The 191531-nt window shown below is 63.7% G+C and carries 177 protein-coding genes (1 of these 177 cut by a window edge); 86 read left to right on the forward strand and 91 right to left on the reverse strand.

What is annotated here, in order from left to right; translation table 11 throughout:
* On the forward strand, positions 1 to 897 hold the 3' portion of the coding sequence (aroC, locus tag K3163_RS12645; protein WP_221554455.1) for a chorismate synthase. It extends 171 nt beyond the left edge of the window; only the last 897 of its 1068 coding nucleotides appear in the window; its start codon lies beyond the left edge, outside the window; its stop codon occupies positions 895 to 897.
* Positions 898 to 925: 28 nt separating this feature from the next.
* On the forward strand, positions 926 to 1510 hold the full coding sequence (locus tag K3163_RS12650) for a protein-methionine-sulfoxide reductase heme-binding subunit MsrQ (RefSeq protein ID WP_247712674.1): 585 nt from the start codon (positions 926 to 928) through the stop codon (positions 1508 to 1510).
* Here K3163_RS12650 and K3163_RS12655 read toward each other — a convergent pair.
* Positions 1495 to 2001 (reverse strand): helix-hairpin-helix domain-containing protein, encoded by a 507-nt coding sequence (locus tag K3163_RS12655; protein ID WP_221554456.1) that lies wholly within the window; start codon positions 1999 to 2001, stop codon positions 1495 to 1497. The genes K3163_RS12650 and K3163_RS12655 overlap by 16 nt on opposite strands.
* A gap of 254 nt (positions 2002 to 2255) precedes the next feature.
* Between K3163_RS12655 and ahpC the strand changes: the two genes are divergently transcribed.
* From ahpC to K3163_RS12675, 4 genes are all read left to right on the forward strand, one after another.
* Entirely contained in the window at positions 2256 to 2822 is a 567-nt protein-coding gene (gene ahpC / locus K3163_RS12660; RefSeq protein ID WP_221427563.1) for an alkyl hydroperoxide reductase subunit C, read from the forward strand.
* A gap of 173 nt (positions 2823 to 2995) precedes the next feature.
* On the forward strand, positions 2996 to 4585 hold the full coding sequence (gene ahpF / locus K3163_RS12665; protein WP_221554457.1) for an alkyl hydroperoxide reductase subunit F: 1590 nt from the start codon (positions 2996 to 2998) through the stop codon (positions 4583 to 4585).
* A 205-nt stretch (positions 4586 to 4790) separates the two neighbouring features.
* Positions 4791 to 7007 carry a catalase/peroxidase HPI gene (katG, locus tag K3163_RS12670; protein ID WP_221427561.1) on the forward strand — a complete coding sequence of 739 codons (2217 nt, stop codon included), beginning with the start codon at positions 4791 to 4793 and terminating at the stop codon, positions 7005 to 7007.
* A 102-nt stretch (positions 7008 to 7109) separates the two neighbouring features.
* A complete protein-coding gene (locus K3163_RS12675; RefSeq protein WP_221554458.1) occupies positions 7110 to 7718 on the forward strand; it encodes a Pr6Pr family membrane protein in 609 nt (202 codons plus the stop codon).
* Here the strand turns inward: K3163_RS12675 and K3163_RS12680 are convergent.
* From K3163_RS12680 to K3163_RS12690, 3 genes are read right to left on the reverse strand one after another with little or no spacing between them, the layout of a single operon-like run.
* A complete protein-coding gene (locus K3163_RS12680; protein ID WP_221554459.1) occupies positions 7702 to 8250 on the reverse strand; it encodes a Smr/MutS family protein in 549 nt (182 codons plus the stop codon). The genes K3163_RS12675 and K3163_RS12680 overlap by 17 nt on opposite strands.
* Complete coding sequence (gene mltA, locus K3163_RS12685) at positions 8247 to 9431, reverse strand: murein transglycosylase A (protein WP_221554460.1); 1185 nt, start codon at positions 9429 to 9431, stop codon at positions 8247 to 8249. Before mltA ends, K3163_RS12680 begins: the two co-directional genes overlap by 4 nt.
* A gap of 27 nt (positions 9432 to 9458) precedes the next feature.
* Positions 9459 to 10118, reverse strand: coding sequence for a Tim44/TimA family putative adaptor protein (locus tag K3163_RS12690; RefSeq protein ID WP_221427557.1), 660 nt, complete (start codon positions 10116 to 10118; stop codon positions 9459 to 9461).
* Positions 10119 to 10382: 264 nt separating this feature from the next.
* Here K3163_RS12690 and secB point away from each other — a divergent pair, with 264 nt between their 5' ends.
* Genes secB through trpS form a run of 3 tightly spaced genes read left to right on the forward strand, consistent with a single transcriptional unit; the run spans position 10383 to position 13565 of the window.
* Complete coding sequence (secB, locus tag K3163_RS12695; RefSeq protein ID WP_221427556.1) at positions 10383 to 10916, forward strand: protein-export chaperone SecB; 534 nt, start codon at positions 10383 to 10385, stop codon at positions 10914 to 10916.
* A 21-nt stretch (positions 10917 to 10937) separates the two neighbouring features.
* Entirely contained in the window at positions 10938 to 12542 is a 1605-nt protein-coding gene (gene murJ, locus K3163_RS12700; RefSeq protein WP_221554461.1) for a murein biosynthesis integral membrane protein MurJ, read from the forward strand.
* Between the two features lie 6 nt (positions 12543 to 12548).
* Positions 12549 to 13565 (forward strand): tryptophan--tRNA ligase, encoded by a 1017-nt coding sequence (gene trpS, locus K3163_RS12705; protein WP_221554462.1) that lies wholly within the window; start codon positions 12549 to 12551, stop codon positions 13563 to 13565.
* A gap of 1 nt (position 13566) precedes the next feature.
* Here trpS and K3163_RS12710 read toward each other — a convergent pair whose 3' ends face one another.
* The 3 genes from K3163_RS12710 to K3163_RS12720 all read right to left on the reverse strand — a co-directional run bounded on the left by K3163_RS12710 (position 13567) and on the right by K3163_RS12720 (position 14602).
* Positions 13567 to 13914 carry a heavy metal-binding domain-containing protein gene (locus K3163_RS12710; RefSeq protein WP_221427553.1) on the reverse strand — a complete coding sequence of 116 codons (348 nt, stop codon included), beginning with the start codon at positions 13912 to 13914 and terminating at the stop codon, positions 13567 to 13569.
* Positions 13915 to 13972: 58 nt separating this feature from the next.
* Entirely contained in the window at positions 13973 to 14209 is a 237-nt protein-coding gene (locus tag K3163_RS12715) for a DUF2312 domain-containing protein (RefSeq protein ID WP_221554463.1), read from the reverse strand.
* Between the two features lie 81 nt (positions 14210 to 14290).
* Positions 14291 to 14602 carry a DUF1244 domain-containing protein gene (locus tag K3163_RS12720; RefSeq protein ID WP_221554464.1) on the reverse strand — a complete coding sequence of 104 codons (312 nt, stop codon included), beginning with the start codon at positions 14600 to 14602 and terminating at the stop codon, positions 14291 to 14293.
* A 49-nt stretch (positions 14603 to 14651) separates the two neighbouring features.
* Here K3163_RS12720 and pyk point away from each other — a divergent pair, with 49 nt between their 5' ends.
* A complete protein-coding gene (pyk, locus tag K3163_RS12725; protein ID WP_221554465.1) occupies positions 14652 to 16121 on the forward strand; it encodes a pyruvate kinase in 1470 nt (489 codons plus the stop codon).
* Here the strand turns inward: pyk and K3163_RS12730 are convergent.
* The 5 genes from K3163_RS12730 to rpoB form a co-directional block, all read right to left on the reverse strand.
* A complete protein-coding gene (locus K3163_RS12730; RefSeq protein WP_221554466.1) occupies positions 16118 to 17410 on the reverse strand; it encodes an NADH:flavin oxidoreductase/NADH oxidase family protein in 1293 nt (430 codons plus the stop codon). The two genes, pyk and K3163_RS12730, sit on opposite strands and share 4 nt — an antisense overlap.
* 14 nt (positions 17411 to 17424) lie before the next feature.
* Positions 17425 to 18774 carry a glutamate--tRNA ligase gene (gene gltX / locus K3163_RS12735; RefSeq protein WP_221554467.1) on the reverse strand — a complete coding sequence of 450 codons (1350 nt, stop codon included), beginning with the start codon at positions 18772 to 18774 and terminating at the stop codon, positions 17425 to 17427.
* A gap of 64 nt (positions 18775 to 18838) precedes the next feature.
* The gene (locus K3163_RS12740) at positions 18839 to 21223 is read right to left on the reverse strand and encodes a putative bifunctional diguanylate cyclase/phosphodiesterase (RefSeq protein WP_221427547.1); all 2385 of its coding nucleotides are present in this window, start codon (positions 21221 to 21223) and stop codon (positions 18839 to 18841) included.
* Between the two features lie 192 nt (positions 21224 to 21415).
* Entirely contained in the window at positions 21416 to 25747 is a 4332-nt protein-coding gene (rpoC, locus tag K3163_RS12745) for a DNA-directed RNA polymerase subunit beta' (protein WP_221427546.1), read from the reverse strand.
* A gap of 70 nt (positions 25748 to 25817) precedes the next feature.
* Positions 25818 to 30011 (reverse strand): DNA-directed RNA polymerase subunit beta, encoded by a 4194-nt coding sequence (gene rpoB, locus K3163_RS12750; protein WP_221554468.1) that lies wholly within the window; start codon positions 30009 to 30011, stop codon positions 25818 to 25820.
* A gap of 360 nt (positions 30012 to 30371) precedes the next feature.
* Between rpoB and K3163_RS12755 the strand changes: the two genes are divergently transcribed.
* Positions 30372 to 31442, forward strand: a complete 1071-nt coding sequence (locus K3163_RS12755; protein ID WP_221554469.1) for a metallophosphoesterase — start codon at positions 30372 to 30374, stop codon at positions 31440 to 31442.
* Positions 31439 to 32473: a hypothetical protein gene (locus K3163_RS12760; RefSeq protein WP_221554470.1), complete on the forward strand. Its 1035-nt coding sequence runs from the start codon at positions 31439 to 31441 to the stop codon at positions 32471 to 32473. The genes K3163_RS12755 and K3163_RS12760 overlap by 4 nt, the downstream gene beginning before the upstream one ends.
* Before the next feature lie 9 nt (positions 32474 to 32482).
* On the opposite strand, the gene K3163_RS12765 is transcribed toward K3163_RS12760, so the two are convergent.
* Complete coding sequence (locus K3163_RS12765; RefSeq protein ID WP_221554471.1) at positions 32483 to 33151, reverse strand: DUF4956 domain-containing protein; 669 nt, start codon at positions 33149 to 33151, stop codon at positions 32483 to 32485.
* Positions 33152 to 33342: 191 nt separating this feature from the next.
* On the opposite strand from K3163_RS12765, the gene K3163_RS13660 reads away from it, so the two are divergent.
* The 8 genes from K3163_RS13660 to K3163_RS12800 all read left to right on the forward strand — a co-directional run bounded on the left by K3163_RS13660 (position 33343) and on the right by K3163_RS12800 (position 37709).
* Entirely contained in the window at positions 33343 to 33471 is a 129-nt protein-coding gene (locus tag K3163_RS13660) for a hypothetical protein (protein WP_282098313.1), read from the forward strand.
* A gap of 23 nt (positions 33472 to 33494) precedes the next feature.
* Positions 33495 to 34034 (forward strand): DUF2975 domain-containing protein, encoded by a 540-nt coding sequence (locus K3163_RS12770; RefSeq protein ID WP_247710060.1) that lies wholly within the window; start codon positions 33495 to 33497, stop codon positions 34032 to 34034.
* Positions 34034 to 34264, forward strand: a complete 231-nt coding sequence (locus tag K3163_RS12775) for a helix-turn-helix domain-containing protein (protein WP_221554472.1) — start codon at positions 34034 to 34036, stop codon at positions 34262 to 34264. Before K3163_RS12770 ends, K3163_RS12775 begins: the two co-directional genes overlap by 1 nt.
* Positions 34265 to 34385: 121 nt before the next feature.
* Complete coding sequence (locus tag K3163_RS12780; RefSeq protein WP_221427539.1) at positions 34386 to 34607, forward strand: hypothetical protein; 222 nt, start codon at positions 34386 to 34388, stop codon at positions 34605 to 34607.
* 400 nt (positions 34608 to 35007) lie between these two features.
* The gene (gene rplJ / locus K3163_RS12785) at positions 35008 to 35523 is read left to right on the forward strand and encodes a 50S ribosomal protein L10 (RefSeq protein WP_221427538.1); all 516 of its coding nucleotides are present in this window, start codon (positions 35008 to 35010) and stop codon (positions 35521 to 35523) included.
* Positions 35524 to 35604: 81 nt separating this feature from the next.
* Complete coding sequence (gene rplL, locus K3163_RS12790) at positions 35605 to 35982, forward strand: 50S ribosomal protein L7/L12 (protein ID WP_221427537.1); 378 nt, start codon at positions 35605 to 35607, stop codon at positions 35980 to 35982.
* 353 nt (positions 35983 to 36335) lie between these two features.
* Positions 36336 to 36581 carry a hypothetical protein gene (locus K3163_RS12795; protein WP_221427536.1) on the forward strand — a complete coding sequence of 82 codons (246 nt, stop codon included), beginning with the start codon at positions 36336 to 36338 and terminating at the stop codon, positions 36579 to 36581.
* A 249-nt stretch (positions 36582 to 36830) separates the two neighbouring features.
* Positions 36831 to 37709: a transglutaminase-like cysteine peptidase gene (locus tag K3163_RS12800; RefSeq protein ID WP_221554473.1), complete on the forward strand. Its 879-nt coding sequence runs from the start codon at positions 36831 to 36833 to the stop codon at positions 37707 to 37709.
* 53 nt (positions 37710 to 37762) lie between these two features.
* Here K3163_RS12800 and K3163_RS12805 read toward each other — a convergent pair whose 3' ends face one another.
* Genes K3163_RS12805 through K3163_RS12830 form a run of 6 tightly spaced genes read right to left on the reverse strand, consistent with a single transcriptional unit; the run spans position 37763 to position 55034 of the window.
* On the reverse strand, positions 37763 to 39028 hold the full coding sequence (locus K3163_RS12805) for an HlyD family type I secretion periplasmic adaptor subunit (protein ID WP_221554474.1): 1266 nt from the start codon (positions 39026 to 39028) through the stop codon (positions 37763 to 37765).
* Positions 39025 to 40017 (reverse strand): cell wall hydrolase, encoded by a 993-nt coding sequence (locus K3163_RS12810; RefSeq protein ID WP_247712675.1) that lies wholly within the window; start codon positions 40015 to 40017, stop codon positions 39025 to 39027. Before K3163_RS12810 ends, K3163_RS12805 begins: the two co-directional genes overlap by 4 nt.
* Positions 40018 to 40037: 20 nt before the next feature.
* Entirely contained in the window at positions 40038 to 42182 is a 2145-nt protein-coding gene (locus K3163_RS12815; RefSeq protein ID WP_221554475.1) for a type I secretion system permease/ATPase, read from the reverse strand.
* Between the two features lie 31 nt (positions 42183 to 42213).
* On the reverse strand, positions 42214 to 43617 hold the full coding sequence (locus tag K3163_RS12820; protein WP_221427532.1) for a TolC family protein: 1404 nt from the start codon (positions 43615 to 43617) through the stop codon (positions 42214 to 42216).
* Between the two features lie 16 nt (positions 43618 to 43633).
* The gene (locus tag K3163_RS12825) at positions 43634 to 44344 is read right to left on the reverse strand and encodes an OmpA family protein (protein WP_221429564.1); all 711 of its coding nucleotides are present in this window, start codon (positions 44342 to 44344) and stop codon (positions 43634 to 43636) included.
* Positions 44345 to 44378: 34 nt separating this feature from the next.
* Positions 44379 to 55034: a beta strand repeat-containing protein gene (locus K3163_RS12830; RefSeq protein WP_221554476.1), complete on the reverse strand. Its 10656-nt coding sequence runs from the start codon at positions 55032 to 55034 to the stop codon at positions 44379 to 44381.
* A gap of 960 nt (positions 55035 to 55994) precedes the next feature.
* Between K3163_RS12830 and K3163_RS12835 the strand changes: the two genes are divergently transcribed.
* The 14 genes from K3163_RS12835 (at position 55995) to K3163_RS12900 (ending at position 68079) form a co-directional block, all read left to right on the forward strand.
* Positions 55995 to 56192, forward strand: coding sequence for a Flp family type IVb pilin (locus tag K3163_RS12835; protein ID WP_221554477.1), 198 nt, complete (start codon positions 55995 to 55997; stop codon positions 56190 to 56192).
* A gap of 137 nt (positions 56193 to 56329) precedes the next feature.
* A complete protein-coding gene (gene cpaB / locus K3163_RS12840) occupies positions 56330 to 57247 on the forward strand; it encodes a Flp pilus assembly protein CpaB (protein WP_221554478.1) in 918 nt (305 codons plus the stop codon).
* A gap of 1 nt (position 57248) precedes the next feature.
* The gene (locus K3163_RS12845; protein WP_221554479.1) at positions 57249 to 58706 is read left to right on the forward strand and encodes a type II and III secretion system protein family protein; all 1458 of its coding nucleotides are present in this window, start codon (positions 57249 to 57251) and stop codon (positions 58704 to 58706) included.
* The gene (locus K3163_RS12850; protein WP_221554480.1) at positions 58696 to 58980 is read left to right on the forward strand and encodes a hypothetical protein; all 285 of its coding nucleotides are present in this window, start codon (positions 58696 to 58698) and stop codon (positions 58978 to 58980) included. Before K3163_RS12845 ends, K3163_RS12850 begins: the two co-directional genes overlap by 11 nt.
* Before the next feature lie 12 nt (positions 58981 to 58992).
* Positions 58993 to 60555: a TadE/TadG family type IV pilus assembly protein gene (locus K3163_RS12855; RefSeq protein ID WP_221554481.1), complete on the forward strand. Its 1563-nt coding sequence runs from the start codon at positions 58993 to 58995 to the stop codon at positions 60553 to 60555.
* On the forward strand, positions 60552 to 61046 hold the full coding sequence (locus K3163_RS12860; RefSeq protein WP_221554482.1) for a TadE/TadG family type IV pilus assembly protein: 495 nt from the start codon (positions 60552 to 60554) through the stop codon (positions 61044 to 61046). Before K3163_RS12855 ends, K3163_RS12860 begins: the two co-directional genes overlap by 4 nt.
* Positions 61043 to 61642 carry a TadE/TadG family type IV pilus assembly protein gene (locus K3163_RS12865; RefSeq protein WP_221554483.1) on the forward strand — a complete coding sequence of 200 codons (600 nt, stop codon included), beginning with the start codon at positions 61043 to 61045 and terminating at the stop codon, positions 61640 to 61642. Before K3163_RS12860 ends, K3163_RS12865 begins: the two co-directional genes overlap by 4 nt.
* An 11-nt stretch (positions 61643 to 61653) precedes the next feature.
* Positions 61654 to 62841, forward strand: coding sequence for a CpaE/TadZ family protein (locus K3163_RS12870; protein ID WP_221554484.1), 1188 nt, complete (start codon positions 61654 to 61656; stop codon positions 62839 to 62841).
* Between the two features lies 1 nt (position 62842).
* Complete coding sequence (locus K3163_RS12875; RefSeq protein ID WP_221554485.1) at positions 62843 to 64225, forward strand: TadA family conjugal transfer-associated ATPase; 1383 nt, start codon at positions 62843 to 62845, stop codon at positions 64223 to 64225.
* Position 64226: 1 nt separating this feature from the next.
* Positions 64227 to 65228, forward strand: coding sequence for a type II secretion system F family protein (locus tag K3163_RS12880; protein WP_221554486.1), 1002 nt, complete (start codon positions 64227 to 64229; stop codon positions 65226 to 65228).
* Between the two features lies 1 nt (position 65229).
* Positions 65230 to 66201 carry a type II secretion system F family protein gene (locus K3163_RS12885; RefSeq protein ID WP_221554487.1) on the forward strand — a complete coding sequence of 324 codons (972 nt, stop codon included), beginning with the start codon at positions 65230 to 65232 and terminating at the stop codon, positions 66199 to 66201.
* A gap of 1 nt (position 66202) precedes the next feature.
* Complete coding sequence (locus K3163_RS12890; protein ID WP_221427519.1) at positions 66203 to 66967, forward strand: tetratricopeptide repeat protein; 765 nt, start codon at positions 66203 to 66205, stop codon at positions 66965 to 66967.
* A gap of 9 nt (positions 66968 to 66976) precedes the next feature.
* Positions 66977 to 67438 carry an A24 family peptidase gene (locus tag K3163_RS12895; protein WP_221554488.1) on the forward strand — a complete coding sequence of 154 codons (462 nt, stop codon included), beginning with the start codon at positions 66977 to 66979 and terminating at the stop codon, positions 67436 to 67438.
* Complete coding sequence (locus K3163_RS12900; RefSeq protein WP_221554489.1) at positions 67435 to 68079, forward strand: hypothetical protein; 645 nt, start codon at positions 67435 to 67437, stop codon at positions 68077 to 68079. The genes K3163_RS12895 and K3163_RS12900 overlap by 4 nt, the downstream gene beginning before the upstream one ends.
* Before the next feature lie 23 nt (positions 68080 to 68102).
* Here the strand turns inward: K3163_RS12900 and K3163_RS12905 are convergent, their stop codons facing one another.
* Complete coding sequence (locus K3163_RS12905) at positions 68103 to 68792, reverse strand: PilZ domain-containing protein (RefSeq protein ID WP_221427516.1); 690 nt, start codon at positions 68790 to 68792, stop codon at positions 68103 to 68105.
* Positions 68793 to 69208: 416 nt separating this feature from the next.
* Here K3163_RS12905 and K3163_RS12910 point away from each other — a divergent pair, with 416 nt between their 5' ends.
* On the forward strand, positions 69209 to 70612 hold the full coding sequence (locus tag K3163_RS12910; protein WP_221554490.1) for an MATE family efflux transporter: 1404 nt from the start codon (positions 69209 to 69211) through the stop codon (positions 70610 to 70612).
* Positions 70613 to 70616: 4 nt separating this feature from the next.
* Here K3163_RS12910 and K3163_RS12915 read toward each other — a convergent pair whose 3' ends face one another.
* Complete coding sequence (locus K3163_RS12915) at positions 70617 to 71450, reverse strand: mechanosensitive ion channel family protein (RefSeq protein ID WP_221554491.1); 834 nt, start codon at positions 71448 to 71450, stop codon at positions 70617 to 70619.
* Positions 71451 to 71674: 224 nt separating this feature from the next.
* On the opposite strand from K3163_RS12915, the gene groES reads away from it, so the two are divergent.
* Together groES and groL are read left to right on the forward strand one after the other, a co-directional pair.
* Positions 71675 to 71962: a co-chaperone GroES gene (gene groES, locus K3163_RS12920; protein WP_221427513.1), complete on the forward strand. Its 288-nt coding sequence runs from the start codon at positions 71675 to 71677 to the stop codon at positions 71960 to 71962.
* A gap of 54 nt (positions 71963 to 72016) precedes the next feature.
* Positions 72017 to 73663 carry a chaperonin GroEL gene (gene groL, locus K3163_RS12925; protein ID WP_221427512.1) on the forward strand — a complete coding sequence of 549 codons (1647 nt, stop codon included), beginning with the start codon at positions 72017 to 72019 and terminating at the stop codon, positions 73661 to 73663.
* An 87-nt stretch (positions 73664 to 73750) separates the two neighbouring features.
* Here the strand turns inward: groL and K3163_RS12930 are convergent, their stop codons facing one another.
* A complete protein-coding gene (locus K3163_RS12930) occupies positions 73751 to 75955 on the reverse strand; it encodes a DUF305 domain-containing protein (protein WP_221554492.1) in 2205 nt (734 codons plus the stop codon).
* Positions 75956 to 76136: 181 nt separating this feature from the next.
* On the opposite strand from K3163_RS12930, the gene K3163_RS12935 reads away from it, so the two are divergent.
* Positions 76137 to 76544 carry a host attachment protein gene (locus K3163_RS12935; protein WP_221427510.1) on the forward strand — a complete coding sequence of 136 codons (408 nt, stop codon included), beginning with the start codon at positions 76137 to 76139 and terminating at the stop codon, positions 76542 to 76544.
* A gap of 137 nt (positions 76545 to 76681) precedes the next feature.
* Positions 76682 to 77701: a serine hydrolase gene (locus K3163_RS12940; RefSeq protein WP_244921825.1), complete on the forward strand. Its 1020-nt coding sequence runs from the start codon at positions 76682 to 76684 to the stop codon at positions 77699 to 77701.
* A 104-nt stretch (positions 77702 to 77805) separates the two neighbouring features.
* Here K3163_RS12940 and K3163_RS12945 read toward each other — a convergent pair whose 3' ends face one another.
* Complete coding sequence (locus tag K3163_RS12945; protein ID WP_221427508.1) at positions 77806 to 78045, reverse strand: hypothetical protein; 240 nt, start codon at positions 78043 to 78045, stop codon at positions 77806 to 77808.
* Between the two features lie 246 nt (positions 78046 to 78291).
* Between K3163_RS12945 and polA the strand changes: the two genes are divergently transcribed.
* From polA to K3163_RS12960, 3 genes are read left to right on the forward strand one after another with little or no spacing between them, the layout of a single operon-like run.
* Positions 78292 to 81126, forward strand: coding sequence for a DNA polymerase I (gene polA, locus K3163_RS12950; protein ID WP_221554603.1), 2835 nt, complete (start codon positions 78292 to 78294; stop codon positions 81124 to 81126).
* A gap of 1 nt (position 81127) precedes the next feature.
* Complete coding sequence (locus K3163_RS12955; RefSeq protein WP_221554493.1) at positions 81128 to 82429, forward strand: sensor histidine kinase; 1302 nt, start codon at positions 81128 to 81130, stop codon at positions 82427 to 82429.
* 12 nt (positions 82430 to 82441) lie between these two features.
* Complete coding sequence (locus K3163_RS12960; RefSeq protein WP_221554494.1) at positions 82442 to 83521, forward strand: mechanosensitive ion channel family protein; 1080 nt, start codon at positions 82442 to 82444, stop codon at positions 83519 to 83521.
* Here the strand turns inward: K3163_RS12960 and K3163_RS12965 are convergent.
* Both K3163_RS12965 and K3163_RS12970 read right to left on the reverse strand, forming a co-directional pair.
* Positions 83518 to 85842, reverse strand: a complete 2325-nt coding sequence (locus K3163_RS12965; protein WP_221554495.1) for a CDC48 family AAA ATPase — start codon at positions 85840 to 85842, stop codon at positions 83518 to 83520. The two genes, K3163_RS12960 and K3163_RS12965, sit on opposite strands and share 4 nt — an antisense overlap.
* Before the next feature lie 296 nt (positions 85843 to 86138).
* A complete protein-coding gene (locus K3163_RS12970) occupies positions 86139 to 86600 on the reverse strand; it encodes a hypothetical protein (RefSeq protein ID WP_221427503.1) in 462 nt (153 codons plus the stop codon).
* Between the two features lie 71 nt (positions 86601 to 86671).
* Between K3163_RS12970 and K3163_RS12975 the strand changes: the two genes are divergently transcribed.
* The 5 genes from K3163_RS12975 to K3163_RS12995 are packed head-to-tail and all read left to right on the forward strand — an operon-like array spanning position 86672 to position 91317.
* The gene (locus tag K3163_RS12975; protein ID WP_221427502.1) at positions 86672 to 87379 is read left to right on the forward strand and encodes a CoA transferase subunit A; all 708 of its coding nucleotides are present in this window, start codon (positions 86672 to 86674) and stop codon (positions 87377 to 87379) included.
* Positions 87379 to 88287, forward strand: a complete 909-nt coding sequence (locus K3163_RS12980; protein WP_221554496.1) for a 5'-nucleotidase, lipoprotein e(P4) family — start codon at positions 87379 to 87381, stop codon at positions 88285 to 88287. The genes K3163_RS12975 and K3163_RS12980 overlap by 1 nt, the downstream gene beginning before the upstream one ends.
* Position 88288: 1 nt before the next feature.
* On the forward strand, positions 88289 to 88945 hold the full coding sequence (locus K3163_RS12985) for a CoA transferase subunit B (protein ID WP_221427500.1): 657 nt from the start codon (positions 88289 to 88291) through the stop codon (positions 88943 to 88945).
* Positions 88946 to 88996: 51 nt separating this feature from the next.
* A complete protein-coding gene (locus K3163_RS12990) occupies positions 88997 to 90136 on the forward strand; it encodes an NAD(P)H-dependent flavin oxidoreductase (RefSeq protein WP_247712676.1) in 1140 nt (379 codons plus the stop codon).
* A 38-nt stretch (positions 90137 to 90174) separates the two neighbouring features.
* Complete coding sequence (locus K3163_RS12995) at positions 90175 to 91317, forward strand: CaiB/BaiF CoA transferase family protein (RefSeq protein ID WP_221554497.1); 1143 nt, start codon at positions 90175 to 90177, stop codon at positions 91315 to 91317.
* A 2-nt stretch (positions 91318 to 91319) separates the two neighbouring features.
* On the opposite strand, the gene metK is transcribed toward K3163_RS12995, so the two are convergent.
* The 6 genes from metK to hisS all read right to left on the reverse strand — a co-directional run bounded on the left by metK (position 91320) and on the right by hisS (position 98277).
* Positions 91320 to 92558: a methionine adenosyltransferase gene (metK, locus tag K3163_RS13000; protein WP_221554498.1), complete on the reverse strand. Its 1239-nt coding sequence runs from the start codon at positions 92556 to 92558 to the stop codon at positions 91320 to 91322.
* Between the two features lie 31 nt (positions 92559 to 92589).
* Positions 92590 to 94185, reverse strand: a complete 1596-nt coding sequence (gene lnt / locus K3163_RS13005; RefSeq protein WP_221554499.1) for an apolipoprotein N-acyltransferase — start codon at positions 94183 to 94185, stop codon at positions 92590 to 92592.
* A gap of 61 nt (positions 94186 to 94246) precedes the next feature.
* A complete protein-coding gene (locus tag K3163_RS13010; protein ID WP_221554500.1) occupies positions 94247 to 94903 on the reverse strand; it encodes a DUF4167 domain-containing protein in 657 nt (218 codons plus the stop codon).
* A 239-nt stretch (positions 94904 to 95142) separates the two neighbouring features.
* On the reverse strand, positions 95143 to 95979 hold the full coding sequence (gene prmC / locus K3163_RS13015) for a peptide chain release factor N(5)-glutamine methyltransferase (protein WP_221554501.1): 837 nt from the start codon (positions 95977 to 95979) through the stop codon (positions 95143 to 95145).
* Positions 95972 to 97039 (reverse strand): peptide chain release factor 1, encoded by a 1068-nt coding sequence (prfA, locus tag K3163_RS13020; RefSeq protein ID WP_221554502.1) that lies wholly within the window; start codon positions 97037 to 97039, stop codon positions 95972 to 95974. The genes prmC and prfA overlap by 8 nt, the downstream gene beginning before the upstream one ends.
* Before the next feature lie 2 nt (positions 97040 to 97041).
* Entirely contained in the window at positions 97042 to 98277 is a 1236-nt protein-coding gene (hisS, locus tag K3163_RS13025) for a histidine--tRNA ligase (RefSeq protein ID WP_221427493.1), read from the reverse strand.
* Positions 98278 to 98398: 121 nt separating this feature from the next.
* Here hisS and ppa point away from each other — a divergent pair, with 121 nt between their 5' ends.
* Positions 98399 to 98935, forward strand: coding sequence for an inorganic diphosphatase (ppa, locus tag K3163_RS13030; protein WP_221427492.1), 537 nt, complete (start codon positions 98399 to 98401; stop codon positions 98933 to 98935).
* Positions 98936 to 98981: 46 nt separating this feature from the next.
* Here ppa and K3163_RS13035 read toward each other — a convergent pair whose 3' ends face one another.
* The 3 genes from K3163_RS13035 to K3163_RS13045 all read right to left on the reverse strand — a co-directional run bounded on the left by K3163_RS13035 (position 98982) and on the right by K3163_RS13045 (position 102149).
* Entirely contained in the window at positions 98982 to 100370 is a 1389-nt protein-coding gene (locus K3163_RS13035) for a mechanosensitive ion channel family protein (protein ID WP_221554503.1), read from the reverse strand.
* On the reverse strand, positions 100367 to 101713 hold the full coding sequence (locus K3163_RS13040) for a TldD/PmbA family protein (protein WP_221554504.1): 1347 nt from the start codon (positions 101711 to 101713) through the stop codon (positions 100367 to 100369). Before K3163_RS13040 ends, K3163_RS13035 begins: the two co-directional genes overlap by 4 nt.
* A 67-nt stretch (positions 101714 to 101780) precedes the next feature.
* A complete protein-coding gene (locus K3163_RS13045) occupies positions 101781 to 102149 on the reverse strand; it encodes a hypothetical protein (protein ID WP_221554505.1) in 369 nt (122 codons plus the stop codon).
* Positions 102150 to 102326: 177 nt separating this feature from the next.
* Between K3163_RS13045 and lptB the strand changes: the two genes are divergently transcribed.
* The 4 genes from lptB to K3163_RS13065 all read left to right on the forward strand — a co-directional run bounded on the left by lptB (position 102327) and on the right by K3163_RS13065 (position 106103).
* Positions 102327 to 103112 carry an LPS export ABC transporter ATP-binding protein gene (gene lptB / locus K3163_RS13050; RefSeq protein WP_221554506.1) on the forward strand — a complete coding sequence of 262 codons (786 nt, stop codon included), beginning with the start codon at positions 102327 to 102329 and terminating at the stop codon, positions 103110 to 103112.
* A gap of 27 nt (positions 103113 to 103139) precedes the next feature.
* Positions 103140 to 104594, forward strand: a complete 1455-nt coding sequence (gene rpoN / locus K3163_RS13055; RefSeq protein ID WP_221427487.1) for an RNA polymerase factor sigma-54 — start codon at positions 103140 to 103142, stop codon at positions 104592 to 104594.
* A 144-nt stretch (positions 104595 to 104738) separates the two neighbouring features.
* Positions 104739 to 105434, forward strand: coding sequence for a response regulator transcription factor CtrA (gene ctrA, locus K3163_RS13060; protein ID WP_090477376.1), 696 nt, complete (start codon positions 104739 to 104741; stop codon positions 105432 to 105434).
* A gap of 240 nt (positions 105435 to 105674) precedes the next feature.
* A complete protein-coding gene (locus tag K3163_RS13065) occupies positions 105675 to 106103 on the forward strand; it encodes a response regulator (protein WP_221427486.1) in 429 nt (142 codons plus the stop codon).
* 10 nt (positions 106104 to 106113) lie between these two features.
* Here K3163_RS13065 and K3163_RS13070 read toward each other — a convergent pair whose 3' ends face one another.
* On the reverse strand, positions 106114 to 107337 hold the full coding sequence (locus tag K3163_RS13070) for a mechanosensitive ion channel family protein (protein ID WP_221554507.1): 1224 nt from the start codon (positions 107335 to 107337) through the stop codon (positions 106114 to 106116).
* A gap of 103 nt (positions 107338 to 107440) precedes the next feature.
* Here K3163_RS13070 and trmB point away from each other — a divergent pair, with 103 nt between their 5' ends.
* Positions 107441 to 108142, forward strand: a complete 702-nt coding sequence (gene trmB / locus K3163_RS13075) for a tRNA (guanine(46)-N(7))-methyltransferase TrmB (RefSeq protein ID WP_221554508.1) — start codon at positions 107441 to 107443, stop codon at positions 108140 to 108142.
* A 6-nt stretch (positions 108143 to 108148) separates the two neighbouring features.
* Here the strand turns inward: trmB and K3163_RS13080 are convergent, their stop codons facing one another.
* Positions 108149 to 109288: an aminotransferase class V-fold PLP-dependent enzyme gene (locus K3163_RS13080; RefSeq protein WP_221554509.1), complete on the reverse strand. Its 1140-nt coding sequence runs from the start codon at positions 109286 to 109288 to the stop codon at positions 108149 to 108151.
* A 101-nt stretch (positions 109289 to 109389) separates the two neighbouring features.
* Between K3163_RS13080 and K3163_RS13085 the strand changes: the two genes are divergently transcribed.
* Both K3163_RS13085 and K3163_RS13090 read left to right on the forward strand, forming a co-directional pair.
* Positions 109390 to 110757, forward strand: coding sequence for an NAD-dependent succinate-semialdehyde dehydrogenase (locus K3163_RS13085; RefSeq protein WP_221554510.1), 1368 nt, complete (start codon positions 109390 to 109392; stop codon positions 110755 to 110757).
* Between the two features lie 12 nt (positions 110758 to 110769).
* Positions 110770 to 111417: an SDR family NAD(P)-dependent oxidoreductase gene (locus tag K3163_RS13090; RefSeq protein WP_221554511.1), complete on the forward strand. Its 648-nt coding sequence runs from the start codon at positions 110770 to 110772 to the stop codon at positions 111415 to 111417.
* Positions 111418 to 111429: 12 nt separating this feature from the next.
* On the opposite strand, the gene K3163_RS13095 is transcribed toward K3163_RS13090, so the two are convergent.
* Positions 111430 to 112035 carry an outer membrane protein gene (locus K3163_RS13095; RefSeq protein WP_221554512.1) on the reverse strand — a complete coding sequence of 202 codons (606 nt, stop codon included), beginning with the start codon at positions 112033 to 112035 and terminating at the stop codon, positions 111430 to 111432.
* 115 nt (positions 112036 to 112150) lie between these two features.
* Positions 112151 to 114415, reverse strand: coding sequence for an NADP-dependent malic enzyme (locus K3163_RS13100; RefSeq protein ID WP_221427479.1), 2265 nt, complete (start codon positions 114413 to 114415; stop codon positions 112151 to 112153).
* A gap of 113 nt (positions 114416 to 114528) precedes the next feature.
* Between K3163_RS13100 and mutS the strand changes: the two genes are divergently transcribed.
* From mutS to K3163_RS13115, 3 genes are read left to right on the forward strand one after another with little or no spacing between them, the layout of a single operon-like run.
* Complete coding sequence (mutS, locus tag K3163_RS13105; protein ID WP_221554513.1) at positions 114529 to 117147, forward strand: DNA mismatch repair protein MutS; 2619 nt, start codon at positions 114529 to 114531, stop codon at positions 117145 to 117147.
* Positions 117148 to 117182: 35 nt separating this feature from the next.
* Positions 117183 to 117602, forward strand: a complete 420-nt coding sequence (locus tag K3163_RS13110; RefSeq protein WP_221554514.1) for a hypothetical protein — start codon at positions 117183 to 117185, stop codon at positions 117600 to 117602.
* A gap of 41 nt (positions 117603 to 117643) precedes the next feature.
* Complete coding sequence (locus tag K3163_RS13115) at positions 117644 to 118054, forward strand: YidH family protein (protein ID WP_221427476.1); 411 nt, start codon at positions 117644 to 117646, stop codon at positions 118052 to 118054.
* Here K3163_RS13115 and K3163_RS13120 read toward each other — a convergent pair whose 3' ends face one another.
* The 5 genes from K3163_RS13120 to gluQRS are packed head-to-tail and all read right to left on the reverse strand — an operon-like array spanning position 118055 to position 121045.
* Positions 118055 to 118402 (reverse strand): hypothetical protein, encoded by a 348-nt coding sequence (locus K3163_RS13120; protein ID WP_221554515.1) that lies wholly within the window; start codon positions 118400 to 118402, stop codon positions 118055 to 118057.
* Positions 118403 to 118449: 47 nt separating this feature from the next.
* Positions 118450 to 119322, reverse strand: coding sequence for a 3-hydroxyacyl-CoA dehydrogenase NAD-binding domain-containing protein (locus tag K3163_RS13125; RefSeq protein WP_221554516.1), 873 nt, complete (start codon positions 119320 to 119322; stop codon positions 118450 to 118452).
* A 60-nt stretch (positions 119323 to 119382) separates the two neighbouring features.
* Positions 119383 to 119961, reverse strand: coding sequence for a cob(I)yrinic acid a,c-diamide adenosyltransferase (locus K3163_RS13130; protein ID WP_221554517.1), 579 nt, complete (start codon positions 119959 to 119961; stop codon positions 119383 to 119385).
* 13 nt (positions 119962 to 119974) lie between these two features.
* A complete protein-coding gene (locus K3163_RS13135) occupies positions 119975 to 120205 on the reverse strand; it encodes an HIG1 domain-containing protein (protein ID WP_221554518.1) in 231 nt (76 codons plus the stop codon).
* Between the two features lie 9 nt (positions 120206 to 120214).
* Positions 120215 to 121045: a tRNA glutamyl-Q(34) synthetase GluQRS gene (gluQRS, locus tag K3163_RS13140; RefSeq protein WP_221427471.1), complete on the reverse strand. Its 831-nt coding sequence runs from the start codon at positions 121043 to 121045 to the stop codon at positions 120215 to 120217.
* A 126-nt stretch (positions 121046 to 121171) separates the two neighbouring features.
* On the opposite strand from gluQRS, the gene K3163_RS13145 reads away from it, so the two are divergent.
* Positions 121172 to 121780 carry an HNH endonuclease gene (locus K3163_RS13145; protein ID WP_221427470.1) on the forward strand — a complete coding sequence of 203 codons (609 nt, stop codon included), beginning with the start codon at positions 121172 to 121174 and terminating at the stop codon, positions 121778 to 121780.
* A 1-nt stretch (position 121781) separates the two neighbouring features.
* Here K3163_RS13145 and kynU read toward each other — a convergent pair whose 3' ends face one another.
* From kynU to dksA, 7 genes are all read right to left on the reverse strand, one after another.
* Positions 121782 to 122999: a kynureninase gene (gene kynU, locus K3163_RS13150; RefSeq protein WP_221554519.1), complete on the reverse strand. Its 1218-nt coding sequence runs from the start codon at positions 122997 to 122999 to the stop codon at positions 121782 to 121784.
* Positions 122996 to 123640 (reverse strand): arylformamidase, encoded by a 645-nt coding sequence (gene kynB / locus K3163_RS13155; protein ID WP_221554520.1) that lies wholly within the window; start codon positions 123638 to 123640, stop codon positions 122996 to 122998. Before kynB ends, kynU begins: the two co-directional genes overlap by 4 nt.
* The gene (locus K3163_RS13160; protein ID WP_221554521.1) at positions 123637 to 124428 is read right to left on the reverse strand and encodes a tryptophan 2,3-dioxygenase; all 792 of its coding nucleotides are present in this window, start codon (positions 124426 to 124428) and stop codon (positions 123637 to 123639) included. The genes kynB and K3163_RS13160 overlap by 4 nt, the downstream gene beginning before the upstream one ends.
* Before the next feature lie 37 nt (positions 124429 to 124465).
* The gene (locus K3163_RS13165; RefSeq protein ID WP_221554522.1) at positions 124466 to 124921 is read right to left on the reverse strand and encodes a DUF4112 domain-containing protein; all 456 of its coding nucleotides are present in this window, start codon (positions 124919 to 124921) and stop codon (positions 124466 to 124468) included.
* Between the two features lie 5 nt (positions 124922 to 124926).
* A complete protein-coding gene (locus K3163_RS13170) occupies positions 124927 to 126390 on the reverse strand; it encodes an ABC transporter substrate-binding protein (protein ID WP_221554523.1) in 1464 nt (487 codons plus the stop codon).
* A 43-nt stretch (positions 126391 to 126433) separates the two neighbouring features.
* Positions 126434 to 126799, reverse strand: a complete 366-nt coding sequence (locus tag K3163_RS13175) for a PilZ domain-containing protein (RefSeq protein WP_221554524.1) — start codon at positions 126797 to 126799, stop codon at positions 126434 to 126436.
* Between the two features lie 125 nt (positions 126800 to 126924).
* Positions 126925 to 127383 (reverse strand): RNA polymerase-binding protein DksA, encoded by a 459-nt coding sequence (dksA, locus tag K3163_RS13180; RefSeq protein ID WP_221427463.1) that lies wholly within the window; start codon positions 127381 to 127383, stop codon positions 126925 to 126927.
* A gap of 289 nt (positions 127384 to 127672) precedes the next feature.
* On the opposite strand from dksA, the gene K3163_RS13185 reads away from it, so the two are divergent.
* Positions 127673 to 128002 carry an SEL1-like repeat protein gene (locus tag K3163_RS13185; RefSeq protein ID WP_221554525.1) on the forward strand — a complete coding sequence of 110 codons (330 nt, stop codon included), beginning with the start codon at positions 127673 to 127675 and terminating at the stop codon, positions 128000 to 128002.
* A 1-nt stretch (position 128003) separates the two neighbouring features.
* Here the strand turns inward: K3163_RS13185 and K3163_RS13190 are convergent, their stop codons facing one another.
* From K3163_RS13190 to K3163_RS13210, 5 genes are read right to left on the reverse strand one after another with little or no spacing between them, the layout of a single operon-like run.
* Positions 128004 to 129140, reverse strand: coding sequence for a GNAT family N-acetyltransferase (locus K3163_RS13190; protein ID WP_221554526.1), 1137 nt, complete (start codon positions 129138 to 129140; stop codon positions 128004 to 128006).
* Entirely contained in the window at positions 129137 to 129907 is a 771-nt protein-coding gene (locus K3163_RS13195; protein ID WP_221554527.1) for a glycerophosphodiester phosphodiesterase family protein, read from the reverse strand. Before K3163_RS13195 ends, K3163_RS13190 begins: the two co-directional genes overlap by 4 nt.
* The gene (locus K3163_RS13200) at positions 129882 to 130337 is read right to left on the reverse strand and encodes a RidA family protein (RefSeq protein ID WP_221427459.1); all 456 of its coding nucleotides are present in this window, start codon (positions 130335 to 130337) and stop codon (positions 129882 to 129884) included. Before K3163_RS13200 ends, K3163_RS13195 begins: the two co-directional genes overlap by 26 nt.
* The gene (locus K3163_RS13205) at positions 130334 to 130963 is read right to left on the reverse strand and encodes an HAD family hydrolase (RefSeq protein WP_221427458.1); all 630 of its coding nucleotides are present in this window, start codon (positions 130961 to 130963) and stop codon (positions 130334 to 130336) included. The genes K3163_RS13200 and K3163_RS13205 overlap by 4 nt, the downstream gene beginning before the upstream one ends.
* Positions 130960 to 131196, reverse strand: a complete 237-nt coding sequence (locus K3163_RS13210; protein WP_280638308.1) for a DUF3572 family protein — start codon at positions 131194 to 131196, stop codon at positions 130960 to 130962. The genes K3163_RS13205 and K3163_RS13210 overlap by 4 nt, the downstream gene beginning before the upstream one ends.
* 108 nt (positions 131197 to 131304) lie before the next feature.
* Here K3163_RS13210 and K3163_RS13215 point away from each other — a divergent pair, with 108 nt between their 5' ends.
* From K3163_RS13215 to K3163_RS13230, 4 genes are all read left to right on the forward strand, one after another.
* On the forward strand, positions 131305 to 131673 hold the full coding sequence (locus tag K3163_RS13215; protein ID WP_221427457.1) for a response regulator: 369 nt from the start codon (positions 131305 to 131307) through the stop codon (positions 131671 to 131673).
* A 131-nt stretch (positions 131674 to 131804) separates the two neighbouring features.
* Positions 131805 to 132050, forward strand: a complete 246-nt coding sequence (locus K3163_RS13220) for an acyl carrier protein (RefSeq protein WP_221427456.1) — start codon at positions 131805 to 131807, stop codon at positions 132048 to 132050.
* A complete protein-coding gene (gene spt / locus K3163_RS13225; RefSeq protein ID WP_221427455.1) occupies positions 132047 to 133297 on the forward strand; it encodes a serine palmitoyltransferase in 1251 nt (416 codons plus the stop codon). Before K3163_RS13220 ends, spt begins: the two co-directional genes overlap by 4 nt.
* Before the next feature lie 281 nt (positions 133298 to 133578).
* Positions 133579 to 134010 (forward strand): OsmC family protein, encoded by a 432-nt coding sequence (locus K3163_RS13230; protein ID WP_221554528.1) that lies wholly within the window; start codon positions 133579 to 133581, stop codon positions 134008 to 134010.
* A 62-nt stretch (positions 134011 to 134072) separates the two neighbouring features.
* Here K3163_RS13230 and K3163_RS13235 read toward each other — a convergent pair whose 3' ends face one another.
* Positions 134073 to 134915 carry a sterol desaturase family protein gene (locus tag K3163_RS13235; RefSeq protein WP_221554529.1) on the reverse strand — a complete coding sequence of 281 codons (843 nt, stop codon included), beginning with the start codon at positions 134913 to 134915 and terminating at the stop codon, positions 134073 to 134075.
* Between the two features lie 108 nt (positions 134916 to 135023).
* Here K3163_RS13235 and K3163_RS13240 point away from each other — a divergent pair, with 108 nt between their 5' ends.
* The gene (locus K3163_RS13240; protein ID WP_221554530.1) at positions 135024 to 135659 is read left to right on the forward strand and encodes a Crp/Fnr family transcriptional regulator; all 636 of its coding nucleotides are present in this window, start codon (positions 135024 to 135026) and stop codon (positions 135657 to 135659) included.
* Here the strand turns inward: K3163_RS13240 and K3163_RS13245 are convergent.
* Positions 135656 to 136360, reverse strand: a complete 705-nt coding sequence (locus K3163_RS13245; protein ID WP_221554531.1) for an aquaporin — start codon at positions 136358 to 136360, stop codon at positions 135656 to 135658. The genes K3163_RS13240 and K3163_RS13245 overlap by 4 nt on opposite strands.
* Positions 136327 to 136977, reverse strand: a complete 651-nt coding sequence (locus K3163_RS13250; protein WP_221554532.1) for a YqaA family protein — start codon at positions 136975 to 136977, stop codon at positions 136327 to 136329. Before K3163_RS13250 ends, K3163_RS13245 begins: the two co-directional genes overlap by 34 nt.
* Positions 136978 to 137212: 235 nt before the next feature.
* On the opposite strand from K3163_RS13250, the gene K3163_RS13255 reads away from it, so the two are divergent.
* From K3163_RS13255 to K3163_RS13280, 6 genes are all read left to right on the forward strand, one after another.
* The gene (locus K3163_RS13255) at positions 137213 to 137707 is read left to right on the forward strand and encodes a hypothetical protein (protein WP_221554533.1); all 495 of its coding nucleotides are present in this window, start codon (positions 137213 to 137215) and stop codon (positions 137705 to 137707) included.
* Positions 137691 to 139025: a DNA-packaging protein gene (locus tag K3163_RS13260; RefSeq protein WP_221554534.1), complete on the forward strand. Its 1335-nt coding sequence runs from the start codon at positions 137691 to 137693 to the stop codon at positions 139023 to 139025. Before K3163_RS13255 ends, K3163_RS13260 begins: the two co-directional genes overlap by 17 nt.
* 12 nt (positions 139026 to 139037) lie before the next feature.
* A complete protein-coding gene (locus K3163_RS13265) occupies positions 139038 to 139325 on the forward strand; it encodes a hypothetical protein (RefSeq protein ID WP_221554535.1) in 288 nt (95 codons plus the stop codon).
* Entirely contained in the window at positions 139326 to 139571 is a 246-nt protein-coding gene (locus K3163_RS13270) for a hypothetical protein (protein WP_221554536.1), read from the forward strand.
* Positions 139572 to 139769: 198 nt separating this feature from the next.
* A complete protein-coding gene (locus K3163_RS13275; RefSeq protein ID WP_221554537.1) occupies positions 139770 to 140885 on the forward strand; it encodes an OmpA family protein in 1116 nt (371 codons plus the stop codon).
* Positions 140886 to 140980: 95 nt separating this feature from the next.
* Positions 140981 to 141520 (forward strand): superoxide dismutase family protein, encoded by a 540-nt coding sequence (locus K3163_RS13280; RefSeq protein ID WP_221554538.1) that lies wholly within the window; start codon positions 140981 to 140983, stop codon positions 141518 to 141520.
* A 9-nt stretch (positions 141521 to 141529) separates the two neighbouring features.
* Here K3163_RS13280 and K3163_RS13285 read toward each other — a convergent pair whose 3' ends face one another.
* The 7 genes from K3163_RS13285 to K3163_RS13665 all read right to left on the reverse strand — a co-directional run bounded on the left by K3163_RS13285 (position 141530) and on the right by K3163_RS13665 (position 148438).
* Positions 141530 to 143113, reverse strand: a complete 1584-nt coding sequence (locus K3163_RS13285; protein ID WP_221554539.1) for a spinster family MFS transporter — start codon at positions 143111 to 143113, stop codon at positions 141530 to 141532.
* 4 nt (positions 143114 to 143117) lie between these two features.
* Positions 143118 to 143834 carry a 7-cyano-7-deazaguanine synthase QueC gene (gene queC, locus K3163_RS13290; RefSeq protein ID WP_221554540.1) on the reverse strand — a complete coding sequence of 239 codons (717 nt, stop codon included), beginning with the start codon at positions 143832 to 143834 and terminating at the stop codon, positions 143118 to 143120.
* Between the two features lie 36 nt (positions 143835 to 143870).
* Entirely contained in the window at positions 143871 to 144287 is a 417-nt protein-coding gene (locus K3163_RS13295) for a hypothetical protein (RefSeq protein ID WP_221427428.1), read from the reverse strand.
* Positions 144288 to 144405: 118 nt separating this feature from the next.
* The gene (hslO, locus tag K3163_RS13300; protein ID WP_221554541.1) at positions 144406 to 145311 is read right to left on the reverse strand and encodes an Hsp33 family molecular chaperone HslO; all 906 of its coding nucleotides are present in this window, start codon (positions 145309 to 145311) and stop codon (positions 144406 to 144408) included.
* A 45-nt stretch (positions 145312 to 145356) separates the two neighbouring features.
* A complete protein-coding gene (gene argF / locus K3163_RS13305; RefSeq protein ID WP_221554542.1) occupies positions 145357 to 146322 on the reverse strand; it encodes an ornithine carbamoyltransferase in 966 nt (321 codons plus the stop codon).
* Positions 146322 to 147512, reverse strand: a complete 1191-nt coding sequence (locus K3163_RS13310) for an aspartate aminotransferase family protein (RefSeq protein WP_221427425.1) — start codon at positions 147510 to 147512, stop codon at positions 146322 to 146324. Before K3163_RS13310 ends, argF begins: the two co-directional genes overlap by 1 nt.
* 134 nt (positions 147513 to 147646) lie before the next feature.
* Positions 147647 to 148438, reverse strand: a complete 792-nt coding sequence (locus K3163_RS13665) for a cold-shock protein (protein ID WP_221427424.1) — start codon at positions 148436 to 148438, stop codon at positions 147647 to 147649.
* Positions 148439 to 148698: 260 nt separating this feature from the next.
* Between K3163_RS13665 and K3163_RS13320 the strand changes: the two genes are divergently transcribed.
* On the forward strand, positions 148699 to 149511 hold the full coding sequence (locus tag K3163_RS13320; protein WP_221554543.1) for a TerC family protein: 813 nt from the start codon (positions 148699 to 148701) through the stop codon (positions 149509 to 149511).
* Positions 149508 to 149948, forward strand: a complete 441-nt coding sequence (locus K3163_RS13325; RefSeq protein ID WP_221427422.1) for a protein tyrosine phosphatase family protein — start codon at positions 149508 to 149510, stop codon at positions 149946 to 149948. The genes K3163_RS13320 and K3163_RS13325 overlap by 4 nt, the downstream gene beginning before the upstream one ends.
* On the opposite strand, the gene K3163_RS13330 is transcribed toward K3163_RS13325, so the two are convergent.
* Complete coding sequence (locus K3163_RS13330; protein WP_221554544.1) at positions 149949 to 151367, reverse strand: amidohydrolase; 1419 nt, start codon at positions 151365 to 151367, stop codon at positions 149949 to 149951. It abuts the gene before it with no gap.
* Positions 151368 to 151432: 65 nt separating this feature from the next.
* Between K3163_RS13330 and K3163_RS13335 the strand changes: the two genes are divergently transcribed.
* Genes K3163_RS13335 through K3163_RS13350 form a run of 4 tightly spaced genes read left to right on the forward strand, consistent with a single transcriptional unit; the run spans position 151433 to position 154757 of the window.
* A complete protein-coding gene (locus K3163_RS13335) occupies positions 151433 to 151834 on the forward strand; it encodes a hypothetical protein (RefSeq protein ID WP_247712678.1) in 402 nt (133 codons plus the stop codon).
* 9 nt (positions 151835 to 151843) lie between these two features.
* Positions 151844 to 152788, forward strand: coding sequence for a sterol desaturase family protein (locus K3163_RS13340; protein ID WP_221554545.1), 945 nt, complete (start codon positions 151844 to 151846; stop codon positions 152786 to 152788).
* Between the two features lie 24 nt (positions 152789 to 152812).
* Positions 152813 to 154399 (forward strand): GMC family oxidoreductase, encoded by a 1587-nt coding sequence (locus K3163_RS13345; protein WP_221554546.1) that lies wholly within the window; start codon positions 152813 to 152815, stop codon positions 154397 to 154399.
* Complete coding sequence (locus K3163_RS13350; protein WP_221554547.1) at positions 154389 to 154757, forward strand: YkvA family protein; 369 nt, start codon at positions 154389 to 154391, stop codon at positions 154755 to 154757. Before K3163_RS13345 ends, K3163_RS13350 begins: the two co-directional genes overlap by 11 nt.
* Positions 154758 to 154813: 56 nt before the next feature.
* Here K3163_RS13350 and K3163_RS13355 read toward each other — a convergent pair whose 3' ends face one another.
* From K3163_RS13355 to hisN, 16 genes are all read right to left on the reverse strand, one after another.
* Positions 154814 to 157201 carry a TonB-dependent receptor gene (locus K3163_RS13355; RefSeq protein WP_425594723.1) on the reverse strand — a complete coding sequence of 796 codons (2388 nt, stop codon included), beginning with the start codon at positions 157199 to 157201 and terminating at the stop codon, positions 154814 to 154816.
* A 269-nt stretch (positions 157202 to 157470) separates the two neighbouring features.
* Complete coding sequence (locus K3163_RS13360) at positions 157471 to 158817, reverse strand: ammonium transporter (protein WP_247710192.1); 1347 nt, start codon at positions 158815 to 158817, stop codon at positions 157471 to 157473.
* Between the two features lie 23 nt (positions 158818 to 158840).
* Positions 158841 to 159179 carry a P-II family nitrogen regulator gene (locus tag K3163_RS13365; protein WP_221427415.1) on the reverse strand — a complete coding sequence of 113 codons (339 nt, stop codon included), beginning with the start codon at positions 159177 to 159179 and terminating at the stop codon, positions 158841 to 158843.
* 143 nt (positions 159180 to 159322) lie between these two features.
* Positions 159323 to 160024, reverse strand: a complete 702-nt coding sequence (locus tag K3163_RS13370) for an endonuclease/exonuclease/phosphatase family protein (RefSeq protein WP_221554549.1) — start codon at positions 160022 to 160024, stop codon at positions 159323 to 159325.
* A 41-nt stretch (positions 160025 to 160065) separates the two neighbouring features.
* The gene (locus tag K3163_RS13375) at positions 160066 to 160623 is read right to left on the reverse strand and encodes a pyridoxamine 5'-phosphate oxidase family protein (protein ID WP_221554550.1); all 558 of its coding nucleotides are present in this window, start codon (positions 160621 to 160623) and stop codon (positions 160066 to 160068) included.
* A complete protein-coding gene (locus K3163_RS13380; protein ID WP_221427412.1) occupies positions 160623 to 161492 on the reverse strand; it encodes an alpha/beta fold hydrolase in 870 nt (289 codons plus the stop codon). Before K3163_RS13380 ends, K3163_RS13375 begins: the two co-directional genes overlap by 1 nt.
* 37 nt (positions 161493 to 161529) lie before the next feature.
* Positions 161530 to 163053: a peptide chain release factor 3 gene (locus K3163_RS13385; protein ID WP_221554551.1), complete on the reverse strand. Its 1524-nt coding sequence runs from the start codon at positions 163051 to 163053 to the stop codon at positions 161530 to 161532.
* A 7-nt stretch (positions 163054 to 163060) separates the two neighbouring features.
* Positions 163061 to 163804 carry an SDR family NAD(P)-dependent oxidoreductase gene (locus tag K3163_RS13390; RefSeq protein WP_221554552.1) on the reverse strand — a complete coding sequence of 248 codons (744 nt, stop codon included), beginning with the start codon at positions 163802 to 163804 and terminating at the stop codon, positions 163061 to 163063.
* Positions 163801 to 166191 carry a phenylalanine--tRNA ligase subunit beta gene (gene pheT / locus K3163_RS13395; RefSeq protein WP_221554553.1) on the reverse strand — a complete coding sequence of 797 codons (2391 nt, stop codon included), beginning with the start codon at positions 166189 to 166191 and terminating at the stop codon, positions 163801 to 163803. Before pheT ends, K3163_RS13390 begins: the two co-directional genes overlap by 4 nt.
* Positions 166188 to 167288 carry a phenylalanine--tRNA ligase subunit alpha gene (gene pheS / locus K3163_RS13400; protein ID WP_221554554.1) on the reverse strand — a complete coding sequence of 367 codons (1101 nt, stop codon included), beginning with the start codon at positions 167286 to 167288 and terminating at the stop codon, positions 166188 to 166190. Before pheS ends, pheT begins: the two co-directional genes overlap by 4 nt.
* 178 nt (positions 167289 to 167466) lie before the next feature.
* Complete coding sequence (locus tag K3163_RS13405; protein ID WP_345719737.1) at positions 167467 to 168336, reverse strand: AraC family transcriptional regulator; 870 nt, start codon at positions 168334 to 168336, stop codon at positions 167467 to 167469.
* A gap of 150 nt (positions 168337 to 168486) precedes the next feature.
* A complete protein-coding gene (gene rplT / locus K3163_RS13410; protein WP_221427406.1) occupies positions 168487 to 168846 on the reverse strand; it encodes a 50S ribosomal protein L20 in 360 nt (119 codons plus the stop codon).
* A gap of 23 nt (positions 168847 to 168869) precedes the next feature.
* On the reverse strand, positions 168870 to 169073 hold the full coding sequence (gene rpmI, locus K3163_RS13415; protein ID WP_067466022.1) for a 50S ribosomal protein L35: 204 nt from the start codon (positions 169071 to 169073) through the stop codon (positions 168870 to 168872).
* 119 nt (positions 169074 to 169192) lie between these two features.
* Positions 169193 to 169942 carry an SDR family oxidoreductase gene (locus K3163_RS13420; protein ID WP_221554556.1) on the reverse strand — a complete coding sequence of 250 codons (750 nt, stop codon included), beginning with the start codon at positions 169940 to 169942 and terminating at the stop codon, positions 169193 to 169195.
* A 108-nt stretch (positions 169943 to 170050) separates the two neighbouring features.
* Positions 170051 to 170689 carry a porin family protein gene (locus K3163_RS13425; protein WP_221554557.1) on the reverse strand — a complete coding sequence of 213 codons (639 nt, stop codon included), beginning with the start codon at positions 170687 to 170689 and terminating at the stop codon, positions 170051 to 170053.
* Between the two features lie 121 nt (positions 170690 to 170810).
* Complete coding sequence (hisN, locus tag K3163_RS13430; RefSeq protein ID WP_221427403.1) at positions 170811 to 171590, reverse strand: histidinol-phosphatase; 780 nt, start codon at positions 171588 to 171590, stop codon at positions 170811 to 170813.
* A 104-nt stretch (positions 171591 to 171694) separates the two neighbouring features.
* On the opposite strand from hisN, the gene K3163_RS13435 reads away from it, so the two are divergent.
* Positions 171695 to 172690 carry a helix-turn-helix domain-containing protein gene (locus K3163_RS13435; protein ID WP_221554558.1) on the forward strand — a complete coding sequence of 332 codons (996 nt, stop codon included), beginning with the start codon at positions 171695 to 171697 and terminating at the stop codon, positions 172688 to 172690.
* Positions 172691 to 172937: 247 nt separating this feature from the next.
* A complete protein-coding gene (locus tag K3163_RS13440) occupies positions 172938 to 173777 on the forward strand; it encodes a helix-turn-helix domain-containing protein (RefSeq protein ID WP_221427401.1) in 840 nt (279 codons plus the stop codon).
* On the opposite strand, the gene K3163_RS13445 is transcribed toward K3163_RS13440, so the two are convergent.
* Complete coding sequence (locus K3163_RS13445; protein ID WP_221427400.1) at positions 173774 to 174709, reverse strand: ribose-phosphate pyrophosphokinase; 936 nt, start codon at positions 174707 to 174709, stop codon at positions 173774 to 173776. The genes K3163_RS13440 and K3163_RS13445 overlap by 4 nt on opposite strands.
* A 93-nt stretch (positions 174710 to 174802) precedes the next feature.
* Complete coding sequence (glpX, locus tag K3163_RS13450) at positions 174803 to 175780, reverse strand: class II fructose-bisphosphatase (RefSeq protein WP_221427399.1); 978 nt, start codon at positions 175778 to 175780, stop codon at positions 174803 to 174805.
* 93 nt (positions 175781 to 175873) lie between these two features.
* On the opposite strand from glpX, the gene K3163_RS13455 reads away from it, so the two are divergent.
* Positions 175874 to 176515: a hypothetical protein gene (locus tag K3163_RS13455; RefSeq protein ID WP_221554559.1), complete on the forward strand. Its 642-nt coding sequence runs from the start codon at positions 175874 to 175876 to the stop codon at positions 176513 to 176515.
* Here the strand turns inward: K3163_RS13455 and K3163_RS13460 are convergent.
* The 3 genes from K3163_RS13460 to K3163_RS13470 form a co-directional block, all read right to left on the reverse strand.
* On the reverse strand, positions 176475 to 177782 hold the full coding sequence (locus K3163_RS13460; protein WP_221554560.1) for a homoserine dehydrogenase: 1308 nt from the start codon (positions 177780 to 177782) through the stop codon (positions 176475 to 176477). The two genes, K3163_RS13455 and K3163_RS13460, sit on opposite strands and share 41 nt — an antisense overlap.
* Positions 177775 to 178191 carry an acyl-CoA thioesterase gene (locus K3163_RS13465; RefSeq protein ID WP_221427396.1) on the reverse strand — a complete coding sequence of 139 codons (417 nt, stop codon included), beginning with the start codon at positions 178189 to 178191 and terminating at the stop codon, positions 177775 to 177777. The genes K3163_RS13460 and K3163_RS13465 overlap by 8 nt, the downstream gene beginning before the upstream one ends.
* An 83-nt stretch (positions 178192 to 178274) precedes the next feature.
* Positions 178275 to 179108, reverse strand: coding sequence for a hypothetical protein (locus tag K3163_RS13470; RefSeq protein WP_247712679.1), 834 nt, complete (start codon positions 179106 to 179108; stop codon positions 178275 to 178277).
* Between the two features lie 357 nt (positions 179109 to 179465).
* On the opposite strand from K3163_RS13470, the gene K3163_RS13475 reads away from it, so the two are divergent.
* The 6 genes from K3163_RS13475 (at position 179466) to K3163_RS13500 (ending at position 184508) form a co-directional block, all read left to right on the forward strand.
* Positions 179466 to 180131, forward strand: a complete 666-nt coding sequence (locus K3163_RS13475) for an energy transducer TonB (RefSeq protein ID WP_221427395.1) — start codon at positions 179466 to 179468, stop codon at positions 180129 to 180131.
* A 45-nt stretch (positions 180132 to 180176) separates the two neighbouring features.
* The gene (locus K3163_RS13480) at positions 180177 to 180968 is read left to right on the forward strand and encodes a MotA/TolQ/ExbB proton channel family protein (protein WP_221554561.1); all 792 of its coding nucleotides are present in this window, start codon (positions 180177 to 180179) and stop codon (positions 180966 to 180968) included.
* An 86-nt stretch (positions 180969 to 181054) separates the two neighbouring features.
* Complete coding sequence (locus tag K3163_RS13485; RefSeq protein WP_221427393.1) at positions 181055 to 181585, forward strand: ExbD/TolR family protein; 531 nt, start codon at positions 181055 to 181057, stop codon at positions 181583 to 181585.
* Positions 181586 to 181636: 51 nt separating this feature from the next.
* Positions 181637 to 182080: an ExbD/TolR family protein gene (locus K3163_RS13490; RefSeq protein ID WP_221427392.1), complete on the forward strand. Its 444-nt coding sequence runs from the start codon at positions 181637 to 181639 to the stop codon at positions 182078 to 182080.
* A 162-nt stretch (positions 182081 to 182242) separates the two neighbouring features.
* Positions 182243 to 182674 carry an ExbD/TolR family protein gene (locus K3163_RS13495; protein WP_247710053.1) on the forward strand — a complete coding sequence of 144 codons (432 nt, stop codon included), beginning with the start codon at positions 182243 to 182245 and terminating at the stop codon, positions 182672 to 182674.
* Positions 182675 to 182780: 106 nt separating this feature from the next.
* On the forward strand, positions 182781 to 184508 hold the full coding sequence (locus K3163_RS13500; RefSeq protein WP_221554562.1) for a hypothetical protein: 1728 nt from the start codon (positions 182781 to 182783) through the stop codon (positions 184506 to 184508).
* Here the strand turns inward: K3163_RS13500 and K3163_RS13505 are convergent.
* The 4 genes from K3163_RS13505 to K3163_RS13520 form a co-directional block, all read right to left on the reverse strand.
* Entirely contained in the window at positions 184505 to 186979 is a 2475-nt protein-coding gene (locus tag K3163_RS13505) for a ligase-associated DNA damage response DEXH box helicase (protein WP_221554563.1), read from the reverse strand. The two genes, K3163_RS13500 and K3163_RS13505, sit on opposite strands and share 4 nt — an antisense overlap.
* A 43-nt stretch (positions 186980 to 187022) precedes the next feature.
* The gene (locus tag K3163_RS13510; protein ID WP_221554564.1) at positions 187023 to 188657 is read right to left on the reverse strand and encodes a hypothetical protein; all 1635 of its coding nucleotides are present in this window, start codon (positions 188655 to 188657) and stop codon (positions 187023 to 187025) included.
* Positions 188654 to 190360, reverse strand: coding sequence for an Hsp70 family protein (locus tag K3163_RS13515; protein ID WP_221554565.1), 1707 nt, complete (start codon positions 190358 to 190360; stop codon positions 188654 to 188656). Before K3163_RS13515 ends, K3163_RS13510 begins: the two co-directional genes overlap by 4 nt.
* A gap of 169 nt (positions 190361 to 190529) precedes the next feature.
* The coding region (locus K3163_RS13520) for a hypothetical protein (protein WP_221554566.1) at positions 190530 to 191531 on the reverse strand (1002 nt) is incomplete at its 5' end.

Raw genomic sequence — 191531 nt, forward strand, 5'->3', positions numbered from 1 at the left:
CAGCGCAAGGAGCCCGACGAGGTTCGCATCCTCTCGGGTGTGTTCGAGGGCAAGACCACCGGCACGCCGATCAGCCTGCTGATCGAGAACACGGACCAGCGTTCGAAGGATTATTCCGAGATCGCGAACACCTATCGCCCCGGCCATGCCGACTATGCCTATGACGCGAAATACGGCTTTCGCGACTATCGCGGTGGCGGGCGGTCGAGCGCGCGCGAGACGGCGATGCGCGTGGCTGCCGCTGGCGTTGCGCGCAAGGTCATCGGCGAGGTCGAAATCCTCGCCTATGTCGCCGAAATCGGCGGCGACCGGATCGACCCTGCGAATTTCGACGCCGATGAAATCAGCCGCAATCTCTTTTGGTGCCCTGATGCCGAGGCCGCCAAGCGCTGGGAGAAGCTCGTGGACGATGCCCGCAAGGCAGGCTCGTCCCTCGGCGCCGTAGTCGAATGCGTGGCGACTGGCGTTCCCGCAGGCTGGGGCGCGCCGGTCTACGCCAAGCTCGACAGCGATCTCGCCGCAGGCATGATGACCATCAATGCGGTCAAGGGCGTGGAGATCGGCGACGGTTTCGATGCCGCGCGCCTCACAGGCGAACAGAACGCGGATGCCATGTCACCGGGCGAGAACGGTCCTGAATTCGCGGCCAACCACGCAGGCGGGATCGCGGGCGGCATCTCGACCGGCCAGCCGGTGGTGTGCCGCGTGGCATTCAAACCGACCAGCTCGATCCTTACTCCCGTCGCCAGCGTCGATCGCGAGGGCAAGGCCACCGAGGTTCGGACCAAGGGTCGGCACGACCCCTGCGTTGGCATTCGCGGAACACCCGTGGTCGAAGCGATGATGGCGCTGGTGCTGGCGGACCACAAACTGCTCCACCGCGCGCAATGCGGCTAGACTGCATTCCTCCGGAAGCCTGCCCGAAATGAAGACCCTCGCAAATTCGCGCCCCTTGCTGTGGCTGGCGCTCGCCTTGCCCGGGATCTGGATGAGCTGGCGCTGGATCGTGACGCCCGATCTCTATGGCTACGGCCATGCAATCGCCGACAGCGGAGACTGGGCGGCGTGGCTGTTGCTGGTGACGCTGGCGGTGACGCCGGTCCGGCTCGCGTTTCGCAAGCGGAAGTGGGCCGTCTGGCTGATGCGGCGCAGGCGTGACATCGGCGTGGCGAGCTTTGGCTACGCCGCGTTTCACACCGCGATCTACCTCTGGAAGAAGGCCTCGGTTTCCGCAGTTCTGGCGGAGATGAGCGATACATACCTGCTCACCGGCTGGCTGGCCTTCGCGCTGTTCGTACCGCTCGCCGCGACATCGAACGACATCGCGACAAGGGCACTCAAGCGGTCATGGAAGACGCTGCACCGGCTCGTCTATCCGGCGGCGGTGCTGGTCTTCCTGCACTGGGTCCTGTCCGCCTTCGATCCGACCACCGCGTGGATCCACGTGGGCATCCTGGTGGCGATCGAAGGGGTCAGGGTCGTGCTGCAGTATCGTCAGAGAGTGACGTAGTTGCGGAAACGGGCGACTTCGGCCTCGTCCACATACTTGCCGATTTCGCGGTCGAATTCGGCCATGTCCTCGTAGGGACGATATTCTTCGAATTCGTGGACCATCTTGTCGGTCATGCCCGGGATCAGGCGGATCTGCTCTTCGGTCGCCTCGTTGAGGTTGACCGGCACGAAGACGCCTTCGAGCACTGCAGCGGCTTCTTCTGCCGACAGCGTTTCGAGGAGCAGTGCGTTGAACGCGGTCACATCTGCAAAGGGCTGGCCAGCGACGATCGCAGCGGCGAGTTCTTCCGACACGCCTTCGACAGCAGCAAGCTGTTCGGCAGTCGCCGTGCTCGCGTCAAGGACACCGGTCGTTTCGGCAGCAGCTTCCACGTCGGTGGCAGCGGCAGTCTCATCAGTATCGACAGCAGCATCTTCTGCACCACCCGAGCAGGCGGCGAGAGCAAGGGTGCTGCTGGCGAGCGCAGCGGCGAAAGCAAATTTACGCATATCGAATCCTCTTATTGCGAAGAATTCTCATTATCAGGAATTTCGGCGATGCGAAGGGATTTCTCGTAGAAAAGCCGGAAAATACTCGCGATTGCGAAAAATGCACGATAATCGCCATTCACTTGCAGTTTTCGAAAGTTCCAACAGATTGATAGAAAATTCCGATGTTCGCAATCGCAACATATCGCTTTTGTGCATCGCAACAGCGCTTATCTGGGTCCCACGAGTTTCAACCCGAATAACGGAGAAAAACCATGGGTATCATCGGAAGCACCATCAAGCCGTTCAACGCCACGGCCTTCCAGGCCGGCAAGGACTTTTTCGAAGTCACCGACGAAGATGTGAAGGGCAAGTGGGCCGTCTTCTTCTTCTATCCGGCCGACTTCACCTTCGTCTGCCCGACCGAACTCGAAGACCTCGGCGAGCAGTACGCCATGCTCCAGAAGATGGACGTCGAAGTCTACGCCGTGTCGACCGACACGCATTTCAGCCACAAGGCCTGGCACGACACCTCGGACAAGATCGGCAAGCTGCAGTTCCCGTTCCTTGGTGACCAGAACCACGTCCTCGCACGCAACTTCGACGTGCTGCGTGAAGGCGTCGGCCTTGCCGACCGCGCAACCTTCGTCGTCGACCCGGACGGTGTGATCCAGATCATGGAACAGACCTGCGAAGGCGTCGGCCGCAATGCCAACGAACTGGCTCGCAAGATCAAGGCTGCACAGTACGTTCGCGCCAACCCCGGCCAGGTCTGCCCGGCCGCATGGGAAGAAGGCAGCGACACGCTTGCACCCTCGCTCGACCTCGTCGGCAAGATCTAAGCTGACAGCCTGAGTTCAGGCGGCCGTTCGTAGAACGGTCGCCACAAGAGCCCGAGAACAATAATCTCGGGTCGCTGGAAGACCCGGGGGCAATCCTCCCCCCCTTTGGCCCCCGGGTCTTTTCCCCTCCCCCGATTGACCATCAATCCGCGACACACGCCCGGAGTCCGTCCATGCTCGATGCGAACCTTACCCAGCAGCTCAAGACCTACCTTGCCAATTTGCGCGAGCCGGTCGAACTGGTCGCCTCGCTCGGCGACGACGACAAATCGCGCCAGACGCGCGAACTGCTCGAAGAGATTGCCGCGCTGCACGACGATGTCAGCGCCAGCTTCGACGGGACTGACGAGCGCAAGCCCAGCTTCGTGATCCGCCGCGCGAGCGATGCAGAGAAGTGGGTGCGTTTCGCGGGCCTCCCGATGGGCCACGAGTTTACCTCGCTGGTCCTCGCCCTGCTGTGGGCAGGTGGCCATCCGCCCAAGGTCGATGCCGACCTGCTCGAACAGGTCCGCGGCCTCGAGGGCGACTTCAATTTCGAAATGTATTTCTCGCTCTCGTGCCACAACTGCCCCGACGTGGTGCAGGCGCTGACGCTGATGGCGCTCGAGAACCCGCGTATCACCGCGACGCTGATCGAGGGCGGCACCTACCAGGACGAAGTAGACGCGCGCGACGTGATGGCCGTTCCCGCCACCTTCCTGAATGGCGAGCCCTTCTACAACGGCAAGATGGAACTGGCCGAGATCCTCGCCAAGATCGACACCGGCGCCGATGCCAAGGCAGCCGAGAAGCTCTCGGCCAAGGAGCCGTTCGAAGTGCTGGTGATCGGCGGCGGCCCTGCCGGCGCAGCCTCGGCGATCTACACCGCGCGCAAGGGCTTTCGTACCGGCATCGCGGCCGAACGTTTCGGCGGCCAGCTGCATGACACGCTCGGCATCGAGAACCTTCCCGGCACCGCCTACACCGAAGGCCCGAAGCTGGCCGGCGATCTCGAACGCCATGTCGGCGAATACGACATCGACCTGATGAACCTTGCCAAGGCCGTGAAGCTCGTCCCCGCCAAGGAAGAAGGCGGGCTGCACACGGTCGAGCTCGGCAACGGCGCTTCGCTCAAGTCGCGCAGCCTGATCCTCGCGACCGGTGCGCGCTGGCGGAACCTCGGCGTTCCGGGCGAAGCTGAGTATCGCAACAAGGGCGTGGCCTATTGCCCGCACTGCGACGGCCCGCTGTTCAAGGGCAAGCGCATCGCGGTGATCGGCGGCGGCAATTCGGGTGTCGAAGCGGCGATCGACCTTGCCAAGATCGTCGGCCACGTGACGCTGATCGAGTTCGACGAGAAGCTGCGCGCCGACGAGGTGCTGCAGGCCAAGCTTCGCAGCATGCCCAATGTCGAGATCGTCACCAGCGGCCAGACGACCGAGATCACCGGCAAGGACGGCAAGGTCGATGGCCTCGTCCTGAAAGACCGCAAGAGCGGTGACGAGCGCCGGATCGAGCTGGAAGGCGTTTTCGTCCAGATCGGCCTCGTGCCCAACACCGAGTGGCTCGAAGGCAGCGGTCTCGATCTCACGAAGTTCGGCGAGATCGTCACCGACGAGGAAGGCCGCACCAACTTGCCCGGTATCTTTGGCGCGGGCGACGTCACCGATGTGCCCTACAAACAGATCGTCGTGGCCATGGGCGAAGGCTCGAAAGCCGGACTTTCCGCTTTCGATTACCTCATCCGCACCGAACCTGCCGAGGACATCGCCCAGGCCGCCTGAATTTGATCCAGGTCAGTTTGAAAAGCGCCGTCATTCCAAGCGAATGGCGGCGCTTTCCGTGCCTGGAGCACGCCTCGTCGTAAAATCGCCTCAGCCAATCAATTTGAACCGTTTAATCGATTGGACGAATTAAAGGCCGGGGTTCATCTTCTCAAATGTTAACTCGGACGGGAGACCCGAGTCTTTTTTAGAGGAGAGCGATTACATGGACGCCAAAACCGGAGATATCAGCGGCTGCCCGTTTCACGGAAATGCGGGCACGCGGGACCTTTTCGGTCGCCGCAACCGCGACTGGTGGCCCGACCAGCTCGACCTTGAAATCCTGACCGAAGGCGGCCGCGCGGCCGACCCGATGGACGAGGATTTCGATTACTGCGAAGCCTTCAACGCGATCGACTACAAGGCCCTCAAGCAGGACCTGACCGACCTCATGACCGACAGCCAGGACTGGTGGCCGGCGGACTACGGCCATTACGGTCCGTTCTTCATCCGCATGGCCTGGCACGCGGCCGGTACCTATCGCACCGGCGACGGTCGCGGTGGCGGCGGCAGCGGCCAGCAGCGCTTCGCCCCGCTCAACAGCTGGCCCGATAACGGCAACCTCGACAAGGCACGCCGCCTGCTGTGGCCGATCAAGCAGAAGTACGGCAAGCACATCAGCTGGGCCGACCTCTTTATCCTCACCGGCAACGTCGCGATCGAGAGCATGGGCGGACCCGTGTTCGGCTTCGGCGGCGGCCGCAAGGACGTGTTCGATCCCGAAACCGTCTATTGGGGCACCGAAGAGAAGTGGGTCGATACCGGCGCGGAAACGCGCATCCAGCCCGACGAGGGCATGGCGCTCGAAAACCCGCTCGCCGCGATCCAGATGGGTCTCATCTACGTCAATCCCGAAGGTCCGGGCGGCAACCCGCACGACGCCGAGGGCATGGCCCGCGACATGCGCGAAACCTTCGCCCGCATGGCCATGAACGACGAGGAAACTGTCGCGCTGACCGCCGGCGGCCACGCCTTCGGCAAGGCACATGGTGCCAAGCCCGCCGATACTTTCGGTAGTGCACCCGAAGGTGAAGCGCTGCACCGCATGGGCTTCGGCTGGCTGACCGACCCCGAAGAAATCGGCAAGGGCCACATCACGACTTCGGGCATCGAAGGCGCATGGACCCCGAACCCGACGCAGTGGGGCAACGACTACTTCCGCCTGCTGTTCAAGTACGACTACGAGCTCGTCCAGAGCCCGGCAGGTGCGAACCAGTGGCAGCCGATCAACCCGGACCCCGAGGACATGGCGCCCGACGCGCGCGATCCGTCCAAGAAGGTCCCGACGATGATGACCACCGCCGACATGGCGCTGAAGCGCGACCCGGAATATCGCAAGATCTCCGAGCGTTTCCGTGACGACCAGGCGGCGCTCGACGATGCCTTCGCCCGCGCGTGGTTCAAGCTGTGCCACCGCGACATGGGCCCCAAGGTCCGTTACCTAGGCCCGGAAGTGCCCGAAGAAGACCTGATCTGGCAGGACCCTGTCCCCGCCGGCACGCAGGTTTCGGACAGCGATGTCTCGGCCTTCAAATCGAAGGTTCTCGATAGCGGCCTGACTGTTTCCGAGCTGGTCAAGGCAGCCTGGGCCTCGGCCTCGACCTACCGCAACTCGGACCATCGCGGCGGCGCCAATGGCGCGCATATCCGCTTCGACGAGATCAAGAACTGGAAGGTCAACGATCCCGAAGAACTGGACAAGGTCCTGACCAAGCTCGACGAGATCCGCGGCGGTATCTCGATGGCCGATGCCATCGTCATCGCCGGTTCGGCCGCAGTCGAGAAGGCGGCGAAGGATGCCGGTTTCGACATCACCGTCCCGGTCACCACCGGTCGCGGCGATGCTAGCCGTGAAGACTTCGATGCAGAGAGCTGGGAGCCGCTGGAACCGTTTGCCGACGGTTTCCGCAACTACCTCAAGACCAAGGCTTCGGTGAAGACCGAGGACATGCTGGTCGACAGGGCGCACCTGCTCGGTCTCTCGATCCCCGAAATGACCGCACTGGTCGGCGGGATGCGGGCCATGGGTGCGGTGACCAAGCACACGACGCATGGAAACCGCATCGGTGTTCTCACGGAAACCCCGGGCAAGCTGGACAACAGCTGGTTCGTGAACCTGCTCGGCATGGGCGTGATCTGGGAAGTTGTCGACGAGAGCGGCGACGAGGAATTCGTCGGCACCTGCCGCAAGACCGGCAAGGAACTGTGGCGCGCCACGCGCACCGACCTCGTCTTCGGCTCCAACTCGCGCCTGCGCGCAGTTGCCGAGGTCTATGCCGAGAACGGCAACGAGGAGAAGTTCGTCCGCGACTTCGTCAAGGCCTGGACCAAGGTCATGGACGCGGATCGCTTCGACCTGACCTACGCCAAGTACCACAAGTAAGGCGTTATTCTGACCCTTTGTGGTCGCAGAGGGCCCCCGGCGGAAACGTCGGGGGCCTTTTTCTTGCCTTTACGGTTGGTCGAGGCGCGCTAGGGAGAGTGCATGATCGTTACGCACTCGTCCCTCTCGCGCCGCGTCGCGGGCACCATCTCCATCGCGGCATTCATCGCGATCGGCGCACAGACCTTGATCAACGAGGGCAACAACCCGCTGCTCAATCTCGCGCTGATGCTGCGCTACTTCACGATCTGGAGCAATATGGCCGCTGCACTCTTGCTGGGCTGGGTCGCACTGCGCGGCAAGCTGGATGCGCGGATCGCCTTTGCCCTGGCCACCGCGCTGGCGATGGTCGGCATCGTCTACCACCTGCTGCTGTCGGCAGATCATCATCCGGTGGGCTGGGACTGGTACACGAACCAGATGCACCACACCGTGGTCCCGCTGGCCACGGTGTTCTGGTGGCTGGCATTCTCGGGCGTGAAGGCGACCGGCTGGCGCACGCTCCCGATCGTGATCGCAGTTCCGATCCTCTACACCGGTTTCGCGCTCGTCGTCGGCGAAGCGACCGGTTTCTATCCCTATTTCTTCCTCGACCTGCCCGAGCTCGGCTGGGGCCGACTGCTGCTCAACGTTGCCGGTCTCGGCCTCGTGTTCATGGCATTCGGCGCGCTGCTGATGGGGGCGCGCAAGCTGATTACCGCTCGCGCCTGAGCACGATGTAGAGTGCGCCCTCGCCTCCATGGCGGATGTGCGCGCGTCGCACGGCCGCGATTGCAGAATGGTGGCTCGAGGCAGCCAGCCAGTCGAGAACCTTGGCGCGGATGGCCCCACGTCTGGCTCCACGGTCGGCAGGATCGACCGGTCGCGGCTTGCCTGTCACGAGCAGGATCGTGCGAGCGCCCATGGCGCGTGCCTGCGCCAGTCCACTCATCAGCCGCTGGTAGGCGGCATCGAGATTATGGCCGTGCAGGTCGAGCGTGAAATCGGGCTGGATCGCGCCCGACTTGAGGCGCTTGTCCCAATGACCATCGAGATTGTTCTGCTGGGGCTTGGGCGCCTTGGAAGTGGGCTTCGGCTCCGGCCTGGGCGCCTTCGGCTTGGCGAGCACCTTCTTCGGCGTCGCGGCCACCGGTCGCGGGGCCGGCTTGGCCGCGACCGAGCCGACGTGCATCGGCTTCACGGTCGCCGCGACCTTTTCCCAGGCCGCCGCTTCCTCTTCGCTAAGGCCGCGTGGCGCGCTCATTGCTTGAGGCGCGCGAGCGTCCCCTTGGGAAGCAGCAGGTAGGCCTTGCCGCTGCTGCTCATCTCGCCCGCAATCTGCCTTGCGTCCGCGCCATTGCCCCAGAAGGTGTCGAAGCGGTTCGCACCCTTGATCGCACCGCCGGTGTCCTGCGCGATCCAAAGACCGTCCGCGACATCGGATTCCATGTCGAGCCAGACCGGCGCGCCATAGGGCACGAATTTCGGATCGACCGCCACGCTGTCGCGCGCGAAGACCGGGACTTCGATCGAGCCCAGCGGCCCTTCGGTGTCGAGCTCGCGGAAGAAGATCCAGCTCTTGTTGAGATCGAGGATCTCGTCCTGCCGTCCCGGATTGTCGCGCAGCCAGGAAATGATCCCCTGCATGCTCGTGGGGTAGTCGGTGCCCTCGCCGATCAGGCCCTGCTCGCGCATGGGGCGCCCGATCGCGACATATTCGCGGCCGTTCTGCCCGGCGTAGCCGATGCGCATGACCTCGCCGTCGGGCAGGCGGAGCAGGCCGCTGCCCTGTATCTGGAGGAAGAAGAACTCGACCGGATCGGCCGCCCAGGCGATGACAGGCACCTTGCCTTCCAGCGCCCCGCCGGCGATCTCCGAGCGCTCGAAATAGCGGACGAATTCGCCGTTCTCGTCATAGCGACCGAGCGGCGGGCGTCCCTCGCGCTCCTCTTCGGGCACGTCCGCAGGCCATGCACGCTCGAGGTCGGAAGGATAGGCGTAGACCGGCACTTCGTATCCCGGACGCCGCTCGCGGCTGCCGAGGATTTCCGGCTCGTAGTAACCGGTCGCAAAGGCGCTGCCGTCGGCGACGACCGCGGTTTCGAACTGGCTGCGGAAGAAGTCGGCAGGATCGCTCGACCAGTTGGTCGCCGCACCGCAAGGCGCCTGCCAGTCGACGCGGCGCGTCAGACCGCTGGTATCCTCACGGAAGAGGATCTTGTCGCACGACCGGCGGAAGGCCTCGAGAGCAGGAGCAGCATCGAAACCGGCGAAAGGCATGGTCTCGATCGCCGGACCGGGCATCACGCCCGCGGCCAGCGCCGTGTCTGCCGGAACGGGCTCCGGCACCTCGACAGTGCCGAGATCCTGCGGGGGACGGGCGTCGGGTATGACCGTGCATCCCGCTAGGCTCAGGGCTACGGCCAGCCCGGCGAGAATACGCATGAAACCTCCGGCGTTTGGGAAGTGGCGTCAGCCCTGGTCGGTCTCGTCGAGGACCCAGTTGGGGTCGAGCGCGTCGACATTCCGGCTGAAGGTCCAGATGTCGCGGCTTTCGACGGCATCGTCGAGCGAACCCGCGATGACATTGCCGTCCTTGTCGCGCGTGACCGAGGCGATGTCGGCGACGAACAGCACGGCGATGCGCGCGGTACGCTTGTCGAGATCCGCCGAATGGATGGTCGCGTCCTCGATCCGGATGAGGCGGTTGTCGAGCGTCTCGCCAGCCGCTTCGCGTGCGTCGATCGCAGCCGAGAAACCGGCATAGACATCATCGTCGGTAAGGTCGCGGAGCGTTTCCCTGTCGCCCTTCCAGAAGGCTTCGAGGATCATGCCGTAGGCGCCCTTGGCACCTTCGAGGAAGGCAAGGAGGTCGAAGCGCGGGTCGGCGCTGGCGATCGCGCGAATACCGATTTCGTTGGCGCTCGAGCCGTTGTCGACGCTGCGCAGGCGCACGGGTTCGCGCGTCGGCGCGGCCGGACGTTCTGTCGCGGGCGGGATGCGGTTTTCCGGCGAATCGAACCGGTGGCTGATCGGCTCCTCCTCGTGCTCGGAACGTTCGCCGAGCACGGAATAAAGGCGCAGCCCCAAAAAGGCGGCGATGGCGGCGAGGATGACGATCTCGGTGATCACGTAAGCTTTCCGTTCAACTGCTATTGGAGCTACGCCCGGCGCGCTCCTGTAGTTCCTGTCTATCTACCCCTAGATAGGGTCGAATTACAAACGGGCAATGAACCATTGCAGATGTTCCGGTCGCAATCTGCGCCGGAGCGCCCCTTCCACCGGGCGCATTGCCCCTCGCGCGCGGCGGTGCTAGGCGCGCCGACGAACCGTGGGGTTGCGCAAGCGCGCGAACCTGCAGCACTTTTCAAATTCTCGATGCAAGAAGTGACCAAAATGGCCGACGACAACAATGTTCTGACCGATCTCGACATGGATCCCGCGGCAGGCGCGAACGGCGCCGACAACCGCCCCGCGGTGAGCCTGCTCAACCAGTATGTGAAGGATTTCTCGGTCGAGAACCCCAACGCACCCCAGAGCTACCAGTGGAACGACCAGCCGAAGGTCGACATCCAGGTCAACATCGGTGCCAACCAGGTGACCGACGAAGTGCACGAAGTCGAGCTCAAGCTCACTGCACGCGCCGATTCCGAGCAGGGCAACCTCTATATCGTCGAACTGGCCTATTGCGGCCTCGTGGGCATTCGCAACGTCCCCGCCGAGCAGGCCCATGCCTTCCTGTTCGCCGAAGCTCCGCGCCTGCTCTTCCCCTTCGCCCGCGCGATCGTTTCGGACGCCGTGCGCGATGCAGGCTTCCCGCCGCTGATGCTCGACCCGATGGATTTCGGCGCGCTCTACCAGCAGCAGCTCCAGGCCCGCGCGGCGCAGCAGGGCGAAGGCGCCCCGGCAGCTCCGACCGGCGACGCCTAAGCGGCTCGAAGCGGCTCCACCATGAGCCTGCTCAAGAACGTCGGCACGATCGGCTCGCTCACCATGGTGAGCCGCATCGCCGGCATGGCGCGCGAGATGATTTTCTCGCGCGTCCTCGGCGCCAATGCGGTGACCGATGCCTGGTTCCAGGCGTTCATCATTCCCAATGTCTTCCGGCGCCTGTTCGCGGAAGGCGCGTTTTCGGCCGCATTCGTGCCGATGTTCTCCAAGCGCCTGCACGGTGACGGCGGGCTCGAGAGCGCACGCAGCTTCTCCGACGACGTCCTGAGCATCTTCCTCCCGGTGCTGATCCTGCTGTGCGCGGTGATGATGATCGCCATGCCCGGCGTGATCTATGTGCTGGCCGACAAACCGATCGATCCGGTCGAATACGACATCGCCGTCGCCTTCGCGCAGATCATGTTCCCCTACATCCTGCTGGTCAGCCTTGTTACGCTGTTCACGGGCATGCTCAATTCGGTGAGCCGGTTCGCACCCGGGGCGAGCTTTCCCATCATCCTCAATGTAGTGCTGATCTCGGCCTTGCTGGGCGGCGAATATGCCGCCGCCACTTTCGGGTGGAGCGTCGAACAAGTGGGGTTCGTCATCGCCTGGGCGGTGCCGGTCGCGGGCATACTGCAGCTCGCCTGGCTCTATATCTGGACGCGCGTCGAGGGCTTCCGCCCGCGGATCCTGTGGCCGCGCATCACGCCTGAAGTGAAGCGCCTGTCGATCATCGCGCTGCCCGCCGCGATCGGGGGCGGTGCCTATCAGATCAACACGCTGGTCCAGCTCTACTTCCTCAACCAGCTGGCGACCGGTTCGGTCAGCCACATGAACTATGCGGACCGCCTCAACCAGCTGCCGCTCGGCATCATCGGCATCGCGCTGTCGACGGCGATCCTGCCGACGCTGTCGAAATTCGTCGGGGGCAAGAACAAGGAAGGCGCGGACCGCATCCAGTCCGATGCAATCGAGCTGTCGATGCTGCTGACCATTCCGGCCGCGGTCGCGCTTGCGATCTGTGCGACGCCGTTCATCACCATGCTGTTCCAGGGCGGTCGCTTCACGATGGAAGACGCCAATGCCGCAGGCGCAGTGCTAGGCGTGCTGGTGCTCGGCCTGCCGGCATATGTGCTGGTCAAGGTGCTGGTGCCCAATTTCTACGCCCGCTCCGACACGCGCACCCCCGTCTACGCAGCCTTTATCTCGCTGTTCGTCTTCGTGGTGAGCTGCATCTGGAATATCGGACTGTCGCTCCCCTGGCTGACTATCGAGCCGCTCGGCTACGGTGTCCCCGGCATCGCGGCGGCCAGCGTCATCGGCGCGTGGATCAATGTCGTTTATCTCTACGCCGTGCTGGTGAAGCGCGGCTATTATTCCATCCCGCTCGCCCTCGTCGGCCGGGTCGCTCGCCAGCTCGTTGCTGCGCTCGCCATGGGCGCCGCCTTGTGGTTCGCGCGCGATTTGCTAACCGGCTGGTATTCCGCAGGCCTGTTCGCCCGCGTCGGTGCGCTCGGCGCGCTCGTGCTGTGTTCGGCGGTGGTCTATTTCGGCGTTGCCTTCATGGTCGGCGCCATCGACAGGCAGCGCATCGCTGCCCTTACCAAGAAGAAAGCTCCGTAAGTCATCATGCGCGTTGTTTCCGGCATCCAGCCCACCGGCAATCTCCACCTCGGCAATTACCTGGGTGCGATCCGCAACTGGGTGCGCATGCAGGACGCGATGGAAGACGGCTCGCAGTGCCTGTTCTTCCTTGCCGACCTGCACGCGATTTCCATGCCGCATGATCCGGCCGAGCTGCACAAGGGCACGCTCGAAATGGCCGCGGCGCTGGTCGCCTGCGGCATCGATCCGGCGAAGAGCGTGGTGTTCAACCAGGCACAGGTCCCGCAGCACGCGGAACTGCAATGGCTGCTGGGCGGCACGGCGCGCATGGGCTGGCTCAACCGCATGACGCAGTGGAAGGACAAGGCAGGCAAGAACCGCGAGGGCCAGTCGGTCGCGCTGTTCACCTACCCTGTGCTGCAGGCAGCCGACGTCCTGCTCTACCAGGCGACGCACGTGCCGGTGGGCGAGGACCAGAAGCAGCACCTCGAACTCGCCCGCGACATCGCACAGAAGTTCAACAACGACTTCGCGTCTGAAGACGCGCCGGTCTTCGCCCTGCCCGATCCGATCGTGCCGCCGCAGGCCGCGCGCATCATGAGCCTGCGCGATGGGGGCAAGAAGATGAGCAAGTCCGATCCCTCGGACATGAGCCGTATCAACCTCGCCGACAGCGCCGACGAGGTGATGAAGAAGGTCAAGAAGGCGAAGACCGATCCCGAGCCGCTGCCGAGCGAGGAGAAGGGTCTGGAGGACCGCCCCGAGGCACTGAACCTCGTGACGATCTATGCCGCGCTGACCGATGGCAGCGTCGAAAGCGTCCTCAAGGACTTCGGCGGCGAAGGCTTCGGCAAGTTCAAGCCCGCGCTGGGCGAGCTGCTGGTCGAGACGCTGCGCCCGATCTCCGAGCGCTTTAATGGCCTCCTCGAAGACCGCGAGGCACTCGACGCAATCCTCGCGCGCGGCGCTTCGCAAGCGCGCGAGATCGCGGTTCCGACGCTCGAGAAGACCTACAAGGCGCTGGGCCTCGTAAGGGGATAGGTCAGACCTTCACCGCGGTGCCGCTGGCCGAGACCATCAGCATCGAGCCGGTATCGCCGATCACCTCGTAGTCGAGGTCGATGCCGACCACGGCATTGCCGCCGCGGGTCGCGGCCTCGGCCTGCAGTTCCTCGATCGCCTGGTTGCGTGCATCGGCAAGGATGCGCTCGTAGCTGCCCGAACGGCCGCCCACGATGTCGCGGATATTTGCGAACAGGTCGCGGAAGAGGTTCGCGCCGACGATCACCTCGCCGGTCACGATGCCCAGATATTCCCGGATCGGCTGCCCCTCGATGGTGGGGGTGGTCGTGACGATGACGCCGCGCGCGTCCTTCCAGGGTCCGGGCATGTGCAGTTCCTTCAGCTACTTAGGGTGTATTGCACAGATAGGTCGGCTGTCGCCGAAATCAACCCATGCCAAGCGCGGCCTTGTAGGTGTCGAGGATGGTTTCCTGCTCGCTGCGCTCGTCCGGCTTCATCTTACGCAGGCGGATGATCTGGCGCATGATCTTGGTGTCGTAGCCTACGGCCTTGGCCTCGGCGTAGACGTCGCGGATGTCGTCGGCGATGCCCTTCTTTTCTTCCTCGAGGCGTTCGATGCGCTCGATCAGCAGGCGCAGGCGGTCGTCGGTGACTTCGGCCATTTGGGTGGTGCTCCAATGAAATGAGAATCGGTTGATGGGCTCGATAGCCATCGCCGCCTTTCGGGTGAAGGCGGCGACTCGCTAGTCCACGCGATTTTTCGCGATACTCGCTTCCATCCGCGTAAGCTGCTCATCCGTCGCAGGCGTCTGGCGGGTGGTCTTCCACTCATCCTGCGGCATGCCGTGGATGAGTTCGCGCGCGGCCAGCTTGTCCCCTTCGAAGCCTGCATCGCGGATCCAGTCGGCAAGGCAGTTGCGGCAGAATCCGGAGAGCCCCATCAGGTCGATATTCTGCGCATCGTGACGATGCTGGAGATGGCGAACCAGCCGGCGAAAGGCCTGTGCCGCTACGGCATCGGGAAGCGCGTCGAGCGGGTCTGTATTCGTATCCATTTCACACTTGTCCTTGAGTTGCCACGTGGCTCTGCCATAGGCGTTGTTCATGCATAAGCTCGATCCAAAGCGTGTCGATCCGCGTGGCCGCAAGGTCAAGATCCTCGCAACCGTCGGTCCGGCCAGCCGGTCGCCCGAGATGCTCGCCCGCCTGTTCGAGGCCGGTGTCGACGCCTTCCGCGTCAACATGAGCCATGGCGAGCATGCCGACCACGAGAAAACGATCAAGGCGATCCGTCAGATGGAAAAGGATTTCCATCGCCCGATCGCGATCCTCGCCGACCTGCAGGGCCCCAAGCTGCGCGTAGGTAAGTTCAAGGACGGCAAGGCGGTCATCCGCCACTCGGGCCATTTCACGCTCGACCGCAATCCCGAGCCCGGCGACGAAACGCGCGTCGAGCTGCCGCATCCCGAACTCTTCGGCCTGCTCGAGAAGGGACAGCGCCTGCTGATCAACGACGGCAAGATCCGCCTCAAGGTGATCCGCGCCGACGAGAATGAAATCCTCTGCTCGGCCGAAGTCGGCGGGGTCATTTCGGACCGCAAGGGCGTCAACGTGCCCGATGCCGAAGTCCCGATCCCCGCGCTGACCGACAAGGACCGCAAGGACCTCGCCTTCGCGATGAACCAGGGCGTCGACTGGATCGGCCTGAGCTTCGTCCAGCGCCCTGAAGACCTTGCCGAAGCGCGCAAGCTCATGGGCGGCGCGGGCGCACTGTGCGCGAAGATCGAAAAGCCGATGGCAGTGCGCCGCCTCGACGAAATCATCGAGCTGAGCGACGGCATCATGGTCGCGCGCGGCGACCTCGGCGTGGAGCTGGAGCCGCAGGAAGTCCCTCCCCTCCAGAAGAAGATCGTCAACAAGACGCGCACCGCGGGCAAGCCCGTGATCGTGGCAACGCAGATGCTCGAGAGCATGATCGAGAGCCCCGCCCCGACGCGCGCGGAAGTCTCCGACGTCGCCAACGCAGTCTATGATGGTGCCGACGCGGTGATGCTGAGCGCGGAGACCGCAGCGGGCGAATGGCCCGAGGAAGCGGTCACCATCATGCACCGCATCGCGCGGCAGGTGGAAAGCGACGAGGCCTATCTCGAGCGCGTGCGTTTCCTGGACACCCCGCCCGACAGCACCACTGCCGATGCGCTGGCGCATGCCTGCATGACCGTGGCCGACACCGTGGCGATCGAGGCGATTACCGTTTTCACCGGTTCGGGTTCGACCGCCCGCCGTGTCGCCCGCGAACGTCCGAGCGTGCCGATGCTGGTGCTTACGCCGAGCATGAAGACCGCCCGCCGCCTCGCCCTCCTGTGGGGTGCACATGCGGTGGCGACGAAGGATATCGGCAGCTTTGAAGAGATGATCGCCAAGGGCAAGCGCATGGCCCTGCGCCATGGCTTCGGCAAGGCCGGCAGCAAGCTGATCGCCCTTGCCGGTGTTCCCTTCGGCACCCCGGGATCGACCAATCTCATGCATGTCGTCACCATCAGCGGCGACGAGCTGGAGAGGCACGGCGGCTAGAGCGCCGCACGCTCCTTCATGATCCGCTTGTTGCGCGCATCGACGATGCGGAAGGCCTTCATCACGGGAAAGTCGCGGTCGACGCGTCCCTCGTGTCCGAGCAGCCAGATCTGCTGGTAGAACCAGTAGATGCCGGCAAAGCCGCTGACCGCTTTCACCATCTGGAAGCGTTTCAGGAAGCCGAGCCAGTGCGGAAGAAGGTCAAGGTGGTCCTCGTAGCGGGCAAGCTCATCGGCTCCTGCAAGGAGCTGTTCGGGAGCATCGGTATCGACACATAGCGGACGGCCCAGCCCGATCACGTCTGCCGCACCGCTCTCAAGCGCCTGTTCCATCGCCGCTCGGGTGCGGAAGCCGCCGGTTACCATCAGCGGGACCGAGACCTCATCCTGCATGGCCTTCGCGAAATCGACGAAATAGGCTTCGCGCGCCGCGGTCGACGGCGCCACGTTCTGCGGCTCTTCCTCCTCCATCCCCTCGACACCCATGAGCTTGGGCTGTTCGTAGGTTCCGCCCGAAATCTCGATCAGGTCGACCGATGCAGCTTCCAGCCATTTGACCACCTGCAGGCTGTCGCCGAAATCGAAACCGCCCTTCTGGAAATCTGCGCTGTTCAGCTTCACCGAGACGGGGAAATCCGGCCCCACGGCCGCACGAACGGCGGCGACGATTTCCAGCAGGAAGCGCGCGCGGTTCTCGAGGCTGCCGCCATATTCGTCGTCGCGCAGGTTCACGCGCGGCGAGAGGAATTGCGAGACGAGATAACCGTGCGCGCCGTGAATTTGCACGCCGGTGAAACCTGCTTCCTTGCACGCCCTTGCCGCGACCGCCCAGCGGTTCACGAGGTCGGCGATTTCAACCTTGGTCAGCGGCGTCGGCTTGGCAAACTGTCCGCCGGGCAGCGCGAGTGCGACATCGGAAGAGGACTTGGGATGCGCGTTGACCAGCTTCTGGGTCTGCCGCCCCCCGTGACTGATCTGCGCCCAGAAATGGTTGCCATTACGCGTCGCCGCTCTCGCCCAATTTGCGAGCCGCGCCTTCATGTCGTCGTCGGGCTCGCGCTCGATCACCACATTGCCGGGCCGCTCGAGGTGGTCCTTGTCGACGATGATATTGCCCGAGAGCAGCATCCCAGCCCCGCCATCGGACCAGATGCCGTAGAGCCTTTCGAGCTCCGGAGTTGGCCTGCCGTCGGGCGTTGCCAGCCCTTCGGTCATCGCCGCCTTGGAAATCCGGTTGGGCAGGATCGCCCCACACGGCAGTTGAAGTTCCGACGCCAGCGATACGGTCATTTCCCGCTTCTCCCCTATTCGCGCGCGGCCGCCTCCAGCCGTGCGCGCGCACGCTCCTCGCCGATCAGCGGGAGCAATTCGCCCATGTCGGGCCCGTGATCCATTCCGGTCAAGGCCTGCCGCAACGGCAGGAACAAGGGCTTGCCCTTGCGACCCGTGCTTGCCTTGAGCTTCGCGGTCAGCGCATGCCAGGGATCGTCGCTCCACTCGAGCGCGCCCGCCGCAGCCGAAAGATAGCCACGATCCTCTGCGGAAAAGTCGCGCTCGGCGATCGGCCCGGTGACCAGCCGCCACCATTCTCCAGCTTCGCAGACATGGGTGAGGTTCGGGCGGATGGCATGCCACCCCGCCTCGTCCATTCCTTTCGGCAACCTGCCGGCCACCGCGTCGAAGGGCAGCGAATGCACAATCGCTGCATTGAGGCGATCGAGCTCCGTGTCGTCGAACTTTGCCGGCGCACGACCGAATGTCGAAAGATCGAAACTCTCCACCAGCTGGCCACGATCGGAGATCGGCTCGACCGGCTGCGAAGTCCCGAGACGCGCGAGCAAGGCAATGATCGCTTCGGGTTCGATATCGCGTTCGCGGAAGGCATCGCAGCCCAGCGAACCGAGCCGCTTGGAGAGCTTTCCTTCCTTTCCGACGAGCAAAGCCTCGTGCGCAAAACGCGGAATTTGCTGCGCAGCATTTCGTGCAGCAATAAGTGCGGTAAACATCTGAATTTGCACCGCAGTATTCGAGACGTGGTCCTCGCCGCGAAGGACGTCGGTAACGCCCATATCGAGATCGTCGACAGCGCTCGGCAGCATGTAGAGCCAGCTTCCGTCCGCGCGGCGGATCACCGGGTCCGACAGCTGCGCAGGATCGAACTTCTGGGGCCCTCGAACCCCGTCTTCCCAGCGGATCGGCTCATCATGATCGAGCTTGAATCGCCAATGCGGCGAGATGCCTTCTGCTTCCTTGGCGGCGCGTTCTTCCTCGCTCAGCTTGAGCGAACCGCGATCGTAGATCGGGGGCAGTCCGCGCCCGAGCTGGATCTTGCGCTTGAGTTCGAGCTCCTGCGCGGTCTCGTATGCCGGATAGACACGGCCTGCAGCCTTCAGCGCTTCGAATGCCGCCTCGTATTTCTCCAGCCGCTCCGACTGGCGCTCCTCGCCATCGGGAGACAGCCGGAGCCAGTCGAGGTCATCGCGGATCGCTTCGACATACTCCTCGCGGCTGCGCTCGGCATCGGTGTCGTCGATGCGCAGCAGGAAGCGCCCGCCCGCCTTCCTGGCGAGCATCCAGTTATGCAGCGCCGTGCGGATATTCCCGACATGGAGCCTGCCCGTGGGCGATGGCGCGAAACGCGTGATCGTGGTCATGGGCTGCGCCGATAGCGCATGGCGGACTGGTTGGCGAGACGGTTGAGCGGCTTGATAGCGTGCGTCAGGCGGCCTTGCCGCCGCGCCGCTTCACGGCCCTTGCGCGGCGCTCGCGATAGTCCACGAAGTCACTGCCGGGATGGGGATCCTGCAATGCGGCATCCTCGGCATCGGGGTCGCCCGGAACGAAATCTTCGGCCGGTGCCGGTCGGCAGATCAGGAAGCCCTGTGCCTCCTCGACACCGAGCTTGCGCAGCATTTCGAGCTGCTCGGGGTTCTCGACGCCCTCTCCCGTCGTCTGCATGCCCAACGCATCGGCGAGGCGCGTGATACTCGAGATGATTGCCTTGCTGTGCATGTCGGCGACGACGTCTTCCACGAAGACCCGATCGATCTTGATCCGGTCGAAGGGGAAGCTGCGCAGGTAGCCGAGCGACGAATAGCCGGTGCCGAAATCGTCGAGCGCGATCTTCACGCCGAGTTCGCGCAGGCGCATGAGCGTGGAGCGGCTGACATCGCTCTGGTCGAGCAGAACGTGCTCGGTGATTTCCAGTTCGACGCGTTCGGGGGCGAAACCGTGCTGGTGGATTGCCTGCGCGACCGTTGCCACGAGATTGGGATTCTTCACCTGTGTCGGCGAGAGATTGATCGCGAGCCGGAAATCGCCCGGCATGGCCGAAGCCTCCGAAATGGCTTCGCGGATGGCCCACTCGCCAATGGCGGCGATCATGCCGGTTTCTTCAGCTACCGGCAGGAATTCGGTGGGCGGGATGATGCCACGCTGCGGATGATACCAGCGCATCAGGGCCTCGATGCCGGTCGTCTCGCCGGTATCGAGATCGACGATCGACTGGTAGTGGAGCCGCATCTGGCCGCGCGTCAGCGCATCGGCGAGATCGGCCTCTACCTGGCGACGTTCGCGTGCCTTGCGATCGAGTTCGGGCTCGAACAGGGCGAGGTTGTCGCGACCCTTTTCCTTTGCCGCGTAGAGGGCGAGATCGGCCCTGCGCATCAACTCGTCCGCATCGCAATCGCCATCGATGCAGCGTGCAACGCCGACGCTGGTCGACACTCGGTAGAGCTGCCCTTCGATTTCGTACGGCGCGCGGATAACCGAGAGGAAGCGGTGCGCCCGTTCGATCAGCAATCCGTCTCCGGCACGCGTTTCGATGAGGACGGCAAATTCGTCACCGCCGAGACGGGCGACGAGATCCTCGCTGCGGATTTCCTGCTCGAGCCGGGTGCCGACCTCGCGCAGCAGGCGGTCGCCAACGAGGTGCCCGCGGGTGTCGTTGATCGCCTTGAAATCGTCGAGATCGAGATAGAACAGCGCGATGCTGGCGCCATTCGACCGGTTCTCGCCCGCCAGCCCCCGCAGCCGTTCGTTGAACAGGTAACGGTTCGCAAGGCCGGTGAGGTTGTCGTAATGCGCCATGAAGGCGACGCGGTCCTCGATCAGCTTGTCGTTGGTCACGTCGCGGGCGACGCCGCTCATCCGGCCATCGACGCGCGGCCGCGCGGAAAGGCGCCAGTAGCGCAGTTCGCCTGCCACCCTGAGCTTGACCAGCAGGTCGCGGAACGGGCTGCGCTCGACGATATGCCGGGCAAGCTCGTCTCGCTTCTCGCCGATCTGGAAAAGGTCGAGCAGCGGCGAACCCTCGAGTGTCTCCTCGTCCCGCCCGAGCGCCTCTGCGAGGCCTGCTGACACGTCGCGCAGATTGCCGCGCGGCCCGACCGTCCAGAGCCAGTCGGATGACTGCTCCTCGTAATCGTTCAGCAGCATGCGGACGGTCATGTCATTCTCGCGCCGCTCGACTTCCGAGCGCGCTGCCTGGACAAAATAGCGGTCTTGCGCGCGAATGGCGGCCAGCAATGCAAATGCGAAGGAGACGATCAGCACCATCGTCGGCCAGGCACCCGCACCTCCGATCAGCCACGCGGTGAGCAGCAGCGAGGGCGACATCGTCAGCACGTGGAAGGTCGCGGCCTGCGGCGCAGTGCGATGAACCAGAAGGACGCCGCACAGGATTGCGGTCCCGACGATGCCGAGCACGGCAATCTCGAGGCCTTGGGCATATTGCGCGAGATAGGGGAAGATCACGACATAGATCGTGCTTCCGACACCCTGCAGGATCAGGAATTTGCGCCAGTGGCGTCGCATCTCGTCGAGAGAGGCGGTTTCGATGTCGATCTGCCGGTCGAGCATGACGAATACGCAAAGCTGCGCGATCTGGGTCAGCGCCCAGGCGGCGATCATGGCCGGCGGGGCATTGTTCCAGAAAGTATAGAGGAGCGTGAGGATCGCCCCCACGGCCGGGATCAGCGAGATCGTGGCGCCGGAACTGAAGCTGCGGAGCCGGCGATATAGCAGCAAGTGCTCGAGTTTGTCCGAGTGAAGGGCCTCCTCGGGCCCCGGCGACGGCTCTGATTCGAGACCTGCGAGTTGCACGGCCTTACCCCCTTGGACACTCATCCGGGTGCGACTTATTCCCCTTCGCGTCCGGGAGGGATGGTGCAAGTTTGCCGCGCACGGGTCAAGCGCGGGTTTTCTGCGGTCCGACAGCCTTTCTTGAGGCCGATACAGAAAGACCCCGCCGGATCGCTCCGGCGGGGTCCAATCTGTCAGGTTGCGAAGAGAGGCTTATTCGCCGTCCTTCGCCTCCTCGTTGAGGTAGTCACCCGCATCGGCATCGGTGCCGTGGGTTTCACCTTCCATGGCTGCCAGCGGATCGTCGCCGATCGCAGCTTCCGGGCCCTGGGCCAGTTCGGCTTCGTGCTCTTCTTCTGCGGTATTGGCGGCGATGATCGCTTCCTGCGCCTTCTTCCACTGCGCACGGAGCGCAGCGTCGCGGCTGGATGCGGTCACGCGCATGCGGTTCATGCCCGCACCGGTACCGGCGGGGATGAGACGGCCCACGATGACGTTTTCCTTGAGGCCGACCAGCGTGTCCTTCTTGCCCTCGACCGAAGCCTGGGTGAGCACGCGGGTGGTTTCCTGGAACGACGCAGCCGAGATGAACGAACGCGTCTGCAGCGAGGCCTTGGTGATGCCGAGAAGGATCGGGGTGCCCTTGGCGGGCTCCTTGTTCTTCGCGAGCTTCGCATTGGTCTCGTTGAGCTCTTCCAGGTCGACCTGTTCGCCCGGCAGCAGCACGGTGTCGCCACCGTCGGTGATCTCGACCTTCTGCAGCATCTGGCGAACGATCACCTCGATGTGCTTGTCGTTGATCTTCACGCCCTGCAGTCGGTAGACTTCCTGGATCTCGTTCACGAGATACTCGGCCAGCGCCTCGATCCCGAGGACATCGAGGATGTCGTGCGGGTTCGGCGAGCCCGAGATCAGCGTGTCGCCCTTCTTGACGAAGTCGCCTTCCTGGACGTCGATGATCTTGGTCTTGGGGATCAGGTACTCTACCGGATCTCCCTCCTCCGGAACGATCGCGATCTTGCGCTTCGCCTTGTATTCGCGGACGAATTCGATCTTGCCCGAAATCTTGGCGATGATCGCATTGTCCTTCGGCACGCGGGCCTCGAACAGCTCGGCAACACGCGGCAGACCACCGGTGATGTCGCGGGTCTTGGCGGCTTCACGCGAAGCACGGGCGAGGATGTCACCTGCCTGCACTTCGGCACCGTCTTCGACCGACAGCGCGGTACCCGGCGCCAGCATGTAGCGCGCGGCTTCCGTATCGTCGCCGGCATCGTTGAAGAGGGTAAGCCGCGGACGCAGGTCTTCCTTCTTCGCGCGGCCACTGGTGCGGATTTCGGTAACGACACGCTGGGCGATACCGGTGGCATCGTCGACGCGCTCTTCCATCGACGTGCCGTCGACGAGGTCCTGGAACCGGACCACGCCCGACTGCTCGGTGATGATCGGCAGCGAGAACGGATCCCATTCTGCCAGACGATCGCCTTCCTTCACCTTGCCGCCATCCTTGTGCATCAGCACGGTACCGTAAGGCACCTTGTGGATTTCGCGCTCACGCCCTTCGGCGTCGATCACTGCCAGTTCGCCGTTACGGGCGAGCGACAGGATACGGCCCTTCTTGTCGGTGATGGTGGGCATGTCGCGATAAACGACCTTGCCATCCGACACCGCTTCGAGATGCGAAGTCTCGTTGAGCTGTGCGGCACCGCCGATGTGGAAGGTACGCATGGTCAGCTGCGTGCCGGGCTCACCGATCGACTGCGCGGCGATAACGCCGACAGCTTCACCGATGTTGACCGGCGTACCGCGGGCAAGGTCACGGCCGTAGCAGGTGGCGCAAACGCCCTGCTTGGCTTCGCAGACCAGCGGCGAGCGGATCTTGGCGACCTGCGTTTCCGCTTCCTCGATGACCTTGACCATCGGCTCGTCGACGAGCGTGCCGGCCTTGACGATCACTTCGTCCGTCGAGGCGTTGACGATGTCTTCGGCAACCGTACGGCCGAGGATGCGCTCGCCGAGCGAGGCGATAACGCTACCGCCCTGCACGATGGCACGCATTTCGAGCGCGTTGTCGGTCTTGCAGTCCTCTTCGACGATGACGCAGTCCTGCGACACGTCGACCAGGCGGCGGGTCAGGTAACCCGAGTTCGCCGTCTTCAGCGCGGTATCCGCGAGACCCTTACGGGCACCGTGGGTCGAGTTGAAGTATTCGAGGACGTTCAGGCCTTCCTTGAAGTTCGAGATGATCGGGTTCTCGATGATCTCGCCCGACGGCTTGGCCATGAGGCCGCGCATACCGGCCAGCTGTTTCATCTGTGCCGGGCTACCACGCGCACCGGAGTGCGACATCATGTAGATCGAGTTGATCTGCGCTTCCTTGCCGTCCTTGTCGATCGGCTGCGACTTGATCTCTTCCATCATGGCGTCGGCCACGCGGTCACCACACTGGCTCCACGCGTCGATGACCTTGTTGTACTTTTCCTGCTGGGTGATCAGGCCGTCCTGGTACTGCTGCTCGTAATCGGCAACCAGCGCCTTGGTGTCCTCGACCATCTTCTCCTTGGAATCGGGGATGATCATGTCATCCTTACCGAAGGAGATGCCGGCCTTGAACGCGTGGCGGAAGCCCAGCACCATGATGGCGTCGGCGAACAGTACCGTGTCCTTCTGGCCGGTGTGACGATAGACCTCGTCGATCACGTCGGCGATGTCCTTCTTCGTCAGCAGGCGGTTGACGATGTCGAAGGGAACCTTGTGGTTCTTCGGCAGGCATTCGCCGATCAGCATACGGCCCGGCGTGGTGACGAAACGCTTCATTTCGACCTTGCCGTTCTCGTCGGCCTGCGGGACGCGGGCCATGATCTTCGAGTGCAGCGTTACCGATTTCACCTCGAGTGCCTGGTGGACTTCGGCCATGTCGGCGAACATCGGCAGGCGCTCGTGCTTCTCGCCCTTCTTGTCGCCGTCGACATACTCGGGCTTCTTCTCCTGGCGTTCCATCGACAGGTAGTAGAGACCCAGCACCATGTCCTGCGAAGGCACGATGATCGGCTTGCCGTTTGCGGGCGAGAGGATGTTGTTGGTCGACATCATCAGGACGCGCGCTTCCAGCTGCGCCTCGAGGCTCAGCGGGACGTGAACGGCCATCTGGTCACCGTCGAAGTCGGCGTTGAAGGCGGCGCAGACCAGCGGGTGAAGCTGGATGGCCTTACCTTCGATCAGCACCGGCTCGAAAGCCTGGATGCCGAGACGGTGGAGCGTCGGGGCGCGGTTCAGGAGGACCGGGTGCTCGCGAATGACTTCGTCGAGAATGTCCCAGACTTCCTTGCGCTCCTTCTCGACCCATTTCTTCGCCTGCTTGAGCGTCATGCTCAGGCCCTTGGCGTCGAGGCGGGCGTAGATGAACGGCTTGAACAGCTCGAGCGCCATCTTCTTCGGCAGGCCGCACTGGTGCAGCTTGAGTTCCGGACCGGTCACGATGACCGAACGGCCCGAATAGTCGACGCGCTTACCGAGAAGGTTCTGACGGAAGCGGCCCTGCTTGCCCTTGAGCATGTCGCTGAGCGACTTGAGCGGACGCTTGTTGGCACCGGTGATCACGCGGCCGCGACGGCCGTTGTCGAACAGCGCATCGACAGCTTCCTGCAGCATGCGCTTTTCGTTGCGGACGATGATGTCCGGCGCGCGCAGCTCCATGAGGCGCTTGAGGCGGTTGTTACGGTTGATCACACGACGATAGAGGTCGTTGAGGTCCGAGGTCGCGAAGCGGCCACCGTCCAGGGGGACGAGCGGGCGCAGTTCCGGCGGAATGACCGGCACGACTTCGAGGATCATCCACTCGGGACGGTTACCCGATTCGATGAAGCTTTCGACGACCTTCAGGCGCTTGATGATCTTGGCGGGCTTGAGCTTCGACTTGGTGGTCGCGAGCTCTTCCAGCAGGTCTTCCTTTTCCTGCTCGAGGTCGAGATCCATCAGCATGGTCTTGACCGCTTCGGCGCCGATGGCGGCCGAGAACGCGTCTTCGCCATACTCGTCCTGTGCTTCGAGCAGCTCGTCTTCGGTCAGAAGCTGGTGCTTCTCGAGCGCGGTCAGGCCCGGCTCGGTGACGATGTAGCTTTCGAAGTAGAGGACGCGCTCGAGCTGCTTGAGCTGCATGTCGAGCAGCAGGCCGATGCGCGAGGGCAGCGACTTCAAGAACCAGATGTGCGCGACCGGAGCGGCGAGCTCGATGTGGCCCATGCGCTCGCGGCGGACCTTGGTCACGGTGACTTCGACGCCGCACTTCTCGCAGACGACGCCCTTGTACTTCATGCGCTTGTACTTGCCGCAAAGGCATTCGTAGTCCTTCACCGGACCGAAGATGCGTGCGCAGAAGAGGCCGTCACGCTCGGGCTTGAACGTACGGTAGTTGATCGTCTCGGGCTTCTTGATCTCGCCGAAGGACCACGAGCGGATGCGCTCGGGGCTGGCGATGCCGATCTGGATCTCGTCGAAGGTTTCGGGCTTCGCGAGCTGGTTGGTGAATTTGGTCAGTTCGTTCATGACTTAATTCCCTGAAGGGTAATTCAATTGGGCGGAAAGCGGTGGGGGCCGGTTAGGAAACCGGGGCCCCCTATTCCGCCGCGATCGCGAGGCCGTCGTCGTCTTCGTCGTCGCTGAGCGACTTGAGTTCGACGTTGAGACCCAGGCTGCGCATTTCCTTGACGAGAACGTTGAAGCTCTCCGGAATGCCCGCCTCGAAGGTGTCGTCGCCCTTGACGATGGCTTCGTAGACCTTGGTACGGCCGATCACGTCGTCCGACTTCACGGTGAGGATTTCCTGCAGCGTGTAGGCTGCACCGTAGGCCTGGAGTGCCCAGACCTCCATCTCACCGAAGCGCTGGCCGCCGAACTGTGCCTTACCGCCCAGCGGCTGCTGGGTGACGAGCGAGTAGGGGCCGATCGAACGGGCGTGGATCTTGTCGTCGACGAGGTGGTGCAGCTTGAGCATGTAGATGATGCCCACGGTGACCTTGCGGTCGAATGCTTCACCGGTACGACCGTCGAAGAGGACCGACTGGCCGTCTGCATCGAGGCCTGCCTTCTCCAGTTCGACCGTGACGTCGCCTTCGCGGGCACCGTCGAAGACCGGGGTACCCATCGGGACACCGGTACGAAGGTTGCCGGCGAGCTCGACGATTTCCTCGGTCGAACGCGACTTGAGGTCGTCCTTGTAACGATCGCCATAGACTTCGTGCAGACGCTCGATGACCGCTTCCGGCGGCTTGGCCTTGGAATAGTCCTCGGCTGCGTTCGGATTGGCCTTCTTCCACTCTTCGAGCTGCTCGCCGATCTGCATGCCCAGGTTACGGGCAGCCATGCCGAGGTGCGTTTCGAAGATCTGACCCACGTTCATGCGCGAAGGCACGCCCAGCGGGTTCAGCACGATGTCGACCGGGGTACCGTCTTCGAGGAACGGCATGTCCTCGACCGGCAGGATGCGCGAAATCACACCCTTGTTACCGTGGCGGCCGGCCATCTTGTCGCCCGGCTGCAGCTTGCGCTTCACTGCGACGAAGACCTTGACCATCTTGAGCACGCCCGGAGCGAGTTCGTCACCGCGCTCGAGCTTTTCCTTACGGTCTTCGAACTTGTCGTCGATGACCTTGACGCTCTCGTCGTACTGCGACTTGACCGCTTCGAGCTGTGCCTGGCGGTTGTCGTCCGCAACGGCGAACTTGAACCACTCGTGCTTGTCGACGCCCTCGAGCACCTCTTCGGTGATCTCCGAGCCCTTCTTCACACCCTTCGGCGCTGCCGAGGCAGTCTGGCCGACGAGCATGTCGCGCAGGCGGTTGTAGGTCGCACGGTTGAGGATCGCGCGCTCGTCGGCGGCGTCCTTGCGCAGGCGCTCGATCTCTTCGTTCTGGATCGCACGCGTACGGTCGTCGATCTCGATACCGTGACGGTTGAAGACACGGACTTCGACCACGGTACCGGCAACGCCCGGGGGCAGGCGGAGCGAGGTGTCGCGCACGTCGCTGGCCTTTTCACCGAAGATGGCGCGGAGGAGCTTTTCTTCCGGCGTCATCGGGCTTTCGCCCTTCGGCGTGATCTTGCCGCACAGGATATCGCCCGGGTGCACTTCCGCACCGATGTAGACGATGCCCGCCTCGTCGAGGTTGCGCAGGGCTTCCTCGCCGACGTTCGGGATGTCGCGGGTGATGTCTTCCGGGCCGAGCTTGGTGTCGCGGGCCATGACTTCGAATTCCTCGATGTGGATCGAGGTGAAGACGTCGTCCTTCACGATACGCTCGGAGATGAGGATACTATCCTCGTAGTTGTAGCCGTTCCAGGGCATGAACGCGACGAGGCTGTTGCGGCCCAGTGCCAGTTCGCCGAGGTCGGTCGAAGGACCGTCGGCGATAACGTCGCCGGCTTCGATCGTCTCGCCCACCTTCACCAGCGGACGCTGGTTGATGCAGGTGTCCTGGTTCGAACGCTGGAACTTCTGCAGCGTGTAGATGTCGACGCCCGACTGGCCGGGTTCGACATCGCCGATGGCACGGATCACGATACGCGTCGCGTCGACCTGGTCGACGATGCCGCCGCGCTTGGCGGTGATCGCCGCACCCGAATCGCGGGCAACGGTTTCTTCCATGCCGGTGCCGACCCAGGGCGCTTCCGCCTTCACGAGCGGCACGGCCTGGCGCTGCATGTTCGAGCCCATCAGTGCGCGGTTGGCGTCATCGTTTTCCAGGAACGGAATGAGCGATGCAGCGACCGAGACGAGCTGCTTGGGCGAAACGTCCATCAGCGTGATCGTGTCGCGCGGGGCCATCAGGTTGTCGCCGTTCTGGCGAGCCGAGACCAGCTCTTCCACGAAGCCGCCCTTGTCGTCGAGATCGGCCGAAGCCTGTGCGACGGTGTGCTTCTGCTCTTCCATCGCCGAGAGGTAGATGACCTCGTCGGTGACCTTGTTGTCCTTCACGACGCGATACGGCGTCTCGATGAAGCCGTACTTGTTGACGCGCGCGAAGGTCGAGAGCGAGTTGATCAGACCGATGTTCGGGCCTTCCGGCGTTTCAATCGGGCAGATACGGCCATAGTGCGTCGGGTGAACGTCGCGCACTTCGAAGCCGGCACGCTCGCGGGTGAGGCCGCCCGGGCCAAGCGCCGAAACGCGGCGCTTGTGGGTGACTTCCGAAAGCGGGTTGGTCTGGTCCATGAACTGCGAGAGCTGGCTCGAGCCGAAGAACTCGCGCACGGCAGCCACGGCGGGCTTCGCGTTGATCAGGTCGTTCGGCATGACGGTCGACACGTCGACCGAGCTCATGCGCTCCTTGACCGCGCGCTCCATGCGCAGCAGGCCGACGCGGTACTGGTTTTCGAGCAGTTCGCCGACCGAACGCACACGGCGGTTGCCGAGGTTGTCGATGTCGTCGACTTCGCCCTTGCCGTCCTTGAGGTCGACCAGTTCCTTGACCACGGCGAGGATGTCTTCCTTGCGCAGCGTGGTGACGGTGTCTTCCGCATCGAGGTCGAGACGCATGTTGAGCTTGACGCGACCGACGGCCGATAGGTCGTAACGCTCGCCGTCGAAGAACAGGCCTTCGAACAGGGCTTCTGCGGTTTCCTTGGTCGGCGGTTCGCCGGGACGCATGACCTTGTAGATCGCCTCGAGGCCTTCATCACGGTTCTCGGCCTTGTCGACCTTCATCGTGTTGCGGATCCAGGGGCCGGTGTTGACGTGGTCGATGTCGAGCAGCGTCAGGCTGTCGACGCCGGCAGCGTCGAGCGCCTCGAGGTTCTCTGCCGAGACCTCGTCACCCGCTTCGATGTAGATGCGGCCGGTGCTTTCGTCGATCAGGTCTTCGCTGGCGTAACGGCCGAAGACTTCCTCGGTCGGGAGCAGCAGGGTCTTGAGACCGTCCTTGGCAGCCTTGTTGGCGGCACGCGGGCTGATCTTCTGGCCGGCGGGGAAGACTTCTTCACCCGTCTTGGCATCGACCAGCGCGAAGGCCGGCTTCTGGCCACGCCACTGCTCGGGCACGAAGGGGATGTTCCAGCCTTCGCCCTTCTTGCCGGTGGCGCGCTTCCATTCGACCTTGTCGTAGAAGTGGTCGAGGATGCCTTCGCTGTCGAGGCCGAGAGCATAGAGCAGTGCGGTGACCGGCAGCTTGCGCTTGCGGTCGATACGCACGTTGACGATGTCCTTGGCGTCGAATTCGAAGTCGAGCCACGAACCACGATACGGAATGATGCGGGCAGCGAAGAGGAGCTTGCCCGAGCTGTGCGTCTTGCCACGGTCATGGTCGAACAGCACACCCGGCGAACGGTGCATCTGCGAGACGATGACACGCTCGGTACCGTTGATGATGAAGGTACCGTTGTCCGTCATCAGCGGCATGTCGCCCATGTAGACGTCCTGCTCCTTGATATCGAGCACGGAGCGGGTCTCGGTTTCCTGGTCGACTTCGAAGACGATCAGGCGCAGCGTGACCTTCATCGGCGCAGCATAGGTGATGCCGCGCTGGCGACATTCGACGATGTCGTATTTCGGCGCTTCGAGTTCGTAATGCACGAAGTCGAGTTCGGCGGTGCCGGCGAAGTCGCGGATCGGGAAGACCGAACGCAGCGTCTTTTCGAGGCCGGAGACGTAGTCGATCTCCTTGTTCGAGCGCAGGAACTGTTCGTAGCTCTCGCGCTGGACCTCGATCAGGTTGGGCATGTCGACGACTTCGTGGATGTCGCCGAAGATCTTGCGGATACGCCGCTTTGCAGTGCCCGAAGCAGTGTTCCGGGTTGCCTTCGCCTTGGTAGCCATAAGGGGTGTGTACCTCTTCTCGTGTGCATCTGGTCCCACCCACGCTTTTCAGGGCGGTCGGGACCGGAAATCAGTGTCTCATGCGCGTGAGAGCCGTATCGCGAGACGCAAAAAGGCCGCAGCGAATGCACGCCAATAGCGGCGGCAGCTGCAGCTCATATAAAGCGTCGCGATATGGAAACGCCGCTTCCATCCTGTGTCCGATCCCCGCGCATGAATCAGACTCGCTCGAAGCGTGCGGTCGGGAGGGCATGTAGGAAGCGTGCGGGGCTTTGTCAAACCTCCTTGGACCGCCCGAAAATCGCCGACCTACGAACTCGGAAAATCTGTGTTAGAAAGGGCGGAGGAGAGGGAGAGTTGATGCGCGCGATCCTGCTGTTCCTTGCGGCCGTTGCGGCACTCGTTGCCGCCCCCCTGCACGCGCGGGAAAGCGAAGCTGCGGCGGCCCGGATCGTCGCTGTCGGAGACCTTCACGGCGATTACGAGGCCTGGGCGGACATCGCCCGGCAGGCCGCCCTCATCGACGAGGAAGGGCGCTGGTCCGGCGCGGAGACCGTGCTCGTCCAGCTGGGCGACATCACCGATCGCGGGCCGGATTCGCTGAGGATCATCCGGCATCTCCAGTCGCTGGGCGAGCAAGCAGAGTCCGCTGGCGGAAGCGTGACGGTGCTACTCGGCAATCACGAAGCCATGAATGTCATCGGCGACTTGCGCTATGTCGACCCCGGCGAATACGAGGCCTTTCGCGACGACAGTTCGGAGGCGCGGCGCGAGGCAACCTGGAAGGCGAACCGCGAAGCCCTGGAGGCCTTTTACAAGCAACGGCAGCCCGAGCTTTCGAGCGACGAGATGCGCGACATGTGGTTCGCCGAGACGCCGCTCGGAATGCTCGAACATCGCAGGGCCTGGCGTCCCGGCGGCGAATTGGGCAGCTGGGCGGCGAGCCTCCCGGCTGTCGCGAAGGTCGGACGGACTCTTTTCGTGCATGGTGGGCTGAGCGAGGAGATGACGCGCGAGCCCATCGACATGCTCAACGGCAGGCATGAATACGCGCTCGGCAGCGGCGAAGCCATCGACCGCGGCATCCTCGAAGCACCGCTCGGTCCGCTCTGGTACCGCGGAAACGTCCGCCGCGAGGAGCCTGCGCCCGACGATCCTGCGAGGCTGTCGCGCGAGCAAGAGCTGGCAACCGTCTTGACCCGCTACGATGCGGACCGCCTACTTGTGGCGCATACGCCGTCCGTGTCGGGCATCGTCACCGATCTCGGCGGCAGGCTGATCCGCGTCGATACGGGTATCTCCTCTCATTACCGCGGCCCGAGAAGTTTCCTCGTCATCGAAGGCGATGTGCTGACGGCGCATGAGAAAGACCGCGACGGAAACTGGAAATCGCGCGCGCTGAACCCCGAGCAAGGCGAGCCAGTGCAATGATCCGGTTGGCGAGCCTCGCTCTAGCCCTGGCCTTCGCCGCGCCCGCGAGTGCGCAGGACAGCAAGGGAGAGGTGACTCCACTCTTTGCGAGCGACGAGACACTCGAGGTCACCATTACCGGCCCGGTCGGGCACATTTCGCGCCGCGCGCAACGTTCTACCGATCCCTACCCCGCGCAGATCGAGGTCGCGGGCGAGACCCACGCGATCACGCTTGCTGCGCGCGGAAAGTCGCGGCGCAAGCGCGAGAACTGCCGCTTCCCGCCGCTGCGCGTCGCCTTCCCCAAGAAACCGGATGAGAGCTCGCTCTTCCACCGCCAGGGAAGCATCAAGCTGGTTACCCACTGCCGTGACCGAGATGCATCGGAGCAGACGATCCTGCGCGAATATGCCGCCTACCGGCTCTACAATATCGTCACGCCAGAAAGCCTGAGGGTGAGGCTCGCACGCATCCGCTACATGGACGAGGGCGAGCTGGTGACGCAGCGGCTCGGCTTCTTCATCGAGGATGGCGACGATGCCGCACGCCGGTTGGGACGCAAGGAAATCGACACCTCGGACATTTCGGTCAGCTGGCTCGACCAGCAGGATGCGGCCCGATACGCGCTCTTCCAGTACATGATCGGCAATACCGACTGGTCCATGGTGCTGAGCCCCGAAGGCGACGATTGCTGTCACAACTCACGCCTGTTCGGTGAGGACAAGGCCGCGCGCAGGAGCCTCACGCCTGTCCCCTATGATTTCGACAACGCAGGTCTGGTGGACGCGACCTATGCCGCGCCCAACGCGCAGCTCGGGACGCATTCGGTCAAGACGCGCGTCTATCGGGGTTTCTGCACCTTCAACGGGCTGGTGGCAGCCGAGGCGGAGAACTTGCGTTCCTTGCGGGGCGAGTTCGAAGCAGAACTCACGCGCATCCCTCATGCAGATGCGCGGACCAAATCCGCGATGGCGAGCTATCTCGCCGGATTTTTCGAAGACATCGCGAGCAGCGAATCTATGGAGCGCAAGCTGTTCAGGAAGTGCAGATAGCAGTCCCGCTCAGCGCGGCTCGCTGCCCTCGCCCGACTGGTCATGCGTGTCTTCGGGCTCCTCGCGCTTGGGTGAGCGCAAGTAGCGATGGGTGCCGTCCTTCGCGCCGTAATCGACCATCCAGAGAAGCGCGAAGGAATAGTTGAACATGATCGTCATCACGAGCGCGATCTCGAGCGCGCCGATGCCTGCGGCCAGCCCTATACCGATCGCGAGCAGGATGTAGATCGCATCGCCCGAACTCTTGAGCGTGTTACGGAAGCGCACCCCGCCGACGATCCCGGCGAGCGAGAAGGCCAGCGCCAGCGAATTGTGCACCATCACGACAATGGCGGTCACTGCAATCGGCAGGACGATCATCGTCTCGACCAGCGCCTGGTCGTATTCCGCGCGGCTGCGGCTCGCCATGTAGGTCCAGGTCACCGGCAGCGTGGTCAGCACCGCGCCCGCTACCGCGATGAACAGCCAGAAGACCGATCCGCCAAGGTTGGCGACCTTTTCCGCGCCGATCTTCACGCCGCCGAACGGATCGCTCACTGTCTGGCTGAGCAAGGTCTGCGCACCCCCTATCGGAAGAAAGTCCGCCAACGATGGAGCGGCGGCAACGACGCCCAGCACTACCCCCGTCACCACGAGGTAGAACAGGGTGAGCCTGAACAGCAGTGCGCGAAAGATCATGCCGGAAAAATCCCTCCCCTGCTGCGACTATAAGCCCAATTCCGGCGGGCGCAAAAGCCTGGAAACCCGCAGCTTTCCGTGGCTCATATCGCAATTCGATCTACCACATATCGTTTTTCAATATTATTGATTGACAATAAATGCGACTCGGCTTATTGATTATCGATATTGAAGATCAAGGAGTTCGATAAATGACCCGCCTCACCACCCAGTTCGCCGCTGCCTGCGCAGCCATCGTCATCACTGTATTGTCGCTTCAGACCGTGACCGCCGTGCCCGCCGCACAGGTCGCGATCCTCGCAGCGCCTGCCATCGCCTGATCACCGGCCAAAGGAGACTGCCCGTGACAACTCGCCCCAATGACCCGCTGCTGCTCGCCGGGAAGGTGCTCGTCCTGTTCATGCAGGGCGTGGTGGCTCTCGGCGTCATCGCCCTCGCCATCGGCCTGCCGATCATCGTCTTCATGCGTGACCGCATCACGGCCGAAGCCGCCGCCGATCTCGGCAATCCCGATTTCGTCTTCCCGCTCGCACCCGTCGCCGGCGTGCTCATGTTCGCCATCATCCTCTTGCTTGCCGCGTTCTGGTTCCTGCGCCTCCTGCGCCAGATCATCGGCACCGTCGGCGAAGGCGACCCCTTCGTGCCGGAGAATGCCGAGCGCCTGACCCTGATGGGCTGGATTGCGCTTGCCGCCCAGCTGCTCGCCATCCCTGCCGCCGGTCTCGCGCTCTATATCGCCAAGCTGTTCGAGGATCATGAAGGTGTGACCATCGATGCCGGCCTAGACCTCTCGGGTATCGTCCTGGTGGTCGTGCTGTTCATCCTCGCCCGCGTTTTCCGCCACGGTGCCGCCATGCGCGCCGATCTCGAAGGGACCGTGTGATGCCAGCCGAAGAAGGAACCCAGATCATGGTCAAACTCGACGACCTCCTCCACGAACGCCGCATGACGCTCACCGAGCTGGCAGACCGTGTCGGCCTCACCCTCGCCAACCTCTCGATCCTCAAGACGGGCAAGGCCAAGGCGATCCGCTTCTCGACCCTCGAAGCGATCTGCCGCGAGCTCGAGTGCCAGCCGGGCGACCTGCTCGCCTACGGAAAACCCGGCGTTTAAGGGGGCAAGACCAAGAAAATGCATCGGGCCACGGGTCCGATGCATTTTTCGTATATGCGACTCGATAGAATGTGGCTATTTTATGGCTGCGCCAATCATGGCGCTTAGGAACATGAATACCATGAAGAAGATCGCTCTCGTCGCCGCTCTCCCCGTTGCACTCTCGCTCGCAGCATGCGGCGAAACCGCAACCGAAGAAGCACCGGTAGAAGAAACCGCTGTCGAAGCTCCGGTTGAAGCTACGGTTGAAGCACCGGTCGTCGACGAAACCGTCACCACCGACGAAGCTGCTGTCGACGCCACCGTCGAAGCCGGCACCGAAGAAGCTCCGGCTGCCGAATAAGCGCTTTGACGATCCCGCAATTGCGCGGGACGCCATCGACATCTCAGGGACCCGGTTCGAAAGAGCCGGGTCCCTTCGCATTTGGCCGATGCTTTCCGGCTCCGATGCCACGGAAAACTTGACTCCTGCACCCGAGCCGCTAGATGCGCGGCCGACCGGCAAACCGCAAGGCAAGCCGATCATCCGTCCGAGACAGTTGGTGACCGGGATTTGCCGGTCTTAATTTCCAGCCTAGACGGGGAAAAGAGATTTTCATGGTGGGCTTCAAACCCGCCGTTTCGCGCCATTTGGCGCACTCCTTCCCCATCAACGGACTCGCCCGTGTCGTCTTTTCGGCATGGACAAACGTAGCCGATCGTTCGGGAGCATGTCCCGTGCGGTCATAGTGAAGGAGTATGGCATGGATCGTTCGCAGAAAGCCGATTCGGTCGCCCAGCTCACTGAAGTCTTCAACCAGGCAGGCGTGGTCGTCGTGACCCGCAACCTGGGCCTTACGGTCGACCAGTCGACCGAACTGCGTACGAAGATGCGTGAAGCCGGTGCGTCCTACAAGGTTGCGAAGAACCGTCTCGCCAAGCTCGCCCTGAAGGACACGGACTACTCGGGAATCGAAGAATTCCTGAACGGTCCGACCGCCCTCGGTTACTCCGAGGATCCGGTTGCTGCAGCCAAGGCTGTCGTGGACTTCGCAAAGACCACCGACAAGATCGAAATCGTCGGCGGTTCGATGGGCGCAACGAAGCTCGACGAAGCTGGGGTCAAGGCACTCGCCTCGATGCCGAGCCTCGACGAACTGCGTGGCAAGATCGTGGGCCTCGTCAACGCACCTGCAACCAAGGTTGCCCAGGTCGTCAACGCACCCGCAGCCAAGCTCGCTCGTGTCTTCGGTGCCTACGGCGCCAAGGAAGCCGCGTAAGAGCTGGTTCGACGCACGAACACATATTCATCGGGGCAGAGTCCGCAGGACACCCCGGCCTATTTATTGGAGTGAAACATCATGGCTGATATCGCCAAGCTTGTTGAAGAACTGTCGAAGCTGACCGTCATGGAAGCCGCTGAGCTTGCCACGGCGCTTGAAGAAGAGTGGGGCGTGAGCGCCGCTGCTGCTGTTGCTGTTGCTGGCCCGGCCGGCGGTGGCGACGCAGGTGCACCGGCTGAAGAGAAGGACGAATTCGACGTCATTCTCACCGGCGACGGTGGCAAGAAAATCCAGGTCATCAAGGAAGTCCGTGCCATCACCGGCCTGGGCCTGACCGAAGCCAAGGGTCTCGTCGAAGGCGCGCCGAAGCCGCTCAAGGAAGGCGTCAACAAGGCGGAAGCAGAAGAAATCAAGGGCAAGATCGAAGCAGCCGGCGGTACCGTCGAGCTCAAGTAAGCTTCTTTCTCGTTTCGAGAATTTCGAAGGGCGGTGCCGCAAGGCGCCGCCCTTTTTCGTGCCTGCCGGCAGGGCAGTTCCGCCTGCTCCCCGCAATATCCTGTTGCCGGGCAGACACGTCTGCGTGTTTTCGACAAGCTTTGTCCATGAACGGTTGCGCAGCTGCGACGAGCCGAATATCCCGCGGCCCGCGCCTCCCCAGGGGGCGCCAATACAAAGAGGAAAAAGTGGTCGCATATCTCGCAGTTTTCTGCGCCTACCTTGGCGCATGCCTTGTCGCATCCCTGCTGCACCGGCAGATTTTGCCGCGCACGCTTGCCGCGCGTTGGACAGCAAAACAGCCCGAACTCTTTATGTTCTGGCCGGTCCTTGTCGTCGCCGATGTGATTGCCGGTGCGGGCCGGATGGTCGGCCTCGCCTCGCATGTGCCTTCGAAATCCAGAGGCGGTTCGCAGAGCCGGCGCAAGCGACGCAAGAAGCGCGTGGCGCATGGCTACTTTACATACGGCCAAACGGACCCGGCAGCGCGGCGCAGCTCTCGCAGCTGGAACAGGCCTGCCACCAAGCGCCAGAAGCGGCGCAAGCGGATCCGGGCCTGACCCCCTCCCGATTAAGCAAGCCTTGATCGCTTCTTGAGGGCAGATACCTAAGCCTCCTGCGGGATTGCCAGAGCATCCCTCCAAATCCTATTGCATTGTTAACCAAAGCGGGAAACCGATCCTTGAGTCTGTGGCCTTAGCCATGGGTCCATGGTCGGAGCCACCTTCCTTTCCCGCTCGACAAGGGCCCTTTGCGGAACTGCCTTCGGTGCGTTCGCCGCACTCGCCCTTGCCCCTTCCGCTCACGCGATGCCCGGCGCCGCACTGGTGCCCGCCGCGCTCGCCGAAATGCCGACCGGTTGCGCGCCTCTGTCGCCCGCAGCGCCGGTCGCCATAGCGGCTCCTGCGCCGAGCAAGGCTTCGCAGATCCTCGGCGGAACGAGCGCTCTCGATGCGATCCGTGCGCAGCAGGCAGCACCTGCATCGCACCCGCTGCTCGCAGGTGGCACCAACCGGAAGTTCGAACCGGCGGCTGCTCCTGCTCCGCGCGTCCAGCCGGCTTGCAGCATTGCGCAAAAGCCCTTCTCACTCGAGCCGCAGTTCACGCAGCGCAGCCCGCGCTTTGCTACGCCGCGCCCGACGCTCGCCTTCGTCGCGCCCCGTCCGAGCGGGAGCCGCGACATCGTGCTCGGCAGCCGCATGGTTCCGATCGGACGCACGAGTTTCGATGCCCAGTGGCAGCGTGTCAGCGGCGCTCGGACCGATCTCGCTCCGACACTGGCGACGATGGGCGTTTCCGGCACCAGCCGCCGCGACCTCATCGCTTCGGTCAACAGCTGGGTGAACCGCCGGATCGGCCACGCCGAGGATACCGAGCTGTTCGGCCGCAGCGATTACTGGGCCGATGCCGCGACCACGCTGCGCCTCGGCCGCGGAGACTGCGAAGATTTCGCGCTGCTCAAGATGGAGCTGCTTGCCGCTGCCGGCGTGAAGCGCGAGGACATGATGCTCACGCTCGCGCGTGACCTCATCCGTCGCCGCGACCACGCCGTCCTGCTGGTGAAGACCGACGAAGGCTTCGTGATGCTAGACAATGTTGGATCGACGCCGCTCGATGCCTCGCGCAGCCACGGCTATCGCCCGGTCATGAGCCTGGGCGCAAAGCAGAACTTCCTGCACGGCTATTGAGCTGATTTACGAGAGGCGCGGCGCTGCGGCACCACGCCTCTCTCTCCCCGAAACTATCGCTCGGTCATCGCGCGGTCGAAAGCGCGGTTCACCGGCTTGAAGAGGTAGGACAGCACGCTGCGGCGCGCGGTCAGGATCTCGACGTCGCAGATCATGCCCGGCACGATCGGCAGGCGGACGCCACCCTTCTCGATGAAGGCGGCATCGGTCTCGATCACCACGGCGTAATAGGCCTCACGCTCGACCTCGTCGAAAATGCTGTCGGCGCTGACCTGTACGACCTTGCCCTTCATCCCGCCATAGATCGAGAAATCGTAGGCGGTGACCTTGACGTTGGCGTTGTCTCCGACCTTCACGAAGGCGCGATCGCTAGGCGAAATACGCGCCTCGATCAGCAGCTTGTCGCCCACCGGAACGATCTGCATGATCTGCTCGCCCGCGTTGACGAAGCCGCCCTGCGTCGAGACCTGGAGGTCGTTGACCACGCCGTCAGACGGGGCGCGCAGCTCGTTGCGGTCGCGCCTTGCGGCAGCTCCGCGAATGCTTTCCTCATTGACCGCGATGCGGGTCGAGATCTCGCTGCGCTCGGCAAGGGCCTGCTGGCGGAAATCCGCGCGGGCCTGGCTGAGATCGGCCTGTGCCTGGCGGATCGCTGCCGATGCGCGACCGGCGGCCTGGCGGGCTGCCGAGAGGCGACCCTGAAGATCGACGACGTCGCGCTGCGCCTGCAGCAGGTCGGTCTGCGGGACGATGTTCCGGGCCGCGAGCGGTTCGAGCATGCTGACCTGTTCGCGTGCGAGGCGAAGGCTGCTTTCGAGGCTCGTGGCGGTCGCCTGCGCTTCCGAGAGGTCGCGTCGACGCTGTTCGACGGCCGAGGCGAGCGAAGCTTCGCGGGCCCGCGCCGTATCCGCACGAGCCTGCGCGAGGCGGCGTTCCTCGGCACATGCCGTGCCGGTTTCGCAGCCGAGCGTACCGCCTGAAGCCTCTGTATCGAGGCGCTGGGCACGCGCCTGAAGGCGCTCGTTCTCGGTCTGGAGCTCTCCGAGCGCCGATGCGCTCTGCGAATCGTCGAGGCGGACCAGAAGGTCGCCCTTCTTCACGCTCTGCCCGTTGCGCACGAGGATCTCGGCAACGACCGAAGGTTCGGCCGGCTGGACAAGCTGCGCCTTGCTCGAGGGGATGACCTTGCCGGTCCCGCGAGTGATCTGGTCGACCTCCGCAAAGGCAGCCCAGGAGAACAGCAGGGCCATGCCCACGGCCGCCACGATAATGAGGCGGCGTGCTGCAGTCATCGCATTCCAGCGCTGTGCGACGCTCATTGCGCTTGCTCCGAAGAAGAAATGGTATTGGCGGGAACTTCGCCCTGCCCGCTGAGGGTCGAGTGATAGCTGGCGCTCAACTGCACCGGATCGGGGATCGTCAGGCGCCATTCCTTGGTGGTGTCGATCCGTCCGCCGACGTCGGCTGCCGCGTGGCGATCCTTCACGTCGGGCGTGACGGTGGTGCCGGGAGTATATTCCGGAACCGCACTGGCTGCGAGCTCGGCCGCGGCATCGCGGCGGAAACGCGCGAAGTCGATCGCCGGCTTGTATTCGCGCCCTGCCCACCGGCCGTAGAAGCTGGCCGAACGACCGGGCGAGCCCGGAAAGCGGTAGAAGATGTGACGGCCGATCTTGGCGATCTTGCCGAGGCGATAGGCCCAGTACGGCAGGACATAGTCGGCGTGGTAATGGGTCGCGGTGCCCACTTCGGCGACCTCGTGACCGGCGAGCGCCTCGCGCGCGATGGCCTTGGCGTTGCGCCACAGGTCGGCACGCGGCTTGCGCATCAGCGCACCGTCGCAAGTGAAGCTGAACTGGCAGACCGGCTGGTTCCAGCCCTGGTACACCACGCCGCACACGCTGTTCGGATAGGCGGGATGGCGCACGCGGTTGAGCACGACCTGCGCCACCGCACGGCGTCCCTGCTCGGGCTCAAGCGCGGCCTCGTAATAGACGGCCTGTGCGAGACAGTCGGTCGCCGTACCGTAATGCGCGGAGGACATGGGAATACCGGCGAACCGCCCTGCCCGTTCGACGCCATTCTTCATGGTCGGAATTGCGAGATTGCCTTCGAGGGCTCCCTGCACATCGCTCTGCGCGAGCTCTGCAGCCGGTTCGGCGGCAGTAGTCATCGCGGCCAGGTCCTGCTGCAATTCGGGTTCGAGCTTGGCCATGGCAGCGACGCTCTGCTGCGGAACCAGCAGCGAGGAGGTGCCCACGAGGAAACTTGCCGCGCCGAGGACGACGAAGGCGCCATAGCGGCGCATTTGCTTCCTTACGAAGACGCTCACGAGGCCTCTCCGCGTGCCGCACCTGCCTTGGCGAGGACTTCGGCGACCGGGCCGTCAGCCGCGATGCGGCCCTTGTCGAGAACGATCAGGCGGTTGCAGATCGCGAAGAGCGCCGGGCGGTGGGTCGAGATCACGAGCGTCTGTTCGGGCTGCATCGCCTTCGAAAGACGCTCGACGAAGAGCTTCTCGGTCTCGCTGTCCATCGCGCCGGTCGGCTCGTCGAGGAACAGGAGCTCGCGCGGCTCGACCATCGCGCGAGCGAGCGAGAGGAAGCTGCGCTGTCCGCCCGAAAGCTGGCGACCGTCTTCGCCCACGGCGCGGTCGAAACCTCCGGCGTCACGCGAAAGATAGCTGTCGGCACCGGTCGCACGCATCGCGTTGACGAGCTCTTCCTCGGAAATGCCCATGCGGCCGAGCGTCAGGTTCTCGCGAACCGAACCGGAAAAGAGCGCGGCGTCCTGCCCGACAAAGCCGAGCGCGGATCGCAGCTGCTGCGGGCGATACTGGCGGCTGTCGATGCCGTTCACCGTCATCGCGCCTTCGGTCGGTGCATAGAGGCCGCAGAGCAGGCGACCGAAGGTCGACTTGCCCGAAGCCACGCGGCCCACGATCGCGATGCGTTCGCCCGGCTCGATCGTGAGGTTAAGGCCGGAAAGCGCGGTCGGCGATTCCTCGCTGTAGCGGAACTCGGCGTCCTTGAACTCGATGCGCGGGCGGGTGATCGCACCCGGCGCGACGCTTGCACCCAGCTTGCGCTCGTCACCGCCCTCGAACATGCGCTCGATGCTGGCGAGCGTTTCCTTCGCCTGGCGACCGCGGGTCAGCAGGAAGGCGATCTGGCCGGCAGGTGCGAGCGAACGCGAGGCAAGCATGACGATGGCGATGATCGCGCCCATCGTGATCTCGCCTGCGGCGAAGAGGTAGTAACCGCCGATGATCAGCGAGACGGTCGAAATCTGCTGGAAGACCTGCGCGAGGCTTACGGCAACCGAGTTGATGTTGCGCAGGCGCAGCTGCGAGTGGCCGCCGATCTCTGCAAGGCGGTGCCAGCGCGACAGCATGCCGCCCTCGCCGCCCATCGCCTTCAGCGTTTCCGCGCCGGTCAGCGATTCCACCAGGAGCGTCTGCTGGAGGCCATAGTCTGCCTGTGCATCCTGCGAGGCCTCGACGACCTTCTTCTGCAGGACGAAGCCGGCGATCGCCATCAGCGCGATGATCGTCAGCGGCACCAGCGCGAGCCAGCCCGCGATGATCGCGATGACCGCCACGAAGACGATGAGGAAGAGCACGTCGACCACGAGAACGACCGAGGTCGAGGCGAAGAAATCGCGCACGGTGGCATATTCGGCGACGCGTGCGGCAAGCGAACCGGTGTGGCCCTTGCGCTCTGCCAGCGGCACGGCGAGGAGGCGCGAGAAGATCTTCTGGCTCAGCTTGAGGTCGAGCCGCTGTGCGATCTCGTCGACGATCGAGGTGCGCGCGCGGCGCAGCGCGAACTCGAGAACGAAGGCGAGCAGCACACCGGTGCCCAGCACCCAGAGCGTTTCCTGTGCCTGGTTCGGGATCACGCGGTCGTAGACGTTCATTGTGAAGATCGGCAGCGCGACCGCGAGCAGGTTGATCAGCAGCGAGGCCAGCAGCACGGGCATGAACGCCTTTCGCTCACGGCGCAGCTCGCCCCAGAACCAGTGTGTGCGTGCCTTGGCGTGCCACGGCGCCTCGTCGGCGCGCATGCGGTCGGGATCACCGTGGATCTGGATCAGGCGACCGGTGTAGTTCTCTGCGAACTCGCTGCGCTTTTCCCAGACCTCACCACCCGTGTCCGGGCGCCAGACGAGAACTTCGTCGTCCTGCGCTTCGAGAAGGAGAACGTATCCGCTTTCGCCGAGTGCGACGATTGCCGGAAGCATGGTCGAACCCGCCGGAAGGCGGCTGCGTTCGACCACATCATAGTTGAGACCCGCCAGGTCGAGCGCGGCGGGAGCCTGGTGATAGGGCAGGAAGCCGTCGGCATTGCGCGGCAGCTGTGCGAGCAGGTCGCGGGCAAAAGGCAGGCCGTAGCGGCGAGCCCCCTCAGAAATGCATTCGACGAGCGGGTCAAGGACCCGCCCGTCGATCTGTTCGGCAATTGCTTGTTCCATAGCCTAAACGGCCCTTGCCCCTCGCGCGGTGTCAGTCTCCGTAGACGCGCCGCTGGAGCTCGGCATCGGTGGGCGGTCCGTAGTTGAACCGTCCGCGTTCGTCCTCGCCCGCTCCGGCACCCGGAGCAATGTTGAGCGCGTCTAGGAAGTTGTTCGTAGCAGCTAGCGTCTGATACTGCGCGAACAATTGCGAGAAGCGTGCCGTTTCGAGACGCACCTGCGTATTGAAGCGGGTGTTCTGCGCATCGAGCACATCGAGCAGCGAGCGGCGGCCGATGTTGAACTGGCTGCGATAGCTCAGCAGCAGGTCATCGCTGACCTGGCTCTGGCGACCGAGCTGCTCGGTGATACGGCGCTGCGTATCGAGCTGCTGCCATGCGAGGCGGACATCTTCTTCCGCTTCGCGCTGGCGATCGTGCAGGGCGTAGCGCGCGAGGCTCGCCTGGCGGACCGTTTCCTGCAGCTTGGCGCGATTGATGCCGCCGTCGAAGACGTCCCAGCGCAGGACCACGCGGGCCTGCAGGTCGTTCGTTTCGCCGCGGAAACCGTCGATATCCTCGCCCACGCGGCCGCGTGCTTCGATACCGATGGTCGGCCACAGGTCGCCTTCGGCCGAATCGACCAGCGCATTGGCTGCATCGACATCGGCCTGCGCTTCACGAACCAGCGGGTTGTTAAGGCGGGCCTGGCCGATGGCCGTCGGCAGGTCGCTCGGCATGGCAGCCGAGAGATCGGGCGGCAGCATGCCGGCCGAGATGTCCATGCCGGTCAGGCGGCGCAGCGAAATGTAGGCGTTCTGGAGATCCAGGTTCGCTTCTTCGCTACGTACGAGGGCCGACTGGAGGCGCTCTTCGGCCTGCTGCTGGTCGGCGATCGAGATCGAGCCTTCGTCCACGCCGCGCGACAGGTCGGTGACCAGCGACTGGTGGAACATGGCATTGTCCTGCGCCGCGGCAGCGACGCGCTGCTGGAGCAGCACGTCGAGATACTGGCGCGAGATCTGCAGCGCGATGAACTCGGAACGCTCCACGACGCGAAGCGATGCACCGTCGACACGGGCTGCCTGGCGCAGCAGTTCGCCGCGGCGGCGACCGAAGTCGAAGACGGTCCATTCACCGGTGATGCCGGCTTCGAGCGGATAGAGCTCGTCATCGGCAATGCCCAGCTGGCGACGCGTGTTGTTCTCGAGGCGGCGGATACCCGCGCTGGCCTCGATATTGACGCGCGGCAGGTAGAGACCCTGCGCCTGGCGGCGTTCGAATTCGATCGCCTCCTTGTTGAACTGGGCCTGCAGGATTTCCGGGTTCGACTGCATGGCGACCTGGATGGCCTCCTGCATCGTGACCGGTTCGGCCTGTGCGGTCTGCGCCATCACGGCCGGAGCCGAGCCTGCGAGCAGGAATGCAGCAGCGGTTGCAAGGGTTGTCTTGCGCATTGTTCTGTCCCCTCTCTTACTCGCTAACGATGATTTCGACGCGGCGGTTCTGAAGCTCGCGCACGCCGTCGGCGGTCGGCACGCGGGGCGATTCTTCGCCCTTCGCCTGCGTGGTGATCGAACCGGCCGGGATACCGCGGCTGGTCATGAGGTTGGCGATCGCCTCGGCGCGGTCTTCCGACAGGCCGATGTTGTAGGAGCTGCTGCCTGCGCGGTCGGCGTGGCCGACGACGGTAAAGCTGTCCCAGTTGCAGGTCGGTGCGTTCTCGACGACGTATTCGACCGTCTCGACAGCATCCTGCTGCGGCACGGCGGAATCGAATTCGAAGAAGATCAGGCCCGGTGCCTCGGCATTGCAGACCTCGGGCGGAGGTGCCGGCGGTGCGGGGGGCGGCGGCGCGACATAAGGCGTCGGCTCGCGGTTCATCATGTCATAGGCCATGGCGCACTTGGAAATGCTGACCTCGTCGCGGGTGTTCGACTTGAGATAGCCGAGCGCGATACCGCACTGGACCTTGGTCTCTGCCGCCCAGGTGTAACGCGGGTCGTTCGCATTCACGACGGCCGAGTTGTTGGTCATCGCAAGGCCGGCATCATAACGGCGCTCGATCTCGCCGCGCAGCTGGCTGCCTTCCATGCTCATCAGGTCATCTTGCGCGGATGCCGCAGCGGGCATCATGCCCACCGCGGCTCCGGCCAGCGCGATTGTCGCTGTCGTCTTCTTCATTGCAAAATCCCCTCTTGCAAATTCCGTATCAATTTTATGCCGTTGCTGCCAGCAGCGCGGCTTCATCTGTCTGGTCCGTCTGCACGATGCCGACGGCGTGGAACGGGTTGCCGTTGCCGACCATACCGTCGAGCAGGCCTTCGACCGGGACGGTGAGCATGCCGCCCTCGTCCGATCCCATGTCGTTGGCGGCGAAGTGAGCCACCACGGCATCGACCTGTGCTTCGGCGTGGAGTTCGGCCACCGCTTCTTCGAGGGCGGAACCGCCTCCGACGAGGCTGCCGGCCGCATCCTGGGGCACGGTGGCCTCAAGCATCAGCAGGGCTTCCATCGCGCTGCCGGTATCGCCCATGGCGATGCCTTCGAATGCGCTCGGAACGCCGGCGAAGACCTCGGCAGGATCGGCATAGTCGACCGCGTTGAGGTCGAGCCCCATGGCTTCCTCGATCCGCGAGCCGGTGAAGGCACCCGCATCGTCGAGGATATGCGCCATCGCGATGTCCTGGCCTTCCATGGCGTCGATCTCGACACGGCCACCGAAGTGCGCCGCATAGGCTTCCGGAAGCTGCGGCGCTTCGATCATCGAGGCGGCAGCAAACTCGAAATTAACCATGAGATCATTCGCGGAAGCGATGTCGCCATAGGCCTGCGAGAACTCCGCTTCGATCGCCGGCATGGCGAAGGCAGCGGCGCTTGCCGCGATAGCCGTTGCCTCGTTGGCGCGGGCCATCATGCGCGAACCGTCCATCGAACGACCGGTCATGCCGGTGGCTGCCGTGCTGTCGCTAGCCAGCTGGTAGTCGAGCAGTTCGGGCTGGACCAGAAGGTCGCTCTTGATCGCGAGCGGCGCAGCAAGCGTGAGGTCGGCATCGACGAAGACCGAGAGGGTCGACACGCTGGTGGTGTCGCCATCGTTGTCCGTCGCGCTGACTTCGAAGTCGAGCGTAACGTCCTGCGGGAGGATCGAGCGTTCGACCGTCACGTCCGCACGGAAACGCACAGTGCCGGTCGCATCGATGTTTTCCATCCGCAGTTCGCTGAACTCGATGGTGGTCGGGATGATCAGGTCGCCGGCAGCGGAGATCGTGATGATGCCGGTTTCCGTTTCGGCGACCGTGCCGTCGTCATTGTAGCGCGTTACCGTCCAGCGGAAGTCGACCGGACCCTGGCGAACCTGCTGCACGTTGAGCGTGACGCCGGTCAGGATGTCCGCATCGGTCTGCGGAGCATCGTTGATGCCAAGGTTGCCCGGCTCGTGGAATTCCATGGTGAACCACTCACCCGGATCGGTCCACTGGTTGGACACACCGAAGCCCTGGGTCGAAGCGTTCACGCCGTTTCCGTTGGACTGGAATTCGATGCGGCCGTCCTCGTCGACGTTGGTGGTGCTCGGATCGTCTTCCAGTTCGCGGAAGCCCGGGCCACCTGCCGAGAGGTTCAGTAGCGAGATCGTCTCGCTCGAACCCGTGTCGGGTGCCAGCAGCGTGTAGGTGTAGTTGCCGTCGACATCGACTTCGAGCGTGTAGACGTCGGTACCATTGGCCGAAGCCGTCAGGATCGCACCGTCGTTCTGACCGTCGTTGTCACTGTCGATCTGGGTCAGCGTGTAGTCGAGGCCGTCGATTACGGGACCGGTGTAGGCGATGTGGAACTCGCCATGACCGTCGCCGCCCGGCGAATAGTCGAACGTGCCCGTGCCGGTCGCATTCTGGGCGTTGGCAACGGTGACGTTAGCCGGCGTCAGGGAACCGATGATCGGGCTGTCGTCCTCGATCACCACGGTGATGCCTGCAGACAGGCTCGTGGTCGTGGTGCCGTCGTTCACGGAAACGGGGATGCTGAAGCCGAGGATATCTTCAACTGAAGTGTTCGCGTGATCGACCGGACGGTTGAGGATGACGTCATAGTTACCATCGTTGTCGATCGAAACGGCGATGACGACGCCTTCCGAAGTCGAACCGGTCAGGATATTCTGCGCTCCGTTGAGGCTCCAGACGATGGTCTCGCCGCCCGAAGTCAGGCCCGGTGTTGTCGGAATGCCCAACGTCACAGTGAACGCGTCGTTATCGGGATCGGAAATTCCGATCGATCCGCTAGCCGAGCGGCTGTCGGTCGTATCGGTAGGAGTGCCGACAGTGTCGGGGTTGCCGATCGGATTTGCGAGGGCGTCCTCCAGGCCTTCTTCTGAAACCGCGACATTGCTCGGCGTCAGGACCGGGGCATCATTCGAACCCGTGATCGTGATCGTCAGCGTGGTGGTGCTGGTATCACCGTCGCTGTCGACGATGGTGTAGGTGAAGGTATCGGTCTCGCTGTCACCAACGTTGAGATACTGCACCGCGCCGTTGTTGAGAACGTAGGAATAGGTGCCGTCGTCGTTGAGGAACAGGGTGCCGAACTCGCCGGTGGTCGAACCGCCGACTGTGCCTGCACCGCCGAAGCCGGAGATCGCGGTGACGGCAGGATTGCCCGCACCATCCGCGCCGAAGTCGTCGGCATTGGTCGTCACGACATTGCCGACCACCGAAGCGGTGTCCTCGGTCATGGTGTTGGTATCAGCCACAGCAATCGGACCATCGTCGGCGAAGCGGATGTTGCCGCCGAGGTCGAGGACCACGGTCTCTTCAGCAGTATCGCCGTCGCCATCGGTGATGGTTGCGGTGCCCGAGAGCGAGAGCACGCCGTCGGCAAGCACTGCCAGCTGGCTGTCGTAATTGCTGGTGTCGCCCGGCAGATCGTGATCGATCGCCTCGTACTGCGTCAGCGTCACTTCACCGGTCGAGGCATCGACCGAGACGCTGAAGACCAGCACGCCGTTGGCAAAGCCCTCGACTTCCGAGCCGTTCATGCTCAGCGTGATCGGATTGCCGCCGCTGGTCAGGCCGGAAACGGCATTGTCGATGACCAGCGAGTAGGACCAGGCGGTCGAACCCGCGCCGTCCGCGCCATAGTCGCTCGAGGCGATCGAGAATGCTCCGCCGAAGTTGGCCGTCGACACGTCGGTGTCGCTGGCAGCGCCTTCGGTGTCGGCATCCTGCGTGGTCAGCGTGATCACATCGCCGTCGGTGACCGTGGCATCGATAGCCGGGCCGTCGTCTGCGAAGCGGACGTTACCGCCGAGGTCGAGGACCACGGTCTCTTCAGCCGTGTCGCCGTCTCCGTCGGTGATCGTCGCCGTGCCCGTCAGGTTGACGAGGCCGGTGCCGAGCACTTCGAGCTGTGCGTCGTAGTTCGAGCTGTCGCCCGGAAGGCTGTGGTCGATTTCCTGGTACTGGACGAGGGTGACCTCGCCGGTCGAGGCGTCGACATCGAGCGAGAACACGATGTTGGTTCCGTCGATCACACCGCCACCCGGCGTCTGGGTCGAGCCGATGATTTCACCCGCCACGTCGTAGAGGTAGATAGCCACGCCGTTCTGGGTCAGGCCGCTGTCAACACCGGAAGATCCGACGATCGAGAGCGAGAATTCCCAGGCGATCGAGCCTGCGCCGTCGGCGCCGTAGTCGCTGCTGGTGACCGTGAAGGCGCCGCCGAAGTTCGCAGTCGAAACGTCGAAATCGAAGTTTGCGCCTTCGGTGTCGGCATCCTGCGTGGTCAGCGTAACTGCATCGCCGTCGGTGACCGAAGCATCGATGCTCGGGCCGTCGTCGGCGAAGCGGATGTTGCCGCCGAGGTCGAGCAGAACGGTTTCTTCAGCCGTGTCGCCGTCACCATCGGTGATGGTTGCGGTGCCCGAGATCGAGAGCACGCCGTCGGCGAGCGCTTCGAGCTGGCTGTCGTAATTGCTGTCCGAACCCGGGAGATCGTGGTCGATCTCTTCGTACTGCGTCAGCGTGACCACACCCGTAGTGTCGTCGATAGCGACAGTGAAGACGAGCGTGCCGTTGGCGCGGCCTTCGACCACATCGCCGTTCATCGAGAGCGTCACGGCAACACCATCGCTGGTGAGACCCGAAGTCGCATTGTCGATGACGAGGCTGTAATCCCAGGCAATCGAGCCAGCGCCGTCAGCGCCAAAGTCGCTCGAGGCAACCGAGAACGCGCCGCCGAAGTCGGCAACCGACACGTCGACACTGGTACCGCCAACGGTCTCTGCGTCGAAGGTCGTCAGAGTGACCGCGTCACCATCGGTGACCGTGGCATCGATAGCCGGGCCGTCGTCGGCAAAGCGGACATTGCCGCCGAGGTCGAGGACAACGGTCTCTTCAGCCGTGTCGCCGTCACCGTCGGTGATCGTCGCCGTGCCGGTCAGTTCAACGAGGCCCGTACCGAGCACTTCGAGCTGCGTATCGTAGTTCGAGCTGTCGCCCGGGAGATCGTGATCGATCTCTTCGTACTGGGTCAGCGTCACGACGCCGGTCGTGTCGTTCACCTCGAGGGTGAAGACGAGCACGCCGTTGGCGCGGCCTTCAACGACGTCGCCGTTCATCGATAGCTCGATGGCAACACCGTCGCTGGTGAGACCCGAAGCCGAGCTCACGACCGAAAGGCCATAATCCCATGCGATCGAGCCAGCGCCGTCTGCGCCGTAGTCGCTGCTGTCGACTGCGAAGGCACCGCCGAAGTCTGCGGTCGACACGTCGGTGTCGGTACCGCCGACAGTGTCGGCATCCTGCGTGGTCAGAGTGACCGTGTCGCCATCGGTGACCGAAGCGTCGATGGTCGGGCCGTCATCGGCGAAGCGGATGTTGCCGCCGAGGTCGAGGACGACAGTCTCTTCAGCCGTGTCGCCGTCACCATCGGTGATGGTGGCCGTGCCGGAGATCGAGAGCACGCCGTCGGCGAGCGCTTCGAGCTGGCTGTCGTAATTGCTGTCCGAACCCGGGAGATCGTGATCGATCTCTTCGTACTGCGTCAGCGTGACCACACCCGTGGTGTCGTCGATAGCGACGGTGAAGACGAGCGTGCCGTTGGCGCGGCCTTCGACCACATCGCCGTTCATCGAGAGCGTGACCGGTACACCATCGCTGGTGAGGCCCGAGGTCGCATTGTCGATGACGAGGCTGTAATCCCAGGCAATGCTGCCTGCGCCGTCTGCACCGTAGTCGCTCGATGCGACCGAGAACGCACCGCCGAAGTCGGCAACCGAGACGTCGACACTGGTGCCGCCAACGGTTTCTGCGTCGAAGGTCGTCAGAGTGACCGCGTCACCATCGGTGACCGCGGCATCGATCGTCGGCCCATCGTCGGCGAAGCGGATGTTGCCGCCGAGGTCGAGCAGGACGGTCTCTTCAGCCGTGTCGCCATCACCATCGGTGATCGTTGCGGTGCCCGAGATCGAGAGCACGCCATTGGCGAGTGCTTCGAGCTGACTGTCGTAGTTCGAGCTTGCACCCGGGAGATCGTGGTCGATCTCTTCGTACTGCGTCAGCGTCACCACACCCGTGGTGTCGTCGATAGCGACAGTGAAGACGAGCGTGCCGTTGGCACGGCCTTCGACCACATCGCCGTTCATCGAGAGCGTCACGGCAACACCATCGCTGGTGAGACCCGAAGTCGCATTGTCGATGACGAGGCTGTAATCCCAGGCAATCGAGCCAGCGCCGTCAGCGCCAAAGTCGCTCGAGGCAACCGAGAACGCGCCGCCGAAGTCGGCAACCGAGACGTCGACACTGGTGCCGCCAACGGTTTCTGCGTCGAAGGTCGTCAGCGTGACCGCATCACCATCGGTGACCGCGGCGTCGATGGTCGGGCCGTCGTCGGCGAAGCGGACGTTGCCGCCGAGGTCGAGCGTGACCGTTTCGTCGGCCATGTCGCCGTCACCATCGGTGATGGTCGCGGTGCCCGAGAGCGTGACGAGGCCGTCGCCGAGCACGGCGAGCTGAGCGTCGTAATTGCTGCTCGAACCCGGAAGCGCGTGGTCGATTTCTTCATACTGCGTCAGCGTAACCTCGCCGGTCGATGCATCGACCGAGAGTGTGAAGACGAGCGTGCCGTTTGCGCGGCCTTCGACCACACCGCCGACCAGGGTCAGTTCGATCGGAACGCCGTCGCTCGACAGGTTCGAGACCGAGTTTTCGACAACGAGGCTGTAATCCCAGGCAATGCTGCCCGGACCGTCGGCGCCGTATTCGCTCGAAACGACGGTGAATGCGCCGCCGAAGTCGGCAGTCGATACGTCGGTGTCGGTACCGCCGACCGTATCCGCATCCTGCGTGGTCAGAGTGACCGCGTCACCATCGGTCGAAGCTGCGTCGATCGAGGGGACATCGTCGATGATGTTGACGTTGATCGTGCCGGTTCCGACGAGGTTGCCGAATTCGTCACGCACTTCGTAATCGAAGCTTTCCTGTCCGGTCACGGTGTTGGCGCCATTGTCGCCGCCCTGACTGGGCACCAGCGAGTCGCCATCGACCGCGCTGGTCAGCGTGTAGGTGTATTCACCCGTATCGCTGTCGAGCGTGAGCGTACCGTAGGTGCCGGTAGCCGGCGAAAGCAGCGTGAAGGTCAGCGTGCCGGTCGCACCCGGAGCGGTGATCTGGCCGTCGGCATCGATCTCGCTGTCGCTCGCTGCATCGCTGCCCGTGGCGAGGCCTGCCTCGTTCACGGTTGCGTCGTCGTCGAGCACGTCAACGCCGACATTGTCGATGTTGATCACGAGCGTCGCGGTCGACAGATCCCCGTCAGCGTCGACGACCTGGTAGGTGAAGGTGTCGGTGGTGTCGGCGTTGGTCGAGTCCGAGAAGCTTTCGTAGGTGTAGCTGCCGTCGGCCTGGACGGTGAGCGTGCCGAGCGCGGTCGTGACCACGAAGGGTGCGCTATCGTCGCCGCCGGTGCTGCCGGTTACGCCGACCACCGTGATCGGGCCGTCTGCGCCGGGAACATCGACGCCGAAACCATTGTCGTCCGTGATGACATTGCCCGAAACCTGCGCGCCTTCGGTGACGGTGTTCTCGTTGTCGAGAGCGGTCGGGACGTCGTCGATCACTTCGATGTCGAGCGATGCGGTATCGTTCGAGCCATCGGTGTCGGTTGCAACGACGTCGAAGCTGTCGACCAGCGAGTCTTCGCCTGCGACCGAGTGGTCGAGCGTGTTGTCGCTGAGCTCGTACTCATAGGAGACGGTAGCCGCGACCACGTCGCCATTCGCGTCGAGCGTGACGTCGACTGCGGTGATACGGACGTCGCCATAATCGCCGGTGATGGTGATCGGATAGGTTTCGCCGCCACCCCAGACCTGGACGCCGCCAACGGTCAGGACGCTGAGGCCGTCCGGGCTGTCGACGGTGAAGCTGCCGCTCTGCACGAGTGCGCCGGCATCGGGCGAGGAGCCGTCGGCCAGGTCGTCTTCGTCGACGGTCAGTTCGGGCGTCTGGAGATCGAGACCGTTGATGGTCACGATGTCGTCAGCGCCGTTGATCGTGATCGTCAGCGTGGTGGTGCTCGGATCGCCGTCGCCATCGGTGATGGTGTAGGTGAAGACCTCGGTCAGGCTCTCGGTGGAGTCGAGGCCCTGAACGAGCGGATTCGTGTTGTCGAGCGTGTAGGTATAGCTGCCGTCAGCGTTGAGAACGAGCGAGCCATAGGCACCGTCGAGCGAGCTGCCCACGGTGCCGTCGGTCGCGCCGAACGCGACGCCGGTGACGCTTGCGCCATCTGCACCCTGCGTGTCCGCGCCATTGTCGCCATTGGCTTCGGCATCGGTGATGACATTGCCGTCGGCAGTCAGCGGACCGTCTTCGGTGACGCTGTCGGTATCGGCCACTGCGGTCGGGACGTCATCGACGATCGCGATTTCGAGATCGCCCGCGTCGCTGTCGCCGTCCTGGTCGGTGACGACCACGGCGAAGCTGTCGAAGGTGTCGTCGCCGCTGGTATTGGTGGTCAGCTCGTAGCTGTAACCGATGACGCCGTCCGCGATCGAGGTGATCGTGAGCGTGCCGAAGCTGCCGGTGAAGGTCTGGCCGACAGCGGTGACCGGCGTGCCGTCGATGGTGACCGTCGCCGGGCCATCGTCCGCGTCATAGGTGAAGGTGCCGGCAGTGAACTCGCTGTCGCTGGCAGCGTCCGAACCGGCCGGGAGGCCCGCTTCGTCGACCAGCGTGCCTGCGCCGCCCACGACCGGAAGGTCGAGCACGACGGGGCTGTTGGCAATCGTGATCACGAGGTTGGCGGTGGCGGTGTCGCCGTCGCCATCGGTGATGATATAGCTGAAGGTGTCGGTGACGCCGCCTTCGGTGCCCGCATCGCGGGTATAGGTATAGCTGCCGTCGGCTTCGATGGTCAGCGTACCGTACTCACCCTGGATGGTGTCGCCGGCCGAACCCGAGCCGTTGGCGCCGGTATAGGACGTGACGGTTGCGCCGTCGGCGCCCTGCGTGTCGTTGTCGAGCACATTGCCCCCGACCGGGCCGTACTCGCCTGCAGCGATGCCGTTGGCATCGTCTTCAGCCGACGGGCTGTCGTCGACAATCGTGATGACGATCGTGGTCTGATCCGTGTCGCCGTCGCTGTCCGTCACAACCATGGTGAAGGTGTCGCTGTCGGGATCCGAGAGCGTGTTGTCGGTCAGCTCGTAGGTATAGGTGTAGTCCGAACCCGAGCCGGTTACGGTGAGCACACCACGCGCGGTGGTCACGGTGCCGCCGCCGGTCACATCGACGCCATTGATGACGAGCGATGCGACGGTATCGCCGCCGGTATTCAGGTTGAAGATGCCGCCGGTGAATTCGCTGTCGCTGGCCTCGTCCGAACCTGCCGGTTCGCTGCCGCGCGCACCCAGGCCCGATTCATAGACAATGTCCGCGCCTTCGATGGTGATTTCGGGCGTGGAGTCGGGAAGCAGGGTGATCGTGACCGTGGCGGTCGAGACGTCGCCATCGCCGTCGGTGATCGAGTAGTCGAAGGTTACGGTGCCTTCTTCGCCCGGAGCAGGCGTGTAGGTGAAGGTGCCGTCACCATTGTAGGCAACGCTGCCTGCGCCCGTGAGCGTGCCATCGACCAGTGCGATCGCGTCAAGCTGGACCGAGTCGGCGCCCTGGACGTCGTTGGTGAAGACATCGACGGTGACAGGAGCATCTTCTGCGTCCTGGGTCGCGCTGTCGTCATTGGCCGTCGGGACGTCGTCGGTGACGGAGATCGTGAAGGTGCCGGTGGCGGTATCGCCATCGAGGTCGGTCACGGTCAGGTCGACGTCATAGGAAACGTCGTCGCCCGAGGTGTTGTCCTCGAGCGTAAATTCATAGGTGATCGTGCCGGCGTCCGGGTCATAGCCCGTGATCGTCAGCGTGCCTTCGCCCACGTCGAACGTCTGGCCGGGGCCGGTGACGACGACGCCATCGATCTCGACGCTATCCACGCCATCGGGCGAGACGAAACTGATCGTGCCGGCAACGGTTTCGCTGTCGGCAGGTTCGTCCGAACCTTCCGATTCGCCGGTGCGCGCGGGCAGGCCCGCTTCGTCGACGAGGGTTTCCGCATCGCCGCTCGGCAGGCGAGTGATTTCAGGAGTGCTGTCGCCGATCTCGATCGTCAGCGTGGCGGTAGCCGTGCTGCCGTCGGCATCGGTGAGAGTGTATTCGAAGACGTCCGACACGCCGCCCGGCGCATCGTCGAAACGGGTGTAGGTGTAGCTACCGTCGGCTTCGAGGGTCAGCGTGCCGTAGTCGCCGTCGATCGAATCGCCAGCAGAACCCGAGCCGCCCGTGCCGCTGAAGCCGGTGACCGAAGCGCCGTCGGCGCCTTCCTCGTCCGCGCCGGCAGCACCGGTGTCGGTGCCGTCGCCGGTCATCACGTTGCCGGCGATCGGGCCGTAGGTGCCGGCATCGACGCTGTCGACATCGTCATTGGCGATCGGCGCATCGTCGATCACCCGGATGAGCAGGCTCGCATCTGCGCTGTCGCCATCGACATCGACGACCGTCATAGTGAAGAAGCCGTCGACATCGCGATCGACCAAATTGTCGTTCAGCGTATAGGAGAAGCCGATTTCACCGCTGTCGAGATCGATGCTGGTGATGGTCAGAGTGCCGTCGTCGCTGACGAAGGTCTGGCCCACGGTCGTAATTTGAACGCCGTTGATCAGAACCGCGCTGACGCCGTCGGGCGCCTCGAACACGATCGTGCCGGTTGCGGTTTCCGCATCGGTTTCGTCACGCGTACCCGCGGATTCGTCGATGCCGTCCACGGTGCGTGCCGGAAGGCCTGCTTCATCGACCGTCGCAACTGCGTTGATGACACCCACCGGATTGTCCGGAGTTTCGACGACGATCGTGGGATCTTCGTTGACGTTATAAGGAATGACTTCCTTTTCTTCCGGCTCGGGGAAGAAAAGCTGCGTGTAGGGCAGGAGATCCCCGAGGTCGAAAGCATCCTGGATCGCGCCGGGATCGATTTCGAAGTTGCCGCCCGAACTCTGCGGATTGCCAGCTGCAGGCTGCGGCTCGTTGCCGGTCAGGAGAGCAGCAAGGTTGGCGGCCGGGATGGTGACGCCGTCGAAGACAATCTGCGGGACGATGATCGCGCCTTCGGGAATGACGATGCGGGTTCCGTCTTCGAGGACGAGGACGAGATCGCGACCGTCAGCGCGAAGGTTATCAAGAGAAGCGCCTTCCGGCAGGATCACGACGCCGTTCGCGTCGGGCTGCAGGACGAGATCGCGGCGACCGGCGGTTGCCGTTGCCTGCCCCTCGGAGTTCTCCATGCCGTCCTGGGCATCGGAGAATTCGTTGCGCGATTCGAAATTGTCCATGTCTTACGTCCTTGCCTGTGACGGGCAGGAAGGACCCCAGTCCCCCCTCTGCGGACATTTAAGGAAATGTCAGTCGCGGATTGCTGCGCCTGATTGATATCGCGAAGCAGGCATTGTGCCCCAACCGCTCCGGCGATCTTCCCTAGTGTCCGCGTCCCGACTTTTATTGTCTCCAGCCGCCAGCGAATCGTGCCCGCGTATGGATGAGCCGTTGCACGGGATGAAACCACCACTCGCTGCAGCATGCAAACCAATTAACGGTTTGATACTCTATTGATTTCTCGCACTACGCCTTTTGGGCCAACTCGATCCACCCTAACCTCATGTTTTTATGAGATAAGTGTGCCAAGTCCAATTTTGGGACACGGATTCAAGTCAAGAATGCCTTCCATATGACCGAAGCGAAGAAGGCTCTGAGAACGTTAACGACTTTCAGGAGGGGAAAAGGCCCGGCCTTTAGGCGGATCGGTCTGGGCACGCAGCGCCGAAGTGCCCGCGTGCCCTGCAGCTGGGCAAGAGCCGCCCCCGAGCCCCAAAAAGCTCCCGAAACCGGGGCTTCGCGCGATTATCGACGGTTTCCAATGAGTTGATTTAGGGCTTGCCGAATCGAACCAGGCAAGAATCGCTCGACTGCCCGTAATTTGTCAGGGATGGGAGCAACACTTTAATACTATTAACTATCAGATTTAACTAATCGGCCTACATATCTACCTGAAATACTGTGATAATGTCATTCCGTTTCAAGCAAGTTGACCGCTCGGTTCGTTTGAGTGAACTTAATAGTGCTTCGAAGGGAGCCAGCGTGCGGAAGCCGGCGTCAGGCCGGACATAATAATCGGGCCGCGCCGGTTCCAACTCTACCCCCTTCGAGCGGCCATCCGGAAATAGATGCCGGGGCCATTTATTGGAACGGACATTCCCCAAGGGGGGACGTCTCAAATTAGACTTGGGGTAAATACTATGTTCAAGGCATTTCTTCGTGACGAATCGGGCGCTTCGGCTGCCGAATACGCTCTGATCCTCGCCGTTGTTGGCGCTGGCATCGCTGCTGCTGCCTTCTTCCTGGGCGACGCAATCGACACCGCAATCGGCGCTGCCGAAACGGAAGTCGAAACCTGCTCGGCTGGCAACACCGCTGGCTGCACCGGCGCCGTCTAAGGCGACGCAATAAAGACCGCCTCCGTCCCATTCCGGGCCGGGGGCGGTTTTTTACAATGCAACTTCTGTTAATTTTGATGTATATGGGAATCAGAGACGTCAATTGACTGTCTCGTACATCAAAGGGGGGAAGTAAGATGCGGGGGCGTAATCTTATAATCCTAGGTATCGCGATCGTGGCCGGCCTTTTCGCCGTCTACCTTGCCAACGCCTATTTCAGCAGCGCCGAAGAGCGCGAAGAGCGCCGCGCGGAAGAGCTGCGCATGGCTCGCATCGCTGTCGCGACACAGGATGTCGCATTCGGACAGCCTATCACCGAAACCAACACCAGGCTGGTCAACTGGCCCGCGGGATCTGTCCCAGTCGGCGCCTTCACCAGCACTCAGGAAGCCATCGGAGGCGGCCGTGTTGCGCTTCGCCCGATCACGGTTGGCGAACCCATTCTCGCCAGCAAGGTCAGCGGGGATGACGGACGCGCCACTCTGGCTTCGAACCTTCCGGAAGACATGCGCGCAGTCGCAATCCCGGTGAACAATGTTGCCGGCGTCGGCGGATTCGTCCGCCCGGGCGATGTTGTCGACGTAATCCTGACGCGTCAGATCCCCGGCGACGGGGCGCAGACCACCGACAAGATGACGACCGTCGTGCTCGAGAACGTACTTGTGCTCGCAGCCGACCTGATCGCTGACGAAAGTCAGACCCAGCCGGTCGTCACCCAGACCGCTACTCTCCAGACCGACCTGTTCGGTGCGCAGAAACTGGCGCTGGCACGCGAGATCGGCACGTTCACCCTGGCGCTGCGCAACGTCGAGAATCAGACTGTCGGCGGAACCGAAACTGTCGTGGCCAGCGACCTCGGTGGCGGCAATCGCCGAATCTACGGCGGCGGCAATCGTGGCGGTGGTATTCGCGACGCAGGCGGAGCTCAGCAGGTCATCAATCTTGCTTCGGCTCGCGGCGGCACCTCGCAGGCCATGGCGCCTCGTCGCCCGCGCGGACCCACGATGAGCATCGTCCGCGGCACCGAAGCCGAAACCTATGAAGTGGAGCGTTAAGATGGCTAAGTATACCAAGCCGCTCGCCGCGCTCGCGCTGGCTCTTGCCGGGACCACCCTGGCACCGGTCGCCGCACAGGCGCAGGTACAGGGCCAGAACGGCATGTCGATGCACGCCGGCACAGTCGAAATCGCAGTCAACAAGAGCCAGGTGCTCACCGCTGACACCGCGATCGATCGCGCCATGATCGGCAATGACGCAATCGCCGACATCCTGCCGGTCTCGTCCAACTCGGTCTATGTGCTGGGCAAGGAAGTGGGCACCACTTCGCTGACCCTCTACGACCGCTCCAATCGCGTCATCGCGGTTATGGACATCTCGGTCGGTCCGGACGTGGCCAGCCTGCGCGAGCAGATCAACTCGCTCATGCCCGGCCAGCCGGTCCAGTCCCGCGTGTCGAACGGGGCGATCGTCCTGTCGGGCACGGTAAGCGATGCGGGCGCCGCGGACCGCGCGGTCCAGCTCGCACGGGCCTATGCGCCGGAAGACAAGATCGTGAACCTCATGACACTCGGCGGAAGCCAGCAAGTCATGCTCGAAGTTCGCTTCGCAGAGGTCTCGCGCAACATCGGCAAAGACCTGGGTGTCAGCAGCTTCATTTCCGGCGGTCGCCTGCAGGGCGCTACCGGCAATGGCGCCGGCCTTCCCGGCGGCCCCTACTCGCTGAACAACAACAACCCCTTCACGATCGATTCCATCTCCGGTGGCTTCGGAATCGTTGGCCGGGCGTTCAGCGACGTCCTCGGCGTCGATGTCGATCTCTTCATCGATGCGCTCGAGGAAAAGGGCATGGCCAAGACGCTGGCCGAACCGACCCTGATCGCGCTTTCGGGTGAACGTGCATCGTTCCTCGCAGGCGGCGAGTTCCCGATCCCCGTTGTTCAGAGCGGCGGTGGCGGCGGACAGGAATCGAACAACGCCGTTACGGTCGAGTTCAAGCCTTTCGGCGTCAGCCTCGGTTTCACGCCGACCGTGCTTTCGGACAAGGTGATCAACCTGATTGTCGAACCCGAGGTTTCCTCGATCGACCCGACGGCTTCGATCACTCTGAACGGCCTGCAGATCCCGGGTCTCCAGACCCGCCGCGCGAGCACCGTGCTCGAGCTGCGTGACGGGGAAAGCTTCGCCATCGCAGGTCTGTTGCAGCAGGACTTCAAGACCACGGTCAACCAGGTCCCGCTGCTCGGTTCGATCCCGATCATCGGCACGCTGTTCCGCTCGACCTCTTTCCAGAAGGGCGAAACCGAACTGCTGATCATCGTCACGCCGCGGCTCGTCGCACCGATCAAGCCCGAGCAGGTCCGCCTGCCGACCGATCGTGTCTACGACCCGAGCGAGGCCGACGTCCTCATTCTCGACGGCGAGGCCTACAAGCCGCGCCCGATGGAGCCGATCACGGGTACCGTGCCCGCCGATGCGGAAACTCCTGCAACCGGAGGAAGCGATTATGAATACTAAGCGCACCCGCATCCTGCTGGCCGGCGCGGCCATTCTCGCCGCTTCGGCTTGCACGAACAACGACGGCAGGCTCGACCTCACGCAAGGCGATCCGACCTGGGGCGATGCCAACCGCGCGACCATGGCCGCGCAGGTTATCGATCCCTCACCCGAGTACGACACGCCGATCCCGCCGACCTCCGCATCCAACGCGGTTCGTGCAGCGGATCGCTACCGCGAAGGCACTGTCGAACAGCCCGAGCGCATCAGCACCAGCGAAATCGGGCCCGACTAAGGAGCATGACCAGTGAAGGCGACCAAAACTAAGCGGTTCATTGGCGACGAAAGCGGGGCGGTTGCAGCCACCTACGCGCTCGCGCTCATACCGCTGGTCGCCTTTGCCGGTGTCGCCTTCGATTATGCCCGCGTCATGGGCATGGACAGCGAGCTGCAGAACGGGGCCGACCAGGCTGCACTCGCAGCGGCGAGCCAGTTGGACGGACGCGCGGGTGCATGCGCCCGCGCCTCCCAGGCGGCCTCGACCATGCTCAACAACCTCGTGGTCCTAGCCTCCGATAGCGATTTCATTACGTTGACCGCGGAAGATGGCTGCGACGCGACTGGCCAGATCCGTTTCTATCAGGACAAGGCGAAGACCACCGCGGCGACTGCGGACGACAATGCGAACTACGTCGAAGTCTACGTCGATGCACGCCAGGTCGACTATGCTCTCCTGCCCATAACAGGCCGGCTTGCTTCCGATGCGCTCGAAGGCATCGCTTTCGCGGGCCTCGGCTCCGCGATCTGCAAGGTTCCGCCGGTCATGATGTGCAACCCGCAGGAAGCATCCGACCCCGAGTTCGATACCGCTGCCTATGCAGGCCACGGCGTCCGTCTGATCGCCAACGACCAGGGTGGTCTCTACGGCCCGGGCGTCTTCGGTTATCTCGAAACCAACGCCGGTAGTGGCGCAAGCGCGACCGCGCAAACCCTAGGGCGGGTAGATCCGCCAGGTGACTGCGTCCAGGTCGACGGCGCCGATGTGAAGCCCGGTCTCCAGGTAAGCGTGTTGGACGCTCTCAACACGCGCGTCGGGGTGTTCGCAAATGGCCTCAACAACGCTTGCGGGCCGAATGAGGCTCTTTGCCCACCTCCCGCCAATGCACGCATCGATCTGCTGCAAAGGGGCGGCCAATGCTCGATCGGCAACAGCGGTTTCCAGGTAGGTCCCAATCCCTATCGACCGACGTCGCCGGTCAACGACCTGACAACGGCAGAATGGTCGCCGCTCGATCCGATGGGCTTCCCCCGCGACAAGTGCCATGCGGTCAGCCAGCTGGGATCATGCACTTTGGGCCCCATGGGCGACGGCAATTGGGACCGTACTGCCTACTATGGCACCAATGGTCTGGGCAGCATGCCAACGAGCTGGTCCAACTATGGTTATGCAGAGCTGACCGGACGTTCGACGCCGACGCGATACCAGCAATATCGCTGGGAGTATGACCAGGCAGCCGCCGGCGGGTCGCAACTCACGAATGTGAATGTCACGGGCGGCTATCGGACCCAGCGCTCGCCTCTGTGCAACGCGCCCGGTATTCCCCCCGCATCGACGCCTGACCGCCGCGTGCTCAGCATTGCTGTGATCAACTGCGTCGCCGAGGGGGTTGGTTCGAACACTACGGATGCCCGTATCCAGAAGTTCGTCGATGTGTTCCTTGTCGAACCCTCGGCCCGCCGTGGCAGCGGTTCGAGCCTCATTACCGAAGCAAGCGACGTCTATGTCGAGATAATCGGCGAAACCACTCTCGGCGGCGGGGCCAACCAGGGGCAGGAGATCCGCAAGGATGTCCCGTACCTGATCGAATGAGCCGGCTCGGAAACTTCATGCGCGACACGCGCGGGGCCGCGGCCACGGAAATGGCGCTGATGGTGCCGCTGCTTCTGATCCTTATGTTCGCAGGATTCGAAGCTGGTCACTACTTCTACACCGAGCAGAAAATCATCAAGGCTGTGCGCGAAGGCTCGCGCTATGCCGGACGCCTCGGTTTCGATGCGTTCCCCTGTGGCGGCGCAGCAGACGCCACGGCGGTCGCCAACGTCCGCCAGGTCACCCGCACGGGCACCATCACTGGAACCGTGCCGCGGGTGCGCGGTCTCGAGCTCAACGAAATCACGGTGACCCACCGTTGCGATGCCAATTTCGCAAATTCCGGAATCTTCAAGGGCAATTCGGGCGGCGCCCCGATCGTCCTCGTAACCGCCTCGACCGGCTACAATTCGCTGTTCGAGGCGCTTGGCGTTATCGACTCGAGCGCCATCGTGCAGGCAAGCTCCGAAGCAGTGGTGAACGGCATATGAGGAAGATTTCCGCCTTTGTCCGCAACACGAAGGGCGCGATGGCTGCCGAATTCGCGCTCGTGCTTCCGATCCTGATCATCTTCCTGCTCGGCATCATGGACGTCGGCTATTACGCCTGGGCCATCAACCGCGGAGAGAAAGCGACGCAGATGGGCGCACGCTGGGCCGTTGCGACCGACATGATCCCGTCGGGCCTCGCCACTTACAGCTTTGCTTCGCAAGGCGGCATCTCGCAGGGGACGGTGGTTCCGATCAGCGCATTCCCGGGTGTGACCTGCACCAACACCGGATGCACCTGCAACGGATCGTGCAGTTTTGGCACAACTGCAAACACGGCTGCCTTCGACGCGATTGTTTCGCGTATGCAGGACTTCAAGCACAACATCGAGCCGGCAAATGTCGAGGTCGAGTATAGTTGGTCGGGACTCGGTTATGCCGGGGATCCGAACGGGCCCGACGTGGCCCCAATAATAACGGTTCGCCTAGTCAATCTGGAACACAACCCGCTCTACGGCATCCTCATCGGTTCCGTGGACCTGCCCGATTTCGCTTACTCACTGACGGCGGAAGACGGCGAGGGATCCTTCTCTCATTGAACGGCAAGAACATGACCAGTTTCGAAAGTATCTTCAAAGTGGCGAGCAACGCATCATCCGGCCTTCCTGAAAAGGTCTTCGTGTTCGCGCGTCAGTCCGAACTGGCGAACCTCGAATCGCTGGCCGACACGGTTACGCTCGTCGAGATCGAACCAGGCAAGGCCCTGCCTGAGGAGCTCATTGAGCAGGCCCATATCGCCGTGGTGGAAGTCGATCCGGGCGATCGCCGTTCGATCAACAGGCTCGATGCCATGCGCGCGCTGCGTCCGAACCTCGCGGTTATCGCAGCGCTGCCCGAAGTCGACCTCAACATCACCCGCCTGATGCTGCGCAAGGGCATCGGCGACGTTGTTGCCATGCCCTTCACCGTGGACGACCTTTTCACGGCCATTCTCGAAGTCGAACGCGATCTCGGAGATACGCTTGTCGAAGAGGACGTCGTCCCCGCTCCTGTCTTTGCCGTGCAGAAATGCCACGGCGGTGCAGGCGCGACCACCATTGCTACCCATCTGGGCGATGCACTCGCTCGTGAAATGGGCGAAAGCTGCCGTGCGTGCGTCATCGATCTCGACCTTCAGAGCGGCGACGTTTCTGCCTATTTCGATCGCCAGTCGCGCCTGACCCTCAACGACCTGCTCGATGCCGGCGCCCGTCTCGACGATGAACTCATGCGTTCGGTCGCTACCGAAGCGACCCCGGCATGCGACATCATTGCAGCACCGGTCGATATCCAGCCGATTGAGGAAATCGAGCTCGCACGGCTCAAGGAAGTCGTCGCACAGGCGCGCCGCCGTTACGACGTCGTCATCTTCGACATGCCGGGCTCGCTCACCAACTGGGCAATGTCGGTCATGCTGGCAGCCGACGCGGTCGTCCTGGTCGGAACAAGTTCGATCGGCGCCCTGCGGCAGGTGAAGCGCAAGCTGCGCCTGCTTCTGGAAATGGATTACCACCCGTCGCGCGTCGCCATTGCACTCAACAACGCGGCGTCAGGCCTCTTCAAGAAGCTCGATATGCGCGGGATAGAGGAAGCCCTCGGCCACTCGATCGACGCACGTATCACCTCGGATTCGCAGCTGCTCGAGCAGGCTCAGGCGCAGGGCGTTCTGGCTCGCAACATCCAGCGCAAGAGCCGTTTCTCGGCTGATATCGACAAGCTCGCAGACCAATTGCTGAGCATGGTCGAGGAGGGAGAGTGACATGTGGAAGGTAAGGAGCGCAGTCCCTGCCGTTGAAGAGCAGGACAATGCCAATCTGCCGACCGTCGACGAACAGGAACGCATCCTGTTCGGCGAGAAGGACAAGCAGCGCGAAGCCATGCTCGACCTCAAGGTCGAAATCCACAAGGGCCTGCTCGATCGCCTGAATCTCGGCATGCTCGACAAGACGCCTGTCGATCAGCTCAAGAGCCAGATTGCCGGCATCATGCCCGAACTCGTGAGCGATCACGAACACCCGCTCAATCGCCAGGAACGCGAGAACCTGATCCAGGAAGTGGTCGATGAACTGCTCGGCCTCGGCCCGCTCGAACCGCTGCTGCAGGACGAGACGATCACCGATATCCTGGTCAACGGCTACAAGACAGTCTTCGTCGAACGCCGCGGCCAGCTGGAAGCCGTGCCCACACGCTTCCAGGACGAAAAGCACCTGATGCGCGTGATCCAGAAAATCGTGAGCGCTGTCGGTCGCCGCGTCGATGAAAGCTCGCCTTTCGTCGATGCCCGCCTTGCCGACGGCTCGCGCGTCAACGCGATCGTCGCGCCGCTTGCGATCGACGGCTCGCTGCTCTCGATCCGTAAATTCGCAAAGCAGCCGATCAGCATCGAGAAGATGATCGGCCTCGGCTCGATCCCCGAGGAGATGGCTGCAGTGCTCGAGGCGATCGTCGCCTCGCGGCGGAACGTGCTGATCTCGGGCGGTACCGGCTCGGGTAAGACGACGCTGCTCAACGCCATGTCGACCTTCATCGACGAGAAAGAGCGCATCGTCACGATCGAGGACTCGGCCGAACTGCAGCTCCAGCAGGCACACGTGGCGCGTCTCGAAACGCGTCCGCCGAACATCGAAGGTACGGGTGAAGTGACCCAGCGCGACCTCGTTAAGAACGCGCTGCGTATGCGCCCTGACCGCATCATCGTCGGCGAGGTCCGCGCAGGCGAAGCCTTCGACATGCTGCAGGCCATGAACACCGGCCACGACGGTTCGATGACCACGGTCCACGCCAACACGCCGCGCGACGCGCTGAGCCGTGTCGAACAGATGATCGGCATGAGCGGGATCGAGATCACCTCGATGTCCTCGCGTGCGCAGATCGCCTCCGCCCTGAATGTGGTTGTGCAGGTCGGTCGTCTCTCCGACGGTCGACGCAAGGTGAAGAGCCTTTCCGAGCTGACCGGCATGGAAGGCGACACCATCACGATGCAGGAAATCTTCCGCTTCAAGATGACGGGTCGCGAGGACGACGGAACGGTGCTCGGCCACTTCGAGGCCACCGGCATCCGTCCCAAGTTCCTGCAGGATGCCGAAGCGCACGGCATCAGCCTGCCGACCGACCTGTTCCGCCCGGACCTGAGGATCAACTGATATGACCTCGATTGCTATCCGGGTCCTGTTTCTCGTGGCGGTCTTCCTGGCCGTCTTCCTGACCGCGCAGTTCTTTGCGCGTGCGGCTGCTCAGAAACGATCCTACTCGAGCGCGGTGAACCGCCGCATGTCGATGATCCAGTCGGGCGCGGACCGCGACAAGCTGGTCGAACAGCTGCTCAAGAACAGCCCGAAGAAGCATTCGCACCTGCCGCCGATCATTCGCGGCCTCGTGGAGAGTTTCCAGCGCGCCGTTTTCGCATCGGCCGTACCCTATTCCACGAACACGCTAGCGATGATGATGCTGGTGGGCGGCCTTGCCGTGTTCGCGATGACCATCCTGATCGCAGCCGGCTTCGGCGCTGCAATCAGCTTCGGCGTGATCTGGCTGGGCATCCTCATGGCCGTGGCGCTGGGCTTCGTGATCCCCTTCCTCATTCTCCAGCGGATTGCCGCATCGCGCCGCAAGAAGGTCGAAAAGCAGTTTCCTGTCGCTCTCGATATCTTCGTTCGCGCCTTGCGTTCGGGTCACCCGGTTGCGTCAGCGATCGAGCTCCTGACCAAGGAAATGGAAGATCCGATCGGCACCGAATTCGGCATCGTCGCCGACGAAGTGACTTATGGCTCGGATCTGGTGGCCGCCTTGCATGCAATGGCTGAGCGGTGGGATCTCGAAGACATGCGCATGTTCGTCGTCTCGCTCGCCGTGCAGAGCGAGACCGGCGGCAACCTTGCCGAAATCCTCGAGAATCTCGCCGACGTGATCCGTGCCCGTGCATCCATGTTCATGAAGGTCCGTGCGCTCAGCTCCGAGGGCCGGATGACGGGCTGGATGCTGACTGTCCTGCCGGTCTTCGCATTCGTGACCGTCTTCCTCGGCAACCCGGAATTCTACCTGTCGGTGATCGAGGATCCGATCTTCATCTTCGGCAGCATCACGCTGACGGTGCTCTACATCATCGGCGTCATGATGATCCGCAAAATGGTGGATATTAAGGTCTGATATGCTCGAACTCGCCGTCAACAACACCTTCGTGCGCCTCATCGTCCTGGCGCTGGTCTTTGCCGTCGCGGTCGGGATTGTTCTCGTCATCATCAACTGGATCGCCAAGCGCGCGGAAGCCTCGCGCCAGCTCGCCAAGCTCAGCGGAAGCCACGGCAGCGTGAACCAGACGGCGTTGATCGACCAGGAACGCGAAAGCCGGTGGGCCAAGATCGCGGAGTCGATCGAGAGTTCTGGGATCAGCCTGACCGACACGAGCAACGACAAGCTGCAGCAGAAGCTAAAGGCGGCTGGTTATCGCAGCGCATCGGCGCCGCGCGTCTACACACTCGTTCGCATCATCCTCACCTTCGGCCTGCCTGCCATCTGGCTGCTGATGGTGGCTGCCTCGTCTTCCGAAATCTCGATCATGAGGATCTATGTGATTTCGGCGATCGTCGCAGGTCTTGGCTTTTTCCTGCCCTATCTCTTCATCGAAGCGAAGGCGGACCGTCGCAAGACGGCGATCATCAACGGGTTCCCCGACTCTCTCGACCTTCTCCTGGTCTGTGTCGAAGCCGGCCTTGGCCTTGAATCCGCGCTCGACCGCGTCGGCCGCGAGATCGCGACCACCCATCCGCTGGTCGCAGAACTCTTCACCGAGACTACACTTATGATGCGCGCCGGCGCGTCGCGCGAAGATGCCATGCGCCGCATGGCCGATGGCGCAGGTGTCGACGAGATCCGCTCTTTCGCGACGCTGCTGATCCAGTCGGACAAGCTCGGTACCAGCATCTCGAACACCCTGCGCGTCTACGCTTCCGAAATGCGTGAAGCGCGCCGCCTGCGCGCCGAGGAAAAGGCGCACAGGCTTCCCGTTCTCATCTCCATCCCGCTCGTCACCTGCATGCTTCCGACGATGATCGGGGTTCTCATCCTTCCCGCGGCAATCGCCGTTATTCGGGAAATCGGTCCGGCTCTGACAGGAGGATAATATGAAACCTGCAACCACTCTCGCGCTCGCGGTTCTCGCTACCAGCCTTGGCGGTTGCCAGTCGTTGGTCAACGCCTTCGATTTCTCGCGCAACTCTTCTGCCTCGCAGTACCAGATCGGACAGGGCGACCTCGACGAGGGACGCGAGCACCTGCAGGCCGGCCGCTTCGGTAATGCGCTCGCTCCGCTTCACCGCGCCGCGCTCAACCCGCAGACGAGCGGCGATGCGCTCAACGCACTCGGCGTCGCCTATGCCAAGCTGGGCCGCGCCGATCTGGCCGAGCGCTATTTCGTTTCGGCCCTCCGGATCGATAGCGACAACGAGCGCTATGCTGCCAATCTCGATCGTTTCTATCGCAGCGACCTTGCCCGCGATGCCCGCCTGCTCCACGCACAGCGCGAACGCGCCCGTGAAGAATACCAGCGCTTCGCATTCGAAGCGCCCGACAAGCCGTTCGAGGCCGAGCCCGAGCAGCGCCTGGTCCGTAGCGGCGGCGAGACGCGCAGCATCACCATTTCTGGCCCGCAGACCTCGAGCCGCATCGCTGTAGGTGCAGCACCTGTTCGCAAGGCCGAGGCAGCACCTGCGCGCGTTCGCGTGTCGGGCGGCTCGATCACGCCTTCGGCGACCGCACGCCCGGCCGAGATCTCGATCGGTAGCCCGCGCAGCCAGACGCGCTATCCGGCCCGTGTGCGCGTCGGCAGCGCCGACCAGCAATCGACCTATCCGGTCCGCGTGCGCATTCCTGCGCGTCCGAACAACTAAGCTCCACTCATGGCCGTGGCGACAATCTGGCTTGCCGCGCTGAGCGTCACGTCCGGATTGGGCGCGCTGCTTGACGTAGTGACGCGCAAGCTGCCCAACTGGCTGAGCCTGCTCATGCTGGTTGGCGGACTTGGCTTCGGCTTCGCGCTCGATGGATGGAGCGGCCTCGGACTCCACTTCCTCCACGCCGTGCTGGCCCTCGGCCTCGGCTACCTCCTCTTCATCTGGGGCGTATTCGGCGGAGGCGACGGCAAGTTCTACGCCGCCTGCGCCGCATTCTTTCCCGTCACGCAGATGCTCTGGCATTTCGTGATCATCACCTTTGCCGGCCTGATCCTAGCAATCATCTGGTTCACCGCGAAACGTGGCTTCGGACTGCACAAGCGCAAGAAGGACGATTTCGCGAAGCTGCCCTACGGCGTGGCAATTGCTTCCGGCAGCGTCGCGCTGGCGCTATACGGCATGCAATGACCAGCTTCAGCGCCGCTGCCCGGCCCGAGCCGATGACCGACACCCAGCTGGTCGGATGGATGCTCGCGCTCACTGCTATGACATGCCTCGCGCTGGCGATGGGCGCACTGGTGGTCGAGAAGCTCAACAGCAACGCTGCCGTGCGGATCGCACTCGACAAGGTCCCGGTGGAGAAGGTGGTCGAGTTCGGTCATGAGGACGACGCCTTTGCAGCAGCCTTGCCCCTATCCTCCGGCGAAACCTTTCCCGCCGCTTCGGAGCCGCATGTCGCCGATCGCCTCCCCGCTCCCCGGCCGGCAGTCGCGATCGCGCCCCGGCCGGACAGGAACGGCGTGATACCGATCGATTTCTCGCTCGAGCAGGGCGAGACGGCGGTCGGTGGCGGCGTTGGCGTGCAGAAGACGATCGCCCTTTCGCAGGGCGCCATGACCGGATTGAAGATTTTCATCGTCGGCGACGCCGTGATCGAGGTCGACCGGCTGGAACTCGCTCGCGCGCTTGCTGCGATCGGAGCGGAAAACAAGGCCGTCGACCTTCCCGCAGCGGGCGGCAATGGAAGGCTGTCTCTAGACCGCGTCAGGCATGCGGGCTTGGACCTGCGCTACGACGCAGTGCGCGACCGGCTCGTACTACATCCCTGATTTGTCTGGTCGGCTGCAGCCGACTACTCGCTGTCCCAGTCGATCGTGATTTCGACCTGGGCGCTGTCGACGCCCGCGGCCTTGGCGATGCGAAGACGGCATGCGCGGACGATATCCGCCAGCGATGCGTTGCTATCGTCTTCCTGCGTGACCGCACCGCGTCCCGGCGCGCCATAGACGAGTTCGAGTTCGGTCACGCCCAGCCGGCTCGCCAGCCTCTGCATGGTCTCGTGACGAGGGCGGACCTGGTCGCCTTCCCACTTCCAAAGGGTCGGCTTGCTGACGCCGATTTCCTCCGCGAAGGCGCGCATGGACGAGCCATCGGCGGTACGCAGCCGCTTGATCCTCTGCCCCAGCGTCTCGTGATCGACACCGAAGCGCGATCCGTTGCCGGATTCGTCGATCGCCGCAACGTCGTTGGCCGCTTCGAGCTCTTCCTCGCTGATCGGTTCGGGGAAACTGCATCCGTAAAGTTCGTCGGCGAACCATACGACCTTGGCACGCACGGCGCCGCTCTGCGGCAGGACTACCTCCAGGGGATCGTCGAGCGACAGGTGCGCTCCGGTCCTGACCAGCATTCCGTTTCGCGAGAGGTTCAGGATTTCCGCATCGAAAGCGCGCCCGGCCTGGCCGACACCTGTATGAAGGCGCAGAACAAGCCGCGGTTGGCGGCGATCCTGCTCGCCCAGATTATCGACTTTCGTCTCCTGCATCACCCCTCGCTTCGAAGCCCATCCCTTCCAGACCCAATGGAAGGGCGCCGAGCTTCGTCATTGAAGTAACCGTTTGCGGTTACTCGCGCGTCCCGTTCTGCGGCAAAAAACCGCGGCCGACCTCAAGCCGGCGGGCCCGCAAGGCAAGCCCTTCACCCTTCTAAACCCGGAATTGGCCGAATGCCAATAATCCAAAGGTTGGGTAACCAAATCTCTGCGCGGTAAAGTGTTAAGAAAGAGGGAAAATCGCAAGGACAAATGCCGATGCCCCTACCCATCGGGCTAGGTCGATAACCGTCTCGACCGGAAAGCAGCGTTCGGCCGGTCGGAATGCGGCAGCATATCTGCGCAATTGTCTCTGGTGCCGCTCTGGCCTAAGCGGGTCGGCTCTTTTGCCGGCACGGCAAGCACACGACATGGATACGCAAGTCTCTCCTGGGCCCCTGCCAACCGGCGGCGAAGGCTGGCGCGGCGAGTTCTCCGCGACGCTTCGGCTGAGCTGGCCGCTTGCGGCAGCGAACCTGCTGCAGATGCTGACCTATGCGATCGACGTGATCTTCATTGCGCGTCTCGGCGAGGCCCAGCTCGCCGCATCGGCTCTTGCGATTGCCCTCTTCGGCCTCGTGATGTGGGCCTTTTCGGGACTTACCGGAGCAGTCGCCCCGGTTGCGGCAGCCGAACTCGGCGAGCGCGCGCCTGCCTTGCGGCCGGTGCGCCGGACGGTCCGCATGGCCTTGTGGCTCGCCGTGATGTCTGGCGTAGCGGGGATGGGCCTGTGCCTGATGCTAGGCCCGCTGATGCGCGCGACCGGACAGGACGCTGCGATCATCGGCATGGCGCTCGAATACAATACGGTCCTTGTGATCTCGATGATCCCGATGCTCATCAACAACGTGCTGCGCAGTTTCGTCTCGACGCTCGACCGGCCGATCTTCGCGACTGCTATTACCGCGGCGGGCATCCTGGTGAACGCGCTGGCGAACTACGCCTTCATCTTCGGCAATTTCGGCGCGCCCGAAATGGGTCTGCGCGGTGCAGCGGTGGCGACGATCATTACCTCGCTCTTCGTGATGGCCGCATACATTATCGCGATCAGGCTCGATCCGCGCCTGCACCGATATCGCATCTTCGGCCGCTGGTGGTCGCCCGACTGGCAACGCTTCTGGCATATTGCCCGTGTCGGCACGCCGATTGCGCTGACCATCACCGCGGAAGCAGGGATCTTCGGTGCGGCGGCATTCCTCATGGGCAATATCGGCGCGACGCAGCTCGCCGCGCATACGGTAGCCCTGCAGATCGCGGCCCTCGCATTCCAGGTGCCCTTCGGCGTGGGACAGGCGGCGACGATCCGGGTGGGCTATTTCTATGGCGCGCGCGACAGCGAGGGCATGAAGCGTGCCGGCTGGACCGGTATTGCGGTCGGCACAGGCTTCATGATGCTCACCGCCATGGCGATGATCCTGATCCCCAAGCCCCTGCTCGCGATCTACATTGATCCTTGGGACCCGAAGAACGCGCTGCTGGTCGCCTTCGCGCTCAAATACATCGTCATTGCTGCCGCCTTCCAGCTGTTCGACGGCATGCAGGCGGTGGCGGCAGGCGCATTGCGCGGACTGCAGGACACGCGCGTGCCGATGTGGATCGCGGCCTTCTCCTACTGGGTGCCGGGCATCGGCCTGTCGCTTTATCTCGGCTTCTACACCCCGCTCGAGGGCGTGGGCGTGTGGATCGGGCTGGCAGTGGGGCTCACGGTTGCAGCCCTGTTGCTCACTTCGCGCTGGGCGCGGCGGGACCGTCTCGGCCTCACAGCCCGCGCCTAGCTCCTTATGCCGCCCGCTGCGTGACCTCGCGCTGCGGGAACGGGATCGAGATGCCGACATCGTCGAAGCGCGCCTTGGCCGCTTCGGTGATCGCCCAGCCGAGCGGGGCGAAATCGGCAGTTTCGCACCAGACGCGAAGTCCGATGCCGACCGAACTGTCGTCGAGCGACGCAACGAAAGCGACAGGCTCGGGATCGGCGAGCACGCGTTCGTCGGCGGCGGCGATCTCGAGCAGTACCTTGCGCGCCTGCTCCATCGAATCCCCGTAGGCGATGCCGACGATCAGCTCGAAGCGGCGGATCGGGTGGCGGTGGAAGTTGACGATCGCCTGGTTCCAGAGCTGCGAGTTGGGCACCATCACGAAGAGCCCGTCGAACTGCTTCAATTCGGTCGTGAACAGGCCGATCTGCTGGACGACACCGGTTACCGAGCCTGCCGAGATCGCCTCGCCGATCTTGAAGGGCCGCTGCACAAGGATCATCACGCCCGAGGCGACATTGCTGAGCGTGCCCTGCAGTGCGAGGCCGATGGCGAGCGCCATGCCGCCAAGCGCCGCGAGGATACTTGTGGTCTCGACCCCGAACTGGGTCAGCACGGTCACGATGACCATCGCCCAGAGCGCGTATTTGACCAGGTTCGACAGGAAATTGGCAACCGTTGCATCGAACCTGTCCGAGCGGTTCAGCGCGCGCTGTACCCAGCCCGAAATCAGCTTTGCGGCGAGCAGGCCGAAGATGAGGACCGCAAAGGCCCCGGCGATGTCCATCATGTTGAGCCGAAGCCAGAGCAGCGCTTGTTCGGGAATGGTGAGGGCCGAAATGGCCTGGTCGGTCTGCATGGGATGCGCTCCGCTATCTGTCTTTCCGGATGGATTGGCGGACGGGATAGGGATTGGCGAGCGCTCTGGCCACCCCGCGGCACGCTTCGGCGAAAGACCCGCAACATTTTTGTCCGCCGACCCGTTGACTCCCCGCATCGGCGCTCCCAAATGCGCCTCGCTGGCACTCTCGATGGGGGAGTGCCAATCGACACATTCACTCTCACTTGAGAAAGGTCATCATCATGGCATTTCGTCCGCTGCACGACCGCGTGCTCGTGCGTCGCATCGAAGCAGAAGAAAAGACCGCCGGCGGGATCATCATTCCCGACAGCGCCAAGGAAAAGCCGAGCGAAGGCGAAATCGTCGCCGTCGGTTCGGGCTCCAAGGCCGAAGACGGCACCGTCACCCCGCTCGACGTGAAGGCTGGCGACCGCGTGCTGTTCGGCAAGTGGTCGGGCACCGAGGTCAAGCTCGACGGCGAAGACCTGCTGATCATGAAGGAAAGCGACATCATGGGGATCATGGGCTGAGCCCGATCCGCAATCGCTTCCCAACACTAGAAACCAATTCCAGGAGAAACACCAATGGCAGCCAAGGACGTTAAGTTCGGCCGCGACGCGCGCGAAGGCATCCTGCGCGGCGTCGACACCCTCGCCAATGCCGTGAAGGTCACCCTCGGTCCCAAGGGCCGCAACGTCGTGATCGACAAGAGCTTCGGCGCACCCCGCATCACCAAGGACGGCGTCAGCGTCGCCAAGGAAATCGAACTGAAGGACAAGTTCGAGAACATGGGCGCGCAGATGATCAAGGAAGTCGCATCGAAGGCGAACGACGCCGCCGGTGACGGCACCACCACTGCAACCGTCCTTGCCCAGTCGATCGTGACTGAAGGCATGAAGTCGGTCGCAGCCGGCATGAACCCGATGGACCTCAAGCGCGGCATCGACCTCGCTGTCACCAAGGTCGTCGAAGACCTCAAGGGTCGTTCGAAGGACGTTTCCGGCTCGAACGAAATCGCACAGGTCGGCATCATCTCGGCCAATGGCGACAAGGAAGTCGGCGAGAAGATCGCCGAAGCCATGGAAAAGGTCGGCAAGGAAGGCGTGATCACCGTCGACGAGAGCAAGGGTCTCGAATTCGAGCTCGAAACCGTCGAAGGCATGCAGTTCGACCGCGGCTACCTGTCGCCCTACTTCATCACCAACCCGGAAAAGATGACGGTCGAACTCGAGAACCCGTACATCCTGATCCACGAGAAGAAGCTCTCGAACCTGCAGGCGATGCTCCCGGTTCTCGAAGCGGCTGTCCAGTCGGGCCGTCCGCTGCTGATCATCGCGGAAGACATCGAAGGCGAAGCGCTGGCCACCCTCGTGGTCAACAAGCTGCGCGGCGGCCTCAAGGTTGCTGCGGTCAAGGCTCCGGGCTTCGGCGATCGCCGCAAGGCCATGCTGCAGGACATCGCGATCCTGACGCAGGGCGAGATGATCAGCGAAGACCTCGGCATCAAGCTCGAGAACGTCACGCTGGGCATGCTCGGTGAAGCCAAGCGCGTCACCATCGACAAGGACAACACGACCATCGTCGACGGTGCCGGTTCGGAAGACGACATCAAGGCCCGCGTTTCGGAAATCCGCACGCAGATCGACAACACCTCGTCGGACTACGACCGTGAAAAGCTGCAGGAACGCCTCGCGAAGCTCGCTGGCGGCGTTGCAGTCATCAAGGTCGGCGGTGCTACCGAAGTCGAAGTTAAGGAGCGCAAGGACCGCGTCGACGACGCGCTGCACGCAACCCGCGCAGCCGTTGAAGAAGGCATCGTCCCGGGCGGCGGTACCGCCCTGCTCTACGCCACCAAGTCGCTCGACGGCCTCGAAGGCGAGAACGACGACCAGACCCGCGGCATCGACATTGTCCGCCGTGCACTGCAGGCACCGGTTCGCCAGATCGCAACCAACGCCGGCCATGACGGCGCGGTTGTCGCAGGCAAGCTGGTCGACGCAAACGACGACACGCTCGGCTTCAACGCCGCGACCGACACCTACGAGAACCTCGTGGCTGCCGGCGTCATCGACCCGACCAAGGTTGTCCGCACCGCGCTGCAGGACGCAGCTTCGGTTGCCGGCCTGCTGATCACCACGGAAGCCACCATCACGGAGATCCCGGAAGACAAGTCCGGTGCTCCGATGCCCGATATGGGCGGCATGGGCGGCATGGGCGGCATGGGCTTCTAAGCTCGGCACCCCGGCCGACAGGCTACAAACGAGAAGGCCCGGCAGGAGCGATCCTGCCGGGCCTTTTCTTTGCATAGGTGGAACGGATTAGCCGCCCTTGCGGCTGTCCTCGGCCGCCTGGACCAGTTCCTCGGGCCAGGTGACCTGCGTCTGCGTCTGCGGGTTGAAGAGGTCGCCCGGATAGATCGCACCTTCGGCCGCAGCGATTTCCTCGGCCGTCAGGTGTTCGCTCGGCTCCAGCGCAAAGACGTCGAGACCGCGCGCGATCTCGGTCGCGTAGATGCGGCCGTTGTACCAGTAGGACGACCAGTAGCCGCCGGTGACCAGCTGGTCCTTGTCGACCGGGCCGCGGTCGAAATAGGCGATCTCGAACGGGTTGGAAGCATCGGTGAAGTCGATCACCGAGATGCCGCCCTGGTACCATGCCTGGACGAAGATATCGCGGCCCGGCACGGGGATGATCGAACCGTTGTGCGCGACGCAGTTCTCCTTGTCGCCCTGCGGTGCAGGCAGCTTGTACATGCCGCGATAGGTCAGCTTGCCGTCCTCGATCGCGTAGAAAGCGTCGGCACCCCAGTTCGTCGGGTCACCCGCCTGGCAGCGCGGGCGTCCGCCCCCGCCCCACTCGTCGGTGAACAGCACCTTGGTGCCGTCATTGTTGAAGGTGGCCGAGTGCCAGTAGGCAAAGCCCTTGTCGGTCACATCGTCGATGCGGACCGGCTTCATCGGATCGGAAATGTCGAGGATGATGCCATTGCCCGAGCATGCGCCCGCGGCGAGGTTCTTCGCCGGGAATACGGTAATGTCGTGGCACTGGTTGGTGACATTGGTGCTCTGCGTGCCATCACCGTGATCGCCGCCGCGCCACAGGCCGGCGATCTGGCCGTCGCGCGCAAACACACGCGGGCTGTCGACGATGCGCGATGCCGCGGGATTGGCGACCGGGATCTCGACCACATCGATGCTGAACAGCGCGGTTTCGTCACCGGCAGTGTCGAAGCAGCCTGCCAGTTCCTCGTCGTCGCGGACATAGCTGGTGCCCGAATTGTAGACGATGATGCGAGTGTCGTCGGCATCCACGATCGAGTGCGTGTGGCTGCCGCGGCAAGTCTGGACGAGGCCTACCTGGCGCGGGCGCGTGATGTCCGAGATGTCGAAGATGCGCAGTCCGCGGAAGCGCTCCTCGTTCACCCGGCCGGCCACGCCCTCGAGGCCGCAGTCGATGCGCGCGCGGCTGTCCTGGACGCTCATGATGAGCAGGTCGCCGACGATGGAGACGTCGCCCTGGCCGCCGGGGCATACGGTTGAGGAGACCAGCTGCGGCACGCCGTCTTCGCCGAGGCGGTAGGCATTGAAACCGTGATAGCTGCCAGCCACCATCATGTCGCCGGAGAAGGCGATGTCGGTGTTGGCGAAGCTCAGCAGCGAGCCGCGCTGGCCGAAGCGGGGCTTTTCTTCCTCTTCCTCGCCATCGTCGGCAGCCGTTTCCTCGCCCTCCTCTTCATCGTCCTTCTTTTCGATGCGCGGCTGGAGCTGCGCCGGGTTTTCCGGGTCGAAGAAGCCGGTCGGCTTGGGCTGCGATACGACGAGGCGAAGGTTCGAGATGGCTTCCTCGGCATCGCGGAAACCCGCTGCGAGCGTGGCGCGCGGATCGGTCGAAATTTCGGCCAGTACTGAGTTCATCCGGTCGATCTCGGCCTGCTGGTCGCTCACCACTTCATTGGTGAACTCGAACATCACCGGCTCGTAGGCGCTGCCCGGCGAACGATGCAGTTCGCGCACCATCTCCAGCGCGCCCTGGTGGTGGGCAATCATGAGCTTGAGGAATTGTTCGTCGAAGGCGGTACCGTTCGCGGCAGCAAGCGCGGCCATCTGTTCCTTCGACGCCATGCCCTTCATCGAGCCGTGGCCATCGGGGCCCATGTGCATCGAATGCGGCATCTCGATCTGCTCGCCGCGCGATTCGAGCCATTCGCGCATGAACTTCATCTCGTCCTTCTGGCCGGCCTCGATCCGGTCGGCGGTCTTCAGGACAGCGTCGTTGTTGGTACGCGACTTGGCGAGCGTGGCCATGTCGAGCGCCTGCTGGTGGTGGACGATCATGCCCTGCATGAAATGCACGTCGGCAGGCGAATAGCGCGTGTCCGAAAGCGCGATCGCCTCGGCCTCGCCGATCACGCGCGGAGCTTCGCCCGGTGCGCCCGGAAGCACGATCGGCACTTCCTGCGCGATGGCTGCGGTGGAGGTCGAAATAAGCAGGCCTGCGGCAAGCGCACGCATGGAATGTGTCATGTGTATAGTCCCCAAGTTTTGCAGCCGCGATACAATTGCCCCGCCTCGCGCTGGTCAAGCGAAAGTTCTGCGAACGGCATATCGTATCGTGCGGAGGTCGACCCGAGCCGCTTTTTCCGGACCCCGCGAGGGGCTCGACCGTTGGTCAGGTGAACAATTCGATTCGAAAGAGGAGACTGATATGAAGCTGCCGCACAAGGCCCATGTCGCAATCGTCGATGGTGAGAACTTCACCGTGATGCAGAACCACGGACAGCCGTTCGAGCCACGCCTCGAAGGCGCCAGCAAACCCGACCTCTCGGTGTCAAACTTCAGCGCCGGCGTTCGCCACCAGGACGAGATCGGGCAGCGGCACGGCCGGACCGACCTCGGCGAACTGGCCCATGGCGCTGCAGCGGCCGAATGGCTGAATGCCAAGGCCATCTCGGGAGAGCTGACCGATGTGCTGGTGATCGCCGATCCCAAGACGCTCGGCGAGATGCGCAGGCACTACCATTCCGAACTGGAAAAACGCATCGTTGGCGAGATCGACAAGACCGTCACAGGGGCGACGACAGAAAAGATCGAACAGGTCATCGCCTCGGCCTGACCGGCCTTGTGAAATTTCATTACTCTGGAAACATGAAACGCCCGTGCGACACATTCCGTCGCATGGGCCTTGCGCATGATTCTGCATTGCCGTTAAGCTTCGCATAACCATGAAATTGGTAATGTAGGGTCATGTCGATGAAGTCATTCGGAACCTTGCTGGCCGCCGGCGCACTCGCGCTCGGTCTACCCGCTGTCGCGCAGGCGCAGACTGCCGAGAACAGCTACCAATCCCAGTTCGACAACCTGCTGGGTACGGAAGTTCGGGCTCCGCAGGATTTCAACGCGGTCTATGACAACCCGCTCGAAGAACAGATCGCCCGCCTTGCCGATGGTTCGCGCGGCCGGATCGGCGTCTACGCACTCGACCTGTCGAGCGGACAGGAAATCGATGTCCTTGCCGACCAGCGCTTCCCCATGGCCAGCACCAGCAAGGTCGCGATTGCGGCAGTTTACCTCGCGGGCGTGGATGCCGGAAAGTGGTCGCTCACCAGCGAATGGCGCCTGCCGCGCCGCGGCGGAGCCTATCTCACCGCTCGCGAACACATCGACCTGATGATCAGCAAGAGCTGCAACGCCTGCACCGATGCGATCCTCAACGCGGTCGGCGGCCCGAGCGTCGTCAACAAGTGGATGCGCGATGCGGGGATCGAGGGCTTCACGCTTACGCGCGATATCGCGACCCTGATCCGCGAGGACGGCCGGATTGACCCCGCCTCCAGCGTCGACACACGGGACAGCGCAACGCCCCGCGCGATGGGCCAGCTGCTTGCCGGCCTGTACCAGGGCAAATGGCTCAGCACTTCTTCGCGCGCCGTACTCATGGACGCCATGCGCGCTACCACCACCGGCAAGAAGCGCATGCGTTCGGCGCTGCCCGTCAGCGCGGGTCTCGCTCACAAGACCGGCACGCTCAGCCGGACCGCCAGCGACATCGGCATTTTCCATACGCCGGATGGCCGCGCCATCGCTGTAGCGATTTACGTCACGGGCCAGAGCCCTTCGATGGCCGTCGAAAACGGCAACCGCGGACGCAAGCTCGAAGCGCGCCAGATGCGCGATGCGCGCATTTCGACAATTACCGAAGCGCTGTACCGCGGCTTCACCAGGCCGGGCGACGATCGCCGGGTCTGGGCCGACGCCGATTACGGCGGTTAATCACGGAAATCATTCTCGCCCGACAGGGCAAAGGAAAAGGGCGGCGCCTTGCGGCACCGCCCTTTCCTTTTTCGAAACGGTAATCCGTCGCGAAGCTAGCTGAATTAGTCAGCCTGTGCTTCTGCTTCGGTTTCGCCTTCGACTTCAGCTTCGACTTCAGCAGCAGCTTCGTCAGCTTCAGCAGCAGCTTCTTCAGCGCCAGCTTCCATAGCTTCCATGTTTGCTTCAGCGTCTGCTTCAGCCGATTCCATGGTTTCTTCAGCTGCGTCTTCGGTAGCTTCCGAGCAAGCAGCGAGCGAGAGAGCAGCGGCCGAAGCGGCGGCGACGAGAGCGATCTTACGCATAAGATTAAATCCTTAAACAGCGAGTTCTGATTGCGAAGGGAAAGAGACCCCTACCCCTCGCGCAAGGTCCGACAAATCGGGCCTTACAGTGTCTAAATAGTGGCGGGATTGTGGCGTAGCAAGCGGATTCGCCACATTTGGCCATGATCTGGCCTCAGTTTGCCGCAATTCCGCCATTTTTCGGCCCACATTTTTCATGGTCTTAGCGCTCCCCAAGGCAGCGACTCGCTGCTAACGCCTGCCATGATGGCCGATAAGAAGCACCTCTACCTCGTCGACGGGTCCGCCTATATTTTCAGGGCGTACCACCGCCTGCCGCCGCTGACGAACCCCGAAGGCACGCCGGTCGGTGCGGTCTACGGCTACACCACCATGCTGTGGAAGCTGGCGGAGGATCTCGACAAGGCCGACGGCCCGACGCACCTTGCCGTGGTGCTCGACAAGTCGAGCAAGTCCTTCCGCAACGAGATCTACGACCAGTATAAGGCGAACCGCCCCGATCCGCCCGAGGACCTGGTCCCGCAGTTCCCGCTCATCCGCGACGCGACGCGCGCCTTCAGCCTGCCGCTGGTCGAAGAGCCCGATGTCGAGGCGGACGACATGATTGCCTCCTATGCCCGCGCAGCGCAGGCGGAAGGCTGGGACGTCACCATCGTCTCCTCCGACAAGGACCTGATGCAGCTGGTCGGCGAAGAGAACGGCGCGCGGATCGACATGCTCGACACGATGAAGAGCGCGCGCATCTATATCGAGGAAGTCGAGGAGAAATTCGGCGTGCCGCCCGAGAAGGTTGGCGACGTGCTCGCGCTGATGGGCGATTCGGTCGACAACATCCCGGGCATTTTCGGCGTCGGCCCGAAGACCGCGAGCAAGCTGATCGCCGAGCACGGCGACCTCACTTCCGCGCTCGACGCGGCTGCGGACATGAAGAAGTCGAAGCTCAAGGAGCGCCTGCTGGAGCACCGCGCGGATGCCGAGCTCAGCCGCGTGCTCGTCACGCTCAAGGAGGACTGCGGCCTTCCGATCGAGCTTGAGGACATGAAGCTTGACGGCGTTCCGCCCGATCCGCTGCGCGCATTCCTGGAGGCCCATGGCTTCACCAGCCTGATGCGCCGGCTCGACAGCGGGAACGGCAGCCCGGGTCGCCCGACGGACCTCAACCCGGCCAAGCAGGAAACTGCGGGCGCTCCGGCCAGCAGCGAAGGCAATTCGCAGCCCCTTCCGGAGATGCCCGCGATCGACCGCAGCACCTACGAATGCGTGCAGTCGATGGACCGACTTGAAGAGTGGATCGAACGGGCGCACACCACACGGCTGGTCGCCGTCGATACCGAGACCGACAGTCTCGATTCGATCAAGGCCCGCCTCGTCGGCGTCAGCCTCGCGCTCGGCCCGAACGATGCCTGCTACATCCCGCTGGGCCACGGCGGCAGCGACATGTTCGCCGAGAAGCCCGAGCAGGTGGACAAGGCCGAAGCGCTGGCCGCGCTCAAGCCGCTGCTCGAGGACGATGCCGTTCTCAAGGTCTTCCAGAACGGCAAGTACGATCTCAACGTGCTTGCGCGCGAAGGCATCATGGTCGCACCGATCGACGACACCATGATCATCAGTTTCGCCCTCGATGCGGGGCGCGGCGAAGCCGGTATCGGCGGCGGGCACGGGATGGACGAGCTTGCCCAGCGCCACCTCGGCCACACCTGCCTGAGCTACAAGGAAGTCTGCGGCACCGGGAAGAAGGCGATTCCCTTCGGCGAAGTGCCGCTCGACAAGGCCACCGAATATGCCGCCGAGGATGCCGACGTCACCTGGCGCCTGCATGCCCACCTGAAACCACGGCTTGCGACCGAGGGCGGCACGAAGATCTACGAGCGGGTCGACCGCCCGCTCGTTCCTGTCGTTGCCGGCATGGAGCGGCACGGCATCAAGGTCGACCGCACGCGGCTGGCCAAGCTGTCCGAGGAATTCGCCACCGAGACCTCGCGCCTCGAAGGTGAGATCCACGAGATCGCCGGACAGGAATTCACTGTCGGCAGCCCCAAGCAGCTCGGCGAAATCCTGTTCGACAAGCTGGGATACAAGGGCGGCAAGAAGGGCAAAAGCGGCCAGTACTCGACCGACCAGTCGGTGCTCGAGCGCCTGTCGGGTGACGGTGCGGAAATTGCCGACAAGGTCCTCGAATGGCGCCAACTCGCCAAGCTCAAGTCGACCTATACCGATGCGCTGCAGGAAGCGATCAATCCCGAAACGAAGCGTGTGCACACGAGCTACAGCCTCGTCGGTGCGCAGACCGGGCGGCTCTCGTCGACCGATCCGAACCTGCAGAACATCCCGATCCGCACCGAGATCGGTCGCCAGATCCGCGAGGCGTTCGTGGCCGAGGACGGCAATGTCCTGCTCGCCGCCGACTATTCGCAGATCGAGCTGCGGCTGGCCGCACACATGGCCGATGTCGCTCCGCTCAAGGAGGCCTTCGAACACGGCGAGGACATCCACGCGCGCACCGCGACCGAGATGTTCGGCGAGGTCACGCGCGACACCCGCGCCCGCGCAAAAACGATCAACTTCGCCATCCTCTACGGCATTTCGCGCTGGGGTCTGGCCGGCAGGCTCGGTGTCGAGGCGGACGAAGCGCAGGAGATGATCGACACTTATTTCAAGCGCTTCCCGGGCATCCAGAAATACATCCTCCACACGCTCGAAAGCGTGCGCGAACGCGGTTATTCGGAGACGCTCTTCGGCCGCAAGACCTGGTTTCCCCGCATCAATTCGAAGAACCAGGCCGAACGGCAAGGCAGCGAGCGCGCGGCCATCAACGCACCGATCCAGGGAACCAGCGCCGACATCATCAAGCGCGCCATGGTCCGCATGAACCCGGCACTCGACGAGGCTGGCCTCGGCCATGTACGCATGCTCCTCCAGGTGCATGACGAGCTCGTCTTCGAGCTACCCGAAGGCGATGTCGAGAAGGCTTCCAAGGTGATCGAAGACGTCATGTCCGGCGCCGCCGAACCAGCCGTAAAGCTCTCCGTGCCCCTCGGCGTGGAGATCGGCACGGGCAAGAGCTGGGGAGCCGCGCACTAGCATGATGACCCAGCGGTTCAGGATGCCGATGCGTTGGCCCAATGCCGTGCTGCTGCTCTTGATCGGCGGCGCGATGCTCGGCCTCATCTACCTCGTCTATCAGACGGTGGAGGCCGAGAGGGCGGAACGCGATCAGAGCCAGCTGACCTCGGACATCATCGAGGAGTTGCAGCGCGTTCACACGGCCGCGCTCAACGGCGAGACGGGGCAGCGTGGGTACCTGATCACGCTCGATCGGCGTTACCTGCGTCCCTACCAGGAGGGCAGCGAGCAGATCGAACCGGCACTGCGCCGCATGCGCGATCTCTTGGGCGACAATGCCACGACGAGGCAGCAGGAGCTGCTCGACGAGATCGATGCGCTCTCGCGTGCGAAGTTCGCCGAGCTTGAGACTTCGGTCTTGCTGCTCGAGGACGGACGCCTCCTGGACGCGCGCCGGCAGGTTCTGACCGACGAGGGTCAGGAGACGATGGAGCGGCTGCTCCGGGCACTCGGCGAAATGGAGGAGATCGAGCGCGATATCCTTGCCGAACAGGCACGCGACACGGCGCGCATCGAAGGACGCGTCTTCCCGCTTCTCGCAGGACTGATCTTCCTCCTGCTGCTGGCCATCTTCCTCGGCTCGCGGCTCGTCTCGCGCGCTGCCCGTGCCGAAGCGGAAGCAGCACAGGCTGCAGCAATCGGCGAAGCCCGTGACCGGGCCGACCTGCTCGCCCGCGAGCTCAATCACAGGGTCAAGAACCTATTCGCCGTGGTGCTTGCGATCGTCCAGATGAGCGCACGCGACAAGCCGGAGGCTAAGCCGGTCACCGATGCGATCGCCCAGCGCATCCGCGCATTGCTCACTGCGCACGAGGTCAGCCAGGGCGAACTCGACCGCGAGCTCGCATCGCTCGAAGCGCTGGTCGAGACCTCGCTCGCGCCGTACCGTTCGTCCAAGCATGTCGCGACGATCTCCGGGCCCGAGGTGCTGCTTCCGGCCAAGCGCATCACCCCGCTCGGCCTTGTTCTGCACGAGCTGACGACCAATGCGGTCAAGTACGGCGCATGGTCGGCGAATGGCGAGATCGACGTGAGCTGGACGCGCGACGACGGACTGGTGACACTGGTCTGGAAGGAAACCGGCGTGAAGCTGGACGGGGAACCCGACCGCAAGGGCTTCGGCAGCCTGCTGATGGAAAGCGCCGCGCGCCAGTTCGGCGGCAGCGTGAAGCGCGAATTCTCCGCGGACGGACTTATCGTCACGATCACGGCTCCGGATAGCGATATGCCAAGCCTTGCCACCGGCGAGCCGCGCACATAACCATTGGCGCGCATGCTGGACCGCTACGACCCGCGCAACTGGCCGATTTCCTATGAAGGCCTGATCCACACGCTGATCGTGCTCGGCGGGGCACTGGTCGTCGCCTTCCTCGTCCACTGGATCGTCTTTGCAATCCTGCTGCGGCTCACACGGCAGTCGAGCAGCCCGATCGACGATGTCATCGTGGTCAAGATCCGGCGCCCCATGCGCTGGCTCATGTTCGGCTTTGCCATATCGATTGCAGCGGAAAACGACGCGCTCGTCGGGAATGGCTGGGACCATTTTGCCGGATTCCTCACACCGGCACTGATCGGCTGGGTCGCCTTCGCTTTCGTGAAAGGGGTCGCCGCAGGTTACGAGCGCCAGATCGAGCTCGAAGGGCGCGAGGTCGAAACGCGGGGCTATCGCACGCGTATCGCGATCCTTTCGCGCACGGCGCGGGTCGCGATCATCGTCATCACAGTCTCGCTGATCATGTTCAACATTCCGGGCGTGCGCGATATCGGCACGACCATGCTGGCCTCTGCAGGTCTCGCGGCGCTCGCTGTAGGCGCTGCCGCCCAGCCTGCCTTGAAATCGCTGATCGCCGGCCTCCAGATGGCGTTGACCCAGCCGCTTCGTATCGGCGATCTGGTCAAGGTCGACGGACAGGCGGGCCGCGTCGAGGAAGTGCGAATGAGCTTCGTGACCGTGCGCACCTGGGACGAGCGCGTCCTCGTGGTGCCGACCAGCCGCTTCCTCGATCAGAGCTTCGAGAACTGGTCGCGCGTCAGCGAAAAATTGACCGGCCCGGTCATGCTGCACCTCGACCCGGTCGCCCAAATCGAGCCGATCCGCGAAGAGTTCGAACGCTTCGTGAAGGCGCACGAACTGTGGGACGGGCGCAATCTCGCGCTCCTCATGACCGAGGCCTATCCCGAAAGCATCGAGTTGCGCCTGTCGATGAGCGCAGAAACGATCGGCGATTTGTGGACGCTGCGCTGCGAAGTGCGCGAGCACATGCTCGCATGGCTCAGGGAGCACCAGCCCGACGCGCTGATCCGCCACCGTCTCGAAGTAGAGGCGGCGAACCAGCGCGCCATGGGCAGCTAGCCCTTTTCGTTCGAGTGCTTGCTGTCGCGGGTGCTCTCCAGCATGCCCTCGTGAATGAAGCCGATCGGCTGGACCTCGGCCGCACGCTTCTTCAGCTCGCCTCGCATCTTGCGATATTCGGCTTCCATCCGCGTGGTGACAGTGGCGCGGCTGTCCTTGAGCGCTTCGGTAAAGTCCGCCGCGGTAACTTCCTGCACGTCCCCGCCTGCGCGCTGCAAGGCGTTCAGACCCGCACGACGGACCACGTCCTCCAAATCGGCGCCGGTGAAGCGCTCGGTTTTCTCGGCGACAGCGCCGAGATCGACGTCGTCCGCGAGCGGCATGTTTGCCGTATGAATACCGAGGATCTGCTTGCGCCCCGGCTTGTCGGGCGTGCCGACATATACCAGCTCGTCGAAGCGACCCGGCCTCAATAGCGCGGGATCGACCAGCGTAGGGCGGTTCGTGGCACCGATGACCACCACCGACTGCAACTCCTCGAGCCCGTCCATCTCGGCAAGGATGGTGTTGACCACGCGCCCTGTCACTTGCGGTTCGCCCTGCCCGCTACCACGGGCAGGTACGAGGCTGTCGATCTCGTCGATGAAGATGACGCAGGGCGCCACGGCGCGGGCGCGCTTGAACATGCGGGCAATCTGCTGCTCGCTCTCACCGTACCATTTCGACAGGAGGTCGCTCGATTTCATCGAGATGAAGTTGGCCTTGGCTTCCTTGGCCACGGCTTTGGCGAGCAGCGTCTTGCCGGTGCCCGGCGGGCCATAGAGCAGGAAGCCCTTGGCCGGCCTGATCCCGAGCCTGTGGAATGCATCGGGGTTCTTCATCGGCAGCTCGATGCCTTCCTTCAGCTTCTCGATCGCATCGCCGACACCGCCGATATCGGACCAGCCGACATTGGGCATCTGCACCATGACTTCGCGCATGGCCGAAGGCTGGATACGCTTGAGTGCCGAAAGGAAGTCTTCGCGCGTCACGCAAAGTTCGTCGAGCACTTCGGGCGGAATGGTCCGCTCGTCGAGATCGATCTTGGGCATGATGCGGCGCACCGCGTCGATGGCGGCTTCGCGCGACAGCGCGGCGATATCCGCGCCGACGAAACCGTAGGTGGCCTTCGCCAGTTCGGCGAGGTCGACCTTGTCACCCAGCGGCATGCCGCGGGTATGGATGCCGAGGATTTCGCGGCGGCCTTTCTCGTCGGGGACGCCGATCACGATCTCGCGGTCGAAGCGGCCCGGACGGCGCAGTGCTTCATCGATCGCATCGGGCCGGTTGGTGGCCGCGATCACGACAAGGTTCGAACGCGCCTCCAGTCCGTCCATCAGCGTCAACAGCTGGGCGACGAGCCGCTTTTCGGCTTCACCCGGAACCCGGTCGCGCTTGGGTGCAATCGAGTCGATCTCGTCGATGAAGATGATAGCGGGCGAAGACTTGCCCGCCTCCTCGAAGACTTCGCGCAGGCGCTTCTCGCTTTCGCCATATCCCGAGCCCATGATTTCCGGCCCGTTGATGGTGAAGAAATTCGCATCGCTTTCGTTCGCGACGGCCTGTGCGAGGCGCGTCTTGCCGGTGCCCGGCGGGCCGTGAAGCAGCACGCCCTTAGGCGGGTCCACACCGAGACGGGTGAAGAGCTCGGGATAGCGGAGCGGCAGTTCGACCATCTCGCGCAGTGCCTGGATGGTGTCGTCGATACCGCCGACATCATCGTAGTTGACGACAGCGCGCGCATCGCGCGGCGCTTCGAATTCGGCGCGCAATTCGACTTCGGTGTCCTCGTCGATATGGACGATGCCCTTGGGCGTGGTCGAGACGACCGAAAGCCGGATCTGGGTGAGTGCATAGGCGGGCGCGTTGAACATCCGGCGCACTTCGGGCGGCATGTTCTGCACCGGCTGCTGCCCCGTCGTCGCGACGAGGTCGCCTGCGGTCAGCGGCTTGCGGAAGAAATTGCGCTTCAGCGCCTGGGCCGGCCCCTGCAATCGCATCTCGCGCTGCGCCGGAGCGAAGATCACGCGGGTCGCCGGTCGCGATTCGACTGCGACCACCTGGACATGCTCTCCCGAACCGACTTCGGCATTGCCGCGCTGGAGACCGTCGAGGCGAATGACGTCGAGTGACTGGTCCTCGTCATAGGCCGGCATGGCTATGGCGACCGTGGCGCGCTTGCCGGTAATCTCGACAGTGTCGCCCTCGGTTATACCGAGCGCCTGGAATGCGGAACGCGGCATGCGGGCGATGCCCTGCCCGCTCTCTTCCTGCCTCGCTGCTGCGACCTGCAGCCGAACCGTTTTTTCATCTGCCGCCGTCGCAGTGTCAGCATCGGCCATATGGGGTAAGCTCCCTCGCTTGCGTCATTCTCTTACGCTCCCAATTGGGTGCGCCTGCAGAAACTACAATGAGGAAGGTCGCCCAGAGGTCCGGCAATCACGGGCTCCGGGCAAGAAAAAAGCCCGGCGGGAGAACCCACCGGGCTTGGAAAGTCTTGGGAGAGGATGCCTGAAAGGCAGGCTTTGATATGCTCCCGAGACCCTTTTTGTGCAAGTGCGAAAAGAACAAGGTTTGTTGAATTAGGCGCAACTCAAATCGGGCAACTCCATGTTTTTCATAGGCTCGAGGTTTTCGCTTACCTCGCAGGTGCAGCACAGGATTGCGCTTTCCGCGGCTCCAGAGATGTTCCGAGTGTCGCCACATAGCCGGTCTGGTCACCTGTCAGCGGATTGGTGCAGGGAAGTTTTTCGATCGTCAGGATGAAAGGTTCTTCCCCCGGCACGGCGCCTTCGAGCCCGCGGAAAATCCAGGTCGTTTCGTCGCCCCCTCGCATCACGTCCACCACGCGGTAGCGCGGGCCGCCATAGGGCTGGCTGATCGACATCTCTTCGCCGCGGTTCTCGAACTGTATGAACGGCTCGCTGAAATTCACCTTGAAGTCACCTGATCGCGGGGAGCCGGCGAGGTGGCCGAGACGCTCGTTCTCGCGCTCCATGACCTTTGGCTGGGGCAGCGGCGGTTCCGCATCCGGGGTCGGCTCCGGCTCACAGGCGGCGAGAAAGGGCACGAGGGCTGTCAGGGCTACAAGGCGTATCATCAGCTCTCCTTTATCCGGGGGTGACACAGTCGCGGGTGGGCGCTAGCAGCCTCGCTTGTAACGGAGGACCGATGAACAAGCTCTTTCCAGATGCCGCTTCCGCCCTTGAGGGGCTATTGCACGACGACATGCTGATAGCCAGCGGGGGCTTCGGCCTCTGCGGCATCCCCGAGCGACTGCTCGAGGCGATCCGCGAGAGCGGGGTGAAGGGCCTGACCTTCGCCAGCAACAATGCCGGGATCGATAACGAGGGCATCGGCATGCTGCTGCGCACGCAGCAGGTGAAGAAGATGATCTCCAGCTATGTCGGTGAAAACAAGGAGTTCGAGCGGCAATTCCTGTCCGGCGAGCTCGAAGTGGAGTTCTGCCCGCAGGGTACGCTTGCCGAGCGCATGCGCGCAGGCGGTGCCGGCATTCCCGGCTTCTACACCAAGACCGGCGTCGGAACGCAGGTCGCCGAGGGCAAGGAAGTGAAGACCTTCGACGGCGAGGATTACATCCTCGAGCGCGGTATCTTCGCCGATCTCGCCATCGTGAAGGCGTGGAAAGCGGACGAGACGGGCAACCTCGTGTTCCGCAAGACCGCACGCAATTTCAACCAGCCGGCAGCAACCTGCGGCAAGGTCTGCATCGTCGAGGTCGAGGAAATCGTCCCGACCGGCAGCCTCGATCCGGACTGCATCCACCTGCCGGGCGTCTACGTCCAGCGCATGATCGTGGGCGCGCCCTACGACAAGAAGATCGAATTCGTGACGACACGCGAACGGGAGACCGCGTAATGCGCGCTGCCCTCGTTTCGATTGCCGCGCTCTCGCTGGCCGCGTGCCAGACCGTCCCCGATGCCGCCGCCCCTGCGACGGGTCTCGATGCAGCCGCGCCATCCTCGATGCAGTGGCTCTACGGTTCGGGCGAAGCGGCAGGCGCCTCGATCCAGGCGTGGCGCGCCATTGCCGACTATGCGATCGCCCGCAGCCGCGAACGCCGCGTTCCGCAGTCGGTGTCGATGGGCATCGGCGGCGCGGTCGCAGAGCCGCAGAGCTGTGCACGCGGCGACAGCTGGAAGCCGCTCGCGGTAGTTTTCGACGTCGACGAGACGGTCATCCTCAACCAGGGTTACGAATACTGGGCCACCACCACCGGCGCCAGCTTCTCCAAGGAAACCTGGGAGAAGTGGGAAAAGACCGGCGCAAGCTACGTCCGCCCGGTCCCCGGCGCAGTGACCGGCATCCGCCGCCTCCGCGAAGCCGGTATCACTCCCGTGTTCAACACCAATCGCGAATTCAGCCCCGAAGGCGCTGCGCGGGCGATTGCAGCAGCCGGTCTCGGCGAGGCGATCCACCGCGACACGCTGTTCCTGCGCGGCGATGACGGCGTGAACAGCGGCGACAAGGACGGCCGCCGCGCGCTTATCGCAGAACGCTACTGCGTGATAGCGCTTGCGGGAGACAATCTCGGCGACTTCGCCGATGTCTTCAACGACGACAGCCGCACACCGCCCGAGCGACGCGAGCTGGCGGCACGCGGCGATCTTGCCCAGCTGTGGGGCAACGGCTGGTTCGTCCTGCCCAACCCCGTTTACGGCTACTCGCTCAAGGGCACGATGGGCGAAGTCTTCCCCGAAGGCACCCGCTGGAGCCCCGAGACCGCGCCTGCAGATGCGCCCGCAATCATGAACGAAGGCAACTGACATGACCGATACGCAAGCCCGCACCGGCTGGGACCGCAACCAGATGGCTGCCCGCGCGGCGCAGGAGCTCGAGGATGGCTATTACGTCAATCTCGGCATCGGCATCCCGACACTGGTCGCCAACCACATTCCCGAAGGCATGCATGTCACGCTGCAGAGCGAGAACGGCATGCTCGGCATCGGCCCCTTCCCCTATGAAGGCGAGGAAGACGCCGACCTGATCAACGCCGGCAAGCAGACGATCAGCGAACTGCCGCACTCGGCCTATTTCGACAGTTCGCAGAGCTTCGCGATGATCCGCGGCGGTCACATCGACCTCACGGTGCTCGGCGCCATGGAAGTGGCCGAGAACGGCGACATCGCCAACTGGATGATCCCGGGCAAGATGATCAAGGGCATGGGCGGCGCGATGGATCTCGTCGCCGGCGTGAAGAAGATCATCGTGGTCATGGATCACACCAGCAAGGCTGGCGATCCCAAGTTCATTCCCGAATGCACGCTTCCGCTGACGGGGCAGAACGTGGTCGACATGATCATCACGAATCTCGCCGTTTTCCATCGGCCGGATCACGACAGCCCCTTCAAGCTGATCGAACTTGCACCGGGCGTGAGCGCCGAGGAAGTCGCAGCCAAGACAACGGCGAATTACGTCACCTGACTTGCGCATAGGCGACAAAGCCATAGTCTGCTCTCCCGAGGGAGAGAGTAGATGGCGATGAATCGCGTATGCGAAATGACCGGGGCGGAATTCCCGCTCTTTGCTTTCAGCCATTGCCGCGATGTCGTGGCGGCGGTGAGCAAGGCGGGCGGTTTCGGCGTGCTTGGCGCGACGCGCTTCAGCCCCGACCAACTCGAGGAAGAGCTCGCCTGGATCGACGCCCATGTCGACGGCGCACCATACGGGGTCGATGTCCTCGTTCCCGAAGTCATCGATCCCCGCGTCCGCGAATTGGGCGACAACAAGAGCCGCGCCGCGGCGATCGATCCGTCCTACCAGGGCTTCGTCAACGAGGTGCTCGGTCACTACGGCATTGCGCCCGAGGCCGAGATGCCGATCCTGCGCGAGCGAATGGGCATTACGCCCGAAAACGGTCTTGCGCTCATGGAAGTGGCCTTTCGCCATCCGATCAGGCTGATCGCCAATGCCCTGGGCATCGCGCCTCCTGCGATGATCGAAGAAGGCAAGAAGCGCGGCGTACCGGTGGCGGCCCTAGTCGGCGCGAAAGAACACGCGATCAGGCAGGCGGAGGCAGACGTCGATATCATCGTGGCGCAAGGCACCGAGGCTGGAGGTCATTGCGGCGAGGTCTCGACGCTCGTGCTGATCCCGGAAGTGGTCCGCGAACTGAAGCGCGCGGGTCACGACATTCCCGTGCTCGCAGCAGGCGGCATCATGACCGGGGGACAGATGGCGGGGATGATGGCGGCAGGCGCGCAGGGCGCCTGGACCGGCTCGGTCTGGCTCGCCACGCCGGAATCGGAAACGAGCGAGGCATTCCGCGACAAGATGGTCGCAGCGCGTAGCCGTGACACGGTTCGCTCGCGCAGTCGCACGGGCAAGCCTGCCCGCCAGCTGAAGACTCCCTGGCACGATGCATGGGATGCGCCCGACGGCCCTGGCACCCTGCCGATGCCGCTCATGGGCATGGTGTCCGAACCGGCTTTCGCGCGCATCGAGCGGGAAGCTGCGGCCGGCAACGAGGGCGCGCGGAAACTCGTTACCTATTTCGTCGGACAGGGGGTGGGTCTCGTCGAGCAGGTGCGGTCCAGCAAACAGGTCGTGCAGGATTTTCGCGAGGAGTTCCTGGAGGCCATCGGAGGTCTCGCCGCCAGCGTCGGCATGGAGTGACTTGACCGCAAGCCCGGCCGCAAGCACTGCGACTTCCCATGTGGCTCGATAAACCGCGCAACCAGAACGCACCGCTCGCCGGATTGAAAGTGCTCGAACTCGCCCGGGTCCTTGCCGGGCCTTGGGCAGGCCAGATCCTCTCCGATCTCGGCGCCGACGTGATCAAGGTCGAGAGCCCCGAGGGCGACAATACGCGCATCTGGGGCCCGCCCTGGGTCGAACATGCGGGCGAGAAGACCAGCGCCTACTACCACGCTTGCAATCGCGGGAAGCGCGCCATCGTGGCCGATTTTCGCGACGAGGCCGACCTCGCCCGCGTGGCGGAGCTTGCGGCCGGCGCGGACGTTGTGCTGGAGAATTTCAAGCCCGGCGGTCTCGCCAAGTTCGGGCTCGATTACGAGACGCTCTCAAGGGCCAATCCGGCGCTAGTCTATTGCTCGATCACCGGCTTCGGGCAGGACGGCCCGCGACGCGACGAGCCCGGATATGATTTCGTCGTCCAGGCAATGAGCGGCTTCATGGCCCTTACCGGAGAGCCGGACGGCGAACCGATGAAGATGGGTGTCTCGATCAGCGACCTGTCCTGCGGGCTTTGGGCGGCCAATGCGGTCCAGTCGGCGCTGCTCATGCGGCATCGCACGGGCAAGGGACAATGGATCGACATGAGCCTGCTCGACTGCTCGGTCGGCCTGCTTGCCAATCAGGCGATGAGCTACCTCGCTACAGGCGAGAACCCGCCTCGCATGGGCAATGCGCATGCGCAGGTGAGCGCCTATGGCGTGTTTCCGACCAAGGACGGCAAGGTCGTGCTCGCCCCTGCCAATGATGCACTTTTCCGCAAGCTGCTGACCGTACTCAAGCGCACGGACCTGCTGGAAGACGAGCGCTATTCGACCAATGCAAACCGCGTCGCGAACCGCGAAGAGGTCGATGCGCTGATCGCCGAAGCCACCGCGCAGTGGACACGGGACGACCTTCTCTCCGCTTGCGCGCAACGCGGCATCCCCGCAGGACCGATCAATGACATCGACGAAGTCTTCGCCGATCCGCAGATCGAGGCGCGCGGAATGAAGGTCATGCCCGAAGGCATGCCGGGCGTGCGGAGCCCGTTCGTGTTTTCGGATGCCGAGCTGGCGCTCGAGGCCGCATCACCCACTAAGGGGCAACACGACCCCAAGTAGGATCAGGCCAGCGCCGCCTTGAGATCGTCGACCAGGTCGGTGCGCTCCCAGGGGAAGAAATCGCCTTCGGCGGTGCGACCGAAGTGGCCGTATGCCGCGCTCTTGCGATAGATCGGCTTGTTGAGGCCGAGATGCGTGCGGATACCGCGCGGGGTCAGGCCGCCGAGCTTGTCGATGCCAGCAATCGCTTTCTCCAGAGCCTCGTCGGTCACGCCTTCGGCACAGGTGCCGTGCGTGTCGACATAAAGCGAGAGCGGCTTGGAGACACCGATCGCATAGGAGAGCTGGATCGTGCAGCGCTTGGCGAGGCCGGCAGCGACAATGTTCTTCGCGAGATAGCGCGTGATGTAGGCGGCCGAACGGTCGACCTTCGTCGGGTCCTTGCCGCTGAATGCGCCGCCGCCATGCGGTGCCGCACCGCCGTAGGTGTCGACGATGATCTTGCGGCCGGTGAGACCTGCGTCACCATCGGGGCCGCCGATTTCGAAGGCACCGGTCGGGTTGATGTGCCACTCGGTCTCCTCCGACACCCAGCCTTCGGGCAGGATCTCGGTGACGACCTTCCTCACATAGGACTTGAGCTCGGCTTCCTTTTCGCCCTCGTGGTAACCCTTGCCGTGCTGGGTCGAGACGACGATTGCGGTGCAGGCGACCGGCTTGCCGTTTTCGTAGCGCAGCGAGAGCTGGCTCTTGGCATCGGGCTCGAGGAAAGGTGCGGCGCCGCTCTTGCGGTCTTCGGCAAGGCGCTCGAGGATCTTGTGGCTGTAGTCGAGCGTGGCCGGCATGAGGTCTGGGGTTTCGTCGCAGGCGAAGCCGAACATGATGCCCTGGTCGCCGGCGCCCTCGTCCTTGTTGCCGCTGGCGTCGACGCCCTGCGCGATTTCCGAGGACTGGCCGTGGAGGTGGTTCTCGAAGGTCAGCGTGTTCCAGTGGAACCCGTCCTGCTCATAGCCGATTTCGCGAACGGTGCGGCGAACCGCCTGCTCGATCTCGTCTTTCGCGCCCGGTGCCCAACCGCCGTTGTCGGCCCAGTCGGGATTGTTCTTGTCGTACATCGGGGCGCAGCGGATCTCGCCCGAGAGGATGACGCGCTGCGTGGTCGTCATGGTTTCGCAGGCGACGCGCGATTCCGGGTCTTTCGCGAGCATCAGGTCGACGATGGCGTCCGAAATCTGGTCAGAGACCTTGTCGGGATGTCCTTCGGAAACACTCTCGGACGTAAACAGGTAATTGGTGCGCATGGAGACCCCGATAAAAGATATAAAGATAACTTTAAGTGTGGTCCGGTTGGTAGCGGGCGGAAAGCCGACTTGCAACCAGCGAAACGGCTAAAAGTACTATACCCCAAAATAGTGTGAGCCAGTGCCCGAAGCGGGCAAAAAGGGTGGGGTCCGCAGGCGGAGGGACCAGCGTGTCGATCTTCGCGGCCTCGCCCCTGCCGATCGCGTGACGCACGATGCCGCGCGCATCGATGATGGCGCTGATGCCGGTCGTGGTGGCACGAAGGACGGGTAGCCCCTCCTCTATTGCACGCATGCGCGCCTGCGCCAGGTGCTGCGGCGGCCCCCATGCGCCGAACCAGCCGTCGTTGGACGGATTGAAGATATAGTCCGGGCGGTGCCCGGGCTCGGCTACTTCGCCGGAAAAGACGATCTCGTAGCAGATCTGCATGCCCGCCTTGCCCCAGTTGCCGAAATCGAAGGTCTGCGGTCCGGGCCCGGGAATGAAGTCGATAGAGCCGGCCACAAGTCGCCTGAGGCCGAGCGGCTCGAGCCAGCTGCGCAGCGGCAGGTATTCGCCATAAGGCACCAGATGTGCCTTGGCGTAGCGTTGGCCGAGATTGCCCTCCGCATCGATCGGGGTAATCGCGTTGTAGGCCCCGGTTGCGCGCTCGCGGCCGTCCACTTCACCGATTTCGAGATCGACTGCTCCGGTCAGCAGCAGGCTGCCCTCGCCGATCGTCTGCCCGATACGATAGCGGGCGAATGCCGGGTCACCGCCGGCGGTCATCTGGACATAGTAGCGCTGCGGATATCCTTCGCGCAGGTAGTCGGGAACGCCGCTCTCGGGCCACAGGACCAGTCGTCGGCTGACAGGATTTCCCGGCCTGCTGAGCGCTGCGATGCGCTGGAACTGCTCTTCGAACTTGCTCGGGTCGTCGAGTTCCTCCTGCCGCAGGTTTGGCTGCACCAATGTGACCGGAAGGAAGCCCTCCTCTTCGGCAGGGGCCGGCCAGAACATGCCTGCGGAAAACACCACTACGATTGCGGCAAGGGCAATCCACCTGCGGCTGGCGAGCGACCATGCCAGCAGGCCCGAAATCGCGACCGCGATGCCGGATAGTGCGTAAGTGCCAGTTGCGGGGAGCAGTCCCGCCAGGCCTGCTCGCTCCCAGTTTCCAAGGAATGCCATCGAAAACGGTCCCCAGGCATAGCCGGTGAAGACCCAGCTACGCAGCCATTCGGTGGCAATCCAGGTGGCCCCGAAGGCAAGCGCAAATACGGGCAGCTTCTGCTTTCTCGCGATCAGCCAGCCCGCAAGTGCCGCCAATCCCGGATAGACCGCGAGGTATAGGGAAAGCAGCGGGACCGCCGCCCAGCCTAGCGCAGCAGGCAACTCGGCCTGGTAGGTGAAGGCCGTCGCGATCCAGTTGTTGGTCAGCGTGAAATGCGCGACGCCGAACACCCAGCCCACGAAGAACGCGCTTCTTGCGCTCTCCTGCCGGTGAACGAGCCATACAAGCGCCCCCATCGCGGCGAGCGCAAACGGCCAGATATGCAGGGGCTGGAAGCCGGTTGCCGAAACCAGCCCGAGCAAGAGCGCGCTCCACCTTGGGCGGCGCGCCATGAAGTCGGTGATACGATCCATCGCCCCGCCTGTTACGTCAGGCGGCGGCGTTGGCAAGAAAAAGTGAGAAGGGCGAGCGCGATCAGCCGACCGCGCTCACGTCCTCGTCTTCTGCAGGCTTGCGGCTGCGACGGCGCGGCGCCGGCTTGTCGTCGTCGGTGCCGATGGCCGGCGGAAGGGCCGATGCATCGATCTCGCCTTCATTGCCGGGCACGCCTTCTTCGCCCTTCTTGGCCTTGCGAGGGGCGCGGCGCTTCTTAGGAGCCTCGTCCTCGTCGTCCTTGCGGGTGAAGGGATTGTCGGCAGGCTCGAATTCGTCGCCGTCATCGTCGTTCGAGCTGCGGCGGGGCTTGCGACCGCGGCCGTCCTGCTGGCCCTGGTCGTCGTCACGGCGACCGCGAGCCTTGCGGCCTTTGCGGCGATCGTCACCGTCGTCGTCGGAATCGTCATCGTCCGACTGGTTCTGGCCGCGATCGTCGTTGCGCTTGGCCTTGGCCTCTTCCTGGCGGGCCTTGTTGTCGGCGATCACGCGGAAATAGTGGTCGGCGAACTGGAGATAGTACTCGGCCTGGACGCGGTCGCCATTGTGCTGGGCGTCCTGTGCAAGCTTCTTGTACTTGTCGAGCAGCTGGGGCGCGTTGCCCCGTGCCCGGCTGTCGATCCGGTTGGCCGAATTGCCGCCGCCCTGGTTGCGGTTGTTATTACGACCGCGGCGACGGTTGTTGCGATTGCTGTTCAAGGAATACTCGTCCTTTTAATGGCGCGGCGCGAACCCTCGGTTCGCCTGTTATCCGCCTTGCCCATCGAACACGCTGCGCCCTCTCGCAGCATGCGCGCCCCTGTTTGTGCATGGTATACGAGCCGCTTGGCCCGCACCGGAACTGCAATGTCGGAGCTTAGAACCGGCGGGTCGGACACGTCCGCGCACCACTGGCCTGTGGCCAGAGGTAAAGCCTCGAATCGGCTTTGCCAACCCCTTTATGTCAAAATCAGGGCGCGTGGACGGTTTGCAAGGTCGCGCCTGAGCGCAACTTCGAAGCCCGCCGCACGCGCAATTTCACTCACAGCGCCGGATTGTTCGTGTCCGATTTCGAGAATCGCTACGCCCCGGTCAGTCATTAAATTCCGCAATTGCGGAATGATGATGCGATAGTCGTCGAGACCCTCGGGACCTGCGAAAAGCGCCGAGTGCGGTTCGAAATCGCGCACATCCTTGTCCAGCTGCGCCGCTTCCTCGACATAGGGCGGGTTGCACAGGATCAGGTCGAAGCGGCCGAGGTCGTCTGCCCATCCCTCTTCGCGCCAGTCGAGGAGGTGGAATCGCACTCGATCCTCGATACCCAGCCGGTCGGCATTGTCGTGGGCGACCGCAAGGGCGGCAGGCGACCGGTCGGTGCCGACACCCTCCGCCTGCGTCTCCGCAACCACGCTGAGGAGCAAGGCGCCGCTTCCGGTACCGAGATCGAGAACGCGCTCCGCGTCACGCTTCAGCTCGAGCGCGGCCTCGACCAGCACCTCGCTGTCGCCGCGCGGGATCAGGGTATCGGGCGTAACAAGGAACTCGCGGCCGTAGAACTCCTGGTGGCCGAGAATATGGGCGACAGGCTCGCATCTGGCGCGCCTGTCCACCAGCGCCTCGAACTCCGCCGGGGCCTCGTCCCGCATCGCGCGCAGCAGCATGTCGGAACGCGCAATTCCGAGGACATGCGCCATGATCAGTTCGGCATCGAGCCGCGCGGTTTCGCTGGTTTCGAAGAGCCGGTCCGATGCCGCGCGGATGGCATCGGCGACCGTCGGGCGGGCTGCGTCAGTCATTGAGCGCGGCAAGCCGCTTGGCCTCGTCCTCGGCGATCAGCGCGTCCACCATCTCGCCAAGCCCCGGCCCTGCGATGATTTCGGGCAGCTTATGCAGCGTCAGGCCGATCCGGTGGTCGGTCACGCGGCCTTGCGGGAAGTTGTAGGTGCGGATGCGCTCGGACCGGTCGCCGCTGCCGACCATCGCCTTGCGCGCTTCGGCCTCGGCACCCTGCGCCTCGTCTCGCATCTTTTCGTAGAGACGCGCGCGGAGCACCTGCATCGCCTTCACGCGGTTCTTCTGCTGGCTGCGCTCGTCCTGGCAGGTCACCACGAGACCCGACGGCTCGTGCGTGATGCGCACGGCGCTGTCGGTCGTGTTCACGTGCTGGCCGCCCGCGCCACTGGCGCGATAGGTGTCGATCTTGAGGTCGCCCGGCGCAATGTCGATATCGACCTCGTCGGGCTGCGGCAGCACCGCCACGGTCGCCGCCGAGGTATGGATACGCCCGCCGCTCTCCGTTTCGGGCACGCGCTGGACGCGGTGGACGCCGCTTTCGAACTTGAGTTTGGCGAATACGCCCGTGCCGGTGACGTTGGCGACGATTTCCTTGAAGCCACCGACCTCGCTCGCATTCATGCTGACCGGCTCGACCTTCCAGCCCTGCTCGGCCGCGAAACGCTCGTACATGCGGTAGAGATCGCCAGCGAAGAGCGCCGCCTCGTCACCGCCCGTCCCTGCTCGGATTTCGAGCATGGCGGGCTTGTTGTCGGCGCTGTCGCGCGGGAGCATCGCAATGGCGAGCGCGCGCTCGGCTTCGGGAAGGCGCTCGCGCAGCGCGGCCAGCTCTTCTTCGGCCATGGCCTTCATCTCGGGATCGGCGAGCATTTCCTCGAGGCTCGCGATCTCCTCGCGCGTCGCCTTCACCTCGGCAGCGACCTTCGCAACGGGTTCGAGCTCGGCATAATCGCGGCTCGCCTTGACGAACTCGTCACCTTCGAGCGTGCCCGACGCCATGCGCGCTTCGAGTTCGGCAAAGCGATTGGCAATCTGGTCGAGGCGTTCGGCAGGAACCTGCATGGTCAGTCGAGCAGCTTCTCGAGCGATCCGGTCGCATGTTCGTCCGCCTTGATGCGCACATGCTCCGCGCCGTCACGGATAGCGAAGGCGACGATCTTCTCGGCGCCCGCCTTCACTGCCTTGTCGAAGCGTTTGCGGGGACTGCCCGACGCCATCAGCTCGGCCGAGTGACCGGCAGCCCTGATCTTTCCTATGGCCGCAATTGCGCGGTCGATGAGTTCATCGTTTTCGACCACGACAATCACGTCGGCAAGCGGCTCGCCCTTGTCACCGACCAGCATCGCAAGACGTTCGATCCCTGCAGCCCAGCCCACGGCAGGCGTGGGCGCTCCGCCGAGACTTTCCATCAGCCCGTCGTAGCGGCCACCACCGAGGATCGTGCTCTGGCTCCCGAGCCTGCCAGCCGCTTCGCTGCCTTCGTCGGGAATGAATTCGAAGGCGGTGTGACGGTAATAGTCGAGGCCGCGCACGAGGCTTTCCGCACGCGTCCATTTCACGCCTGCCGCATCGAGACCGCTGGTAACCGCGTCGAAGAACGCACGCGCATCGTCTGAGAGGAACTGGTCGATCTTCGGGGCGTCGGCGACGAAGCGCTGGTCGCGCCGGTCCTTCGAATCGAGGATGCGCAGCGGGTTCTTTTCCAGCCGCTCCTGCGAATCCTCCGACAATTCATCCTTCACCGCGCGGAAGTGCTCGACCAGCGCAGCACGCCAGGCTTCGCGGCTGTCGCCGTCGCCCAGAGTGTTGAGGTGCAGCGTCACGCCCTCGATGCCGAGTTCCTTCAGGAGCTGATCGGCCATGGCGAGCAGTTCGACATCGGCCTGCGGCTCTGCCGCACCGATGATTTCCGCGTCGATCTGGTGGAACTGGCGATAGCGACCCTTCTGCGGACGCTCGTAACGGAACAGCGGTCCGTGCGTCGCGACCTTGAGGGGCGCGTGCTGCTGCCAGCCATTCGAAAGATAGGCCCGCGCGATGCCCGCAGTGAATTCCGGGCGCAGCGTCAGCGATTCGCCGCCGCGATCGTCGAACGAATACATTTCCTTCGAAACGATATCGGTCGTTTCGCCAATCGAACGGGCGAACACTTCGGTTTTCTCGAAGACCGGCATTTCGACCCGGCGGAAGCGGTAGAGCTTGCGCACGCGTTCGAAGGTGTCGACGACGAAGGCGAATGCCTCGGCGTCGGGTCCGAAAATGTCCTGCGTTCCACGGATTGCTTGCGGTGTCTTTGGCATGGGAGGCGCGATTACGACCATCGTCCCCCTTCCGCAATGCCTCTCAAGGCGCTAGGGCGCGCGGCGAAGTCTTTCTGGGGAGAGGGGCCGACATAATAAACACGCAAGCTAGAGAGCCTAAATGCGCATCGACAAGATCCCCGTGGGCGATAATCCGCCCGAAAGCCTGAACGTCATCATCGAAGTCCCCACCGGTGGCGAACCGGTGAAATACGAGTTCGACAAGGAAAGCGGCGCGCTGTTCGTCGACCGCATCCTGCACACCCCGATGCGCTATCCGGCAAACTACGGCTTCATCCCGCACACGCTTTCGGACGATGGCGACCCGCTCGACGCGCTGGTCATCTCGCGTTCGCCCTTCATCCCGGGCTGCGTGGTGCGTGCCCGTCCGATCGGCGTGCTCAACCTCGAAGACGAGCATGGCGGCGACGAGAAGCTGATCTGCGTGCCGGTCGACACGACGTTCCCCTACTACTCCGACGTCGGCCAGACGAAGGACCTTCCCTCGATCATCTTCCAGCAGATCGAGCACTTCTTCACCCACTACAAGGACCTCGAGGCCGAGAAGTGGGTGCGCATCGGCAATTGGGGCGATGCCGAGGATGCCAAGCGCATCGTGCTCGAATGTATCGAGCGCTACGAGAACACCAAGAACTGATCACCGGAGGGGCGCTGAAAGGCGCCCCTTCTTTTTGGCGGTGCGCCTATTCGACGGGCCGCGACGGATCGAGCAGGTCCTTGTCCTGCTCTCCGCCGCTTTCGCGCCGCTCCCGCTCCACCATGTCCGCGATCTCGTTGACCGGCCGGACGTCCTCGTCGGTTTCGGTGACCGTGATCTGCTGGACGGTCTTTTTCGGCGGAGCCTTCGTCTCGGCTTCCGGAGAAGCACCCGCGCCTTGCTGGAAAGGGATGCTCGCGCTGCGCGGATCGAAGCGCAGGCGGTATATCGGTTCGGGCAGACCGAAGCCTGCGTCCTCGAGCGCTTCCTTCACGGCCGGGATCGCCTGGCTCTGCGCCTTCCACCAGTCTGTCTTTTCCTGGTCGATCCAGCCGAGGAATCGGATCACGACATTCGAATCGCCCACTTCCATGATCCGCGCTTCGGGTGCCGGATCGTCGAGCACGAAATCGAGCGCGGCGAGCGTGTCCCGGCCCAGCTGGCGCGCGGCGCGGGCATCGTCATCGGCATCCACCCCAAGGTCGAATTCAAACCGGCGCTGCGGGTTGCGGGTGTAATTCGTGATGACCGCGCGAAACACCTGGCCGTTGGGAATGCGCAGGTGATTGCCATCGAGCGTCATCAACACGGTCGCCCTGCTGGTGAGGCGGATGACGCGGCCTTCGAGGTCGTCGATCCTCACCCAGTCGTTTGCCCGGAAAGGCTGGCGCAGGCTGAGCATCAGCGAAGCGAGGTAGTTCTCGATCGTCTCGCGCAGTGCGAAACCGAGCGCGAGGCCGATCACACCCGCGCCGCCCAGCACTGCGCCCAGCAGCGCTCCGGCTCCGAGAATGTCGAGCGCGACGACGAGGCCGCCGACCACGAAAACAAAGCGAATGGCGCTGGCGATCAGCTCTGCGAGGAACCCGTTGGGCGCGACCTTTTCCCAGAACCAGGACCATCCCGCGATCAGGTATCCGATGATCGAAATGACCGCCCAGATGCCGAGCGCGAGGGCGATCAGCGGTAGCATGTCGACGAAACTGTTCACCCGGTCGGCCAGGCTGCCGATACCGGATCCGTCACCCGAGATCGAAAGGTCGCGCTCAAGGTCGTTCTCGACCGTGACGACGCCGGAGACACGTGCCGCAATGGCCTCGGCGCGCGCCACGGCTTGCTGGTCGGGAACGGTGCCCGACAGGGTCACCACTCCCTGTCTGACATCGATCGTCACGTCCTCGAATGCGGGAAGCTCGGAGAAGATGCCCCTTATGCGTTCGGCGATTCGCTCGTCGGCGCCTTCGTCCTGCGTATCCTCGATCGTCTGGACCGGGGCTTCGACCTCGGCGGGTGCTTCGGTCTCGGGCGTGGTCGGCAGCAGCGCTGCAGCAGGTGTCGCCGCCAGGAGAAGAAGGCTGGCGAGCAGTCGCTTCATTCGCCGGCCACCGTCATGCCGTCGATACGGACCGTCGGCACATTGACCGAACGGATCATCTCGAGATCGTTTGCCGGAGTGAGTGCGCGGAACATGTCCTTGAGATTGCCAGCTATCGTGATTTCCGCAAGCGGTTCGGCGATCTGGCCGTTCCGGATACGGAAACCCGTTGCACCGCGGCTGTAGTCACCCGTGACCATGTTGACCCCCTGGCCGAAGAGCGAGGTGACATAGAGACCGTCCTCGATATCGGACATCAGCTGCTCGGGACTGACGCTGCCCGCAGGCAAGTGGAGATTGCTGGTGCTGATCCCCGGCGCCCCGCCGCCGCCGCGGCCGGCATGGCCCGTCAGTGCAAGGCCGAGCTGGCTGGCCGACGCCACATTGGTCAGCCAGCCGGTCAGCCTGCCCCCCTCGATGATCTTGCGCGGCGTGCAGGCGACGCCTTCGCCATCGAAGGGGCGCGAACGCAGGCCGCGCTTGCGATGCGGCTCCTCGATGATGTCGATGCCGCCATCGAACAGCTGGTCGTCCTCGTGACCGAGCATGAAACTGGATTTGCGCGCAATCGCCGGTCCGCCGATCGCGCCGATCAGGTGGCCGATAAGTCCGCCTCCGATACGCGGGTCGAAGACGACCGGGAATTTCTCGCTCGGCATCGACTTGGGATCGAGTTTTGCGACTGTCCGCTCGCCAGCTTCTCGCCCGATCTCGGCGGCCGACGGCAGGTCTGCGAGAAAGCGTGCACCGCGCTGCGCGTAGTCGGTCTGCATGTCGCCGCCTTCGCCTGCGACCATGCTGGCCGAAAGCGAGAAGCCGGTCCCCTCGTACCCGCGCGCGAAACCGGTCGACGTGGCGAGCGCGACCACCGATCGGTCGGCGCTGACGCCGGCGCCATTGCTGTTCGTGACACCTTCCACCGCCCTCGCGGCATCTTCAGTCGCGAGCGCCATCTCGCGCAGCGTCTCGGGACCGGGTTCGGCGGGATCGGCAAGCTCGAGCTCGGGCATGTCGCCGGTGAAATGACGATCTTCCGGTGCAAGGCCTGCGTATTCGTCCTCGGGCGCGTGGCGGGCCATCTCGACCGCCCGTTCGGCAAGCGCCTTCAACCCCTCGGGTGCAAAGTCGCTGGTGTGGATCGACGCCGAGCGCATGCCGACAAATACCCTGAGGCCGATTTCCTCGCTCTCGGAACGCTCGACCGCTTCGAGATCGCCGAGCCGCACACTGACCGATTCCGAAGAGTTCGCGCGCGCAACGGCGTCGGCCGCATCGGCACCCATCCGCTGGGCCAGCGCGACGAGGTCCTGGCAGCGCGCCAGAGCAGTTTCATGATCAATCATCTGGGGTCACAACTCCGAATACCGGTCTTGGGGTCCGGCTAGGGAGGTGCGGCGTGTGGTGCAAGCCTCAGGCAGTTGCGGCGAAGATTGCCTTCAGGATTCCGGTCAGGACGAAGGGCAGTCCGATGGCCAGCGCCCAGAGAAGGAACTGGTCGCGGCGAAAAGCGGGGCGCAGGTCCTCGTCGGCCGCCTCGGCATCGGACAAGTCCTTCCAACGCTTTTCGAACCAGCGGCATGCCGGGATGATGGCTGCAACGAGGATGACGAGGGCGAAATAGGGAAGCGTCGAGGAAACGCCTTCCTTCAGGGCATTGACGGTCACGAAAATCTGGAGGCCGGTATAGACAATGAGAGCCGTTGCCACATTGTCACTCATCGCCTTGCGCCAGTCGCGCCGATGCTCGTGTTCGTGGCTGTTCTCGATTGCCTTGCCCATTCTCAGTCTCCCCAGACTTCCTAGCGACTCCGATAGTTTCAAAAATGTTGCGGTCTGGCAAGCGCCGTTGCGCAGATTGCGCCGCTTTGACCCGTTCATGCACGAATCTTGCCAATTCGTCGATTTGGGTGGCCTACGGGGGTTTTCCTGCAGGTTCTCCATGCTATGGCCCTGCGCATGGCCGAAGATCTCCTGAGCGCTGACAACGATGCCGTACACGACGCAGCCCCGCCTATTCCGCAGGGCGGGCTGGAAGTGATCTCTATCGCCAAGAGCTACGACAAGCGGCAGGTCCTGACCGATATCTCGCTCACTGTCGGCAAAGGCGAGGTGCTCGGCTTGCTCGGGCCGAACGGTGCCGGCAAGACCACCTGCTTCTATTCGATCATGGGCCTCGTGCGCCCCGATGCCGGCCGTATCCTGATGGACGGCGAGGATGTCACCAACCTGCCCATGTATCGCCGCGCGATCCTCGGCCTCGGCTATCTGCCGCAGGAAACGAGCATCTTCCGCGGCATGACGGTCGAGCAGAACATCAACTGCGTGCTCGAAATGGTCGAGCCGGATCCTGACACGCGCGCCGCCGAACTCGACCGGCTGCTCGACGAATTCGGTCTTACCCGCCTGCGCGAAAGCCCCGCCATGGCGCTTTCGGGTGGTGAGCGCCGCCGCGCCGAAATCGCGCGAGCCCTCGCCGCGAAGCCCTCGATCATGCTGCTCGACGAGCCTTTCGCCGGGATCGACCCGCTTTCGATCAGCGACATTCGCGACCTCGTGAAGGACTTGAAGACGCGCGGCATCGGCGTCCTTATCACCGACCACAACGTGCGCGAGACTCTCGAAATCGTCGACCGCGCCTGCATCATCTATGGCGGGCAGGTCCTGTTCGCTGGCACACCCGAAGCGCTGGTCGCCGACGAGAACGTGAAGCGTCTCTACCTCGGCGAGAATTTCACGCTGTGATGACTGCGCGCGCCTGGAGTTAGTTCGATGGCGCTCGGTCCGAGGCTAGACCTACGGCAAACGCAATCGCTGGTGATGACGCCGCAGCTCCAGCAGGCGATCAAGCTGCTGGCGCTGTCCAATCTCGAGATCGAGACCTTCGTGGCCGATGCGCTCGAGAGCAATCCGCTGCTCGAGATCGGAGAGGTCCGACACGAAAAGGGCGAGGATACAGGCGAGTCGCAGCCATCGGAGCACGAGGCGACCCCCGATTTCGACGGCGAGTCCGCGCTCGATATCGCCGAATATGCCCGCACCACCGACGCCGCTCCCGGCGACAGCGGCGACTGGGCGCAGACACCGGGCAGCGGCGGCGCGATCGATGGCCTGCCCGACCTCGAGAACCGATCCAGCGACGGGCCGAGCCTCGCAGAACACCTGTCCGATCAGATCGGCGCCCTGTCCTATTCTCCAGGCGAGGCGATCATTGCCAACCGTATCGTCCACGAGCTCGACGAGGCAGGCTATCTCCATACTTCCCTGCGCGACCTTGCCGACGACCTCGGCGCGCCGCTGGTCGAAGTCGAGGATGCACTCGAACTGGTCCAGTCGCTCGACCCGACCGGTGTCGGTGCGCGTTCCTTGCAGGAGTGCCTCAAGCTGCAGGCCAAGGAGGCCGACCGCTACGATCCGTGCATGGCGCGGCTCATAGAGAACCTCGACCTCCTCGCGAGCGGCGACATCGCGCGCCTCCGGCGGCTGTGCGAAGTCGACGAGGAAGATTTCGCCGACATGCTCGCCGAGCTGAGGGGGTACGATCCCAAGCCGGGGTGCCGCTATGGCGGCGAGAGCGAGGCGGCGATCGTGCCGGATGTCCTCGTTTCGCCTTCCGATGGTGGCGGCTGGCAGATCCGCATCAACGAAGCGAGCCTGCCCCGCCTCGTGGTCAACCGCGAGTATTACGTCGAGCTGGAAGCGGGGGCGCGCGACAAGGCCTCACGTGCCTGGCTGAACGAACAGCTGGGCGAGGCCGACTGGCTGATCCGTGCGCTGGACCAGCGCCAGAAGACGATTCTCAAGACTGCGAGCGAGATCGTTACGCTGCAGGAAGGTTTCTTCCGCGAGGGCGTTTCGGCAATGCGCCCGCTCACACTGCGCGAAGTGGCCGAGAAGATCGAGATGCACGAATCGACGGTCAGCCGCGTCACCAGCAATAAATATCTCTCCTGCCCGCGCGGGACCTTCGAAATGAAGTATTTCTTCTCCAGCGGGGTTGCGGCAGCGGGCGGTGAAGGCGCGAGCAGCGAGGCGATCAAGGCGCGCATCAGGTCCCTGTGCGATGCGGAGGACCCCAAGAAAGTCCTGTCCGACCAGAAACTTGCCGATCTCCTTAACGAGGAGGGCTTCGACCTCGCTCGCAGGACGGTGGCAAAATATCGCGAGGCGATCGGCATCGGATCGAGCGCGCAAAGGCGCCGCGAGAAGAAGCTACGTAACATTTGATGCAGTGACTGGTGCAGCCCGACAACAGTCGAAAAAGTTAACGGCTTTTACCTCACGTTAACCTTTTCCATTCACACCCATATTGGTTAACGAAGACAAAGCCCCTCATCGGGGCCGGGGAAACAGGGCTAGGGGGACTAACCCATGCGTGTACTGCTGATCGAAGACGAACCGACAACCGCCAAGGCGATCGAGCTCATGCTCACGACCGAAGGCTTCAATGTCTACTCGACCGACCTGGGCGAAGAGGGCCTCGATCTGGGCAAGCTGTATGATTACGATATCATCCTGCTCGATCTGAACCTTCCGGACATGCATGGCTACGACGTGCTCAAGAAGCTCCGCGTCGCCAAGGTCCAGACGCCGGTTCTCATCCTCTCTGGCATCGCCGAAATGGATTCGAAGATCCGCAGCTTCGGCTTCGGCGCCGACGATTACGTCACCAAACCGTTCCACCGCGAAGAACTCATCGCTCGCATCCACGCCGTGGTGCGCCGCTCGAAGGGCCACAGCCAGTCGATCATCCGCACCGGCAAGCTTGCCGTGAACCTCGATGCGAAGACCGTCGAAGTCGACGGTGCCCGCGTCCACCTGACCGGCAAGGAATATGCCATGCTGGAGCTGCTGTCGCTCCGCAAGGGCACCACGCTGACCAAGGAAATGTTCCTGAACCACCTTTATGGCGGCATGGACGAGCCCGAACTCAAGATTATCGACGTCTTCATCTGCAAGCTGCGCAAGAAGCTCAGCCATGCTTGTGGCGGCGAGAACTACATCGAAACCGTTTGGGGCCGTGGATATGTTCTGCGCGATCCGAACGAAGAGGCAGAAGCCGCCTGAATTACTTGACCGTCTAGTTGACGGGAGGAAGCTCCGGCGGCCGAAAGGCCCCGGAGCTTTGTATTTATAGTGGAAGTGTTTCTTATGTTATTTGGTCTGGGAACGATTTCTGCTACGTAACATTACGTAATTTAAACGCATCTTGCGTTTAGATAGTCCGTCTCATCAGGGGGAGTTTTGGTCGAGCGCAAGGGGGCTGCGCTTGCGATTTGTTTGCCGGCAACGGCGGAGGGTTTCGCAATGGTAGCTTCAATTCAACCGAAGGTGGCGATCGTCGAGGACGACGAGATTCTTGCCTTCATGCTCGATGAAACTTGCAAATCGGCAGGTTGCAACGTTGTCGGGCGCGCGGCCAATGCTGCCGACGCGATCAAGCTGTTGCGCGATGCCCCGCCCGATTTCCTGATCCTCGATTTCGCTCTCGACGGCGACCACGACGGTCTCGAACTGCTCGAGGCGGTCAAGCGCTCGAGCCCCGACATGTTCACGATCCTCGTCACCGGCTGGGACATCAACGACATCGCCGCGCGGCTCGATGGCATCCAGCCCGATCGTATCCTGCGCAAGCCCGTGATGCCGCACGTCCTGACGAACCTCATCGAAACGAGCTTCGCAGCCCGGCAGGACAGGCGGGATCCCGGCGAACTCGAGACCGTCACCAGGCACTAGGCCATTGTGGTCAGCCCGCCGGCAGTGACTTCATCGCCGCTGCAAGGTCGAGCCCGCTCGGCTGCTGGTAGATTCGCAGGCCGAATTCCGGCAGGATTGCGAGCATGTGGTCGAAGATGTCGGCCTGGATGGCTTCGTATTCGTCCCAGTTCACGGTGTTGGTGAAGCAGTAGATCTCGAGCGGCAGGCCCTGCGGCCCCGGCGGAAGCTGGCGGACAAGCAGGGTAAAGCCCTCGCCCGCAATGCGCGGGTGGCTCTTGAGATAGGCGATCACATAGGCGCGCAGCGTTCCGAGATTGGTAATCCGCCGCGCATTGATCTCGTCGCAATCGCTGGAAAGTTCGTGCCGGTTCCACTCGGCGATCTCCTGCTCCTTGCGGTCGAGGTAGTCGTGAAGCAGGCGGAATCGCTTGAGACCCTCCACTTCCTCTTCGGTCAGGAAGCGGGCCGAATTCTGGTCGAGCACGAGGCTGCGCTTGATCCGCCGCCCGCCGCTCTCGCTCATCCCGCGCCAGTTGCGGTAGCTGTCCGCGATCAGCCTGTGCGTCGGGATCGTCGTGATGGTCTTGTCGAAATTCTGGACCTTCACCGTGTGCAGCGCGATGTCGATGACATCGCCATCGGCATTCATGCTCGGCATCTCGATCCAGTCGCCCACGCGCAGCATGTCGTTGCTGGTGAGCTGGACGCTGGCGACGAGGCTGAGGATGGTGTCCTTGAACACCAGCAGGAGCACCGCGGCCATCGCGCCGAGGCCCGATAGAAGCAACAGCGGCGACTGTTCGATCAGCACCGCGATCATCAGGATCGCTGCGCCGAAGAAGATCGCGATCTTGAGGACCTGCACGTAGCCCTTGATCGGGCGGCTTCGCGCTTCGGGGCGCCGCGAGTAGAGTTCGTTGACGTAGTTCAGCGCCCAGTTGATCCCCATGGCCACCGACAGGACGATCAGCGACCGCGCGACATTGACGGTGACGGTCACCACCTCTTCGGGGAGGTTGGGTACTGCCTGGATGCCGCGCGATACGATCAGCAGCGGGATGACCGTTGCCAGCCAGGCAGCGGCCTTGTCGGCCGTCTTGCTGCGCGTATCGAGATAGGGCTCGGCAAAGCGCAGCAGCACCCGCTTGATGAGCCAGTTCACCGCCAGCGCGACGAGCGCCAGCCCCGTCAGCGCAATCAGCGACTGGAGCCATAGGGCGAGTTCGAAATAGTCGTTCACGAGATCATTCATGTCGCGGGGGCGAGTAGCGAAACTGCCCCTCCCGCCTCAACCCCCGAATTGACCGAGCCGACAAGCTGGACAAGCCCCGCTGCCATCGCCTAGCGGGCTGCGCATGTCAGCATTCAAGGAAGGCGATCCGACCACGCTCAACCGGCTCTATGGCCGCAGCCAGGGCAAGCCCTTGCGCGCGGCCCAGCAGGAGCTGGTCGACAAGCTGTTGCCGCAGATCGCGGTACCGGCGGAAGGGCCCGTCACGTCAGAGGCGCTGTTCGGCTTCGACAGGCCGCTGCACTTCGAGATCGGCTTCGGTGCGGGTGAGCATCTTGCCTATCGGGCGGACCTGCTGCCCGACCATGGCTTCATCGGTGCAGAGCCCTTCCTCAACGGTGTCGCGCAGGCGCTGACCCATGTGCGCGACGGCGGGCTCGCCAATGTCCGTATCCACCACGGAGATGCGCTCGATGCGCTCGCCCGCGTGCCCGACGGCGCGCTGACAATGCTCTACCTGCTCCATCCCGATCCCTGGCCCAAGAACAAGCACGCCAAGCGCCGCATGATGAACGACGGGCCGGTGCGCATGATCGCAGACAAGCTCAAGCCCGGCGGCGAATTCCGCTTCGGCACCGATCATCCGGTCTATCTGCGTCACGCGCTGATGGTCATGCGCCGCTTCACCGACGAATTCGAATGGGTGATCGAAGACCGGCACAGCTGGGAAAACCGCCCCTCGGGCTGGTGCGAAACGCGCTACGAGCACAAGGCGCGCAACACGTATGGCCACGAGGTCTGGTACTTCCGCTTCCGCCGGAAATAACCGCAATCAGAGCATTTCGCGCAAGGTCTCGAGCAGCGCGTCGGTGTCTTCGGGCGTGTTGTAGAGATGGGGTGTGACGCGCAGCGACTGGCCGCGCAGCGACACGAAGACCTTCCGTGCCGCCAGCTTCTCCGTGAGCCCCTCGGGCACGCCCTCGGGAAAACCGAGAGAGAGGAAATGCGGCGCGCGGACGCCTATCGGCGCCGAAGTCAGCCCGAGCTTCTCCGCTTCCACCGCAATACGCGTGGTCGCCTTGCCCAACTCTTGAGCGATCGCCTCGATGCCGAACTCGAGCAGGAAATCGAACGCGGCAATCGCGCCGTTCAGAAGCGGCGGGTTCGATCGTTCGCCGAAGTCGAAGCGCCGGGCGCCGGGCTGGTAGTCGTCGCGGTAGTCGACAAGCCGGGTGAAATCCTCCGACCCTCCACGGTTGATCCAGTTCTGCTCGAGCGGCTCGCCCTCGTGGTGGCGCTGATCGACGTAGAGCATGCCGATCCCGTATGGCCCCATCAGCCACTTGTAGCAGGCAGCGACAGCGAAATCGGGTCTCACCGCCTCGAAGTCGAGCGGCAGGGCGCCGAGCGACTGGGTAAGGTCGAGCACGAGGGCCGCCCCTACTGCGCGGCACTTCTGCCCCACCCTTTCTAGGTCGACGATCCGCCCGTCGGCCCAGTGGCAATGCGGGAGCGCGGCAATCGCGGTGTCCTCGTCGATCGCTTCGAGGACTGCCTCGGTCCAGCACGCTTCGCTCCCGCGCGAGACGGCCACCACCCGCGCGCCGCGCTCTTGGGCAAGCGAGCGCCATGTGTAGACGTTGGAAGGAAACTGGTCGGAAAGCGTGACGATCGTCTGACCGGCCTTCACAGGCAGGTTGCGCGCAGCAACGGCGAGCCCGTAGCTGGCCGAGGGGACGATCGCGATGTGGTCGGCGCAAGTTCCGGCAAGCTCTCCGGCCCTGTCGCGGAAGGCCTCGCTCGCGATGAAGAAATCCTGCGGCCTGTAGGTCCATGGCGAGCGCTTCAGCATCGCGCCGTCGACCATCGCTTTCGACACGCTGTCCGAAAGCGGCGCCATGTAGGCGCAGTTCAAATAGTGGATGTCGGGAGGAATCGCGAAGCGGTGTCGCTGGTTCGGAATGGCATCCATTGAGCAAGACTAGCCCGACAGCTCGCCGATTGCGAGACATAGGTGCGGAACGCGCCCGCCCCGTGCCCATTGATGGTGCAAGAGACACGAAGGAACACGTTTTGATCACGACCACCAATCCCGCGACCGGCGAGACGATCGCCACTTACGAAACGCTCGACGAGAACGGGATCGACGCGAAGCTCGAGACTGCGACCCGTACCTATCGCGACTGGCGCACCACCTCGCTGGACCAGCGCACCACGCTGCTCCATGCGCTGGGCGACCTCTACGAGGAAAAGAAGGAAGAGCTCGCCCGCCTCGCGGTCACAGAGATGGGCAAGCCGATCACGCAGGCACGTAGCGAGGTCGAGAAATGCGCAAGCTTGCTGCACTATTATGCCGACAAGGGCCCGCCGATGCTCGAATCGAAATTCTGGGACCTTTCCGATGGCGGCCGGGCAGAGGCGCGCTGGCTTCCGCAGGGGCCGGTGCTGGCCGTGATGCCGTGGAATTTCCCATACTGGCAGGTCATCCGCTTCCTCGCGCCGACGATCCTTGCCGGCAATGTCGGTGTCCTCAAGCATGCCAGCATTGTGCAGGGCGTGGCTCAGAGGATGGAAGAGTTGGTGCTTGAGGCAGGCGGGCCCGAAGGCCTGTTCCAGAACCTGTGCGTCTCCTCCGATCCGATCGGCAAGGTGATCGACGACCCGCGTATTGTCGCGGCGACGCTGACCGGCAGCGAGGGCGCGGGCAGCGCCGTGGCCGAGCGTGCTGGCAAGAACCTGAAGAAGGTCGTGCTCGAGCTGGGCGGCACCGATCCCTTCATCGTCATGCCCTCGGCAGACATGGACCAGGCGGTGAAGGACGCGGTGTTCGCGCGTATCCAGAACAACGGCCAGTCCTGCATCTGCGGCAAGCGGACCATCGTCCATGCCGCCATCTACGACGACTTCGCCGACAGGTTCATCGCGGCGCTCAAGGATGTGAAGCTGGGCGACCCGATGGAGGACGATACCGAGCTCGGCCCGCTTTCGAGCGAAGGCCAGCGCGACACCGTGCTCGACCAGGTCGAGAAAGCGAAGGAAGAGGGCTGCACGCTGGTGTTCGGGGGCGAGAAGATCGACCGGCCCGGCGCGTGGATGACCGCTGGTCTTCTCACCGATGTCCCGCTCGCCAGCGAAACGGGGACCGACGAGATCTTCGGGCCCGTCGGACAGCTCTACAAGGCCAAGGACATCGACGAGGCGACGACCATCGCCAATGCGATCCCCTACGGCCTCGGATCGGCGGTCTGGACCAATGACGAAGACGAGAAGGAACACTTCGCCAATGTCATCGAGGCAGGCATGACCACTTTCAACGCGGTCAACGGCTCCAGGATCGAGGCACCATTCGGCGGCATCAAGCGCTCTGGCCACGGGCGCGAACTGGCCGAGTTCGGCCTCCATGAATTCATGAACCTCAAGACGCTGGTCCACCCGGCCTAGGAGATTTTCGAAATGAGCAAGCACGTACTCATCGTCGGCGCATCGCGCGGCATCGGCCTCGGCCTTGCAAAGGAGTTCAAGGAGCGCGGCTGGGACGTCACGGGAACCGAGCGCTCGCAAAGCGAAGAACTTCATTCACTCGATGAAGTGGCTGTCGCGACCCTCGACGTGACCGATCCCTCGACCTTCTCGGTCGATGGCGAATTCGACGCCGTGATCGTCAACGCCGGCATCACCGGCGCAGGGCACCAGTCGAGCGAGCAGGCGACGTCCGAGGAAGTGGCCGAGGTGATGATGACCAACGCTTTCGGCCCCGCGCATCTCGGCAAGAAGCTGCTGCCGCAGATCAAGCAGGGCGGCTCGCTGTCCTTCATGAGCTCGCTCATGGGCTCGATCGAGGACAGCTCGGGTGGTTACGAGCTCTACCGCACCAGCAAGACCGCGCAGAACATGCTTGCGAAGGGCATTGCCGAACAGGATGCGAAGCAACGCGACATCGCCGTGCTCTCGCTTCATCCCGGCTGGGTGCAGACCGACATGGGTGGCCCGAATGCGCACATCACCGTCGAGGAAAGCGCAAAGGGCCTCGCCGATGTCGTCGAGAATGCGAGCGGTGGCTACGCATATGTCGACTACACCGGCAAGGCCCTGCCGTTCTAGGAAGCCCGGCGCTTAGAAGCGCAGGCCGATGCCGGCGACGATCTGGTCGGTCGTCGCTTCACCCTGGTCGATGTCGGCCAGGTCGTTGTACTGCGAGCGGCGGTACTCGAGGCGTGCCTCGAGAGCCGAGGGCAGCTCGATCTGGATGCCAGCGCCGTAACGGATGCCGTCGGTGTTCTCCTCGAGATCCGAAAGCGAGCCGCTGGAGGTAAAGGCGGTCGTGTCGAGCGAGGTGTAGCCCACCTTGCCGTAGGCCGCGATGCCCGGGGTCAGCGCAAACCCGGCGCGCGCACCGAGATAGTACTGGCCATTGGTTTCGAGGCCTTCGCGGGCACCGGCGAAGCTGCCGGGAAAGCTCGTCGAGCCGTCGCTGGTCGAAAGCTCGCCCTCGATACCGACGAATGCACCGCCAAGGCCGAGGTCGTAGCCTGCGTTGATGCCGTAGACGGCGCTGTCGGCGGTCGCCGTGGCGGTGCCATCGGCCGACTCCACGTCGACGCCCTCATAGCCGCCGAGCGCGCCGATGAAGAACCCGCTCGGAGCCTCGTTGTCGTCCGCCATGGCGGGGGTGGCGACAAAGCCGGCGCCGATGACTGCAAGTGCGAAAAACTTCTTCATTTTCTTATCCTTTCACATGCGATCCCTTGCACGTGAAGGATGCTGAAGCGCCCGCGCACTTGCACAAAGATGAACGGCTCGGCGGGCCGCGCCGATTGGGCGACGAACCGCCTCCTCAGCCCACCACGCCGGCGCTTGCGAGCACGGCGAGCGTCAGCACGTCGGGCGCAATCGCGGTCATCGGTGCGATCTGGACCGGCTTTTCCATCCCGACCATCATCGGGCCGATCGTGGTCTCGCCGCCCAGCTCGCGTAGCAGCTTGGCCGAAAGGTTGGCGGACTGGAGGCCCGGCATGATCAGCACGTTGGCGGGACCCGAGAGGCGGTTGAACGGATAAAGCTCCATCACCTTCGGGTTGAGCGCCGCATCGGGCGCCATTTCGCCTTCATATTCGAAGTTCACGCCCTCGTCCGCGTCGAGCAGTGCCACCGCATCGCGAATGTTGCCCAGCCACTGGCCCGAAGGATTCCCGAAGGTCGAGTAGGACAGGAAAGCGACGCGCGGCTCATGGCCCATGCGCCGGGCGACAGCCGCAGTCTCGCGCGCGATATGCGCCAGCTCGGCGGCGCTCGGACGCTCGTTGATCGTCGTATCGGCGAGGAAGGTGGTGTGGTTCTTGCCCACCATCATGTGAATGCCGAAAGGCGTTGCGCCGGGCTTCGGATCGAGCACGCGGCCGACTTCGCGGGCGGTCTGCGCGAATGTGCGGGTCAGGCCCGAGATCATCGCCTCGCCATGGCCGAGAGCGACCAGCAGCGCAGCGAAGACGTTGCGCTCCTGGTTGACCATGCGGCCAACGTCGCGCTCGGTATAGCCGCGGCGCTGCAGGCGCTTGTAGAGATAGTCGACCATTGCCGGGACCTTGTCCGACACGGCCGAATTCTCGATGATCCAGTCGTCGGGATCGTCCACGGCCAGCTCGACCAGCTTCTCGCGGACTTTCTCGGTACGGCCGACGAGGATCGGCTCGCCATAGCCATAGTCGCGGAACTGGATGGCGGCGCGCAGCACCACGTCCTCTTCCGCTTCGGCGAAGACGACCCGCTTCGGGTTTGCCTTGGCCTGTTCGTAGATATTGGTGAGCGCACCGGTGGTCGGGTTGAGCCTGACCTTGAGCGCGTGGCGGTAGGCCTCGAAATCCTCGATCGGGGCCTGTGCGACACCCGAATCCATCGCCGCCTGCGCAACTGCCGACGACACGACTTCCATCAGGCGCGGATCGAAGGGCGCAGGGATGATGTAATCCTCGCCGAACTGGTGGCTCACGCCATAGGCGGCGGCCACTTCTTCGGGCACGCGTTCGCGGGCGAGCTCGGCGATGGCCTGCGCAGCGGCGATCTTCATTTCCTCGTTGATCGAGGTCGCCTGCACGTCCAGCGCGCCGCGGAAGATGAAGGGGAAGCCAAGCACGTTGTTGACCTGGTTCGGATAGTCCGATCGGCCGGTGGCGATGATCGCATCGGGGCGCACGGCCTTGGCCTCTTCGGGCATGATCTCGGGCACGGGGTTGGCCATGGCGAAGATGATCGGCTTGTCGGCCATCTTCTCGACCCACTCGGGCTTGAGCGCTCCAGCCGCAGACAGGCCGAGGAAGACGTCAGCGCCCTCGAGCGCTTCTTCGAGGCTGCGGTGCGGCGTCTCGACCGCATGCGCGCTCTTCCACTGGTCGACATTCTCGCGGCCGGGATAGATCGGTCCGGCACGGTCGCACACGATCACGTTTTCGTGGCGCACGCCCATCGCCTTGATCAGCGCGGTGCAGGCCAGGGCCGATGCACCGGCGCCGTTCACGACCATCTTCACCTTGTCGAGATCGCGGCCGGTCAGGTGGCAGGCGTTGATCAGGCCGGCAGCGGAGATGATCGCGGTACCGTGCTGGTCGTCATGCATCACCGGGATATTCATCTTCTCGCGCAGCGCCTGCTCGATGATGAAGCATTCGGGTGCGGCGATGTCTTCGAGGTTGATGCCGCCGAAGCTCGGTTCCATCAGCGCAACGGCGTTGATGAAGGCCTCCGGGTCCTCGGTGTCGAGTTCGAGGTCGATCGAATCGACATCGGCGAAGCGCTTGAACAGGACAGCCTTGCCTTCCATCACAGGCTTCGAGGCCAGCGCACCAAGATTGCCGAGGCCGAGGATCGCCGTACCGTTCGAAATCACCGCAACGAGATTCGAACGCGCGGTGTAGCGCGCCGCGTCCTGCGGGTTTTCGGCAATGGCCTCGACCGGCGCTGCGACGCCCGGCGAATAGGCCAGCGCGAGGTCGCGCTGCGTCGCCATGGGCTTCGAGGCGATGATCTCGATCTTACCCGGGCGGATAGTCTCGTGGTAGAACAGCGCCTCGCGCGCGGTGAAACCGGTCTGCTTTTCTTCGGCCATCTTGGTCCTCTGATTGGTCGGCCAAGCCCCTAAGGATATTTTTCGCCAAGTCATAGGGGAAAGGCGCCTTGCCCGACTCCCGAATCGTCAGGCGGGCCGCTACGGCAAGGCGCATGGCCGCTAAACCCACCCCGATGATGGAGCAGTATCTCGCGCTCAAGCGCGAGGCAGGCGACGCCCTGCTCTTCTACCGGATGGGAGACTTCTTCGAGCTGTTCTTCGATGATGCGAAGGTTGCCAGCCAGGTGCTCGATATCGCGCTGACCACGCGCGGCGAGCATGGCGGCGAGCCTGTACCGATGTGCGGCGTGCCGGTCCATTCGGCAGAGGGCTACCTTGCAAGGCTCATCAAGGGCGGCTGCCGCGTTGCCATCGCCGAGCAGACCGAGACGCCCGACGAGGCCAGGGAACGCGCCAAGCGCGAAGGCAAGCCGGTATCAAAGGCGCTGGTGGCTCGCGACATCGTGCGTTTCGTTACAGCGGGCACGCTCACCGAAGAGGCTCTGCTCGAACCGCGGCGTGCGAACCTGCTGGTGGCGATCGCTCCAGTCCGCGACGGCGTAGGCATTGCCGCCTGCGACATCTCGACCGGTCGCATGAGCCTCGAGGATTGCGAGCCCGACCGGCTCGATGCGGCACTGGCGCGCCTCGGCGCGAGCGAGGTCGTGGCACCAGACGATTGGGACGATGGCGCTTCGGACGTCATAACCCGCCCGCGCCACGATTTCCGCAGCGACGATGGCGAGGCACGGCTCAAGGCCATCCATGGCCTCGCGACGCTGGACGGACTTGGCGATTTCTCGCGTCCGATGCTGGCCGCTGCTGCCGGATTAATCTCCTATCTCGACCATGCTGGACGCGGGAAGCTCCCGTTCCTCCTCCCTCCGGGCGCGCGCGGCAGCGGTGCGCATCTCGCGATGGACGCCGCAACGCGTTCGAGCCTCGAAATCCTGACCGCACAGAATGGCGGACGCGAAGGCAGCCTGATTGCCTGCGTCGATCGCTGCGCGACGGGTGCGGGCGCACGCCAGCTCGCAGAGGACCTGTCGGCACCTCTGGCAGACCGCGCCGGTATCGAGGCGCGGCTTGCGAGCGTGCAGCATTTCCACTCCGATCCGCTCCTGCGTGCAGACCTCCGCGCGATCCTGCGGCAGGCACCCGACATCGGTCGCGCCTTGGGCCGCCTGGTCGCGGGACGCGGCAGTCCGCGCGATCTCGGCCAGATCCGCGATGGCCTGTCGGAGGCAAGCCGCGTGCGCGACATGCTGGCGGCGAGTGCGGACCTGCCGCCGCTGCTCAGCGATGCCTCGCAGGCGCTCGGCGGGCATGCCGCCCTCGTCGACCATCTCGCGCGGGCGCTGGTCGCTTCGCCGCCCACCGAGCGCAGCCAGGGCGGCTTTATCGCACCGGAATACGACCATTCACTCGACGCGCTGCGCGAGACCTCCGGCAATGCGCGAAAGGCCATCGCCGCGCTCGAGGCGAAGTACCGCGAAGACACCGAAACAGCGTCGCTCAAGATCAAGCACAACAAGGTCCTCGGCTATTTCATCGAAGTGCCCGCCAAGCATGGCGACAAGCTCATGGCGCCCGACAGCGGCTTCACCCACCGCCAGACGATGGCGGGCGCGGTGCGCTTCAACTCCATCGGCCTCCACGAGGAAGCCAGCCGCATTGCCGAAGCCGGAGCCCATGCTCTGGCAGCCGAGGAAGCCCATTTCGAGGAACTGGTCGGCGAAGTCGTTGCCGCGCGCGAAGCGATCGCTGCGACTGCCGCAGCGCTCGCCCGGATCGACGTCGCCGCCGCGCTGGCCGAGCGTGCCGTCGAAGGCGACTGGACGCGCCCCGAAATATCCGACGAGCCCTGCCTCGATGTGACAGGCGGACGGCATCCCGTGGTCGAGCAGGCGCTCGCCAAGACGGGCGAACGTTTCGTCGCCAACGACTGCTCGCTCGGCCCGGACGATCGCCTCTGGCTCATCGGCGGTCCGAACATGGGCGGTAAATCGACTTTCCTGCGCCAGAACGCGCTGATCATGCTGCTGGCGCAGGCGGGCAGCTTCGTACCTGCCTCCTCGGCCCGCATCGGCATCGCCGACAGGCTCTTCAGCCGCGTGGGCGCATCGGACAATCTTGCGCGCGGGCGTTCGACCTTCATGGTCGAGATGGTCGAGACTGCAGCGATCCTCAGCCAGGCGACCGAGCGCAGCTTCGTCATCCTCGACGAGGTAGGGCGTGGCACCTCTACCTATGACGGCATGGCGCTCGCCTGGGCGGTGGTCGAGGCGGTGCACGAGCAGCTCGGCTGCCGGTGCCTCTTCGCAACCCATTATCACGAGCTTTCGCGCCTCGCCGACACGTGCGATGCTCTCAGCCTCCATCATGTTCGGGCGCGCGAATGGAAGGGCGATCTCGTCCTCTTGCACGAGCTGGCAAAGGGCGCGGCGGACCGCAGCTACGGCCTCTCGGTCGCCAAGCTTGCCGGCGTGCCGCAGCCCGTCATCAAGCGCGCCAAGGCAGTGCTCGACAAGCTGGAAAAAGGGCGGGCAGAAACCGGCGGGCTTGCCGCTGGCCTCGGCGACTTGCCGCTGTTCGCGGTCACTGCGCAGGCCGAGGAAGAACAGTGCGACGCGCTACGCGATGCGCTCGAAGCGCTCGACGTGGATTCACTCTCGCCGCGCGAAGCGCTCGACGAGCTCTACCGGCTCAAAGCCGAGGCGGCGAAAAGCTGAAATTAACCCTTTCCCGCTAAGCGGGAGGAATGTCCTTGCGCGCGACATTTGTCGGACTTTTCCTGATCACCGGCCTTTGTGCCGCGATGCTCTATGGCGTTTCGACCTATTTCGGCCGCGACGCCAATATGCGCAGCGCCGAAATTGCGTTTCATGAAAAGCACGGCACCAAGGCCCTGCCTGCCGGACGCCCGATGGAATCGGTCGATTCTGCCCCGCGCCGGACTGCTGCAGCGCGCACCGATACTTCTAGCGATCTCGACGCGTGGTACGGCGAAACGGCAGATGACGGCGGTTCTGTCACGCCCGACACCGGCCCTGCCGCAGCGGGCACGGATCTCGATTCATGGTATGCCGCAGCGGGCTCGAATGACGGCCCTGCAGACACAACGCCGCCCGACAACAGCTATCTCGTGAACGATACCGAGCCCTTCGTAACCACCGACCCCCTATAGGACTGTCGGAACCCTCGCGGCGCTCACCCGCTTGGACAATCATGGCACAGGACGATCCGCCGAAAGGCAAGGACAAGAGCACAGAGTGGGCGGAGTTCCGCACCGACCTCGCCGAGGACCGCAACATCATGGCGATGGAGCGGACATTTGCGGGATGGATGCGCACCGCCTTCGCCGCAATCGGCATCGGATTGGGCTTTCGAGCCGTATTCGGTGAATTCGAGCCGCCGTGGCTCGCAAAGGCCATCGCGACGATGTTCATCGTCGGCGGAGCCTGGCTGGCGGTGACGGCGGAGCGGCGTGCCTGCAAAACGCTGCAGAGGCTCGACCCGCACGAGTTCGAGGCTATCCCTACCCCCAACTTCAAGATCATGGCCTATGCCGTAGCCACAGGCGCCGCGATCCTTACCGCGGGCCTCTGGATACTCAACGATGGCGATATTGGCGGCTGATCAGTCATTCTCGTTCGGAAGGTCGGGATCGACTTCGTTCTTCTTCCCGTACTTGCCCTCGTTGTCATCATGGTTGGGTTCGCCGCGATAGGCGTCCATGTCGATCCTGCCCGAGCTTTCCATGTCACGCATGTGATCGATGGTGTCCTGGGTGGAATCGCCCATGAGACCGGACGAGTTGTTGCTCTTGCCGCTTTCCGTGGGCGAACGAGTCTCGGTTGTCAGCTGTTCTGCCTGCTGTGCAACTTCCTGCGCCTGGCTGCGATGGTCGTCCTGCTCGTCATTATGCGTTTCGGGCGCGAGGCCCGACTGGCGCATTTCCTGACTCTCTACCTTGCGTTCGGTCATGCAAATTCTCCTTTGCACAACCAACGGGCGGCAGGGGCAGCTAGTTCCTATCGCGTGGGCGCGGGGACCTCGCCCGAATAGTCGTAGAAGCCGCGGCCGGTCTTGCGACCGAGCCAGCCGGCTTCGACATATTTCACCAGCAGCGGCGCGGGCCGATACTTGGTGTCGCGGGTTGTCTTGTAGAGCACCATCAGGATGTCGAGGCAGGTGTCGAGCCCGACGAAGTCGGCCAGCTGAAGCGGCCCCATCGGGTGGTTGAGCCCGAGACGGCAGCCCTTGTCGATATCCTCGATGCCCGCAGTCGACTGGCCGAGCACGAAGACGGCCTCGTTGATCATCGGCAGCAGGATGCGGTTGACGACGAAGCCCGGCTCGTCCTGGCTGAGCACGACTTCCTTGCCGAGACTTTCGGCAAAGCTCTTGGTGCGCGCGGTTGTCTCGTCGCTCGTCGCGAGGCCCGGGATCACTTCGATCAGGCCCATGACAGGCACGGGATTGAAGAAGTGCAGGCCGATGAAGCGCGCCGGGTCGGGCGAATAGTTCGCCATGCGGGTGATCGGGATCGAGCTGGTGTTCGAGGCCATCACGGCATGCGCGCCGAGCTTCTCTCCGGCCTTCTCGAAGATGACCTTCTTGATCTCTTCTTTCTCGGTCGCAGCCTCGATAATGAAGTCTGCCTCGGTCATGCGATCGTAGTCGCCCACCGGGGTGATCCGCTTCATCGCGGCTTCCGCGTCGGCGATCTCGATCTTGCCGCGGCCGACCAGCTTGCCGAGCGCCTTGTCGATACCGGCGACCGATTTCTCGGCCACGTCGAGGCTGACGTCGGCCAGCAGCACGTCCATCCCGTGCTGGGCGATCGTCTGCGCGATACCCGAGCCCATCTGGCCAGCGCCGATAATGGCGATCGTCTTGCTCATCGAGAAATCCCTTCGCATGTGCAGCAAAGCGCGCGGTCTAGCGAGGGGACAGGGGCTTGGCTAGCGATTAGCGCCGGGAATCCACTTTACGTCGCGCTTGCCGCCATCGTTCGCCACGCGGGCGAGGACGAAGAGGTAGTCGGAGAGCCGGTTGATATAGGCGAGCGCCTGCGGATTGGTCGCATCGACCGATGCCATGGCGGTCATCGCACGCTCTGCCCGGCGCGTTGCGGCACGGGCGACATGGAGCCGCGCCGATGCTTCGCTGCCGCCCGGCAGGACGAAGCTCGTCAGAGGTTCGAGGTCGGCATTGAGCGCATCGATGGCTTTCTCCAGCCATTCCACCTGCGCCGTCACGACACGCAGGACCATCTCGCTGGGGGCGAAATCGTCACCCTCCGGAGCCGGCGTCGCTAGGTCCGCGCCGAGGTCGAACAGGTCGTTCTGGACACGGAAGAGTGCGTCGGCGTGCTGCGAACCTTCCAGCGCAACGGCAGCCACACCGAGGGCCGAATTCGCTTCGTCGACAGCGCCGATGGCCTCCATGCGCGCGGCATGTTTCGGCAGGCGCGATCCGTCGACGAGACCCGTGGTCCCGTCATCGCCGGTGCGCGTGTAGATCTTGGTGAGCTTGACCACGAGGGGCCGCGCGTCAGTTGGCGACCGCGAGCATGATGGCAATCACCACGATCGCCACGGCCTGCCACTTCACACGGGCCATCATGGCCCTGTTCTGCGCGAGCTGCATCTCCGTGGCATCGACCTGTTCGCCGCTCTCGAGGTCGATCTTGGTGCTTTTCAGGAAAGCGACCACACCGCGCACGAGTGAGACGACGACCATGATCATGGCCAGGAGCAAGATGATGATGAAGATGGTGTTCATGCCGCTTACTTAGGCACTCGCGAGCGTAATTCCAGCAGGGAATTCGCCGCGCCGGATGCGCTCCGCCAATTCGCGCCCGTCTTCGCCCTTTGCACGGCGGTCAGCCAGGCTTGGCGAATTTCGGCGCTTGGCCAGTTTCTGGTCATCGTCGCCGATCAGGATTGGGTGATGGTGCCAGTGAGGCACGGGCAGGTGCAGCAGCTCCTGCAGGACGCGGTGGATATGCGTCATCGCGAAGAGATCCTGCCCGCGGGTCACGAGCGTGACCCCGTCGGCCGCATCGTCGAGCGTAGCGGCGAGATGGTAGCTGGCGGGCGCATCCTTGCGCACCAGCACCACGTCACCGAAAATCCGCGGATCGGCGATCTGCGTGCCGTTGTTCTCGTCCTCCCAGAAAAGCTCGCCGAGTTCCGCCATGGCGCGGTCGGAATCGAGCCGCAGCGCGACCGGCTTGTCCATGACCAGCGATCGCCCCTTGCAGGTGCCCGGATAGATCGCGCCATCCGGTCCCATGCGCGGTTTGAGCGCATTGATCTCTTTTCGCGTACAGGTGCAGGGATAGAGCAGCCCGCGGTGCAGCAGGTCGCGCGCGACCTCCTCGTAGCTTTCCAGCCGCGTCGACTGGGCGGGCACCTCTTCCCATTCGAGCCCGAGCCAGGCGAGGTCTTCGCGAAACTCGTCGGGCTTGTCGGGCAGCGAGCGATCCCCGTCGATATCCTCGATCCTGAGGAGGAACCGCCCTCCCCGCTCCTTCGCAAGGTCATGCGCGACAATGGCCGAATAGGCATGCCCGAGATGCAGCGAACCATTGGGGCTGGGAGCAAAACGGGTAACCACCATGCCGGCCTCCTAACGCGCCTCCTGTGCATACGCACGGGATAAGTCTGTGGATAGACAGTGTGTAACGGTCTTGACGCTTGAATCTGCGCATGGATGTATCGACGCAGTCAGGGAGGGACGCAAGAAGTGTTCAAGGCCGAACTGATCGAGAGAGCTGCGACGTTCCGCTCGGCGGAAGAGGATCCCACTCGGAACCTCCAGTCCTGCCCCAGCCTCGTGCTGAACGCGGACTATACGCCGCTTTCCTATTACCCGCTGAGCCTGTGGCCATGGCAGACCGCCATCAAGGCGATCTTCCTCGACCGGGTGGACGTTATCGCGACCTACGACCGCGAGGTTCATTCGCCCAATCTCGACATGAAAATCCCAAGCGTGATCGCGCTGAAGCAATATGTGAAGCCGAGCGAGTTTCCCGCCTTCACCCGCTTCAACCTGTTCCTGCGCGATCGCTTTTCCTGCCAGTTCTGCGGCGACATGAACAATCTCACCTTCGACCACGTGGTCCCGCGCCGCCTCGGCGGCAAGACGACGTGGGAGAACATCGCCACCGCCTGCGCGCCCTGCAACATGAAGAAGGGTGGCCGCACGCCCAAGCAGGCCGGAATGAAGCTCTATTCAGAGCCCATCCGCCCGACGCACTGGCAGCTCCAACAGCACGGCAAGCAGTTCCCGCCGAACTACCTGCACGAGACCTGGCGCGACTGGCTCTACTGGGACATCGAGCTGGAAGAGTAGCTCAGGTCACCGCAGCTCGGGTGCGGAACTCGTCGCGTTGCCATTCCCCGCTCTCGAGCACCTCGGCCAGATGCCGTGCAGCTTCGGCCATGTCTTCGTAGCGAAGGTACGCAGGTGCGAAGCCGAAGCGCAGGATGTCGGGATCGCGGAAGTCGCCGATGACGCCGCGGGCGATCAGGGCCTGGCAGATGGCATAAGCCTCATGGTGGCGGAAGGAGAGCTGGCTGCCGCGCGTCGCAGGATCGTCAGGGCTGACGAGCTCCAGTTCGACGCCAGACTCGGCGAGGCACTGTCGGAAGAACTCGGAAAGCCTTTGCGATTTGGCGTAGAGCTTCTCGACACCGATCTCGGCGATCAGATCGACACCCACTTCGAGCGCTGCGAGACCGAGGATGCCGGGCGTGCCGCATAACAGGCGTTCGACGCCTGGCGCGGGCCGGTAATCGTCGTCGAAGGCGAAGGGAGCAGCGTGGCCCATCCAGCCCGAAAGCGGCTGTTGTGTGTCCGCGATGTGCCGCTGCGCTACAAAGGCATAGGCCGGCGCGCCCGGTCCGCCGTTCAGGTATTTATAGCCGCAGCCAACCGCGAAGTCCGCCTCGCAGCCATTGAGGTCGACCGGCAGCGCGCCGCCCGAGTGCGAGAGGTCCCATAGCACCAGCGCTCCTGCTTCGTGCGCTGCGCGGGTCAGGGCCGCCATGTCGAACAGCTCGCCGGTCTTGTAATGAGCATGGGTTAGGAGGAGCAGCGCAACGTCCTCGTCCAGCGCGTCCATGAGATCGTCGCGTTCGGCCAGCCGCCGCTCGGCGAGGCCCCGCTTCTCCAGCCCCTCGATCATGTAGATGTCGGTCGGGAAATTGCCCGGTTCGCTCAGCACCACCTTCCGGCCGGGGCGCATCGCCAATGCAGCGGAAATCAGCTTGAAGAGGTTCACCGAGACGCTGTCGCAGGCAATCACCTCGTGCGGCTGCGCGCCGATAAGCGGGGCGATCTTGGCGCCGATGCTGGCGGGCAGGTCGATCCAGCCGGCGGTGTTCCAGCTGCGGATCAGGTCCCGACCCCATTCGCCGCGCACGACCTCCTCCAGCCGCGCGGGCGTTGCACTGGGCAGGCAGCCGAGCGAATTGCCGTCGAGGTAGATCACGCCCTCGGGTACATCGAAGCGCTCGCGATATTGAGCCAGCGGATCGCCCGCATCGAGGGTCCGCGCGCGATCGATCATTCGGCCAGCTCCCTCAGGATCGCGCGGCACAGCCCCGCATCTCCGCCGCCGATCTTCAGCGGCAGCGCAATGAGTTCGTAGCGCCCCTCTGGCACGTCATCGAGCACCAGCCCTTCGAGGATCCGCATATCGTGTTTGAGCACGGCGTGGTGTGCATCCATCGTCTTGCTCTCCTGCGGATCGACACTCGGCGCGTCGGTCCCGACGAGCTTCACGCCCTGCAGCGCGAGCCATTCGATGGTCTCAGCGGCGATCGGCGTCCAGTCGCTGCGCCATTCGTCATGCGGGAAGGCGTCCCATGTGCGAAAAAGCACGCGGTCGACACTGTCGATATGCGGCAGGTCGGCGACATCGATCTCGCCCGAAACTCCGCGCGCGTCGATCACGAGGCAAGTGCCGATATAGGGATCGAGCTCCATGCTCGCCGCATCGATACCCTCCTGCGAATAGTGCAGCGGCGCATCGGCATGCGTGCCCGAATGCGTGCTCATGGTCATCCGGCCGACATTGACCGGCGAGCGCTCGTCCATCCGCCAGGTGCGCTCGAAGGCGAAGTCGGTATCGCCGGGCCAGACCGGCAGTCCGGGGCGGAGAACCTGGCTGATGTCCCAGATCAGCCGCTTGCTCTTGTACGAGCTCATATGGCGGTCCTCACGCTCAGCAATTCGGGGAAGAAGGCCGCCTTGAGAACCCCGGCAAGGTAGGGAACACCCGGCGTACCTCCCGTCCCCCGTTTGAAGCCGATGATCCGCTCGACCGTCTTGAGGTGGCCGAAACGCCAGCGCTGGAAATGATATTCGAGATCGACCAGCTTTTCCGCCAGCTCGTAGAGATCCCAATATTCCTTGGGGTCGCGGTAGATTTCTGCCCAGGCCGCCTCGACTTCGGGTGAATGCACCCACGGGCTGCCGTGGTCGCGCTCAAGCACGTCTGCCGGGATATCGAAACCCCGGCGAGCGAGAAGCGCCACTGCTTCGGCGTAGATGCTCTTGCGCGTGAGTTCCTCGCGGAGGCCCTCGGCCACGTCGGGCGTCGCCTCGTGCATGGTGATCATGTCCGGATTCCGGCCGCCGAGCAGGAATTCCATCATTCGGTACTGCGCGCTCTGGAAACCGCTCGACCCGCCGAGGTGCGGGCGGATGGTCGAATAGTCGTGCGGGGTCATCGTGCTGAGAACGTCCCAGCTCTGGATCAACTGGCCCTGCGCGCGCGCCACGCGGGCAAGCATCTTGAAGGAGGGACGCAACCGGTCTTCGCGGATGCATTCACGCGCTTCGAAGAGTTCGTGGAGGCACAGCTTGAGCCACAGCTCGCTGGCCTGGTGAACGATGATGAACAGCATCTCGTCATGGGCCTCGCTGGCCGGATGCTGTGCGGAGAGAATACGCTCGAGGTCGAGATAGCTCGAATAGGTGACGTCTGAAGCCATGGGCCGAAGCCCTAGCGCGCATTCGTCACGGTTGAAACTACTGGTCGATGACCCGCGTCTGCGGATGATGCTTGTCGAGGTGCTTTTTCACCGTCTTCAGGTTCTTGGTGTTAGACCGGTAGACGAGGTCGAATGCATCGCCGACCACGGGGATCGAGCCCACTGCGCTGTCGACACCGATGCGTCCCATCATCTGCCACAGCTTCCATTTCGGCAGGCCGAGGTTCCTCGCCTCCCACACGAGATAGCTGCCCATGGCGGCGGTGATGATGTCGCCGACGACAGGGATGAGGCCGACGATCGAGTCGAGGCCGATGCGGTAGTTCGTGCCCGGAAGCACGAAACTGCGCTCGAGGATCATTTCCATCGCCTCGATCCGCTTGCGGATGGATTGCGGATCGTTCCCCGTCGGGAAATCGAAGCGCAGCGGGCTGGCCGCACCATCCGAGGCAGACGTTTCGGGCGTGTACGGCTTGAGGCGATTGTCTTCCATGCGACCTAGATGGGGGCGCGCGAGAGCGGGAACAAGGGATGGAAAGCCCAGGCATTCTCGGCAAAGCCCTCTACGCCCGCGCGGACTTGCGACCAGCGTATCGGCGCGCCGAGAGGGATATAGAGGTTCGTCGCCAGCAGGGTCGTCTCTGCCTCGGCAAGATAGCTGGCCTCTTCCTCGGGGCTCGCGGCATCGAGGGCAAGCTGCACGAGGAAGTCGGCGTCTTCCGAGCACACGCCCGGCGACACCGAGCAATTGAACTGGTTAAGGAACCACCGCGCGCCGGTATAGCGGGCCGTCTCGTCCTTGAGCACGAGGTGCCCGCCCTCGCCCGGCGCAGCGCGCGAAACCGCGATGCCGACCCGTTCCAGGTCGCTGCGAAGCGAGGAGAACATCAGGTCAGAGCCGGGGCCCTGCGGCAATTCGATGGTGAAAGCGGCATCGCGGCCATTGGCGTTCTCCCAGCTCGAGACGGCTGCCGAAGCGCGGGCGCGGCGCTGGTCGAGAGTCAGGGTCGACCAGCGCTCCTCCAACCCTTCGCCATAACCGGGCAGGTTCAGCGGCACGATGCGGGTAGTGTCGGCCCAGCCGCCGAGATTGAGTTGCTGGACCATGGCCGAACGGTCGATGGCAATGGCCACCGCTTCGCGGCCAGCCGTACTCGACAAAATGCCCTCCTGACGTGCAACTGCGAACCCGAACAGGCCGATCGGGGAATCGAGCCTCACCGTCCCGCGTGCGAGCGCCCCGGTGATCGCCAGCGGCAGGGAGGCGGCGCGCCCGCCGAGGATCATGTCGAACTCGCCTTGCGAGAACGCCCGGGCCGCCTCTTCTGCCGCGACCGGCGTAACCGCGACGGTACGTGTCATGTCTTCCCATCCGGGCTGCTCAGCGAGGCCGCGGGCTTCCGGCGGGATCGCTTCCAGGATCCGCGTTTCCCCATCCAGCTCGAGCGACATCGGTCCGACCAGCCCTTCGGCGATCGAGACGCCCAGTTCGGGCTGCGCAAGCAGCTGCAGGAAAGCCGGCATCGGGCTGGTGAGGCGGATCTCTATGACCCTGCCGGTCATCGCCCTGACGTCGGTAACCTTGGCGAGATCGAGGCCGAGGCTGGTCCCATCGGCATTGCGGATCGTCTGGCGGATCGAGGCGGCTACGGCCTGTGCGGTAAGGCGCGAGCCGTCGGGCAGGTCGAACTCGGTAATGCGGAAGATGTAGCTGCGCCCGTCATCGGTCACGATCCAGCGTTCGGCGAGCGCCGGGACGACTTCGCCCACGGCGTTGAAGCGGACGAGGCCCTGCCTGCTGGCAGCAAGCACCGCTCGCCGTCCCGCGAAAGATTCTCCGCCATCCTCCCCTGTGGTGGCGCCCGGCTCGATAAAAGCGATATCGACCACGCCGTCGTCCTGCGCGACACCGCAGGATGCGAGCGCGACGGAAGCGAGGAAGGCGAATGCCGGGCGGGTCATTCGGCGGGGGTAGCATCCCGCCTCGAAGGCGCAAGCGCCCTTTCTAGAGCGGGCGGACGCGCCAGTCCGAGCTTTGCGGTGCAACGGCGGGGCGCGCATAGCGGGGCGCCTCGGTGTTTTCCGAGCGCACCTGCTGGCGTGCGGCCTGCGAATCAATCGGGGCGTCGAAGGCAATCCCGACACGCACACCCTGCGTCCAGGCCACGCGCCCGGCTACCGGGCCAATGGTCTTGAGCCTGACGATCACGCGGTCGCCGCGATCGAGTATCGATGCGGCATCCACCAGAATGCCCGTATCCGACAGGTTCCGGATTTTCACCTTCTCGGGCTCAGTCGCTCCCTCGGGCTGAAGTTCAGCCATCAGGAACAGGCTATCCCGTTTTACTCCGCGCGTTTCGATTGCCGACATTGAGGCGCTTCCCTTTTGTGGTTGTAAGCCTGCCCTTCGCGATCCCTTGCACGCACACCTAGCAAGCCGACGATAACCGTCGGTTGAGCAAGGTGGTTAATTTGGCAAGAAATCCGGCAGTTGCCCTAGTCGTCGCGAGAAATTTTTTCTCGTCTTTCATGGGCTTCCTGCGCCTCGACCGTCATCGTGGCGACCGGCCTTGCGATCAGGCGGCGAAGCCCGATGGGATCGCCCGTCACCTCGCACCAGCCGTATTCGCCCTGGTCGATCCGGCGCAGCGCAGCATCGATCTTCGAGATCAGCTTGCGCTGGCGATCGCGCGTGCGCAGCTCGATGCCCCAGTCGGTCTCGGAAGATGCGCGGTCATTGAGATCGGGCTCGCGGATCGGGCCTTCCTGCAGCGACTGCAGGGTCTGACCGGCCGCATCATGGATGGATTTCTTCCAGTCGAGCAACAGCACGCGAAAATAGTCGAGCTGCTTTTCGCCCATGTATTCTTCATCGTCTGTCGGGACATAGTCCTTGTCGACAGCAGCCTTCGCTTTCGCGAGTTTTTCGGAAACATTCGACGCCGAAGTGGCCATTGAGCCTTTTACCCTTCTACCCTAGTCGTATCCCGAAGAGCCGCCTGACCCGCCGGTCCGGATTTTTCCGGTACCGCAGCGCTCCGATGGCGCGGCCTATAGGAGGGCCACCGGACGCGCACAAGCGCCTTTCCAGATTCCTTCCATACCCTGTGACAGATTAAGCGCAGCCTACCGGACCGAGACTTGTCGCAAGTCTTGATACCGGCGTTAACCATTTATTGACCATAACCCCCGAACTTGAGCTTGTCCGGCAGGGGAGCCGGTCGAAACTCGGGGGAGTAAGTAAATGGAACTCAAGTCGATCGAAGGCGGCGCCGGCCGTATCGAACAGAGTGACGAGGCGATGGTCACCATCGCCGAACATCTCAATGATTATGCGAATGGCAGCATCGATGCGCTTTACGCGCTGGGGGTTGCCTACTCGACCGGAAGCCATGGTTGCAGCGTCGACATGATCGAGGCCCACAAGTGGTTCAATATCGCGGCATCGAAGGGCCACGAGGAAGCTGCCTGGTGCCGCGCCGATGTCTCCGACGAAATGACTGCCCGCGAAATCGCCGAGGCCCAGCGCCGCGCTCGCGAATGGCTACTCGACGGCTCGCGCAAGGTTGCCTGATTCAATTCCCTTTGCGGAAGGGCGTTCTTCGCTCGAGATAATTGCGGTCGGCGGCCACGCCTTCGCGCTCTCGCTCGAGGAACTCCGCCACCGCCGCGCGAAAGCCGGGATCGGCGAACCAGTGCGCGGAAATGGTCTCGACCGGTTCGTAGCCGCGGGCCAGCTTGTGCCCGCCCTGGGCGCCCGCCTCCACCCGCGCTAGGCCGCGCTCGATGGCGATATCGATCGCCTGGTAGTAGCAAAGCTCGAAATGCAGGAAGCGGACGTGCTTCGTGCAGCCCCAGTATCTTCCGTAGAGCGCGTCTCCCCCGACGAAATTGAGCGCGCCTGCGATAGGGACGCCGTCCTCCATCGCCAGCACCAGCACGATGCGGTCGCCCATCCGTTCGCCGAACAGGTCGAATGCGGCCCTTGTGAGATAGGGCTGGCCCCATTTCCGCGCGCCGGTGTCCTGGTAGAAATGCCAGAAAGCATCCCAGTGTTCGGGGCGGATTTCGCTCCCGGTCAGGCGGACGATCTCCAGCCCTTCCTTCGCCGCAGTGCGTTCCTTGCGCAGGTCCTTGCGTTTGCGCGAAGTCAGGGTGGCGAGGAAATCTTCGAACGTCGCAAAGTCGCGGTTGAGCCAGTGGAACTGGATATCGCTGCGCGGCAACCAGCCGGCCTGCTCGAACATCTCGCGCTGCTCGGGCTCGATAAATGTCGCATGGGCTGACGAAAAATCGTTCTGCAGGCAAAGCTGCTCGGCAGCCGAAAGCAGCGGGGTTGCGAGGGCCGGATCGGAAAGTAGCAGGCGCGGCCCCGTGGCGGGTGTGAACGGCACGGCGATCTGGAGCTTGGGATAGTAGTTGCCCCCTGCCCTCAGATAGGCATCGGCCCAGGCATGGTCGAAGACATACTCACCCTGGCTGTGGCCCTTCGCATAGGCCGGCATGGCTGCGAGCGGCGGTCCGTCATCGGTGGAGATGACAATCGGCACGGGCTGCCAGCCGGTCCCCGGACCCACGCTTCCGGAATCTTCCAGAGCCGAGAGGAATTCGTGGCTGACGAAGGGATTGTCGCCGGCAAGTGCATTCCATGCAGCGGCATCGATACTGCCCACCGAACCGGCAATGCGCGCTGCTAGCCCGGTTTCGCTCACGCCAGCCCGTCTCCCTCGGCGATCAGGGCATCTGCATGGCGTGATCCATTGGCGCGCGTTGCGGGAGAATTGACCGTCCAGGTCAGCACCGGCATCCCGCGCTCGCGCAGGCCGGCAACCATGGGATTGGGCAAGGCGGCGACGTGATAGGCGATGAACTCGGGACGCGCGGCCCAAAGCGCCACGTGGCGCTGCCAGGCCTTTTGGGTCATGCCGATCTCGTCCTCTCGCATGACCAGCCCGCGGATCGTCTCCGGCGAGTTCCTGGCGAACCAGGCGCAGACACGCGGATCGAAGCTCATTACCGCATGGCGTCCGGCATAGCCCACGAGCGCGGCAGCGACCGCCTCGCAGCTTCGCGCAACATCATAGCCGCGGCGCGACTTGATCTCGACGAGGATCGGCACCTTGCCGTCTACAATCGGCAGCAGGTCGTCGAGCCGTGCGAGCATGTGTTCGCTGTCGAGGAAAGCGATCTGGGCGAGTTCTTCAGCGGTGTGATCGGCCAGCGGACCACTGACTGCGGTGAGCCGGTCGAGTTCCCAATCATGAACCAGCATCGCGCAACCATCGCGGCTGCGCTGGATATCGCACTCGATCCCCAGCCCGCGTTCCACTGCGAGCGCGAAACCGGCAAGCGAGTTTTCGGGTACGCCCGGCGAATGCATTCCGCGGTGGGCATAGGTCCAGTCGCCCAACCACCCGACCCGCTCGGGATCGGGTACCTTGACGATCAGTCGGTCAAGCCTTGAGAGCAACGATCGCATCGACCTCTACCGCGGCGTCGAGCGGCAGCACCGGAACGCCGACCGCGCTGCGCGCATGCTTGCCCGGATGGCCGAAGACTTCGAACATCAGGTCCGAGGCGCCGTTCACGACCTTGGGCTGGTCGGTGAAATCGGGCGTCGAGGCGACGAAGCCTCCGAGCTTGACCATGTGCGAGACGCGTTCGAGCAAACCGGCAGCCTCGAGCTGTGCGAGGATCATGAGACCGCAGGCGCGCGCGGCTTCCTGCCCGCGCTCCAGCGACACGTCCTTGCCGAGCTTTCCGGTCACCAGATTGCCGTCGACGAAAGGCAGCTGGCCCGAAACATAGGCGGTGTGCCCGTCGACTACGACGGGCTGGTAGCTTGCTACGGGTGCGGCCGCGTCGGGCAGTTCGACGCCCATTTCCCGAAGACGTTCGTGAACACTCATGCTGTTTCCTTTTCCAATTGCCCTCTCAGCCAGGGCAGTGCCTCGTCCCAGCTGTCGATACGTGCATCGGCATGGCCCGAAGTGTGCGCGCAGTCGATATGCGGGGCGAGCATGGGTTCGCCGCACAGGTGCAGCGTGGTGATCTCGGAGATCGTTTCGCGCGCCGAGCGGTGGTGCTGCGCCAGATCGTCGATGAAGATCGCTTTCGAGGGCCGGTATTCTGCAAGGATGTTCTGCAGCGCCGGTCCCTTGGGGCCCTGGTTGGTGAAGACCCGGGCATTGAGACCGTGCCCCGCCAGCTGCTCGCGGCGCATTTCCTGCCGCTTGTCGACGAGGTTCGTGAGGATCACCACGTCGGCCTCTTCGGCCAGCGTATTGATGCCTTCGATCGCGCCGGGAATGGGGTTCTGGCGATGCATCTCGGTATCGAAGAACCCTCCCAGCATCTTCCAGATCTGTTCGGGCGCCAGCACTTCGCCGCTATCCTGCCAGCGCAGTGCCTGGCTGAAATCATTGCCGCTCATGCGGAACTCGACGCCCTGCGTTTCGGCCAGCCAGTCCTTGAACGGCGCCACCATGTAGAGGAGCACCTCGTCGCAGTCGGAGATAATCAGCGGTCGGCTCATGCATTCAATTCCCTTGCAGCGGCAACCAGCACTTCGGGCCTCGTGTTGAGAGCGTCGGCTGCGGCAATGAGGTCCGGCTCGTGTCCGGCAAGAAATTCAAGAACGGCGGCCTGCACGGCTCGTTCCGTGATCCCGTGGCGCAGGCGCTCTGGCGTGAGTCCGGTCAGCGACAGCAGGCGTTCGGCGCGGCGTTCCTCGGTCAGCGCCCAGCCGAGCGCTTCCAGCGCCAGCACTTCGGCTGCCCGATTGTCTCCATCCGCCGATTTGTCGCCTGTCGGAATTGTCAGTCCCTCCGCTATTTCCTAAGCCCTGCCTCGAAAGAGACAGGAGATTTCGGCCCCGTGGCAAAGAGAATCCTCGTTGTCGAGGACAACGACCTCAACCGTAAGCTGTTCTGCGACGTGCTGAAAGCGAGCGGCTACGAGGTTGTGCCGGTTTCGGATGGCAGCAATGTGGTGGCGACGGCAAAGAAGTTCCACCCCGAACTGGTGATCATGGACATCCAGCTGCCCAACGTCAGCGGTGTCGACCTCATCACCCAGCTCAAAGCGGATGCGGAGTTCGACGAAGTGCCCGTGCTCGCCGTAACCGCCTATGCCGGCAAGGGTGACGAGGAGCGCATCCGCGATGCCGGCGCGCAGGATTATCTCGCCAAGCCGGTGTCGATCGGGCCCTTCATGGCGGCTGTTCGCAAGCTGCTCGACGGCTAGATGCGGGCATACGCGCATTCGAATAGCCGCGTCTCGCGCTTGACAAGCGGCCTCGGAAACCGCTTTGCCGCCCCATTCGTTACGGTCCGCATAAGCGGGTCGCACTGCACAGGATAGAATTGGACCCTTTCATGGACCGAGCACAGGTAGACGCGAAGATCCGCGAACTTGCCGAACCCTTCAACAAGAAGGGCGTGACGATCACCGAGGAAACGACCTTCCAGAACGACCTGGAATTCGACAGCCTCACCGTCATGGATTTCGTCGCCGAGATCGAAGATGAATTCGACATCATCATCTCGATGAACCAGCAGGCCGAGATCGAGAATTACGGCCAGCTGGTCGACGCAGTGTGCAAGCTGCAGGCAGATTCATGAGCGAGGGCATTTCCCAGCCCGACCAGCCGCAGGAACTCGAGGGCGAGGGCAAGGACCTGTTCTCCAAGTTCGACGACATCATCGCGCTGCGCGAGGGTCTGCTCTCGCAGGGCCGCGAAGATCCGTTCAATCTCGTCATGGAAAAGGTCCTCTCGCCGACCCGCGCTATCTGCAACGGCCGCGAGACGATCCTGCTCGGCACCTACAACTACATGGGCATGACCTTCGACCCCGACGTGGTCGAGGCGGGCAAGCAGGCGCTGGCCGATTTCGGATCGGGCACCACCGGCAGCCGTGTGCTCAATGGCACCTACCAGGGCCACAAGGAGTGTGAGCAGGCGCTCAAGGACTTCTACGACATGGACCATGCGATGGTCTTCTCGACCGGCTACCAGGCCAATCTCGGGATCATCAGCACAATCGCGGGCAAGGGCGATTACATCGTCCTCGACATCGACAGCCACGCCAGCATCTGGGACGGCTGCGCGATGGGCCAGGCCGAGGTCGTGCCGTTCAAGCACAACGACATCGAGGCGATGGAAAAGCGCCTGAAGCGCATCCCCGCCGATGCCGGCAAGCTGGTCGTGCTCGAAGGCGTCTACTCGATGCTCGGCGATGTTGCGCCGCTCAAGGAGATGGTCGCCATCGCCAAGAAATACGGCGCGATGGTGCTGGTCGACGAAGCGCATTCGATGGGCTTCATCGGCGAGAACGGCCGCGGCGTCGTGGAAGATGCAGGTGTGATCGACGATGTCGATTTCATCATCGGCACCTTCTCTAAGAGTGTCGGCACCGTCGGCGGCTTCTGCGTTTCGAACCATCCGAAGTTCGAGATCATGCGCCTTGTCTGCCGCCCCTATGTCTTCACCGCATCGCTGCCGCCCTCCGTCGTCGCGACGGCAGAGACCAGCATTCGCAAGCTGATGCACGGCTCGAACAAGCGCGCGCACCTGTGGGAGAATTCGAAGAACCTCCACAAGGGTCTTCGCGAGCTCGGATTCAAGCTGGGTACCGAGGAGCCGCAGAGCGCGATCATCGCCGTGGTCATGCCCGACCTCGAGCAGGGCGCGGCCATGTGGGAAGCGCTGATCCGCAACGGTCTCTACGTGAACCTCGCAAGGCCGCCGGCGACGCCCGCCAACATGACCCTGCTGCGCTGCTCGCTCTGTGCAGAGCACAGCGAAGAAGAGGTCGGCCAGATCCTCGAGATCTTCGAAAAGTCAGGCAAGGAAGTCGGCATCATCTGACCTCGCCTGGTTCGGCAAAGATCACTGTCATCGCATTTCTCGGAACGGCTCGCGGGTAACCGCGGGCCGTTTTGATTCGAACCATCCTGTGTCCACATCACAGGAGAATGAGAATGCAGACCACTAGCAACACGAGCCGCTTCACCATCCTTGGCGGCACCTTCGGCTCCTTTGCCGCGCTGCTTTCGCTGGCGACACTCTTCGCGCCCGAAATCATGATGGCGATGTGACCGGAACCGAGGCTGCAATCATGCGTCGGGTTGGCGAAAGGAAACCGACATATGAAAACGACCAATACCGGCAGCGCGACCTACGAGGGCCTCGGCAAGGAAGGCAAGGGCCATGTCTCGACCGGCTCGGGCGCCCTCGCCGCCCAGCCCTATGGTTTCAACACCCGCTTCGAGGACGCACCCGGCACCAATCCCGAAGAACTCGTCGCGGCAGCCCATGCGAGCTGCTTCACCATGGCGCTGTCTTTCAAGCTCGCCGAGGCCGGCTTCTCCGATGGCCACGTAACGACCAGTGCCGAAGTGACGCTCGAAAAGCAGGATGGCGGGTTTGCCGTCACGAATTCGGCCCTGTCGACCAAGGGGAAGGTCCCGGGCATGGACCAGGCAAAGTTCGAAGAACTGGCAGCCGACGCCAAGGCGAACTGCCCGATCTCGAAACTTCTGAATGCTGAGATCACCCTCGAGACGCGCTTCGAGGGCTGAGAGATTTTGGCGGGTTAGAAAGGCCGGCCGGGAGGGTCGCAGAACCCGGCCGGCCTTTCCGTTCAGGCGACCTCGGCGGTCGCCCCCTCTCCAACCGGTTTTTCGATCTTGTTCTCGGGAAACACGGGCCACATCAGCTGCTGGCCGAGCGTGGCCGGTGCGAGGTTCTCGACACCGTAGCTCTTCGGGTAGCTACGCGTGATCTTGGCGGTGCCGAACAGCACGTCCCAGAAGAACAGAAGGTTACCATAGTTGCCCTTGTAGTGGGTCGCCTCGTCCTCGGCATGGCGGCCGTGGTGGGCATGGTGCGTGGCAGGCGTCGAGATCGTCCGCTCGACCACCCACATGACCGGCGAAAGCCATTTGATGGCGTACAGCGGCTTGTCCCAGGCGACGTCCGAATGGGCGCCGGTGATCACCAGCAGCTTCACCACGATGTAGCCCGCGTAGACCCAGCCGAGGCCGAGGTAGATCAGCACGCCCGACAGCCAGATGCCTGGCATCATCGCATAGTAGAACAGGTTGTTGCGGTACACGAGGCGCACGCTCATGTACTTCGCGTTGTGGTGCGCGCGGTGGAGGTTGTAGAGCCACGGGAAGGTGTGGCTCGCGCGGTGCCACCAGTACTGCATCATGTCGTCGAGGATCAGGAACAGCCCGATCGCGGCAAAGACGTTGATCCCGGCAAGCGCGCCTTCGTATTGCGGAGCCACCAGCCCTGCCAGCGCCGCCGACGAGAACAGCACCATCGGCTGGGTGAAGGCCAGCAGCACCACCATGCTGACTGCCTCGACGATCCCGTCGTCGCGGGTCTGCTCTTCCTTCGAGAACAGGTTCGAACGCCACAGCTCGAGCGCAGCGAAACCGAAATAGATCGCGATGATGGCAATGGTCGATGCAGGCATGGGTCTCTCCCCGGCAATCTTGTCGAATCTCCTCCTAGCCTTTACCCAGCCTCAATAATGTCGAGAATTTTACAATTGAGCGCGACTCGGCGCTCCCTGGTCACGCCGATGCTGTTTTCGGCGCTCGACAGCGCGCTCCAGGCGCACTTGATCAGGACCTCGCGAGAGCGGACATTTGCCGACGGACAGATCATCCAGCAGCGCGGCGATCCCGCCGACGGGTTCTGGTTGATCGAGGCAGGCGCGGTGCGCGTCGGCCAGTTCCTCCCCGATGGCGAGTTTCGTGCGGTGGCCTTGCTCGGTGCCGGCGATTCCTATGGCGAGCTCGCCGTGTTTTCCGGAAAGCCGCGGATCGTCGACGCCATCTCGCGCGGCGAGAGCCGGGTGCGCCTCATCGCGGCGCGGCCCTTTCTCGATGCGTTGGCAAACTATCCCGCCTCGACGCGAGAACTGCTGGGCGCCCTGTCCGAGCAGTTGCAGGACACGCTCTCGATCCTTGCAGGCCTGAGGCACGGCACCAACCCTGCACGCCTTGCGGGTCTGCTGTCGACCATGGCCGGAGATGATGAGGGTGCAGCGAGCGTTACAATCACCCAGCAGGAGCTCGCCGACCTTCTCGGCGTGACTCGCGCCACTGCCAATGCTGCGCTGAAGGACCTGCATCGTCGCGGGCTGATCGAGCGTGGCTACGGCCGTATCCGGATTCCCGATCCCGAACGCCTGGCACGCTTCGCGCTCGACTAGTCTTCCTGTTTCGCGGAGTTCACCAGCCATCCCGCGAGCGTCGTCGCCGCGATGGCTCCGGCAATTTGCGCAAGGACGAAGCCGGGAACGTCCGCGGGCGCGATACCGGCGAAGCTGTCGGACAGGCTGCGCACCAGCGTGATCGCGGGATTGGCGAAGCTGGTCGAGCTGGTGAACCAGTATGCAGAAGTGATGTAGAGTGCGACCGCCATCGGGATGGCCTCGGCCCTCGTGCGCAGCAGGACAAGGATCGTCAGTACGAGACCGAAGGTCGCCACGAATTCGCCTGTCCACTGGCCGAGGCCTGCTCGCGCCTTGGTAGAGAACTGCAGGATCGGCATGTCGAACATGAGATGGACGGCAAAGGCGCCGATCACTCCGGCCGCGACCTGGACGAGCACGAATGCCAGCGCCGGCCGGATCTCGATTTCGCGCCTGAGCGCGAAGGCCAGCGTCACCGCGGGATTGAAGTGGGCCCCGGAAATAGGCCCCAGCATCGCGATGAGGACGTAAAGGATCGCGCCCGTCGCCACCGTGTTGGCGAGCAGCGCCAGCGCGTCATTGCCCTGCGCCAGCGCCTCGGCCATCACGCCGGAGCCGATCACGCCCGCGAACAGGAAGAAGCTGCCGATCGCCTCTGCGGTCAGGCGGCGCGGGAGCGAATAGGTCACTTGGCCTGCTCGAGCTGGGCGCCGGAGCATACTCCGCCCTCTTCATCCTCGCTCCCACCGAGCTGCGTCAGCACCAGGACTCCGCCGACGACCAACACAACGAAGACCGTCGTCACGGTGCCGAGGTACTTGTCGATGACACGCTTGATCGGGGCGCCAAACACGCGGAACAGGATGCCCACGGTCATGAAGATGAGCGCGCGTGCAAACAGGCTCGAGAGCACGAAGGTGGCGAGGTTCATCCCCACGAAGCCCGCCGTGATCGTCAGCAGCTTGAAGGGCACCGGAGTCGCGCCCGCGATGAGGATTGCCTCGAAGTCGTACTCGTTGAGGTGGCAGGCCGCGACAGGGAAAGCCTCGGTTAGGCCGAGCATCGAAATCAGCCAGACGCCCACCGTGTCGTACAGCCCCCAGCCGATAGCATAGCCGAGCAGCGCGCCCGCCACCGACGAAAGCGTGGCGACGGCGGCGAACTTCACCGCCTTTTTCGGCTCGGCAAGGCACATGAGGCCAAGGAGCGGATGCGGCGGGATCGGGAAGAAGCTCGATTCGACGAAGCAGAAGAACGCCAGCCACCACACCGCATGCGGATGCGACGCCTTTTCCATCGTCCAGTCGTAGAGCCCGCGAAGCGGTTTCATGATCATTGCAGGAGAGGTCTCTCAGGGCAGATGAGGTGGCCCAAGGGTTAGGCGAGCGCCACAAGCTTGGCAATCATGTTGGAGCGCCTGTCCAACTAACCTATTTGGCACTTTTATCTTGACATCGTCACGCTATTTTGGCACATATAGAGAACATCGCGATAGTGTGATTCACTCGGAAAGGGCGGCCATTCGGTCGCCCTTTCGCGTCTGGCGGCTTCGCGCAACCGGGAGGCATGGCATGGCCGGACAACGCCGCGCTTACAAGGAGATGCGCCCGCAATTCCGCGAAGGGGAAAACGGCCGGGTTTCGACCAAGTGGCGCTCGCTATTCCTCGACTATCTCGCCGAGACATCGAATGTCACCGAAGCCGCGAAGCGCTGCGGCGCCAATCCGAGCAGGGCGTACAAGCTGCGCCGGACCGATCCCGAGTTCACACGCCAGTGGCGCGACGCATTGCTGGAAGGATACGAGCATCTCGAACTCGAAACCTTGCGCCGCCTTCGCGAGGGCGTTCCGCCGGACGGCCCCAAGTTCGATATTGCCAATGCGCTGAGGCTCCTTGCGCTTCACCGCGAAACCGTCGCCCGCGAGCGCGCCAAGATCGAGAACAGCGATGAGGCCAGCGTGCTCGCCTCGCTCAACCGCAAGCTCGAGGCGATGCGGCAGAACGAGCTTGCTCTGGCCGGCAGGAAACGGGCCAAACCGGACGGGGCGCATGAAGCTGGCGCCTGAGTTCCTCGCGTGGCTGCGCAATCAGGACCAGGCAACGATGCGAGGCCTCATCGCAGGGCTGGAAGAGCGTGAGCGTGCGGCCATCGCCTATGACTGGTCGCTCTGGGCCCGTGCCAGCCAGCTGCCGCCGGAGGGCGACTGGTCGTGCTGGCTCGTCTGCGCAGGTCGCGGTTTCGGCAAGACCCGCATGGGCGCCAAATGGGTCCGCGAGCAGGCAATCGGCAATCCCGATGCGCATATCGCGCTCGTTGCCGCCAATTTGGGCGAAGCGCGCGCCATCATGGTGGAGGGCGAAAGCGGGCTGCTCAACATCTGCCCGCCGATGTATCGCCCCGAGTTCGAGCCTTCGCGCCGCCGCCTCACCTGGCCCAACGGGGCAGTGGCAACGCTGTATTCGGCAGCCGAACCCGACACTTTGAGAGGACCGCAGCATTCGCATGCCTGGTGCGACGAGATCGCCAAGTGGTCCACTGCATCGGACCGCGCAACGCAGGCTTGGGACAATCTGCTCATGGGCCTGAGGCTCGGTGACGATCCGCGGATCGTCGCGACGACCACGCCGCGACCGGTGCCGCTGCTGCGCCGCCTCATGCTCGAGGAAAGCTGCGGGCTGGTGGAAGTCACGAGGGGCTCGACATTCGACAATGCCGCCAACCTCCCCGCCGCCTTCATCGGCACGATGGACCGGCAGTTCGGCGGGTCGACACTCGGGCGACAGGAACTGGAAGGCGAGATGCTCGAGGATGTCGAGGGGGCCTTGTGGACCCGCTCGCTTCTCGAGGCCTGCCGTGCGGATACATCCGCCGAGGCTGCGGTGCGCGTGGTGGTCGGCGTCGATCCGCCTGCAAGCGCGCATGGCGATGAATGCGGGATCGTAGTCTGCGCTCTCGACGAGGCAGGCGAAGGCCGAGTGCTGGCCGATTGTTCGCTCGGCCCCGCCTCGCCCGAACGCTGGGCGCGCGCAGTCGCCGAAGCTGCCGCCGCCTGGAACGCCGACCGCGTGGTGGCGGAAGCGAACCAGGGCGGCGCGATGGTGGCAAGCGTGCTGCGCGCCGCCGACGTCTCGCTGCCCCTGAAGCTGGTGCACGCGAGCCGCGGCAAGGCTGCGCGCGCCGAACCGGTCGCCGCGCTCTACGAAGCCGGGCGGGTTCGCCATGCCGGCATGTTCGCGAGGCTGGAGGACCAGCTCTGCGGGCTGATGGCAGGCGGCGAGTACGAGGGCCCGGGCCGTTCGCCCGACCGCGCCGACGCACTCGTCTGGGCACCTACGGAACTAATGCTCGGCAAGGTCTCGCGGCCCAAAATTCGAAATCTCTAGCAAGGAATTCCCATGTCATTCCTCTCCAGCCTCGCCACCGCCTTCAAGGGCGGAGGCCAATCGCGCGTGCCTGTCTCGCGCGGCTTCGTCTCGCCCTGGGCGAGCGCCTTCGACGTCACACCCGCTCGCTCACCATTCGACTATTCGCGCGAAGTGGGTGAGGCCTATCTCGCCAATCCCGTTGCCCAGCGCGCGGTCCGCACCGTCGCGGAAGGGGTCGGCGGTGCGCCGATCGCCTATCCCGACGAGAGGCTCGAGCGGCTGGTCGAATGTTCGTGCGGGTCGCAACCGCTGCTGTAAGTGCTCGCCGCGCACCTCGCGCTTCATGGCAATGCCTATGTCCAGATCGTGAAGGATGCGGCGGGCGTGCCGGTCGAGCTCTATCCGCTGCGTCCCGAGCGCGTGCAGGTGGTGGCCGGAGACGATGGCTGGCCGAGCTACTCCGCGCCGCTCGATCCGGATGGCGGCAGCACTATCGATGTAGAGGCGCGAACAGCAATTTCGGAATTGATTACCCTATTGAAGGCGTTTGGGATTTTTTCCTGACAAGCAGGGAACTAGGCCCCCTGCGCAGCGTTTGGGCAGCGTGATGGGAGAGACCTCTTTCCAGATTTCGCAACTATCGGTCGGGAATCGCGACATTCTTGCAACAGTTCCTGCCCAAAGGCCGCTTGCCAGTGAGACAAGGCAAAGTTAGATAAGTTTCACTCGGTGGCTCCAATTCGCAAAAAGGGGAAATAAATAATGCGGAAATTCGTCATTGGTATGGCGATGGCCTCTACGGCCCTTGCATCGCCAGCCCTAGCCCGGGACAATTCTTGGTACATCGGCGCCGAATTCGGCCCGATGATCGCCGAGGACATGACCCTCAACGACACCTCCGACAGCCAGCCTCTCGCACCCAGCCTCGGTATCGACTACGACACCGGCACGGGCTTCGACGGTGGTGGCTTCGTCGGTTACGATTTCGGTGCATTCCGTCTCGAAGCTGAAGTCAGCTATCGCGACGCGGATCATGAAGAAGTCGCCATCGAAGGCGTGGGCAACTTCCCCGCTCTCGATGAAACCAACTCGCTCGCGTTCATGCTCAACGGCATGTTCGACTTCGGCGACGACGACGGCATCCAGGGTTACGCCGGTGCTGGTATCGGTGTTGCACGCACCAGCGTCGAAGGCGAAATTCTCGTTCCGACGCTGAACACGAACCCGCGGATCGACGACTCGTCGAGCGACCTCGCATGGCAGCTCCTCGCTGGTATCCGCGCTCCGCTGACCGACAACATCGACGTCGGCCTGCGCTATCGCATGTTCACCGCAGAGGACGTGACGCTGGTCGACAACTTCGGCGACGAGCGTGAAGGCAAGTGGCGCACCCACTCGATCATGGGCACGCTGAGCTACAACTTCGGAGCTCCGCCGCCGCCGCCCCCGCCGCCGCCGCCGCCGCCGCCGCCGCCTCCTCCGCCCCCGCCGCCTCCGCCGCCGCCGCCTCCGCCGCCGGCTCCGGTTTGCCAGCAGGGCCCGTACATCGTCTTCTTCAACTGGGACGAGTCGGACATCACTCCGGAAGCGGCAACCATCCTGGACAACGCGGTTTCGGCATACGCCAACTGCGGCACGGCTTCGGTCATGCTCGCTGGCCACACCGACACCTCGGGTTCGACGCAGTACAACATGGGCCTTGCCCAGCGTCGTAACGCCTCGGTCCGTGACTACCTGACCGCCCGCGGCATCCCCGACGGCCGGATCAGCAGCGAAGCATTCGGTGAAAGCCAGCTCCGCGTCCCGACCGCAGACGGTGTCCGCGAACTTCAGAACCGTCGTGTGGAAGTCACCTACGGTCCGGGTTCGGGCATGTAATTCACTCGCAAGAGTTGAAATTCGAGAAGGGGCCGGAGCGATCCGGCCCCTTTTTCGTTGGAGGTAGGAATGTCTGGATCAGGTAAGGACCAAGTATGACCCGCAAAACCCTCCTCGCGTCTCTCGTATTGGGATCGGCGCTCACTTTCTCGGCCTGCTCGACGATCGGCGACCTGCCCAGCGAGAGGATCGCGGAGGCACAGCTGAATTTCGCGAACGGGCTACCAGCCGGAACGGCTCAGCTCATCAGCAACGGCCAAACCCTTACACTTGCCGCAGTAGCCACCGGGCTGGAGCCCGGCGAGCACGGCTTTCACCTTCACACGACTGGAAAATGTGAAGCACCCGGGTTCACCAGCGCGGGCGGACACCTCAACCCCGCCGGACGCGAGCACGGTTCGCTGAACCCCCAGGGGAAGCATCTGGGCGACCTCCCCAACCTGGTCGTTGGAGCCTCGCGTACAACGCGTGCCGAAGTCGATCTTGGAGAAGACAGCGCCGAGCTTCGCGCCAAGCTATTCGACGCTGATGGCACGGCCATTGTCATCCATGCCGCGGCCGACGACTACACGAGTGACCCCGCGGGCGATGCGGGGCCTCGCGTAGCTTGCGGAGTCGTCACGCGAGTGAGCTAAGGCCGCTCTTCAGACCTCTTCGCCAGCCGCCCGAGCACGCTCGATGACTGTCTGCTCGGCCTTGGGCACGGTGCGATAGGCGACGAGCAAGAGCAACAGGCCGATCGGAACTGCTATCAGCAAGCTTAGACCGCCGGTCGACAGGCTTCCGGACATCGTCGAGACTTGGCCAGCCATGTAGGGGCCGAGGGCAAGGCCCACCAGGGTGGTCGATAGGAAGAAGGTGGCAGTGGCAGTGCCTCGCATCCTCGGCAGCACGAGGTCCTGCGAGGTTGCCGCCGCAGCTCCGAGTGCCGAGCTTCCGAAGAGCGATTGCAAGAACGCGACGATGTAGAAGGTCGTCGTATCCTGAGTGGTGAACATCACGTAGAGGAACGGCGCCGCTCCAACGAGACCGAACGCGACCACGATAAGCCGGCCTGCTGCAAGACGCTTGCGCAGGAAATCGGCCATCCAGCCGCCCATAATCACCCCGAGGAAACCGCCAAGGGCGCCGGGACCGCCGATCCACCAGCCTGCAGTGGACGGCGCTTCGCCGAGGATGCGAATGGCGTAGGGAGCGGCCCAGAACGAAGCCGCATAGGACATGAATGCGACCATGCCGTAGCCAAGAATGGTCGTGAGAAAGGCAGGAGTGCCCCAGATCAACCTGAAGGTCGGTTCGTCACGACCCTTCAGCGTCGTCGCCCACGAGAAGATGGCATAGTAGCCGATGCCAACCGCTCCCCATTGCTGAGCGTTGCCGGTGAAGTCCGCCATCAACCAGGCGATGCTGCCGATAGCGAGCGCTCCCGCGAGGTTGATGGCAAGCCCGCGGGCACCGCCCTGAGCAGCACCGATCAAAGTGAAAGGCGGAATGACTGCGACCAGTTCCCTGAAGAAGCCGCGGAACGGATCCTTCGGTGGCGGAGTCACGATGCCTTCGCTCTGGCCGCGCAGAGGCTCGCGCAGGGTGAATACGAGCAGGGCCAGCAACAGGCCGGGCAAGCCTACGATAATGAACGCGGCCTGCCAGCCTGCCAGGCCGAGAGGTGCATCCACCGGATAGGCTTCGTTCCAGTTCTCGACGATAGCTCCGCCGATCAGCAGCGAGACGCCGCCGCCGATGTAAAGCCCCGACGAGTAGATCGCGAGCGCGGTTGCGCGCATCTTCTTCGGAAACCAGTCGGAGATGAGTGAGTATGCACTCGGGCTGGCGGTCGCCTCGCCCACGCCGACGCCGATGCGCGCAACGCTGAGTGTGGCAAAGCTTTTCGCAAAACCGGAAAGCGCGGTGAAAGCGGACCATATTGCGAGGCCGGCAGTCATTAGCCGTACGCGGTGCCAGCTATCGGCAAGCTTCCCGAGCGGGATACCGAAGAGCGCATAGAATACGCCGAAAGCCGTGCCGTAGAGAAAGCCGATCTGGTCGTCGCGCAGGCCGAGGTCGGCCTTGATGTCCTCGGCGAGGATGGAAATGATATTACGGTCGACGAAGTTCAGGACATACACGACCACCAGAATGCTTAGTGCATACCAGCTGTAGGCCGGGACCTTGGTCTCCTCCTCGCCTGCTGGAATGTTGGTTGTTTCGGCAGACGTGGGCTGGCTCAATTCTCTACTCCGTCAATGCGGGGGCATCCTTCGAATAGACGGTCGTATCGACAAGACCCGCCTCGGCAAAGCCTTTTCGCCGCAGACGGCAAGAATCGCAGGCTCCACAAGCCGTTCCTTCGGGAGTCGGATCGTAGCAGGACCAACTCCAGGCTGGATCGAGCCCGAGACGATGGCACTCGCGCACGATGTCCGCCTTGCTCATGTCCTGCAGAGGGGCATGGATGTTGAAAGGCTCTCCCTCCACGCCCTGCTTGGTCCCCAGCCTCGCGGTTTCCGCAAAGCTGGCGATGAACTCGGGCCGGCAATCGGGATAACCGGAATAGTCGAGCGCATTGACGCCGATGAAAATGTCGCGCGAGTGGGAGCTCTCGGCAAATGCAGTTGTCAGGGCAAGGAAGACGAGGTTGCGTGCGGGAACGTAGGTGACCGGGATGTCATCGCCCACGCCATCCTTGGGCACATCGATATCGTCGGTCAGCGCGGATCCGCCGAACCGGCGGAGGTCGAGGGGGAGTTCGACATGCCGGCGGACACCAAGCTTCTCTGCAATCGCCTTCGCCGACTGCAGCTCGCGGATGTGGCGCTGCCCATAATCGATAGTCAGGGCGTGGACCTCGAAGCCCCGCTCCTTCGCGATCGCAGCCGTGACCATGGAATCGAGCCCGCCCGACAGCAGGACGACAGCGGTTCCGGTATCATCTGGATGTGAATTGCTCATGCGCGCCAGCTAGGCGGTGATGCGCCAATCGGCAAGTCAGCGGCAGGCACCCGTCCGCCTGGCTTCCGCCGAGAACTGGAATGGACGCCCATCGACAATGCCCTGGCTATCGATCTGGACAAGGCCAGCCGATTCCTTGCGGATATTGGTCCGGCCGTAGCCATTCCCGGGGCAGGTATATTGCACCGTCACTTCGTTGCTACCATCCTCGACGACGAACCGGTTGCAGCCGGTCTCGCTATGGCGGATCTGGATAAGCTCGCGTCCGCTGCGCAGGCAAATCCTGCGCGGCGGGGTCCCGTCGCGGAAGCGCAGTTCCCATCCACCGCGCTCGAGAGAATCCAGCATGGCGAGCGAGGATTGCGCTACGACCGGCGCGCCAAGAAAGGCAGCAGGGATCGCCGCCGTAAGCGCGAGCGTTCCAAGCAACTTTCGATTCGACACGATCTTCATGGGACATTCTCTATCACAATTGGTGCAGCGCAGTATTTCCGAACATTGTAAATCTCGCCGATGAACCGTTCTGGAACAGCGGTAAACCGAGTTTGGCGGCTTTGTCGGGGTCGAAAAACTAAGCTTCGATCGGGAACTTGCGAGAACAGAACGCGCAATCGACCATGATTATCCCGTTCTCGTCACGCATTTCCTGGCGGTCGGCTTCGGGAAATTTCGACAGCACGTCGACGTAATGCTCGACCGAGCAGCGGCAGCCCTTCTCGGTCGTGGCCATGCGCTCGATACGCACCTCGTCCTCTTCATGGAAAAGCCGCCAGATGATCGCTTCAAGCGACAATTCGGGATCGACAAGCTCGTCATATTTCACCGAACCGCCAAGGATCGCGACATGCTCCCATTCCGGGTGATCGAGGCGCGCGTGCAGCCGCTCGCGTCCCTCTTCGCCGTCGGGCAGATGCTGGACCAGCATACCCGCAGCGAGGCAATTGTCGCCTTCCGACCTGACAGCAGTACGGATCAGCGTCGGCACCTGTTCTGACTGATAAAAATAGGTTTCGCATGCTTCGGCCAGCGTCTCGCCCTCGAGAGGCACGATGCCCTGATAGCGCCCGCGCCCCTTTGCCACATCGAAGGTGATCGCGAGATAGCCCTTGCCGAACAGGGCGAAGAGCGAAGGATTGGCGCCCAGTTCGGACAGCCGTGCCTCGTCGAAATCGACGTAGCCGCGCAGTTCGCCCCCACGATAGTCGCACACTAGGAGGTTGACCGCCCCTGCCTCGGTCTGAGCCTGCATGGTCACCTGCGAACCATCATCCTTGAGCAGCGATCCCATCAGGGTGGCGAGCACGAGCGCCTCGGCCAGCAGATGTGTGATCGGCGCCGGGTATTCGTGAGCCGAGAGGATTTCGTCGAGTGCCCCGTCGAGGCGCACGATGCGCCCGCGGCTATCGCGCGAGGGAATGGTGAAGCCGAGCGTGCGGCCCGAATATGTCTCGTCAGTGGCGGGGGAAGTCTGCGTCATGCGGGCGCATATGGGAGTGCACCGGCGTCTTGAACAGGGGTGCGCCTATCCGCCGAGCAATCCGAGGCTCCACAGCAGGATCGATTTCTGCGCGTGGATGCGATTTTCCGCTTCGTCGAAGACCACCGATTGCGAGCTTTCGAACACTTCCTCGGTCACTTCGTCTCCCACATGAGCGGGCAGGCAATGCAGGAACTTTGCATCCGGCTTTGCGAGGGTCATCAGCTTCCCGCCAACCTGGAACGGTGCCATGGCTGCAATCTTGTTGTGCGCATGGTCCTGTCCCATCGAAACCCAGGTGTCGGTGACGATGATGTCCGCGCCCCGCGCCGCTTCTTCCGCGTCATGGGTGATCGTGACTTGCGAACCGCCATTGCGGGCAAGCTCTACGAATTCCATTTCCGGCTCATATCCCTTGGGCACGCCGACACGGACATTGAACTTGAAGATGCCGGCTGCCTCGAGGATCGAATGCAGCACATTGTTGCCATCCCCCAGCCATGCGAGTTCGAGACCGGGGAGCGCCTTCCCGTGCTCGACCATCGTCAGCAGGTCGGCGACGATCTGGCACGGGTGCGACCGGTCGGTCAGCCCGTTGATGACCGGCACGCTCGCGTGATGCGCAAGCTCCTCAGCTTTTGCATGATCGTCCGTCCGGATCATGATCGCATCGACCATGCGGCTCAGCACGCGCGCGGTGTCAGCGATGCTTTCACCGCGTCCGAGCTGGCTCGTACCGGAATCGAGGATTAGCGCCGAGCCGCCGAGCTGGCGCATCCCGATATCGAAGCTGACCCGCGTGCGGGTCGAATTCTTCTCGAAAATCATGCCGAGCACGTATCCCGCAAGCGGAGCATCCGCGTCGGGTTTGCCCTTCGGCCAGCCCGCGCGCGCTGCCTTGCGGTCCTGTGCATCAGCGAGCATCGCGGCGATCGCGTCGCCCCCAGCATCGCCGAGGTCGAGGAAGTTCCTGACCACCGGCGCGAGGTCGAGCGCGTCGCCGCCCGCCATCAGCTTGCCTCCGGATCGAAGCTTGCCGCGCCGGCGGAGAGCTTGTCCATGAACTCGTCGAACTCGGCATCGTCCGCCACGAGCGGCGGCAGGACACGGAGCGTCTGGTCACCCGCGGCGACGGTCAGCAGCTGGTGGTTGTCGCGCAGGTGGACGAAGAAAGGCCGGCTTTCGACCTTCATGCGGATGCCGAGCATGAGGCCCTTGCCGCGCACGAAGTCGAACAGCTCGGGATAGTTGCCGATGAACTGCTCGAGGCGGCTGCGCAGGCGCTCGCCTTTCTCGGTGACCTCGGCGAGGAACTCGTCATTGGCGACCGCGTCCATCACGGCCATGCCGGCAGCCATGGCAAGCGGGTTGCCGCCATAAGTCGAACCATGCGTGCCAAAGCCCATGCCGCGCGCCGCCTTCTCGGTCGCGAGACAGGCACCGATGGGGAAGCCTCCGCCGAGGCCCTTAGCGCTGGCCATGATATCGGGCTCGATGCCGTAGTGTTCGTAAGCATAGAGCTTGCCGGTACGCGCGACGCCGCACTGCACTTCATCGAACACCAGCATCAGGTCGTGCTCTTCGCACATTGCCTTGAGCCCGTGGATGAACTCGTCCGAAGCGGGGCGGATGCCGCCCTCGCCCTGGATCGGCTCGACGAGGAAGCCGGCGGTCTTGTCGCTCACAAGTGCCTTCGCGCTTTCGAGGTTGTCGAACTCGGCATATTTGAACCCGGCGAGCATAGGGTAGAAACCCTTGTGCATCTTCTCCTGGTTCGAGGCACTGATGGTCGCCATCGTCCGCCCGTGGAAGGCGTTGGTGAAAGTGATCAGCTCGGTGCGGTTCGCATCGCCGTCCTCGTGCTGGTGATAGGCGCGTGCGGTCTTGATGGCCGCCTCGACAGCTTCGGCACCCGAGTTGGTGAAGAACACCGTGTCGGCGAAGGTCTTGTCGACGAGGCGCTGTGCCAGTTCCTCACCCTGCGGGCTTCCGTAGAGGTTGGAGACGTGCATGAGCGTCGCGGCCTGCTTCTGGATCGCGGAGATGAGGCCCTCGTGGCTGTGACCGAGGAGGTTCACCGCGATGCCGCTGGCGAAATCGAGATAGCGCGTGCCGTCTTCGTCGATCAGGTGACAGTGTTCGCCTTTCACGGGGCGAACGCCGCAGCGGGGATAAACGGGCATCAGCGGGCTGATCGACATTGTCTTGCTAGGCTCCTCAAAAGGTCAAAGACAAATGGCGGCCCCGGGAAGGGAGCCGCCATCTGCGTGTTTGCCAGCGATCTATTCCTTCGCGTGGGGCACGTCAAACCCGTCGCGAAGCTCTATCCGGTACCTTATTCGGCAGGGACCAGATTGACCGCGGAATACTTGCCGCGTCGGTCGACCTCGAGGTCGAACTCGTAACGTTCGCCCTCGTTGATGGCCGAAAGGCCCGAACGTTCGACGGCGCTGATGTGAACGAACGCGTCCGGCTGGCCGTCGTCACGCGTCAGGAAGCCGAAGCCCTTCATCGAGTTGAAGAACTTGACCGTCCCGGTCGCTTTCTCGCCAGTGAGTTCACGGCGAGGCGCTTCGCTCTTCGCTTCGACGGGAATCACGTCGCCAACGACCTGGAGATCCTGTGCGGAAACCTTGCCGCCGCGATCTACGAGGTTGAATTCCAGCTCCTGGCCTTCTGCAAGACCTTCGAGACCGGCGCGTTCCACGGCGCTGATGTGGACGAAGATATCCTCTCCGCCGCCTTCCTGCTGGATGAAACCGAAGCCCTTCTGCGAATTGAAGAACTTCACCTGGCCCTTGCCGGTGCCGACGACCTGTGCGGGCATGCGGTTACCACCGCCGCCTCCGCCGCCACGCGGGCCGCCGCCAAAGCCGCCGCCGCGATTGCCGCCGCCGAAGCCGCCGCCACCGCCGCCACGGTTTCCACCGCCGCCGCCATAGCCGCCACGGTCTCCACCGCCGAAACCACCGCGATCGCCGCCGCCGAAGCCGCCCCGGTCACCGCCTCCAAAGCCACCGCCCTGGTCAAAACCGCCGGCAGGAGGACCACCGAACGGATCGTAGCTGTCTTCGCCGATATTATCCCGCTTGTCCCGTCCGCGGCGCCGCCCTCTGTCGTAACCCATAGTCCGTAAAATACCTTGTCGCGCAGCCAAGTAATCATCGCGAGCGTACGTAGGCTGCAAGGCGTACCACTCGCATGCGGGTCGGGGATTCCTAGACGAAACCCTCCCGCACCATCTTGGGGCATAGCGCGATTCTTCGCATCATGCGAATAATTTAGCCCCGCCCGCCTGTCTGCCGCACAATTGTGACATTTTCGCAAGGACCTGCGCTCATCTGTTTCACTTGCAAGGCGGGGCGGGGTTGGGCACGGAAGGTCGCCATGGATCTCATCGCCCTCTTTTCCGATCCGGCCGCATGGCTGGCTCTGCTCACGCTCATCGCGCTCGAAGTTGTCCTCGGTGTCGACAATCTGATCTTCATCGCGATCCTCTCGAACAAGCTGCCCGAACACCAGCAGCAGCGGGCCCGGCGGATCGGTCTTTCGCTCGCGCTCATCATGCGCATCGGGATGCTGATGCTGATCGGCTGGCTGGTCACTTTGCAGGCGCCGCTGTTCGACCTCGGGATCGAGGGCCAGCCCGGGCCCTATGGCGAGCCCACGTTCGAGACGGCGTTTTCCGGTCGCGACCTGATCCTGCTGGCGGGCGGGCTCTTCCTCCTGTGGAAGGCGACCAAGGAAATCCATCACTCGATGGAACCGGAAGACAACTCGGGCGACCTGCTCGACAAGACCCCCGGACCGGTCGATGCGGTCAAGGCAACCTTCGGTGCGGTGATTGCGCAGATCGTCGCGATCGACCTCGTCTTCTCGGTCGATTCGATCCTCACCGCAGTCGGCATGACCGACGAGATCCCGATCATGGTCATCGCAGTTGTGATAACCGTCGGCATCATGATGGTCGCCGCCGATCCGCTGGCCAAGTTCATCGAGAAGAACCCGACGCTCGTCATGCTCGCCCTGGCCTTCCTCGTGATGATCGGCCTCGTCCTGATCGCAGACGGCTTCGGCTTCCACGTGCCTAAGGGATACATCTATGCGGCGATGGGTTTCTCGGTGGGCGTCGAGATCCTCAACATGCTCCAGCGCAAGCGCAGGACGGATACGCCCCAACCAGAGGGACCGAACCAGTGAGCCAGTTCAAGACCATCACCGACAACTTTCTCGCTTCTCCGCAAATCATGCCGGAGGATATCGAGCAGGCGAAGGCAGAAGGCGTCACCCTCGTCATAAACAACCGGCCCGACGACGAGGCGCCCGACCAGCCGGCCGGGGCCTTGATCCGCAAGGCAGCGCTCGATGCCGGGATGGACTACAAGGCAATTCCCGTCAGTTCGGCCGGCTTTTCGATGCCGCAGGTGGACGCGATGGCCGAGGCGCTGGCCGGCACGACGGGCAAGACGCTCGCCTTCTGCAGGAGCGGGACGCGCTCGACGCTACTCTGGGCCCTCTCGCAGGCGAAGAACGGGGCCGACCCCGCGACGATCGCGGAACAGGCGGAACGCGGCGGCTACAATGTCGCGCCGGTCCGCCCGACCATGGACATGCTCGCGGGCAAGTCTTCCGACTGATTACTTGCGGTAGTCGAGCGGGGGATCGCGATCTCCCAGCAGCGAGACATATTCGTAATCCGCGCCGCGCGATGCGTCGAATTCGGCACGCGCCTGCGTGCGAAGCTCCGGATTTGTGAACAGTTCGACCGCCATCAGGGTCATCGCTTTGGCGGCATGCTGCGCACCTTTCTGGCCTATGGAATGACCGCTGGCCGCCACTGCCTGCCAGCTGTGCGCACTCGTCCCGGGCACCCAGGTTGCCGTCCTCACGCCAACGGTCGGCGTCGCCCATGATACGTCACCGACATCGGTCGAGCCGTAACCCAGGGTCTTACTGTAGGGCTGGACCCGCTGCGCTTCCTCGAGCGGGATCGCGTTCTCTCCAAAGCTTTCCGAGATCGTTTCCGCCCATGCGCGCTCTTCGGGCGTGTATTCGATGCCGCCGAGCGATCGCAGCTTCCTGTCCATGACGCGGGCGAGTGTCTCGTTCACGAGCAGCGGGTTGTTGCCGTGGATGATCTCCCAGTCGACCTCGGTACCGGTGCCGAGCGCTGCGCCCTTCGCGGTGGCTTCGAGACGGGTCCACAGTGCGCGCACTTCGTCCGCATCCGAATGGCGGACATAGTAGAAGACTTCCGCGAAGTCGGGGATCACGTTCGGCGCAGCCCCGCCCTCGGTGATGACGTAATGGATGCGCGTATCCATGCTCGTGTGCTCGCGCATCATGTTGACCATCATGTTCATCGCCTCGACCCCGTCGAGCGCGCTGCGGCCGCGTTCGGGGGCACCTGCAGCATGGGCGGAAACTCCGCGGAAACGGAACTTGGCCGAACGGTTGGCGAGGCTGGTGCGCGCCGCTGCGCTGTTCTCGTCATCGGCGTGCCAGTGGATCGCGATATCGACATCGTCGAACATAGCGGCGCGGGTCATGTAGACCTTGCCCGAACCGCCCTCCTCGGCCGGAGTGCCATAGAGCCGGATGCGGCCTGGCGTTCCGGTCTGCTCGAGCCAGCGCCTGATCGCGATCGCGGCGGTGAGCGAACCAGCGGCAAACAGGTTGTGCCCGCAGGCGTGGCCTGCCCCGTGTTCCGATTGCTCGCGTGTCGCAGATGCGGTCTGGCTGATGCCGGGGAGCGCATCGTATTCTGCAAGGATGGCGATGACCGGACCTCCCTCGCCCCATTCGGCAAGGAAAGCGGTGGGAATATCGGCGATGCCCGCTTCGACAGTGAAGCCCTCGCTCGTGAGTTCGTCCTGCAGGAGCCCGCTCGACCGGGTCTCGAGGTAACCGAGCTCGGCCCAGTCCCAGATCTGCTTCGCGACGCGATCCGTGCGCTCTTCCTGTGCCGCGACCTCGGCCAAGGGGTCGGCAGTCTGTGCAGCAAGCGGCACGGCGCTCGCCATGGCAAGGCTGGCGAAAACGGCGGTTGTCCTCATATCTCTTCTCCCCGATTGCAGCGATGCTTGCCGCAAACCGGCGCCCGTGCCAATCGATCAATGCAATGGAACTGCCGCCCGCCCTTCTCCAATTCCTCGGCTCGCTCGCCGCGATCCTCGTTCTTGCCGCCATCGCTTGGGGCCTGAAGCTGGGTCCCGAGCGTAAGCTGGCGAGCGAGGAAGACACCCGCGCCGCAGCGGCAGAAGCGGTCGATGGATTCGTCGCGACCGACATCGCTCGCGACCGGGACGGCAGGGCCGCGCTGCTTGCGGATCACGGCGGCCGGATCCTGCTCCTCCGTTCGCACGGGACACATATGGCCGGGCGGGTACTGACCCGGGAGGCGAGCGCGCAGATCACCGATGGCGCGCTCTTGGTCGACACGGGCGAGCGCCGTTACGGTGCCGTGCGGCTCGAGCTCGACGATCCTCAAGCTTGGGTTAAGCGCATCGAGGCTATAGGATAGCGCCACGACATGCCTGATTTCTCGCCCACTGAATATGCCGTGCCCGGCTTCGTTGCGCTGGTCCTGATCGAGATGATCTGGGCCTGGCGGCGCAATCCCAGTGCGTACGAACCGAGGGACACGCTCACCAGCCTTGCCTTCGGACTGGGCAGCACCGTGGCAGGCCTCCTGTTCGGCGGGCTGTTCTTCGCGCTCTATCTCTTCCTGTGGGAATACCGGTTGTTCGACATCGGCTGGGCCTGGTGGGCATGGATCGCCTGCTTTGTGCTCGACGATCTCAAGTATTACTGGGTTCACCGATTCGGTCACCGGGTGCGCTGGTTCTGGGCGAGCCATGTGAACCACCATTCCAGCCAGCACTACAATCTGAGCACCGCGCTCCGCCAGACATGGACCGGCTTCCTGACGCTGGGCTTCGCTTTTGCCCTGCCGCTGGTCCTGCTCGGCTTCCACCCGGCGATGATCGCCACCTGCGGCGGGTTCAACCTGATCTACCAATTCTGGATCCACACCGAGGCGATCGACCGCATGCCGCGCTGGTTCGAGGCGGTGATGAACACGCCGAGCCACCACCGCGTGCACCACGCGACCAATCCGCGATATCTCGACCGAAATTACGCGGGCGTCTTCATTATCTGGGACAAGATGTTCGGCACTTTCGAGCCCGAAACGAAGGACGAGAAAATCCGCTACGGCATCGTCAAGCAGCTCGGCAGCTTCAACCTGCTGTGGGCCGTCTTCCACGAGTGGATCGGCATCGCGCAGGACATGTGGCGCGCACCCTGGAAGCACAAGCTATCCTACCTGCTGCGCGAGCCCGGCTGGACGCACGACGGCAGCCGCCAGACCAGCGACGAAATCCGCGAGGCGTGGCTAAAGCGCGCCTTTATCGACTCCGGGGGCAAAACAGTTTCGGAAGAAAACCCGATTGCGGGCGAGGCCGAGCCTGCCTAACCTCTCGAATCGAGAGGAGACCCCATGGACGAATTCGATGTAGTGGTTGTCGGCGGCGGCAGCGGCGGCAGCGCGGTTGCCGGAAGGCTGGCCGAAGCGGGTAAGAGCGTGTGCCTGCTCGAGGCTGGCGGGCGCAATGACGGTTTCCGGGTGACGATCCCGGGGATGCTCGCTTTCAGCAACGACAAGATCAATTACCGCTTCGAAACGGTCCCGCAGAAAGGCCTCAACGGCCGGATCGGCTACCAGCCGCGCGGCAAGGGCCTTGGCGGGTCTTCGGCCATCAATGCGATGGTCTATATTCGCGGCCACCGCTGGGATTACGACAACTGGGCGAGCCTCGGCTGCACCGGCTGGGCCTATGACGACGTCCTGCCCTATTTCAAACGCGCCGAAACGAACGAGCGCGGCGAGAATGCCTATCACGGCGACGACGGGCCGCTGTTCGTTTCCGACCAGAAGTTTCCCAATCCCGGAAGCAAGGCCTTCATAGAGGCGGCGACCCAGCTCCAGCTTCCGCACAACACCGACTTCAACGGCGAGAAGCAGGAAGGCTTCGGCCTCTACCAGGTCACGCAGAAGGACGGCGAACGCTGGTCGGCCGCGCGCGCCTATGTCGAGCCGCTGCGCAGCAACAAGAACCTCGACGTCCGGATCGGCGTCACCGTCCAGAAACTCGAGATCGAGGACGGGCGGGTCACCGGCGTGACCTACTCGGCGGGCAATCGCACCCGCACGGTGAAAGCGCGCGGTGGCGTCGTGCTGAGCGCAGGCGCGTTCAATTCTCCGCAGATCCTCATGCTGTCGGGCATCGGACCGGGCGCACACCTCAAGGAGCATGGCATAGATGTGGTGCTCGACAAGGAGGCGGTCGGTTCGGACCTGCAGGACCACCTCGACTACGTGTCGAGCTGGGAGAGCCCCGACAAGGACCTGCTCGGCGACAGCCTCAAGGGCACGATCCGCATGGCCAAGGGCCTGATCGAACACCGCCGTCATCGCACGGGGCCATGGACGTCTCCCTATGCCGAGGCCGGCGGTTTCTGGACGGTGATGGACGATGCCCCCGCCCCCGACGTGCAGTGGCACTTCGTCCCCGCCATGCTGGAGGATCACGGCCGCACCAAGGTGAAGGGCCACGGCTTCTCGCTCCATGCCTGCGTGCTGAGGCCCGAGAGCCGGGGCACCGTCCGGCTGGGCAGCCGCAACGCCGCGGACGCGCCGGTGATCGATCCCAACTTCCTCGGCGACGAACGCGATCTCGACGTTCTGCGCCGCGGGGTGCGCCTGTCGCACCGGATTGCCGGGGCCCCCGCGCTACAGGCGTTCGAGCCGAAGGACCGCTACCCGATCGACATCGACAATGATGCCGAGCTCGACGAACTGATCCGCAACCGCGCGGACACGGTCTATCACCCGGTCGGCACCTGCCGCATGGGCCCGGGCGAGGACGACGTGGTCGATCCGACGCTCAAGGCTAACGGGATCGACGGCCTCTGGATCGCCGATGCCAGCATCATGCCGCGCCTTGTCTCGGGCAACACCAACGCACCGAGCATCATGATCGGCGAACGCTGCGCGGACTTCGTGAAGGCGGAGCTTGCTGGGTAGGCTGCGCGGCTGGGCGAAAGCGCTCAAACGGAACGTCTTCGCGCTTTGGATCGCAGCGCGGGACAAACGGACGCCGCTGGCAGCGAAGCTGGTCGCCGGGCTCGTCGCCGCCTATGCGTTCAGCCCGATCGATCTGATCCCCGATTTCATTCCGGTGCTCGGCCTGCTCGACGACCTGCTTCTCCTACCGGCAGGGATCTGGCTCGCGATCCGGCTTATACCGGATCCGCTGATGACAGAATTCCGCAGCCAAGCCGACCAAGGGATGGACCTGCCCGATGCGAAGGGCGCGGCGGTCGCCGTCGTCATGATCTGGATCGTGCTGGGCATCATCGCGGGTGCAGCGATCATGCAATGAAAAAGGCCGGGAGCTTGCGCCCCCGGCCTTCCTCCCTCTCCCGAAGGGCTCGTGCCTTACCAGGTCTTGCGCATGGTCAGGCCGAAGGTCCGCGGCTGGTTGGTGCGATAGGCGAGACGCGCGCGGCCACCGCGTTCGCGGTCGAAGCTGAGCAGCGCGTTCTCGTCGAGCACGTTGTTGACATAGGCGATGAGCGACAGGCCGCTGTCGAAGTCGATACCGGCACTGAGGTTCACGATGTCATAGGACGGCAGCAGCAGGTCGACCGTCGTCTCGGCATCCGCCGGAGCACCAAGGTAGGGCAAGCCATGGACGAAGGTCCGCGGGTTGTTTTCCTGGTCGGCAGGCTGCGTGTAGCGATTGCCCACGTGGCTCCACGAAGCCGCGAGATAGGCATTTGCGTCGCCGCTGATCGGCCATTCGTAGCTGCCCGAGGCGGTGAACTGCAGCTCGGGCACCGAAGGCAGTCGGTTGCCTTCGCGAATACCCGTTGCCGTCACCAGCGCCGCATCGTCGGAGATCGTGCTGTCGAACTCCGCTTCGATCCAGCTGCCCGAGAAGACGAGGTCGAAACCGTCGACCGGCTCGAAGCCGATTTCCGCCTCGACACCCATCGAGTGCGCCTCGGGGACGTTGAAGACGACGCGCGACGAGCAGCTTCCGGCATCGAGCGTGACCTGCAGGTCGCTGATGTCGTTATAGAAGCCCGCGACATTGGCGTAGAAGCCGTTGCCGGTCGCCTTGGCGCCGATCTCGTAGTTCCACAGCGTCTCGTCGTCATAGGACTGGAAGGAGCCGAACAGCGCCTCGTCCTGCGGTGAACACAGCGTGACGTTGAGCGGATCGTTCACGCCGCCGAGACGGAAGCCCTTCGAGGCCTGCGCGTTCACCGTGAGATCGTCGCTCACGTCGTAGCTGAGCAGGATACGCGGGCTGATGCCGTCGCTTGCGGTCTCGTCGCGGGCATTGTCGCCATTGGCGAACAGGCCGCCCGAGTTGAACTCGCGGTTCTCCTTGTAGTCGTACCAGCGCGCACCGACGGTCACGTCGAACTTGTCGTTCAGCGCATAGGTACCTTCACCGAAGACCGCGATCTGCTCGAGATCGTAGGGAAGGTCGGCATTGTACGGCGAATCCAGGTTGGGGAACCCGTTGGCCACTGCTGCCGAGGTCCCCGCACCGAGCACCGCGTCGGTCACGTTCGCATAGCCCGGTGTGGGCAGGCGCTGGCGATAGAAGCGATCGGTCTGCGAGTAGAACCCGCCGACGACCCACTGGAGCGGGCCATCCGTATCCGAGGAGAAGCGGATCTCCTGGGTAATCGCCTCGACATCGGTCGTGTCGCGCAGGTTCGATGCAAGGTCGATGCCGCCGGCATCGGGATAGCCGAGGTCGACCGAGACCGAGCCGGTAAGCGCGCTCGCATCACGGCTCACGAGGATGTCGCGGTTGGTGTAGGAACTTACCGAGGTCAGGATGACACCCCCGAGATCTGCTTCGGCGACGAGGTCCGCGATCAGCGTCTCGTCCTCGAAAGCCTCGCGCAGCTTGAGATACTGCTCGCGCTCGTCGAACACCGTCGGGTTGGTCTGGAAGGGGTTGGCGTAGAGATTGAATATCTCCTGCCGGTTGAACCCGTCGGCCTTCACCTTCTGGTAGATCAGGCGCGGCGTGATGCTGAAGCCTTCTCCGGTGTCGACCCGCAAGGCGATACGGCCACCATAGCGTTCGCCGCCATTGATATCTTCGCCGCCGGCAGGGCCGATCGCATCGATGAAGCCGCCGTATTGCGTGTAATAACCGACCGCGCGCATGGCGACATTGTCGCCAATCGGGAGGTTCACAGCCCCCTTGAGGTGCCAGCCGAGATCGTCGCCGTCGACGAGGTTCACATTGGCTTCGACCGTACCCTCGGTAACGCCGGTGACCGGCTGGTTGGTGATGTAGCGGATCGTCCCGCCGACGCTGCCCGAGCCGAACAGCGTGCCCTGCGGGCCGCGGAGCGTTTCCACGCGGTTGAGGTCGAACAGGTCGAGATCGGGCGTGAACAGCGAGAGCGAGATTACCGACTCGTCGAGATAGACGCCGACCTGCTCCTTGACGCCGGGCTGGTCGCGGACGACCTGGCCTGCCGAGACACCGCGTACCGAGACCTGGCTCTGGCCCGGCCCGAGGTTCTGGACCGAGAGGCCGGCAACGTTGCGGCTGATGTCCTCAAGCGAGTTTGCGCCCGATTTCTGGATGTCTTCCTGCGTCTGCGCGTTGATCGAGAACGGGACGTCCTGGATCGCCTGGTCGCGCTTGGTCGCGGTCACGATGATGATATCGCTGTCGCCGTCGGCCTCTTCGACCTCCTGGGCGTTTGCGGATGTGGCCGTCAGGGCCAGTGCGCTTCCGGACAGCAAAGCTGCACGCAGGGCGCCAGACGTCATCTTGTGAGTCATTCGCATGGGTTCTCTCCTCCTGATCGGGGCCTTCAGGCCTTCTCGATCCGGGGAGACTGAATCCGTCGCTTCCTAAAGACAATCACCCCCAGACGAATGTTTCGCCTTTGTTACAATCTGGCCACACCCGCAAAACCCCAAGAAAAGGGGGCCGGAACCCTTGAGAGTCCCGGCCCTTCGATAGGCTATGTTCGCAGGAGGAACATGGGTGGGCGAGGCCGCTCCGTTTGGAGAGAGAGGAGAGAGGGGCGGCCCCGCCGAGCTTGTGATCAGTTGTAGGCGCGCTCCCCGTGTTCGGAGATGTCGAGCCCGTCGACTTCGACTTCTTCGCTGACCCGCAGGCCGATGAGAGCCTTGACGATCAGGCCGGCAATGAGCGTACCGACGCCCGCCCAGACGATCGTGACAAGTACGCCGTAGGTCTGGATCCCGAGCTGGGCACCGAGCCCGGTCGACCCGTCACCGGGCCCTCCGAGGAACGGCTGGTAAACCACGGCCGTGCCGATCGCACCGACGATGCCGCCCACGCCGTGGATGCCGAAAGCATCGAGGCTGTCGTCATAGCCGAACTTCGCCTTCACCTTCGCGACGAAGAAGTAGCAGACGGCTGCCGACAGGATGCCGAGCAGGATGGCGCCGAACGGGCCGCTGTTACCCGCTGCCGGAGTAACGGCCACGAGACCAGCAATCACGCCCGAGCAGAAACCGAGTGCGGAGCCCTGGTGACCCGCCATCTTTTCGATGACCATCCAGGTCAGGGCACCTGCCGCGGTTGCAACGAAGGTATTGATCATGGCGAGACCAGCCGAACCGTCCGCTTCGAGCGCCGAGCCGGCATTGAAGCCGAACCAGCCCACCCAGAGGAGACCGGTGCCGACCATGGTCAGCGTCATCGAGTGCGGCATCATTGGCTCCTGGGGCCAGCCGCGACGCTTGCCGAGCAGGTAGGCGAGCACGAGACCCGAGACACCGGCGTTGATGTGCACGACGGTACCGCCGGCGAAATCGAGAGCGCCGTCCTCGAACAGCAGGCCGCCGCCGGCCCAAACCATGTGCGCGATCGGGAAATAGACGATGGTCAGCCAGATCGGCACGAAGGCCATCACCGCGCTGAACTTCATGCGTTCAGCAGTTGCGCCCAGGATGAGCGCGGCGGTGATCGCTGCGAAAGTCATCTGGAAGCTGATGAAGACGTACTTGCTGATAACCTCATCGGTGAAGGTGGCTGCCGTGCTGCTCGCATCGGTTCCGGAGAGGAAGTAGCTGCCGCCACTGATGAAGAGACCGAGCGTGCCTTCGTAAGTGGTGTCGCCGAAAGCGAGCGAATAGCCCCACATCACCCAGATAAGCATGGCCAGCGCGGCGGTCGCGGCAATTTGGGTCATTGTCGAGAGCATGTTCTTCGAACGGGTCAGGCCGCCGTAGAACAGGGTCAGGCCCGGGATGATCATCAGCAGAACCAGGATGGTCGCCGTCATCATCCAGGCGTTGTTGCCCGGATTGGGAACCGCTGCTGCAACTTCGGCCGCTTCGGCAGCGGCTTCCTGGGCATAGGCAGCGGTGGTGGTGAACAATGCGGCGCCTGCCGTGACGGCGGTGCGCGCGAAATTACGCATGGTCATGAGATTGCTCCTTCGCGTCACAGCGCGGTTTCGCCGGTTTCGGCGGTGCGAATGCGAGTGGCGCTGGCGAGGTCGAGCACGAAGATCTTCCCGTCGCCGATCGCCTCGGTGCTGGCGGTCTGCTGGATGGTCTCGACCACCTGCGGCGCGAGATCGTCGGCAACCGCGATCTCCAGCTTCACCTTGGGCAGCATGTTGGTCGAATATTCGGCACCGCGATAAATCTCGGTCTGGCCTTTCTGGCGGCCGAAGCCCTTGACTTCGGAAACGGTCATCCCGGCCACTCCAATGCCGCCGAGAGCCTCGCGGACCTCGTCGAGCTTGAACGGCTTGATGACGGCGATGATGAATTTCACTGCCACACCCCTTTGAATTGCGTGCCGGACCAAGCACCGGCGTTCGCACATGCAGCAAAGGGCGTGCCAAAAGCGAAATGGGGGAAAATTGCGCGAATTCACCGCTTCGCGCAGGAATTGTTGCCCAATAATTGGGCGCCAGCCTATTTTTTAATCAGTTCGAGCTTCGCAACGATAGGCAAATGATCTGACGCAACTGCCGAGAGGCCCGTGTGGTGCACCTCTGCCTCGACGCAGCCCCAGTGCTTGCTCGCCACGATCCGGTCGAGCGTGGCCACCGGCTGGCGGGAGGGATAGCTGCGCCCCGGGGTCACGACCATCCAGCGGTCGGCGAACTCGCGCATCGCGCCGGTGCTGCGGCCCCACTGGTTGAAATCGCCCATGATGACGGTCGGCAGGTCGCGCGAACAATCGTCGACGAAGCCCACGAGCGAGCGGATCTGGTCGCGCCGCCTCAGGCCCGACAGGTCGAGATGCGTCCCGATGATGCGGATGCGCTGGCCTTCTACAGTGATCTCGCCGCAGGCCGCTCCGCGCGGCTCGAGCGTCGGCAGGTCGAGCGCCTCACCTTCGTGGACTTCGATACCCCTGCGCACGAGCAGCGCATTGCCGTGCCAGCCGATGCTGCGGGGGCGCTTGGCGACCTCGACCAGCCGCCAGTGCGTATCGTCGATCTCGGCGCGGGGGATGCAGGTCTCGCGCGCACCGATGCGCCGGTCGGCTTCCTGCAAGGCAATCACGTCGGCATCGATCTCGTGCAGGACCGAGAGGATCCGTTCCGGATCGCGCTTTCGATCGAGGCCGACCGCCTTGTGGATGTTGTAGCTGGCGAATGTGAGCTGCACGTGGCTTCAACTATCCGCTGCGCAGGTGGTTGCGGGCAAGCTCATTCGCCGGCGATGAAGCGGTCTGTCGGTCGGGTCGGAAGGCCGTCGATGCTGCTGGTCCGGTCTTGGTATTTTGAAACCCATTCTTCCGGATCTGTCTGGCGATGCGCTTTCTTCAAGGTCTCGCGTTCCTCGCGATATTCCATGAAGGGGACGCCCCAACCGCAGCTGGTCTGGACGCTCTCGACCTCGATATCGAAGATCTGCCGAGTGCCGGGCATCATCTCGAAATGCGATGAAAGCTCCGCCCATTCCGGGTCCTGCGGAAGCACGGCCCGCCCGCGCCCATAGATGCGTAGGATCAGTGCCGGCCGGTCGAAATTGCAGAACATCAGCGTGATGCGCCCGTCGGCTGCGAGGTGGGCATGGGTCTCGTTGCCCGAGCCGCCGAGGTCGAGATAGGCTACCCTCTTCGGACCGAGCACGCGAAAGGCGTCGTAGCCCTTGGGGCTTAAATTGATGCGGGCATCTTCGGCGGCCGTTGCGACAAAGAAGACCGGCTGCTTGCCGATCATCGCGATGTGCTTGTCATCCAGCGCGTCGAAGAAGTCTGCCATCAGAGAAAGTCCCGTATCGTCCTCATGAAGCGGTCGAACTGGTCATGGTGCAGCCAGTGACCCGCGTTTTCGAACTCGATCACCTCGGCATTGGCGAAATGGTCGAGCCTGCCGTCGCCTTCGGGGTTCGAGGCCCAGCTGTCGGCGCCGTAGAGCAAAAGAGTGGGCGCGGTGATCGCGGCCCAGGTCTGGTGCAGGAATTCGTCGGCAATGTCCTCGACCGCCCAGACATTGAGGTGCGGGTCGAACTTCCAGCTGTAAGTGCCATCCTCGTTGCGGTTCACGCCGTGGATGGTGAGATGACGTGCCTGTTCCTCGGTGAGGTAGCTGTTCTCCTCGATCATCCGGGCAAAGGCGGCTTCGATGCTTTCATACTTGCGAGGAATGCGGCCCGAGGCGGCGCGCTTCTTGCCGATCCACTCGTTGAGGCGCTCGGGATAGCTCTTCTCGCGCATCTCGGCCTGCCGCTTGGGGCTGGGCCCGAGGCCCTCGATGGCGACGATTTTGGTCACCATCTCGGGAAAGGTCCCCGCATATCGCAGCGAGACATTGCCGCCCATCGAATGGCTGACGATGGTCACCGGACCCACTCCCAGCTGGTGAATGAGCTGGGCGAGATCGTAGACCATGTCGTTGGCCGAGTAATTGCCGTCCGACACCCAGTCGCTGTCGCCATGTCCGCGATGGTCCATCGCCACCACGTGCCAGTCGTCGCGCAGCTCTTCGGCGACCCAGTCCCAGCTGCGCGCATGGTCGCGCCCGCCATGGACGAGCACCAGCGGCGGCTTTCCGCGATTGCCCCAGTCGAGATAGTTGAGGCGCAGGCGCTGCGAGATGAAAGTCTGGGAAGTAGGGCCGGGAATGGTCATGCGGTGGCTTTGCATCGCCTCCGCGCCGGATTCAACCTTACCGTTCCTTCGTGGCCGAGAAGGTCAGGTCCGGGTTCTTCTCTTCCTGGTAGTTCACGTCCCACGGGCTCTTGGCCATGAAGACGAGATCGCCGTCGCGGTCCTTGGCGAGATTGGAGAGGTTGAACTTCTCGAATTCGGCCATCGCCTTCTCGTCGCCCTTGATCCAGCGCGCGGTGGCGAAGGGCGACGCTTCGAGCTTGGCCTCGACCTTGTACTCGGCCGAAAGGCGGCTGATCAGAACGTCGAGCTGGAGCTGGCCGACAACGCCGATGATCCACTGGCCGCCGATCTCGGGATAGAAGACCTGGATGACGCCTTCTTCGGAGAGATCGTCGAGAGCCTTGCGCAGCTGCTTGGTCTTGGTCGGATCGACCAGCGCCACTCGGCGCAGGATTTCGGGTGCGAAATTCGGCAGGCCGGTGAAGCGGACCTGGTTCTTCTCGCTCAACGTATCGCCGACGCGCAGCGTGCCGTGGTTGGGAATGCCGATGATATCGCCCGGCTCTGCCGTATCGGCGACCTCGCGGTCCTGCGCGAAGAAGAGGATCGGCGAATGGATTGCGACCGGCTTGCCGAGACCCGAGGGCGTCAGCTTCATCCCGCGTTTGAAGGTGCCCGAGACCTGCCGCATGAAGGCGATGCGGTCGCGGTGGTTGGGGTCCATGTTCGCCTGGACCTTGAAGATGAAGCCGGTGACCTCGTCATGGTCGGGCGCGATCTGCTCTTCACCGGCAGGCTGCGGGCGCGGCGGCGGGGCGTATTTGGCGATCGCCTCGATCAGTTCGACCACGCCGAAGTTCTTCAGCGCCGAGCCGAAATAGACCGGCGTCAGGTCGCCATTGCGATAGGCGTCGAGATCGAACTCGGGATAGCCGATCTGCGCCAGTTCGACATTCTCCGCGATGTCTTCGGGCAGGTCGAAATCGGCAACACGCTTGCCTTTGAATTCCTTCGACGGACCTTCGGGCACGACCACTTCGCCGCTCGCGAAATCGAGGATGCCCTGGAACTCGCCGCCCATGCCGACCGGATACATCTGCGGGCTGACATCGAGCGCCAGCATGTCGGCGATCTCGTCGAGCAGTTCGAAGACCGGGCGGCCTTCGCGGTCGACCTTGTTGACGAAGGTGATGATCGGCACGCTGCGCAGGCGGCAGACCTCGAACAGTTTGCGCGTCTGCGGCTCGATACCCTTGGCCGCGTCGATCACCATGATGGCGCTGTCGACCGCGGTGAGCGTGCGATAGGTGTCTTCGGAGAAGTCCTCGTGCCCCGGCGTATCGAGCAGGTTGAAAGTAATGCCGTCGCGCTCGAAGGTCATGACCGAACTGGTCACCGAGATACCGCGCTGCTGCTCGATCTTCATCCAGTCCGAACGTGCACGCCGCGCCTGCCCGCGAGCCTTCACCTCGCCAGCCAAGTGGATGGCGCCGCCGGTCAGCAGCAGCTTCTCGGTGAGCGTGGTCTTACCGGCGTCGGGGTGCGAAATAATCGCGAAAGTACGGCGATCTGAAGTCATGGTTCTCTTACGAGCGCGCGACGCGGAAACCAGCGAAATCCTGGCTCACCGGCATCAGCTCTATGCGATTGATATTGAGGTGCGGGGGCAGCTCGGCGATCCAGCGGATCGTGTCGGCAATGTCCTGTCCGGTCATCGGATCGGCGCCGCGATAGAGGTCGTCTGAAGCCTGCTGGCTGCCCGTGCGCACGACGGTAAACTCAGTCTCGACCATGCCCGGCTCGATGCTGGTCACCCGCACACCGGTGCCATGGAGGTCGGCGCGCAGGGCGAGCGTGAAGTGATTGGCAAAGGCCTTGGAGCCTGCGTAGACGTTGCCGCCCGGATAGATGTAGCTGCCCGCCACCGAGCCGATCGCGATGATCGCACCCTTGCGTTCGATCAGCACGGGCAACAGCTTGCGGGTCAGCACCACCATGGCCGTGACATTGGTGTCGATCATGGTCTGCCAGTCGTCAAGATCGGCTTCCTGCGCGGGCGATAGCCCCTGCGCGAGACCGGCATTGTTCACGAGAAGATCGATGCCTGCAAAGTCCTCGGGCAAGGCAGCGATGGCAGCGTCCATCGCCTCGGTATCGCGCACGTCGAAACAGGCGGCATGGACCTTGTCCGCGCCGAGTTCGGCCACCAGCGTATCGAGCCGTTCCTTGCGCCGCCCGGTCGCCACGCAGCGCCAGCCGCTCGCGACAAGCGTGCGGACGGTCGCCTCGCCAATGCCTGCGGTGGCTCCGGTGACGAAGGCGGTCTTCATCCGCGAAGCTCCGCGCCCTGCTTGGCGGCGTTGTTCACGATGTTGTCCGAGATCGCCTTGATCTCTTCGTCGGTGAAGCTCTTCTCGCCCGGCTGGAGGATGACTTCGACCGCGACCGACTTCTTGCCTTCGGGCACGCCCTGTCCGGCAAAGACGTCGAAGACGCGCGCATCGACGATGGTCTTCTTGTCTGCACCGCGCACGGCCTTCACGAGGTCGCCTGCCGCCAGGTCTGCTGGGACGAGGAAGGCGAAGTCGCGGGTGATCGCCTGAAGCGCGGGCGGCGAATAGGCAGCGCGCGCAAAGCCGCCACCCTTCCTTGCCGGGATCGCATCGAGGAAGAGCTCGACAGCCATCACCGGCCCGTCGATGTCGAAGGCCTTGAGCGTATTGGGATGCAGCGCGCCGAAACGGGCGAGCACGTTCTTGGGGCCGAGCCGCAATGTGGCCGACTGGCCGGGGTGGAACTGGTCACCCGCCTCACCCATGACCATGAGGTTGCCCACCGGCGCACCGGCGGCTTCGAGCAGCGCCTCGGCCTCGGCCTTGGCATCATAGGCGTCGAACTTGGCGCCCTTGCCATTGGACCAGCCGCGAGCGGTCTTCTCGCCCGAGAGCACCAGGCCGAGCGTCGGCTTCTCGTCGCTCGCGCCATTGGTCCCACGAAAATAGCGGCGGCCGATTTCGAACAGGCGCGCACCGTCAGCACCGCGGTCGGCATTGCGCTTCGCAGCCGAAAGCAGGCCCGGGATGAGCGAGGGGCGCATCGCCTTCATGTCTTCGCTGATCGGGTTTTCGAGGACCCAGAGCTCGGCGCCATCGGCGAAGTGTTCGGCCTCGTCCGTCGGCAGGAAGGACCAGGTGATTGCTTCGTTGAGACCGCGCGCAGCAGCAGCGCGGCGCAGCTTGCGCTCGGCCCGCTGCAGCGGGGTTGCCGTCGGCAGCGCAACGCCGGGGCGACGTGGCAGCGGCTTGCTTTCGACCTCGTCGATCCCGTGGATGCGCACGACCTCTTCAACGAGATCGGCAGGGCCTTCGATATCATGGCGACGCGGCGGACAAGTGACCGTCCAGTCGTCGCCGACCTTGAAATCAAGCGATTCCAGAATGGCCCGCTGCTCTTCCTGCGGCACTGCAAGGCCGCCGAGCCGTTCGGTCAGGCGCGGGTCGAACTTGATCGTCTGCGCGGTGACAGGCGGCTGGCCTGCGCGCACGACCTCGGTCGGTTCGCCGCCGCAGGTCTTGGTGATCAAGCTGGTGAGGATCGCGAGACCATCGTCGAGATATTCGGGATCGACGCCCCGCTCGAAACGCGTGCGCGCATCCGAGGCGAGGCCGAGCTTGCGGCCCGTCACGCCGATGCGCTCGGGATCGAAATAGGCAATCTCGAGCAGAACGTCGGTGGTCGTCTCGGTGGCACCCGAGTGCTCGCCGCCCATGATGCCGGCAATGTCGTGGACGCCATTGTCGTCGGCGATCACGGTCATCGTGTCGTCGAGCGTGTAGGTTTTCTCGTTGAGCGCTTCGACCTTCTCGCCGTTCTGTGCACGGCGGGCCACAACCGCGCCCGAAAGCTTGGCGAGGTCATAGACGTGCGCCGGACGCCCGAAGGCGAGCATGAGGTAGTTGGTCGCATCGACCAGTGCAGAGATCGGGCGCTGGCCCGCCGCGATCAGGCGGCGCTGCATCCACTCGGGCGAAGGCTTAGTGTTGTCGACACCGCGAATGACGCGGCCGTAAAACGCCGGGCAGCCTTCCGGATCGTCGGTGCGGATCTCGACCGGGCACTCACCCGAGGCCGCGATTGCCGAGGCTTCGACCAGCTTGAATGTGCCGAGACCGGCAGCGGCGAGATCGCGCGCGATGCCCTGCACGCCCATGCAATCGGGGCGGTTCGGCGTGATCGCTACGTCGAAGACGGGCGAGGCATCGTGATATTCGGCGAAGGTCTGGCCGACCGGCGCATCCTCGGGCAGCTCGATGATGCCGTCGTGCTCTTCGCCCAGTTCGAGCTCGCGCACCGAACACATCATGCCGTTCGATTCGACACCGCGGATCGCGCTCTTGCGCAGCTCCATGCCGTTCGCAGGGACCACCGCGCCAGGCAGGCCCAACACGCCCTTCATGCCCGCACGCGCATTGGGCGCGCCGCACACGACCTGCAGGGGATCGCCCTCACCCGTATCGACAGTGAGGACCTGCAGCTTGTCGGCATCGGGATGCTTGGCCGCGGTCAGCACCTTGGCGATGCGGAAGCCTTCGAGCTTGTCGGCCGGATCCTCGATGCCTTCGACCTCGTGGCCGATGCGATTGAGCGCAGCTGCGATGTCCGCAACCGAAGCGTCGGTTTCGAGGAAGTACTTCAGCCATTCGAGCGAGAACTTCATGCTTGCGCTCCCACACCTGCGGAAAGGGTCGGCTGGTCGAATGGCGAGAAGCCGTAGTGGTCGAGCCAGCGCTGGTCGCCGTCGAAGAAGGCGCGCAAATCATCCATCCCGTATTTGAGCATGGCGAGGCGGTCGACGCCCACGCCGAAAGCGAAACCCTGCCATTCGTCGGGGTCGAGCCCGGCGAATTCGATCACGCGGCGATTGACCATGCCGCTGCCGAGAAGTTCCATCCAGCCGTGACCGGGCGCATCGCCGTCACCGCCGAGAACGCGGCGGCCGTTCACGTCCTTCCAGCCCACATCGACCTCGACCGAAGGTTCGGTGAAGGGGAAGTAGGAGGGGCGCAGGCGCAGCACGATGTCGTCGCGCTCGAAGAAGGCCTTGAGGAAGGTTTCCAGAGTCCACTTGAGGTGGCCGAGGTTGATGTCGCGGTCGATCACCAGTCCCTCGATCTGGTGGAACATCGGCGTGTGCGTTGCGTCGCTGTCGCTGCGATAGACGCGGCCCGGCGCGATGATGCGGATCGGCGCGCCTTCCTTCACCATGGAACGGATCTGAACCGGCGAGGTATGCGTGCGCAGGAGCATGCGGTTTCCGTCGGCGTCCCTGTCCGGGAAGTAGAAGGTGTCGTGCATGGCGCGCGCGGGGTGCGTTTCGGCCATGTTGAGCGCGGTGAAGTTGTGCCAGTCGTCCTCGATTTCGGGTCCGGTGGCGACCGAGAAGCCGAGGTCGGCGAAGATTTCCGCGAGTTCGTCCATCACCTGGCTGACCGGGTGCACGCTGCCGCGCGGGGCTTGCGGCGCAGGAAGCGTCAGGTCGAGGCGCTCCGAGGCGAGCTTGCGCTCGAGTTCTTCCGCTTCGAACTGCGCCTTGCGAGCCGCAATCGCATCCGCCACCGCGGTGCGCGCGCCCTGGATCTTCGGTGCCTGTTCCTGACGCTCTTCGGGGCTCATCTTGCCCAGCGTCTTCATCAGCGCCGAGATCGAGCCCTGCTTGCCAAGATACTCGATGCGCAGCGCTTCGAGCGCATCGGCGTCGCTCGCTTCTTCGATGCGCGAGAGCGCACCTGATTGCAGTGTCACAAGATCGGTCATGAATCTCTCGAGGGTAAGGTCCTTTGCGGCCTGCCTCTAGCGGCAGATGCAAGAATCCTAAAGCCCAGTTTCTCGGATGGCGGAGTTCAGGCCATCCGAGTGCCTGATACGCAACGTGCCCGTGCGGATTCGGAGCCGCCTTTAGATAGGAACGGATGGAAACAGGGCGGGCGCCCCGTCAGGTGGCGCTGGCGCTTTGCGCAGCCTGCGGCTCCTCCGCCTTCGCCGGAGTACCCCAGACCCGCTTCTGGTTCGGCATGAAGGCGTTGAGGATCGGATGCGGCATCGAAGCATACTCGCTCGGGCTCATGCCCATGAAGTCATGGAACTCGTGCACGAAATGCGCTTGGTCGTGGTAATGCGCGTCGATCGTGCGGGTCCAACTCTTCTCGTCCGAGAGCATGAAAGCCGCGAGGCTGCGCATCATGCGCTGCCGGCGCAGGAGCGCTCTCGGCGGGAGGCCGAAATGGCGCCCGCAAATCCGCTCGAGAGTGCGAACATTTAGCCCCGTCCTCTCGGCAAGCGCCCTGACTTCCAGCAGGTGCGGATCTTCCATCGCGTGCTGGATCGCAAGAATGCGCTCTTCGTCCCGTGGCGGCGGGGCAAGCGAGCGGAAGAATTCGCACATGTCTTCCACCTGCTCTTCGGGATCATGCGAGAAATTGCAAAGGATGCCGCACAGCGGAGCGAGCGACGCAAAATCCGGATGCTTTTCCCCGTCCCAAAGTCCGTTGAGATAGTCCTTCGCCGGTCGCCTCACGAAGCGGGCCCAGCCGAGCGGGGATAGCGCGATGCCCCACAGGCAGGTCGAGCCGATGGTGAAGCGATTGGCCTTGTTGGTCGGACCGGTCACAGAAAACCGCGCGCTGAGCTCCGTGTCGCTATCGAGCGGCTGCGCCTTGGGCGGGTTCTTGTCGGCGAAGCGCAGGTTTGCCCAAGCGGGCTGGAGATAGTCGGTGACGGTCTGGCCGCGCGGCAGGCTGACTTCGAGCCGGTAGAAATTGCCGAAGCACGTCTTCAGGTCTGGCGGCGGAGCAAAGAACTGCACCTCCAAGCCCGGTTTCCTGTCGGATGAGTGGCCGACGTGTTCCATAGGCCTGTATTAGCGGCATAAGACGATTTGCGCCACGCCCAAAAAAGAAAACGGGCGCCTCCCGAAAGGGGAAGCGCCCGTTTCTATTGTTTGTTTTCGCGCGGGTTAGGCCGGAAGGGCCTTCTTCGCCTGCTCGATGATCGCCTTGAAAGCCGCAGCTTCGTTCATGGCGAGATCGGCCATAACCTTGCGGTCGAGTTCGATGCCGGCAAGCTTGGTGCCGTGCATGAACTGCGAGTAGGTCAGACCTTCGGCGCGAACCGCAGCGTTGATACGCTGGATCCACAGGGCGCGGAAGTTGCGCTTCTTAACCTTGCGGTCGCGGTAAGCGTACTGGCCAGCCTTTTCGACGGCCTGGCGAGCGACGCGGATGGTGTTCTTGCGGCGACCGCGATAGCCCTTGGCCTGGTCTAGGAGCCGCTTGTGCTTCTGGCGCGTGGTAACGCCGCGTTTAATGCGAGGCATATCTCTTTCTCCTTAGTTCGCGATCAGTCGAGGCCGTAAGGCGCCCACTTCTTCACCGTCTTGCTGTCGGCTTCCGACAGGACAGTGGTGCCGCGGTTCTGGCGGATGTACTTCGCATTGTGGCTGATCAGGCGGTGGCGCTTGCCGGCCACACCGTGCTTGACCTTGCCGTTGGCGGTGATCTTGAAGCGCTTCTTCACACCGCTTTTGGTCTTCAGCTTGGGCATTTTCATCTCCTTATCAGAGACACGTCCAACCAGCCCTGGCAGCCCTTACGGCCAGACCGGCAGATGAATCACGTGTCGGTGAAGGCCGCGCAGATAGCGATTCCCCCACCAAATGCAAGTCAGAAGTGGGTGACGTAGCCGCCGTCGACGATGAGCGTGTGGCCGGTAATGTACGACGCGGCATCGGATGCAAGGAAGGCGACGGGGCCTGCGATCTCCTCCGGGTTGGCCCATCGGCCGAGCGAGGTGCGCCGCTGCAGGTGCGCTGCGATTTCAGGGGTGCCGGTAAACCATTCGTCGTTCGCCTCGGTCAGCACGAAGCCGGGCGCGACGGCATTCACCGTGATGCCGTCGGGACCAAGTTCGGCCGCGAGCGAACGGGTCACCCCGTCGAGCGCTGCCTTGCTCGCCGTATAGGATGCATCGCCGCGCGCGATTTCCGAGGCGATCGAAGTAATATTGATGATCCGCCCCTGCGGCGATGCGCGCAGCAACGGGGCAGCACGGCGCGCGAGGTCGAAAGGAGCGACGAGGTTCGCATCGAGCAGGCGCGCCATGTCCTCGCGGCCGATCTCCTCGAATGCGCGGCGATCGCGTTGGCCGACATTGTTGACGAGAATGTCGAGGCCTTCTTCGGCGATCTGCGCAAACGCGCGCTCGCATGCTGCATCCTCGGTGATGTCGAAGGCCAGCGGGCGGGCATTCGCGCCGATGCGCGCAGCGGCATCCAGGAGTGCCGCCTCGTCGCGCCCGTTGATCCAGACACTCGCGCCGCAATCGGCGAGAGCTTGCGCGATGGCGAGGCCCAGCCCTCGCGCCGCGCCGGTGACCAGCGCGGTCTTTCCCTCAAGCGAAATGGAAGCCGTCATGCCGGGCTTGGTAGCCGATCCCCCGCCAAGGGCCAGCCCCCGCGGCCAAGAAAAAGGGCGGAGCGGCTGATTGCCGCCCCGCCCCGGAATGCGATCCTGTCGGTTGGCTTAGAAGCGCACGCCGAAAGCAGCGCCGATGTTCGAGCGCTGGAAATCGAAACCGTAAAGGTCGTAGTTCTCGCTGATGCCGACTTCGAGACGGCCGTAGGCGTTTTCGCTGAAGCCATGCTCGTAACCGAAGGCGAAGTTGTAGCCGCCGCCCTTTTCGGTTTCGTCGAAGGTGAACGTCTGGTCGAGCACCGGATCGTAGTAGCTGCCCTCGAGGGTCAGGCTCTGCTGGCTGTAGCCGAGCTTGCCGAACACGAGGCCGCTGTCACCGGTGGTGAGACCGATGTGCACGCCGGCAGCCCAGAAGCCGTCCGACGAAAGGCACAGGTCGATATCGCACGATTCGACGGTCGAAACGTCGTAGGTGAAGTACGGACCGACAACGAGGTTGTCGCCCGCTGCGATGTCGTAGCCGATTTCACCACCGAAACCGACGGCATCGCCGAGTTCGTAGATGATGTCGTCTTCGGGATCGCCGATACGCTCGTAGAAAACGCGGCCTTCGAAGCGGATGCCCGACTTCTCGACCGAAGCAGGAGCGGGACGCTCGTCTTCATAGCCGTAGTCACCGTCCTGTGCCTGTGCTGCCACAGGCATGCAAGCACCCGCCATTGCGAGCGCAAGTACGATCTTCTTCATAGTAATATTGACCCTCATTCAATTGCCGAAACTCCGGCACGAGGGATTGCTAACGCGAGAAACCTTGCCCGCAAGTTTACAGTTGCGCTTTTACTACAGCGACACGACTACTGTTGCAGAATTACGCCAATCCCATGGCCTCGAGGACATCCTCGAGGCGCGCAGGATCGCCGATCGCAAGCGCGTTGCCGTCGCTTCCGGCATGCAGTGGTTCGCCCGACCAGTCGCACATGATGCCGCCGGCACCTTCGACGACGGGCGCGAGCGCAGCGAAGTCATGAAGCTTGAGGCCGGCTTCGCACACTATGTCGACATGGCCGCTCGCGACCAGACCGTAATTGTAGCAGTCGCCGCCGTAGATGATCTTGCGCTCGGCAACCGACTTGGCGAGCCCCATGAAGTGGTCGGCTTCATGATCGGAGAACTGGTGCGGGGTCGTCGTCGCCAACACCGCGCCCGACAGTTCGCGGCAGGCGGAGGCGCGGACAGGCTTGCCGTTGAAGGTCGTGGTGTGCCCGGTACGCCCGGCCCAGCGTTCGCGCCCGATGGGCTGGTCGATAATGCCGAGCACCGGGAAACCGTCCTGCAACAGGGCGATCAGCGTGCCGAAGATCGGACGACCCGCGATGAAGCTGGTGGTTCCGTCGATAGGGTCGAGTACCCACTTGCGTGAGGCGCCCTCGTTACGGGTGCCGTATTCTTCGCCGACGATACCGTCGTCCGGAAGCTCGCTCTCGATGATGGCACGCATGGCTGCCTCGGCCGCCCGGTCCGCCTCGGTGACGAAGCTGCGGTCGGCCTTCTGCTCCTGAGACCATTCGCCGCGATAGAGCGGCCTGATCGCCTCGCCGGCTGCATCGGCGAGACGGTTTGCGAGTGCGAGATCCTTGCTGGAAGCCATGCGCGCGCCGCTATCAGGCCAGCCGATTTGAGGCCAGCGAATGTTGCAGGTGCAAAACCACAGAAACAGTGTACAAAGCCGACAGGGGCCACAGGGGAACCCGAATGAGCCGTGAAGGCCAAGGAACATCCCCCGGCCAGGAACCGGGGAAGCTTTTATCTCGCACGGGTCGCACCCGCGGTGGGGATCCGCTCGCCTTCAATCACCAGCCATCGCCCGACCTTGCGCCCTGGTTTACTTGGTTCAGCGTAACCGATGCGGAGATCCCCGACGGCCACGAGATCGTCGACGGGATGTTCAACGATCACGCGATCATCCGGATCATGTTCTGCGGCCACTGGACGGCGCAGACCCGCGATGGCGAAGTCGTCCTCGATCCCGGCGAAAAGGGCATGACGGTCTATTTCGGGCCGCAGACGAAGGTCATGCCGATCGTGGGTAGCGGCAAGATCAAGGTGCTGAGCGTCCACCTCGGCCCGGGCGCAGCTTCGGTGCTTGGCGGACCACGCCAGGAAGACATGCTCGACCGAATCGTCGATCACGACAAGCTGGTCGGCCACGGCAGCCTGAGCTCGCGCTTTCACATCGACGGTACGCCGCACGAGTGGCTGAAGACGTTCGAGCACGAACTGCGGAAGTTCCTGCAGATCAACGACACGGCACCACCGGATCCGATCACGCTCGCTTTCGAGCACGAAACGCTTGCGAACCCGTCCTTCGCGCTCACGGAATTTGCCGCGCGCCAGGATTGCAGCACGCGTACCGTGGAAAGAATTATCAAGCGCGACTACGGCTTGTCGCCGAAGCAGGTGTGCCGCAGGGCGCGCGCGCTCGACATGGCAGCAGCGCTGCTAGGCGTCGCCATGGAAGAGGAAGAGGCCGAACTGCGCCTGCGCTACTTCGACCAGTCGCATCTCATCCGTGAAATCAAGGCGTTCTTCGGCACCACACCGCAAGAGCTGAGGAACGGAAACCACCCGTTCCTCCGCCTCAATCTCGAAGTGCGCCAGTCGCGCCGCGTACAGGCCCTGTCGCTTCTCCCGCCCGACACGATCGAGCCGTGGCGCGATCCCACGGCCGAACCCTTTTCAGGCGAGTGAGCAGAAGGGCCTCCGGCAGGTTTGACAGAGAGCCTTCGATCCGCAAGTTGAAGGGGAAGTTTTACCTGCCCTTCGGGTCGCGCTGGGGGATGCAGAGATAGTTCGCGAAACACGTTCCAACAGGGCGCAACAGGCGCGGAAAGCGCGAACCCCCGCGCTTGTTTCACTCACCGGCTCCACGCCCGAAGGCCTTCCGCTCGCCTACAGCCGTCCGCCCGCCGCGGACATCGCTCCATGGATACAATCATTGGCGGTTGCCGACATCGTCTCGCCCGATGGCGAGCAGAAGTGCCAGCTGTTCTCGGCCAATCCCGCCATTCGCGTCCTCCTGTCCGGGAAGTGGCGTTTCGACACCATCGGCGGGATTCAGGAATTCGACGCGACGAAGGCAAGCCGGACGCTTTACTTCGGGCCGCAAACCGAGGCGATGAATGTCTCGGTAGAAGGGCCGATCAGATTTCTCCTCGTACAGTTTCACCCGGGTGCGCCGCCACTCGACCAGAGCAAGACCCACAAACAGACTCTCAACACAATCGAGTGCTTCGACGAGGGCTTGCCGCCGGAAATACGAAACGCGCACTACAATTCCGGAACACGGCGCGAAGCCTGGCTCGACAGGTTTGAGGAACTGACCCGGACCGTTCTTTTCCAGCGGGTGAAGAAAAAGCCGTCCGAAGTCGTACTGGCCTTCTACCGGCGCATCCTGACCGATCCCGATTTCGACATGGAGGAATTCGCGCGGGCCTTCGGGATCAGCCGCCGAACGCTCGAACGGAAGGTCAAGAAGGGCTTCGGCCTTTCTCCCAAACAGGCAATCCGGCGTGCACGCGCGCTCGACATGGCGGCAGCCCTACTGGGTGTCGCAATGCCCGAGGACGAGGCGGAGTTTCGCCTGCGCTACTTCGACCAGCCGCACATGACGCGTGAGATCCAGGCCTATTTCGGAACTTCGCCGGGCGTGCTTTCGAAGGAAGCCGCAATCCTGCTGCGGATCGATCTGGAGATCAGGCAGATGCGCCGCGCCGAAGCGATGCACGAGCTGGGGATCAAGGATGTCCCCTGGCGCGATCATGATGCGGAACCCTAGTCGAAGAGCGAGCTGACCGAGCTTTCGTCGGCAATCCGGCGCACGGCCTCGCCGATCAGCGGAGCGATGGTGAGGATGCGGATCTTGTCCGAATCCTGCGCCGCGTCGGTCGCGCGGATCGAATCCGTGATCACCAGTTCCTTCAGCGCGGAGCCGTCGACACGTGCCACGGCGCCGCCCGAAAGCACGCCGTGAGTAATATAAGCGGCAACCGATTTCGCGCCCTGGTCGAGCAGCGCCTGTGCCGCGTTGCACAGCGTGCCGCCCGAATCGATGATGTCGTCGATCAGGATGCAGTGCCGGCCCTTAACGTCGCCGATGATGTTCATCACCTCGCTCTCGCCGGGGCGATCGCGGCGCTTGTCGACGATGGCCAGCGGGGCGTTGTCGAGACGCTTGGCGAGCGCGCGGGCGCGAACCACGCCGCCGACGTCGGGCGAGACAACCATCAGGTCCTGGTCGCCGTAGCGTGCCTGGATGTCCGCAGCCATGACGGGCGCGGCATAGAGGTTGTCGGTCGGGATATCGAAGAAGCCCTGGATCTGGCCTGCGTGCAGGTCGACCGAGAGCACGCGGTCGGCGCCGGCTTCGGTAATGAGGTTCGCCACGAGTTTGGCCGAGATCGGCGTACGCGGGCCGGGCTTCCGGTCCTGCCGGGCATAGCCGAAATAGGGGACGACCGCCGTGATGCGCCGCGCCGATGCGCGCTTGAGCGCATCGATGCAGATCAGCAGCTCCATGAGATTGTCATTGGCCGGATAGCTGGTCGACTGGACCACGAAGAGGTCCTCCCCGCGCACGTTCTCGTGGATCTCGACGAAGATTTCCTCGTCGGCGAAGCGGCGGACACCTGCATCGACAAGCGGCATTTCGAGATAGGCTGCGATCGCGCGAGCGAGCGGCAGGTTCGAGTTGGCGGCCATGATTTTCATGTAAGCGAATCCCCGTGAGCGCGGCTGTTGCCCCCGCCTAGCCGAGAGTCATGGGATTGCAACATGAAGGGGCGCGGTTTTGCGCGGCTCTCGTCAGATTTTGTGCTCGCCCTTGATCCAGCGGACGGTTCCGCTCGAGGCACGCATCACGACGCTCTCGGTCGTCATGGTGCCGCCGCGGCGATACTTCACGCCTTCGAGCAGGCTGCCCGAGGTGACGCCGGTGGCAGCGAAAATGCAGTCGCCTTTCACGAGGTCGTCGCGGGTGTAGATGCGATCGAGGTCGGTGATGCCCCACTTGGCCGCGCGCGCCTTCTCGTCATCGTTGCGGAAGACGAGGCGGCCGTTGAACTGGCCGCCTACACAGCGCAGCGCTGCTGCAGCCAGCACGCCTTCGGGTGCGCCGCCCTGGCCCATGTACATGTCGATCGTGGTGTCTTCGTCGGTCACTGCGATCACGCCGGCAACGTCGCCGTCACCGATCAGCACGACGCCGCAGCCGATGCCGCGCAGTTCGGCGATGAGGTCGGCATGACGCGGGCGGTCGAGGACGCAGACGATGATGTCCGACGGCTTCACGCCCTTGGCTTCGGCCACCGCGGTGACGTTCTCGGTCGGCGTCTTGGCAAGATCGATGATGCCCGCCGGATAGCCCGGACCAACGGCCAGCTTGTCCATGTAGACGTCGGGCGCGTTGAGCAGGCAGCCCTCTGCTGCCGCAGCAAGCACCGCGAGCGAGTTCGGTCCGGCCTTGGCGGTGATGGTGGTGCCTTCGAGCGGATCGAGCGCAATGTCGATCTTCGGGCCCTTGCCCGGCGCACCGCCGACCTTCTCGCCAATGAAGAGCATTGGGGCCTCGTCTCGCTCGCCTTCGCCGATGACCACGGTGCCGTCCATATAGAGTGTGTCGAAAGCCTTGCGCATCGCCTCGACCGCTGCCGCATCGGCAGCCTTCTCGTCCCCGCGGCCGATGAGCTTCGAGGCGGCAACCGCCGCAGCCTCGGTCACGCGGACCATCTCGAGAACGAGGACGCGGTCGAGCGGATTATCGGAAGGCGAAGGCGAGTTCATGGGTGGTTCAGTCCTTGAAGCGTGTTTGGCAAGGCGCGGGCGAGCAACCCGTGCATTCGTATTCGCAGGGCGGATAGCCGCAGGAGCATTGCATTGTCGAGACATCTGGCGGTTGTTTTTGCAGGCGGTTTGCTCGCCGCATCGCCGCCAGCGGCAATCGCACAGGAAGAGCCACTCGAAAAGCAGGGCGGCGAGCCTCCCGAGCGCATCGACATTCTCGCCGAACCGATCACCGACGAGCCCGAATACAACCAGGAATGTATCGAGGAGCAGGAAGCGGCGATCCTGTTCGGCGAAATCGTCGTCTGCCGTGAGCGGACAGGCGATGAGAACAGGCTCTACGACAAGGAAACGGCCGAACGAAAGCACGCCGAGCGCACGGCGTTTCACAACGACATCCTGGCGCCCGATACCGCCGGACCCGGCATCTTCCGAGGCAAGGCGACCGTGTCGGGCCTTTGTTTCGTGCCGCCCTGCCCGCCGCCGCCCGCCTATATCATCGATTTCGACGAGCTTCCCGATACGCCCGTTGGCTCCGATGCCGACCGGCTCGCCCGAGGTCTCGCACCGCGCGGCAATGACTATGGGCCGGACGGTTCAGTCGTCATCGCCCGCGAGGCTGGATTGCAGTCCAATGCGGCAGAGCTAGGCCTTCCGCCTCCTCTCGCTACCGGCGACGAGGAGGAAGGTGATGTCAGTCCTTCAGGATCGGCATCACCAGAGGAGCTGCCGTAAGGCTTTCCGATCCCTCGAGCAGTGCGAGCGCCTCGCTTACACAGCGCTCAGGGCCTTCGTGCGTGACCATCGCCACCTGTACATCCCCGCCTTCGGCAGCACGGCCGCGCTGGATCAGGCTCTCGATCGAGACCCCCGCATCGCGCATGGCCGCAGTGATTTCAGCGAGCACACCCGGTCGGTCGGCCACGGTGAAGCGGATGTAGTCGCGCCCGACACGGTCGCCCGGATCGGCTTCTGCACAGGACTGAAGCGAGGATACGGGAACCGAGAATGGCGCGCCCGACTGGCCGCGGGCGATCTCGATCAGGTCGGCCACGACCGCGCTGGCGGTGGGCTTGTCGCCCGCGCCGGCGCCCTGGAACAGCAGGCGGCCCGAGAAGTCGCCCTCGGCCACTACCGCATTGGTCGGGCCGGTCACTGCAGCCAGCGGATGGCGGAAGGGTACCAGACAGGGGCGCACGCGCTGCAGCAGGCGGCACTCGCCATCACCATTCTCCAGCGTCGCGATTCCGACCAGGCGCACGACGTAACCGAGCGCGTCGGCCTGCGCGATATCGCTGGCGCGCACCTGCGTGATGCCCTCGGTCCGCACCGCTTCGAAATCGATGCGCGTGCCGAAGCCGATGGCCGCGAGGATGGCCAGCTTGTGCGCTGCATCAACGCCCTCGATGTCGAAGGCAGGATCGGCCTCGGCATAGCCCTTGTCCTGCGCGGCGCAGAGCATCTCGTCGAAGTCCGCGCCGGTCTGCTCCATTTCGGAGAGCACGTAGTTGCAGGTGCCGTTGAGGATCCCGTAAATCCGGTTGAGCGCATTGGCCGCAGTACCTTCGCGAAGGCCCTTCACCACCGGGATGCCGCCGGCAACGGCAGCCTCGAACGCGAGTGGTGCTTTCTTGATCGCGGCAAGCTCTGCAAGCTCCATCCCGTGGTGCGCGACCATGGCCTTGTTTGCGGTGACGAAGCCCTTGCCCGCATCGAGCGCAGCGCGCGCAAGCGTCAGCGCCGGACCGTCCGACCCGCCGACAAGTTCGACCACCACATCGACATCGTCACGTTCAGCCATGGCCTGCATGTCGTCGACCCAGGCATAGGGCGAGAGGTCGACACCACGGTCGCGGCCACGCTCACGCGCAGTCACGGCAACGATTTCGATCGGGCGGCCTGCACGTGCGGCGATCATCGCCTGGTTGGTCTCGATCAGGCGGATCACGCCGGTCCCGACCGTGCCGAGCCCGGCAAGCGCGATACGAAGCGGCTCAGCCATCAGCATTCTCCAGCTCGGGGAAACCGAAGGCCTTGCGCACCGAGTTGGGTACCGGTGTCGGGCGGCCCTTGGGCAGGTCGACATGCACCGCGAGAAGGCGGATCTCCGCGCGCAGCGAATCGTCTTCGGCACCGTGCAGAGTGATGACCTGTTTCATGCTCGAATTTCCGATTCCCTCGATCGTCATCCGCCCCTCGATCAGCTCGTCGAGACGGATCGGGGCGATATAGTCGACCTCGGCCTTGCGGACGTGGAATTCGACATCGGCCGGCATCCCGCGGCTGCGCGCGTCGCGGAAGAACTCGGTCACCAGCACGTCGGCATATTCGAGATAGCGCGAATTGAAGACGACCGCCTGCGGGTCGACCTCGGCATAGCGCACGCGGAAAGTATGTCGGAAAGGCTCCATGGCTTTGCCGACTAGCGCACCCGGGCCGCGCAAGTGAACCAGTTTGTCTTGTGGGGGGCTAAGCGCGGATTCGCGCAGGGCCGTCAGCGCGGCAGGTTACGCTCGCAGGGGCCGAGTTGCTCGATCACGAAAGCGTAGTCCCGCGCGGCGAGCGCGCGGGCACGGGAATCGCGCGAAAGATTGGCGGCGCCGGGCAATTCGGCGGGGAGCGAACAGGCAAGGCGGTACCAGGCGAGCGTGCCAGGCTGGGGTGCGCGCGCCGACTGGTCGACGATTTCGGTCCAGGACACGCCCCAGCGCGGCGCCTGATTCGGGCGGCGCACGACGGTGATCGAGACGGGCCCGTCCGCCTCGGTGTCGAGGAAGAGCTGGGTTTCGGATTCGCCCACCAGCGTGCCCTCGACGGCCAGCGCATCGGCAACGCGGGTAACGCGCGGCGGGGCATCGGGCGCTACGAGCGCGCTCAGGACAGGGCGCAGCTGTGCCTCGAAGGCGGGCGTGTAAGGGCGTTGGGCGCCTTCGCCCACGAGCTGGATCTCGCCCGGGCGACCGGGCACGGGGCGTGCGAAGAGGATCATTTCGCTCTTCTTGAGCTTGGGCGCCTTGCCCTTCGCCGTCAGCGGCACGTCGACGAGGTAGCGCAGCTCTTCACCCACCGGCACGTTGCCCGCGATCAGCGCCAGGGTGCGGGCCTTGACGAACAGGCGGACATGGCCGGGAGCCACGTCGGGCGCGCGTTCGGGCTTGAGTGCGACCTGGTCGCGAATCTCCACCCGCAGGACCATCGCCGCGTCTTCGGCGAGCGAGACTGTATCCGCATAGGTCAGCGCAGTCGCCCCGTCGCCCTGCGCCTGCGTGGCAAAGGGCAGGCCTGCGGCAAGGGTGGCACAGAGGAGGAAGTTGCGGAGGCGGAGCATGGGCGGGAAGGAACCTTTTGAATCGTTTGCTTGGGCAGCTTGCACACGGCCCGGTATGCTTTCAGGCACGGCTTGCATAGGGTGCCGTGAATCGCCGGTTAACCGATAAAGCGTTTGCCCCTGCCCTTTATGGCAGCTAAGGGGAGCACCTGAACCGGGTTCATGATACAATATTGCTTCAATGCCTCTTTTGGAGGTTTTTTGGAACAACCCGGGTCGATCGCCGTCGTTCCTGATAGGGTTCGCGCAGGTGAATATGGAATACGGCGCCAGGGAGATCGCCAGATCTACCCAGCCCCCATGGCGTCAGACTGGCCCGGTGCGAATCGGGTCGACACGATGGAGTGATGCAACCGAATGGCTTATGCTGACCAAGAGATGAGTGGCAATCGCGTCGTCGCGATCATCATCGTTGCCCTCATCCACATTGCACTCGGTTATGCGCTGATCACCGGCCTTGCATATGATGCGGTCCAGAAAGTGGTCGAACGCGTGACGACTATCGATGTGGAAGAACCGCCGCCGCCGGAGCCGGAAGACGAACCGCCGCCGCCGGAAGACATCCCCGACACCGCGCCGCCGCCCCCGGTCGCGCCGCCGCCGCCGATCAACATCGCGCCCGCGCCGCCGCCGATCCGCACGCAGACGACGATTCCGCCGCCTGCACCGCCGGCGCTCGTGATCCCGCCGCCCGCACCTCCGGCACCGCCGCCCCCGCCTTCGCTGGCGCGTGGTGCAAGCCCGGACAACCTCAACCGTTGGGCTGCCCGGATCCAGGGCGACTATCCTTCCAGCGCTCTGCGCCGTGAGGAACAGGGTACCGTTTCCATGCGGATCACCGTGGGTGCCAACGGCCGTGTCGAGGCCTGTGCGGTCACCGGCAGCTCGGGTTCGAGCGCGCTTGACCAGGCAGCCTGCCGCGGGATGCAGCGTTACGCACGCTACAACCCGGCTCTCAACGCTGCCGGCAACCCGATTTCTTCGACTACAAACCAATCGATCCGTTACGTGCTGCCCGACTAGGGACAAGTCGGCAAAAACGACAATTTTCTAAGAGGACTTCTCGCTATGAATATCTCGCTTCTTTCTGCGGCTCCGGCCAACTCCTTCGGCTTCATGGAAGCCATGGAACAGGGCGGCTTCGTCGCTTGGTTCATTCTCGGCGTCATGGTCATCATGTCGGTGGGTTCGTTCTACATCCTCTTCACCAAGCTGTTCGAACAGCAGAAGGTGATGAACCAGTACAAGGCAGTCCGCACCAACTTCTGGCGCACCAACAGCCTCAAGGAAGGTGCTACCAAGCTTGAAAAGAACAGCGCATGGCGCCAGCTCGTCGACGATGCCGTCGCCGCTGAAGAAAAGCACGCCAAGCTGAACGACAAGCTCGAAGCGCACGACTGGATGCACGGTTCGCTCCAGCGTTCGGAAGATTCGATCAACGCCAAGCTCGCAGGCGGCCTGCCGTTCCTCGCAACCGTGGGTGCAACCGCTCCCTTCGTCGGTCTGCTCGGTACGGTTATCGGTATCTACCGCGCACTGATCAACATCGGCATGGCCGGCTCGGCATCGATCGACAAGGTCGCAGGCCCGGTTGGTGAAGCACTGATCATGACCGCCATCGGCCTCCTGGTCGCTGTTCCGGCCGTGTTCGCCTACAACTGGCTGCAGAGCCGTAACCGTCGCATCGCGGAACTGCTCAGCGGCTTCTCGACCGATCTGCTCGCCAACATCAACTCGAATGGTTCCATCAAGCCGATGACCGCCACTTCGACCAAGACCGCAGCCAAGGCTGCAGCCGGCCGCACGGTTCCGGGTGCCAAGCCCGCTACCGGTACGGCGACGACCACGCCGAAGAGCTAATGGAGGATGGCGCGGGCGCAGGCACTCGCCCGTCCGCGCCCCTCGATTTCTCAAGCGTGAACTCAGGCAAGAATAGGATTTAAGCTATGGCGATTTCGATGGGAGGCGGCAGTGAAACGCCCATGTCGGACATCAACACCACGCCGCTCGTGGACGTGATGCTGGTGCTTCTGATCATCTTCCTCATCGCGGTCCCGGTCGCGATCCAGACGATCGAAAAGCTGGAAATCCCCATCCTCGAGTCGCAAGAATCGAAGGATAAGGTGGAGAACCTGCTGCTGACCGTAAGCACCAGCGATGCGGCCGGCCGAAGCGCAGGCGAACCCGGCTTCGAAGGTGCCGCGCGCAACGGTGAATGCCGCGTCTACTTCAACAACACGACCCCGGTCACCTCGGAAGAGCTGTATGACCAGGCGTTCGAGCGTCTCGACACGATCGTTCAGCGCGCAGGCGGTCCGGAAGCGATCATGGAAAACCCGGAGGACATCCCCCAGGTCCACATCCGTGGTGACGTGAACGCTCCTTGGTCCTGTGTCGCCGGTGCGATCTACAACGTCCAGTCGGCCGGCTATCCGACGGTCGGTTTCATCTCGAACCCGGTCGATCCGAACGGCTGATCGGTCCTCACGGGCCGGACAGCACGTCCAATTTTCTAGGAGTATCCCACCATGGCAATGTCAGGCGGCAAGGACGATGGCAGCCCGATGATGGAAATGAACATGACGCCGCTTATCGACGTCCTGCTCGTTCTCCTCATCATGTTCATCATCACCATCCCGGTCGCGACCCACTCGGTCGATATCGACCTGCCGCAGCCCAACCCGAACCCGCCGCCCACGACGGTCGAGCCCGAGAAGAACAAGCTCGTGCTCACCCAGGACGACCGGATGCTGTGGAACGGTGACGAGATCAACGAGGGCGACCTGGTCAACCTCCTTCAGCAGTCGCTGACGATCGATCCCGAGCCCGAACTGCAGTTCGAGCCCGAAGCGCTCGCCAGCTACGAGCTGTCGGCCCGCGTGCTCAACATCATCAAGGCAAGCGGCGTCACGAAGTTCGGCTTCGTCGGCAACGAACGTTACCGCACCTTCGGCAAGGCCGGCATGCAGTAAGTTCGACCGGAACCAATCACGAAAGGGGGCGGAGCGATCCGCCCCCTTTTTTGTATCCGTGACCGGCGACGCGGCAGGGTCGCGGAGGCGAGACAAACCCCTCGATTTGCATTTCTCCAAATTCTGTGATGTTATTACATTGCACTTGAGAGGAGACTGCTCATGCCCTTCAGCGCCCGTCGCATCCCAGCCAGCAATTCGATGTTCAGCGATATGAACGTCACTCCGTTCATCGATGTGCTGCTGGTTCTCCTGATCATGTTCATCATGGTGATCCCGATCGCCACCCACAGCCTGCTCATCCCGCTGCCGAACGGCGAAGGGACGGAAGATGTGCTGGAGACCAACGTCGTCCACATCGACAGCAGCGACCGGCTCTACTGGAACGGCACCCAGATGGACCGCCAGGCATTGCTGAACCAGCTCGCCACCGCCGCCGCGCAGGAAAACCAGCCCCTGGTCCGTTTCGAACCCGATGCGCTGGCCAGCTATCAGACCTCCGCACAGACCATCGCGCTGATCAAGGACGCCGGCATCGAGAAGTTCGCCTTCGTGGGCAACCACAAGTACCGGAACTTCGATACCGTGCGGTAAGCCTGCCCGCTCGAACAGGGGCGACCTCCCCGTCCGCACTGCATGACGGAAACCTCATAGACAGCTTCCGTCCCTGCTGGGATAAACGCGCGCCAAGGGAGGCTGCATGGGCGCAATCAAGGCCGTTTTCGGGTGGATTTTCCGCAACGCACTCCTGTTCGCGTTGATCGTCGCCGCCCTTATCGCACACAGCGTCTGGAGCGAGGCGCAACAGGCCGAACAGGCCGCGCAATCTGAAGCGCAGGCTGAAATCGATCGATTGGAAACCACAGCCGAGCAGGCTGCGACAGCACAGGCGCGGCTCGAAGAAGAGGCCGCTCGGGCCCGTGAGGAGCTCGCCGCATATCCCGAGACCGTGCGCCGCGCAGGAATCGAGGAGCTGCGCGACAAGCGCCGCGACGCGGTGAAAGAGCGCGAGCAATTTCGCGCACGCCTCCCTGGCGACGCGGAGCGTTGGCGACAGGCCGCCACCCTCGATGCGGATGCAATGCTCGAGCGCGCACTGGTCGAATTGCAGATTCGCCGGCTCGACCGCCAGATCGCCTTCCTCACCGACAGTATCGAAATCGTCCAGGATCGCAGGCAGCTCGATCAACGCCTCGAAGACTTGCGCAATTCCCTGGCGAACCAGGAGGACATCGTCGCGCGCCTCAAACGCGACTACGACAGCAAGGATGCGGCTCTCAAAGAGTTCGAACGCCGCTGGGATGTGATCGAGTGGTTCCAGAAGAAGAAGCATGACGAGCTCAAGGAGGCCCGTTCGAAAGCCAAGGACCGCTACGATGCAGCCGTGCGCGCCCGCGACCGCATCAAGCGCAGCATCCAGCGGCTCCGTGCCACGATGCAGGCAGGCCAAGCCACCATGGATGCCGTCATGCAATCGGGCGCCGACGAGTTTGCCCAGCTGGAGCAACAGGCCGCCCAAGAGCTCGATGCGCAGGAAGATCGGCTGATGAAGCTGAACGAAGAGCACCCGATCGCCCAGATCATGCGCAACGCCCTGCTGATCCTGCTCGGCATCATCGCGATGCCCTTCATCATCCGCACGCTCTTCTATTACGTGTTCGCACCCATGGCCGCCCGCCGCGCGTCGATCAGGATCGAGATACCCGGCCTCTCGGCGGCTCCCGATCCGGTTGCCGAACCTTCGAGGGTCTCGGTGCCGGTAACGCTCGACGAGGGCGAGGAATTGCTGATCCGGCAGGATTACCTCCAGACCAGCGCGGTCGAGGGTGAAAAGGCCACGCGGTGGCTGCTCGACTACAGCCATCCGGTCTCGAGCCTCGCTGCAGGACTCGGCTTCCTCACCCGCATTCGCGGCAAGGGCACCAGCACCGTCTCCGCCGTACGCGATCCCTTTGCCGAGCTTACGGAGATCGTGCTGCCCGAGAACTCCGCCTGCGTCCTCCATCCACGCGCGCTTGTCGCGTTGGTCCAGCCGACAGGCAAGACGATGCGCATCACGAGCCACTGGCGCCTGTTCAACCTCAACGCCTGGCTGACCATGCAGCTACGTTTCTTCGTCTTCCACGGGCCGGGAAGGCTGGTGGTCAAGGGAGGGCGCGGTGTGCGGGTCGAACGCGCCGAGCAGGGCCGCATTTTCGGACAGGACCAGCTTGTCGGATTCAGCGCCGACCTTGCCTATTCGGTGACGCGCACCGAGACCTTTGCGCCCTACCTCTTCGGCCGCGAACAGCTGTTCAAGGACAAGGTGCAGGACAGCGGCGGCATTTTGATCATCGAGGAGGCGCCTCTCGCCGGGCGGCAGGGCGGCGAGGTTCGCCGCGGCCTCGAAGGCGCCTTCGACGCTGGGCTCAAAGCCTTCGGGCTCTAGTCGAGCAGGTCCTCGCCGAGGTCTTCGACCCGCATCGCCGCATCGGCGAGGCTTTCCGCCTCGAGAAGCAGTTCGTCGTCGACCGAGCCCTGCGGGGTAGCCTCGCGGCCGATCATCACCATAACCGGAACGGCGAGCGGACTGACACGATCCAGCTTCACATGGACCAGCTGTTCGGCCGAGCGGTCCAGCAGGTCGCCGAGCCTGCCAACATCGGTCATCCGCTCGCGCGCATCAGCCCAGGCGGCCTCGAGCAGCACGTGGTCGGGCTCGTATTTGCGCAGAACGTCGTAGATGAGGTCGGTCGAGAAGGTGACCTGTTTGCCTGTCTTGCGCTTGCCCGGGTGCTGGCGCTCGACCAGTCCGCCGATCACCGCCACCTCGCGGAAGACGCGGCGCAGAAGGTGGGAGTTCTGCACCCACTCGATGAACTCGTCCTGCAGGATATCGGGCGAGAGGAGCGGGGCGGGATCATCGACCGGCTTCAGGCCCCATACTGCGAGCGAATAGTCGTTCGCAACGAAGCCGCCCGGCATCAACCCGCGATCTTCCATGCGCCGCGTGATGAGCATGCCGAGGCTCTGGTTCGCGTTCCAGCCTTCGAAGGTGTAATAGACCGAGTAATGCCGCTTGGCGTGCGGGAAGCTCTCGACGAGCAACTGCCCCGGCCCCGGCATCTGGCTGCGCCAGTCCTGCACTTCGAGCCATTCGCGCACATCGTCGGGGAAGCGCGCCCAGCCTGCGCGGTCGACCAGCATGGTGCGCACGCGCTCGGCGAGATGCGTGGTAAGCGGCATGCGAGCGCCGCCATAGCTCGGGATCATGGCGTTGGAGGTCGCGGCCTTCACCAGCACCTCCATGTCTTGCAGCTTGACCACCTCGAGGCTCATGCCGGCAAAGGCGAAGGTATCGCCCGGGCTCAACTGCGCGGCAAAACGCTCCTCGACCTTGCCGAGGCTGCGCCCGCCCCGCCCGCGCCCGGAATTGATCCGCACTTCCAACATCTCGCTGTCGATGATGATCCCGGCATTGAGCCTGTGGCGGGCAGCCTGCTCGGGATGGGTAAGCCGCCACACGCCCTGCGTGTCCCGCACGATGCGCTTGAACTTGTCATAGGCTTGCAGCGCATAGCCACCGGTTGCGACGAAAGTGAGCACGCGCTGCCAGACCTCGTCGTCGACCCAGGCATAGGCGAGGCTCGACTTCACTTCGCGCAGGAGCTCGTCTTCCTGGAAAGGCGCGGCGCAGGCGCAGGCCATGACGTGCTGCGCGAGAACGTCGAGACCACCCGGGCGGAAGTCTTCGCCATCGCGCTTGCCCTCGTCGACCGCTTCCTTGGCCGCAGTCGCCTCGAGGAATTCGAAGCGGTTTCCCGGCACCAGGAGCGCGCGGCTCGGCTGGTCGAGCCGGTGGTTGGCGCGGCCTATTCGCTGGAGAAGCCGCGAAGAGCCCTTGGGGGCACCCATCTGCACGACGAGGTCGATATCGCCCCAGTCGACACCGAGATCGAGGCTCGCGGTCGCTACCAGCGCGCGCAGCTCGCCGCGCGCCATCGCCCCCTCCACCTTGCGCCGCGCCTCTTTCGAAAGCGAACCGTGGTGGATGCCGATCGGCAGGTTCTCATCGTTCACATCCCACAGGTGCTGGAAAATATACTCGGCGAGGAAACGCGTGTTGGTGAAGACCAGCGTCGTGTTGTTGCTTCGGATTTCTTCATAGAGCTGCGGGATCGCCCATGTCGCGGCGTGCCCGCCCCAGGGCACGCGCTCTTCGTCGGGCAGCAGTATCTCGACCTCGGCGGGCGCGCCCTCCTCGCCCTGCACCAGCGCGACCTCGTCGATCTCGCCCCACGGCGCGAGCCATTCGCGAAAGCCTTCGGGGCGCGCGACAGTGGCTGAAAGCGCGGTCCGCTGGAGGCCGGGCGCAATCGCCTGCAGGCGCGACAGCGCAAGCGCGAGCAGGTCGCCGCGCTTTCCGGTGGCGAAAGCATGGACCTCGTCGATGACGATACGCTTGAGGCCGGCGAACATCTCGAAGCTGTCGGGATAGGAGAGCAGCAGCGAGAGGCTCTCAGGCGTGGTCAGGAGGACATTGGGCGGCCTGGTGCGCTGGCGCTTCTTGCGGTCCGACGGCGTATCGCCGCTGCGCGTTTCGACCGTTATGGGCAGGCCAATTTCCTCGATCGGCGTGAGCAGGTTGCGCTGCACGTCATGTGCCAGCGCCTTCAGGGGGGAGACGTACAGCGTGTGCAGGCCCTTTGGCGGCTCGGCACCATCGAGGCGGGATGGCGCGAAGGCCGCCAGTGTCGGCAGGAAACCGCCAAGCGTCTTGCCCGCCCCCGTATCGGCCACGAGCAGCGCGTGACATCCCGCATCGCTCGCCTCGAGCATCTCAGCCTGGTGCCGCCGCACGCGCCAGCCGCGGCCGGAGAACCAGCTTTCGATTTCGGTCGGGACCTGCACCTTGCTCACGAAGGGAAAGCGCTGAGAACGCCGCGACGTTCCGCGATCTCCCTCACAGGCCCCGCAGCGTCTCGATAGGAACGCGGGAGGGAACCGAGAGCATGTTCTCGATCAGCGCGATCTCGACCCCGCATCTTTCGGAGTCTTCCGGGTCCTGCAGGATCTCGCCAAAGCGCGCCTCCGACAGTCCAGTATCCTTGCGCGCGGCATCGACCAGCCAGCCGGGAATCTGGTAGGTCGTGCTGCCGGTTCTCGACGGCAATGTGAGCAGCTTTTTTTCGAGCAGGTCGCGCGCCAGTGCGCGTTCTCGTTCCTCGGTTTCGGCGCTCACCTCGGGCGCTCCGCCGGAGAAGCTGCCACTGAGGACGTCCCCACATGCGTCCCCGCCCGCCTCGCTTGCAGCCTTGAGCCATTCGAGGTGCACAGCCTGGATAGCGAGCAGCGTATCGAAATCAGCCCTTTCGCGCGCAGCAAGCATGCGGTTGCGGAGCAAGGGCCGCACAAGGCGGCCATCCAGCACTTTTGCGCGCACCAACGTGTCGATCATCGTACCGAGCTGCGCAGCGAAAGCCGGGTCCGTTTCGACAAGCTGATCATAGCTGAAGCCGTCCCCGAACAGTGCCGCCGCGATCGTGTCCTTGCCCTCGTCACGGATCGCCTGCTCTTCCTCTGCCGAGAGCGGGGGCTGCACCGGCGCGCGATCGTCGGCCGAGGCGCAGAAGCGGAGCGCCTGGATCACGACGAACACGATAAACAGCCGCTGGACGATCCACGAGACGACGTCGCTGGCCGGCTTTTCCCAGCTGTCGATACGCTCCCGGCTGAGCAGCGCCTCTAGCTCGGGAAAACTCCCTCTGATGGCGAGCAGCAGCTTGTCGATCTGGTTTCGGTTGATCTTGAGGCGGTCGATCATGCTCGCCTTGCCCGGTCGCGAGAGTTCGAGCCAGGCCTTGTGCAGCGGATGGTCCTCCTCGAGCACGGACTCGTGGAACCGCATGCCCTGCGTGCGCGCGTTGAGGAATTGCAGCGCGGGCCGCTCGTCCAGCCCGCCGGCTTCGCCCAGCCAATGGAAGGCCACATTGGCCCGCTCCACCAGCGGCGCGCTGCGCGGCCATGCTGCCGCGAGCATCTCGGCGAGGTTGTAATCGACGCTGCCGTGGCGATTGAGGTCGCCGTCCTCGGCCCAGGCGATCAGCCGCTTCAGCGCGTCTTCGGCCTGTTCGTATTCTTCTGCGGTGAGGCCCTCGTCGGAATGCTGGCGCCCAGGGAAAAGGATCGCGTGCAGCTCGTCATAGCCGTCGGGCAGTTCCGGCGGCTCGATTGCTGCAGCGGCAAGCTCGTCCCCCGACAGGCCCGCATCGCCCAGATCGCCGCCCTCATACCCATCGACGAAATCGCGCCGCTCGATCTGCCACTCGAATTCGGCATCATCGTGCCATTCGAGTTCGTCGAAATAGTCGTCATCCTCATAGGCGTCATCGTAGTCGGGCTGGGCACCGCGCGGCGGCGAGGCCGGTGGCTGCGCAGCCAGCCTCAGGGCATAGTCGCGGGCGTCGCGCAGCTGCGCATACTCCTGAACCTGCTCGTCGAGGTTCATGGTCTTCAGCTTGACCGAATAGGCCTTGCGGATCGCGGATTTCTCGCGCGTCTCCTCGATCCCGAGAATGCTCCAGGGATAGCCGCTCATATCGGCGGGTTCGCCTCGATCTCGTCGATCAGCCTCAGCAAGCTCTCACGCGCATCGGCGATCACGCGCGGATCCTGCTTCTCGAGCGCCGCCTTGAAGTTGTCGAGCGAGCGGCCGATGTATTCGCGCACCGGTCCGGTAAAGCCCTCGTAGCTACGCTCGGCGCGCTGCATGGCGGCGACATTAACCTGCTCGTCGCGAGGGTGGACCTTGAGCTTTTCAAGTGCCTTGCGGCTCTTGTCGATTTCCTTGCGGCTGCGCTTGTCCTCTTCATCGACGATCACGACGTTCTTGTGAAAACCGGTCTCGGGAATATCGACGTCGATCTCGAGCAGGCCGTTCGTGTCATAGGTGAAGCGCACCTCTACCTCGACCTCGCCGCGCGGCTTGGGCGGAACGGGGACGACGAGTTCGCCAAGCTTCACATTGTTGGCAACCTGGCGCGCCTCGCCCTGGTAGATACCTGTCTTGAGCTGGCGCTGGCCGTCTTCCGACGTGGTGTAGGACTGCATCCGGCTGACGGGCACCGGCGTGTTGCGCTCGATAATCGGCGAGAAGATGCCATTGACCCGGCCGCCATAGGCATCGTCCATGCCGATCTCGATTCCCAGCGTGAAGGGAGCGACATCGGTGATGCGGATCTCCTCGAGCCCTTCGCCATCCGAAAGCAACCCTGCCTGGATCGCCGCGCCCAGCGCGACGGCGTGATCGGGGTGGACGGTCGAATTGGGGAAGCGCTTGAACATGCGGGTGAGCGCCTTGCGCACCACGGGCATACGCGTCGCACCGCCGACCAGAACGACATCGGAAAGGCTTTCGACATCGACACCGCTGTCGCGCAGCGAGCGGATCACCGGATCGCGTAGCCGCCTCACGAGGGCTTCAGCCGCTTCCTCGAATTCCTGCGTGTCGATCTCGGCGGTGAATTCCTCGTCGCCGACAGCGATCCGGAAGTCGGCCTTGTTCTGGCTCGACAACGCACAGCGCGTCTTCTCTGCGGCAAGCTGCAGCAGGGCCGCGCGGCGGTCATTGGGCAGCCGGTCGAGCACGTCGGCCGCATCGAGCTTGGGCTCCGCCAGCTTGACCATGACCTCGTCGAAATCGTCACCGCCCAGCCGGTTGTCGCCCGCCGAGGCGCGCACTTCGACGATGCCTTCGAACATCTCCACGATCGAGACGTCGAAAGTGCCGCCGCCCAGGTCGAAAACGAGGAAGGGTTCGCGCTCTTCCTTGTCGATGAGCCCGAATGCGAGCGCGGCCGCGGTAGGTTCGTTGATGAGCCGCTCGACCTCGAGGCCGGCGATCTCGCCCGCACGGCGCGTGGCGCGGCGCTGGCGTTCGTTGAAATAGGCGGGAACGGTAATGACCGCGCCGGTCGGACGCTCTCCCGTTGCCGCCTCGACATCGTCTACGAGGCTGCGCAGCACGATCGCGGACAATTCTTCCGGAGTGTAGGAGCGCTTGCCGAGCGTCGCCTTGCTCTCGGTGCCCATCCGGCGCTTGAAGCTCGTGACCGTCTCCGAAGGATGCGTCGCCAGGCGGTCGAGCGCCGCACGCCCCACCCAGCTCTGTCCGTCATCGTCGATCGACACGGCCGACGGGGTCAGCAGCTCGCCGAGCGCGTTGGGCACGAGCTCGCTCTGCCCGTCGCGCCAGATCGCGACAGCGCTGTTGGTGGTGCCGAGATCGATACCGATGATCATGCGGCCTGCCCCTTGCTGATTCCACGCGGCCCGCCATGCGCAACCGGCGCGAAAATCGAAAATTTCATGAAAGCGTCCCCTCGTCCTCTGAGCTTTCTGCCGCGCAGTGCAGTAAGGCTCAAGTATTCAGACAGACCTAATCGAAAACGCTTAGCGATGCGCGTGTTTTTTACAACGCCGCGAGCGCCGGCAGGGCTTCGTCGCGCGGTCGCTCGAGCAGCGTTTCGACGAGTGCGATTGTCACCGCGCAGCGTTGGGGGTGGCGATCATCCGCAAGCGCTTCACCCAGCCCCTCCCGGGTAAGGCCGGCGCGTCGCTGCGCCCCGGCCACCGCCCATTCGGGAAGCGCGATACTATCGGCACCCTCGGTCGGAAGCAGCAGATGGCCGCGTTCCACGAACAGCAGGGACAGAGAGCGTTCGCTTGCGAGTATCTCCGGGTCCTCGATGAGGGCCGGCTGCAGGAAAGCTTTGGTATGAATGTCCCGGCAGGCGTCGGCACCTTGCTTTCCCGCGTCTTTCAGCCACGCGAGGTAGAGCTGGCTTGCGGCAATCAGGTCGGGCGCAGGGATTTCCGTGCGTACACGCATCATCTGGTCGCGGACGTAGGCGCGAGCCAGAGCCGGATCATGGCCCTCTTCGGCGACATGGAATGCGAAGACATCGGCGAATTCGGAATTGCGCGCGGTGAGCTCGGCGAAGGAGATGCCCTCCCCGAAGATTTCTTCGGAGATGCTGTCGAGCATTGCCGGATCATAGGCATTGCGGGGTGCCGGGACTGGCGGGATTTCCCTCTCCGGCAGGCTTTCCTGCGACACCGAAGAGGGTTCGTAGGCCTCACGCCGGGGTTCGTCATCGCCCGAGCACATCGCCACTAGGAAAGTCAGCCCGACGAGCCACCAGAAGCCGTATTTGTCGAGCCTGTAGCGCTCGAAGAACGTCGAACTTTGATGTGCGGTAAAAGCGACATCGGATTCATAATTGGAGGGCGAGGAAGTCTCGTACTCCGTGTCGTAGGAGGGGTCGGTGTAGGTGCGCGGCACCGAAACCATGGCCTCGACTTCCGGCTCCGGCTCCGGCTCGAGCTCCGGTTCGGGTTCGGGTTCGGGTTCGGGTTCGGGTTCGGGTTCGGGTTCGGGTTCGGGTTCGGGTTCGGGTTCGGGTTCGGGTTC

Origin of the sequence: Qipengyuania xiapuensis (assembly GCF_019711395.1) — a bacterium.
Classification (GTDB): Bacteria; Pseudomonadota; Alphaproteobacteria; order Sphingomonadales; family Sphingomonadaceae; genus Qipengyuania; species Qipengyuania xiapuensis.

Bases quoted from the DNA above. Each gene is read 5' to 3' on its own strand.
- K3163_RS13045 (WP_221554505.1), bottom strand. From the start codon at position 102,149: ATGGGCAAGGCAATCGAGAACAGCCACGAACACGAGCATCGGCGCGAC.
- K3163_RS13250 (WP_221554532.1), bottom strand. From the start codon at position 136,977: ATGATCATGAAACCGCTTCGCGGGCTCTACGACTGGACGATGGAAAAG.
- K3163_RS13495 (WP_247710053.1), top strand. From the start codon at position 182,243: ATGCCCTTCAGCGCCCGTCGCATCCCAGCCAGCAATTCGATGTTCAGC.
- K3163_RS12860 (WP_221554482.1), top strand. From the start codon at position 60,552: ATGAGCCGGCTCGGAAACTTCATGCGCGACACGCGCGGGGCCGCGGCC.
- K3163_RS13320 (WP_221554543.1), top strand. From the start codon at position 148,699: ATGGATCTCATCGCCCTCTTTTCCGATCCGGCCGCATGGCTGGCTCTG.
- K3163_RS13425 (WP_221554557.1), bottom strand. From the start codon at position 170,689: ATGAAGAAGATCGTACTTGCGCTCGCAATGGCGGGTGCTTGCATGCCT.
- K3163_RS13275 (WP_221554537.1), top strand. From the start codon at position 139,770: ATGCGGAAATTCGTCATTGGTATGGCGATGGCCTCTACGGCCCTTGCA.
- K3163_RS12800 (WP_221554473.1), top strand. From the start codon at position 36,831: ATGCCCGGCGCCGCACTGGTGCCCGCCGCGCTCGCCGAAATGCCGACC.
- lptB (WP_221554506.1), top strand. From the start codon at position 102,327: ATGGCCGAAGATCTCCTGAGCGCTGACAACGATGCCGTACACGACGCA.
- kynB (WP_221554520.1), bottom strand. From the start codon at position 123,640: ATGAGCTCGTACAAGAGCAAGCGGCTGATCTGGGACATCAGCCAGGTT.
- K3163_RS13070 (WP_221554507.1), bottom strand. From the start codon at position 107,337: ATGAATGATCTCGTGAACGACTATTTCGAACTCGCCCTATGGCTCCAG.
- K3163_RS12655 (WP_221554456.1), bottom strand. From the start codon at position 2,001: ATGCGTAAATTTGCTTTCGCCGCTGCGCTCGCCAGCAGCACCCTTGCT.
- pheT (WP_221554553.1), bottom strand. From the start codon at position 166,191: ATGAAGTTCTCGCTCGAATGGCTGAAGTACTTCCTCGAAACCGACGCT.
- K3163_RS13185 (WP_221554525.1), top strand. From the start codon at position 127,673: ATGGAACTCAAGTCGATCGAAGGCGGCGCCGGCCGTATCGAACAGAGT.
- trpS (WP_221554462.1), top strand. From the start codon at position 12,549: ATGCGCGTTGTTTCCGGCATCCAGCCCACCGGCAATCTCCACCTCGGC.
- K3163_RS13260 (WP_221554534.1), top strand. From the start codon at position 137,691: ATGAAGCTGGCGCCTGAGTTCCTCGCGTGGCTGCGCAATCAGGACCAG.
- rplL (WP_221427537.1), top strand. From the start codon at position 35,605: ATGGCTGATATCGCCAAGCTTGTTGAAGAACTGTCGAAGCTGACCGTC.
- K3163_RS13500 (WP_221554562.1), top strand. From the start codon at position 182,781: ATGGGCGCAATCAAGGCCGTTTTCGGGTGGATTTTCCGCAACGCACTC.
- K3163_RS12910 (WP_221554490.1), top strand. From the start codon at position 69,209: ATGGATACGCAAGTCTCTCCTGGGCCCCTGCCAACCGGCGGCGAAGGC.
- K3163_RS13120 (WP_221554515.1), bottom strand. From the start codon at position 118,402: ATGACCGAACGCAAGGTAGAGAGTCAGGAAATGCGCCAGTCGGGCCTC.
- K3163_RS13175 (WP_221554524.1), bottom strand. From the start codon at position 126,799: ATGTCGGCAATCGAAACGCGCGGAGTAAAACGGGATAGCCTGTTCCTG.
- K3163_RS12890 (WP_221427519.1), top strand. From the start codon at position 66,203: ATGAAACCTGCAACCACTCTCGCGCTCGCGGTTCTCGCTACCAGCCTT.
- K3163_RS13240 (WP_221554530.1), top strand. From the start codon at position 135,024: ATGCTGTTTTCGGCGCTCGACAGCGCGCTCCAGGCGCACTTGATCAGG.
- K3163_RS13490 (WP_221427392.1), top strand. From the start codon at position 181,637: ATGGCAATGTCAGGCGGCAAGGACGATGGCAGCCCGATGATGGAAATG.
- K3163_RS13385 (WP_221554551.1), bottom strand. From the start codon at position 163,053: ATGACTTCAGATCGCCGTACTTTCGCGATTATTTCGCACCCCGACGCC.
- K3163_RS12870 (WP_221554484.1), top strand. From the start codon at position 61,654: ATGACCAGTTTCGAAAGTATCTTCAAAGTGGCGAGCAACGCATCATCC.
- K3163_RS12940 (WP_244921825.1), top strand. From the start codon at position 76,682: ATGAAGTCATTCGGAACCTTGCTGGCCGCCGGCGCACTCGCGCTCGGT.
- K3163_RS12775 (WP_221554472.1), top strand. From the start codon at position 34,034: ATGCCAGCCGAAGAAGGAACCCAGATCATGGTCAAACTCGACGACCTC.
- polA (WP_221554603.1), top strand. From the start codon at position 78,292: ATGGCCGATAAGAAGCACCTCTACCTCGTCGACGGGTCCGCCTATATT.
- rplJ (WP_221427538.1), top strand. From the start codon at position 35,008: ATGGATCGTTCGCAGAAAGCCGATTCGGTCGCCCAGCTCACTGAAGTC.
- pheS (WP_221554554.1), bottom strand. From the start codon at position 167,288: ATGACCGATCTTGTGACACTGCAATCAGGTGCGCTCTCGCGCATCGAA.
- K3163_RS12850 (WP_221554480.1), top strand. From the start codon at position 58,696: ATGAATACTAAGCGCACCCGCATCCTGCTGGCCGGCGCGGCCATTCTC.
- prfA (WP_221554502.1), bottom strand. From the start codon at position 97,039: ATGCAGGTTCCTGCCGAACGCCTCGACCAGATTGCCAATCGCTTTGCC.
- K3163_RS13035 (WP_221554503.1), bottom strand. From the start codon at position 100,370: ATGAAGCGACTGCTCGCCAGCCTTCTTCTCCTGGCGGCGACACCTGCT.
- metK (WP_221554498.1), bottom strand. From the start codon at position 92,558: ATGCGCACCAATTACCTGTTTACGTCCGAGAGTGTTTCCGAAGGACAT.
- rpoC (WP_221427546.1), bottom strand. From the start codon at position 25,747: ATGAACGAACTGACCAAATTCACCAACCAGCTCGCGAAGCCCGAAACC.
- K3163_RS13335 (WP_247712678.1), top strand. From the start codon at position 151,433: ATGGAACTGCCGCCCGCCCTTCTCCAATTCCTCGGCTCGCTCGCCGCG.
- K3163_RS13220 (WP_221427456.1), top strand. From the start codon at position 131,805: ATGGACCGAGCACAGGTAGACGCGAAGATCCGCGAACTTGCCGAACCC.
- rpoB (WP_221554468.1), bottom strand. From the start codon at position 30,011: ATGGCTACCAAGGCGAAGGCAACCCGGAACACTGCTTCGGGCACTGCA.
- K3163_RS12985 (WP_221427500.1), top strand. From the start codon at position 88,289: ATGACCGATACGCAAGCCCGCACCGGCTGGGACCGCAACCAGATGGCT.
- K3163_RS13090 (WP_221554511.1), top strand. From the start codon at position 110,770: ATGAGCAAGCACGTACTCATCGTCGGCGCATCGCGCGGCATCGGCCTC.
- glpX (WP_221427399.1), bottom strand. From the start codon at position 175,780: ATGAACTCGCCTTCGCCTTCCGATAATCCGCTCGACCGCGTCCTCGTT.
- K3163_RS12880 (WP_221554486.1), top strand. From the start codon at position 64,227: ATGACCTCGATTGCTATCCGGGTCCTGTTTCTCGTGGCGGTCTTCCTG.
- K3163_RS13665 (WP_221427424.1), bottom strand. From the start codon at position 148,438: ATGGGTTACGACAGAGGGCGGCGCCGCGGACGGGACAAGCGGGATAAT.
- K3163_RS13095 (WP_221554512.1), bottom strand. From the start codon at position 112,035: ATGAAGAAGTTTTTCGCACTTGCAGTCATCGGCGCCGGCTTTGTCGCC.
- K3163_RS13445 (WP_221427400.1), bottom strand. From the start codon at position 174,709: ATGAAAATCATGGCCGCCAACTCGAACCTGCCGCTCGCTCGCGCGATC.
- K3163_RS13165 (WP_221554522.1), bottom strand. From the start codon at position 124,921: ATGGAAGACAATCGCCTCAAGCCGTACACGCCCGAAACGTCTGCCTCG.
- K3163_RS12845 (WP_221554479.1), top strand. From the start codon at position 57,249: ATGGCTAAGTATACCAAGCCGCTCGCCGCGCTCGCGCTGGCTCTTGCC.
- K3163_RS12905 (WP_221427516.1), bottom strand. From the start codon at position 68,792: ATGCAGGAGACGAAAGTCGATAATCTGGGCGAGCAGGATCGCCGCCAA.
- trmB (WP_221554508.1), top strand. From the start codon at position 107,441: ATGTCAGCATTCAAGGAAGGCGATCCGACCACGCTCAACCGGCTCTAT.
- ahpC (WP_221427563.1), top strand. From the start codon at position 2,256: ATGGGTATCATCGGAAGCACCATCAAGCCGTTCAACGCCACGGCCTTC.
- K3163_RS12865 (WP_221554483.1), top strand. From the start codon at position 61,043: ATGAGGAAGATTTCCGCCTTTGTCCGCAACACGAAGGGCGCGATGGCT.
- K3163_RS13475 (WP_221427395.1), top strand. From the start codon at position 179,466: ATGGCTTATGCTGACCAAGAGATGAGTGGCAATCGCGTCGTCGCGATC.
- K3163_RS12710 (WP_221427553.1), bottom strand. From the start codon at position 13,914: ATGCCCGGACCCTGGAAGGACGCGCGCGGCGTCATCGTCACGACCACC.
- mutS (WP_221554513.1), top strand. From the start codon at position 114,529: ATGGCCGCTAAACCCACCCCGATGATGGAGCAGTATCTCGCGCTCAAG.
- K3163_RS12945 (WP_221427508.1), bottom strand. From the start codon at position 78,045: ATGCGTAAGATCGCTCTCGTCGCCGCCGCTTCGGCCGCTGCTCTCTCG.
- K3163_RS13245 (WP_221554531.1), bottom strand. From the start codon at position 136,360: ATGCTCCGGCGCCCAGCTCGAGCAGGCCAAGTGACCTATTCGCTCCCG.
- K3163_RS13115 (WP_221427476.1), top strand. From the start codon at position 117,644: ATGGCACAGGACGATCCGCCGAAAGGCAAGGACAAGAGCACAGAGTGG.
- K3163_RS13480 (WP_221554561.1), top strand. From the start codon at position 180,177: ATGAATATCTCGCTTCTTTCTGCGGCTCCGGCCAACTCCTTCGGCTTC.
- hslO (WP_221554541.1), bottom strand. From the start codon at position 145,311: ATGACGCAGACTTCCCCCGCCACTGACGAGACATATTCGGGCCGCACG.
- K3163_RS12970 (WP_221427503.1), bottom strand. From the start codon at position 86,600: ATGATACGCCTTGTAGCCCTGACAGCCCTCGTGCCCTTTCTCGCCGCC.
- K3163_RS13295 (WP_221427428.1), bottom strand. From the start codon at position 144,287: ATGAAGATCGTGTCGAATCGAAAGTTGCTTGGAACGCTCGCGCTTACG.
- K3163_RS13280 (WP_221554538.1), top strand. From the start codon at position 140,981: ATGACCCGCAAAACCCTCCTCGCGTCTCTCGTATTGGGATCGGCGCTC.
- K3163_RS13200 (WP_221427459.1), bottom strand. From the start codon at position 130,337: ATGAGTGTTCACGAACGTCTTCGGGAAATGGGCGTCGAACTGCCCGAC.
- K3163_RS12995 (WP_221554497.1), top strand. From the start codon at position 90,175: ATGTGGCTCGATAAACCGCGCAACCAGAACGCACCGCTCGCCGGATTG.
- groL (WP_221427512.1), top strand. From the start codon at position 72,017: ATGGCAGCCAAGGACGTTAAGTTCGGCCGCGACGCGCGCGAAGGCATC.
- K3163_RS13340 (WP_221554545.1), top strand. From the start codon at position 151,844: ATGCCTGATTTCTCGCCCACTGAATATGCCGTGCCCGGCTTCGTTGCG.
- gltX (WP_221554467.1), bottom strand. From the start codon at position 18,774: ATGACCACGATCACGCGTTTCGCGCCATCGCCCACGGGCAGGCTCCAT.
- K3163_RS12975 (WP_221427502.1), top strand. From the start codon at position 86,672: ATGAACAAGCTCTTTCCAGATGCCGCTTCCGCCCTTGAGGGGCTATTG.
- ppa (WP_221427492.1), top strand. From the start codon at position 98,399: ATGCGCATCGACAAGATCCCCGTGGGCGATAATCCGCCCGAAAGCCTG.
- K3163_RS12810 (WP_247712675.1), bottom strand. From the start codon at position 40,017: ATGCGCCGCTATGGCGCCTTCGTCGTCCTCGGCGCGGCAAGTTTCCTC.
- K3163_RS12990 (WP_247712676.1), top strand. From the start codon at position 88,997: ATGGCGATGAATCGCGTATGCGAAATGACCGGGGCGGAATTCCCGCTC.
- K3163_RS13360 (WP_247710192.1), bottom strand. From the start codon at position 158,817: ATGCGTAATTTCGCGCGCACCGCCGTCACGGCAGGCGCCGCATTGTTC.
- rpmI (WP_067466022.1), bottom strand. From the start codon at position 169,073: ATGCCCAAGCTGAAGACCAAAAGCGGTGTGAAGAAGCGCTTCAAGATC.
- K3163_RS12650 (WP_247712674.1), top strand. From the start codon at position 926: ATGAAGACCCTCGCAAATTCGCGCCCCTTGCTGTGGCTGGCGCTCGCC.
- K3163_RS12825 (WP_221429564.1), bottom strand. From the start codon at position 44,344: ATGAAGAAGACGACAGCGACAATCGCGCTGGCCGGAGCCGCGGTGGGC.
- K3163_RS13355 (WP_425594723.1), bottom strand. From the start codon at position 157,201: ATGACTCACAAGATGACGTCTGGCGCCCTGCGTGCAGCTTTGCTGTCC.
- K3163_RS13390 (WP_221554552.1), bottom strand. From the start codon at position 163,804: ATGAAGACCGCCTTCGTCACCGGAGCCACCGCAGGCATTGGCGAGGCG.
- K3163_RS13380 (WP_221427412.1), bottom strand. From the start codon at position 161,492: ATGACCATTCCCGGCCCTACTTCCCAGACTTTCATCTCGCAGCGCCTG.
- K3163_RS13515 (WP_221554565.1), bottom strand. From the start codon at position 190,360: ATGATCATCGGTATCGATCTCGGCACCACCAACAGCGCTGTCGCGATC.
- rplT (WP_221427406.1), bottom strand. From the start codon at position 168,846: ATGCCTCGCATTAAACGCGGCGTTACCACGCGCCAGAAGCACAAGCGG.
- K3163_RS13195 (WP_221554527.1), bottom strand. From the start codon at position 129,907: ATGCGATCGTTGCTCTCAAGGCTTGACCGACTGATCGTCAAGGTACCC.
- K3163_RS13465 (WP_221427396.1), bottom strand. From the start codon at position 178,191: ATGGAGCCTTTCCGACATACTTTCCGCGTGCGCTATGCCGAGGTCGAC.
- K3163_RS13170 (WP_221554523.1), bottom strand. From the start codon at position 126,390: ATGACCCGCCCGGCATTCGCCTTCCTCGCTTCCGTCGCGCTCGCATCC.
- K3163_RS12730 (WP_221554466.1), bottom strand. From the start codon at position 17,410: ATGACCGTATCGCTGGCGTCGGAACTTCAACTGCCGTGTGGGGCGATC.
- K3163_RS13510 (WP_221554564.1), bottom strand. From the start codon at position 188,657: ATGAGCGGCTATCCCTGGAGCATTCTCGGGATCGAGGAGACGCGCGAG.
- K3163_RS13255 (WP_221554533.1), top strand. From the start codon at position 137,213: ATGGCCGGACAACGCCGCGCTTACAAGGAGATGCGCCCGCAATTCCGC.
- K3163_RS12675 (WP_221554458.1), top strand. From the start codon at position 7,110: ATGATCGTTACGCACTCGTCCCTCTCGCGCCGCGTCGCGGGCACCATC.
- K3163_RS13660 (WP_282098313.1), top strand. From the start codon at position 33,343: ATGACCCGCCTCACCACCCAGTTCGCCGCTGCCTGCGCAGCCATCGTC.
- gluQRS (WP_221427471.1), bottom strand. From the start codon at position 121,045: ATGGTGGTTACCCGTTTTGCTCCCAGCCCCAATGGTTCGCTGCATCTC.
- K3163_RS13135 (WP_221554518.1), bottom strand. From the start codon at position 120,205: ATGAACACCATCTTCATCATCATCTTGCTCCTGGCCATGATCATGGTC.
- murJ (WP_221554461.1), top strand. From the start codon at position 10,938: ATGAGCCTGCTCAAGAACGTCGGCACGATCGGCTCGCTCACCATGGTG.
- K3163_RS12875 (WP_221554485.1), top strand. From the start codon at position 62,843: ATGTGGAAGGTAAGGAGCGCAGTCCCTGCCGTTGAAGAGCAGGACAAT.
- K3163_RS13065 (WP_221427486.1), top strand. From the start codon at position 105,675: ATGGTAGCTTCAATTCAACCGAAGGTGGCGATCGTCGAGGACGACGAG.
- K3163_RS12820 (WP_221427532.1), bottom strand. From the start codon at position 43,617: ATGCGCAAGACAACCCTTGCAACCGCTGCTGCATTCCTGCTCGCAGGC.
- K3163_RS12980 (WP_221554496.1), top strand. From the start codon at position 87,379: ATGCGCGCTGCCCTCGTTTCGATTGCCGCGCTCTCGCTGGCCGCGTGC.
- K3163_RS13235 (WP_221554529.1), bottom strand. From the start codon at position 134,915: ATGCCTGCATCGACCATTGCCATCATCGCGATCTATTTCGGTTTCGCT.
- hisS (WP_221427493.1), bottom strand. From the start codon at position 98,277: ATGCCAAAGACACCGCAAGCAATCCGTGGAACGCAGGACATTTTCGGA.
- K3163_RS13100 (WP_221427479.1), bottom strand. From the start codon at position 114,415: ATGGCCGAAGAAAAGCAGACCGGTTTCACCGCGCGCGAGGCGCTGTTC.
- K3163_RS13420 (WP_221554556.1), bottom strand. From the start codon at position 169,942: ATGACGGCTTCCATTTCGCTTGAGGGAAAGACCGCGCTGGTCACCGGC.
- K3163_RS12915 (WP_221554491.1), bottom strand. From the start codon at position 71,450: ATGCAGACCGACCAGGCCATTTCGGCCCTCACCATTCCCGAACAAGCG.
- K3163_RS12715 (WP_221554463.1), bottom strand. From the start codon at position 14,209: ATGGCCGAAGTCACCGACGACCGCCTGCGCCTGCTGATCGAGCGCATC.
- K3163_RS13485 (WP_221427393.1), top strand. From the start codon at position 181,055: ATGGCGATTTCGATGGGAGGCGGCAGTGAAACGCCCATGTCGGACATC.
- K3163_RS13345 (WP_221554546.1), top strand. From the start codon at position 152,813: ATGGACGAATTCGATGTAGTGGTTGTCGGCGGCGGCAGCGGCGGCAGC.
- K3163_RS13125 (WP_221554516.1), bottom strand. From the start codon at position 119,322: ATGAGCAAGACGATCGCCATTATCGGCGCTGGCCAGATGGGCTCGGGT.
- K3163_RS12780 (WP_221427539.1), top strand. From the start codon at position 34,386: ATGAAGAAGATCGCTCTCGTCGCCGCTCTCCCCGTTGCACTCTCGCTC.
- spt (WP_221427455.1), top strand. From the start codon at position 132,047: ATGAGCGAGGGCATTTCCCAGCCCGACCAGCCGCAGGAACTCGAGGGC.
- K3163_RS12900 (WP_221554489.1), top strand. From the start codon at position 67,435: ATGACCAGCTTCAGCGCCGCTGCCCGGCCCGAGCCGATGACCGACACC.
- K3163_RS13265 (WP_221554535.1), top strand. From the start codon at position 139,038: ATGTCATTCCTCTCCAGCCTCGCCACCGCCTTCAAGGGCGGAGGCCAA.
- K3163_RS13160 (WP_221554521.1), bottom strand. From the start codon at position 124,428: ATGGCTTCAGACGTCACCTATTCGAGCTATCTCGACCTCGAGCGTATT.
- K3163_RS12960 (WP_221554494.1), top strand. From the start codon at position 82,442: ATGCTGGACCGCTACGACCCGCGCAACTGGCCGATTTCCTATGAAGGC.
- K3163_RS12830 (WP_221554476.1), bottom strand. From the start codon at position 55,034: ATGGACAATTTCGAATCGCGCAACGAATTCTCCGATGCCCAGGACGGC.
- K3163_RS12955 (WP_221554493.1), top strand. From the start codon at position 81,128: ATGATGACCCAGCGGTTCAGGATGCCGATGCGTTGGCCCAATGCCGTG.
- K3163_RS13205 (WP_221427458.1), bottom strand. From the start codon at position 130,963: ATGAGCCGACCGCTGATTATCTCCGACTGCGACGAGGTGCTCCTCTAC.
- queC (WP_221554540.1), bottom strand. From the start codon at position 143,834: ATGAGCAATTCACATCCAGATGATACCGGAACCGCTGTCGTCCTGCTG.
- K3163_RS12680 (WP_221554459.1), bottom strand. From the start codon at position 8,250: ATGAGCGCGCCACGCGGCCTTAGCGAAGAGGAAGCGGCGGCCTGGGAA.
- K3163_RS13040 (WP_221554504.1), bottom strand. From the start codon at position 101,713: ATGATTGATCATGAAACTGCTCTGGCGCGCTGCCAGGACCTCGTCGCG.
- K3163_RS13460 (WP_221554560.1), bottom strand. From the start codon at position 177,782: ATGGCTGAGCCGCTTCGTATCGCGCTTGCCGGGCTCGGCACGGTCGGG.
- ahpF (WP_221554457.1), top strand. From the start codon at position 2,996: ATGCTCGATGCGAACCTTACCCAGCAGCTCAAGACCTACCTTGCCAAT.
- katG (WP_221427561.1), top strand. From the start codon at position 4,791: ATGGACGCCAAAACCGGAGATATCAGCGGCTGCCCGTTTCACGGAAAT.
- K3163_RS12935 (WP_221427510.1), top strand. From the start codon at position 76,137: ATGAAGCTGCCGCACAAGGCCCATGTCGCAATCGTCGATGGTGAGAAC.
- K3163_RS12805 (WP_221554474.1), bottom strand. From the start codon at position 39,028: ATGAGCGTCGCACAGCGCTGGAATGCGATGACTGCAGCACGCCGCCTC.
- K3163_RS12765 (WP_221554471.1), bottom strand. From the start codon at position 33,151: ATGATCTTTCGCGCACTGCTGTTCAGGCTCACCCTGTTCTACCTCGTG.
- dksA (WP_221427463.1), bottom strand. From the start codon at position 127,383: ATGGCCACTTCGGCGTCGAATGTTTCCGAAAAACTCGCGAAAGCGAAG.
- K3163_RS13435 (WP_221554558.1), top strand. From the start codon at position 171,695: ATGAGCCGTGAAGGCCAAGGAACATCCCCCGGCCAGGAACCGGGGAAG.
- K3163_RS12795 (WP_221427536.1), top strand. From the start codon at position 36,336: ATGTTCTGGCCGGTCCTTGTCGTCGCCGATGTGATTGCCGGTGCGGGC.
- cpaB (WP_221554478.1), top strand. From the start codon at position 56,330: ATGCGGGGGCGTAATCTTATAATCCTAGGTATCGCGATCGTGGCCGGC.
- prmC (WP_221554501.1), bottom strand. From the start codon at position 95,979: ATGACTGACGCAGCCCGCCCGACGGTCGCCGATGCCATCCGCGCGGCA.
- K3163_RS13310 (WP_221427425.1), bottom strand. From the start codon at position 147,512: ATGTCGATCAGCCCGCTGATGCCCGTTTATCCCCGCTGCGGCGTTCGC.
- K3163_RS13080 (WP_221554509.1), bottom strand. From the start codon at position 109,288: ATGGATGCCATTCCGAACCAGCGACACCGCTTCGCGATTCCTCCCGAC.
- kynU (WP_221554519.1), bottom strand. From the start codon at position 122,999: ATGATCGATCGCGCGCGGACCCTCGATGCGGGCGATCCGCTGGCTCAA.
- pyk (WP_221554465.1), top strand. From the start codon at position 14,652: ATGCATAAGCTCGATCCAAAGCGTGTCGATCCGCGTGGCCGCAAGGTC.
- rpoN (WP_221427487.1), top strand. From the start codon at position 103,140: ATGGCGCTCGGTCCGAGGCTAGACCTACGGCAAACGCAATCGCTGGTG.
- K3163_RS13375 (WP_221554550.1), bottom strand. From the start codon at position 160,623: ATGGCAGACTTCTTCGACGCGCTGGATGACAAGCACATCGCGATGATC.
- secB (WP_221427556.1), top strand. From the start codon at position 10,383: ATGGCCGACGACAACAATGTTCTGACCGATCTCGACATGGATCCCGCG.
- K3163_RS12755 (WP_221554469.1), top strand. From the start codon at position 30,372: ATGCGCGCGATCCTGCTGTTCCTTGCGGCCGTTGCGGCACTCGTTGCC.
- K3163_RS12815 (WP_221554475.1), bottom strand. From the start codon at position 42,182: ATGGAACAAGCAATTGCCGAACAGATCGACGGGCGGGTCCTTGACCCG.
- mltA (WP_221554460.1), bottom strand. From the start codon at position 9,431: ATGCGTATTCTCGCCGGGCTGGCCGTAGCCCTGAGCCTAGCGGGATGC.
- K3163_RS12760 (WP_221554470.1), top strand. From the start codon at position 31,439: ATGATCCGGTTGGCGAGCCTCGCTCTAGCCCTGGCCTTCGCCGCGCCC.
- K3163_RS12895 (WP_221554488.1), top strand. From the start codon at position 66,977: ATGGCCGTGGCGACAATCTGGCTTGCCGCGCTGAGCGTCACGTCCGGA.
- K3163_RS12885 (WP_221554487.1), top strand. From the start codon at position 65,230: ATGCTCGAACTCGCCGTCAACAACACCTTCGTGCGCCTCATCGTCCTG.
- lnt (WP_221554499.1), bottom strand. From the start codon at position 94,185: ATGGATCGTATCACCGACTTCATGGCGCGCCGCCCAAGGTGGAGCGCG.
- K3163_RS13230 (WP_221554528.1), top strand. From the start codon at position 133,579: ATGAAAACGACCAATACCGGCAGCGCGACCTACGAGGGCCTCGGCAAG.
- argF (WP_221554542.1), bottom strand. From the start codon at position 146,322: ATGGCGGGCGGCGACGCGCTCGACCTCGCGCCGGTGGTCAGGAACTTC.
- ctrA (WP_090477376.1), top strand. From the start codon at position 104,739: ATGCGTGTACTGCTGATCGAAGACGAACCGACAACCGCCAAGGCGATC.
- K3163_RS13470 (WP_247712679.1), bottom strand. From the start codon at position 179,108: ATGCTCCGCCTCCGCAACTTCCTCCTCTGTGCCACCCTTGCCGCAGGC.
- hisN (WP_221427403.1), bottom strand. From the start codon at position 171,590: ATGGCTTCCAGCAAGGATCTCGCACTCGCAAACCGTCTCGCCGATGCA.
- groES (WP_221427513.1), top strand. From the start codon at position 71,675: ATGGCATTTCGTCCGCTGCACGACCGCGTGCTCGTGCGTCGCATCGAA.
- K3163_RS12835 (WP_221554477.1), top strand. From the start codon at position 55,995: ATGTTCAAGGCATTTCTTCGTGACGAATCGGGCGCTTCGGCTGCCGAA.
- K3163_RS13330 (WP_221554544.1), bottom strand. From the start codon at position 151,367: ATGAGGACAACCGCCGTTTTCGCCAGCCTTGCCATGGCGAGCGCCGTG.
- K3163_RS12965 (WP_221554495.1), bottom strand. From the start codon at position 85,842: ATGGCCGATGCTGACACTGCGACGGCGGCAGATGAAAAAACGGTTCGG.
- K3163_RS12930 (WP_221554492.1), bottom strand. From the start codon at position 75,955: ATGACACATTCCATGCGTGCGCTTGCCGCAGGCCTGCTTATTTCGACC.
- K3163_RS12720 (WP_221554464.1), bottom strand. From the start codon at position 14,602: ATGGATACGAATACAGACCCGCTCGACGCGCTTCCCGATGCCGTAGCG.